This window comes from Sagittula sp. P11, assembly GCF_002814095.1.
Lineage (GTDB): Bacteria > Pseudomonadota > Alphaproteobacteria > Rhodobacterales > Rhodobacteraceae > Sagittula.
In genome coordinates, this window is record NZ_CP021913.1 from 114,293 (window position 1) to 338,210 (window position 223,918).

The 223,918-nt window shown below is 66.8% G+C and carries 213 protein-coding genes, 2 tRNA genes and 1 pseudogene (2 of these 216 cut by a window edge); 117 read left to right on the forward strand and 99 right to left on the reverse strand.

Annotation, left to right across the window (positions count from 1 at the left end; genetic code table 11):
• The 4 genes from CDO87_RS00580 to CDO87_RS00595 all read right to left on the reverse strand — a co-directional run.
• Positions 1-1,095, reverse strand: the 5' portion of a protein-coding gene (locus tag CDO87_RS00580) for an alpha-amylase family glycosyl hydrolase (protein WP_100926948.1). 540 nt of this gene lie to the left of the window's left edge; the window shows 1,095 of its 1,635 coding nt (coding positions 1-1,095); its start codon is at positions 1,093-1,095; the stop codon falls past the left edge of the window.
• Between the two features lie 95 nt (positions 1,096-1,190).
• Positions 1,191-2,342 (reverse strand): carbohydrate ABC transporter permease, encoded by a 1,152-nt coding sequence (locus tag CDO87_RS00585; RefSeq protein WP_100926949.1) that lies wholly within the window; start codon positions 2,340-2,342, stop codon positions 1,191-1,193.
• 44 nt (positions 2,343-2,386) lie between these two features.
• On the reverse strand, positions 2,387-3,388 hold the full coding sequence (locus tag CDO87_RS00590) for a carbohydrate ABC transporter permease (RefSeq protein WP_100926950.1): 1,002 nt from the start codon (positions 3,386-3,388) through the stop codon (positions 2,387-2,389).
• Positions 3,389-3,480: 92 nt separating this feature from the next.
• The gene (locus CDO87_RS00595; protein ID WP_100926951.1) at positions 3,481-4,746 is read right to left on the reverse strand and encodes an ABC transporter substrate-binding protein; all 1,266 of its coding nucleotides are present in this window, start codon (positions 4,744-4,746) and stop codon (positions 3,481-3,483) included.
• Positions 4,747-4,994: 248 nt separating this feature from the next.
• Here CDO87_RS00595 and CDO87_RS00600 point away from each other — a divergent pair, with 248 nt between their 5' ends.
• The 6 genes from CDO87_RS00600 to CDO87_RS00625 all read left to right on the forward strand — a co-directional run bounded on the left by CDO87_RS00600 (position 4,995) and on the right by CDO87_RS00625 (position 12,295).
• Positions 4,995-6,035 (forward strand): substrate-binding domain-containing protein, encoded by a 1,041-nt coding sequence (locus CDO87_RS00600; protein WP_100926952.1) that lies wholly within the window; start codon positions 4,995-4,997, stop codon positions 6,033-6,035.
• Between the two features lie 9 nt (positions 6,036-6,044).
• Entirely contained in the window at positions 6,045-7,367 is a 1,323-nt protein-coding gene (locus CDO87_RS00605) for a GH1 family beta-glucosidase (protein WP_100926953.1), read from the forward strand.
• 11 nt (positions 7,368-7,378) lie between these two features.
• The gene (locus tag CDO87_RS00610) at positions 7,379-8,329 is read left to right on the forward strand and encodes a glucokinase (RefSeq protein WP_100926954.1); all 951 of its coding nucleotides are present in this window, start codon (positions 7,379-7,381) and stop codon (positions 8,327-8,329) included.
• Between the two features lie 124 nt (positions 8,330-8,453).
• Positions 8,454-9,365 carry a DMT family transporter gene (locus CDO87_RS00615; RefSeq protein WP_100926955.1) on the forward strand — a complete coding sequence of 304 codons (912 nt, stop codon included), beginning with the start codon at positions 8,454-8,456 and terminating at the stop codon, positions 9,363-9,365.
• Positions 9,366-9,438: 73 nt separating this feature from the next.
• Positions 9,439-10,713: a phosphopyruvate hydratase gene (gene eno / locus CDO87_RS00620; RefSeq protein ID WP_100926956.1), complete on the forward strand. Its 1,275-nt coding sequence runs from the start codon at positions 9,439-9,441 to the stop codon at positions 10,711-10,713.
• Positions 10,714-10,876: 163 nt separating this feature from the next.
• Positions 10,877-12,295, forward strand: a complete 1,419-nt coding sequence (locus CDO87_RS00625; protein ID WP_198521794.1) for an ATP-binding protein — start codon at positions 10,877-10,879, stop codon at positions 12,293-12,295.
• A 92-nt stretch (positions 12,296-12,387) separates the two neighbouring features.
• Here the strand turns inward: CDO87_RS00625 and ccmE are convergent, their stop codons facing one another.
• The gene (gene ccmE, locus CDO87_RS00630; RefSeq protein WP_100926958.1) at positions 12,388-12,837 is read right to left on the reverse strand and encodes a cytochrome c maturation protein CcmE; all 450 of its coding nucleotides are present in this window, start codon (positions 12,835-12,837) and stop codon (positions 12,388-12,390) included.
• A gap of 199 nt (positions 12,838-13,036) precedes the next feature.
• Positions 13,037-14,065: an N-acetyl-gamma-glutamyl-phosphate reductase gene (gene argC / locus CDO87_RS00635; RefSeq protein WP_100926959.1), complete on the reverse strand. Its 1,029-nt coding sequence runs from the start codon at positions 14,063-14,065 to the stop codon at positions 13,037-13,039.
• A gap of 338 nt (positions 14,066-14,403) precedes the next feature.
• Here argC and CDO87_RS00640 point away from each other — a divergent pair, with 338 nt between their 5' ends.
• Complete coding sequence (locus CDO87_RS00640; protein ID WP_157814879.1) at positions 14,404-15,147, forward strand: DUF3592 domain-containing protein; 744 nt, start codon at positions 14,404-14,406, stop codon at positions 15,145-15,147.
• 220 nt (positions 15,148-15,367) lie between these two features.
• Positions 15,368-15,985: a BLUF domain-containing protein gene (locus CDO87_RS00645; protein ID WP_100926961.1), complete on the forward strand. Its 618-nt coding sequence runs from the start codon at positions 15,368-15,370 to the stop codon at positions 15,983-15,985.
• 2 nt (positions 15,986-15,987) lie between these two features.
• On the opposite strand, the gene murI is transcribed toward CDO87_RS00645, so the two are convergent.
• The 3 genes from murI to CDO87_RS00660 form a co-directional block, all read right to left on the reverse strand.
• On the reverse strand, positions 15,988-16,800 hold the full coding sequence (gene murI, locus CDO87_RS00650; protein WP_100926962.1) for a glutamate racemase: 813 nt from the start codon (positions 16,798-16,800) through the stop codon (positions 15,988-15,990).
• Between the two features lie 24 nt (positions 16,801-16,824).
• Positions 16,825-17,715, reverse strand: a complete 891-nt coding sequence (locus CDO87_RS00655) for a lysophospholipid acyltransferase family protein (protein ID WP_100926963.1) — start codon at positions 17,713-17,715, stop codon at positions 16,825-16,827.
• Positions 17,716-17,836: 121 nt separating this feature from the next.
• Positions 17,837-19,753 carry an FAD-dependent monooxygenase gene (locus tag CDO87_RS00660; protein WP_100926964.1) on the reverse strand — a complete coding sequence of 639 codons (1,917 nt, stop codon included), beginning with the start codon at positions 19,751-19,753 and terminating at the stop codon, positions 17,837-17,839.
• Positions 19,754-19,902: 149 nt separating this feature from the next.
• On the opposite strand from CDO87_RS00660, the gene CDO87_RS00665 reads away from it, so the two are divergent.
• Positions 19,903-20,358, forward strand: coding sequence for a MarR family winged helix-turn-helix transcriptional regulator (locus CDO87_RS00665; RefSeq protein WP_100926965.1), 456 nt, complete (start codon positions 19,903-19,905; stop codon positions 20,356-20,358).
• Between the two features lie 4 nt (positions 20,359-20,362).
• Here the strand turns inward: CDO87_RS00665 and CDO87_RS00670 are convergent, their stop codons facing one another.
• Positions 20,363-23,782, reverse strand: coding sequence for an indolepyruvate ferredoxin oxidoreductase family protein (locus tag CDO87_RS00670; protein ID WP_100926966.1), 3,420 nt, complete (start codon positions 23,780-23,782; stop codon positions 20,363-20,365).
• Between the two features lie 166 nt (positions 23,783-23,948).
• Between CDO87_RS00670 and CDO87_RS00675 the strand changes: the two genes are divergently transcribed.
• The 5 genes from CDO87_RS00675 to CDO87_RS00695 all read left to right on the forward strand — a co-directional run bounded on the left by CDO87_RS00675 (position 23,949) and on the right by CDO87_RS00695 (position 29,301).
• Positions 23,949-24,854, forward strand: coding sequence for a LysR family transcriptional regulator (locus CDO87_RS00675; RefSeq protein ID WP_100926967.1), 906 nt, complete (start codon positions 23,949-23,951; stop codon positions 24,852-24,854).
• Between the two features lie 358 nt (positions 24,855-25,212).
• A complete protein-coding gene (locus CDO87_RS00680; RefSeq protein ID WP_254698259.1) occupies positions 25,213-25,590 on the forward strand; it encodes a YbaN family protein in 378 nt (125 codons plus the stop codon).
• A gap of 71 nt (positions 25,591-25,661) precedes the next feature.
• Complete coding sequence (locus CDO87_RS00685) at positions 25,662-26,231, forward strand: DUF6151 family protein (RefSeq protein WP_100926969.1); 570 nt, start codon at positions 25,662-25,664, stop codon at positions 26,229-26,231.
• A 106-nt stretch (positions 26,232-26,337) separates the two neighbouring features.
• Positions 26,338-28,497: a phosphoribosylformylglycinamidine synthase subunit PurL gene (gene purL / locus CDO87_RS00690; protein WP_100926970.1), complete on the forward strand. Its 2,160-nt coding sequence runs from the start codon at positions 26,338-26,340 to the stop codon at positions 28,495-28,497.
• Between the two features lie 114 nt (positions 28,498-28,611).
• The gene (locus CDO87_RS00695) at positions 28,612-29,301 is read left to right on the forward strand and encodes a M48 family metalloprotease (protein WP_100926971.1); all 690 of its coding nucleotides are present in this window, start codon (positions 28,612-28,614) and stop codon (positions 29,299-29,301) included.
• Between the two features lie 9 nt (positions 29,302-29,310).
• Here CDO87_RS00695 and CDO87_RS00700 read toward each other — a convergent pair whose 3' ends face one another.
• Positions 29,311-30,456, reverse strand: coding sequence for a hypothetical protein (locus CDO87_RS00700; RefSeq protein WP_100926972.1), 1,146 nt, complete (start codon positions 30,454-30,456; stop codon positions 29,311-29,313).
• A 3-nt stretch (positions 30,457-30,459) separates the two neighbouring features.
• A complete protein-coding gene (locus CDO87_RS00705; protein ID WP_100926973.1) occupies positions 30,460-31,239 on the reverse strand; it encodes an SDR family oxidoreductase in 780 nt (259 codons plus the stop codon).
• A gap of 162 nt (positions 31,240-31,401) precedes the next feature.
• Between CDO87_RS00705 and CDO87_RS00710 the strand changes: the two genes are divergently transcribed.
• The gene (locus CDO87_RS00710) at positions 31,402-32,403 is read left to right on the forward strand and encodes a Hint domain-containing protein (RefSeq protein WP_100926974.1); all 1,002 of its coding nucleotides are present in this window, start codon (positions 31,402-31,404) and stop codon (positions 32,401-32,403) included.
• Between the two features lie 27 nt (positions 32,404-32,430).
• Here the strand turns inward: CDO87_RS00710 and CDO87_RS00715 are convergent, their stop codons facing one another.
• Positions 32,431-32,685, reverse strand: coding sequence for a Rho termination factor N-terminal domain-containing protein (locus CDO87_RS00715; protein WP_100926975.1), 255 nt, complete (start codon positions 32,683-32,685; stop codon positions 32,431-32,433).
• A 115-nt stretch (positions 32,686-32,800) separates the two neighbouring features.
• Between CDO87_RS00715 and CDO87_RS00720 the strand changes: the two genes are divergently transcribed.
• Positions 32,801-33,883 carry a transglutaminase-like domain-containing protein gene (locus tag CDO87_RS00720; RefSeq protein WP_100926976.1) on the forward strand — a complete coding sequence of 361 codons (1,083 nt, stop codon included), beginning with the start codon at positions 32,801-32,803 and terminating at the stop codon, positions 33,881-33,883.
• Positions 33,884-34,209: 326 nt separating this feature from the next.
• Positions 34,210-35,808: a peptide chain release factor 3 gene (locus CDO87_RS00725; protein WP_100926977.1), complete on the forward strand. Its 1,599-nt coding sequence runs from the start codon at positions 34,210-34,212 to the stop codon at positions 35,806-35,808.
• A gap of 4 nt (positions 35,809-35,812) precedes the next feature.
• On the opposite strand, the gene CDO87_RS27540 is transcribed toward CDO87_RS00725, so the two are convergent.
• The gene (locus tag CDO87_RS27540; protein WP_157815082.1) at positions 35,813-37,075 is read right to left on the reverse strand and encodes a hypothetical protein; all 1,263 of its coding nucleotides are present in this window, start codon (positions 37,073-37,075) and stop codon (positions 35,813-35,815) included.
• A gap of 1,050 nt (positions 37,076-38,125) precedes the next feature.
• Positions 38,126-38,320: a hypothetical protein gene (locus CDO87_RS00740; RefSeq protein WP_100926980.1), complete on the reverse strand. Its 195-nt coding sequence runs from the start codon at positions 38,318-38,320 to the stop codon at positions 38,126-38,128.
• Positions 38,321-38,694: 374 nt separating this feature from the next.
• On the opposite strand from CDO87_RS00740, the gene CDO87_RS00745 reads away from it, so the two are divergent.
• Positions 38,695-39,111, forward strand: coding sequence for a DUF3299 domain-containing protein (locus CDO87_RS00745; protein WP_100926981.1), 417 nt, complete (start codon positions 38,695-38,697; stop codon positions 39,109-39,111).
• A 108-nt stretch (positions 39,112-39,219) separates the two neighbouring features.
• Here the strand turns inward: CDO87_RS00745 and CDO87_RS00750 are convergent, their stop codons facing one another.
• The 3 genes from CDO87_RS00750 to CDO87_RS00760 all read right to left on the reverse strand — a co-directional run bounded on the left by CDO87_RS00750 (position 39,220) and on the right by CDO87_RS00760 (position 43,972).
• Positions 39,220-41,364, reverse strand: coding sequence for an OmpA family protein (locus tag CDO87_RS00750; protein WP_100926982.1), 2,145 nt, complete (start codon positions 41,362-41,364; stop codon positions 39,220-39,222).
• Positions 41,365-41,718: 354 nt separating this feature from the next.
• Positions 41,719-42,972: a VWA domain-containing protein gene (locus tag CDO87_RS00755; RefSeq protein WP_100926983.1), complete on the reverse strand. Its 1,254-nt coding sequence runs from the start codon at positions 42,970-42,972 to the stop codon at positions 41,719-41,721.
• Positions 42,973-43,063: 91 nt separating this feature from the next.
• On the reverse strand, positions 43,064-43,972 hold the full coding sequence (locus CDO87_RS00760; protein ID WP_100926984.1) for a MoxR family ATPase: 909 nt from the start codon (positions 43,970-43,972) through the stop codon (positions 43,064-43,066).
• Between the two features lie 208 nt (positions 43,973-44,180).
• Here CDO87_RS00760 and CDO87_RS00765 point away from each other — a divergent pair, with 208 nt between their 5' ends.
• The 6 genes from CDO87_RS00765 (at position 44,181) to CDO87_RS00790 (ending at position 51,242) form a co-directional block, all read left to right on the forward strand.
• Positions 44,181-45,233, forward strand: a complete 1,053-nt coding sequence (locus CDO87_RS00765) for a glycosyltransferase family 2 protein (protein WP_100926985.1) — start codon at positions 44,181-44,183, stop codon at positions 45,231-45,233.
• Positions 45,230-45,877, forward strand: a complete 648-nt coding sequence (locus tag CDO87_RS00770) for a sulfotransferase family protein (RefSeq protein WP_100926986.1) — start codon at positions 45,230-45,232, stop codon at positions 45,875-45,877. The genes CDO87_RS00765 and CDO87_RS00770 overlap by 4 nt, the downstream gene beginning before the upstream one ends.
• Positions 45,877-48,333, forward strand: coding sequence for a glycosyltransferase family 2 protein (locus tag CDO87_RS00775; protein ID WP_100926987.1), 2,457 nt, complete (start codon positions 45,877-45,879; stop codon positions 48,331-48,333). Before CDO87_RS00770 ends, CDO87_RS00775 begins: the two co-directional genes overlap by 1 nt.
• 1 nt (position 48,334) lies before the next feature.
• Complete coding sequence (locus CDO87_RS00780) at positions 48,335-49,036, forward strand: FkbM family methyltransferase (RefSeq protein ID WP_100926988.1); 702 nt, start codon at positions 48,335-48,337, stop codon at positions 49,034-49,036.
• A gap of 87 nt (positions 49,037-49,123) precedes the next feature.
• Entirely contained in the window at positions 49,124-50,170 is a 1,047-nt protein-coding gene (locus CDO87_RS00785; RefSeq protein ID WP_100926989.1) for a glycosyltransferase family 2 protein, read from the forward strand.
• A gap of 142 nt (positions 50,171-50,312) precedes the next feature.
• Positions 50,313-51,242 (forward strand): phosphoadenosine phosphosulfate reductase, encoded by a 930-nt coding sequence (locus CDO87_RS00790; protein ID WP_100926990.1) that lies wholly within the window; start codon positions 50,313-50,315, stop codon positions 51,240-51,242.
• Between the two features lie 4 nt (positions 51,243-51,246).
• On the opposite strand, the gene CDO87_RS00795 is transcribed toward CDO87_RS00790, so the two are convergent.
• On the reverse strand, positions 51,247-51,537 hold the full coding sequence (locus CDO87_RS00795; protein ID WP_100926991.1) for a hypothetical protein: 291 nt from the start codon (positions 51,535-51,537) through the stop codon (positions 51,247-51,249).
• Between the two features lie 69 nt (positions 51,538-51,606).
• Between CDO87_RS00795 and pyrC the strand changes: the two genes are divergently transcribed.
• Together pyrC and CDO87_RS00805 are read left to right on the forward strand one after the other, a co-directional pair.
• Complete coding sequence (pyrC, locus tag CDO87_RS00800; protein WP_100926992.1) at positions 51,607-52,641, forward strand: dihydroorotase; 1,035 nt, start codon at positions 51,607-51,609, stop codon at positions 52,639-52,641.
• Positions 52,642-53,031: 390 nt separating this feature from the next.
• Complete coding sequence (locus tag CDO87_RS00805) at positions 53,032-53,505, forward strand: hypothetical protein (RefSeq protein WP_100926993.1); 474 nt, start codon at positions 53,032-53,034, stop codon at positions 53,503-53,505.
• Here the strand turns inward: CDO87_RS00805 and CDO87_RS00810 are convergent.
• Together CDO87_RS00810 and CDO87_RS00815 are read right to left on the reverse strand one after the other, a co-directional pair.
• Entirely contained in the window at positions 53,484-54,047 is a 564-nt protein-coding gene (locus CDO87_RS00810; RefSeq protein ID WP_157814880.1) for a DUF4166 domain-containing protein, read from the reverse strand. The genes CDO87_RS00805 and CDO87_RS00810 overlap by 22 nt on opposite strands.
• The gene (locus tag CDO87_RS00815; protein ID WP_100926995.1) at positions 54,044-54,502 is read right to left on the reverse strand and encodes a thiol-disulfide oxidoreductase DCC family protein; all 459 of its coding nucleotides are present in this window, start codon (positions 54,500-54,502) and stop codon (positions 54,044-54,046) included. The genes CDO87_RS00810 and CDO87_RS00815 overlap by 4 nt, the downstream gene beginning before the upstream one ends.
• Before the next feature lie 144 nt (positions 54,503-54,646).
• Here CDO87_RS00815 and CDO87_RS00820 point away from each other — a divergent pair, with 144 nt between their 5' ends.
• Positions 54,647-55,318: an orotate phosphoribosyltransferase gene (locus CDO87_RS00820; RefSeq protein ID WP_100926996.1), complete on the forward strand. Its 672-nt coding sequence runs from the start codon at positions 54,647-54,649 to the stop codon at positions 55,316-55,318.
• A gap of 262 nt (positions 55,319-55,580) precedes the next feature.
• Complete coding sequence (locus CDO87_RS00825; protein WP_100930786.1) at positions 55,581-57,053, forward strand: replicative DNA helicase; 1,473 nt, start codon at positions 55,581-55,583, stop codon at positions 57,051-57,053.
• 25 nt (positions 57,054-57,078) lie between these two features.
• On the opposite strand, the gene CDO87_RS00830 is transcribed toward CDO87_RS00825, so the two are convergent.
• Both CDO87_RS00830 and CDO87_RS00835 read right to left on the reverse strand, forming a co-directional pair.
• Positions 57,079-57,966 (reverse strand): hypothetical protein, encoded by an 888-nt coding sequence (locus tag CDO87_RS00830; protein WP_100926997.1) that lies wholly within the window; start codon positions 57,964-57,966, stop codon positions 57,079-57,081.
• A gap of 145 nt (positions 57,967-58,111) precedes the next feature.
• A complete protein-coding gene (locus CDO87_RS00835) occupies positions 58,112-58,876 on the reverse strand; it encodes an adenosylcobinamide-GDP ribazoletransferase (protein WP_100926998.1) in 765 nt (254 codons plus the stop codon).
• Between the two features lie 108 nt (positions 58,877-58,984).
• Here CDO87_RS00835 and alr point away from each other — a divergent pair, with 108 nt between their 5' ends.
• From alr to CDO87_RS00890, 11 genes are all read left to right on the forward strand, one after another.
• Entirely contained in the window at positions 58,985-60,022 is a 1,038-nt protein-coding gene (alr, locus tag CDO87_RS00840) for an alanine racemase (protein ID WP_100926999.1), read from the forward strand.
• A complete protein-coding gene (locus CDO87_RS00845) occupies positions 60,019-60,801 on the forward strand; it encodes an ABC transporter permease (protein ID WP_100927000.1) in 783 nt (260 codons plus the stop codon). Before alr ends, CDO87_RS00845 begins: the two co-directional genes overlap by 4 nt.
• Before the next feature lie 121 nt (positions 60,802-60,922).
• Complete coding sequence (locus CDO87_RS00850) at positions 60,923-61,669, forward strand: ABC transporter ATP-binding protein (RefSeq protein ID WP_100927001.1); 747 nt, start codon at positions 60,923-60,925, stop codon at positions 61,667-61,669.
• A gap of 97 nt (positions 61,670-61,766) precedes the next feature.
• Positions 61,767-62,153: a hypothetical protein gene (locus tag CDO87_RS00855; protein ID WP_157814881.1), complete on the forward strand. Its 387-nt coding sequence runs from the start codon at positions 61,767-61,769 to the stop codon at positions 62,151-62,153.
• Positions 62,154-62,200: 47 nt separating this feature from the next.
• Complete coding sequence (locus CDO87_RS00860; RefSeq protein WP_100927003.1) at positions 62,201-62,635, forward strand: paraquat-inducible protein A; 435 nt, start codon at positions 62,201-62,203, stop codon at positions 62,633-62,635.
• Positions 62,636-62,842: 207 nt separating this feature from the next.
• Positions 62,843-64,210, forward strand: a complete 1,368-nt coding sequence (radA, locus tag CDO87_RS00865; protein WP_100927004.1) for a DNA repair protein RadA — start codon at positions 62,843-62,845, stop codon at positions 64,208-64,210.
• A gap of 48 nt (positions 64,211-64,258) precedes the next feature.
• A complete protein-coding gene (locus tag CDO87_RS00870) occupies positions 64,259-64,819 on the forward strand; it encodes a CvpA family protein (RefSeq protein WP_100927005.1) in 561 nt (186 codons plus the stop codon).
• Between the two features lie 12 nt (positions 64,820-64,831).
• A complete protein-coding gene (locus CDO87_RS00875) occupies positions 64,832-65,476 on the forward strand; it encodes a hypothetical protein (RefSeq protein ID WP_157814882.1) in 645 nt (214 codons plus the stop codon).
• 75 nt (positions 65,477-65,551) lie between these two features.
• Positions 65,552-67,027, forward strand: a complete 1,476-nt coding sequence (purF, locus tag CDO87_RS00880; protein ID WP_100927007.1) for an amidophosphoribosyltransferase — start codon at positions 65,552-65,554, stop codon at positions 67,025-67,027.
• Positions 67,028-67,355: 328 nt separating this feature from the next.
• Positions 67,356-67,907, forward strand: coding sequence for a DUF2199 domain-containing protein (locus CDO87_RS00885; RefSeq protein WP_100927008.1), 552 nt, complete (start codon positions 67,356-67,358; stop codon positions 67,905-67,907).
• A gap of 232 nt (positions 67,908-68,139) precedes the next feature.
• Positions 68,140-68,403, forward strand: coding sequence for a pilus assembly protein PilP (locus CDO87_RS00890; protein WP_100927009.1), 264 nt, complete (start codon positions 68,140-68,142; stop codon positions 68,401-68,403).
• Here CDO87_RS00890 and CDO87_RS00895 read toward each other — a convergent pair whose 3' ends face one another.
• A complete protein-coding gene (locus CDO87_RS00895; protein WP_254698261.1) occupies positions 68,404-69,285 on the reverse strand; it encodes a formate/nitrite transporter family protein in 882 nt (293 codons plus the stop codon). It abuts the gene before it with no gap.
• Positions 69,286-69,346: 61 nt separating this feature from the next.
• Positions 69,347-69,655 carry a hypothetical protein gene (locus tag CDO87_RS00900; RefSeq protein WP_100927011.1) on the reverse strand — a complete coding sequence of 103 codons (309 nt, stop codon included), beginning with the start codon at positions 69,653-69,655 and terminating at the stop codon, positions 69,347-69,349.
• A 125-nt stretch (positions 69,656-69,780) separates the two neighbouring features.
• Between CDO87_RS00900 and CDO87_RS00905 the strand changes: the two genes are divergently transcribed.
• From CDO87_RS00905 to CDO87_RS00925, 5 genes are all read left to right on the forward strand, one after another.
• Positions 69,781-70,362 carry a hypothetical protein gene (locus CDO87_RS00905; protein WP_100927012.1) on the forward strand — a complete coding sequence of 194 codons (582 nt, stop codon included), beginning with the start codon at positions 69,781-69,783 and terminating at the stop codon, positions 70,360-70,362.
• A 284-nt stretch (positions 70,363-70,646) separates the two neighbouring features.
• Positions 70,647-71,285, forward strand: a complete 639-nt coding sequence (locus CDO87_RS00910) for an SDR family oxidoreductase (protein ID WP_100927013.1) — start codon at positions 70,647-70,649, stop codon at positions 71,283-71,285.
• Between the two features lie 131 nt (positions 71,286-71,416).
• Positions 71,417-72,202, forward strand: coding sequence for a 5'/3'-nucleotidase SurE (surE, locus tag CDO87_RS00915; protein ID WP_100927014.1), 786 nt, complete (start codon positions 71,417-71,419; stop codon positions 72,200-72,202).
• Positions 72,199-72,840, forward strand: coding sequence for a protein-L-isoaspartate(D-aspartate) O-methyltransferase (locus CDO87_RS00920; RefSeq protein WP_100927015.1), 642 nt, complete (start codon positions 72,199-72,201; stop codon positions 72,838-72,840). Before surE ends, CDO87_RS00920 begins: the two co-directional genes overlap by 4 nt.
• Positions 72,841-72,926: 86 nt before the next feature.
• A complete protein-coding gene (locus CDO87_RS00925) occupies positions 72,927-74,114 on the forward strand; it encodes a peptidoglycan DD-metalloendopeptidase family protein (RefSeq protein ID WP_100927016.1) in 1,188 nt (395 codons plus the stop codon).
• Positions 74,115-74,298: 184 nt separating this feature from the next.
• On the opposite strand, the gene CDO87_RS00930 is transcribed toward CDO87_RS00925, so the two are convergent.
• From CDO87_RS00930 to CDO87_RS00945, 4 genes are read right to left on the reverse strand one after another with little or no spacing between them, the layout of a single operon-like run.
• Positions 74,299-75,138 (reverse strand): ATP-binding protein, encoded by an 840-nt coding sequence (locus CDO87_RS00930; RefSeq protein WP_100927017.1) that lies wholly within the window; start codon positions 75,136-75,138, stop codon positions 74,299-74,301.
• Positions 75,131-76,081, reverse strand: coding sequence for a twin-arginine translocase subunit TatC (gene tatC, locus CDO87_RS00935; protein ID WP_100927018.1), 951 nt, complete (start codon positions 76,079-76,081; stop codon positions 75,131-75,133). The genes CDO87_RS00930 and tatC overlap by 8 nt, the downstream gene beginning before the upstream one ends.
• Entirely contained in the window at positions 76,078-76,545 is a 468-nt protein-coding gene (tatB, locus tag CDO87_RS00940; RefSeq protein WP_100927019.1) for a Sec-independent protein translocase protein TatB, read from the reverse strand. The genes tatC and tatB overlap by 4 nt, the downstream gene beginning before the upstream one ends.
• Before the next feature lie 6 nt (positions 76,546-76,551).
• Positions 76,552-76,803 carry a twin-arginine translocase TatA/TatE family subunit gene (locus CDO87_RS00945; RefSeq protein WP_100927020.1) on the reverse strand — a complete coding sequence of 84 codons (252 nt, stop codon included), beginning with the start codon at positions 76,801-76,803 and terminating at the stop codon, positions 76,552-76,554.
• A 242-nt stretch (positions 76,804-77,045) separates the two neighbouring features.
• Here CDO87_RS00945 and CDO87_RS00950 point away from each other — a divergent pair, with 242 nt between their 5' ends.
• Positions 77,046-77,705 (forward strand): YafY family protein, encoded by a 660-nt coding sequence (locus CDO87_RS00950; protein WP_100927021.1) that lies wholly within the window; start codon positions 77,046-77,048, stop codon positions 77,703-77,705.
• Positions 77,706-77,952: 247 nt separating this feature from the next.
• Here the strand turns inward: CDO87_RS00950 and CDO87_RS00955 are convergent, their stop codons facing one another.
• The 4 genes from CDO87_RS00955 to CDO87_RS00970 all read right to left on the reverse strand — a co-directional run bounded on the left by CDO87_RS00955 (position 77,953) and on the right by CDO87_RS00970 (position 82,507).
• Complete coding sequence (locus tag CDO87_RS00955) at positions 77,953-78,843, reverse strand: fructose bisphosphate aldolase (RefSeq protein WP_100927022.1); 891 nt, start codon at positions 78,841-78,843, stop codon at positions 77,953-77,955.
• Positions 78,844-79,077: 234 nt separating this feature from the next.
• Positions 79,078-80,439, reverse strand: a complete 1,362-nt coding sequence (locus CDO87_RS00960) for a cytochrome P450 (protein WP_100927023.1) — start codon at positions 80,437-80,439, stop codon at positions 79,078-79,080.
• The gene (locus CDO87_RS00965; RefSeq protein ID WP_100927024.1) at positions 80,436-81,671 is read right to left on the reverse strand and encodes a hypothetical protein; all 1,236 of its coding nucleotides are present in this window, start codon (positions 81,669-81,671) and stop codon (positions 80,436-80,438) included. The genes CDO87_RS00960 and CDO87_RS00965 overlap by 4 nt, the downstream gene beginning before the upstream one ends.
• An 89-nt stretch (positions 81,672-81,760) precedes the next feature.
• Positions 81,761-82,507 (reverse strand): cytochrome c biogenesis CcdA family protein, encoded by a 747-nt coding sequence (locus CDO87_RS00970; RefSeq protein WP_100930787.1) that lies wholly within the window; start codon positions 82,505-82,507, stop codon positions 81,761-81,763.
• A 140-nt stretch (positions 82,508-82,647) separates the two neighbouring features.
• Between CDO87_RS00970 and CDO87_RS00975 the strand changes: the two genes are divergently transcribed.
• Entirely contained in the window at positions 82,648-82,869 is a 222-nt protein-coding gene (locus tag CDO87_RS00975; RefSeq protein ID WP_100927025.1) for a sulfurtransferase TusA family protein, read from the forward strand.
• A 113-nt stretch (positions 82,870-82,982) separates the two neighbouring features.
• Here the strand turns inward: CDO87_RS00975 and CDO87_RS00980 are convergent, their stop codons facing one another.
• Together CDO87_RS00980 and CDO87_RS00985 are read right to left on the reverse strand one after the other, a co-directional pair.
• Positions 82,983-86,126 (reverse strand): ribonuclease E/G, encoded by a 3,144-nt coding sequence (locus CDO87_RS00980; protein ID WP_100930788.1) that lies wholly within the window; start codon positions 86,124-86,126, stop codon positions 82,983-82,985.
• A 730-nt stretch (positions 86,127-86,856) separates the two neighbouring features.
• Positions 86,857-87,972 carry an anhydro-N-acetylmuramic acid kinase gene (locus tag CDO87_RS00985; RefSeq protein WP_100927026.1) on the reverse strand — a complete coding sequence of 372 codons (1,116 nt, stop codon included), beginning with the start codon at positions 87,970-87,972 and terminating at the stop codon, positions 86,857-86,859.
• A 63-nt stretch (positions 87,973-88,035) separates the two neighbouring features.
• On the opposite strand from CDO87_RS00985, the gene tyrS reads away from it, so the two are divergent.
• Positions 88,036-89,289 carry a tyrosine--tRNA ligase gene (tyrS, locus tag CDO87_RS00990; RefSeq protein WP_100927027.1) on the forward strand — a complete coding sequence of 418 codons (1,254 nt, stop codon included), beginning with the start codon at positions 88,036-88,038 and terminating at the stop codon, positions 89,287-89,289.
• Positions 89,290-90,007: 718 nt separating this feature from the next.
• On the forward strand, positions 90,008-90,892 hold the full coding sequence (locus CDO87_RS01000) for a GNAT family N-acetyltransferase (protein ID WP_254698262.1): 885 nt from the start codon (positions 90,008-90,010) through the stop codon (positions 90,890-90,892).
• Positions 90,893-90,901: 9 nt separating this feature from the next.
• Here the strand turns inward: CDO87_RS01000 and CDO87_RS01005 are convergent, their stop codons facing one another.
• The 3 genes from CDO87_RS01005 to CDO87_RS01015 all read right to left on the reverse strand — a co-directional run bounded on the left by CDO87_RS01005 (position 90,902) and on the right by CDO87_RS01015 (position 93,069).
• Positions 90,902-91,876, reverse strand: coding sequence for a DUF3179 domain-containing protein (locus tag CDO87_RS01005; protein ID WP_100927030.1), 975 nt, complete (start codon positions 91,874-91,876; stop codon positions 90,902-90,904).
• 130 nt (positions 91,877-92,006) lie between these two features.
• Positions 92,007-92,570: a peptidylprolyl isomerase gene (locus CDO87_RS01010; RefSeq protein ID WP_100927031.1), complete on the reverse strand. Its 564-nt coding sequence runs from the start codon at positions 92,568-92,570 to the stop codon at positions 92,007-92,009.
• Positions 92,560-93,069, reverse strand: coding sequence for a peptidylprolyl isomerase (locus CDO87_RS01015; protein WP_100930789.1), 510 nt, complete (start codon positions 93,067-93,069; stop codon positions 92,560-92,562). The genes CDO87_RS01010 and CDO87_RS01015 overlap by 11 nt, the downstream gene beginning before the upstream one ends.
• Positions 93,070-93,204: 135 nt before the next feature.
• Here CDO87_RS01015 and CDO87_RS01020 point away from each other — a divergent pair, with 135 nt between their 5' ends.
• Positions 93,205-94,419, forward strand: coding sequence for a phosphoglycerate kinase (locus CDO87_RS01020; protein ID WP_100927032.1), 1,215 nt, complete (start codon positions 93,205-93,207; stop codon positions 94,417-94,419).
• A 5-nt stretch (positions 94,420-94,424) separates the two neighbouring features.
• Here the strand turns inward: CDO87_RS01020 and CDO87_RS01025 are convergent, their stop codons facing one another.
• A complete protein-coding gene (locus tag CDO87_RS01025; protein WP_100927033.1) occupies positions 94,425-95,462 on the reverse strand; it encodes an alpha/beta hydrolase in 1,038 nt (345 codons plus the stop codon).
• A gap of 179 nt (positions 95,463-95,641) precedes the next feature.
• Here CDO87_RS01025 and CDO87_RS01030 point away from each other — a divergent pair, with 179 nt between their 5' ends.
• Entirely contained in the window at positions 95,642-95,944 is a 303-nt protein-coding gene (locus tag CDO87_RS01030) for a septum formation initiator family protein (RefSeq protein ID WP_100927034.1), read from the forward strand.
• 11 nt (positions 95,945-95,955) lie between these two features.
• Here the strand turns inward: CDO87_RS01030 and CDO87_RS01035 are convergent, their stop codons facing one another.
• Positions 95,956-96,348: a DUF6924 domain-containing protein gene (locus tag CDO87_RS01035; RefSeq protein WP_100927035.1), complete on the reverse strand. Its 393-nt coding sequence runs from the start codon at positions 96,346-96,348 to the stop codon at positions 95,956-95,958.
• A gap of 233 nt (positions 96,349-96,581) precedes the next feature.
• On the opposite strand from CDO87_RS01035, the gene pdhA reads away from it, so the two are divergent.
• The 5 genes from pdhA to CDO87_RS01060 are packed head-to-tail and all read left to right on the forward strand — an operon-like array spanning position 96,582 to position 101,133.
• Entirely contained in the window at positions 96,582-97,604 is a 1,023-nt protein-coding gene (gene pdhA, locus CDO87_RS01040; protein WP_100927036.1) for a pyruvate dehydrogenase (acetyl-transferring) E1 component subunit alpha, read from the forward strand.
• Positions 97,601-98,191, forward strand: coding sequence for a hypothetical protein (locus CDO87_RS01045; RefSeq protein WP_100927037.1), 591 nt, complete (start codon positions 97,601-97,603; stop codon positions 98,189-98,191). Before pdhA ends, CDO87_RS01045 begins: the two co-directional genes overlap by 4 nt.
• Positions 98,192-98,198: 7 nt before the next feature.
• Positions 98,199-99,575, forward strand: coding sequence for a pyruvate dehydrogenase complex E1 component subunit beta (locus CDO87_RS01050; RefSeq protein WP_100927038.1), 1,377 nt, complete (start codon positions 98,199-98,201; stop codon positions 99,573-99,575).
• A 10-nt stretch (positions 99,576-99,585) separates the two neighbouring features.
• Positions 99,586-99,828 carry a hypothetical protein gene (locus tag CDO87_RS01055; RefSeq protein WP_100927039.1) on the forward strand — a complete coding sequence of 81 codons (243 nt, stop codon included), beginning with the start codon at positions 99,586-99,588 and terminating at the stop codon, positions 99,826-99,828.
• Between the two features lie 3 nt (positions 99,829-99,831).
• Positions 99,832-101,133: a pyruvate dehydrogenase complex dihydrolipoamide acetyltransferase gene (locus CDO87_RS01060; RefSeq protein ID WP_100927040.1), complete on the forward strand. Its 1,302-nt coding sequence runs from the start codon at positions 99,832-99,834 to the stop codon at positions 101,131-101,133.
• 78 nt (positions 101,134-101,211) lie between these two features.
• On the opposite strand, the gene cysE is transcribed toward CDO87_RS01060, so the two are convergent.
• A complete protein-coding gene (gene cysE / locus CDO87_RS01065; RefSeq protein WP_100927041.1) occupies positions 101,212-102,030 on the reverse strand; it encodes a serine O-acetyltransferase in 819 nt (272 codons plus the stop codon).
• Between the two features lie 84 nt (positions 102,031-102,114).
• Between cysE and CDO87_RS01070 the strand changes: the two genes are divergently transcribed.
• Positions 102,115-102,453 carry a TraR/DksA C4-type zinc finger protein gene (locus CDO87_RS01070; protein WP_198521795.1) on the forward strand — a complete coding sequence of 113 codons (339 nt, stop codon included), beginning with the start codon at positions 102,115-102,117 and terminating at the stop codon, positions 102,451-102,453.
• A 280-nt stretch (positions 102,454-102,733) separates the two neighbouring features.
• Here CDO87_RS01070 and CDO87_RS01075 read toward each other — a convergent pair whose 3' ends face one another.
• From CDO87_RS01075 to CDO87_RS01155, 17 genes are all read right to left on the reverse strand, one after another.
• On the reverse strand, positions 102,734-106,699 hold the full coding sequence (locus tag CDO87_RS01075; RefSeq protein ID WP_100927042.1) for a glycoside hydrolase/phage tail family protein: 3,966 nt from the start codon (positions 106,697-106,699) through the stop codon (positions 102,734-102,736).
• A 3-nt stretch (positions 106,700-106,702) separates the two neighbouring features.
• Positions 106,703-107,146: a peptidase gene (locus CDO87_RS01080; RefSeq protein ID WP_100927043.1), complete on the reverse strand. Its 444-nt coding sequence runs from the start codon at positions 107,144-107,146 to the stop codon at positions 106,703-106,705.
• The gene (locus tag CDO87_RS01085; protein WP_100927044.1) at positions 107,143-108,027 is read right to left on the reverse strand and encodes a DUF2163 domain-containing protein; all 885 of its coding nucleotides are present in this window, start codon (positions 108,025-108,027) and stop codon (positions 107,143-107,145) included. The genes CDO87_RS01080 and CDO87_RS01085 overlap by 4 nt, the downstream gene beginning before the upstream one ends.
• Positions 108,027-108,659 carry a DUF2460 domain-containing protein gene (locus tag CDO87_RS01090; RefSeq protein WP_100927045.1) on the reverse strand — a complete coding sequence of 211 codons (633 nt, stop codon included), beginning with the start codon at positions 108,657-108,659 and terminating at the stop codon, positions 108,027-108,029. The genes CDO87_RS01085 and CDO87_RS01090 overlap by 1 nt, the downstream gene beginning before the upstream one ends.
• A gap of 12 nt (positions 108,660-108,671) precedes the next feature.
• Positions 108,672-109,334 carry a phage tail tape measure protein gene (locus CDO87_RS01095; protein ID WP_100927046.1) on the reverse strand — a complete coding sequence of 221 codons (663 nt, stop codon included), beginning with the start codon at positions 109,332-109,334 and terminating at the stop codon, positions 108,672-108,674.
• On the reverse strand, positions 109,331-109,525 hold the full coding sequence (locus CDO87_RS01100) for a rcc01693 family protein (RefSeq protein ID WP_100927047.1): 195 nt from the start codon (positions 109,523-109,525) through the stop codon (positions 109,331-109,333). Before CDO87_RS01100 ends, CDO87_RS01095 begins: the two co-directional genes overlap by 4 nt.
• Entirely contained in the window at positions 109,512-109,844 is a 333-nt protein-coding gene (locus tag CDO87_RS01105; RefSeq protein ID WP_100927048.1) for a gene transfer agent family protein, read from the reverse strand. The genes CDO87_RS01100 and CDO87_RS01105 overlap by 14 nt, the downstream gene beginning before the upstream one ends.
• Positions 109,844-110,266, reverse strand: coding sequence for a phage major tail protein, TP901-1 family (locus tag CDO87_RS01110; RefSeq protein WP_100927049.1), 423 nt, complete (start codon positions 110,264-110,266; stop codon positions 109,844-109,846). The genes CDO87_RS01105 and CDO87_RS01110 overlap by 1 nt, the downstream gene beginning before the upstream one ends.
• A 25-nt stretch (positions 110,267-110,291) precedes the next feature.
• The gene (locus CDO87_RS01115; RefSeq protein WP_100927050.1) at positions 110,292-110,699 is read right to left on the reverse strand and encodes a DUF3168 domain-containing protein; all 408 of its coding nucleotides are present in this window, start codon (positions 110,697-110,699) and stop codon (positions 110,292-110,294) included.
• A complete protein-coding gene (locus CDO87_RS01120; RefSeq protein ID WP_100927051.1) occupies positions 110,696-111,061 on the reverse strand; it encodes a head-tail adaptor protein in 366 nt (121 codons plus the stop codon). Before CDO87_RS01120 ends, CDO87_RS01115 begins: the two co-directional genes overlap by 4 nt.
• Positions 111,058-111,651, reverse strand: coding sequence for a head-tail connector protein (locus CDO87_RS01125; protein ID WP_100927052.1), 594 nt, complete (start codon positions 111,649-111,651; stop codon positions 111,058-111,060). Before CDO87_RS01125 ends, CDO87_RS01120 begins: the two co-directional genes overlap by 4 nt.
• Before the next feature lie 149 nt (positions 111,652-111,800).
• Entirely contained in the window at positions 111,801-112,982 is a 1,182-nt protein-coding gene (locus CDO87_RS01130) for a phage major capsid protein (protein ID WP_198521796.1), read from the reverse strand.
• Positions 112,983-113,009: 27 nt separating this feature from the next.
• Positions 113,010-113,555, reverse strand: coding sequence for an HK97 family phage prohead protease (locus CDO87_RS01135; protein ID WP_100927054.1), 546 nt, complete (start codon positions 113,553-113,555; stop codon positions 113,010-113,012).
• 25 nt (positions 113,556-113,580) lie between these two features.
• On the reverse strand, positions 113,581-113,808 hold the full coding sequence (locus CDO87_RS01140) for a hypothetical protein (protein ID WP_100927055.1): 228 nt from the start codon (positions 113,806-113,808) through the stop codon (positions 113,581-113,583).
• Complete coding sequence (locus CDO87_RS01145) at positions 113,801-114,997, reverse strand: phage portal protein (RefSeq protein ID WP_100927056.1); 1,197 nt, start codon at positions 114,995-114,997, stop codon at positions 113,801-113,803. Before CDO87_RS01145 ends, CDO87_RS01140 begins: the two co-directional genes overlap by 8 nt.
• Positions 114,998-115,215: 218 nt before the next feature.
• Entirely contained in the window at positions 115,216-116,556 is a 1,341-nt protein-coding gene (locus CDO87_RS01150; RefSeq protein WP_100927057.1) for a DNA-packaging protein, read from the reverse strand.
• A complete protein-coding gene (locus tag CDO87_RS01155) occupies positions 116,504-116,959 on the reverse strand; it encodes a hypothetical protein (protein WP_157814883.1) in 456 nt (151 codons plus the stop codon). Before CDO87_RS01155 ends, CDO87_RS01150 begins: the two co-directional genes overlap by 53 nt.
• 152 nt (positions 116,960-117,111) lie before the next feature.
• Here CDO87_RS01155 and CDO87_RS01160 point away from each other — a divergent pair, with 152 nt between their 5' ends.
• The 4 genes from CDO87_RS01160 (at position 117,112) to CDO87_RS01175 (ending at position 121,250) form a co-directional block, all read left to right on the forward strand.
• Complete coding sequence (locus CDO87_RS01160; protein WP_100927059.1) at positions 117,112-118,320, forward strand: pyridoxal phosphate-dependent aminotransferase; 1,209 nt, start codon at positions 117,112-117,114, stop codon at positions 118,318-118,320.
• A 94-nt stretch (positions 118,321-118,414) separates the two neighbouring features.
• Complete coding sequence (locus CDO87_RS01165; protein ID WP_100927060.1) at positions 118,415-120,532, forward strand: methyl-accepting chemotaxis protein; 2,118 nt, start codon at positions 118,415-118,417, stop codon at positions 120,530-120,532.
• A gap of 83 nt (positions 120,533-120,615) precedes the next feature.
• Positions 120,616-120,786, forward strand: a complete 171-nt coding sequence (locus CDO87_RS01170; RefSeq protein WP_100927061.1) for a YqaE/Pmp3 family membrane protein — start codon at positions 120,616-120,618, stop codon at positions 120,784-120,786.
• 8 nt (positions 120,787-120,794) lie between these two features.
• Positions 120,795-121,250: a DUF4112 domain-containing protein gene (locus CDO87_RS01175; RefSeq protein ID WP_100927062.1), complete on the forward strand. Its 456-nt coding sequence runs from the start codon at positions 120,795-120,797 to the stop codon at positions 121,248-121,250.
• 96 nt (positions 121,251-121,346) lie between these two features.
• On the opposite strand, the gene ndk is transcribed toward CDO87_RS01175, so the two are convergent.
• On the reverse strand, positions 121,347-121,769 hold the full coding sequence (ndk, locus tag CDO87_RS01180; protein ID WP_100927063.1) for a nucleoside-diphosphate kinase: 423 nt from the start codon (positions 121,767-121,769) through the stop codon (positions 121,347-121,349).
• A gap of 316 nt (positions 121,770-122,085) precedes the next feature.
• On the opposite strand from ndk, the gene CDO87_RS01185 reads away from it, so the two are divergent.
• From CDO87_RS01185 to CDO87_RS01200, 4 genes are all read left to right on the forward strand, one after another.
• Entirely contained in the window at positions 122,086-123,930 is a 1,845-nt protein-coding gene (locus CDO87_RS01185; protein WP_100927064.1) for an ABC-F family ATP-binding cassette domain-containing protein, read from the forward strand.
• A 361-nt stretch (positions 123,931-124,291) separates the two neighbouring features.
• On the forward strand, positions 124,292-124,825 hold the full coding sequence (locus tag CDO87_RS01190) for a J domain-containing protein (RefSeq protein ID WP_100927065.1): 534 nt from the start codon (positions 124,292-124,294) through the stop codon (positions 124,823-124,825).
• 50 nt (positions 124,826-124,875) lie between these two features.
• A complete protein-coding gene (locus CDO87_RS01195; protein WP_198521797.1) occupies positions 124,876-125,496 on the forward strand; it encodes a MarC family protein in 621 nt (206 codons plus the stop codon).
• Between the two features lie 58 nt (positions 125,497-125,554).
• Positions 125,555-126,136 (forward strand): TIGR02281 family clan AA aspartic protease, encoded by a 582-nt coding sequence (locus CDO87_RS01200; protein ID WP_100927067.1) that lies wholly within the window; start codon positions 125,555-125,557, stop codon positions 126,134-126,136.
• A 266-nt stretch (positions 126,137-126,402) separates the two neighbouring features.
• Here CDO87_RS01200 and CDO87_RS01205 read toward each other — a convergent pair whose 3' ends face one another.
• A complete protein-coding gene (locus CDO87_RS01205; RefSeq protein WP_198521798.1) occupies positions 126,403-126,822 on the reverse strand; it encodes an Rrf2 family transcriptional regulator in 420 nt (139 codons plus the stop codon).
• Between the two features lie 110 nt (positions 126,823-126,932).
• On the opposite strand from CDO87_RS01205, the gene CDO87_RS01210 reads away from it, so the two are divergent.
• Positions 126,933-127,997, forward strand: coding sequence for an alpha/beta fold hydrolase (locus tag CDO87_RS01210; RefSeq protein ID WP_198521799.1), 1,065 nt, complete (start codon positions 126,933-126,935; stop codon positions 127,995-127,997).
• Between the two features lie 313 nt (positions 127,998-128,310).
• Here the strand turns inward: CDO87_RS01210 and CDO87_RS01215 are convergent, their stop codons facing one another.
• The gene (locus CDO87_RS01215) at positions 128,311-128,769 is read right to left on the reverse strand and encodes a DNA polymerase III subunit chi (protein ID WP_100930792.1); all 459 of its coding nucleotides are present in this window, start codon (positions 128,767-128,769) and stop codon (positions 128,311-128,313) included.
• Positions 128,770-128,857: 88 nt separating this feature from the next.
• Positions 128,858-130,324, reverse strand: a complete 1,467-nt coding sequence (locus CDO87_RS01220) for a leucyl aminopeptidase (RefSeq protein ID WP_100927069.1) — start codon at positions 130,322-130,324, stop codon at positions 128,858-128,860.
• Between the two features lie 198 nt (positions 130,325-130,522).
• Between CDO87_RS01220 and lptF the strand changes: the two genes are divergently transcribed.
• The 6 genes from lptF to rsmA all read left to right on the forward strand — a co-directional run bounded on the left by lptF (position 130,523) and on the right by rsmA (position 138,398).
• On the forward strand, positions 130,523-131,653 hold the full coding sequence (gene lptF, locus CDO87_RS01225) for an LPS export ABC transporter permease LptF (RefSeq protein ID WP_100927070.1): 1,131 nt from the start codon (positions 130,523-130,525) through the stop codon (positions 131,651-131,653).
• Positions 131,650-132,744, forward strand: a complete 1,095-nt coding sequence (gene lptG, locus CDO87_RS01230; RefSeq protein WP_100927071.1) for an LPS export ABC transporter permease LptG — start codon at positions 131,650-131,652, stop codon at positions 132,742-132,744. Before lptF ends, lptG begins: the two co-directional genes overlap by 4 nt.
• A complete protein-coding gene (locus CDO87_RS01235) occupies positions 132,741-135,005 on the forward strand; it encodes an LPS-assembly protein LptD (RefSeq protein ID WP_100927072.1) in 2,265 nt (754 codons plus the stop codon). Before lptG ends, CDO87_RS01235 begins: the two co-directional genes overlap by 4 nt.
• Complete coding sequence (locus CDO87_RS01240) at positions 134,996-136,231, forward strand: peptidylprolyl isomerase (RefSeq protein ID WP_100927073.1); 1,236 nt, start codon at positions 134,996-134,998, stop codon at positions 136,229-136,231. Before CDO87_RS01235 ends, CDO87_RS01240 begins: the two co-directional genes overlap by 10 nt.
• Positions 136,232-136,425: 194 nt before the next feature.
• Entirely contained in the window at positions 136,426-137,370 is a 945-nt protein-coding gene (pdxA, locus tag CDO87_RS01245) for a 4-hydroxythreonine-4-phosphate dehydrogenase PdxA (RefSeq protein WP_254698451.1), read from the forward strand.
• Between the two features lie 188 nt (positions 137,371-137,558).
• Positions 137,559-138,398, forward strand: coding sequence for a 16S rRNA (adenine(1518)-N(6)/adenine(1519)-N(6))-dimethyltransferase RsmA (gene rsmA, locus CDO87_RS01250; protein WP_100927075.1), 840 nt, complete (start codon positions 137,559-137,561; stop codon positions 138,396-138,398).
• Positions 138,399-138,486: 88 nt separating this feature from the next.
• Here rsmA and CDO87_RS01255 read toward each other — a convergent pair whose 3' ends face one another.
• From CDO87_RS01255 to prfA, 3 genes are all read right to left on the reverse strand, one after another.
• Positions 138,487-139,275 carry a DUF4167 domain-containing protein gene (locus tag CDO87_RS01255; protein ID WP_100927076.1) on the reverse strand — a complete coding sequence of 263 codons (789 nt, stop codon included), beginning with the start codon at positions 139,273-139,275 and terminating at the stop codon, positions 138,487-138,489.
• A 209-nt stretch (positions 139,276-139,484) separates the two neighbouring features.
• Complete coding sequence (gene prmC / locus CDO87_RS01260; RefSeq protein ID WP_100927077.1) at positions 139,485-140,330, reverse strand: peptide chain release factor N(5)-glutamine methyltransferase; 846 nt, start codon at positions 140,328-140,330, stop codon at positions 139,485-139,487.
• 39 nt (positions 140,331-140,369) lie between these two features.
• Positions 140,370-141,419, reverse strand: coding sequence for a peptide chain release factor 1 (prfA, locus tag CDO87_RS01265; protein ID WP_100927078.1), 1,050 nt, complete (start codon positions 141,417-141,419; stop codon positions 140,370-140,372).
• Between the two features lie 103 nt (positions 141,420-141,522).
• Here prfA and CDO87_RS01270 point away from each other — a divergent pair, with 103 nt between their 5' ends.
• A complete protein-coding gene (locus CDO87_RS01270; RefSeq protein WP_100927079.1) occupies positions 141,523-142,191 on the forward strand; it encodes a glutathione S-transferase family protein in 669 nt (222 codons plus the stop codon).
• Between the two features lie 21 nt (positions 142,192-142,212).
• Here the strand turns inward: CDO87_RS01270 and CDO87_RS01275 are convergent, their stop codons facing one another.
• The 4 genes from CDO87_RS01275 to CDO87_RS01290 all read right to left on the reverse strand — a co-directional run bounded on the left by CDO87_RS01275 (position 142,213) and on the right by CDO87_RS01290 (position 146,529).
• Entirely contained in the window at positions 142,213-142,629 is a 417-nt protein-coding gene (locus CDO87_RS01275; RefSeq protein WP_100927080.1) for a DUF1499 domain-containing protein, read from the reverse strand.
• 105 nt (positions 142,630-142,734) lie between these two features.
• Positions 142,735-143,709: an agmatinase gene (gene speB / locus CDO87_RS01280; protein WP_100927081.1), complete on the reverse strand. Its 975-nt coding sequence runs from the start codon at positions 143,707-143,709 to the stop codon at positions 142,735-142,737.
• Positions 143,710-144,077: 368 nt separating this feature from the next.
• Positions 144,078-145,241, reverse strand: a complete 1,164-nt coding sequence (locus CDO87_RS01285) for a M20 aminoacylase family protein (protein ID WP_100927082.1) — start codon at positions 145,239-145,241, stop codon at positions 144,078-144,080.
• A 142-nt stretch (positions 145,242-145,383) separates the two neighbouring features.
• Entirely contained in the window at positions 145,384-146,529 is a 1,146-nt protein-coding gene (locus CDO87_RS01290) for a M20 aminoacylase family protein (RefSeq protein ID WP_100927083.1), read from the reverse strand.
• Positions 146,530-146,593: 64 nt separating this feature from the next.
• Between CDO87_RS01290 and mazG the strand changes: the two genes are divergently transcribed.
• Together mazG and CDO87_RS01300 are read left to right on the forward strand one after the other, a co-directional pair.
• The gene (gene mazG / locus CDO87_RS01295) at positions 146,594-147,394 is read left to right on the forward strand and encodes a nucleoside triphosphate pyrophosphohydrolase (protein ID WP_100927084.1); all 801 of its coding nucleotides are present in this window, start codon (positions 146,594-146,596) and stop codon (positions 147,392-147,394) included.
• 79 nt (positions 147,395-147,473) lie between these two features.
• Entirely contained in the window at positions 147,474-148,481 is a 1,008-nt protein-coding gene (locus CDO87_RS01300; RefSeq protein ID WP_100927085.1) for a Fe(3+) ABC transporter substrate-binding protein, read from the forward strand.
• A gap of 253 nt (positions 148,482-148,734) precedes the next feature.
• Here the strand turns inward: CDO87_RS01300 and CDO87_RS01305 are convergent, their stop codons facing one another.
• Together CDO87_RS01305 and fabG are read right to left on the reverse strand one after the other, a co-directional pair.
• Positions 148,735-148,968, reverse strand: a complete 234-nt coding sequence (locus CDO87_RS01305) for an acyl carrier protein (protein ID WP_005856007.1) — start codon at positions 148,966-148,968, stop codon at positions 148,735-148,737.
• 222 nt (positions 148,969-149,190) lie between these two features.
• Complete coding sequence (gene fabG, locus CDO87_RS01310) at positions 149,191-149,928, reverse strand: 3-oxoacyl-ACP reductase FabG (protein WP_100927086.1); 738 nt, start codon at positions 149,926-149,928, stop codon at positions 149,191-149,193.
• A gap of 164 nt (positions 149,929-150,092) precedes the next feature.
• Here fabG and CDO87_RS01315 point away from each other — a divergent pair, with 164 nt between their 5' ends.
• On the forward strand, positions 150,093-151,019 hold the full coding sequence (locus CDO87_RS01315) for a CHAD domain-containing protein (protein WP_157814884.1): 927 nt from the start codon (positions 150,093-150,095) through the stop codon (positions 151,017-151,019).
• A 5-nt stretch (positions 151,020-151,024) separates the two neighbouring features.
• Here CDO87_RS01315 and fabD read toward each other — a convergent pair whose 3' ends face one another.
• A complete protein-coding gene (fabD, locus tag CDO87_RS01320; RefSeq protein WP_100927088.1) occupies positions 151,025-151,966 on the reverse strand; it encodes an ACP S-malonyltransferase in 942 nt (313 codons plus the stop codon).
• 163 nt (positions 151,967-152,129) lie between these two features.
• On the opposite strand from fabD, the gene CDO87_RS01325 reads away from it, so the two are divergent.
• Entirely contained in the window at positions 152,130-153,350 is a 1,221-nt protein-coding gene (locus CDO87_RS01325) for a cytochrome b/b6 domain-containing protein (protein WP_100927089.1), read from the forward strand.
• Positions 153,351-153,421: 71 nt separating this feature from the next.
• Here the strand turns inward: CDO87_RS01325 and CDO87_RS01330 are convergent, their stop codons facing one another.
• From CDO87_RS01330 to CDO87_RS01345, 4 genes are all read right to left on the reverse strand, one after another.
• A complete protein-coding gene (locus CDO87_RS01330) occupies positions 153,422-154,087 on the reverse strand; it encodes a hypothetical protein (protein WP_100927090.1) in 666 nt (221 codons plus the stop codon).
• A 256-nt stretch (positions 154,088-154,343) separates the two neighbouring features.
• Positions 154,344-154,913 carry a YceI family protein gene (locus CDO87_RS01335; protein ID WP_100927091.1) on the reverse strand — a complete coding sequence of 190 codons (570 nt, stop codon included), beginning with the start codon at positions 154,911-154,913 and terminating at the stop codon, positions 154,344-154,346.
• Between the two features lie 101 nt (positions 154,914-155,014).
• Entirely contained in the window at positions 155,015-155,272 is a 258-nt protein-coding gene (locus tag CDO87_RS01340) for a hypothetical protein (protein ID WP_100927092.1), read from the reverse strand.
• Entirely contained in the window at positions 155,269-156,201 is a 933-nt protein-coding gene (locus CDO87_RS01345) for a dienelactone hydrolase family protein (protein ID WP_100927093.1), read from the reverse strand. The genes CDO87_RS01340 and CDO87_RS01345 overlap by 4 nt, the downstream gene beginning before the upstream one ends.
• A gap of 250 nt (positions 156,202-156,451) precedes the next feature.
• Here CDO87_RS01345 and rpsF point away from each other — a divergent pair, with 250 nt between their 5' ends.
• From rpsF to CDO87_RS01365, 4 genes are all read left to right on the forward strand, one after another.
• Positions 156,452-156,814: a 30S ribosomal protein S6 gene (gene rpsF / locus CDO87_RS01350; protein WP_100927094.1), complete on the forward strand. Its 363-nt coding sequence runs from the start codon at positions 156,452-156,454 to the stop codon at positions 156,812-156,814.
• 26 nt (positions 156,815-156,840) lie between these two features.
• Complete coding sequence (gene rpsR / locus CDO87_RS01355; RefSeq protein WP_005608650.1) at positions 156,841-157,068, forward strand: 30S ribosomal protein S18; 228 nt, start codon at positions 156,841-156,843, stop codon at positions 157,066-157,068.
• Between the two features lie 10 nt (positions 157,069-157,078).
• On the forward strand, positions 157,079-157,696 hold the full coding sequence (gene rplI / locus CDO87_RS01360) for a 50S ribosomal protein L9 (protein ID WP_100927095.1): 618 nt from the start codon (positions 157,079-157,081) through the stop codon (positions 157,694-157,696).
• 185 nt (positions 157,697-157,881) lie between these two features.
• Positions 157,882-159,228: a methyl-accepting chemotaxis protein gene (locus CDO87_RS01365; protein ID WP_100927096.1), complete on the forward strand. Its 1,347-nt coding sequence runs from the start codon at positions 157,882-157,884 to the stop codon at positions 159,226-159,228.
• 113 nt (positions 159,229-159,341) lie between these two features.
• Here the strand turns inward: CDO87_RS01365 and tig are convergent, their stop codons facing one another.
• The 3 genes from tig to CDO87_RS01380 form a co-directional block, all read right to left on the reverse strand.
• Positions 159,342-160,670 (reverse strand): trigger factor, encoded by a 1,329-nt coding sequence (tig, locus tag CDO87_RS01370; RefSeq protein WP_100927097.1) that lies wholly within the window; start codon positions 160,668-160,670, stop codon positions 159,342-159,344.
• 334 nt (positions 160,671-161,004) lie between these two features.
• Complete coding sequence (locus CDO87_RS01375) at positions 161,005-162,099, reverse strand: AI-2E family transporter (RefSeq protein WP_254698264.1); 1,095 nt, start codon at positions 162,097-162,099, stop codon at positions 161,005-161,007.
• Positions 162,100-162,477: 378 nt separating this feature from the next.
• A tRNA-Leu gene (locus CDO87_RS01380) sits at positions 162,478-162,562 on the reverse strand.
• 145 nt (positions 162,563-162,707) lie between these two features.
• Between CDO87_RS01380 and CDO87_RS01385 the strand changes: the two genes are divergently transcribed.
• Positions 162,708-163,193, forward strand: coding sequence for a Hint domain-containing protein (locus CDO87_RS01385; RefSeq protein WP_100927098.1), 486 nt, complete (start codon positions 162,708-162,710; stop codon positions 163,191-163,193).
• Positions 163,194-163,200: 7 nt separating this feature from the next.
• Here CDO87_RS01385 and CDO87_RS27640 read toward each other — a convergent pair.
• A pseudogene (locus tag CDO87_RS27640) lies at positions 163,201-164,754 on the reverse strand (NAD(P)H-hydrate dehydratase).
• Positions 164,755-164,929: 175 nt separating this feature from the next.
• Here CDO87_RS27640 and CDO87_RS01395 point away from each other — a divergent pair.
• From CDO87_RS01395 to CDO87_RS01415, 5 genes are all read left to right on the forward strand, one after another.
• The gene (locus tag CDO87_RS01395) at positions 164,930-165,268 is read left to right on the forward strand and encodes a P-II family nitrogen regulator (RefSeq protein ID WP_005856074.1); all 339 of its coding nucleotides are present in this window, start codon (positions 164,930-164,932) and stop codon (positions 165,266-165,268) included.
• Positions 165,269-165,352: 84 nt separating this feature from the next.
• Positions 165,353-166,759 (forward strand): type I glutamate--ammonia ligase, encoded by a 1,407-nt coding sequence (gene glnA / locus CDO87_RS01400; protein WP_100927099.1) that lies wholly within the window; start codon positions 165,353-165,355, stop codon positions 166,757-166,759.
• Positions 166,760-167,082: 323 nt separating this feature from the next.
• A complete protein-coding gene (locus CDO87_RS01405) occupies positions 167,083-167,739 on the forward strand; it encodes a hypothetical protein (RefSeq protein WP_100927100.1) in 657 nt (218 codons plus the stop codon).
• A 68-nt stretch (positions 167,740-167,807) separates the two neighbouring features.
• Positions 167,808-168,623 carry a lytic murein transglycosylase gene (locus tag CDO87_RS01410; RefSeq protein ID WP_100927101.1) on the forward strand — a complete coding sequence of 272 codons (816 nt, stop codon included), beginning with the start codon at positions 167,808-167,810 and terminating at the stop codon, positions 168,621-168,623.
• A 173-nt stretch (positions 168,624-168,796) separates the two neighbouring features.
• Positions 168,797-169,579, forward strand: a complete 783-nt coding sequence (locus tag CDO87_RS01415; protein ID WP_100927102.1) for a hypothetical protein — start codon at positions 168,797-168,799, stop codon at positions 169,577-169,579.
• Positions 169,580-169,836: 257 nt separating this feature from the next.
• Here the strand turns inward: CDO87_RS01415 and CDO87_RS01420 are convergent, their stop codons facing one another.
• Entirely contained in the window at positions 169,837-170,580 is a 744-nt protein-coding gene (locus tag CDO87_RS01420) for a DUF3445 domain-containing protein (RefSeq protein ID WP_100927103.1), read from the reverse strand.
• A 207-nt stretch (positions 170,581-170,787) separates the two neighbouring features.
• Positions 170,788-170,874: transfer RNA gene (locus tag CDO87_RS01425), tRNA-Leu, on the reverse strand.
• A gap of 286 nt (positions 170,875-171,160) precedes the next feature.
• On the opposite strand from CDO87_RS01425, the gene lipB reads away from it, so the two are divergent.
• The gene (gene lipB / locus CDO87_RS01430) at positions 171,161-171,832 is read left to right on the forward strand and encodes a lipoyl(octanoyl) transferase LipB (RefSeq protein WP_100930794.1); all 672 of its coding nucleotides are present in this window, start codon (positions 171,161-171,163) and stop codon (positions 171,830-171,832) included.
• Between the two features lie 17 nt (positions 171,833-171,849).
• On the opposite strand, the gene CDO87_RS01435 is transcribed toward lipB, so the two are convergent.
• Entirely contained in the window at positions 171,850-172,065 is a 216-nt protein-coding gene (locus CDO87_RS01435) for a hypothetical protein (protein ID WP_254698265.1), read from the reverse strand.
• Between the two features lie 618 nt (positions 172,066-172,683).
• On the opposite strand from CDO87_RS01435, the gene ctaD reads away from it, so the two are divergent.
• From ctaD to CDO87_RS01455, 4 genes are all read left to right on the forward strand, one after another.
• Positions 172,684-174,357, forward strand: coding sequence for a cytochrome c oxidase subunit I (ctaD, locus tag CDO87_RS01440; protein WP_100927104.1), 1,674 nt, complete (start codon positions 172,684-172,686; stop codon positions 174,355-174,357).
• Positions 174,358-174,579: 222 nt separating this feature from the next.
• Positions 174,580-175,098 carry a hypothetical protein gene (locus tag CDO87_RS01445; protein ID WP_100927105.1) on the forward strand — a complete coding sequence of 173 codons (519 nt, stop codon included), beginning with the start codon at positions 174,580-174,582 and terminating at the stop codon, positions 175,096-175,098.
• 104 nt (positions 175,099-175,202) lie between these two features.
• Entirely contained in the window at positions 175,203-175,697 is a 495-nt protein-coding gene (locus CDO87_RS01450) for a DUF2244 domain-containing protein (RefSeq protein WP_100927106.1), read from the forward strand.
• A gap of 1 nt (position 175,698) precedes the next feature.
• A complete protein-coding gene (locus tag CDO87_RS01455) occupies positions 175,699-176,685 on the forward strand; it encodes a hypothetical protein (RefSeq protein WP_100927107.1) in 987 nt (328 codons plus the stop codon).
• A 401-nt stretch (positions 176,686-177,086) separates the two neighbouring features.
• On the opposite strand, the gene CDO87_RS01460 is transcribed toward CDO87_RS01455, so the two are convergent.
• Positions 177,087-177,548 (reverse strand): GatB/YqeY domain-containing protein, encoded by a 462-nt coding sequence (locus CDO87_RS01460; protein WP_100927108.1) that lies wholly within the window; start codon positions 177,546-177,548, stop codon positions 177,087-177,089.
• A gap of 187 nt (positions 177,549-177,735) precedes the next feature.
• Here CDO87_RS01460 and carA point away from each other — a divergent pair, with 187 nt between their 5' ends.
• Both carA and CDO87_RS01470 read left to right on the forward strand, forming a co-directional pair.
• Positions 177,736-178,887 (forward strand): glutamine-hydrolyzing carbamoyl-phosphate synthase small subunit, encoded by a 1,152-nt coding sequence (gene carA / locus CDO87_RS01465; RefSeq protein WP_100927109.1) that lies wholly within the window; start codon positions 177,736-177,738, stop codon positions 178,885-178,887.
• A gap of 345 nt (positions 178,888-179,232) precedes the next feature.
• Complete coding sequence (locus CDO87_RS01470; protein WP_254698267.1) at positions 179,233-181,125, forward strand: glycosyltransferase family 2 protein; 1,893 nt, start codon at positions 179,233-179,235, stop codon at positions 181,123-181,125.
• Positions 181,126-181,130: 5 nt separating this feature from the next.
• On the opposite strand, the gene CDO87_RS01475 is transcribed toward CDO87_RS01470, so the two are convergent.
• Positions 181,131-181,781, reverse strand: coding sequence for a GntR family transcriptional regulator (locus CDO87_RS01475; protein ID WP_100927111.1), 651 nt, complete (start codon positions 181,779-181,781; stop codon positions 181,131-181,133).
• 100 nt (positions 181,782-181,881) lie between these two features.
• On the opposite strand from CDO87_RS01475, the gene CDO87_RS01480 reads away from it, so the two are divergent.
• The 3 genes from CDO87_RS01480 (at position 181,882) to CDO87_RS01490 (ending at position 184,115) form a co-directional block, all read left to right on the forward strand.
• The gene (locus CDO87_RS01480; protein WP_100927112.1) at positions 181,882-182,535 is read left to right on the forward strand and encodes a pyrimidine 5'-nucleotidase; all 654 of its coding nucleotides are present in this window, start codon (positions 181,882-181,884) and stop codon (positions 182,533-182,535) included.
• Positions 182,536-182,651: 116 nt separating this feature from the next.
• Positions 182,652-182,858, forward strand: a complete 207-nt coding sequence (locus tag CDO87_RS01485) for a hypothetical protein (protein ID WP_100927113.1) — start codon at positions 182,652-182,654, stop codon at positions 182,856-182,858.
• A 63-nt stretch (positions 182,859-182,921) separates the two neighbouring features.
• Positions 182,922-184,115 carry a UbiH/UbiF family hydroxylase gene (locus CDO87_RS01490; protein ID WP_100927114.1) on the forward strand — a complete coding sequence of 398 codons (1,194 nt, stop codon included), beginning with the start codon at positions 182,922-182,924 and terminating at the stop codon, positions 184,113-184,115.
• A 97-nt stretch (positions 184,116-184,212) separates the two neighbouring features.
• Here the strand turns inward: CDO87_RS01490 and CDO87_RS01495 are convergent, their stop codons facing one another.
• Positions 184,213-185,340, reverse strand: a complete 1,128-nt coding sequence (locus tag CDO87_RS01495; protein ID WP_100927115.1) for an aminotransferase class V-fold PLP-dependent enzyme — start codon at positions 185,338-185,340, stop codon at positions 184,213-184,215.
• Positions 185,341-185,545: 205 nt separating this feature from the next.
• Here CDO87_RS01495 and CDO87_RS01500 point away from each other — a divergent pair, with 205 nt between their 5' ends.
• Positions 185,546-186,670 (forward strand): Hint domain-containing protein, encoded by a 1,125-nt coding sequence (locus CDO87_RS01500; RefSeq protein WP_157814886.1) that lies wholly within the window; start codon positions 185,546-185,548, stop codon positions 186,668-186,670.
• A 15-nt stretch (positions 186,671-186,685) separates the two neighbouring features.
• On the opposite strand, the gene CDO87_RS01505 is transcribed toward CDO87_RS01500, so the two are convergent.
• Positions 186,686-187,150 carry an Lrp/AsnC family transcriptional regulator gene (locus CDO87_RS01505; protein WP_100927117.1) on the reverse strand — a complete coding sequence of 155 codons (465 nt, stop codon included), beginning with the start codon at positions 187,148-187,150 and terminating at the stop codon, positions 186,686-186,688.
• Positions 187,147-187,602, reverse strand: coding sequence for an Lrp/AsnC family transcriptional regulator (locus CDO87_RS01510; protein ID WP_100927118.1), 456 nt, complete (start codon positions 187,600-187,602; stop codon positions 187,147-187,149). Before CDO87_RS01510 ends, CDO87_RS01505 begins: the two co-directional genes overlap by 4 nt.
• A gap of 124 nt (positions 187,603-187,726) precedes the next feature.
• Between CDO87_RS01510 and ilvC the strand changes: the two genes are divergently transcribed.
• The 3 genes from ilvC (at position 187,727) to CDO87_RS01525 (ending at position 190,698) form a co-directional block, all read left to right on the forward strand.
• A complete protein-coding gene (gene ilvC / locus CDO87_RS01515; protein ID WP_100927119.1) occupies positions 187,727-188,749 on the forward strand; it encodes a ketol-acid reductoisomerase in 1,023 nt (340 codons plus the stop codon).
• 389 nt (positions 188,750-189,138) lie between these two features.
• On the forward strand, positions 189,139-189,702 hold the full coding sequence (locus tag CDO87_RS01520; protein ID WP_100927120.1) for a hemerythrin domain-containing protein: 564 nt from the start codon (positions 189,139-189,141) through the stop codon (positions 189,700-189,702).
• A gap of 90 nt (positions 189,703-189,792) precedes the next feature.
• Positions 189,793-190,698, forward strand: coding sequence for a DMT family transporter (locus CDO87_RS01525; RefSeq protein WP_254698269.1), 906 nt, complete (start codon positions 189,793-189,795; stop codon positions 190,696-190,698).
• 114 nt (positions 190,699-190,812) lie between these two features.
• Here the strand turns inward: CDO87_RS01525 and CDO87_RS01530 are convergent, their stop codons facing one another.
• On the reverse strand, positions 190,813-192,723 hold the full coding sequence (locus CDO87_RS01530; RefSeq protein WP_100927121.1) for a trypsin-like peptidase domain-containing protein: 1,911 nt from the start codon (positions 192,721-192,723) through the stop codon (positions 190,813-190,815).
• A gap of 149 nt (positions 192,724-192,872) precedes the next feature.
• Between CDO87_RS01530 and CDO87_RS01535 the strand changes: the two genes are divergently transcribed.
• From CDO87_RS01535 to glmM, 9 genes are all read left to right on the forward strand, one after another.
• Positions 192,873-193,826 carry a glycine--tRNA ligase subunit alpha gene (locus CDO87_RS01535; RefSeq protein ID WP_100927122.1) on the forward strand — a complete coding sequence of 318 codons (954 nt, stop codon included), beginning with the start codon at positions 192,873-192,875 and terminating at the stop codon, positions 193,824-193,826.
• Entirely contained in the window at positions 193,823-194,341 is a 519-nt protein-coding gene (locus CDO87_RS01540) for a DUF6446 family protein (RefSeq protein WP_100927123.1), read from the forward strand. The genes CDO87_RS01535 and CDO87_RS01540 overlap by 4 nt, the downstream gene beginning before the upstream one ends.
• Positions 194,342-194,612: 271 nt before the next feature.
• Complete coding sequence (locus CDO87_RS01545; RefSeq protein ID WP_100927124.1) at positions 194,613-195,473, forward strand: DUF1206 domain-containing protein; 861 nt, start codon at positions 194,613-194,615, stop codon at positions 195,471-195,473.
• A gap of 119 nt (positions 195,474-195,592) precedes the next feature.
• Positions 195,593-197,815: a glycine--tRNA ligase subunit beta gene (glyS, locus tag CDO87_RS01550; protein ID WP_100927125.1), complete on the forward strand. Its 2,223-nt coding sequence runs from the start codon at positions 195,593-195,595 to the stop codon at positions 197,813-197,815.
• A gap of 273 nt (positions 197,816-198,088) precedes the next feature.
• Positions 198,089-200,599 carry a putative PEP-binding protein gene (locus tag CDO87_RS01555; RefSeq protein WP_254698452.1) on the forward strand — a complete coding sequence of 837 codons (2,511 nt, stop codon included), beginning with the start codon at positions 198,089-198,091 and terminating at the stop codon, positions 200,597-200,599.
• A 302-nt stretch (positions 200,600-200,901) separates the two neighbouring features.
• Positions 200,902-201,540, forward strand: a complete 639-nt coding sequence (locus CDO87_RS01560) for a cell wall hydrolase (RefSeq protein WP_100927127.1) — start codon at positions 200,902-200,904, stop codon at positions 201,538-201,540.
• Positions 201,541-201,679: 139 nt separating this feature from the next.
• Positions 201,680-202,618, forward strand: a complete 939-nt coding sequence (locus CDO87_RS01565) for a dihydroneopterin aldolase (protein ID WP_100927128.1) — start codon at positions 201,680-201,682, stop codon at positions 202,616-202,618.
• 51 nt (positions 202,619-202,669) lie between these two features.
• Positions 202,670-203,689, forward strand: coding sequence for a dihydropteroate synthase (folP, locus tag CDO87_RS01570; RefSeq protein WP_100927129.1), 1,020 nt, complete (start codon positions 202,670-202,672; stop codon positions 203,687-203,689).
• The gene (gene glmM / locus CDO87_RS01575) at positions 203,686-205,041 is read left to right on the forward strand and encodes a phosphoglucosamine mutase (protein WP_100927130.1); all 1,356 of its coding nucleotides are present in this window, start codon (positions 203,686-203,688) and stop codon (positions 205,039-205,041) included. The genes folP and glmM overlap by 4 nt, the downstream gene beginning before the upstream one ends.
• Positions 205,042-205,057: 16 nt before the next feature.
• On the opposite strand, the gene CDO87_RS01580 is transcribed toward glmM, so the two are convergent.
• From CDO87_RS01580 to CDO87_RS01595, 5 genes are all read right to left on the reverse strand, one after another.
• Complete coding sequence (locus CDO87_RS01580) at positions 205,058-205,591, reverse strand: DUF2937 family protein (protein ID WP_100927131.1); 534 nt, start codon at positions 205,589-205,591, stop codon at positions 205,058-205,060.
• A gap of 134 nt (positions 205,592-205,725) precedes the next feature.
• On the reverse strand, positions 205,726-207,063 hold the full coding sequence (proS, locus tag CDO87_RS01585; RefSeq protein WP_100927132.1) for a proline--tRNA ligase: 1,338 nt from the start codon (positions 207,061-207,063) through the stop codon (positions 205,726-205,728).
• 139 nt (positions 207,064-207,202) lie between these two features.
• Positions 207,203-208,120: an AEC family transporter gene (locus CDO87_RS01590; RefSeq protein ID WP_100927133.1), complete on the reverse strand. Its 918-nt coding sequence runs from the start codon at positions 208,118-208,120 to the stop codon at positions 207,203-207,205.
• Between the two features lie 157 nt (positions 208,121-208,277).
• A complete protein-coding gene (locus CDO87_RS26630; protein ID WP_157814887.1) occupies positions 208,278-208,448 on the reverse strand; it encodes a hypothetical protein in 171 nt (56 codons plus the stop codon).
• A 257-nt stretch (positions 208,449-208,705) separates the two neighbouring features.
• Positions 208,706-209,527 (reverse strand): LuxR family transcriptional regulator, encoded by an 822-nt coding sequence (locus CDO87_RS01595; RefSeq protein WP_100927134.1) that lies wholly within the window; start codon positions 209,525-209,527, stop codon positions 208,706-208,708.
• Positions 209,528-209,653: 126 nt separating this feature from the next.
• Between CDO87_RS01595 and CDO87_RS01600 the strand changes: the two genes are divergently transcribed.
• The 7 genes from CDO87_RS01600 (at position 209,654) to CDO87_RS01630 (ending at position 220,295) form a co-directional block, all read left to right on the forward strand.
• Positions 209,654-210,811, forward strand: coding sequence for an AI-2E family transporter (locus CDO87_RS01600; RefSeq protein ID WP_100927135.1), 1,158 nt, complete (start codon positions 209,654-209,656; stop codon positions 210,809-210,811).
• Positions 210,808-211,509 (forward strand): HdaA/DnaA family protein, encoded by a 702-nt coding sequence (locus tag CDO87_RS01605; RefSeq protein WP_198521800.1) that lies wholly within the window; start codon positions 210,808-210,810, stop codon positions 211,507-211,509. Before CDO87_RS01600 ends, CDO87_RS01605 begins: the two co-directional genes overlap by 4 nt.
• Before the next feature lie 138 nt (positions 211,510-211,647).
• Positions 211,648-213,822: an RNA degradosome polyphosphate kinase gene (locus CDO87_RS01610; protein WP_100927136.1), complete on the forward strand. Its 2,175-nt coding sequence runs from the start codon at positions 211,648-211,650 to the stop codon at positions 213,820-213,822.
• A gap of 432 nt (positions 213,823-214,254) precedes the next feature.
• Positions 214,255-215,550, forward strand: coding sequence for a flagellin (locus tag CDO87_RS01615; RefSeq protein ID WP_100927137.1), 1,296 nt, complete (start codon positions 214,255-214,257; stop codon positions 215,548-215,550).
• A 262-nt stretch (positions 215,551-215,812) separates the two neighbouring features.
• Entirely contained in the window at positions 215,813-217,111 is a 1,299-nt protein-coding gene (locus CDO87_RS01620; protein WP_198521801.1) for a flagellin, read from the forward strand.
• Between the two features lie 248 nt (positions 217,112-217,359).
• Positions 217,360-218,658 carry a flagellin gene (locus CDO87_RS01625; protein ID WP_100927139.1) on the forward strand — a complete coding sequence of 433 codons (1,299 nt, stop codon included), beginning with the start codon at positions 217,360-217,362 and terminating at the stop codon, positions 218,656-218,658.
• Positions 218,659-218,753: 95 nt separating this feature from the next.
• A complete protein-coding gene (locus CDO87_RS01630) occupies positions 218,754-220,295 on the forward strand; it encodes a Ppx/GppA family phosphatase (protein WP_100927140.1) in 1,542 nt (513 codons plus the stop codon).
• 79 nt (positions 220,296-220,374) lie between these two features.
• Here CDO87_RS01630 and CDO87_RS01635 read toward each other — a convergent pair whose 3' ends face one another.
• From CDO87_RS01635 to CDO87_RS01655, 5 genes are read right to left on the reverse strand one after another with little or no spacing between them, the layout of a single operon-like run.
• The gene (locus tag CDO87_RS01635; protein WP_100927141.1) at positions 220,375-220,740 is read right to left on the reverse strand and encodes a hypothetical protein; all 366 of its coding nucleotides are present in this window, start codon (positions 220,738-220,740) and stop codon (positions 220,375-220,377) included.
• A 46-nt stretch (positions 220,741-220,786) separates the two neighbouring features.
• Entirely contained in the window at positions 220,787-221,788 is a 1,002-nt protein-coding gene (locus CDO87_RS01640; protein ID WP_100927142.1) for an endonuclease/exonuclease/phosphatase family protein, read from the reverse strand.
• Positions 221,789-221,796: 8 nt separating this feature from the next.
• A complete protein-coding gene (locus tag CDO87_RS01645; RefSeq protein WP_100927143.1) occupies positions 221,797-222,480 on the reverse strand; it encodes a TerB family tellurite resistance protein in 684 nt (227 codons plus the stop codon).
• Between the two features lie 43 nt (positions 222,481-222,523).
• Positions 222,524-223,003 carry a GNAT family N-acetyltransferase gene (locus CDO87_RS01650; RefSeq protein WP_100927144.1) on the reverse strand — a complete coding sequence of 160 codons (480 nt, stop codon included), beginning with the start codon at positions 223,001-223,003 and terminating at the stop codon, positions 222,524-222,526.
• Positions 223,000-223,617 carry a VOC family protein gene (locus CDO87_RS01655; RefSeq protein ID WP_100927145.1) on the reverse strand — a complete coding sequence of 206 codons (618 nt, stop codon included), beginning with the start codon at positions 223,615-223,617 and terminating at the stop codon, positions 223,000-223,002. The genes CDO87_RS01650 and CDO87_RS01655 overlap by 4 nt, the downstream gene beginning before the upstream one ends.
• Positions 223,618-223,761: 144 nt before the next feature.
• Between CDO87_RS01655 and nhaA the strand changes: the two genes are divergently transcribed.
• A protein-coding gene (gene nhaA / locus CDO87_RS01660) for a Na+/H+ antiporter NhaA (RefSeq protein WP_100927146.1) crosses the window boundary here: on the forward strand, positions 223,762-223,918 show its 5' portion. Its footprint extends 1,049 nt past the window's final position; only the first 157 of its 1,206 coding nucleotides appear in the window; it begins with the start codon at positions 223,762-223,764; its stop codon lies off the right edge, out of view.

Below are 223,918 nucleotides of genomic sequence, written 5' to 3' on the forward strand. Positions count from 1 at the left end.
CCCGCGCAGGCACATCTGCAGGGTCGTCAAAGCCCGCAGCGCCGCCGGGGGCAGGTTCCAGCGCGAGGCGTGGCGCACCACGTCGTGGTTGGAATAGGCCCAGCAGGGCCAGCCGCCATTCGCCCGCTCGTCCACGTCGTTCATCACCTTCACCACCCGCTCGGCAGAAGGATAGGTGTTCGACAGGAACTCGAAAGAATAGCACATGTGCACGCGCTTGGTGCCGCGCGTGTACTCTCCCATGATCTCCAGCCCACGCTGCGCGTCGCCGACCTCGCCCACGGCGGTTTTGCCTTCGTATTCGTCCAGCAAAGCGCGGAACCGTTCGAGGAAGGCGATGTTCTCGGGCCGGTTCTTCGAATAGATGTGCTCCTGGTGATTGTAGGGGTTCACCTTCGGAGCGATGGAGTCGTCGCGGCGTTCGGGCGGGAGCGGCGGGTTGGAACGCAGCTCTTGGTCGTGCACGTAGAAGTTGATCGTGTCGAGGCGGAAGCCATCCACCCCCCGGTCCAGCCAGAACCGCACCACCTCCAGCAAGGCGTCCTGCACCTCGGAGCAATGGAAGTTGAGGTCCGGCTGCGAGGTCAGAAAGTTGTGCAGGTAGTACTGTTCCCGCGTGGTGTCCCACTGCCAGGCCGAGCCGCCGAAGATCGACAGCCAGTTGTTCGGCGGTGTGCCATCGGGTTGCGGATCGGACCACACGTACCAGTCGGATTTCGCATTGGTGCGCGACGACCGGCTTTCCACGAACCACGGGTGCAGGTCCGAGGTGTGCGACAGCACCAGGTCGATCATCACCTTGATGCCGTGCAGATGCGCCGTCTCGACCATCGTGTCGAAGTCCGAGAGCGAACCGAACATCGGGTCGACGTCGCAGTAGTCGCTTACGTCGTAACCGAAGTCCTTCATCGGAGAGGTGAAGAACGGCGAGATCCAGATCGCGTCCACACCAAGGCTCGCGACGTGCCAGAGGCGCGCCGTGATGCCGTTGAGGTCGCCGATCCCGTCGCCGTTGGAGTCCTGGTAGCTGCGCGGGTAGATCTGGTAGATCACTCCGCCGCGCCACCAGTCCTTGTCGATGCTCGAGTCTGTCATTTTCTTTCCCTTTTCAGGCCCGGATGGCGTCCGGCGCCTTTTCGTGACCGGCCCGCGGCCGGGGCCCCGGTCCTTGTCCCGGGGCGGGTTTCATCTCATTTCACGGAGCCGGCCAGGAGGCCGCGCACCAGGTATCTCTGCATGGCGAAGAACACGACCAGCGGCACGGCGATGCTGACGAAGGCCGCGGTGGCGAGGATTTCCCAGTTGCCGCCGCGCGTCCCCAGCAGTTCGACGATCTGGTTGGTCATCACCGTGGTCTGGCCCGTGGCGTCTATCAGGAAGACCTTGGCCACCAGCAGATCGTTCCACGTCCAGAGGAACTGGAAGATCGCGAAGCTGGCCAGCGCCGGATAGCTGAGCGGCAGGATGATCTTGGTGAAGATCTGGAAGTCCGTCGCCCCGTCCACGCGCGCATTCTCGATGATGTCGCGCGGCAGCCCGGCCATGTAGTTCCTGAGCAGGTAGATCGCGAGTGGCAACCCGAAGGCCGTGTGCGCCAGCCACGTCCCGAGGTAGCCCTTCCCGATGCCGATCTGCAGGTGCAGCTTCAGCAGCGGGATCAGCGCCAGTTGCAGCGGCACGACCAGCAGGCCGACGACGAAGGCGATCAACAGCGCGCGGCCCGGGAAATCCATCCATGCCAGCGCATAGGCCGCAAAGGCCGCCACCACGATCGGGATGATCGTCGCAGGGATCGTCACCGTCAGCGTGTTGAAGAAGGCCTTGGCCATGCTGTCGGTGGCGTTGCCGGAGGTCAGCACCTGCCGGTAGTTGTCGAGCGTGAACTCCGGCGGCACCAGCGCGGTGACGAACAAACGCTCGCCGCGGCGGCCCTCCATCGCGACAGGACTTTCGATGCGGTAGTCGCCGTTCTCCGCCACGGAGATGCGCATCTGGTCGTCCTCGGCCGTGTCGCCCGGCTCATAGGCCGCCACATCACGCGAGGACGTGCCCCAGGCCGAGATGTCCAGCCGGTCGCGTCCTTCCTCGTCGAAGAGGTTGCCGGCGATGACGTAGAGGTCGCCCTCCTGCACCTGCTGGTCCGGGGCCTTGGTGCGCAGCACGAGGTTCTGCTCGGCGGCGATGGGCGCCTTCCACCATCCGGTGGTGGCGATCTGGTCCGCCGTCCGGAAGGACGACACGAACAGCCCCACGGTCGGGAACAGCCAGAGCGCCACGATCACCACGACGGAAATGTTCACCGCCCATGTCAGCGACGACTTGTGTCCTGCGATATTATCCATAACGAGCCCCCTGCCCCTTTATCCCTGCGCGGCCGTCCTGCGCATCAGCGCATTTCCCGGCGCGCCTGCACCACGTTCCACACGAGGATCGGCGTCACGAGGACCATGATGATGATGGCCGAGGCGGACCCCACGCCCCAGTCGTTGGCCCGGAACAGCTTGTCGAACATGTAGTTGGCCAGAACCTGCGTGCCCCACTGCCCGTTGGTCATGGCGAACACGATGTCGAAGATCTTCAGCACCACCAGCGTGATCGTCGTCCAGACCACCATGATGGTCGGATAGATCTGCGGCACCTTGATCTTGAAGAAGATCTGGAAGGGACCGGCGCCATCGACGATGGCCGCCTCGACCGTCTCTTCGGGGATGCCGCGCAGGGCGGCGGAGAGGATCACCATGGCAAAGCCGGTCTGGATCCAGATCAGCACCACCATCAGGAAGAAGTTGTTCCACAGCGGGATCGTCAGCCACTGCTGCGGCTCGCCGCCGGTGAAGAAAACGTAGAGGGCATTCAGCACACCGATCTGCTCGGTGCCCGGCGGGCGGGCGTCGTAGACCAGTTTCCAGATCACCGACGCGCCGACGAATGAGATCGCCATGGGCATGAAGATCAGCGACTTCGCCACGTTGCCCCAGCGCAGTCGGTCGGTCAGTTGCGCCACGATCAGCCCGAAGGCGGTCGACAGCGCGGGCACGACGATCAGCCAGAGCATGTTGTTGCGCATCGCCTCCCAGAACTTCGCCTCGGAGAACATCTGCGTATAGTTGTCGAACCCGGTCCACGCGCCGCCCATCCGCCGGTCGGTCAGCGACAGGCGCAACGTTTCGAGGACCGGATAGGCAAGGTAGAGAGTCAGCGCAAAGAGCGCAGGAAACAGGAAGAGCCACGGCCGCACCATGTTGGCGCGGTTGATGTTGCGCCCCGCCTTGGGGCCCTTGGCCGGGAACAGAACCTTGTCCAGGATCTGGTTCGAGGCCCAGAAGTAGGCGAGGCACGCACCCACTCCGATCACGATCGTCAAAAGACCCTGTAGCGCCGGATGCATCGGCCCGTCTCCCCCGCTGTATGCAACCCCGCCCCGGACCCGGCGCCACGCGGGCGTCCGGCATGTGTCCGGGGCGGACTTCGTTCAGGCGCTTACTTCAGCGCGTCCCAGCTTTCCTGGATCTCGGTCGCCACCGCTTCGGCGGATTCGCCGCCGGCGTAGTCCACCATGCCGGTCCAGAAGGAGCCCGCGCCCACGCCGCCCGGCATCAGGTCGGAGCCGTCGAAGCGGAAGGTGGTCGCGCCCAGCAGGATCTCGTTCATCTTGCGCAGCGTCGGATCGGAGAACGCCTCCGGGTCGACACCCTTGTGCGGGGTCAGGAAGCCTTTGAGGCCCATCCAGATTTCGTGCGCCTCGGGCGTCTGGAGCCAGGTGATCAGGTCATGCGCGGCCTGGTTCTCGTTGGTGATGGCCCAGAGGGTGCCCGCACCCAGAACCGGCGTGCCGAGGTCCTTCTCGGCGTAGGCCGGGAAGTAGAAGAAATCCGCGTCCAGCCCCACTTCGGTGCCTTCCGGGAAGAAGGCCGGGATGAACGACGCCTGGTGGTGCATGTAGCACTGCGGCGGCGAGGCAAAGAGACCCTTCGGGCTGTCGCGGAAGTCAGTGGAGGCGACGGCACCCCGGCCCCCGGCCACGCGGCCGTCCTCGATGAACCAGCCGAATTCCTCGATCGCGCCGACCACCTTCGGGTCGTTGAACTTCAGGTCGTTGCTGACCCAGGCGTCGTAGTCCTCGGGCGACTGCGTGCGCAGCATCATGTCCTCGACCCAGTCGGTCGCCGGCCAGCCGGTCGCACCGCCGGACCCGAGCCCGACGCACCACGGCGTCTCGCCGTCCTCGACCATCTGCTCGGTCAGCGCCTTGAGGTCTTCCAGCGTCTCGGGAACCTCGTAGCCCGCATCCTCGAAGTTTTCCGGCACGTACCAGACCAGCGACTTCACATCGACCTTGTAGAAGAAACCGTAGAGATGATCCTCGCCGTCCGGCCCGGCATAGGTGCCGAGGTCGACCCAGGACTGCCCGGCCGCGTAGTTCTCGGCCACCCAGTCGGCCACGTCTTTGCCCAGCGGGGTGAGGAAACCGCGCGACGCCATGTCGGACGCGAGGCCCGGCTGCGGGAACACCGACACGTTCGGCGCAGAGCCGGCTTCGGCGTCGACAAGGATCTGCTGCTCGAAGCTGTCGGAGCCGACGTAGGACACGTTGTGGCCCGACTGTTCGGCGAAGGCATCCAGCACGGTTTCGACCATTTCCTGGTCCGGCCCGAGCCACGGACCGAAGACCGTCAGGTCCTCTGCCTGCGCTGCTCCGGCACCCAGCGTGCAAAGGGCAACACCGGCATAAAGCGAAGTTTTCATGAATACGTCCTCCCGGTATCCCGCCTGCCGGCGGGTGAAACTGAGCCCAACCACGCCCGCTCCGGCAGAGAGATCCAAAGCGCTTTGAGCGAGATCAGCCTTTCCTAATCAATAGCGTGTGTCAACCGTGCGTCCAACAAATTAATGAAAAGCGCCGCTGCGACGCAGCATAAAGCGCCGCATTGCGTCATGCCCAGTTCACGAACATTCCCTTGACAAAGCCAAAGCGCTTTGGATCACATGGCACAATGAACCTCAAGGAACTCGCAGAGCATCTCCACCTGTCGCAGACGACCGTCAGCCGTGCGCTGAACGGCTATCCGGAGGTGAGCGAGAAGACGAGAGCGCGCGTCAAACAGGCCGCGCGCGACATGAATTACAGCCCCAACACGCGCGCCAAGGGTCTGGCGACAGGCCGCGCCCATGCCATCGGTCACATCCTTCCGATCTCTGCCAGCCATGAGATGGTGAATCCCATCTTCGGCGATTTCATCGCGGGCGCCGGCAACGCCTATTCCCGCGCCGGGTACGAGATCGTCATCTCCCTCGTCTCCGACATGGAAGAGGAAAAGGCCTACCGTTCCATCGACGCGCGCGGGATCGTCGACGGCATCATCGTGCACGGCCCGAAGATGTCCGACCCGCGAATCGCCCTGCTGACGGAGCTCGGAATGCCCTTCCTGGTGCATGGCCGCGCATCCCAGGTGACGGAGCCGTACTCCTGGCTCGACATAAACAACGCCGGGGCCTTCCAGCGTGCGACGGAGTTCCTACTGGACCTCGGGCACGAACGCATCGCCCTGATCAACGGGCTGGAGTTCATGGACTTCGCCTATCGCCGACGAATCGGGTACGAGGCGGCACTGGCAGGGCGCGGAATGACACCCGACCCGGCCCTGATGCGGGCCGAGGAAATGACGGAGGTCTACGGCTTCCGCACCGCCGCCGAAATGCTGGCCGCCGACCGCCCGCCGACGGCCTTCCTCGTCTCGTCGATGATCACGGCCATCGGCGTGCGCCGCGCGATCCACGATGCCGGGCTGCAGATGGGGCGCGACATCTCGGTCATCACCCATGACGACGACCTCGGATACCTCAAGAACGGGCATTCCGTGCCGATTTTTACCGCCACACGCTCCTCCGTCCGCGAGGCCGGGGAACGTGCGGCGGAAATGCTGCTGGACCATATCCGCAATCCCGGCGGCAAACCCCTGACACACCTCATGGAGGCAGAGCTGATCATCGGCACCTCCACCGGCCCGGCCCGCAAGGTCCCCCAACCGACATAAGGTTTTTCCATGCGCCACAAGCGATCCGATTTCCCCGAAGGTTTCCTCTTCGGCACCGCAACGTCCGCCTACCAGATCGAGGGTCATGCCTTCGGCGGTGCGGGCCGCACCCATTGGGACGACTTCGCCGCCACCCCCGGCAACGTGGTCCGTGCCGAGAACGGCGACCGCGCCTGCGATCACTATCACCGCTTCGCCGAGGATCTCGATCTGGTGAAGGCGGCGGGACTCGACGCCTACCGCTTCTCGATCAGCTGGGCGCGCGTTCTGCCCGAGGGCACCGGCACGCCGAACGAAGAAGGTCTGGATTACTACGACCGGCTGACCGACGCGATGCTGGAACGCGGCCTGAAGCCCTGTGCCACGCTCTATCACTGGGAGTTGCCCTCCGCGCTGGCCGACAAGGGCGGCTGGCGCAACCGCGAAATCGCAGCCTGGTTCGGCGAGTTTACCGAGATCGCCATGAAGCGGCTTGGCGACCGGATGTTCTCTGTCGCGCCGATCAACGAGCCGTGGTGCGTGGCGTGGCTGTCGCATTTCATGGGCGGCCACGCGCCCGGCCTGCGCGACGTGCGCGCCGCCGCCCGTGCGATGCACCACGTCCTTCTGGCCCATGGTACGGCCATCCAGACGATGCGGGGTCTCGGCATGTCGAACCTCGGCGGGGTCTTCAACCTCGAATGGTCCACGCCCGCCGACGGCACCCCCGAAGCGCAGGCCGCCGCGGCCCGCTATGACGCGATCTATAACCGCTGGTTCCTGGGCGGCGTGTTCAAGGGCGCCTACCCGCAGGCGGCGCTCGACGGGCTGGAGCCGCATCTGCCGGAGGGCTGGCAGGACGACTTCCCGACGATCCAGGCGCCGCTCGACTGGTGCGGGCTGAACTACTACACCCGCAAGCTGATCGCGCCGGATGCCACGCCCTTCCCCTCACTGAAAGAGGTCGAAGGGCCGCTGCCCAAGACCTTCATGGACTGGGAGATTTACCCGCAGGGGCTGGAAGATTTCCTGACGCGCACCGCCAGGGAGTACACCGGAGACCTGCCGCTTTACGTCACGGAAAACGGCATGGCCTCTCCAGACGTGCTGGTCGACGGCGCCGTGAAGGATCCATCGCGGATCGCCTTCCTTGAGGATCACCTCGACGCGGTGCAGCGGGCAATTGCCGCGGGCGTGCCGGTGTCGGGCTATTTCATCTGGTCGCTGCTCGACAACTACGAGTGGGCCCTGGGGTATGAAAAGCGCTTCGGGCTGGTGCACGTCGACTTCGAAACACTTGAAAGAACGGCGAAATCCTCCTACCACGAACTCAAGGCCGCGCTGCAAAGCTGAAGGGATCAGCCATGATCACCCCCGTTTCCGTAACCGTCGACATCGGCGGCACGAATACACGTGTCGCCCTCTGCGACGGGGGCGAGGTGCTGACCGGCACCATCCAGCGCTACCGCAACGCCGAACACCCGGGGCTCGAGCCGATCCTCGACTCCTACCTTTCCGCTTATCCGTTGGTCGGCGCGATCTGCATCGACATGGCCGGGCCGGTGAAGGACGGGGTCGGTACGCTCACCAATCTCGACTGGACGATCGATGCACGGGCCCTGTCGGCCCGCACCGGCGGCGCGCGCGTGGTGGTGTTGAACGACCTCCAGGCGCAGGGCCACTCCGTCCCGCATCTCGATGCCGGCAGCCTGCTCACGCTGATGCCGGGACAGCCCGCCCCCAGCGACGTACGGCTGGTTGTCAACGTCGGCACCGGGCTGAACGCAGTGCCGGTCCACACATCGGGCACGCTGACTTTGGTCCCCGCGGCGGAGGCCGGGCACATCACGCTTCAGGCCCGCGATGCGGAGGAGTTGCGGCTGATCGACTGGATGAGCAAGCGCATCCCTTCCTCCGGCATGGAAGAAATCCTGTCCGGCCGCGGACTCGAGAACCTCGACGAGTTCATCGGGGACGGTGCCGGCCGCCGCGAAGCCGCCGCGGTGATGGAGGCCTACGCAGCGGGAGAAGAACGCGCCCGGAAAGCGGCGGAGATATTCGTCCGCTATCTTGGACGGTACGCGGGCGACCTTGCCCTGACCAACCTGCCCTTCGGCGGCGTCTTCCTAGTGGGCGGCGTCATCCGGCACCTCGGACCGCACCTGATGGACCTGGGCTTTGCCGAGGCGTTCCGGGACAAGGGGCGGTTCGCCGCCTTCATGGAACAGTTCCCGGTGCATCTGGTCACCGACGACTACGCGGCGCTGCGCGGATGTTCAGCCCACCTGCAGGAACTGCAGACCGCGTCGAACTGACAATCCGCCGGTTATGTCGCCCGCCTGACCCTCGATCGACGGCGGCGGCGGTTCCCTGACACCAGCAGAAATGTGCGCTCGGCATGCATCTTGCCGAATCCTGCAAACCCGGTCACAAGGCCGCATGACCCTCCGCGCCATTCTTCTCATGATCCTGTCCATGGCCCTGCTGGCCGGGTCCGACGCCTTCTACAAGCTGGCCACCCAGCGCGCGCCCATCGGCGAGGCGATGACCCTCGTTGCCATCGGCGGCACGGTGTTCTTCATCGCGTTGGCCATGGCAATGCGGGTGAAGGTCCTGACCAGGGATGCGCTGCACCCGATGATCCTCCTGCGCAACGGATTCGAGATCATCGGCGCCATCGGTCTCGTCAACGGCCTGGCCCATGTGTCTCTGCCGGTTTTCGCGGCGATCATGCAGACCGGACCGCTGATCGTCACCATCGGTGCGGCGATCTTCCTGAAGGAAGTTATCGGCCCGCGCCGCTGGTTCGCCGTGGCCGCCGGGATCCTGGGCATGCTGCTGGTGATCCGCCCGTGGTCGGCCAGCTTCACCGGGTACGAACTCTTTGCGGTGATGGGCATTGCTGGCCTCTCGGGCCGCGACCTCGTCACCCGCCTTTCGCCGTCGCATATCCCGGCCCTCGCCATTTCCACCTGGGGCTTCGCCGTGACCATCCCCGCCGGCATCCTGCTGTGGAGCCTGGCTGACCGGCCGTCGGATTACTCCGCCCCGACGCTGTGGTTCATGCTGGGGGCCATCGTCGTGACCACGCTGGGTTACCTCGCCATCACGACGGCGATGCGCATGGCACCGGCCTCTGTCGTTGCGCCCTTCCGCTACACCCGCCTGCTGTTCACCCCGGCGCTTGGCATGCTGATCTTCGGCGACCGTCCCGACCTGATGACCTACCTCGGCGCCGGGATCATCTTTGCCGCGGGGCTCTACACCTTCCTCAGGGAACGCGCCCTAGCCCGCACCGTGGCGCCCGCGGCACCGGCGTTAGCGCAACCCGCACGCCAGAAGGCGTGTTAGCGGTAACGCCACCGTTTACTTTCCCCCCCGGCCTGATAAACCTCCGGACAAACGCCCAGCTCCGGAGACAGCCATGAGCACCATCATCGACATCCACGCCCGCGAGATCCTCGACAGCCGCGGCAACCCGACCGTCGAGGTCGACGTTCTCCTCGAAGACGGCACAATGGGCCGGGCCGCCGTGCCCTCCGGCGCATCGACCGGCGTGCACGAGGCCGTGGAGAAGCGGGACGGCGACAAGTCGCGCTACATGGGCAAGGGCGTCCGCGATGCGGTGGCCAGCGTGAACGGCGAGATCGCCGAGAACATCGTCGGCTTCGACGCCACCGAACAGGTCGCCATCGACCTCACGATGATCGAGCTCGACGGCACCGACAACAAGGGCCGCCTCGGCGCCAATGCGATCCTCGGCGTGTCGCTGGCCTGCGCGAAGGCCGCCGCCGACTTCTCCGGCCAGCCGCTGTTCCGCTACGTCGGCGGCACCTCTGCCCGCACCCTGCCCGTCCCGATGATGAACATCATCAACGGCGGCGAGCATGCGGACAACCCGATCGACATCCAGGAATTCATGATCATGCCGGTCGCGGCAGAGAACATCGCCGACGCCGTGCGCATGGGGTCCGAGGTCTTCCACACCCTGAAGAAGGAACTTTCGGCAGCGGGCATGTCCACCGGCCTCGGCGACGAGGGCGGCTTTGCACCGGAACTGAAGGGCACGCGCGACGCGCTCGATTTCATCCTGAAGTCCATCGAGAAAGCGGGCTACAAGCCGGGTGAAGACATCTACCTCGCGCTCGACGCCGCCTCTACCGAGTACTTCAAGGACGGCAAGTACGAGATGAAGGGCGAAGGCCTGTCGCTCTCGCCGGAAGACAACGTGAAGTACCTCGAGGCGCTGGTAAACGACTACCCGATCATCTCCATCGAGGACGGCTGCGCCGAGGACGACTGGGACGGCTGGAAGATGCTGACCGACGTTCTTGGCAACCGCTGCCAGCTTGTGGGCGACGACCTGTTCGTCACCAACCCCAAGCGCCTGTCGATGGGCATCGAGAAGGGCTGCGCCAACTCCATGCTGGTGAAGGTCAACCAGATCGGCACGCTGACGGAAACGCTCCAGGCGGTCGAGATGGCGCACCGCGCGCGCATGACCAACGTGATGTCGCACCGCTCCGGCGAAACCGAGGACGCCACCATCGCCGACCTCGCCGTCGCCACCAACTGCGGCCAGATCAAGACCGGCAGCCTCGCGCGCTCCGACCGGCTTGCAAAGTACAACCAGCTCATCCGGATCGAGGAGATGCTGGAAGACACCGCGATCTATGCCGGTCGCTCCATCCTGAGATGACAGCAACGGGCTGGCGCAACCCAAAGGCGCCAGCCCTATACGCATGAGACCGCGTCGCAGGGCAATACCACCCTGACGTCCATAGAGCGATTGTCTCCGCCCGCCTATGATGGCATCCGGTTTCCGGCGCTTGCCGGGGGTCGGGACGCGCAGGGTGCACGCTATGGCTTCTCCAACATACGACGACAGGCTCGAGGAGATTCGCCGGGCCGAGCACAGATCGCGGTCCGACACGCTGCTGCGCATCCTGCTCGTCGGCATCGGCGCCACCGCCTATTACATCGCCCGGCCCGACCCGCTCGTCATCCTCTGGTTCATTGCACACACCGGCTCGGAACTGACGATCATGGCGCTGCTTGCGCGGCGGAATGTGCGCACGCCGCTGTTCGACATCGCGGTCGTGCTTGCGGCCTACGCCATCTCCGGCCTGATCTTCCTGTCTCTGCCGATCTGGATCCTCGCCGACGCCCCCGGCCCCGGCATGATTTTTGCCGCCGCGGTCACATTGATCGGCTACACGATCTACCTGCTGCACAGGCGTCAGAGGGACAGTGCGATCATTGCCGTCGACATATGCCTTCTGCTGACGATCTTCGGGGCGGCGGCGGCGATTGCCCTGCCGCTGACGCGCAGTTGGCAGGAGGCCGCGCTGGTCCTCGTCGCGGACGGCGCCCTGACGACCTATGTCATCGTCTCGCTGCTGGCCGACGCGCGGCAACAGGCACAGCTGCGCGAAGCGCAGCAGAAGTACGCCAACGCCCAGAAGGCCCGCGCGCTGAACCAGTTCGTCGGCGGCGTGGCGCATGACTTCAACAACCAGCTGACCGTCATCCTCGGCCATCTCGAACTGTTCGAGATGCTCGACACGCCGGAGGATCGGATGGCCGCACTCGACCTCAGCCGCAGGGCCGCGCGCCGGGCGGCCTCCACCGTGCAGCAACTGCTCGCCTCCTCGGGCCGCACGCGCCTCAACCCCATGAGCCTGCCCCTCGGCGGCTTCCTCGACCGGCTGCAGGACCTGCTGGGCGATCTGCTCGACCCGGGGATGCAGATCACGATCGTACCACCGGCCGACGCCCCGACCGCCTACGTGGATGCCGACATGCTGGAAACCTGCCTCGTGCAGCTCTGCCTGAATGCGCAGGACGCCACGCTCGGGAACGGCAAGGTTCGCATCTGGGTGGAGACACGCGATGCCCCTCCCGACCCGGCACATAACGCCGAATGCCCGCCGCCCTTTACGGTCATCTTCGTCGAGGACAACGGCCCGGGCGTGCCCGAGGAAGCCCTCGCCCTACTGACTGAGCCGTTCTACACCACCAAGGGCAAGACGGAAGCCTCGGGCCTCGGGCTCTCCGCCGTCTCGGGATTCGCCCGGCAATCGGGCGGGCTGGTGCACATCACCCGCGCGCCGCGCGCCGGCCTCCGCATAGCGCTCGTTCTGCCTGCCGAGCAGTGGACAGCACCGCCCTCCGGCAACGGGATACAAAGGGATGAGACGCGTGGATCGGCGATCCGGGACACGGACATCAACCCCGACTCCGCCCGCCGCATCCTGACCGCGATGTCAAAGGTGGACTGAGAATCCACTTAAGCGGTCCCTTATTCTACGGTCCGGTCAGTCGACTGGGCGCCCTGAGCGAAACACCATGATCCGGCGCCAGACGCCCACGATCAGCTCTCGGGTTCCTGGTAGACCCCTTGCGCCTTGAGCGCGTCGACCACTTCCTTCGGCATGTATGTCTCGTCGTGTTTCGCAAGGATTTCAGAGGCTTCGAAGACACCGTTCACGTAACGGCCGGTGCCCACCATGCCCTGGTTCTCGTCGAACAGGTCTGGCAGCACGCCGGTGAAGACGACCGGCACCGTCGCCCCCCCGTCCGTCACCCGGAACCTGACCGTCTCGCCGACGCCCCGTTCCAGAGAGCCGTCCTCCACCAGGCCACCAATGCGGAAGACCTCGTTCGGGGTTGGCGGCTCCTCCATCACCTGGCTCGGGGAGCGGAAGAAGTTGATCCCGTCCCGCATCGCATAGCCGATCAGGCCGGTGGACACGATCAGTGCGACCGCCGCCAGCGCCACAACCTGGATCCGCCGCTTCTTCTTCAGCGATTTCAGTGCCATGTCCGTCCTCCCAAAGATCGGTGCATCGCTATATATGCGATTCCCCGCCCCGCGGGGAGACCTGTGGCGATTTGCCCGTCCCGATTGGCGGAACGGGCCGCACACAACCCTTCATCTTGGCCCAAATACCTCGGGGTCCGGGGCAGCGCCCCGGGAGACAGAGCGCGCGCAAAAGCGCGCTCTGTCAGTACGCACGATCCTACGGGAAGCAGGGCGCCAGCATCAGCCCGGCGGTTTCCTCGACACCCAGCATGAGGTTGGCGTTCTGCAGGGCCTGCCCGGAAGACCCCTTGCACAGGTTGTCGAGCGTCGCGACCACGATGGTCCGTCCCGGCAGCCGGTCCGCCACCACCCCGATGTGCACGAAGTTCGACCCGCGCACGTGGTGGGTGGAGGGCGTCTCGCCGAAGGGCAGCACCTCCACGAAGGGCTCGTTGGCATAAGCCGCCTCGAGCGCCATGTTGATCGCCTCAGCCTCGCCCTTGACGTAACAGGTGGCGAGGATGCCGCGGTTGAAGGGCCCGAGATGCGGCGTGAACTGGATCTTCACCTCGCGCCCGGCCAGCTTCGAGAACTCCTGATCGAACTCGCCCAGGTGCCGGTGCGTGCCACCCACCGAATAGGCGTTGGTCCCTTCCGAGAGCTCGGCGTGCAGCAGGTTTTCCTTCAGCGACCGGCCCGCGCCGGAGACGCCGCATTGCAAGTCGAGGATGATCTCGTCCAGGTCGATCACGCCGGCGGTGATCAGCGGCCGCAGGATGTACTGGCCGGTGGCCGCATTGCACCCGGTACCCGCCACCAGCCGCGCCCCGGCGATCTCGTCGCGATAGAACTCGGTCAGGCCGTAGACCGCCTCTTCCTGCATCTCGACCGCGGCATGATCGTTGCCGTACCACGTCTTGTAGGCGGCCGGGTCACGCAGACGGAAATCCGCCGACAGGTCGACGATCTTCAGGCTTTTGGGCAGTTTCGAGATCCTTTCCTGGCTCGTCTTGTGCGGCAGGGCGCAGAAGCAAAGGTCGATCCCGGAGAAGTCGATTTGTTCCCACGTGACCAAAGTCGGCAGGTCGAGGTGGCGCAGGTGCGGAAAGACCTGGGCCATGCTCTGGCCGGCCTTGGAATTGGCGGCCAGCGCCTTGATCTCGAACGACGGGTGGGTGGCGATCAGCCGGATGAGTTCCGCGCCGGTGTATCCGGACGCGCCGATGATGGCGATGGACTGGGTCATGAGACACCTTTCATGAAAACGAAGGATGGGCTGCAGGTGCCGCGCCCTGGCGCGGCATGAACGTCATCGTCGCAAATCGTTGCGGGTCCCGATCATGCAGTATCTCCTTTGATTTCTGCATTAGCGCCAAAACGCATCTGTCGCAACTGCTTCGCTCGGTACGCCTATCCGATACCGAAAGGCGGACCACGCCGTGGCGACCGACATGCGCCTTTCGATACGCGCCCCGCGCCGCACTACCTTCCTATTCCCCAGCCCGGACACAGGGCCGCAAAAAATCGTCCGACACCAGTGACCTGCGCTTGATCTTGACCTGCCCCAGCGGCAATCTCCGCGCCATGCCAGCCGAACCGTCCCTTGCCAGACCGGTCTCCTTTTTCCGCCTCTTTCACCGGATGGGCGGCTGGATCGCGTATATCCCGCTGGTCATCACGCTGATCCTCACGCTGGTCAGCCATTTCACGCTCCGCACGGCGGAGCGCTTCGATGCCGAGGGGGTCGAGGCCGTGGGCACCGTGCTCGGCCGCGATATCCGCATTTCGCGCGATAGCGACGGGGATGAGACACGCTCCTATTTCGTGAAGGTGGGGTTTACGCCGGACGGCGGCGCGCCGCTCACCGTCGAACAGAACACCGATGCCGCCACCCATGACCGAAGCGCCATCGGCACGCCGATCACCCTCTGGTACCTCGCGTCCGAGCCGAACATGATCGAACTGTCGCGGGGCGAGAACCGGAGCGCCTCTGCCGTGACGCAGGGGATCGCGCTGGTCTTCGGCGTGGTGTTCCTAGTCGCGCTCTGGGTTCCGGCCCGGCGCGCCATCGCCGCCCTGCGCGCACGTCGCTACGGTGCACGCGAACGGGCCGTGGTCACCGAACATGCGCGCACCCACATCACCGTCAATTCCCGCCGTCTCTACCGCCTCGCGTGGCGCGACGAACACGGGCGTGACGGGCAGAGCCTGCCCTATCGCCGGGACATGCTGCGCGCTTTTCCGGAAGGCAGCCGGATCATCGTCTATCAGGGCCTGACACAGGCTTGGTGGGAAGGCGACACCGGCCCGCGAGACCCGCGCAGCTGAACGGCAGTCCCGGTCTGTGACGCAAGGTCAAAACGGACGGGCAACCACGCTCAAGCGAACCGTTAATATTTGATTGAAATGCTGTTGGGCGAGGCGTCCCTCGCAGGATGGCGGTGTCCCCTGCTCCGAAGCCGCCCGCAGTGCGGGCAAATGGCTGGACAGAGAACCCTCCTTCGGTGGCGGACGGCCGCAAGGCGCTTTGCCGGAAGGAGGGTTAACGATGAACGCCATGACATCCATCGCACGGCCCGGACGGGTCGCAACGGGACAGCGATATTCCGGCATGGCAGTGGTCGACTTCGACCACATCACCGGCGGCGCATCCGCCACCGGGCCGGGCAAAGAGGCCAAGGGCGCGCCATTGGTCCGGGCGATCTGCATCAGCCACACGCGCACCCGGCTGAGCGACCGGATCCTCGACCGCCTCATGGCCGAGACGGAAAAGCACAACGCCCTCCGGCAAGTGAGCGGCCTGCTGCTCTACAAGTCGCGCAACTTCTTCGAGGTATTGGAGGGGCCGCAGGACATGCTCGACCAGACGCTGGAGAGGATCTACCGCGATCCCCGGCACTACAAGATGAAGGTGATGTTCTACGGCCCGGCCCGAATGCGGCGCTTCGACGGCTGGTCCATGGGGTTCCGGCGGCTCGACGGGACGACCACGACCCTGCCCTGCTATTTCTCCCTGACGCGCCGCGAGCTCGAGAAACGGTTTCCTCGCGGCGCCACGAAGGAGATCATGTTCTACCTGCGCGGCTACCTGAACCTGAGGTTCCCACCCCCGCCACCCGCCGAGCCATCGCTGACCTGCCGGGTGATCAGGGACCTGAGCGCCTGAGGTCAGACCTTTTCGAAGGTGATCTGGCGCTTCATGAACTGGGTGGCATGACGCGACACACGCGCCGGGTCGCCCGTCGTCAGGAACCGGCTCGTCGTGCCTTTGCCCATCATGTCCGGGTGCCGATCGAGGTAGTCGGCCAGCGAATCCGGCACCAGCGTCGCCTGGCTGTAGACGTGCACCTCCGGCCCCAGCGCATCCTGGAAGATTTCCTGCATCAGCGGATAGTGCGTGCAGCCGAGGATGGCTGCTTCGGGCGTCGGCATCTTGCGCTTCAGGGCGTCCACATGGCTGCGCACCAGTGCCTCCGCGAGGATCATGTCGCCTTCCTCGATCGCGTCGACCAGTCCGCCGCAGGCCTGCGCTTCGACGTCGACACCGATCGCCCGGAACGCCAGTTCACGCTGGAATGCGCGGCTGCGCACCGTGGCGGGTGTCGCGAAAAGGGCGACGTGCTGGATACCCACCTCGCGCGGCGGAGAGTTGTCACCCCACTGGCGTGCGGTCAGCGCCTCGATCAGTGGCACGAAGACGCCCAGCACGCGCTTCTCGCGCGGGACCCAGGATTCCTGCATCCGGCGCAGCGCCGCGGCGCTGGCGGTGTTGCAGGCGAGCACGACAAGGTCGCAGCCCTCGTCCCACAGGCGCGAAACGGCCTGCGTGGTCAGATCGTAGATGTCGTTGGCATCGCGCACGCCGTAGGGCGCATGGGCGCTGTCGGCAAAATAGACGAAGGGCACATCCGGCAGCCGCTTCACCACCGCATCCAGTACGGTCAGGCCGCCGAGGCCCGAATCGAATACACCAACCGCCATGTCCTGCCCCGTGTGCCTGTCGCGTCAATGCCGCCGTGTCTTGTGCTTTTCCTCGAACTCGAACCCGTAGTCGAGAGATTTGAGCGGCGTCGGCGACAACTCATAGGTTCTTTGCCGGAGGAAATCCATCATCGCGCGCGCGTCCTTCGCGCGTTCGGCGATCTCATGCGCGGGGATCGGCTGACCGATGGCGACACGCACGGGTGTGTCCACGCGCTTGCGGAATTCCTTGATGAGCAGCCCCATGCGCAGCGTCGTGTGCAGGTGCGAGGCAAGCTGGAACAGCCGCGAGGTGTGGCCGTCGAAATAGATCGGCACGACGGTCGCACCGGACTTCGCGATCATCTTCGCGGTGAAGGTGCGCCAGCCCGGATCCATCGGCTGACCGAAGGGCCGTTCGGCCGTGGCCACGGTGCCGCCCGGGAAGATGCCGATGCAGCCGCCGTCGCCCAGATAGCGCAGGCATTCCCTCCGCGTATCGAGGTTCAGTTGCACCGCCTCCTTTGTATCGTCGAAGGAGATCGGCAGCACGACGCGGTTCAACTCTTCCGCCTTGCGAAAGACCCGGTGCGCCAGAATGCGGAAATCGCCGCGCACCACCGACAGGATATGCCCCAGCATCAGTCCGTCGAGGATGCCGTAGGGATGATTGGCGATGACGACGAGCGGCCCGTCCTTCGGCAGGTTGTCGAGCGATCCGCCGATGACCTCAAGCTGGAGCCCGTAGCGCTCCACCATGACCTCCCAGAAGTCACGGCCCTGCGCCACCTCGGATTCGTAGCCGGCGGCCCGGCGGATCAGCCCGAGGCGCCCGGTGGCGTTTTCCATGAAGCGTATCATCGCGCGGCCGCTGCGTGTGCTGGCCGAATAGGCGTAGGAAATGTCCCGGGTCACATCTTTGCGGATGACGGGCATGGCTCCTCCCCCTGCGCGTGATGCCGCAGTCCTTACTGCGGTTCGCGCGTTCTGGCCAGAAATTGTAACGCCATGATGACGGGAAGATGACGCAGCCCCGGGACCGCGCCACCGCACCCGCCTACCCTTGCGGCAAGAGAACGCCATCGAAGAATGCCGCCAGTTCCGCCGTGCCGTCCAGCGGGAGGACATGGGCGACGTACTGGTCGGGCCGCACGACGATCATGCAGCCCTTCTCGCGGTCGATGCCGCGCATGTCGAAGATGTCGCCCATCCCCTTGTGATCGACGCTGAAGACCTTCTCGTGATCCTGAAGGCCCAGCGGCCCCTTGATCGGTTTCAGGAGCGGCGGCATGTCCTCCATCGCCACAGCCTCGAACGTCTGCTGGAACACCGCGCGCAGGTCGATGATCGCGTCCGGGTCCTCGCCCTCACGTATGCAGCGCACCACCGGAGAGGCAGGGTCCTGTTCCAGCCACTCCGCCAGCCGGTGGATGGCCGAGCCGGGCGCGGAGGTGTCGTCCCTCCCACCAAACGCGTAGATGCGCCAGCGCCCGTCCGCCTCCGCCACATGCCCTAGCTGCATCTGCATGGCGTCCGCCACGCGCACCACCGGCGCGGAGTGGAACCGGCGCCCGATCTCCTCCCCCGTGGCAAGGTGCTGGTGGGCGGGTTCCGCCGTCAGGGCCGACGCATCGTACTTCACCGCGAGGCCGCCGGTGAACATCAGGTTCTCGATGAACTGCTTCTGGAACCGCGGCATGCCCGAGCCGTCCAGTTCCGATTGGCCCGGTGGGGCCGACATGATCCGCGCCCACTGGTGATCCGTGTCGATCAGGCGCTTGGCCTCCACCCAGCGTTCGGCGGAATACGTGCGCAGCAGGCTGGCGTCGGCACGGCCGCTCAACACATGCGCCAACTTCCAGCCGAGGTTGAAGCTGTCCTGCATCGATACGTTCATCCCCTGCCCGGCCTTCGGGCTGTGGGTGTGACAGGCGTCCCCGGCGGTGAAGACGCGCGGGTTGCGGTCCTCGCCCGGGCCCACGTCGTCGAAACGGTCGGTCAGGCGGTGCCCGATCTCGTAGATCGACCACCAGACCACCTGCTTCACGTCGATGGTATAGGGCGCCATGATCCGGTTCGCCGCTGCGATCATATCATCGGCCGAGAACTTGCGGCTGGAGACACGCTCGTCCGGGTTCAGCTTGTCCAACTCGACATACATCCGGAACAGATAACCGCCCTCCCGCGGAAGGATCAGGATGTTGCCCTCGGACTGCGAGGCGACAAGGCACTTCTGGCGCACATCGGGGAAGTCGGTGTTGGCGAGGATGTCCATCACACCCCAGGCCTGGTGCGCGGCATCGCCGTGCAACTGCCCGCCGATGGCCTTGCGCACGTTGGATCGGGCGCCGTCGCAGCCGACCACGTAGTTGGCCCGGACCGTCGCCGTCTCACCGGGATTGATGCCGGTGTTTTCCAGCGTGACCGTAACCGGGTGATCCTCGGTGTCCGGATCGACCACGACATCCACGACCGACCAGCCGTAATCCGGCTCCAGCCGCGACGGCGCCTTGCGCATCACGTCGAGGAACAACTCATGGATGCGGGCCTGGTTGATGAGCGTGTGCGGCATCTCGGAGCTGTCCTCCGGCACGTCCTGCACCCTGCCGATCCGGCGGATATGGGAGGGGTTCGCGGGGTCCGGCGACCAGAAGGCCGTCTGGTTCACCCAGCAGCTTTCGCGCTTCACCTTCTCGCCGAAACCGAAGGCCTGGAACATCTCCATCGTGCGGGTGTTCACGCCATCCGCCTGCCCCTTCTCGATCGGTCCCGGCTTGCGCTCGACGATCATCACGTCGATCTCCGGGAACCGCGAGAGCTGCGCCGCGAGGCAGAGGCCCGCCGGACCGCAGCCCGCGATCAGCACGTCCACCTCCCTTGGCAGGGGCGCATGTGGCCCCCTGTCCCGTCGGTTGGGTGCGGCGTTGCGGATGTCCGGATCTCCGCCACGAAAGCCGTCCAGATAGAATTGCATGGTCTCTCCTCCTCGCGCCGCAGCCCTTCCGGCACCAATTGATAACTGTACATATCATTTTCCGTCAATAAAAATAAGTGTACAAATCATTACCGTGAACCTATTGTCTTTGCTGACTTTCATGAAACACCGAACCTGCGGAGCGCGCGATGAAAGTGCATGCCATGCCCGGTCACCTGATTCGACGGCTGAACCAGATTTCGACGCAGGTGTTCTCGCGGCACATGGCGGATGCCGGGTACGATCTGACGCCCGTACAGTTCGCCGCCCTCGACGCGATCATCGCGCGCCCCGGCATCGACCAGGCCAGCGTCGCGGCGGCCATCGCCTATGACCGTGCGACCATTGGTGGCGTGATCGACCGGCTCGAACAGAAGGGACTGGTGCGGCGCGAGGTCAGCCGGCACGACCGCCGCGCCCGCGAGGTCCGCCCGACCGAAGAGGGCGCAGCCATGTACGAGACGATCCTGCCTGTCGTGACGGCCCTGCAAGAGGACGTGCTGAACGGGCTGACCGCCGAAGAACGCGAGACGTTCATGACGCTCGCCCGGAAGGTCGTCGGCCCGGTGGAAGACACCCCTTCCGCGCCGACGAGCAAGGTGTGAGCGGTTATTCCGCCGCCTGAGACACCGGCGCGCCGCCTGCTTTCAAGAGCGTCAGCAACTCCTCGCGGCGCTTGGCGGCCTTTGCCTCGTTAGCGATCTTGACCGGGCCGAACCCGCGGATCTGGAGCGGCAGTTCCGCCAGAGCGATCAGCGGATCCATGATCTCTGGCCGGGCCTTCGGCAGCCATTCGGCCATGTCGGCCTCGTACTGTGCGATCAGCGCCCGCTCCATCCGGCGTTCTTCCGACCGTCCGAAGACGTCCCAGACGGTGCCGCGCAGACCCTTCATCCGCGCCAGCATCCCGAAAACCTTCAGCATCTTCTCGCCGTAGGGTTTCTTCTCCGGGCGTCCGTCCGGCCCTTCCTTCGCCACCAGCGGCGGAGACAGGTGGAACGTCATCTCGAAGTCGCCGCCGAACTGCGCGCGGGCCTTGTCGCGGGTTTCGAGGTGCAGGCGCGCGACCTCGTATTCATCCTTGTAGGCCAGGAGCTTGTGATAGCCCTTCGCGACCGCCTCTTTCAGGCGCGGATCGGCGATGTCCTTCATGCGCGCGCGGTATTTGTCGGCCAGCGCCTCGTCCTGGTATTTCACGAGGTGATCGGCGCGGAAGGCGATCTTCTCGTCCAGCGACTTCGGCTTGTCGACAACGACCGGCTCCAGCAGGCGCGCGGCATCCTGCGGGTGCAGAACGGCCCAGCGTCCGATCTCGAACGCGCGCAGGTTGCGCTGGACGGCGGCCCCGTTCAGTTCCACCGCGGCGGCAATCGCATCGTGCGACAGCGGCACCAGCCCCATTTGCCACGCCGCGCCAAGGATCATCATGTTCGAGAAGATGGAGTCGCCCATCGTCGCCTTGGCAAGGTCGCTGGCGTCGAACATCGCGAGCCGGTCCTTGATCCGTGCCTCGAGCGCCAGTTTCAGCGCGTCGATCGGCAGGGCAAACTCGGTGTTGCGGGTGAAGTCGCCGGTGATGATCTCGTGGCTGTTCACGACAGCGCCGGTGCGCCCGGCCCTCGTCAGACCCAGCGTCTTCGCCCCGGCACTGACCACGAGATCGCCGCCGATCAGCGCGTCCGCCTCGCCGGTCGCCACGCGCACGGCCGAGATGTCGTCGGGCTTTTCGGCGATGCGCAGGTGGATGTGCACCGCGCCGCCCTTCTGGGCGAGGCCCGCCATCTCCATCATGGCCGCACCTTTGCCGTCGATCTGAGCCGCCTGCGCCAGAACCGCGCCGATGGTCACGACCCCGGTGCCGCCGACGCCAGTCACGACCACGTTGAACGTCCCGTCGATCTTCGGCAGGTCAGGCTGCGGCATGTCCGGCAATTCGAGCTTGGCGACCTCTGCCTTCTTCACCTCTGCGCCTTCCAGCGTGACGAACGACGGGCAGAACCCCTTCAGGCAGGAAAAGTCCTTGTTGCAGGCGGACTGGTCGATGGCCCGCTTGCGGCCCAGTTCCGTCTCTTCGGGCACGATCGCCACGCAGTTCGATTGAACGCCGCAATCGCCGCAGCCCTCGCAGACATCGGTGTTGATGAAGACCCGCTTGTCGGGATCGGGGAACTGGCCGCGCTTGCGGCGGCGGCGCTTCTCGGCGGCGCAGGTCTGGATATAGAGCAGAACGGACACGCCCTCATGCTGCGCCAGCCCCTTCTGCACCTCGGACAGTTCCGCGCGTTCGTGCATCGTCACGCCCGACGGGAACGCGCTGAAGGCCACGTCCTCCTTCTCGTCATAGACCACAGCAACACGCTCGACCCCCATGGCACGCACCTCGTCGGCGATGCGCTGGGGGGTGAGGCCGCCCTCGTTCTTCTGGCCGCCGGTCATGGCGACCGCGTCGTTGAAGAGGATCTTGTAGGTGATGTTGACGTCCGAGGCCAAGGCCGCGCGGATCGCCTGCACGCCGGAGTGGTTGTAGGTGCCGTCGCCCAGGTTCTGGAAAACGTGCCCGGTCCTGGAGAACGGCGCCTCGCCGATCCAGTTCGCGCCCTCGGCCCCCATGTGGGTGAAGCCGAGCGTCGAGCGGTCCATCCACTGCACCATGTAGTGACAACCGATCCCGGCATAGGCGCGCGACCCCTCCGGCACCTTTGTCGACGAATTGTGCGGGCAGCCCGCGCAGAAATACGGGACGCGTGCGGCGATGTCGGGCGTGTTGTCGGCCCGCGTCGCCTCTTCGATCTTCCTGAGCCCGGCACGGACGGCATCGGTGCCCCGGCCTTCCTCGATCAGGATCTCGCCCAGCTTGCGGCCGATCCACATCGGGTCTAGCGCGCCGCGCGTCGGGAACAGCTCGTCGCGGTGCATGCCGCCCGCGCCGCCCTTGTACCAGCCGTAGACGCGCCGGCCGCGACGGTCGTCAAAGATCGCCTCCTTGACCTGCACCTCGATCAGCTTGCGCTTCTCCTCGACGATGACGATCAGTTCGAGATCCTCGGCCCAGTCGTGGAAGCCCTGCATGTCCAGCGGGAAGACCTGCCCGACCTTGTAGGTCGTGATGCCGAGCCGCTCCGCCTCGGCCTCGTCGATGCCCAGAAGGGTCAGCGCGTGCACGAGGTCCAGCCAGTTCTTGCCCGCTGAGACGAAGCCGATCTTCGCCCCCGGCTTGCCCCAGATCCGCTTGTCCATGCCGTTCGCGCGGGAGAACGCCTCGGCCGCAAAGCGTTTGTGGTCGATCATGCGCGTTTCCTGCGCATGGGGCGTGTCGCCGAGACGGATGTTCAGACCGCCCTCCGGCACCGGGAAATCGGGCGTGACAAGGGACACGCGATCGGGACGGCCATCGACGACCGCCGTGGCTTCGACCGTGTCCTTCATCGTCTTCAGACCGACCCAAAGGCCCGAGAACCGGCTGAGCGCGTAGCCGTAGAGCCCGTAATCGAGGATTTCCTGCACCCCGGCGGGCGAAACGACCGGCATATAGGCATCGACCAGCGCCCATTCGCTTTGATGGAGGACGGTGGAGGATTCACCCGTGTGGTCGTCCCCCATGGCCATCAGGACGCCGCCGTGTTTCGAGGTGCCCGCCATGTTGGCGTGACGCATGGCATCGCCGGAACGGTCGACGCCCGGCCCCTTGCCGTACCAGAGACCGAAGACCCCGTCGAAGCGCCCCTCGCCCCGCAGTTCGGCCTGCTGGGAGCCCCAGAGCGCCGTCGCCGCGAGATCCTCGTTCAGGCCCTCTTCGAAGCGTATGTCGTTTTCGCGCAACGTCTTTTCGGCGCGGCGCATCTGCATGTCGACGGCGCCGAGCGGCGAACCGCGATAGCCGGTGACATAGCCCGCGGTGTTCAGTCCTGCCTGCCGGTCCCGCGCCTTCTGCGTCAGCATGAGGCGGACGAGGGCCTGGGTCCCGTTCAGGAGAACGGTGTCGCGGGACAGGTCGAAACGGTCGTTCAGGGTGATCTTGTGCTTGGTCATCCGGCGCCTCCCAACGCTGAAGTTATAAGCATTGTAGCGCAAATTTAGGTAAATACCACTGACCTTAATGGGATTTTTTTCCGCAAATGCCGAGCGTTAAGTCAACTTCTTATTCATTTAACAGATTCCGTCCATTATGTGTGCGCCAACAGCGGAAAGTGTCGGTATGGATTGGGACAAGCTCAGAATATTTCACGCAGTGGCAGATGCGGGTAGCCTCACACACGCTGGGGATGCGCTCCATCTGTCGCAATCGGCGGTGTCGCGGCAGGTCCGCGCGCTGGAAGAGGCGCTCAACACGACGCTCTTCCATCGCCATGCGCGTGGACTGATTCTCACCGAACAGGGTGAACTTCTGTTCGACGCCACCTCGTCGATGGTCAAACGCATCGACAGCGCCACCGCCCGCATTCGCGACAGCGAAGAGGAAGTCTTCGGCGAACTCAAGGTCACGACGACCCACGGGTTCGGGGCGCTGTGGCTCGCCCCGCGTCTGACCAAGCTCTACGAGAAGTACCCCGACCTGAAGATCGACCTGATGCTGGAAGAGCGCGTGCTCGACCTGCCGATGCGCGAGGCCGACGTCGCGATCCGCATGAAAGAACCCAGCCAGGCCGACCTGATCCGCAAGCGCCTGATGTCGATCCGCATGCGCATGTACGCCTCGCCCGACTATCTTGCAGAGCACGGCGAACCCACGCGGCTGGAAGAGATGGTCTCTCACCGCCTGATCTGCCAGAAGCCCGGCGCGCCGCAGGTGCTGGCGGGCGAACAGCTCGTTCAGTCGTTGCTGGCCAACGATGTGCAGACCACGCTGACGGTGAACAACTACTTCGGCGTGCTGCAGGCCGTGATCTCGAACCTCGGGATCGGTGTGCTGCCCGACTACATCATCGAGGATTTCCCGACGATGGTCCGGGTTCTGCCGGACATCGAGAGCGTCGAGGTGCCCGTTTTCCTCGCATATCCTGAAGAACTCAGACAATCCAAGCGTGTGTCGGCCTTCCGGGATTTCGTGCAGGATGAAATTATCGCTCACCGCCGCCAGCGAAAGGCGATGGGCATGGACTGAATTCCCGCATGACGGGAAAAATCACTGTGGTATGCACGTCACGCATGGCGGGAATGCTGCAGGTGCGGCGTAAATGTCCTTGATCGATTCATGTGTGATGACATATTCGGCAGATGACGAAGCGATGCATCTTTTTCTTCGCATCGTCATACCTCCCTGTTGGACTACGGCCGAGCTTTGTGCTCGGCCTTTTTTTTGGCCGAACCTCTTCTTGCTCGCCCTTCCCTCATCGCAATGGCGGGAACGGCACATGACAAGCCGTGCCGCGACACAACGCCAATGGACCCGCCCTTCCCACCCGCCATCACGGCGCTACCCTGAACACCCGTAGCAGCAACCTCACGGACACCCGCGCCAGATGCCCCTTCGCCCGCACATGTTCGCCCGTCCGGTCTGGGTCACGCTTGGCGCGCTGTCCCTCGGGCTCGGCATTATTGGCATCGTACTGCCGATCCTGCCGACGACGCCCCTCGTGCTGCTGGCGGCGTTCTGCTTCGGCAAGGGCTCTCCCCGGCTGCGGCTGTGGCTCGAAACGCACCGGACCTTCGGCCCGCCGATCCGCGCGTGGGAAACGACGGGCGCCATCTCGCGCCGTCACAAGCGCATGGCGCTGGGGATGATGGCCGTCACCTTCTGCATCGGGCTGATCCTTGCCCTTCCGCTGCACGTCCTCGCGATTCAGGCGGTCTGCTTCCTTGGCGCGGGCACCTACGTCTGGACGCGCCCGGACGCGTGAACCGCCCCTGCGCTTGCGGCGACGGGCAAAAACGGTAACGTCCGCCCGTATTCGAGACAAAGGATTCCCGTATGTCGTCTTCGCTGATGCTCTCCTGTTCGTGCGGCAGCATGTCGTGGAGCCTCGCCTCCGCCGCGCCGCGCCGTCATGTCGTCTGTTACTGTGCCGACTGCCGCAGCTTTCCCAAAGCGCTCGGCCATCCGGAGTTTCTTGACGAGAACGGCGGCCTGCACATCCTTCAGACCGTGCCCGGCCATGTTACCATCACCCACGGGCATCAGCATCTGGCCGCGCTGAAACTCTCTCCGAAGGGCATGGTGCGATACCATTCGGGCTGCTGCGGCACGCCCATCGCCAACGTGCTCGAAAAGAAGACCCTGCCTTTCGTCGGCTTGGCCATCCCCGCGCCCGCCGAGCAATGCGGCCCCGTCCGCAGCCGCGTCAACGTCGACAGCACCCGCGGCAAGGTGAAGGAGCTGAATCCAGCGGCCGCCTTCTTCACTGTCTTCGGGCGCGCCGTCGGGGCTGTCTTCAAAGGCAAGACCAACGGCCCGTTCCATGGCGAAGACGGGCTGCCGGTGGTCACGCCCCGGGTGCTGACACTGGCGGAACGCAACGCCGCGCGCACACCGCTGGACTGACGGCCGGGGTGCGCGCTCCTGCTGCACCAAAGCGGCCGCTTGCCCCCTTCCCCCTGCCGCGCCCTTGCCTTAAACGGGGCGCGCAACGCCACGTCAGGGGAAAGACATGCAGGAACCGGACATCACCGAAGATCTGATCGCGTCCCACGGGATCAAGCCGGACGAATATGCCGAGATCCTGCGCATCCTGAATCGCGAGCCCACGTTCACGGAACTGGGCATCTTCAGCGCAATGTGGAACGAGCACTGTTCCTACAAATCCTCGAAGATTCACCTCAAGAAGCTGCCGACAACCGGCCCGCAGGTCATCTGCGGCCCCGGCGAGAACGCGGGCGTCGTGGACATCGGCGACGGGCAGGCCGTGGTCTTCAAGATGGAAAGCCACAACCACCCCTCGTACATCGAACCCTACCAGGGCGCTGCGACCGGCGTGGGCGGCATCCTGCGCGACGTCTTCACCATGGGCGCCCGTCCCATCGCCGCGATGAACTCGCTGTCCTTCGGCGCGCCCGACCATCCCAAGACCCGCCAGCTCGTGCACGGTGTGGTGGAAGGGATCGGCGGCTACGGCAATGCCTTCGGCGTCCCGACCGTCGGCGGCGAGACCCGTTTCCACAAGGCCTACAACGGCAACTGCCTCGTGAACGCCTTTGCCGCGGGCCTCGCAGACGCCGACAAGATCTTCTACTCCGCCGCTTCGGGCGTCGGCCGTCCCGTCGTCTACCTTGGCGCCAAGACGGGCCGCGACGGTGTCGGCGGCGCGACCATGGCCTCGGCGGAGTTCGATGAGAGCATCGAGGAAAAGCGCCCAACCGTTCAGGTCGGCGACCCCTTCACCGAGAAGCGCCTGATGGAGGCAACGCTGGAGCTGATGCAGACCGGCGCCGTGATCTCGATCCAGGACATGGGCGCGGCGGGCCTGACCTGCTCGGCGGTAGAGATGGGCGACAAGGGCGGCCTCGGCATCCGGCTCGACCTCGAGAACGTGCCACAGCGCGAAACCAACATGACCGCCTACGAGATGATGCTGTCGGAATCGCAGGAACGCATGTTGATGGTGCTCGACCCCGCGAAGGAGGCAGAGGCCAAGGCGGTCTTCGACAAGTGGGACCTCGATTTCGCCATCGTCGGCGAGACCATCCCCGAGGACCGCTTCCTCATCATGCACAACGGAACCTGCATGGCCGACCTGCCGCTGTCCAAGCTGTCATCCAGCGCGCCGGAATACGACCGCCCGCATGTGCCGACACCGGAAGCCGCCCCGCTTGCGGACGTGCCGCAGATCGACCCCATCGACGGCCTGAAGGCGCTGCTGGCCAGCCCGAACTACGCGTCGAAGGCGTGGATCTACGACCAGTACGACAGCCAGGTGATGGCCGACACCATGCGCACCCCGGGCTTCGGCGCGGGCGTGATCCGGGTGCACGGCACCGACAAGAAGCTGGCCTTCACCTCCGACGTGACGCCGCGCTACGTGAAGGCGAACCCGGTTCAGGGCGGACGGCAGGCCGTGGCCGAGGCCTATCGCAACCTGACCGCCGTGGGCGCCAAGCCCTTGGCCACGACCGACAACCTCAACTTCGGCAACCCCGAGAAGCCGGAGATCATGGGCCAGTTCGTCGGTGCGCTTCAGGGCATCGGCGAGGCCTGCCTGGCGCTCGACATGCCGATCGTTTCGGGCAACGTGTCACTTTATAACGAAACGGACGGTCAGGGCATCCTGCCCACGCCGACCATTGGCGCCGTGGGCCTGATCGCCGCGGGCGAAGAGCCGATCCTCGACACGCCTCGCGACGGACACGTGGCTCTCCTGCTGGGCGAAACGGCGGGCCACCTTGGCCAGTCCGCGCTTCTGGCAGAGGTCTTCCACCGCGAGGACGGCGACGCCCCGCATGTCGACCTGGACATCGAGCGTGCCAACGGCGACTTCATCCGCGCCAACCGCCAGTGGATCAGGTCCTGCACCGACCTCGCCGACGGTGGCCTCGCGCTGGCGGCGTTCGAGATGGCGGCGGCAGGCAACACCGGCGTGCAGTTGGACACCGACGACACCGCGCAGCTCTTCGGTGAGGATCAGGGCCGCTACCTGATCGCCTGCAGTTTCGACGCGGCCGAGGCGCTGATGACCGCAGCCGGACAGGCGGGCGTCACGCTTTCCTCCGTCGGCAAGTTCACCGGAGACACTGTGCGCATGGGCGCATCCGAGGCACCGCTGGCCGAGCTTCTGGAGACCTACCGGTCTTCCTTCGCGGCGACCTTCGCCTGACACCTTGCGCGGGGCGGACCTGTATCCGCCCCGGCCCCCTTGTCTTCAGGGCCATGGCGTTCCGCCCGCAAATCACCCCTTTCCCCGGTCGGGCCGCGGACCCATATTCAGCCCATGCTGAAGTTCACCCCGATCCTCCTCGCGATCATCTATGCGCTGGTGATGTACCACTTCTCGGCGTGGCGCACGCGACGAGAGCTGGACGCCCGGTCCACCGAGCTTGCGGACCCACGCCTGAAGAAGCTGACCGACCGCATGGCGCAGGCGCTGGACCTGCCCCGCATCCGGGTGAACATCTACGAGATCGATCCGGTCAACGGTCTGGCGGCGCCGGACGGGCGCATCTTCATCACGCGCGGCTTCTACAAGAAGTACCAGCAGGGCGAGGTTTCGGCAGAGGAGCTGTCCTCTGTCATCGCGCATGAACTGGGCCACGTGGCGCTTGGCCACGCGCGCCGCCGGATGATCGACTTCTCCGGCCAGAACGCCATCCGGACCGCGTTGATGATGGTGCTGGGGCGCCTGATCCCCGGCGTGGGTGTCTGGCTTGCCAACATGCTGACGACGCTGCTGGCCGCGCACCTGTCCCGGTCCGATGAATACGAGGCCGACGCCTATGCCGCCGCCCTCCTCCACAAGTCCGGCATCGGCATCGCCCCCCAGGTCAGCCTGTTCAGGAAGCTGGAGGCGCTGACGCAGTCGAACCGAGCCGCACCCGCATGGCTCCTGTCGCACCCCAAGACTCAGGACCGCATCACCGCCATCGAGACGATGGGCGCCCGCTGGTCCACGCCGGAGACCTGAGGCCCCGGATCAGCCTTCCGCGGGCAGCAGGTCGAAGGTGCCCTCGGCGACGTCTGTGCCGTTCACCTGCACGACGATCCCGTGTGCGCCCGGGTGCAGCCGGTAGGTCGTCGCGTCGCCTTTCAGGACATGCCGTTTCTCGAACCGCGCGGCGCGGCGCGGTACGTCCTTTCCGGCCTTCAGCTTGAACACCTTCTCCGCCGATCCGCCGGGCCGGGCGAACCGCAGGCGGTAATCGACGAGGACAGGCAAGGCCTCATCTGCCACGATCTCCACGGCAAAGCGGAGCGCCTCCCCGATCTTCACCCTCGGCGTCAGTATGTCGAGCGTGGCGGTCACATCCCCGGCGCGATAGCCCAGCAGATCGAGCGCGGGACGCTCGCCGCGTTTCACTGCCGTCCGCAGGGCGTGGCGGGTGATCCACGCCATCTCGCCCGCCTCCTGCCGACCCTCCGCCTGCCAGCCCGCGAGGCGCGCCACCACTTCGTCCGGCATCACCTTCGACAGATCGTTCATGTGGTTGGCGACGGATCGCGTGACGTAACGCGTCGGATCGGCGTGCAGCACGTCGAGGAAGGCCAGCGGCACCGCCGGATCGATCTCGATGTTCCGCGCCCAGGGCAGCCGCGGGCGGGTGCCTTCACTGACCAGCCGGCGCACGTGGTAGTTGTCGTCCCGCGCCCAGTCGTGCAGCTGCGCGAGCGTCCGCTCCGGCCAGCGGTTCAGGAAGGGGCGGATGTAGAACTCCATGGAGAATCGGCGCGTGACCGCGTGCAACAGGTCGAGCGCGCGGTCGGGGTCCTCCATCCCGTGACGAACGATCAGGATGCCATGCACCGCGTGGATGAACCGGCCGAAGTCGTCGTCCTTCAGCGCAGGGTCCAGCGCGGGGGGCAGAGCCGCCTCCAGCGCCTCGGCCATGGGGCCGAAGCCGGAGGGCAGCTGCGCCTCCAGACAGTCAGCCATCCACTCCAGGCGCTCCAGCAGCCCACGCCCGGCCAGTCCCGGGACACACTCCGCCAGGAACCGGTCCCGGTCGAACCCAGGCAGGACAGCGAACTCGCCGGCCAGATCGGCCAGCGACTCCGCATTGAACAGCTGATCGGCAAGGGAGAAGCCAGCACCGCCCCCCTTGCCATCCGGTCCCCGCGCCACGGCTTACATCGTCATGTTGGAGGCGCCGCCATCCAGCAGGATGTTCTGTCCCACCATGAAACCCGCGTGCTGCGAGCACATGAAGGCGCACATCTGGCCGAACTCCTCCGGCGTGCCGTAGCGTCCGGCGGGGATGGTCGCGTAGCGTTCGGCGCGCGCCTCTTCCAGCGAGATGCCCTTCGACTTCACCACTGCGCCGTCCAGCGAATCCGCACGGTCGGTGGCGTGGATGCCGGGCAGCAGGTTGTTGACGATCACCCCCTTGGGCGCCACCTGCCGGGAGGTCCCGGCGACGTAACCCGTCAGACCCGTCCGGGCGGAGTTCGACAGACCCAGCACGGCCACCGGCGACTTCACCGAAACGGAGGTGATGTTGACCACCCGGCCCCAGCCCTTGTCGATCATCTTCGGCATCAGCGCGGTCATCAGCGCGATGGGCGTCAGCATGTTCGCATCGAGCGCCTTGATGAAATCCTCGCGCCCCCAGTCGGACCACATGCCCGGCGGCGGGCCGCCCGCGTTGGTCACGAGGATGTCCACGTCGCCCGCCTCTTTCAGGACCCGTGCACGTCCGTCTTCCGACACGATGTCCGCCGCAACCGTCGTGACGCTGACCTGCCAGCGGTCGCGGATTGCCTGCGCGGTCTCTTCCAGCGCCTCCGCCCCGCGCGCGTTCATCACGAGGTCCACGCCCGCCTCTGCCAGTGCCTCTGCGCAGCCGCGCCCGAGTCCCTTGCTCGATGCGCAGACCAGCGCACGTTTACCGCGAATTCCCAGGTCCATTGCGACCTCCTAAGTGCTTGTTTTCTGCTTCGTTTCAGCAACGCCGACAAATCGTCGGTCCGCAACCCATTTGATGACACAATTTCCCGGCATACAATGCCCCGGTGGGAGGTTCTATGAACTGAGTCCCCCGCATCTTGCTGCCAGCTGCCAGGAGTCGTCATGAGCCGTTCCGCATCGTCCCTACAGGTCTTCCCCGCCACCGCCCTGCGCGTGGTCAACGGGGCCAACCTCGGCGATGCGCTGGCCTGGGCAGAAGACCTTCAGCCCGACGACATCTACCGCCTGTCACCGCTGTCCGCGCTGCGCACCATCTCGGTCGAGAACACGGCAAAGCCGCCCTTCCGCATCGGCGACAGGACGGAGGTCGGGACCCCCGGCAACGCATTGCACCTCGACTGCTGCGTGACCTTCATGTCCGGCTCCGGCAACACGACAGAGGCGCTGGTGCTCGTGGAAACCGACGAGGAGGGCAACGCGGTCCAGGTCTACGCCCTGCCCCTGACGGAGATGTCGCCCAAGATCGACTACGTGCTGGTCGGCATTTCGGAGGAAACCGCGCTTGCCCGTTACGCGCAGATCGCCTGTACGTCCTTTACCGCGGGCACGCTCATCACCATGGCCTCAGGCGCGCAGAAGCCGGTGGAGGATCTGGTGGCCGGGGATCGCGTCCTCACCCGTGACGACGGCCCGCAGGAAATCCGCTGGATCGGCCACCACACCTCGCGCGCCTCGGGCACCTTCGCGCCGATCCTCATCCGCGAGGGGGCACTCAACAACGCCCGCGACCTGTACGTGTCGCCCGACCACAGGCTGTTCATTTACCAGCGCCGCGACGAACTCGGCGCCGGCCGGTCGGAAGTGCTGGTCCGCGCCCGCCACCTCGTGAACGGCGACACGGTGGTCGTCGCGCCCGGCGGTTTCGTCGACTACTTCCAGATGCTCTTCGACGCGCATCAGATCATCTATGCCGAAGGGATTGCCGCCGAATCGATGCTGGTGACGACCCAGACGCAAGCGGTTCTGCCCGATGCGCTGGCAGACCGTCTGTCGGCCCTGATCCCGGGGCACAAGCGGACCGACTTCTCCGGGTACGAGATCGGAGAGGCACTGCTGTCGCATCCCGATGCCGCGGCCCTGCTGAGGAAATCCTCCGGCGGCTGAACCGCGACATTCGGGGGCACGCCACGGTCAGTGAGACCGGAGCGCCTCGATCAGTTGGTCCTTGTTCATGTCGGACCGCCCTTCGATCCCGATCTCCTGCGCGCGGGCGTAGAGGTCGTCCTTTGTCCATTCCTCGTAAGGCGCCGCCTTCCCGCCCTTCTCGGACGGGTGCATGTCGTCGTTCGCCTTGGCATTTGCGATGCGGGCCGCCTTTTCCTTGGACATGCCGTCGTCTCGCAGGTCGTCGTACAGCTTTTCGTCCTTGATGCTCGGTCGTGACATTGGGGATCTCCTTTGCTGCAATAAAAACGTATGGCGCGCGCCGCGGGTTCCGGCCCTTGCAGCCACCGGGAGCGGGGCGTATCCCGTCGCCAAATCCTGACCGAAAGGACATTCCATGCGCCGTCGCCAATTCCTCCTCCGCTCTGCCGCCGTCTCTTCTCTGATCGCCGCGCCCGTCTCCTTGCGCGCCGCCTACGCCCCTGCCTCCACCGCATGGCGCACGTTCGAGCTGACGACGACCGTCACGCTCGAACGCGATGGCCAGGCAGCGCAGGCGTGGATCCCTGTGCCCGCCCATGCCGATCCGCTCTGGACGATCCCGGGCGACACCGCCTGGACCGGCAATGCCGACACGGTGGAACAGGTCATGGCAGAGGATGGCAGCCACGGGTTCATCCACGCCACGTGGGAAGCCTCCGACGCGCCTGCCGTGCTGGAGGTGACCTCCGAAGTCCGCACCCGCGACCGTCACTCCGACCTTCCCGGCAACGCGGTCCTCTCCGACGAGGAACGTGCCCGGGCGACGGCCCCTACGGATCTGCTGCCGCTGAACGGCATTGTCCTGGACACCGCCAACGAGATCACCGATGGCGCCGGGGACGACCTCGACCGCGCCATGCGCATCTACAACTGGGTGGTCGACGAGACGGAGCGCAACCCCGAGACGCGCGGCTGCGGACTGGGCGACATCGCCTCCATGCTGCACACCGGCGACCTGACGGGCAAATGCGCCGACCTGAATGCCCTGTTCGTGGGCCTCGCCCGCGCCGCTGGCCTGCCCGCCCGCGATCTTTACGGCATCCGCGTCGCGCCCTCTGCCTTCGGCTACAAGGCGCTGGGTGCCGGATCTGCCGACGTGACGAAGGCCCAGCACTGCCGGGCCGAGGTGTTCATCGAGGGTCAGGGCTGGGTTGCGGCCGACCCGGCGGACGTGCGGAAGGTGGTACTGCAGGAAGACGACGGCACGCTGAGCCTTGCCGACGCCAAGGTGCAGGACGTGCGCGAGGCGCTGTTCGGCGCGGCAGAAGGCAACTGGATCGCCTACGGCACCGCGCATGACGTGGCGCTGCCCGGCTCGGACAACGGCCGGGTCCCGTTCCTGATGTACCCTCAAGCGGAAATCGGCGGTGAACGGCGCGACGAACTCGAGCCGAACACCTTCAGCTACACGATCACCACGCGCGAGCTGGAAGCCTGACCCGGCCCGCGCGCAGGTTCCGAACCGCGCGCGGAACGGTGACGCGAAGGACGGTGCGGCTGTGAAGTTCGCCGTCCAAGCGATTGTTATAAAACGAGTTTGGTGATCTGACCACTTGCGCGAAGCGCCACCGGACAACCGTTGTGTCATCTGGTTCCCTAGGTGGCCAAGCGCGCCGAGGAAGGCCGCTCAGACATGAACACTCCGGGACCAACGACTTCCTCTGCTCGTCGAACCCGGGCCGCCAATCCGTCGCAAAGCCAGAATGGCCGCGCAGTCTCCTGCATGGATTGTGCGGCCCTCGAATACGCGCTATCTGCGCCTCCATGCTGGACAATCGCCCCTCCCTTCCGCCCGAAATCGCCCGCCGCCGGACGTTTGCGATCATCTCGCACCCCGACGCGGGCAAGACCACTCTGACGGAAAAGTTCCTCCTCTACGGGGGCGCTATCCAGATGGCCGGACAGGTGCGCGCCAAGGGTGAGGCACGGCGCACCCGGTCGGACTTCATGCAGATGGAAAAGGACCGGGGTATCTCCGTCTCGGCCTCTGCCATGTCCTTCGATTTTGGCAAGTTTCGCTTCAACCTCGTCGACACGCCCGGCCACTCGGACTTCTCCGAGGACACCTACCGCACGCTGACGGCGGTGGACGCGGCGGTCATGGTGATCGACGGCGCCAAGGGCGTGGAAAGCCAGACCCAGAAGCTGTTCGAGGTCTGCCGCCTGCGCGACCTGCCGATCCTGACCTTCTGCAACAAGATGGACCGCGAGGCGCGCGACACCTTCGAGATCATCGACGAGATTCAGGAAAACCTGGCCATCGACGTGACGCCCGCATCCTGGCCCATCGGGATGGGACGCGATTTCCTCGGCTGCTACGACATGCTGAACGACCGGCTGGAACTGATGGACCGCGCCGATCGGAACAAGGTGGCGGAGTCCATCAGCCTCGAAGGGCTGGACGACCCGCGCATGGCCGACCACATCCCCGCCGCGCTGCTGGCCCAGCTTCGCGAAGAGGTGGAGATGGCGCGCGAATTGCTGCCCACGCTCGACCCGCAATCTGTGCTCGAAGGGCACATGACCCCGATCTGGTTCGGTTCTGCGATCAACTCCTTCGGGGTGAAGGAACTGATGCAGGGCATCGGCACCTATGGTCCCGAGCCGCAGGTCCAGAAGGCCACCCCACGCGAGATCGCACCGGAAGAGACCAAGGTCGCCGGTTTCGTCTTCAAGGTGCAGGCCAACATGGACCCCAAGCACCGCGACCGCGTGGCATTTGTGCGGCTTGCCTCGGGCCACTTCGAACGCGGCATGAAGCTGACGCACGTGCGCACGAAGAAGCCCATGGCGATCACGAACCCGGTTCTGTTCCTCGCCGCCGACCGCGAACTGGCGGAGGAGGCCTGGGCGGGCGACATCATCGGCATTCCGAACCACGGGCAGTTGCGCATCGGCGATACGCTGACCGAGGGCGAGATGCTGAAAGTGTCCGGTATCCCCTCTTTCGCGCCCGAATTGTTGCAAACCGTGCGCGCGGGCGACCCGATGAAGGCCAAGCACCTGGAAAAGGCGCTGATGCAATTCGCCGAGGAAGGCGCGGCCAAGGTCTTCAAGCCGATGATCGGCTCCGGCTTTATCGTCGGCGTGGTCGGGGCGCTGCAATTCGAGGTTCTGGGCAGCCGGATCGAACTGGAGTACGGCCTGCCGGTCCGGTTCGACGCCTCCCAGTTCACCTCCGCCCGTTGGGTGCACGGACCCAAGGAGGCCGTCGAGAAGTTCTCGCAGGCCAACAAGCAGCACATCAGCTACGACCACGACGGCGATGTGGTCTACCTGACGCGCCTGCAATGGGACATCGACCGGGTGGAGCGTGACTATCCCGACATCACGCTGAGCGCGACGAAGGAAATGATGGTCTGATGCGTCAGAACATGTCGTCGAAGTTCGGCGGCGCATCCATCACGAAAACGTGGATGTCGGCGGTGGCCACCGTGCCATCGGCGAGCACCACGGTTTCGACCTGGCGCATGTCGACCTTTCCTTCCGGCGTCACCAAGGACAGACCGCCGTCAAGGTGCTGGAACGACACGTCGTTCTTGGACCATGTGACAGCGACCGAGTCGTTGCCGGCGCCGCCGAAGACCCGGTCCTGTCCGCCGACCAGAACGAATTCGTCGTTGCCGGCGTCGCCGTACATCAGGTCGTTGCCGTAGCCGTCGACGATGTAATCGTCCCCTTCCCCGCCATACAGGCGATCCTCGCCGTGCCCGCCCTTGAGCGTATCGTTCCCCTCACCCCGAACATGGTGTCGTTGCCCTGTCGGCCAAGCATCGAGTCCCGGCCCGTGCCGCCAACCTGCCGGTCGTTTCCGCTGCCCCCATCGTGCGACGCCGTCTTGTCGATGACCACGCGGACGAAGTCGTAGGGCATCAGTCCGACCTGAACGATGCCCGTGGAGAGGTAGTCGCCCGAAAGCGTTGTCACGAGTGCATCCACGTCGGTTTCCGTCGCGAAGTAGTAGTCGTCGATACCGGTCGGATTTGCGGTCAGCGGCACGATGCTGTCGAACGTCGGCAGGTAGGTCTGGTAGCGCCCATCCCCCATGTCGCGGATATGGTTGGAGTTTGTGGGGTCGAAGAAGGCCAGCGTGGCAAGCTGGTCCGCTTCCTCCTGGTCGATGACGCGCCGCCCGATGCGGTTCAGCCCCTCCTCGTCCGCCATGTCCGACAACCCGTCCGAGGTGGATCGGTCGATGGTCACACGGGTCACTTCGACGGTGGAATCCGCGGTCAGGAACGGTGAGATGTCGAGGTTGACCGTAGCGCGGTTCAGGTCCCGCAAGGTCATGAAGATGACATCCTGATAGGCGCTCGAGAAGAGGTTCACCTCGACGTTGTCGTTGCTGCCCGTGCTGTCGGAGGCGATGCTTTCGAAGGCGGTAACCGTACCGGTCTGGCTTGTCTGCGGGCGGAGGGTGTCCGCCATCATCTGGAAGGCCGTGCCGCCCATGGTCAGGTCGATCTCGTCCACCTGCCGGTTGCCTGCGACGTTCGTTCCGGTCCTGTGCTGCAGCGGCCAGATGAAGGCGTCCTGTACGCCTGCCTGCACCATGAATTCGAACTGCTCCAAGAGGATACCTGCACTCGCCGCACCAAGCTGGTTGTAGTTGCTGGCCAGCACGTTCCATTCGGTGATGTAGAGCTCCACGTCATGGCCCAGCCACGCGCTGAAGTTCTGGATGCGCCAGTCGAGGCTGCGGTACTCGTACCATTCATGCGTGAAGGACTGATCGTCCTCGTGGGAGCGGTTGTAATAGTAATGCGCCACGCCGCCGTCGACCGCCGCACGCGCCCGCCCATTCAGGAACGAGACAATCGCCTCGTTCGCCATGTCGAACGAACCGCTTCCCTTGTAGGTGCTGGCCGCGCCCTGGATCTCGCCGATCTGGAGCAGGATCTTGGGGTCGTGTGCCGGGCCTGTCGTCTCTGCCGCCACGCGGTCCATGGCGTCGAGAGAGGCGTTGATGACACGGTTTGCCGCGACGCCGTACTCCGCCTCCGTCATCGAAGACACGAAATCGCCGTTCGGGTTTTCCTCCGGATGGGCGCTGCGGTCATAGTTCGGATCGTACCGGCCGATGGAGTATTCGTTGCCGATCTCGAAGGCCTCGATCAGGGGACCGTATTCCTTGAGCAGGAGGTAGACGAAATCCTCGATCTGACTGGCCGGCAGGTCGGTCTTTGTCGGCAGGACGATGGTGACCTTGCCCGGTTCGTCGCTGGTCCCGGAATCGCGGACCCAGTCGAGGAAGCGGCGCACCTCTTCCCTGATGCCGCCATTGTCGAGACGGGTGATGTCGATGACGTTTTCCGTTCCGCCGCCGGGGTAGCGGAAGTGGTTGAGCCCGAGTGTCTGTGCAGCGCTCTGGAAACCGTCCGTCGGGCCAAGGTGACCATGCGCATCCACGTTCACCAGTTGGAGTGCGTTGGCACCGAAGTGGTCCGATTGCACGAACCTCCCCGTCGCAGAGAGGTTTGTCAGCGATACGTTGTATTGGGGCATGCAGGCACTCCGACAGCAGTGCGCTCATACTCCGCGGAAACGTCTCCTTGCTTTGGACATGTGTTGGGCAAACAAGTGAACATCCCGTACATTTTGACCCGCCGTTTAACGATATCGGACGTTCAAGCGGGGTCGTGACCGGCCCTTTTTACATGTCGTCAGCCCGTCCGGCCGTTCAGTTTCCGGGGACGATGGTGAAGTGGCCGGGGATCAAGGTGCAGATGGGTTGCATGCGCGCCGCGCCGGACAGCTCCGTTTCAGCTGCGGTCAACGCGACTTGCGACGATCTCGCCACCATGGGTAGCTCGTTTGCGCAGGCGTACATGTGAATATCGGCCAGAACTTCCAGAAACCATCTGTGGTCAGCCATGTCATTCCCCTCATTTCCGGCGCCAACGGCATCGTACCTTTGGCGGCAAGACCTGCGTATTTTCACGGCGTTGGTCTAAATTATTCGCTAATCCCGGAGAAAGCGCCTGATCCAGCGCCTACACAGCCGCATAAGGCGATCCGGATGCACTCCACGCCCGCATAGGCTTTGGAATTTCCCCCCCATGGGAAAATAATAAGGAAATCATACACTCTATACGTGTCCAAACTCCGGCCCTCCCTTTTACCGGCGAAAGACCATGTATCACCGCGGATAGGCGAATCGCCGCTTGGCCGAGTCTTCAAACCGGCTGGCTGTCAGACCCGATTTTCCGTATCCTCAGCTGCACCCGCTTCCCCATTTCGGAGTACCCGATGCGCGCCCTGCCCCTGATCGCACTTGTCCTGCTCTCCCAACCTGCACTGGCCAACCCGTGGGAACTGATCACCGGCATCACCTACAAGGAGACCGAGACGGAAACGTCCTGGTCGGTCGAGAAGACGATCCCCGAGGAACTGCGCGCGCAGGCCGAGGAATTCACGATCACCGGCTATTACGTTCCGGTCGAGGCGCAGGCGCAGGTCACCCAGTTCCTGCTCGTACCGGACCCGGCGGATTGCCCGTTCTGCGGCACGAACGGCTACGGTCCGACGCTGGAAGTGCAGATGTCACGACCCGTTCCGGACATGGCCGAGGCGACCGAAGTCACCGTGACCGGTACGCTGAACTTCGACGACAGCCCCGAAACCTACCGCGCGGTCTTCCTGACCGAGGGCGCACTGGTGAACTGAGCCATCCCTTCGCGCGGCGAACGGACGGCACATCCGGCAGCAGGCCCTTTCCACCAAAAAAAAACGGGCCCCGAAGGGCCCGTTTTCGTCATTTGGAGAGAGAGAAGATCAGCTGCCGTTCTGCAGGAGCGGCGTGATCCGGCGCACGGCGGCGCGGCGGTTGGCACGCTCGGCATCGGTCGTCGGCACAAGCAGATCGCTTTCGCCGTAGCCCTGCAGCACCATGTTCTCCGGCGGCACGTTGAAGTACTCGGTCAGGGCAAGCGCCACCGACTCTGCACGACGGTCCGAGAGGGCGAGGTTGTAGGCGTAGTTGCCCACCGCATCGGTGTGCCCCTCGATCAGGAAGACCTCGCTCGGGTTCTTGTCGATGAACGACTTCAGCGCGTTGCCCAGAGCCGCGAGTTCCTGCGCCTCATCCGGACGGATGGCTGCGCTGTTGGTCTCGAAGTTGATGGTGTCGACGCTCACTTCCGGCACGAGCTGGCGCACGCGGTCGATGTTGCGGACCTGGTTCAGCGAGAAAGTCCGGCCCACCTGCGGGGCGACCTGTGATGCCAGCGCCTGTTCCAGCGTGGCGGCATCGGTGCCTTCGCGGTAGATCGTCCGCTCTTCGTTGCTGCGCGAGCTGACCTGCGGCAGGTCACCCACGACGACTTCCTGCGCCTGCTGGGTGTCGTCAAAAAGCACGACGCGGGACCCGTCGGTCAGGATGCGCGTACGGCGCAGCACACGGCCATCGGCGGCACGCACCGTCTCGACCGAGGTGCCGTCGTCATAGGCCACCACGTTGCGGGTGGAGCCGTCGTTGTACTGGTAGGTCGTGACCTCCGCACCCGGGCGGCGCAGCAGCACGTCGTCGTTGCGCAGCACGCGGAAGCGGCCGTTGTTCTCGACCACCACGCGGTCGCCGGAGTTCGAAACCACGTTGTCGTTGTTGTCGAGGATGTTGTTCAGAGCCACGGCACCAAGGCCCAGCAGGGCGGCACCTGCGACGGTACGGGCGCGCTCGGCGTCCTCACCGGCATCACGCGCTTCCTGTTTGTAACGCTCCGCTTCGGCCTGCGACTGGTTCACAGTCGTCTGGAAGTCTTCGCTGGACTGGCGGGTGTTTTCCTCGGTCACGGTCTCCTGAACCGCTTCCGGCTCTTCGGCACCGCCCTCGGCAGAGGCTGCGGCAGCGGCGGATGCGCTCTGGTCAGCCTCGGCAACGGCATCGGCCTGTGCCTGGGCGTCGGCTTCCGTCGGCATGTTCTCTTCGCCCACGGTGGCTTCGGCCTGCTGTTCCAGGGCCTGCTCGGCTTCGGTCTGGGCTTCTGCCACACCGTCCTGCGCGTCCTGAACTGCCTCTTCGGCAGCGCCTTCGGCTTGCTCGACCGCAGCGGCGGCGTTGTCTTCGGCCTGCTGGGCTTCTTCCTCAAGCGCTGCGGCCAGATCATCTGCCTGCACTTCGCCAGCGGCTTCCGCCTCGGCCTGTGCTTCGGCCTCGGGTGCTGCCTCTACCGGCGCGGCCTGCTCAGCTTCGGCCTGTGCTTCGGCTTCGGGCGCTGCCTCCACGGGCGCGGCCTGCTCAGCTTCGGCCTGTGCTTCGGCTTCGGGCGATGCCTCTACCGGCGCGGCCTGCTCGGTCTCGGCCTGTGCTTCCGCTTCGGGCGCTGCCTCTACCGGCGCGGCCTGCTCAGCTTCGGCCTGTGCTTCGGCTTCGGCCTGCGGCGCAGCTTCGGCCGCGGCATTGGCTTCGGCGTCGGCCTCTTCCTGCAGGGCCGCAGCCAGATCATCCGCCTGGACTTCGCCTTCAGCAGTGCCTTCAGCCTGCGCCTGCGCTTCTGCCGGCTGGTCGACCGGGGCCTGCACGTCTGCTTCCGCCGAGGCCGTCGCATCCGCACCGGCGGCCACGTTCGGTTCTGCTGCGACATCTGGGGCGGCGGCCACATCGGCAGCCGCGGCAGGTGCGCCGGTGGCCAGAAGCTGGTTCAGGTCCACGCCGGGCACATCGACGCCGTTGGCGGCGAGGTCCTCGGCCATATCGACGACAGCAGCCTCACGCGACGCGTCCTGGGAGGCCTCCACCACGAGGTTGCAGTCGAGCGACGGCGGGGTTTCACCTTCGGCAGCGCACATTGCCTGAAGTGCGCCCATCAGTTTCTGCATCTGCCCGGGGGGGAGTTGCGATGCTTCCTGTGCGGACATCGGTGCACCAAGCGCGATGGACAGCGCGGCGACCGACGACGTCACGAGATTGCGGGTTTTCATTGTATTCTCCTATCTCGACGCCTCTCTGGGAGGCTTGCCCTGCAAACGCCCCGGGCCGCGTTCGGTTGCATGGTTTCGCATAACTATGCGTCAATCCTTGAGCAGGTTGCCGCGTATTGAGGCCCTGCGCAGACACATTCGAAACATGCCGTGTGGTCGGGCCGCCTCGGGATGCGCTTCGAACGCCTGTTTTCCAAGGAGCGGAGGGGGAGTTCCGCGGTCCGAGCCGCTGCCAGAGCCCGTCCAGACGTGGTGGGTCGGCGAAGCTGGATCAGACGCGGTTTGCGCGGATCGGATACATGTAGCACGGCCAAGACCCAGCCCGGCACACCCGGCGCAACGCTTGGCCGGGCCTTACAGCATCTGCATCAGCCGGGCCTTCTCGCCCAGGTCGTCGGGACGGGAGATCGCCTCGGCCAGTTGCTCCAGCGACGCGATGGAGTGACCCGCCCGGAAGCTGTCGACATGCGGCAGCATCGCACGGATGCCCGTGGCCTTCGGCGCGAAGCCGTCCCAGCGCAACAGCGGATTAAGCCAGATCAGCCGCCGGGCCGAGAGGTGAAGACGTTCCATCTCCTTCTCCAGCGCGCCCGCGTCGTCGCGGTCCAGCCCGTCGGTGATCAGCAGGACAACGGCGCCCTGCCCCATCACGCGGCGCGACCAGTCGCGGTTGAACTGGTGCAGGCATGCGCCGATGCGGGTGCCGCCTTCCCAGTCCTGCGCTTCCGCCCCCGCGGCCTTCAGCGCGGCATCCACGTCCCGGGTGGCAAGATGGCGCGAGATATTTGTCAGCCGCGTGCCGAAGGTGAAGGCGTGCACCTTGGCCCAGCCCTGCCCCTTCTCGTTCGCCACTGCGTGCAGGAAATGCAGGACCATCCGGCTGTACTGGCTCATGGAACCGGAGATGTCGCAGAGCACGACGAGGTTCGGCCACCTGAGCCGCGGCTTGGCGTGGGCGATCGCGCGGATTTCCCCACCCTTGCGCAGGGCATCGCGTATGGTGCGGCGATAGTCTGTCCGCCGACCGTGTGCCGCCGCCTGCGAGCGGCGCGAGGCGATGGGTTTGACCGGAAGCGTCAGCCGCGACAGCATCCGCTTGGCCTGCGCGATCTCTTCGGTCGACATCTGTTCGAAGTCGAGCGTGCGCAGCTTTTCCTCGGCGGACATGGTGAAGGAGGCGTCGACCTCCACCTGTGTGCCGCCTTCTTCCTCGTCCTCGGGCTGCGGCACCTCGGGCATGTGGTCGCCCAGCAGCGCCTGGGCCGCGCGTTTCTCGGCGGACTGGGCGGCCTTTTCCTCCTGCACGCCGCGGATCGCGGGCAGCATCATCGACATCATGTGTTCGAGGAACCGCGGGTCGCGCCAGTAGAGCCGGAAGATCTGGGCAAAGACCACGCGATGCTCCGGCCGGTTCACGAAACACGCGTGCAGCGTCCAGTAGAAATCCATCCGCTCGGTGAAGCCCGCGGCCTCGACGGCGCGGATGGCGTCGATCACACGGCCCGGCCCCACCGGCAGACCGGCCCGCCGCAGGGCCCGCGCGAAATGGATGATGTTCTGCGCGAGCTTCGGGTTTTCCGGTATCGTGAGCGGGAGGTACTCCGGCATGTCTGGCCTTCCTGCCGTGGCGGGTCCGGAGGCGCGACTGTCGCCCCCGATATTGTGCCGGCCCATGCAAACGGGCCGCGTTCAGGGGCGGTCACGCCTCTTCGAGGGTCTTCTTGGCCTCGTCGAGGATGCGCTTGGCCTCGCCGCCCTCGATCTTCTGGATGTCGTCCTGGTACTTCAGGATCGCCCCCAGTGTGTCGGAGATGACCTCCGGGCTAAGGTCGACCACGTCGAGCGCAAGCAGGCACTTGGCCCAGTCGATGGTCTCGGCGACGCCGGGTTTCTTGAAGATGTCCTCTGTCCTGAGCGACTGCACGAAGGCCACGATCTCGCGCGAGAGGGTTTCCGACACCTCCGGCGCGCGGGCGTTGAGGATCTCCACTTCGCGGTCGAACTTCGGATAGTCGACCCAGTGGTAGAGGCAGCGGCGCTTCAGCGCGTCGTGCACCTCGCGCGTGCGGTTGGAGGTCAGGATGACGATGGGCGGCTCCGGCGCCTTGATGGTGCCGATCTCGGGGATGGTCACCTGGAAATCCGACAGCGCCTCAAGCAGGAAGGCCTCGAACGGCTCGTCGGTGCGGTCGAGTTCGTCGATCAGCAGGATCGGCGCGCCGTTCTCGTCGGGGCGCATCGCCTGCAAGAGCGGCCGTTCGATCAGGTACTCCGGCCCGAAAAGCTCGGTCTGCAGGGCGTTGCGGTCGGACCCGCCCGCGGCTTCGGCGGTTCGGATGGCGATCATCTGCGCCGGGAAATTCCACTCGTAGACGGCAGAGGACGCATCGAGCCCTTCGTAACATTGCAGGCGGATCAGCCGGCGGTTCAGGCTCTTGGCCAGCGCCTTGGCGATCTCGGTCTTGCCGACGCCCGCCTCCCCTTCCAGGAACAGCGGGCGGCCGAGTTTCAGCGACAGGAACACGACGGTCGCCAGCGCGCGCCCGCAGACGTACCCTGTAGAGGCCAGCGTCGTCTGCACCTCGTCGATGGAATTGGGAATGGTCATATGGCTCTCCTTGGCCAGAGGTGTCCCAAGCCCCGGGCGCTGGGTCAATAGCGCCAAGGTCGCAGTCCGGCCCGCCCGCGATTGGTAGCCCGATCAAGCAACCGTTGACTGAAAGCCATGGTGGTGACATGATTTCCTGCAACAGAGCCGGGAAACACCGGACACGAGGCGGACGAGCAGCCATGCCTGACACAGACGCGGGGCGCGTATGCGCATAACCGCCGTAACATGCGTGAAGAACGAAGGCCCGTTCCTCTTGGAATGGATCGCTTTCAATCGTCTGCTGGGCGTGAGCGATTTCCTGTTCTACTCGAACGACTGCACCGACGGCACGGACACGCTGCTGGATGCGCTGGCCGGTCAGGGCGTCGTGCACCTGCCCAACCCCGCCGAGGGGCGCAACTACCAGATGGAGGCGCTGAAGGACGCGGCCCATCAACCCGTCGTGCGCAACGCCGACTGGGTCTGGATCGCGGATGTCGACGAGTTCCTGAACGTGCACGTCGGCGACCACACCATCCCCGCTCTGATCGCGGCCTGCGGCAATCCCCAGACCATCTCCGTCACCTTCCAGTTCTTTGCCAACGACGGCGTGGAGACGTTCGAGGACCGGCCCGTGATCGAACAGTTCACCCGTTCGCACAATCCCGACCTCTGGTGCGGCGAGACGGCAATCGAGGTAAAATCCCTTGTTCGGAAGGATTTCCCGCTACAGTACTTCGGCGCGCACCGCCCCTTCTTCAAGGACAATAAGGGGGAGAAGAAGCGCCCGTCGTGGACAGACGGTTCGGGCCGCGGCGTGCCGCACAAGTTCCTCCTCGCCGCCAACCCGCGGCGCATCCGCAAGTTTCCCTCCACCGGCGCACGGGAATACGCCACGCTGAACCACTACGCGCTGCGCTCGCTCGACAGCTACCTGGTGAAGAACGACCGCGGCGATGTGAACCGCGAGGGCCGCGTGTTCGACGACACCTACTGGCGCGAACGCAACGACCGCGCGCATGAGGACACCTCCATCCTCCGCCACCTGCCCGCCCTCGAAAAGGCGCTGGCCGAACTGAAGGCCGACCCGGTCATCGGACGCCTGCACGACGAATGCGTGCGGCTTCACCGTGAGAAGCGCGAAGAGTTGATGGCCCTGCCCGCCTATGCCGAGATGCACGCCCATCTGCGCGACCTGCCGCCCTACCCGCCCGGCGAATACGAACTGATGGTGGAGCTGGGCCTCGCCCCCGCCGTGGCGTCGGAGATGGCGACATGAGTGTGAAGCTGGTCAACCTCGGCCTGCCCAAGACCGGCACCACCACGCTGGCCCATGCGCTCGACAAGGGCGGCTGGACGGTGGCCGATCACAAGGTGCGCCGCATCCACACCCGTCAGGTGGGCCTTGGCGGAACCTTCATCGGCCGCCAACTGTACAACGGCTATTTCGAGACCGGCGATCCCTTCGTCCACCTCGACCCGATCTATGACGCATTGACCGAGGTCAGCGTCCTGAACGGCGACACCTGCCTCTGGCCGCAATGCGACTACGCGATGATCAAGGCGATGCGCATGGCGCGGCCGAAGATGCTCTACGTGGCGACGTGGCGCCCGGCCGAGGAAGTGTCGGACTCCATGCGCCGCTGGAACAACATGGGCACGGATCGCCTGCCCGCCGGTCCGGTGCCGGGCCTGCCGATGGGATATGGCGGGTCCGACAGGGAGCGGATCCGCTGGATCGAGGGGCATTACGACATGCTGCGTGACCTCTTCGGCGACGACCCGCGGTTCCTGGAACTGCCGATGGGGGCCGATGACGCGCGCGAACGGCTGTCTGCCCATATCGGCGTGGACCTGCCGTGGTGGGGACGGCTGAACGTGAACCCCGAACGCGACGACGACGGCGTGGAGGGCGCGGCCTGATGCGCATCTACGTCCATATCGGTCCCGACGGGCAGGTTGCCGACCGGCTGCAGCGCATCCTCGACGGCAAGCGCGATCAGCTTCTGGGCAAGGGCGTGCTTTACGCCCGCTCGCCCGGGGCGAGGAACCACACCCGCCTGTTCATGGCCGTCTCCGATCCGGAGCACGTGGACTCCCTGCGCTTCAACCGCGGCTACATCGCGCCCGAGAAGCAGCGCGTCCTGCACGACGATGTGGCCCAATGTCTGGCGGAGGAGGCACGGCGCTTCCCCGTCGACACGCTGATCCTGTCGGCCCACCAGCTTGGCACCTCCCTGTCGACCCGTTCGGAACTGGAACGGCTGAAGGCGCTCCTGACCCCGATCTCCGAAGATATCCGGATCGTGGCCCACATCGACGATCCGGCACGGATGCTCGTGTGGCGCTATCCCGGGCAGCTTCTGGAAGGCCGCAGCGGCAGCCTTGCGATGGAGCTGGACAGCGCCGCGGCCCCCTCTTTCTGGGAGGCCGCAATCGCCAGCCGGCCCGACCCTGACCCGCGGGCCGGACAGTTCCCGGAAATCCAGGGCGCCAACTTCTGGCTCGACTTCAGGCGGATGCAGGACGAGTGGGAGGCGGTCTTCGGCCCCGGTTCGATGATGTTCCGCAGCATCGATTTCGCACTGCTCGAGTCGGAGAACGCCCCGGAGGAGGTGCGCGCCGCCTTCGGCATCGCGGACACCATCGGCAAGGTGGAAGTCTGGGACCGGCCTGCCCTGCCCGCCGCCGCATGGCTGACACGCTGCCGGCTGTTCAACGACGCGGTGCTGCGCCTCTTGGCGAAAAAGGAGGTCATCCTGCCCCGTCAGTTGTGGCGGAAGTTCCTGGGCGAGATCAAGGTACACGGCGCCCCGATCGAGGCGGGCAGCCTCGCGTCACTATCGGAACGGTTCGCCAGGGACATCGCCGCGCTCTGCGCGAAACACGACGGGCTGGATGCGGCGCATATGGCACCGGACGCAGCCGTGGTGCCGTGGCAGGAGGCCGATCCGACGAATGGCTTCCGCGCCACGCAGTACCTGATGGCCTTCCGCTGGCGCATCAATCAGGCGACGAAGGAAGAGCTGGCGAACAAGGCCGCCGACCTCGCCCGCCTCGCCGCCCGGACACCGGCGCCGGTCAGCGCTCCGGCTGCCGCGCCACGCACGCCGGCACTCGCGGGTGTCTCCGCAGCCCTGCGCGAGGCTGCGGCCGAGGCGCGCCCGACTGCGCCGGACGACGTCGACCGCATCCTGTCGCCAGCCGCGCGCAAGGTGATGCCGGACCTCGCCAAGCAGAACTTCGTCAAGCTGCAGACATCGCCTTTCGCGCCGCACAACAAGCTGGGCCGCGTCAACGAGGAAGAGCTGGCCGCCGCCTACACCCCCGCCCCGCCGCGCGTCCTGCCTAAGGGAAGCACCGGCCGGGTGATCGTCGGCTGCATGAAAAACGAGGGGCCCTACATCCTCGAATGGGTAGCCTACCACCGCGCCATCGGTTTCGACAATTTCCTGATCTACACCAACGGCTGCGAGGACGGCACGTCCGAGATCCTCGACCGCCTGCAGGAGATGGGCGTCCTCCAGCACCGCAACAACGACAACTGGACCGGCAATTCGCCCCAGCAGTTCGCACTCGACAATGCGCTGGAAGAGCCGGTGATCTGCAATGCGGACTGGATCGCGCACATCGACGTGGACGAGTTCGTCAACATCCGGACGGGCAACGGTACGCTCGACGACTTCTTTGCCGCGGCACCGGACGCGACCAACGTGGCGATGACCTGGCGGCTTTTCGGGCACAACGACGTGTTGAACCTCGAGGACCGCTTCGTCATCGAGCAGTTCGACACCTGCGCCCCGAAGTTCTGCCCCAAGCCGCACACCGTCTGGGGCTTCAAGACGATGTTCCGGAACATCGGCGCCTACGAGAAGATCTCGTGTCACCGGCCCAACAAGCTGGCCGACGGCTTCGAGGACAAGGTGAAATGGGTCAACGGCTCGGGCCGCGACATGACCTCGGAGGCGATCCGGAACGGCTGGCGGTCGTCGAAGAAGTCGATCGGCTACGACCTGATCCAGCTCAACCACTATGCGCTGCGCTCGGCGGAAAGCTATCTGATCAAGCGCCAGCGCGGCCGCGCCCTGCACGTCGACCGCAACATCGGGATCAACTACTGGATCCGGATGGACTGGTCGGTGCACCGCGACGTGACGATCAAGCGCAACGTTCCCCGTCTGCGCGAAGAATACGACCGGCTCCTTGACGATCCGGTCCTGAAGCAATGGCACGAGAAGGCCTTCGAATGGCACCGTGCCAAGGCCGATGAGCTGCATGGGATGCCCGAGTTCGAAGACCTGTACCAGCAGGCGCTCACGCTGAAGCTCACGGAAACCGAACGGGTGGCCTATGCGCTCGCCCTTGATCTGGAGAACTGACATGGATGGCAGCAACGTCATCGAAAGAAACGCCTTCCTGCGCTCGCGCGGGCTGAAGATCCCCAAGCATCCCGAACTCACCACGGGCCGGGTGCGGGCCTCGCTGAAGGAGGGGACCTACGAGCGCAAGGAATGCGACGCGGTCATGCGCGTCGTGCGCGAAGGCGACACCGTTCTCGAACTGGGCGGCGGCATGGGCTACATGTCCACGCTGCTGGCGGTGAAGAAGAAGGTGGCCAAGGTCGTCACCTACGAGGCCAACCCGGGCCTCATCGACTACATCAAGTCGGTGCATGCCGCCAACGACGTGACCAACGTCGAGGTGCGCAATGCCCTGCTCGCACCGGAGAAGGGCGACCCCGTGCCGTTCTACATCCGCAAGAACTTCCTCGCGTCCTCCATGGATGGTGCCATCGACGCCGATGCCATCCTGCGCGAGGAAAAGGTCGAGAAGCAGGCCATCGCCCCGGTGATCGAGGACCTGAAACCGACCGTGCTCGTCTGCGACATTGAAGGCGCGGAGGCAGAGCTTCTGCCCGCCGCCGACTGGTCGTCGCTGCGCGTGGCGATCATCGAACTCCACCCGCAGTGGATCGGACAGAGCGGCGTGCAGGCGGTGTTCGACGCCATGAGCAAGGCCGGGCTGACGTACTTCCCTAAGGCCAGCGAATCCAAGGTCGTCACCTTCCGCAAGGATTGGTAAACGCGGGGCGGAGGACTTTTCGACGAAAAGTCCTCCGCTTCAAGGAATTTTCTTCGGGAAATTCTTCACGCGAACTCCCGGAGCAGCATGCGCATCACCGCCGTCCTCTGCGTCCGCAACGAAGCGGCCTTCCTGCTCGACTGGATGTCGCATCACCTCGCCTGCGGGATCACGCATGTCGTGGCGCTGAGCAACGATTGCGACGACGGCACGGACGCGATGCTCGACCGGCTGGCCGAGATGGGCCACGTCACGCACATCCGCAACGACGGGCCCTACGACAACGGCGGCATCCAGTTCACCGGGCTGAAACTGGCGGACAAGGCCAGGGAGGTGCGCCGCGCGGACTGGCTCCTGCCCATCGACATCGACGAGTTCGTGAACGTCCACGCGGGCGACCGGACCCTGCCCGCCCTGATCGCCGCCCTGCCGGAGGCGACCGCGATCACGCTGACCTGGCGGCTTTTCGGCAATGCGGGCGTGGTGCGGTTCACCGACACGCCGGTGCCGCAGCAGTTCACCCGCGCAGCGCCGGAGATCATGCACTGGCCCTGGCGGGCCTTCATGTTCAAGACGCTCTACCGCAACGACGGCACCTACAGGAAGCTGGGGGTTCACAGGCCGCGCACCCCCGTGGAGGACCTGCTGCCCGACGCCCGCTGGTTCGATGCAGAGGGCCGCGCACTGGACGAGCAGTTCCGCACGCGCCGCATCTTCTCGCCCTTCGGCCAGCCGCTCTACGGTCTGGCACAGCTCAACCACTACCCTCTGGGGACCATGGAGAGCTACGTGCTGAAGGCGGACCGGGGCCGCGCCGTGCACAGCGACCACGCACTCGGGATGGACTACTGGGTGGAACGGAACTGGTGCGAGGTCGAGGACACGAGCATCCTTGCCCTGCCCGGCGTGTCCGAACTGCGGCAGGACTTTGCGGCGGACCCTGTTCTCGGGCCGCTGCATAAACAGGCGGTAGCATGGCGGCACGCCCGCTTTGACGTGCTTCTGGCGGAGGAGCCGAACCGCGCCCTTTTCGCCCGCCTGCTCATGGCCCCGCCCGCGCGTCCGCTGCCCCTCGATGCGGCGCGGTTCCTCGCCGGGCATGCCACCAGGGCGAGCACGGCCGAAGAGACCTGACCAGCGGATCCAACGATGGCCGTCGCAGCCACATCTGCCTCATTTTTCCTTAATTCAACACGACAGAGCCACAAATCTGCCCGACCCGGCAGACATTGTTTCCGAAATGGCCGCCCTCACATGCGGCCGCAGAGGACATGGCATGGCAGCAGACAACGGTTTCACTCCGGATTTCAGCGAGCTTGGCCGCGGAGAGTGGCTGACCGCCCTGAAGGGCCTGGGCGAGGAGCACGGCTTTGCCGAGCCCTTGGGCAAGCGCCATGCCGGTATCTTCATCGAGGACGGCGACACCCTGCTCGTGTCGTTCGAAACCATGTCCGGCATCGAGGCCCTGTCGGCGACCCGCACGCCCATGGGCTTCGACATGGTGCGCGATCACGGCTGGTCGTCGCTTTCCGTCCTTTCCCATGGCGACACGTGGTTCCGCGACCCGCGCGTCTTCGGCTTTTTCGACCAGTTGCTGGACGACGGTTTCTTCGATGAATTCGAGCGGGTTATCTTCTTCGGTACCGGTCCCTGCGGCTATGCCGCCGCCGCCTATTCGGTGGCAGCCCCCGGCGCGCGCGCATTGCTGCTGCAACCGCAGGCCACGCTGGACCCGCGCGTGACTGAATGGGACGACCGTTTCACCGACATGCGCCGCGAGGACTTTACATCACGCTACGGCTTTGCGCCGGACATGATCGACGCGGCCGAGAAGGTCTGGGTGCTCTACGACCCTTATGAACGCCTCGACGCCATGCACTCCGCCCTGTTCGAGCGCGGCAACGTCGACCGTTACCGTATGCCGTTCTTCGGCGGGGCGCTGCAGACCGATCTGCGCCTGATGGACATCCTGCCGAAACTGCTGCTCGAGGTCGCCGACGGCACGCTCGACGCCGCGCGGTTTGCAGCACACATGCGTGCCCGGCGCGACCACCCGCCCTACCTGCGCAAGCTGCTGGCCCGGACCGATGCCAGCCAGCGCGACAAATTGAGCCTCATGCTGTGCCGACACGTGACCGCCCGGATGAACGCCCCGCGGTTCCGCCGGCGACTCGCCCAGCTCGAGGCGCAGAAGGCGCGCAGGTGACGGCTCAGGACCCGCGTCGCAGATATGCCTCGCGCAGGTCCTCCTGGAAATAGCCGAGCGCCGCAACAAGGGTGAACAGGAACACCCGTCCGCCCTCGCCCAGCAAGGACAGGACGGCCGCAGCGGCCAGCAGGCAGACCAGCAATGCCGCCACGCCGCGGTCCTGCTCGGCCAGCATGTGCTCCGACCCGAGCCAGCGGTACAGCCGCTCCGTCACCTGAGCCTCCACATGTCTCGCGCCCCAACCTGCGGCGGCGCCAAGGATCACCGTGAACAGCATCGTCACCCCCTTCATGCCCTCGTCCCGTCATAGCGCGCCACGCCGCTCTGGTGAAGAACGGCGACCCGTGCTAGCGGATTTGCCATGACCCAGATCACGCTTCCCCGCCCGGATGACTGGCACCTGCACCTGCGCGACGGCGCAATGCTGCGTGCCGTGGCCCCCGAGACCGCGCGCCACTTCGGACGTGCGATCATCATGCCCAACCTCGTGCCCCCCGTCGTGACCGGCGACCAGGCCGCCGCCTACCGCGACCGGATCTTGGCCGCGCTTCCCGACGGCAGCGGGTTTACCCCGCTCATGACGCTCTACCTGACAGAGACGACTGACCCGGACGACCTCGCGAAGGCCCACGCCGACGGCATCATCCACGCGGTAAAGCTCTACCCGGCGGGTGCGACGACCAACTCTGCTTCGGGCGTGCGCGACTTCGACAAGGTGCGCCCGGTGCTGGAGCGCATGGCAGAGATCGGTTGCCCGCTGTGTGTGCACGGTGAGGTGGTGGACGCCGACGTCGACATATTCGACCGGGAAGCTGTGTTCATCGACCGGGTGCTGGACCCGCTCCGCCGCGCCACCCCGGACCTGCGCGTCGTCATGGAGCATATCACCACTGCGCAAGGCGCCGATTACGCGCGCGAAGGCGGCGATAACCTGGGGGCGACGATCACCACGCACCACCTCGTCATCAACCGCAATGCCATCCTCGTCGGGGGGATCAAGCCGCACTACTACTGCCTGCCCGTCGCCAAGCGCGAGGAGCACCGGATCGCCCTGCGCAAGGCCGCGACCTCCGGCGATCCGAGCTTCTTCCTTGGCACCGATTCCGCGCCGCACCTCGATCCGCTGAAGGAGAACGCCTGCGGCTGCGCCGGGTGCTTCACCGCGACGAACACCCTTTCGATCTTGGCCGAGGTCTTCGAACAGGAGGGCGCGCTGGACAAGTTGCAGGCCTTCGCCTCAGAGAACGGGCCGCATTTCTATGGTCTGCCGGTGAGCGACGAGACCGTGACCCTGACCAAGGGCGCGCCCGTCGACTACCCGAAGAAGATCGACACGGCAGAAGGCCCCGTCACCGTCTTCGATCCGATGATGCCGCTGCACTGGCGCCTCGACTGAGCGGAAAGCCGCTGCAGGGACATTCAACGCCGCCTTCGGGCGGCGTTTTCGTTTGGTCCGGAGGGCTGGCGCATCGAGGAAATGGGACGCCGTCCGCCGGTATCACGCCGCGGAAAAGACCGGTGCCCGGCGAACAAGCACCGTCCTGAACGCCCAACCCCTTGCCTGGGCGGCCATCTGGCAAGCGCAACGCGGCACCGAAAAGGTTCTGTTCCCCTGTGCAGGCTTGCAAGAGATCGTGGTCGATGGCGGAAAATGCGGCAGCGGAGCCCCTGCCAGAGCCGCTAAGCGCATCAAGGGTACCGAGGTGTTGAAATTTTAAACCCTATTCATCTAGGCTGGTCGGCATAACGGTCAATGCACCGAGGGACAGAAAGAAGGAGACCGCCCATGGACGCTCTCATCGACCTGCTTCTGGACTGGATCGGCGAGAACAGTGCCTATCAGACCAGTGACCTTGATCCGCCGGCGGTCGTGGAACTCGGCCCAAAGGAACTGACCCGCGAATACTACTACGGCCGCGCGCACCTCATCCCCGAAGACGGCGTCGACGACCGGCTGAACGCCATCTACATCGCGAACGAGGGGCCGGAGGGCACGATCTTCATCCTCTCGCCCGACCAGATCGACGGGGCGGAGAACTTCGCTGATCCGCGCGACAACCCGCTCTGGCGCGAAATCCTTCTGCATGAGCTGGTGCACCACGCACAGCACGACCACGGCGCCGAGACCTGGACCTGTATCTCGCTGTCGGAATCGGAGGCCTACCAGATGGGCGGCGCCTTCCTGCGGGAGATGAACGTCCCCGACCCGATGAAGGACCGCACGGCCAGCGACAAGATCTACAAGTCCTGCGACGGCTGAGCCAGCGTACCGACGTTTCGAGCGGGCATCGTGTGCAGGTGCCCGGTGTAGGATACGAGCCGCCCCAGCAGCGGCAGGGCGATCGAGACGTCGAACCTGTAAAGCCCGGCTTCCTGCCATTCCCTGGCCGCCACGCGGGGCCAGAGCGCGCGGGGCAAGGGCACGCCAAGCATCATCACCCGCTCCGCCCCGAGCCTGAGGCCGCCAGCCTCCGGGACAAGGCGCGTATCCACCCGGATCAGCCCCAGCCGCTCCGCCAGCAGCCCATCTTTGGTTGCGTCAAGACGCGACACCATGCGGGTGATCCCGATCTCCCGGGTCCAGCGCGCCCCCTGCCCGTCGGCTTCCGTCACCAAGCGGAACGGCACATCCCGCGCGGCACGGGGCAGCCCCACGGCCCGGGCCAGCAGCCGTAACGCCCCCGCATCGGCAGGTGTCACGGCGATCCGCCCCTCGAACGCGCCAAAGCCCGCGTGCAAGGCCCGGCAGGCAGGCGGCAGCGCCGCCATCCGGTCGCCCAGCAACATGGCATAGGGTGTCACGAGATCAGCCGCCGCCGCAGTTCGGGATCGGGCAAGGCGCAGAGGTCGGTCTTGCCGAAGTGATACCGGTTCCTCGCTATCCGGGCATAGAGCCAGTCCTGCACGCCCAAGGGCAGCAACCCGAGCGCCCGAAGGGGCCGGAAGCCGCGATGCAGCCGCGGGAACAACGCCACGATGGCGTCGAGCGACCCGCGCGCCTGCCCCTCGTGCAGCATCAGCCAACTGTCGGGATCGTCCGGCGACAGGTCGTAGTGTCCCAGCAATCCGCGGCCCAGCGGCGATTGCGCCGTGCAGATGCGGACCGCGTCTTCACGATCCAGCCGCGCTATCCGGCGCGCGGTGGCGGAGCAGAGCGCGCAGTCCCCGTCCATGACCACGAGGATGCAGGCATCGTCGAAGGCCGGAACCTCCGGATCGTCGCGGTAGGAATAGGGCGGGCGCGGTGCGGGACGCATGGCGATCTCCTCTTGCGGCAGGATACACCGCCTTTGCCCATTGCACATGCGCGATATGGTCCCCTTGCACCAAGGCACAAGCGCGCCCCTTTCCCCCCTGATCAAAACCCGCTAATCGACGCCTGACCCAAAGGAGTGCCGCCCATGATCCCCTCGACCTATCCTTCCGCCGAAGAAATGGCCCGCCTGACCGCGCGCATGCTGTGGGAGATCGAGGCGGTGAACTTCATGCAGGATGAGCCGTTCAAGCTCGCCTCCGGCCAGCTGAGCCCGGTCTACATCGACTGCCGCAAGCTGATCTCCTTCCCGCGCATCCGCTCCACCCTGATGGACTTCCTGACGGTGACGGTCATGCGCAATGCGGGCTTCGAGGCCTTCGACAACATCGCCGGCGGCGAGACGGCGGGCATCCCGTTTGCCGCGCTGGTGGCTGAGCGCATGGCCCTGCCGATGACCTATGTGCGGAAGAAACCGAAGGGCTACGGCCGCAACGCCCGGATCGAGGGTGCGATGACCGAGGGCCAGCGCGTGCTGCTGGTAGAGGACCTGACCACCGACGGCGGCTCGAAACTGTCCTTCGTCGATGCGATCCGCGACACCGGCGCGACCTGCGCGCATACGGCGGTGATCTTCTACTACGGCATCTTCCCCGAGACGATCAAAACGCTGGGCGACCACGGCGTCTCGCTGCACCACCTGTGCACCTGGTGGGAGGTTCTGGCCGAAGCGCCGGAGAAGCACGCCGGCGTCCTGTCGGAGGTCGAGTCGTTCCTGAAGGACCCCCACGCCTGGCGCGCGGCCCGCGGCGGAGCCTGAGGGACCGCACCCCGGCCCGTCAAAGCAGGGGCTTCCCGGCGCTGACGTGGCGTCACAGAAATTTCACGTTCCCTTGCGGTGTGTCCCAGCCGACACGCCGATGAGTCGCCCACAGGCCATTTTTGGCCTATCTTGCGATGTGGACCCTTTCTGTGACAAGATCATGTGGGGACAGCGGTCCACCGCTTATCCCCAGAGATTTACACTCTGCACCCCGGAAATCCGGTTTGCTACACGGTCAGCCTGAGCAGTGGGGATGAAAATGAACGAGATAACGACGATCAATCCGACCGGCGTTCACGTCGACGCCGCCGAGACCATGCCGCACTCCATCGAGGCCGAACAGCAGCTTCTGGGCGCGATCCTGACCGACAACGACATCTTCGACCGCGTCGCGTCGATCATCCGGGCCGAGCACTTCTACGACCCGGTGCACACCCGAATCTTCGAGATCGCCGCCGCGCGCATCGCCAAGAACAACCTCGCCTCCCCGGTGACGCTCAAGGCCTTCATGGCCGACGACGAGGGTCTTCAGGAACTGGGCGGCGCGGCCTACCTCGCACGGCTTGCGGCCTCTGCCGTCTCCACCTTCGCGGTGCGGGACTATGCGCAGATGATCTACGACCTGTCGGTGCGCCGCGACCTGATCCGCCTCGGCCGCGAGATCTCGGACAAAGCCGCAAAGGTCGACGTCGCCTCCGAACCAAGGGAGCAGATCGTCGAGGCCGAGCAGAAGCTCTACAAGATGGCCGAGCAGGGCAACGCCGAGTCGGGCTTCCAGTCCTTCCTGCGCGCCGTGACGGAGGCGGTGAACGTCGCCAACGCCGCCTACCAGCGCGAAGGCGGTCTGGCGGGAATCTCCACCGGCCTCATTGACATGGACAAGAAGCTGGGCGGCCTGCACCCGTCCGACCTCTTGATCCTCGCGGGTCGTCCCTCCATGGGGAAGACCTCGCTCGCCACCAACATCGCCTTCAACATCGCCAAGGCCTACAAGAAGGGCACCCGGCCCGACGGCTCTGTCGGCGCGCTCGACGGTGGCGTGGTCGGGTTCTTCTCGCTCGAAATGAGCGCCGAGCAGCTGGCTGGCCGTATCCTCGCCGAGGCGTCCGAGATCTCGTCCCACAAGATCCGCCAGGGCGACATGGAGGAGCACGAGTTCCGCCGTTTCGTCGAGGCCGCCAAGGAACTGGAAGCCTGCCCGCTCTACATCGACGACACGCCCGCGCTGCCGATCAGTCAGGTCGCGGCCCGGTCGCGCCGCCTGAAGCGGACGCACGGGCTTGACCTCATCATCGTCGACTATCTTCAGCTTCTGCGCGGCACCGCCGAGAACCGCGTGCAGGAAATCGCGGAAATCTCCATGGGTCTCAAGGCGATAGCGAAGGAACTTAACATCCCGGTGATCGCGCTGTCGCAGCTGTCGCGCCAGGTGGAAAGCCGCGAGGACAAGCGGCCTCAGCTGTCCGACCTCCGGGAATCGGGCTCCATCGAGCAGGACGCCGACGTGGTGATGTTCGTGTTCCGCGAAGAATACTACGTGGAACGCGAAAAGCCCTCCGACGACCGGCTGGACGAGATGGTCGCCTGGCAGGAACGCATGTCGCGCCTGCACGGCAAGGCCGAGGTCATCATCGGCAAGCAGCGTCACGGCCCCATCGGCACCGTGGAACTGTCGTTCGAAAGTCAGTTCACCCGCTTCGGCAACCTCGTGAAGCCCTGGCAGGAAGGCTGATCCCCGAGTGCGCCGCGGGCCTGTGTCAGCGGCTGCCCTGCCTCAGGTAACTTGTCAGCAACCGGCTGTTGTAGGACGCCCGCCCGGCCTTCATCGCGTCGATCTCGCCTTGAGACTTGGCGCGCCGGTGTCCGATAGCCAGCGGCCTGGTGGCGGTGGCGAGACGCGGATCGGTCCGGGGCGATGCGCCGGAGGGTTCCCGCGACGCGCGGCCATCCAGCGGCGACTCTGGCTCCGGGACGGTGCCCGGCTCCTGCTCGGCCTCGTCTTCTGCCATGCCATAGTACACGGCCAAACCGGCCCCGATGACTGCGCCAGTCGCGATCACGGCCACGCCGACCAGCCCGGCCGCGGCGCCGAAGGTGACAGCCGCGACCGCAACCGCAGCGATGGCGATGATGCCGATGCCCAGCAGTCCCCAGCCGCGCGCATTGCTGCCCGGTCCGCCGCCCCGTTCCCGCTGCAGCGCCAGCCCGGCGCCCCGCATGAAGGTGTCTGCCGCCGCACGCGCTGCCGCGCCGCCGGTCTCGACAACCGCTCCGCCGCCGACCGTCCACAGCAGTTGCGCGGCGATGCTGCCCCCGGTCATGGCGCCCTGCGCCGCATCGGCCAGCACGCCGTCCTGGTTGCCCGCGCTGATGACGATCAGCCCGTTCACCAGATCCGCAACGAAATCCGTGAGCAGGTTCATCATGCCCGCGCCAAGGTTGCCCATGGTCTTCAGCACGCCGACCAGACCCGCCTCGAAGGCCGACCACCCGACCAGTGCGGCCGCATGTATCGCCGCCATGACGGCGCCCGCGACGGGCACCCAGCCGCCAAGGGCCGCACCAAGGGGTTTGTAGGCGTCGACCGCCAGGAGGTTGAACACCAGCGTGTCGACCTGCGGGCGTGAAATTCCCGAGAAATCCATGTCAAATGTCTCCGCTTTGAAATGCGGAGAAGTGTACCGCGTCGCGGGGAACCGACAAAGTGCCCCCTTCCTGACTGACACAATTGTCAGGCAAACACGCCGCCTCAGTGGACCCGCCTGCGCGCACGGGCGTGGCTTCGCCGGGTCAGAGCACGACGGCCAGCCCCAGGTAGGTGCCAAGCTCGCCCAGCAGCGCCGCGCCGCCGAGGATTTCCGTGGTCCGCCCCCCCAACCGCCTGAGCGCGAAGATCCGGAACGCCTGCCCCAGCGCGATGGCACCAATAGCTGCGGCGACACCGGCCCAGGCACCAGCCACGAACTCCAGCGCCAGCACGGCCAGTATCGTGCCCGCCAGCGCGACGCGGTAGCCGTCGGGCGTCACCCCGGGCAGCAGCACCTCCATCCCTCGCCTGCGGGCGGAGACGGTGCTTGCCGCGGTGTGCACCGCCGCCATGCGCCCCAGCCCCATCCCGGCAATCAGCGCCACCGCCGCCACGCCCGGCGTGAAGGACACCAGCAGGACCACCTTCAGCGCCAGCGTCAGGCCGACAGCCAGCGCGCCGCGGGGCCCCCCGCCCCGCGCCATGCGCGCCAGCACCGCGTCCCGGCCCGTCTCTCCGGCCAGCGCCTCCACCGCGACGGAAAGTCCCATCTCGTCGCGCACGCCGCTCAGCAGCAGCACCGCGACCACGGCCACGAGCACGGCCGCCGCCTCCGGCAGGACCTGCGCCGCCAGCCACAGCACCGCCGCCCCGGCGCAGCCGACCAGCGCACCGATCACCGGGTGATACTTGACCGAGCGCACCAGCAGGTCCTCCGACACGTCTCCGCCCGCCGGGGGCACGAGCCGCGTGACCTCCCCCAGTGCCAGCCTGAACAGTTCGGCCTCCAGCCGCAGCGTGTCCTTCATGTGCCCTGCCTCGAACCCCTTTCCGGCCAAGCATATCCCCGCCCGTCCGGCGCATGAAGCCGCATTTCCCCCTTGACCCCAACATCCAACCTGCCAAAGACAGGCAACATGGCCATGGCGAAGCTGACAATCGACCTGGGCGCCCTGCGCGCCAACTGGACCGCCCTCGCCGCCCTGTCGGAGGGCGAGACGGGCGCCGTCGTCAAGGCGGACGCCTATGGCCTCGGTGCCGAGAAATGCGTGCCCGTTCTGGCCGCCGCCGGGGCGCGGACCTTCTTCGTGGCCGTCGCCGAGGAAGGCGCACGGCTGCGCCGCATCCTCGGCCCCGGCCCCGAGATCTGCGTGTTCTCCGGCCACATGCCCGGCGACCGCGACATGATCCGCGATGCCGACCTCGTGCCGATGATCAACTCCATCGACCAGATGCTGATGCACGTCGAAGGGCTGCCCGCCCATCCCTTCGGCATCCAGCTCGACAGCGGCATGAACCGCCTCGGGATGGAACCGGCGGAGTGGTCCGCCCTGCGCGATATCGCCCTCGCCCAGCACCCGCGGCTGGTGATGAGCCACCTCGCCTGCGCCGACGAGCCCGATCACCCGATGAATGCCCGCCAGCTGGCAGCCTTCCGCGAAATGACCGACGGCATCGACGCGCCGCGCTCCTTCGCGGCGACGGGCGGCATCCTGCTGGGGCCGGACTACCACTTCGACATGACGCGCCCTGGAGTGGGCCTCTACGGCGGCCTGCCCTTCGTCGACGCGCAGCCGGTCGTCAGCCTCGAGATCCCGGTGATCCAGACGCGCGACGTGTTGCCCGGCGAAACCGTCGGCTACGGCAACTCCTGGACCGCCGCCGCGCCGACCCGCGTCGCGACCATCGCCGGCGGCTATGCCGACGGCATCCACCGCGCCATGGGACCCGCCGCCCACGTCTGGGCCGGCGAGACGCGCTGCAAGATCCTCGGCCGCATCTCCATGGACCTGATCGCCGTCGACGTGACCGGCCTCGGCGAAGTGCCGGACCATGTCGAACTCATCGGCCTGCACCAGGGGATCGACACCCTCGCGGACTGGGCCGGCACCATCGGCTACGAGGTGCTCACCTCCTTCGGCGCGCGCTACGACCGCAGCTATACCGGCGCATGACGCTGCTGGCCCCCCTCGGCTGGCTGGGCCGCGCCCTGCTGCATTGGCTGGCCGCCATCGGCCGGGTCACGCGCTTCGGCCTCACTGCGCTCAGCCACACCGTCCGCCCCCCCTTCTACGCGGGCGAATTCGGCGCCGCGCTGATGAACGTGGGCTGGCTGTCGCTGCCGGTCGTGGGTCTCACCGCCGTCTTCACCGGCGCCGCACTCGCCCTGCAGATCTATTCCGGCGGCGCCCGCTTCAACGCCGAGGCCGTGGTGCCGCAGATCGTCGCCATCGGCATGGTGCGCGAACTGGGGCCGGTGCTGGTAGGCCTGATGATCGCCGCCCGCGTGACCTCCTCCATCGCAGCCGAGATCGCCACCATGAAGGTGACCGAACAGATCGACGCGCTCACGACCCTCTCCACCAACCCGATGAAATACCTCGTGGCGCCGCGCTTGCTCGCCGCACTGCTGGTGGTGCCCGCCCTCGTAGGCATCGGCGACGTGATCGGCATCTTCGGCGGCTACGCGGTGGCCACCGGCAGCCTCGGATTCAACGCCGCCGCCTACCTGAAGAACACCGTGGATTTCCTCGAACCGCTGGACGTGGTCTCGAGCCTCGTCAAGGGCTGCGCCTTCGGCGGCATCGCGGCGCTCATGGGCTGCTACTTCGGCATGATGTCGGGCCGCGGCGCACAGGGCGTGGGCCGCGCCACCAAGGGCAGCGTGGAGGCCGCCGCCGTCCTGATCCTCGCCGCCAACTTCCTGCTGACCGGCGCCTTCTTCTCGCTATGACCCTCGCGCCCGCCTCCACTCCAGAGACCCACCCCGCCATGCCGGGCGCGTCCTGCCGTTTCTCCGCTTTCGAAATACTCACTCCGACGGCTGACGGTCCCGCAACGCACGGGGGCATACGATGATCGCTCTCAACGGCGTCACCAAGTCCTTCGGCCAGAACCATGTCCTGCAGGGCGTCGACCTTGAGATCGCGCAGGGCACCTCCATGGTGATCATCGGCGGCTCCGGCACCGGCAAGTCGGTGTTGCTGAAATGTATCCTGGGCCTCGTCACGCCCGATGCAGGCACGATCACGCTCGACGGGCAGGACGTGACGACGCAGGACCGCGACGCCTTCCTCGCCCGCTTCGGCATGCTGTTCCAGGGCGGCGCGCTCTTCGATTCACTCACCGTCTGGCAGAACGTCGCCTTCCGCCTGCTCCGCGGCAGCCTCGCCCGGCCAAAGGCCGAGGCCCGCGAGATCGCCATCGAGAAACTGCGCCGCGTCGGCCTGACGCCCGATGTGGCCGACCGTTTCCCGGCCGAACTGTCGGGCGGCATGCAGAAACGCGTGGGTCTCGCGCGCGCCATCGCCGCAGAGCCCGAGATCATCTTCTTCGACGAACCGACCACAGGGCTCGACCCGATCATGGCCGGGGTTATCAACGACCTGATCCGCGAGATCGTGACCGAGATGGGCGCAACCGCCATGACGATCACCCACGACATGACCTCCGTCCGGGCGATTGCCGACAATGTCGCCATGCTCCATGGCGGCACCATCCGCTGGACCGGACCGGTGACCGAGCTCGACCGCTCCGGCGACGCCCATGTGGACCAGTTCATCCACGGCCGCGCCACCGGGCCGATCGCGGCGGTGCGCTGACACACGCGGGGACCCGCGTGACACCACGGAACGGATTGATTTTCTTCGGCCCATGGTGTCAATGCAGGCCGACCGCCACCACCGCCCGGGAGACCTCATGAACAGCCTCCTCCAGCCCGACCCGGTGCTGCTCGGGTTCCTGTTCTTCAACAAGTTCATCTATCTCGAGGTCCTCGCCCTCCTGGCGCTGATCCGCGTGATCGCCGGGCGCGGCCTTGCCCGCTGGCCCGCGCTCATGACACTGGTGCTCTGCCTCGGCGGCATCGCCACGGTCTTCGCGCCCGCGCTCGGCCTGAACGAGGGCCCGCTTTACGTCACAGCCGCGCAGATGATGGCGGGCGGCGGCGGAATGGCGCCCCTGCTCGTTCCCTCCGCGATCTTCCTGATCTGCTCCATCACCCCCCGCGCCCGCTGGCGGATCATCGACGTGCTGCACCTGCTGATGCTGGCCGGCCTGCTTGTGGTGTGGTGGTGGGTCTCCTGACCAAACTGACCGAAGGCAGGCGGCGCAGAGCCCCGCCATACACACCCATGCGCTACGTGAACCTCGCCTTCCTCGTTCTCTACCCGCTCTCGTGGTTCGCCCCGCTCCTGCGCGCCGGGCTGCTGCCGCTCTTCGGCATGTCCGAGATCTCGGTGATTTCCGGCCTGAGGTCGCTCTGGCAGACCGACATCTTCCTTGCGCTTGTCGTGACCCTGTTCGCTCTTGTCGCGCCGATGCTGAAGACGCTCGGTCTCGCACTCCTTCAGTTCGACGTACTCGACCGGCGCGCCCTGCCGGCGCTCAACCTGCTCGGCAAGTTCGCCATGGCCGACATCTTCCTGATCGCGCTCTACGTCACCCTCGCCAAGGGCCTGGGCGTCGGGAGGGTGGAAACCGCCTGGGGTCTCTACTTCTTCACCGCACTGATCCTCGGCTCCATCGTGCTGGGCGCGCTCGAGGCTCGTCGCACCCAAGGGGCTTAGGCCCCCTGACGCGGCCCGACCCGCGCAGACCATTGGCCGGCTTCCCCCGGAGGTACTCAGCCAGGGCGAGTACAAGGACCTCCGTCCTTCATCCTGGGCCTACTGTACTCGGGCGGCGCAGGGCGCCCCCCGCCAGCGAGGCGAAACCGTTCCCTTCCGCCGCGATCCCCGTTACATACGCGCTTCCGATCCCAGCGGAGGTTATTCATGGCAAAGGCCGTCAGCCGATTCGTCTGCCAGTCCTGCGGCAACGTCACGACCAAGTGGGCAGGCCGATGCGAGGCCTGCGGCGAGTGGAACTGCATCCAGGAAGAAAAGCCGCTGTCGCAGGGCCCCGCCGGGAAGACCCTTGGCCAGTCGCGCGGGCGTGCCGTCCAGCTCTCCGATCTGTCCAGCAAGGAAGCACCGCCGCCGCGCACCGCCTGCAAGCTCGACGAGCTTGACCGTGTGCTGGGCGGCGGCCTCGTGCCCGCCTCTGCCGTGCTGGTGGGGGGCGATCCGGGGATCGGGAAATCGACCCTCCTGCTGCAGGCCGCCGCGGCCTTTGCCAACGCCGGGCTGAAGGTCATCTACATTTCGGGCGAGGAAGCCTCGGCCCAGGTCAGGCTGCGTGCGCAGCGCCTCAACCTTGCCGAGGCGCCCGTCCGGCTCGCCACGGAGACCAACCTTCGCGACATCCTCACGACGCTGGACAAGGAACGTCCCGACCTCGCCATCGTCGACTCGATCCAGACCATGTGGGCCGACAACGTCGATTCCTCGCCGGGCTCCGTGTCCCAGGTCCGGGCCGCGGCGCACGAACTGACGACATTCGCCAAGCGCACCGGTTCTGCCGTGATGATGGTCGGCCACGTCACCAAGGACGGACAGCTCGCCGGCCCGCGCGTGGTGGAACACATGGTCGACACGGTGCTGTATTTCGAGGGCGAGCGCGGCCACCAGTTCCGCATACTGCGCTCCGTCAAGAACCGCTTCGGCCCGGCGGACGAGATCGGCGTCTTCGAGATGACCGGCGGCGGGCTGGCGGAGGTGCCGAACCCCTCTGCCCTGTTCCTGGCCGAACGCGGAGAGCCCTCGCCCGGCTCGGTGGTCTTTGCCGGGATCGAGGGCACGCGCCCCGTGCTGGTGGAGTTCCAGGCCCTCGTTGCCCCCTCGCCCCACAGCCAGCCGCGCCGGTCGGTCGTCGGCTGGGACGGCAGCCGGCTGGCGATGATTCTCGCCGTGCTCGAATCGCGGGTCGGCATCCCGTTTGCGGGGCTCGACGTATACCTCAACGTCGCGGGCGGCATGCGCGTGGGCGAACCCGCCGCCGATCTGGCTGTGGCCGCTGCGCTACTTTCCGCCCGCGAGGACGCAGCGCTGCCGCGCGAGACTGTCGTTTTCGGCGAAATCAGCCTATCGGGGGCGTTACGTCCGGTGGGTCAGACCGAAAATCGCTTGAAAGAAGCCGCCAAACTTGGTTTCTCCACCGCGATCCTGCCTTCGGGCGGCAAGGCGCAGGGTGGCCCATCCGTCAAGCTGACGCAGATGGCCGACCTGACCGGCTTTGTAGGAGAGGTCTTCGGCGCCGGATGAACCGGGCCGGCAGGCACACACGGGAAAAGAACGCGAAGAGGCAGGCCCATGGAAGGATTTACGATCGTCGACGGTATCGTGGCGGCCATCGTCGTGATGTCGGCGCTGCTGGCCTATTCGCGCGGGCTCGTGCGGGAGGCCATGGCCATCGTCGGCTGGATCGTCGCGGCCATCCTCGCCTTCATGTTCGCGGCCCAGGTGCAGCCGCTGGTCAAGGAGCTTCCCGTCGTCGGCGAATTCCTGTCCGACAGCTGCGAATTGTCGATCATCGCCGCCTTCGCCGCCGTGTTCACCGTGGCCCTGCTGCTCGTGTCGCTGTTCACGCCGCTCTTCTCCTCGCTGATCCAGCGCTCCGCGCTTGGCGGGCTCGACCAGGCGCTCGGGTTCTTCTTCGGTGTGGCGCGGGGCATCCTCCTCGTGGCCATCGCCTTCTTCGTCTACGAAACCGTCATCACCGCGCAGGACGTGGCGATGATCGACGACAGCCGTTCCGCCGCCGTCTTCAGCCAGTTCAGCGGCAGGATCGAAGAACAGAACCCCGAGCAGGCGCTTGGCTGGATCACCGCCCAGTACGAGCAGCTCGTGGGCGTCTGCGACGCGCCGACGTAAGCCGTGCCGCCTGTGACCGCGACAGACTTGCAGTCCGGCTGGCAGGCACACTGGCACGACATCCTCGACAACCACCCCGAGGCCACGGAACAGCGGCCGGATCCGCTGCCGCCCTTAGACCGCGATTTCCGCCTGCATTTCGGCATCTGGCGCCTGCCCGCTGCTGCCCGCGCCGCGGCCTTCGCCCCCCTGCCGGAAGGCGCGGCACTGGGAGAGCGGGCCGCGCTCTGGCCGCTCGATCTACGCAGACTGCCCCGAAACGAGGCACATGCGCTGCTTCAGGCGGCGGTGGCGGGGCTCCGCCTGTTCGGCCTCGAAGCGCCCGAAAGCGATGCCCCGATCCTTTTCGAGACACCCTTCCCCGAAGCCCTGGACGGCACGGACGCGCCCACGATCAACATGGACGATGCACTCTGGAACATGGCCGCGGCCCGCTCTCCGGCGCACGAAGCGGCGCTGGCCTTCCTGTCAGAGCCGCTCTACCGCGCCGCGGACAGCTACGACGTGGCACACTGGCTGATGTGGCCACTGGTCGCACCTGCCGATGCGCCCGACGTCTACCACCCCTTCGCCCTGCTCCGCGCGGGGGGCTGGGCGACCGGATGGCGCAGCGACGGGACCCTTCTGCTGGTTGAAACCGACATTTCTCACGCATAGTTTTGTGATCCTTCCGTGACACTTCACCGCCAAGCCCGTATGAGGGGCGCGAACAGCCCCGGATTCGGAGACACCATGTCCGACGCCACCTTCTTTCCAGCCAACCCATTCGACGCCGGAGACGACAAGCTGCACGAAGAGTGCGGCGTGTTCGGCGTGGTGGGCGTGACCGATGCCGCCAACTTCGTGGCGCTCGGCCTGCACGCCCTCCAGCACCGCGGACAGGAGGCAGGCGGCATCGTCTCCTACCATCCGGAAACCGGGTTCAACTCGGCGCGGCGCTTCGGCTACGTCCGCGACAACTTCACCCGTCAGTCGCTGATGGACACGCTGCCGGGGCAACTCGCAATCGGCCACGTGCGCTACTCCACCGCCGGATCGAAGTCCGCCGCCATCCGCGACGTGCAGCCCTTCTTCGGCGAGTTTTCCATGGGCGGCGCGGCCATAGCGCACAACGGCAACATCACCAACGCCGACGCGCTCCGCCGCGAACTGATCGAGCGTGGCTCGATCTTCCAGTCCTCCTCCGACAGCGAATGCATCATCCACCTGATGGCCCGCTCGCTCCAGCGCGACATCCCCGCCCGGATGGAAGACGCGCTGCGCCGGGTCGAGGGTGCGTTCTCCGTCGTCGCCATGACCCGCACCAAGCTGATCGGCGTGCGCGATCCGCTGGGCGTGCGGCCGCTTGTCCTCGGCAAGGTGGCGGACGGCTGGGTCCTGTCGTCGGAAACCTGCGCGCTGGACATCATCGGCGCAGAATACGTGCGCGAGATCGACCCGGGCGAGATGGTCGTGATCACCGCCGATAAGGGCGTCGAATCGATCCGCCCCTTCCGCCCGGCCAAATCGCGCTTCTGCATCTTCGAACACGTCTACTTCTCGCGCCCCGATTCGATCATCGGCAACCGCTCGGTCTACGAGACGCGCCGCCAGATCGGCGTGGAACTGGCCCGCGAGACCCCGGTGGAGGCGGATCTGGTCTGTCCCGTCCCGGACAGCGGCACCCCGGCGGCCATCGGCTTCGCCGCCGAATCCGGCATCCCGTACGGCATGGGCATCGTGCGCAACCAGTACATGGGCCGCACCTTCATCGAGCCGACCGAACAGATCCGCAACATGGGCGTCCGGCTGAAGCTGAACGTCAACCGCGCGCTGATCCAGGGCAAGAAGGTGATCCTCGTCGACGATTCCGTCGTTCGCGGCACCACCTCCCGCAAGATCAAGGAGATGATCCTCGATGCGGGCGCGGCCGAAGTCCACTTCCGCATCGCCTCGCCGCCGACCGCCTGGCCGTGCTTCTACGGCGTGGACACACCGCAGCGCGAGAAGCTTTTGGCCGCGACCATGTCGGAGGACGAGATGCGCGACCACCTCGGCGTCGACAGCCTGAAGTTCATCTCGCTCGACGGCCTCTACCGTGCCGTGGGAGAGGCCGAAGGCCGCAACGCCAAGTGCCCGCAGTACTGCGACGCCTGCTTCTCCGGCGAATACCCGGTGGAACCGGCAGACATGCTACAGAAGGGCTTCAAGATGAAGGCGGCCGAATAGGTCAGCAATAGCCGTCGGATCCGGATGCAGACGACATCCGGACCGGCGCTCCCTAAACGGGCCTACGGCCAGCGGTGGCCAGAAAGGCCGAAACACAAATCCGCCGCGCGCTCAACCATACGCGTCGCCGCAAACCCGTCCAAAGCGCCCCGCGCCTCTCCCTCATCACCGTCGGTGCTGCCGACAAGGCGCGCCGCCGTGCCAATCGCACCGCCATCCGGCCCGCGGTCGCCCCCCCCGCTTCTCTGCTGCAAGAATACTCCCGCCGGAGGCGTCCCGCCCGCTCCAGACGCGCAACGCCCCGGCCCACAGCCCACGAGGCCCGCCCATGTCCCTCCTCGCCCTCGACGCCCGCTGGCGCCGCCTCAACGATCCCGACCGCGCCTGCCCGTGCTGCGGCCGCACCTTCGGCGGGGTCTTCGACATCGGTTTCGAAGAGCCGGAGGACTGGCCGCATGCGCCGCGCATCGACGACGATGTCACCGTCGGGAACGACCGCCTCACCGCCGAACTCTGCCGCATCGACAGCCGCCACTTTCTGCGCGCCGTTCTGCCTCTGCCGATCCGCGGAGCCGATGAAACCTTCCACTTCGGCCTCTGGGTCGAGGTCTCGGCAGAAACCTTCCACGAATACGTCGCCACCTTCGACACCCCTCGACCGTTTGCAAACGAAGGACTGACCGCCAACACCCTCCCCGGGTTCGAGGATGAAACCGGGACAGCCGTCACCCTGACGGCCTCTGACGCCAGCCAGCGCCCCGTGGCCACCGCCACGGATGGCCCTCTGGCCGAGGCTCAGGCGCAGGGAATCGGCTTCGACGACCTGCTCGACATCTACGCCGCCTCCGGAAACGACATCCGCCCGCACCTGACGGCCTGACCCCGGCGCCCCTACGCCTCCAAAACGCGGCGCAGATCCGCCGAGGCGCCCGGACGGGTTGGCGGGCGGGCGCCTTCGGCCAGAGGCCGAACAGTCCCGCCAAGCCGATCCGGCAAGCTTGTGCCCATGTCGCACCCCCTTCCGGCAACCCGCCGCACAGCGCCTTCAGCCCCGCTTTCGCAGGCCACGAAGCCCGTGTACGCGCGCCTCTCCACTCAGAGGAGACGCTGACATGGCACAGGAACAGTCATCGCAGAAGGTCGCACAGTTCGCCACGCAGCAGGCGTCGGGCAGCCTGGACGCGCTCATCCTGCTCGGCACCTTCGGGTCCGGCGAACGGCCGCGCGCCCTCGTGCGCACGCCGGACGGCAAGGTCGTCGAACTCAAGGTCGGCGACCGCATCGGCCGCGACCCGATCATCGCGATCGAGGACGGGCGCCTCGCGCTCTCGGGCAATGGCCGCACCCGCTGGATGACCCAGCCGGTCGTGCAGTGATCATTCCACCTCGACCTCGTTGCGCACCTGCCCCCAGACCAGCAGCGTGAAGACGGCGGTTCCGCCGGCCACGTTGCCCGCCAGAACCGGCAGGAAATAGACCAGGGCCGCGTCGGCGAAGCGCATTTCGCCGACCCACACCAAGAGGCCCGCCTCGACCGATCCGGCGATCACATGGGCGAAACCGGCGGCGGTGATCAGCCAGGTCAGCACCATGACCACGAAGAAAGACCCGCCGTTGCGTGTCGCGGGCAGGATCCACACCAGCGCCGCGATGATCAGACCGGCGGGCATCGCGCGGACGAAGTTCTGCGTCGCCGTTCCCTCGACGGCATGATGCGACACGGCGATCAGCGCCTCCATCACATCGGGCTGCACGACGAATGGCAGCGTCAGGAAGCCGGAAGCCACCACGCAGCCGACGATATTGGCGCAGAGCACCACGGCCCAGAGCCGCAACAGCTTCAAGAGGCATGTGAGGGAGCGGTCTGCCACAACCGGCAGCACGGTGGTGATCGTGTTCTCGGTGAAAAGCTGCATCCGCCCGAAGATCACCACCATGAAGCCGACCGAATAGCCCAGCCCCTCCACCAGCAGCGCCCAGTCGGCCTCCGGCAGGCGGCTCTTCAGCACGGCCTGCGTCAGGACCGAGAGGCTGATGAGTACCCCGGCCGCCAGGCCCGACCAGACAAGCGACGCCACGGGCCGCTGCAGTTCCTCGTCACCGTCGCGCCGGATGACCTCGTAGATCAGGCGGGCCGACAGGCGGCTCGCCTCCGTTACATGCGATTCGTCGGAATGGCTGCGCACCGCCTCCTGTTCGGCTTCGGGGTCCAGGTCCTGGTGCTGATCCGGGGTCTCGCCCCGCCGCGGTGCGGTCATGTCATGGTCTTGCATGACACGTGAACCACGATCCCGGGCTTTGGTTCCCACAGCACCTGCATCAGCTTGTCACGTCCCTGCAGCGCGTCCAGCGCACCGGGGCGACGCTGCCGAAAGCCACGTCCACCTCCTCTTCCGACAACTGGAGGATCACCACCGTGTCGCCCGCGCCCGGCTCACCCGCCGGTGTCTCGAATTCATAGCGGTGGCGGCTGTAGCGTCCCGGCACCTCCGTGCCGCCCGGAGTGACCACCGTCGGCCCGAGGATGGTCAGCGACCGTCCGTCCGGCCCGCACCAGTCGCCGCTGATCTCGTCCGCCAGCGCGGCACCGGGACACAGCATCATCAGGACAATCATCAAACCGCGCATTCCGGCACTCCCCTAGAAACCCGGGCCACTCTGCAACAGGCGGTGCGTCGGTGCCAGTCACAACCGCACGGTCCCTCGCCAAAGGCAATCGTGTCCGTCTAGTCTGCGGCAAAAAGGGAAAGATCATGACGGCCACGGCGCGCATCACCCTCGAAGCCACCGACACGGCACAGGAAATCTCGTTCCTGATGCGCCCGCAGCGTCATCTCTGGGTCAGCCTGTTTCTCTGCGTCTGGCTGGCCATCGCTTCCGGGGCGTGGCTTCTCGCGCTGTGGGAGACGCTCTCCGCCCCCATGCTGGTCGTGGGCTTCCTCGGCCTCTGGCTTGCAGCATGGACGGCGGGCTGCCTTGGCGCGCTGACGCTCCTTCTTTGGCTCAACATCGGCGAGGAACGCCTGATCGTCACGCCGGAGACAGTGACCGTCACGCGCAGCATCCCCTTCTGGCGCCGCTCGACCCGCTGCGACGGCGAGGCCGTGACGGGATTGCGCGCGGGCCCGACCGAGAGTGCCTGGCCGCAGGATGCAAAGCGCACGCCCGGGCTGTGGGCGCCGCGCAAGGCGGGCACGATCAAGTTCGACTACGGGCGGTACGTCATCGGGTTCGGCCTGGGCCTCGACACACAGGAGGCCCGCAAGGTGGTCGATCACGTTCTGCGCCACTTCCCGCAATACGGACCGATCGAGCGTGACCGCGCCGCCGGGTGACCCGCGCCTCGGCAGAAAGCATCAAGAACGGCTCTCGACCAACTGATTTATAATCCTATTTTACCCTAAATCTCAGACGAAGCCCCTGAACTTCGGTAGCGAAAGGGCAGCCAACGGCAAAGCGTCACGCGGTCGCACGCCATCCACGCCGACACGAAAAACGCCGCGCAAACCATTGAAATAAATCAGATTCGAAAAGAACCAGACGACGCACACCAGACACCCTCCGACAGCACCCCGCGCCGCGGCTTGACGGAGCGCCAAATCCCGGCCAAACGGTCGGCATGACCCAGATCGCCCTCATCACCGGCGCCTCGCGCGGCCTTGGCTATGCCCTCGCGGAGGCGCTCGCGCCCGAGTATCACATCGTCGCCGTCGCCCGCACCGTGGGCGGGCTGGAAGAGCTCGACGATGCCGTCAAGGCGAAGGGCGGCGCGGCGACGCTTGCGCCGATGGACGTGACCGACCGCAACGCCATGGCGCAGCTCTGCCGCTCCGTGCACGACCGCTGGGGCGGCGTGGCGCTCTGGGCGCACACGGCGGTGCACACCGGGCCGCTGACACCGACCTGGCAGCTCGACCCGAAGGACTGGGACCGCTCCATGGCGACCAACGCGCATGCCATGGGCCACCTGATCCCCTACATCGCGCCGCTCCTCGGCACCGGCGGCACCGCGCTCTTCTTCGACGATCCGAAGGGGGGCGAGAAGTTCTACGGCCACTACGGTGCGTCGAAGGCCGCGCAGATCGCCGTGGCGCGAAGCTGGGCCGCCGAGACGGTGAAGACCGGCCCGAAGGTGCGTATCCTGACGCCCGGCCCCATGGCCACCGCCGTCCGCGCGCGCTTCCACCCCGGCGAGGAGCGCGACGCGCTCGCCACGCCCGCCGACGAGGCCCGCCGCCTGCTCGCCGAACTCTGGTAACGCGCACGTTTTCGACTGCCGTAAGGCCCTGCCTGTCCCCCACCGGACACGGCCCGCCACGGTCGGCGCCCCGCCGCTTGCCCCGCCTGCCCCCTTCGCTTAAGGACGATGCAAAGCGAACGGGCAGGCTCATGCGCATCCTCATCACCAACGACGACGGCATCAACGCCCCGGGGCTCAAGGTGCTGGAACAGATTGCGGCCGAGCTCGCCGGGCCGGACGGCGAGGTCTGGACCGTCGCCCCCGCCTTCGAACAGTCGGGCGTCGGCCACTGCATCAGCTACGCCCACCCCACGATGATCTCCGAACTCGGGCCGCGCCGCTATGCCGCGGAGGGCAGCCCCGCCGACTGCGTGCTGGCCGGCGTGCACCATGTCCTGAAGGACACGCCCCCCGACCTCGTGCTGTCGGGCGTGAACCGGGGCAACAACTCGGCCGAGAACGCGCTTTATTCCGGCACGCTCGGTGGTGCCATGGAGGGCGCGCTGCAGGGCCTGCCCGCCGTCGCGCTGTCGCAGTACCTCGGGCCGGAAAACTACCGCATCGACGACCCCTTCGAGGGCGCGGCGCAGTTCGGCGCGGATGTCCTGCGCAAGATCCTCTCATTCGACGCGGGCGAACAGGACGGCTACCGGCTGTTCTACAACGTGAACTTCCCCCCGGTCCCGGCGTCCGGCGTGAAGGGCATCGTCGCCGCCCCGCAAGGGGTGCGCGAGAACACCCGCTTCACCGTCGAATCCCAGCTTTCGCCGTCGGGGCGCCGGTTCCTCTGGGCGAAGGGCGGCGACCAGCGGGCCCCTGTGGCCGAAGGCACCGACGCCGCCGTCAACCTCGACGGCTGGATCTCCGTCACTCCGATGCGGGCCGACCTGACCTGCACCACGGCCCTGAAGGCGTTGCGGGACGCCTTCGCATGACGTTCGACGCCGAGGCAAAGATGCAGTTCCTTTTCGCCCTGCGCTCCAAGGGCGTGACCGACAAGGCCGTGCTCTCGGCGATGGAGAAGATCGACCGCGGCCTGTTCATCCAGGGCTATTTCACCGACCGCGCCTACGAGGACATGCCGCTGCCGATTGCCTGCGGCCAGACCATTTCGCAGCCCTCCGTCGTGGGACTGATGACGCAGGCGCTGAACGTCGGACCGCGCGACAAGGTGCTGGAGGTCGGCACCGGCTCCGGCTACCAGGCCGCGATCCTCAGCCAGCTGGCCCGTCGGGTCTATACCGTCGACCGGCACAAGCGGCTGGTCGCCGCCGCGCGCAAGGTTTTCGACGCGCTGGAACTGGCCAATATCACCGCCTTTACCGCCGACGGCTCCTTCGGGCTGGCCGATCAGGCGCCGTTTGATCGCATCCTCGTGACCGCCGCTGCGGAAGACCCCCCCGGGCCGCTCTTGGCGCAATTGAAGATTGGCGGTATCATGGTGGTGCCCGTAGGGCAGTCGGACACCGTGCAGCACCTGATCCGGGTCACCCGGACGGAAAACGGCTTCGACTATGACGAGTTGCGGCCCGTACGCTTCGTGCCGCTGGTGGAAGGGCTGGGAAAGGACTAAGAGGGTCCCGACCGCATCAGCCTGTACCGAGATCACAGGCGTGACGCCCCGGAACAACAAGGGGCGCATGAGACGAGGACATCGAGATGACGCTGACCCGCACCCTTCCCGCGTTTGCCCTGCTGGCCCTTGGCGCCGCCTGCTCCAACGGGCTGGACGTCGACATGCGCGGCCGCATCGGCGGGCCGGTGGACACCTCCACCGCCGCGGCCTCTGCCACGGCAGATCGGCCTGCCCCCGACGATCGCGGCGTGATCTCCTACCCGAGTTACCAGGTCGTCGTGGCGCGGCGCAACGACACCGTGGCGCAGGTCGCCGAACGGGTCGGCCTGCCCGCGCAGGAGCTCGCCCGCTACAACGGCCTCCAGACCGGCGACACGCTGCGCCGGGGCGAGATCATCGCCCTGCCGAGCCGCGTGGCCGAGCCGTCGCCCGCCACCGGCGGCCTGCAGCCCGCAGGCCAGGTGGACGTGACGACGCTGGCCGGCGCCGCCATCGACCGCGCCTCTCCGACCACGCCGCGGGGCACGACCACCGGCGGCGGAGCAGAACCGATCCGTCACCAGGTGGCACGAGGCGAAACCGCCTTTACCATCGCCCGGCTCTACCAGGTCAGCCCGCGCAGCCTTGCGGAGTGGAACGCGCTCGACAAGGACTTCACCGTCCGCGAGGGCCAGTACCTGCTGATCCCCGTTGTCGACCAGACGGAGGTCGCAGCCGCCACGACCGTCACCACCGTGCCGGGCAGCGGCTCCCCTACGCCGACGCCGCCGTCCTCGACGACGCCCCTGCCCTCGGTGGACGTGACACCCATCGAGCCCGCAACCCCGCCCGCATCCAGCGGCACCTCCACGGCAGCCGCCCCCGCGCCGAAGCCGCCCGCCGCCGACATCGGCCAGCAGGCGGCGAAACCGGCGTCCAGTTCGGCCCAGATGGTCATGCCGGTCTCCGGCTCGATCATCCGCGAATACTCCAAGGGCAAAAACGAGGGCATCGATATCTCCGCCTCTGCCGGCCAGCCGGTGAAGGCCGCCGCCGCCGGGTCGGTCGCGTCGATCTCGAACACCACCGAAGGCGTGAAGCTGCTGCTGATCCGTCACCCGGGCGACCTGATCACCGTCTACACCCATGTCGACGACATCTCGGTCAAGAAGGGCGACGCCGTGAGCAAGGGCCAGACGATTGCGCGCGTCGGCTCCGGATCGCCTTCGTTCCTGCACTTCGAGGTCCGCAAGGGCTTCGACAGCACGGACCCGATGGCCTACCTGAAATAAGGCTCTGCGGGGAACGCCAGGGGCCCGAGGCCCGGCGCGTTCCCCTGTCCCTCGCATCAGCCAAAACAGGCGTGCGACAGCCTTTCGCGCGCCTCAAGCTGTCCGCTGACAGCACCTGCCCCAATATGTGATCAAAAGGAACGACCCCGGCCAGTCGCCGGGGTCCGTGGCCTGACGCAGCCGATCAGCTCAGCGCAACGCCCTTGCGGCCCGCGAGATCGGTGAAGAACTGCCAGGCCACCCGACCGGAGCGCGAGCCGCGCGTCGCTTGCCACTCGATCGCCTCGGCGCGCAGCGTCTCGTCGTCGATGGTGACCCCGTAGCTGTCGCAATATCCCCGGATCATCGCCAGGTATTCGTCCTGCGAACAGGGGTGGAAGCCCAGCCACAGCCCGAAGCGGTCCGACAAGGACACCTTCTCCTCCACCGCCTCCGAGGGGTTGATAGAGGAGGAGCGCTCGTTCTCGATCATGTCGCGGGGCATCAGGTGCCGCCGGTTCGAGGTCGCATAGAGCACCACGTTGTCCGGACGGCCCGAGACACCGCCGTCCAGCACCGCCTTCAGGCTCTTGTAGTGCTGGTCGTCATGACTGAACGACAGGTCGTCGCAGAACAGCACGAACCGGCAGGGCGCGTGCCGCAGCAGGTCCAGAAGGCGCCCGACAGACGGCAGGTCCTCGCGCTGGAGCTCAACCAGCTTCAGGTCGTGCCCCTCGGCGCGGACGGCGGCATGCACCGCCTTCACCACCGACGACTTTCCCATGCCCCGCGCGCCCCAGAGGAGCGCGTTGTTGGCTGGCAGGCCGCGGGCGAACTGCAAGGTGTTCTTCAGCAGCGTGTCGCGCGCCCGGTCGATCCCGATCAACAGCGACAGGTCCACCCGGCTGACCTTGTCGACCGGCTGCAGGTGGTCCGGTTCCGTTTCCCAGACAAAGGCCTCGGCGGTTTCGAAATCGGGGGCCGGGATCGGCGCCGGGGCCAGTCGCTCCAGCGCCGCTGCAATGCGTTCGAGGGGGTCAGTCACGGGCCTTCTCGTCCTCGTCGAATTCCTTCATGAGGGGATCTTCCTCGCCGTTCTCGTCCTCGAACCACAGGCCCTGTGCCCGCAGCTCCTTCTCGCGGCGCTTCTCGACGCGGGCAACAAGGAAGATCGAGACCTCGTAAAGCCCGTAGACCACGGTGAAGAGGATCAGCTGGGTAACGACATCCGGCGGCGTGACAACGGCGGCCAGGATCAGGATCGCCACCATCGCGTATTTCCGGACGGAGCCGAGGCCCTGCGCCGACACCAGCCCCGCCTTGCCCATCAGCGTCAGCAGCACCGGCAACTGAAAGCAGAGGCCGAAGGCCATGATGAACACGAGGCTGGTCTGCAGGCTCTCGTTCACCTTGCCGAAGAAGGTGATGCGCAGCCCCTCTGAGGTCGTCGGCACCACCGCCGTCGCATCCACGTCAACAGAGCCGGACAGCAGGTTGGCAAAGACCGACGGCGCGTCGGTGAAACCCAGGAAGAAGGCCATGGCCAGCGGTGTGACCACGAAATGCGCAAAGGACGCGCCCAGCAGGAACATCACCGGCGAGGCGACGATGAACGGCAGAAAGGCGTTTTTTTCGGACCGATACAGCCCGGGCGCCACGAAGCGCCACATCTGGTAGGCGATCACCGGGAAGGCCAGCGCAAAGCCGAACACCATGCCGATGCGGAACAGCACGAACAGGTATTCCTGCGGGCTGGTGTATTGCAGCGTCGGCGAAGGGTCCCCCAGCGCGCGCAGCGAGCTTTCGATGGGCACCAGCAGGAACTGCAGGACGTGCTCGGCAAGGAACTCGCCGCCGATCGGGATGAACATCACGCAGATTCCGAGGAACAGCGCGATGATCGACCGGATCAGCCGCGTCCGCAGCTCGGCCAGATGCTCGATCAGCGGGGCAGAGCTGTCCTCAAGCTCGTCTTCGGTGCGGCTCATGCCTTGTCACTCTCGTCGGTCGCGGGCGCCTTGGGCTCTTCGGCCAGCGCCTTCTCCATTTCCTCGGCCTTGCGCGCGGCCTCGTCCGCTTCCCGCTTCTTGCGGTCGGCGGCGGCGCGGGCGGCGTTGGCCTCGATCTTCTTGCGGGCCTCGTCGCGTTCCTTGGCAAGCTTGCCGGTCTCGCTGTCGGGCTTGAAGTCGGTCATCGACCTGGCTGCGTCCTTCACCCCGTCCATGGCGCTGTTCACCGGGTTCGTGGCGGTGCGGATGGTCTTCTGGATGTCCTTCACCCCCGCCTCGTCGGCGGCCTCGTTCATGGCGCGGCTGAACTCGCGCGCCATGCCGCGTGCCTTGCCCATGAACCGGCCGACGTTGCGGAACAGCACCGGCAGGTCCTTCGGACCGACGACGATCAGCGCAACGATGCCGATGACCAGAAGCTCGGCGAACCCGAGATCGAACATGGCGGCTTACACCTTGTCCTTGTCTTCGGTGGAAGAGTGCGTGGAGGAGGCCGGTGCAGACGCCGGGGTCACGTCACGTGCCTCTTCGCTCTTCTGGTCTTCCAGCTCCTGTCCGCCTTCGCTCACGCCCTTCTTGAAGGCGGTGATGCCCTTGCCGACCTCGCCCATAAGCGAAGAGATCTTGCCGCGGCCAAACAGCACCAGCACCACAACCGCGATCAGCAGAAGGCCCGGCAGGCCGATGTTCCCGATACCCATTGGTCTTGCTCCGTCATTGTTCCTGCAAAACGGTCGCAGAACCCGCGACCCGGATTAGTCCGAAGCTATCTAAAGACGTTTGGAGCGCGCGGAAAGCGCCAAACCGCCGCGCCCGGGCACTGTGTGTGTCATGAGGTTGTCAGTTGTCAGGATTTTGTCAGTATGGGGGTCGTCCCGCCGCCCGTTTCGTCCGAAAGACAGGGCGCGCACAGCCCCGAAAGACGCCCGATGAGTCGCCCCGAATGAACCGCAAGGACCGCCTTTACGCCCTGACCCAGCGCCTGCGCGACGGGCGCCTGCACACCGCCGAGGCGATGGCGCAGGACCTTGGCGTGTCGGTGCGCACGATCTATCGCGACATGGAAACCCTCGCCGCCTCTGGCGTGCCGGTGGAGGGCGCGCGCGGATACGGCTACACGGTGCAGGCGGCGATCACGCTGCCGCCGCTCAACCTGACAGAGGCGGAGCTTGAGGCGCTGCACCTGGCCCTCGCCGCCCTCGGGGCCTCGCCGCTGACGGAACAGGCCAGCGCCGCCCGCACTCTCGCCGCCAAGATCGACGCCGTTCTGCCCGAAGACAGCGACAGCCGCGCCGCGCCCTTCGGCTTTGCCACCGACGCCTTCGCCGAGGCCGCGCGCGGCTTTGCCCACATGCCGGCGATCCGCGCCGCGATCCGGGCACGGCAGAAGCTGCGCGTCACGCTGAACGGCGTTGGACACGACCTGCGCCCGCTGCACCTCGATTACTTCGGCAGGATCTGGACCTGCGTCGCGTGGTCCGAGACCACCGGCGACTTCCTAAGCTTCCGCATCGACCGGATCGAGGACCTGCGCCCCCTGCCCTCGCTCTTCGTGGGCGAACCCGGCCGGACGCTTGCCGACTGGCGCGCGCGGCAGGGCTGAGGCCTGCCACGACGACTACATGGCTGCGACGGTCAAGGCCGCGGCACGCTTGTTTCGGTTCGGATCGTCTCGTCCGTCAGGGCACAACCGCCGGTCCGCCCCTCGGCCGGAACGAATGTGTCCTTCCAGACCCGCAGTTCGGTTGTGTGGCCTACACTGACCGCCCCCCCAAACGCCCACGCAACGAAAATCCCCGCGCCAGCCGATGCTCGCGCGGGGTCCGGTCAGACCTAGATAGGATCGGGCGTCAGATCGACGCCTGGTAGATCTTGTCGATGTTCGACCCGAGCGCCGCGTTGAACTCCTCGTCGGACTGCTGCTTGAACAGCCCCTCTGCCAGCGCACGGCTGAACGACGCGATCATCTTCGGCTGCTTGGCCAGCTTCTCGCACGCCTCGTCGGTGGAATATCCGCCGGACAGCGCCACCACCCGGATCACGCGCGGATGCTCTGCCAGCCGGTCATAAAGCCCCACCTCGGTCGGGATCGACAGCTTCAGCATGACATCCTGCCCGTCTTCGAGGGTGTCGAGGTGGCGGGCGATCTCGTCCTTCAGCATGGCCTCGGCCTCTGCCTTGGTGGACGACTTGATGTTGACCTCCGGCTCGAGGATCGGCACCAGCCCGCAGGACAGCACGGTGCGGGCGACCTCGAACTGCTGGGCGACGACCGCCGCAATGCCCTCGGCATTGGCCTCGTGGATGACCGAACGTTCCTTCGTGCCGAACACGCCGAACCCCTCGGCGTCCTTCAGCAGATCTTCCAGGCCCGGGATCGGCTTCATCAGCTGCACGCCGTTGGCCTCGTCCTCAAGGCCCTTGTCGATCTTCAGGAAGGGCACGATACCGTTGTCTTCCCACAGCACCTGGCTCACCGGCTTGCCGTCGATGGTGCCGCGCATGGTGCGTTCGAACAGGATCGCGCCGATGACCTTGTCAGAGGTGAAATCCGGCGCCTTGATGATGCGCGTGCGCATGGCGTGGATCTCGTTGAACATGGCGCGCTCGCCGTCGTACATGTCCTCGGTCACGCCATAGAGCTTAAGCGCCTTCGGCGTCGAGCCACCCGACTGGTCGAGCGCCGCAATGAAGCCCTTCCCCTCGGCCATCTGCGCCTTCATCTTCGCGAAATCTGCCATCACCCTCTCCCGGCTGAAATTCAATCGCCCAACGCTTAACGCGGGTTTCCGGGCAAACCTAGAGGCATCGGAAACTGTTAACGCTAAATGTGGCAGGCTGCGCATCCGGGCCGCGACGATCGGCCAGGGGATGCCCAGGCTTTGGCGGATTTCAGGGCAGGACGGCGCCGCACACGCGCCCTGCCACCCTTCCGTGCAGGCGCCCCGGTGGCAGAACCGTAGGACGGGAAAGGTTCAGCGCCTGTCGATCCGCAGCCAGATGCCGTCGCGCGCCCGCACCGTCAGGTGCGCCTCCGGCACCGGATCGCGCCCCTCGACGCACGACACCTTCAGGTCGCGCAACAGCAGCGACAGAAGCAAGGGCCCCTCCACCATGGCGAACCCCGCCCCGGTGCAGACCCTCGGCCCGGCCGAAAACGGGATGAAGGCGTCGCGCCCGCAGGCCCGGCCGTTCTCCGTCTGCCAGCGCCCCGGGTCGAAGGCGTCGGGCCGCTCCCACAGCCGTTCGTGCCGGTGCAGGTGCCAGGGCGACAGCACCACCTGCGACCCCTTGGGCACGTCGCGGTTGCGGAACCGCTCCGGGCAGGTCGTTTCGCGCACCATCATCGGCACCGGCGGATAAAGGCGCAGCGTCTCGCGGAACACGTCGCGCGACACCCGCATCCGCCCGATCTCGGCAAAGTCGCCGGTCTGCAGCCCCTGCGCCTCCTCGGCCACCCGCTCCTGCCACTCGGGGTAAAGCGCCATCAGGTACAGCGCCCAGCCGAGCGCAGAGGCCGAGGTCTCATGCCCCGCAAGGAAGAAGATCGCCACCTGATCGACCATTTCGGAGGCGGTGAAGGTCTCTCCAGTCTGCGGGTCGCGGGTGGTCATGATCTTGGTGGCGAGGTCGTCGGGTGCCGTGCCTGCCGCGATCTCGGCGGCGCGCGCCTCCGTCAGCCGGGCGATCAGGCCGCGGATGCGCCGGGCCGCGGCCTTCGTGTCGCGCCGGAAGAACCGCGGCACCCAGCGCGGCACCGGGATGAAGGCGGCCAGGTTCAGGATCGGCTGGGTGCGCTGGTAGGCGCGGAACTCGTGAAACACAGCCGAGGCCGTCTCATCCTCGATGGGGATGGAAAAGAGCGTGCGGAAGATCACGTCGGCGGCGGCATGGCTGGTCTGTTCCTCGATCTCGACCACCTCGCCCGCGCGGACGGTCAGCCGCGACAGCGCCGCCTGTGCCGCCTCCCACATCGCCGGATAGGTTTCCCTCAGCCGACCGCCTTCGAAGGCCGGGTCGATGATCCGCCGCTGCCGCTGCCATTGCGCGCCGTTGGTCAGGAACACCGACTCCCCCAGCAGCGGGCGCAGCCCTTCGCCGATGCGGTCGGACTTCGGAAAGTCCATGGGCCGTTCCTTCAGCACCTTGGTGACCAGTTCGGGCTGATTGATCAGGTAAGACCGGAAGAACGGCGTCCGGAACTCTGCCATCCACGCGCGATAGAGCTTCGCCGGTTGGGCCGACAGGATGTCCTGCCGGAACAGCTTCACATACCGCCTGAACGACACCTTGTCGGGCCGCGCCGCCGGTTTCGGCGGCACCCTGTCGTCCGTCATGCCGCCATGCTCGTGTACTTGGAGACCGCCCGGTCGATCCGGCTGGCCGAGGGCGGGCGCCCGGCATAGCGCGCCGCAAGGCTGAGCGGTCCGGCAGTGATCTGGAAATAGTCGTAGTCGAGCGGCCGGTCGAAGGCGCAGAGGTACTGGAAATGCAGGCGGAAAAACTTCCACCTCAGTTCCTTCCAGCGTTCGGGGCTGAGCGACCGGGTGAACTGGGCCGAGAAGACCAGCGGCCAGCGCTTGCCCTCCGGGGCCACGCCCGAGACGCTGACCGGATCGCAGAGCGCAAAGGCGCAGCCGTCCCCCGGCGCGGTGACATCGACCCAGGTCAGCTCGTCGCGCGCCGAGAGGTAGTGCAGGTCGGCCCGCAGCCGGTCGGCACCCCGCAGGAAGGACACCATGGGCACCACCTGCCCGAGGCTCAGGAACCCGAGCTTCGGACCGTTCGCCGGAACCCGCCCCGACCGGATCAGGTCAGCGAGGATCGAGACGGCCAGATGCGCACCGGAGGAATGGCCGACAACCAGCACCTCGTCATGGTCCTCTGCCAGCGCGCCGGCGATGATCTTGGCGAACTCCGCCATGCGCGCCTCGAGCTCCGGGGGATTGGCGCCCCGGTAGCGGGCCGAATAGGCGTAGTCGTGCATCAGGTAGTAAGCGAACAACTTGCCGTCCTTGGACCGGAACCAGCGCAGCACCATCACCCCGGGCACGAGGCCGACGATGGTCCCGGCCAGCGCGCCCCAGGGTCCGGCGAAACTGCCGGCCCAGCCGCACAGCCAGACCGCCAGCAGCGCCACCAGCGCCTGCACAAGCAGCGCGCCGATGGGATAGAGCGCGGCGATCACCGGCCCTTTCCTCAGCCGCATCAGCCGGAACAGCGCGCCCGTGGCGATGTATTCCCACGCGGTGCGCACAAGCTGGCCGTAGGTCGCGGGGATGGAGTTCGACATGCTGTCGCGCACGATATCGGACCAGACCAGCACCTCCACGTCCGCGGCGACCGGTATGCCGTCTATCGTCGCCTCGACATGCCAGCCATAGGGGCCGCCGGTGCGCTTCGGCTTCAGGCCGATCTCGTAGCCCGAGACCTCCGCCTGCGCGGCGCCCTCCTTGCGGTAGAGCTCGCGGTAGCGGCGCGGATGAATGGGATCGTAGCCCGGGATGTAGAACACCCGGCGCGTCCTGACGTCCCCGTCGCGGCTCTGGTCGCGGTCCTGCTGTGCCATGCGCAATCTCTCCTGTCAGGCAGGATAACCGCGGTTTCAGGCAACAGTAAGGCGTGGCGAGGGGCGATTTCGCCGCAAGGTGCCGCGCGTCACCCCAGCGTCGCGAGCCCGGGGAAAGTTTCGAGCAACCAGAAGGAGAAGGCCGAGAACGCCCCGGTCAGGAGTGCCACGCCCACCACGATCAGCAGGACGCCCATGACCTTCTCGATCATGGCCATGTGCCGCTTCATCCGGTTCATCAGCCCGACGGCGCGGCCGAGGAAGATCGCCGCCAGCAGGAAGGGAATGCCCAGCCCCGCCGCGTAGACCGCCAGCAGGACCGTGCCCCGCGCCACCGAGGCCTCCGTCGCGGCCAGCGACAGGATCGCGCCCAGTTGCGGGCCGATGCAGGGCGTCCAGCCAAAGGCAAAGGCCAGCCCGAGGATATAGGCCCCGAAGGCCGATCCGCCTTCGCCGCCCTCCATGCGCATTTCCCGGTCGAGGAACCCGATCCGGAAGACGCCCAGGAAATGCAAGCCGAAGACGATGACCACCGCCCCCGCGATCCGCCCCAAGAGCACCTGGTTCGTCAGAAAGAACGACCCCAGCCACGACGCCGTGAACCCCAGAAGCACGAAGATCGTCGACAGCCCCAGCACGAAGAACAGCGCCGCCAGTGCGACCTTGCCACGCTTGCGGCCCTCCTGCATCTCGTTCAGCGACAGGCCCGACATGAAAGCCAGGTACGGCGGCACGATGGGCAGCACGCAGGGGCTGAGGAAGGACACCAGCCCCGCCAGCAGCGCCACGAACATGGCGGGCATCAGGGATGCGTCGATGAGATCGATTCCGAACATGTTCCCGGACATATGGCAAAGCGCGGATGGCGTCACGCCGGGGTTGCTCACATCCCCGTGGACGCATCGTCACAGACCGGCCCGCACCCCCTTCACGCAAGCCCCTTCAAGAGCGGCGGCAAAGGCGCTACGACACGGACATGACCCAGACACTCGACGCCACCGGACTGCTCTGCCCCCTGCCCGTCCTCAAGCTGCGCAAGCGGCTGCAGGCGTTGACGGCAGGGGAGACCATCACCCTGATCACCGACGATCCGGCCGCGGTGATCGACGTGCCCCACTTCTGCGCCGAATCCGGCAACGTGCTGGACAGCCAGTCAGAGGACGGCGCGACCATGACATGGATTGTCCGCAAGGTCTGACCTTCGCCTGCCGCGAAACGCAAGGCCGCGTGACGTCCCAACCCACCGGGCGCGCATGAAAAAACCGCCGCGTCTGCACGCGGCGGTTTTTCTGTTCACGGAATGGGCGGGCCTCAGCGGCCCAGCGACCACCAACCGCGCTTTTTCTTCTTCGGCTCGTCGTCGTCGCCCGCGGTCTCGCCAACCGTTTCCGGTTCGGGCTGCGGTGCGGCTTCGGGCTCTGCCTCGGCGGCGGGCTCTTCGACCGGCTCCGCGTTGACCGCGGCCTCTGCCGAGCCACCGACCGGCGACCCCACAACCTGCGCGATCACGTCAGATGCCTTGACCCGGGTGCGGGCACGCTTCGGCTTCTCGTCCTCGGACACGGCCTCCGGCGCTGCTGCGGGCTGCGGCTCCGCCGACTTTTCGGGCGCCTCGGCAGGGGCCTCTTCCGGGGCTGTCTCGGCAACCGGCTCGGCCGTCTGCTCGGCGGCTGCCGGGGCCTCGGGTGCGGCTTCTGCCTCCACCGGGGCCGGAGCATTGGCCGTCATGGCCACCGCTTCGGCAGGCGCATCGCCGTTGGCGTCACCCTCGGAAGACGCCTCGACCGGCTCCTTCGGCTTGGACGTCCGGCTGCGCGAACGGGAGCGTGACCGCGAGCGGCTCGAGCTCTTCTTGCCGCTGTCCTGACCGTCCTCGTCACTGCCGCCGGTGTCGCCACCCTCGGCCGCGTCGCTGTCGTCGTCACCGCTGTCCGTATCGCCGGAGCCATTGTCCGACTCGCCGTCGTTCGACCCGTTGTCGTCCTGATCGTCACGCGACTGGTCGCCGTCCTTGGACTTCGACCGACGACGCCGCCGACGCCGCTTTTTCTTCGGCTTGTCGTCGCTGCCCTGATCGTTGCCGTTGTCGTCGCCGGAGGACTGCTGCTCCTCCATCTCCTCGACATCTGCCTCGATCTCCTCGGCTTCGGCCGCCTCGTCGATGGCATCCATGATCGAGGTGTCGACGGACACCACGGGCGCGGTCGCTTCGGGTACGGAGCGGGTCGCCGTCTTGAACTTCTCCATCGAGAAGTCGGGCGCGATCAGATGCGGGTCGCCCTCGATGCGCACGGCCATGCCGTACCGCGCCTCGATCATGGCGACGTGCTCGCGCTTCTGGTTCATCAGGTAGTTGGCGATGCCCACCGGGCACTTCACCAGAACTTCGCGCGACCGGCGCCGCACGCCCTCTTCCTCGATCTGGCGCAGGATCTGCAGCGCCATGTTGTCGTCGGAACGGATCAGGCCGGTGCCGTGGCAGGCCGAACAGGGTTGCGTGGTCGCCTCGATCATGCCCGGACGCAGACGCTGGCGCGACATCTCAAGCAGGCCGAATCCCGAGATGCGGCCCACCTGGATGCGGGCGCGGTCGGTCTTCAGCTTGTCCTTCAGCTTCTTCTCGACGGCGGCGTTGTTCTTGCGCTCGTCCATGTCGATGAAGTCGATGACGATGAGACCGGCGAGGTCACGCAGACGCAGCTGGCGCGCCACCTCTTCAGCGGCCTCCAGGTTGGTCTTGACCGCGGTCTCCTCGATGGAGCCTTCCTTGGTCGCCCGGCCGGAGTTCACGTCGATGGCCACCAGCGCCTCGGTCACGCCGATGACGATGTAGCCGCCCGACTTGAGCTGGACCACCGGGTTGAACATGCCGCCCAGGTAGGATTCGACCTGGTAGCGCGCGAACAGCGGCATCTGGTCGGTGTAGTTCTTCACGTTCTTGGCGTGGGACGGCATGATCATCTTCATGAAGTCCTTGGCCACGCGGTAGCCGCGCTCGCCTTCCACCAGAACCTCGTCGATCTCGCGGCTGTAGAGGTCGCGGATCGAACGTTTGATCAGGTCGCCTTCCTCGTAGATCTTCGCCGGTGCGATCGACTTCAGCGTCAGTTCGCGGATCTGCTCCCACAGGCGCTGGAGGTATTCGTAGTCGCGCTTGATCTCGGTCTTGGTGCGCTTGGCGCCCGCGGTCCGGATGATCAGGCCCGCGCCCTTCGGCACGTCGATCTCGTTGGCGATGGCCTTCAGTTTCGAGCGGTCGGTGGCGTTGGTGATCTTGCGGGAAATGCCGCCGCCCCGGGCGGTGTTCGGCATCAGCACGCAGTAACGGCCCGCAAGCGACAGGTAGGTCGTCAGCGCCGCGCCCTTGTTGCCGCGCTCTTCCTTGACCACCTGCACCAGCATGATCTGCCGGACCTTGATCACTTCCTGGATCTTGTAACGGCGGGCACGCGGCTTGCGCACCGGACGGATGTCCTCGTGCGTGTCGTCGTCGGCCACGGATTCGATGGATTCGTCGCGCGAAGCCGCGTCGTCACCCATGTCCTCGTCGTCGTCATCCTCATCGTCGCTCTCGCCCGGCTCGCCGGTCACGACCAGCGCATCGTCGCGCGAATCCGCCGCCATCGGGCGCTGCGACCCGTTGGTGTCGTCCTCGTCCTCGGAGGTCTCCTGCTCCGCTGCCGGCACTTCCGTGGTGTCGTTGGCCTGTTCGGCCGGTGCGTCCGACGTATGCGCGTCGTCCGCCGGGGTATCCGCGGTTTCGGATGCGGTTTCCGGTGCGGCCTCGGCCGGCGTCTCTGCCACGGGATCCTCTGCCGTTTCCTGTACGGGGGCCGGTTCGGTCATCACGAACTGCGGCAGGTCCGCCTCCGCCGAAGCGGTCGCATTGGTCTCTGCACCGTCGGATTCCACCGAATCGACCGGCTCGCCAACGGGCGCTTCGGTCACGGTCTCCATAGGCGACAGGCCCTCGCCCGGGGCGCCGGCCTCTGCCACCGCCTCGTTCTCGGACGCGTCTTCCTCGGACCCGAGGTCGATGGTCTCCATCCCCGAAGGTTCCTTCGGCGATTTCGAGTCGGACCGCGTGGACGGCTTCGACGACTTCTTGCGCGACCGCGACCGCGAAGACTTCTTCGGCTTGTCCTCTTCTTCATCGGCGGCGGCGGCCAGTGCGGCCTCCTCCTCCATCAGCGCCTGACGGTCGGCCACCGGGATCTGGTAGTAATCCGGGTGGATCTCCGAGAACGCGAGGAACCCGTGACGGTTGCCGCCGTAATCGACGAAGGCCGCCTGCAGCGACGGTTCGACCCGCGTGACTTTCGCGAGGTAGATGTTGCCCGCTAGCTGACGCTTGTTTTCCGATTCAAAGTCGAACTCCTCGACCTTGTTTCCGTCCACCACCACGACGCGGGTCTCTTCCGCGTGGGTGGCATCGATGAGCATTTTCTTTGCCATGTAATCCGTGTGCACGCGCGCAGCCCCCATGAACCGGCCCTTTGACCGGGAGGCGCAAGGAAGCGTGGGGCGTGTCTTGTCTGGGCGAATAGTGACGGCCGGTCGCATGGCTCAAAGGCGGCGTTTCCGCTCCTGCCCATGTGCCTGTCTTGCGTCGCGCGCGTCATCGCGGTTCTTCTCCGACGTCATGGCACGCATTCCGCGCCCGACGCCCATTCATGAAACCCGTCGCGTCGCTCGCTCTACGGGTTCGGTTCATCGGCCTCCGGCATGCGACGGGTATCCCCCGCCAGCGCCCCTCGGGCCCAATCGGTCTGCATCGGGCGCGTCTCTCGCAACTCCCGACACAGCGAAACTGTCCGGCTCCGCGCACTGCGCGAAAGCCTGCCTGATAACATAAGGCCACGTGACCACAAATGACAATGCTGAAAACGCCCGGATGACGCGCTGTTGCGTGGCGTCCTGCAGGGTTTTCCACAACATCAATGGTTTGTTCATAAAACAAGCATTCGAAAATCACGATCCGGCCGGTTCGACACCTCCAATCGGCCGGTTCACCGGTAACGGGTTCAGTCTAAAGGTGAATATCGGGTTAACGCCTTGTGGCGCATGCAGCCCGCAGCCCCATCATGATGTCCCAGGGTTAACGGCGCACGCCGTATTGACGCAACGCCCGGCCGCTTAACTGAACAGGCGTTCACGCAACGGGGCGCACGCCGCGCAACACCGGTCAGGCCACGCTTTCGGAGCGGCGCTCGGGGCGCGAGATCTGGCCGCCACCCACCGGCGCCGCCACCCCCGTCGTGCCCGGCGCGGAGGTCGGCAGGCCGCGCGCCACCCGCACCGCCAGCCATGCGAATGCCTGCGCCTCCAGCATGTCGCCATCAAGGCCCGCGTCCTCCACCGGCACCACCGGGCAGTCGAGGCCAACGTGCAGCATCTCCATCATCACCGGGTTCCTGCGCCCGCCGCCCGTCACCAGGACCCGGTCGGGCGGTGTCGGGCAATGTTCCATCCCGACCATCACCGCGGTCGCGGCCATGCCGGTCATGGTGGCGGCGGCATCGGCGTCGCCGAGTTCCCGCACCAGATCGAGCATCACGGAAAAATCGTCGCGGTCCAATGACTTCGGAGGCATTCTTCGGAAGAAACCTTCATCGAGAAACAGCTCAAGCGCGCCTTCCTCCACCCGGCCCTGCTGCGCCAGCGCGCCGCCTTCGTCGAAGGCCAGCCCGCGCCGTTCGGTCATCAGGTCGTTCAGCGGCGCGTTGGCAGGCCCGGTGTCGAACGCCAGAAGCGCGCCGGGCGCCTCGGGCTTCGCGGCGGCAGGGTCGACCCAGGTCAGGTTGCCCACCCCGCCGAGATTGAGGAAACACAAGGGCTTCTCCGCCCCGATCCACTTCGCGCAGGCCCAGTGGAAGAACGGCGCCAGCGGCGCGCCCTCGCCCCCCAGCGCCACGTCCGCCGACCGGAAATCCCAGACCACCGGCACGCCCAGGGCATCCGCCAGCGCCGCGCCGTCGCCCAGCTGGTGCGTGCCCCGGCCGCGCGGCTCATGCGCCAGCGTCTGGCCGTGGAAGCCCACCACGTCGATCCCCTCGAAACGTGACAGAACCTCGCGGTGCGCGCCCAGCACGATCTCCGAAGCGGCCTCAAGGTCCGCCCCCGGCCACTTGCCGAGCGCCGCGCGCAGGACCTTCTGCTCCGCCTCCGAATAAGGGCGATAGGCGCTGTCGCCGAACTCGAAGATCGTCACCCCGTCGGTCACCACGACAGCCGCATCGACGCCGTCCAGCGACGTTCCCGACATCGCCCCCAGCGCTTTGACCGGCCCGGTTCTCATCATGCTCTTTTCCTCACGCCCCGCGGCCCTTATACGGACCTGCGGATAATATACAGAAGGCCGGCCATGACCTACCATCCCAAATCGGATTTCATGCGCGTCATGATGGAGCGCGGCTACCTCGCCGACTGCACCGATTACCAGGCGCTCGACGACAAGCTGTCGCACGGGGTGGTGACCGCCTATATCGGCTATGACGCCACGGCGCAGTCGCTGCACGTCGGCCACCTGCTCAACATCATGATGCTGCGCTGGCTGCAGAAGACCGGCCACCGGCCCATCACCCTGATGGGTGGCGGCACGACGAAGGTCGGCGACCCCTCCTTCCGGTCGGACGAACGCCCCCTGCTCGGCCCCGAGCAGATCGACGCCAACATCGACGGCATGAAGCAGGTCTTCGCCAAGTACCTCAGCTACGGCGACGGTCCCACCGACGCGCTCATGCTGAACAACGCCGAATGGCTGGACGACCTGAACTACCTCGATTTCCTGCGGGACATCGGGCGGCACTTCTCGGTCAACCGGATGCTGTCGTTCGAAAGCGTGAAGTCGCGGCTCGACCGGGAACAGTCCCTGTCGTTCCTCGAATTCAATTACATGATCCTGCAGGCCTACGACTTCCTCGAGTTGAACCGCCGTTACGACTGCCTGTTGCAGATGGGCGGGTCCGACCAGTGGGGCAACATCGTCAACGGCATCGACCTGACGCGCCGGGTGCTGGATCACGAGATCTACGGGCTGACCTCGCCGCTGCTGACCACGTCAGATGGCAAGAAGATGGGCAAGAGCCAGGGCGGCGCCATGTGGCTGAATGCCGACATGCTCTCCCCCTACGAGTTCTGGCAGTTCTGGCGGAACAGCACCGACGCGGACGTGGGCCGGTTCCTGAAACTCTACACCGAGCTGCCGGTAGAGGAATGCGAGCGTCTGGGCGGCCTTGCCGGGTCGGAGATCAATGAGGGCAAGATCATCCTCGCCAACGAGGTCACCCGGCTGTGCCACGGTGCAGAGGCCGCCGCCGCGGCAGAGGCCACGGCGCGCGAGGTCTTCGAGAAGGGCGGCGTGGGCGACGATCTTCCGACGCTGGAGCTGACCTCCGACGAGATCGGCGATGGCATCTCCGTCATCCAGCTTATCGTCCGCTCGGGGCTGGTGAAGTCCGGCAAGGAGGCCAAGCGCCTGATCGCCGAGAACGGCGCACGACTGGACGATGCGCCGCTGACCGACGCGGGCCTGATGCTGGACCGGGGCGCCCTGTCCTCACCGATCAAGCTGAGCGCGGGCAAGAAGCGCCACGCGCTGGTCAAGCTGGCGGACTGAACGGCGGTTTCCGCCGGATGTTGCGACGCGCGGCGCTGCCGCGCGTCTTTTCTTTTGTGCATTGCTGTACGCGAACCCGTATCCCCGAGGTCGCTCCCTTGCCCGCGCCCAAGCAAGGCCGTCGCGAACAGACCTCCGCGCCATGCCCGCCGGTCAGGCATGTTTCATCAACAGTCTGCCGCGCGTGACGATGCTCCAGTACACTGGATCAACTCCGGAAATGCTCCACCTCACGGCGTGATGTCCGCCGAAAGCTGAACGCACTGCCGTGCAAATTGCCCGAGGTATGCAGCCAAGCCCCAACTTCGAATACGGAACGCACAACGGCCCGACACACAATCCCCCGAGGCACCCTCGCTGGCCCGCGTCGCGCTGTACCGCCCGGCCTACTCACCCACGACGCCAAGCCGCGCCACGCCACAACTAACTGACGCGCCCGGGTTACACGCCTTTTCGTGCCGCCGGTCCGCGCCCCGCACCGCTAAGCTAGGCGCGGCTCTTCAACCCGTGCGCCTTCCCGCTCTCAGAACACCGCCTGCAGGACGCTCAGCAAAACGAAGGGTATGGAAAGCACGCAGGCCACCAGCAGCGCCGCCCCGGCGGTCGGACGGGGCCGTGTCAGCGCAATCGATTCGGATCGGGGCGCCGCACGGCGCAAAGGCTGTCTGTTCATGCAGCCATTAAACCATTCGAAAGTTTTGATCCCGTTAATACCCCCATGCTCCGCCTCCCCCTCCCCCAAACCCCCCAATTCGCGCGCGCCTGTGCCCGCATGGGGGTGCAGACGCGACTCTGCAAACGCGAGGCGCGGGCGGGTGTGCGCCTGCTCTGGCAGGTTCAGTCGCGGGTCATCCGGCCCTTCGGGCGTGTCGACCTCGTGTCGCGCGGACCGGTGGCGGAGGATCCGGGCGAACTCTGTGACTGGGTCACGCGCTGGCCGCACTGGCACGATGGCCGACCCCTCCTGCTGAACGCCGACGGCATCCCGCCAAGCATTCTGCGCGACGGCGGGTTCTGGCCGCTGATGACGCCGGCGACCATCGCGCTGCTGCCGCTCGCCACGCCACCAACCCTGCGCGCCAGCCTGAGACAGAAGTGGCGCAATCGCCTCAACCGGGCGCAGCGGGAGGAGATCGAGGTGCGCCACACCGACCTGACACCGGACCACTGGCTCCTTGGCGCCGAGGCGCGGCATGCGAAGACTAAGGGCTACAAGGGCCTGCCGCCCGCCTTCTGCGCGATCTACGCCGCCGCCAACCCCGGGGAGGCCGTGGTCTACGAAGCCCGGCACAAGGGCCGGCCTGTCGCCGCCGCTCTGATCCTGCGACACGGGCGCATGGCGACCTGGCAGATCGGGCACAGCACGGGGGAAGGTCGCCGCCTGAACGCCATGAACCTCGTGCTGTGGGAGGCGGCGACGGATTGCTGGCGGCGGGGTCATGACATGCTCGACCTCGGGTTACTCAATGCGCAGGACGCCCCGGGGCTGACACGTTTCAAGCTGGGCCTCGGCGCGACCGCCCACCGGCTTGGCGGCACATGGGTCCACCTGCCCTGCCTCGCGCCCGTGGCCCGCGTCCTGCCTCTGGCGCTGTGTTGCTGACTCAGGCCGTCACTTCGCGCCGAGCATCCAGCGCCCCTCCGGCCAGAAGGCATGGAACGCGAAAGCGAACATCACGTCATGCGGCAGGTCCCGGCCCGCTGTATCCGTCACCCGCACCGCCCCCACATCCCGCCCGTCCGCGATCCGGTCGGCATCGAGCGCGGAGTTCACGCCGGATTGCCAGAGGATACGCACGCCGTCCTCTGTCACGTCCGCTTCCCGCGCCAGCCTGTCCATCGGCCAGGCGCGGTCGCCCACGCGGATCACCCGCATCAGCGGTGCAATGCCGTGCGGGGGCATCTCGCCGGAGTAGAGGAACGGCCGCTTCGACGTATCGTAGTTGCGGTAGGGATTGCGGCCGTAGGGGCGCTGCCACTCCGGCTCGGCCATCACCAGCCCATCGGGATTGCGCTGCACGAAGGTTCCGAAACTCTCCATCCACGACGCGACGGGTTTCAGCCGCGTGCCGGTCATGTCCCCGACGATGCCCGTACCCACCGCCTGCTGCCACCAGCTTTGCGTTTCGCGGTCGTACATGATCATGTCGGAATTGCGCAGCTTGCCTGAGACGCCGAAGGTCAAGACCCGGCCGTTTACGCGCCGGTCGAATGTCAGGGCAGAGTTGCAGAGCGGGCAGAAGGTCACAGCGACGGGCACCCCGCCGATGCTGTCGTTGACGATCTCGTGCCACGTCAGGTAGCGGATCGGATAGGCGCGCGGGCGTTCTCCGTCGATCTCCACCGTGATGACCGGCTCCGTGGGTGCGATGCCCTCCTTCTGCGCAACCTCGACGAACTGCGGATCGGAGAGCGCCGGGATGCCGTCCTTCGGCGGCCCGCCCGAGACGATCTCCACCCAGCTGGACACGCTGGTGTTCGAGAAATCGGTGTCCGGCCATTCGTGTTTCCAGAACGACGGATCGGCGGCGGCGCCGGTGGCGATCGCGGACCAGAGCAGCAGGCACAGACCGAAGACGCGACGCATGGAAAATCCCCCCTCTTTGCACCGATTGTCCGGGCTCGGGGGGCGGCTGTCCAGTCCGCAGTGCCGGGTCAGCCATGATCGGCACGATGGTCGGACAGGAAAAAGGGGCGCCGAAGCGCCCCTGATCTCGTCACTCGGTCACGGTGACCTTGGCCATGTGGTCCGGTTCCCCGTCCACGGCACCGCTGCGCGGATGTCCGCGCTTGATCGAGTCGACCACGTCCATGCCGTCCGTCACCTCGCCTACCACGGTGTACTGGCCGTTCAGGAACGGGCCCGGCTCGAACATGATGAAGAACTGCGAGTTGCCGCTGTCCGGCGACTGCGAGCGGGCCATGCCCACGACGCCGCGGTCGAACGGCAGGTCGGAGAACTCTGCCTTCAGGTCGGGACGTTCGGAGCCGCCCGTTCCGGCGCGGCGCATGTCGAAGCCGTCCTTCTCCATGTTGCCGAAGGAGACGTCGCCGGTCTGCGCCATGAAGCCGTCAATCACGCGGTGGAAGACGACACCGTCATAGGCGCCCGCTTCGGCCAGTGCGGTGATCTGCTCCACATGGCCGGGAGCCACGTCCTCGAACAGGTCGATGGTGACGGTGCCCTTGGGGCCGCCCTCGCCCGCGACCTCGATCTGAAGGCCGGTGGCCAGTGCCGGAGACGCCAGAAGCGCCAGTGCAACGGTCAGGTTACGCAACATCGGCAGCCACCTTGACGGTAATCATCCGGTCCGGGTTGGCGGGCGGCTCGCCGCGCGTAATGGCATCGACGTGCTCCATGCCTTCGATCACCTGCCCGTAGACGGTGTACTGCCCGTTGAGGAAGTCGTTGTCCTTGAAGTTGATGAAAAACTGCGAGTTGGCGGAGTTCGGGTTCTGCGACCGTGCCGCGCCCAGTGACCCGCGGGCGTGCGGGATGCGCGAGAACTCTGCCGGCAGGTCCGGAAGATCGGACCCGCCCGTGCCAGCGCGGCGCAGGTTGAAGTCCTTCTCCATGTTGCCGTTGGCCACGTCGCCGGTCTGCGCCATGAAGCCGTCGATCACGCGGTGAAAGCAGACGTTGTCATAGGCACCGGCGCGCGCCAGCTCCTTCATCCGCTCCACGTGCTTCGGGGCCACGTCGGGCATCAGCGCGATCACGACCGTGCCGCCCTTCAGTTCCATCAGGATGGTGTTTTCCGGATCCTTGATCTCGGCCATGTCGTCCACTCCTCATTCATTCTGGCCGGTGGTTTATGCCACGCCGCGCACAAAGCCAAGCAGCCGTTGACGGCGCGCGCGTCAGAGGGCAACACGGGTACGGATTGGGAACGGGATTGGGACTGGGAGAGCGACATGGCCTGGAAGACCCTCGACGACATGGATCTGGACGGCAAACGGGTGCTGACCCGCGTGGACATCAACGTCCCCGTCGAAGACGGCAAGGTGACGGATACCACCCGCATCGACCGCATCTGCGCGACGATCCAGGACATCCTGGCGCGCGGCGGAAAGCCGGTGCTGCTGGCGCACTTCGGCCGGCCCAAGGGCGAGCGGCGCGACGACATGAGCCTGCAGATGCTGATCCCCGCGATGGAGCAGGTGCTGGGTGTCGAGGTGGTCTTTGCCGCCGACTGCGTCGGTCCGGTGGCCCAGGCGGTCATCGACACGCTGGGCGAAAACCAGGTGGCGCTGCTGGAAAACACCCGCTTCCACAAGGGCGAGGAAAAGAACGACCCTGAGCTGGCCGCGCAGATGGCGGAACTGGGCGATGTCTACTGCAACGACGCCTTCTCGGCCGCGCACCGTGCGCATGCCTCCACCGAAGGTGTCGCGCACCTTCTGCCCTCCTGCGCCGGACGCCTGATGCAGGGCGAACTGCAGGCGCTGGAATCGGCGCTGAGCACGCCGGAACGCCCCGTTCTGGCGGTGGTCGGCGGTGCGAAGGTGTCGACCAAGCTGGACTTGCTGTCGAACCTTGTCGAGAAGGTCGACATGCTGGTGATCGGCGGCGGCATGGCCAACACCTTCCTCGCGGCGCAGGGCATCGACGTGGGCAAGTCGCTCTGCGAGCACGACATGACCGAAACCGCGAAGGCGATTGCCGAGAAGGCGGTGGAGACCGGCTGCGAACTGCTGCTGCCGCGCGATGTCGTCGTTGCGCGCGAGTTCAAGGAAGGCGCCGACAGCGAGGTGGTGAAGGCCGAGGATTGCCCCGCCGACGCGATGATCCTCGACGCCGGGCCCGACAGCGTGGCGCATATCAAGCAGGCCATCGACCGGGCGAAAACCCTGATCTGGAACGGCCCGCTCGGCGCCTTCGAGATCGCGCCTTTCGATGCGGCGACCAACGCGGCGGCCCGCCATGCGGCGGCGCGGTCCGAGGTTGGTCAGCTTGTGTCCGTGGCCGGTGGCGGCGACACGGTCGCGGCGTTGAACAAGGCCGGTGTCGCGTCGGATTTCTCTTATATTTCAACGGCTGGCGGGGCGTTCCTCGAGTGGATGGAAGGCAAGACCCTGCCCGGCGTCGCAGCGCTGGACCAGCGCGAAGAAGAGAAGACCGAGGACTGAACCCCTCAGAAGGCGCCTTCGATCAGTTCAGAGGCGCCCGTCGCCAGATCGCGCAGCAGGCGGATCGCCGCGGGGGCGGTAAAGGCCGTGGTGTGACCGCCCCGGTCGCCCCCCTCGATGTCGGACAGATCGACCACCTGCACCGGCAGGTTGCCCAGCCGGCCCGGGTCGGTGATCGATCCAAGCCGCGCGGGCTTGCCCGTCAGGAACGCCGCCAGGTTCAGGGCCCGGTCGCGGTCCGACACCATCAGGGTGAAGGGCTGCGGAAACGGCGTGATGCGCCGCGCCTGCTGGACAAAGACGTCCTCGTCGATATCGGGACTGATAAGCGCCACGCCGGAGATATCGGCCAGCGCGCCACGGTTACCCGAGATCGCCATCTGCCTCAGCGTCTCCATCACCAACTGGCTGCCCATCGAATGCGCCACCAGCAGCACCTTGCGATCCCCCGGCCCGGTCAGCGCGGTCAGCAGCGTCTCCAGGTCGTCGCGCGAGAACATGACGCTGTCACGGTCATAGACATAGCCCCGCGGGTTTCCGGCGGACGGCCAGGAAAAGGCGATCACCGGCACCTTGGCGTCGAAGTCCTGCGCGATCTGCGCCAGGCGATAGACCGCCTCCGCGTTGTTCACATTGTAGCCATGCACAAACACCACCACCTCGCGCGGCTGGCGGCCGCTGGCGTCGAGCGCCTTCAGGAAGGCACGCGCGTCGGCGAAGGTGCGTTGATCCGAGGCGACGAAATGGCGTTGCGGATCGGGCTCCTCGGCGCCCGGCCATTCGATGTTGCCTGTCCTGTGGCCCGGCGGGATCGAAATAAGGATAGAGCCGTAGCGCATGTTCGGGTCGCGCACATCGCCGAAGTCCTGTTCGAAGATGAACTGGCTCGCATCGTCGGAACCGCTCAGCCGGTTGGAGGCGATGAAGACGCGCTGCAGGTCGGTTCCCTGCCCGTCAAGCTCCGGCAGGAGCGTGATAACGCCCCGCGCGGCACATCCGGCGAGGGAGAGAATCAGCAGGCAGAGGAGGAGCGGTCTTTGCATGCGCGCACAATAGCGACCCCACTGTCACAAGCCAGAGAGGCAGCGTACTGTGCAGGAATGCAACGCTTTACCACCGATTCGCGGGCTCACGAAGGCGTGGCTTTTACTGATTCGGCCAGCATGACAGATTGGCCGGCAAGGCATCCCCCGAGAGATGTTTCCGAGGCAGACAAGAGATCATGACACCCCGTCGTTCACGCCCTTCCCTTGGCGTCCCCGTGTTCTTCGCGGTGACCCTCAGCCTGTCGGCCTATTTCACCTTTGCCGCCGTGCAAGGGGACTTCGGCCTGTTCCGCCGCGCGGAAATCGTGGTCGAGGGCCAGAAGCTGGAACAGGAGCTTGCCGCCGTGCAGGCGGAGGTCCTCCAGATGGAGAACCTCACGGAGCGGCTGTCCGACGACTATCTCGACCTCGACCTGCTCGACCAGCAGGCCCGCGATGTGCTGGGCCTGGTGCGGTCCGACGAAATCGTGGTGAACTGAGCCACCCGGTTTCAGACCGGCGGCTGGAAAACTCCGTCCTCGTCCAGCATGTCCATGGCCTCGTCGAAGGACATGTTGCCAAGGGTGAGGTTGTTCTCCACGGCCCAGGCGTCCCCGGCGCGCACCCGGAATTCGGCGCCGGTCTCCGTATCCACGACGAGGATCGGCCAGCTCTGGTCGCTCATGGCGTGATCGTCGGCGACATACAGCACTGCTTCATCCGGGAAGGCTTCGAACAGGGCGTCGGTATCGGCGCCGTCGTGCTGCTCGTCCTCCACGCGTGAGAAGTTGGCGGTGTACCCCATTTCGCCCTCGGCCATCGCGGCCTCGAGCAGGGCCTCCCACGAGGTTTCGTCGCTGAAATCGGTGCGGATCAGCTTCGGCGCGTCGTCATCGTCTTCCATTGGTAACAGTTCCTATCGTTAACGGTCGCTGTCGAAAGTGCCTGCAGGATCGCCCTGTCCGGTCCATTCCTGCGCCAACGTCCGACGGCAGCATCCCGTTGCGCGCTTATGAAGATTTCCTGCGACGAATAGTGCGCGAAATATTGTTGCGCGGGCTTTACGGGCCTGCAAAGCCGCGCTACGCTTCTTGCCAAGACTGTTTAACGCTAAACTATTCCTGGGGAGGAGACGCGATGGCCACGCGCAAGGCGGCTGCAAAGCCCAATGTCTCGGCCGACGACCTGAAGGCCTGGTATCGCGACATGCTGCTGATCCGGCGCTTCGAGGAGAAGGCGGGCCAGCTTTACGGCATGGGACTGATCGGCGGTTTCTGCCACCTCTACATCGGACAGGAGGCGGTGGTCGTCGGACTGGAAGCCGCTGCCGAAGAGGGCGACAAGCGTATCACCTCCTACCGCGACCACGGCCACATGCTGGCCTGCGGCATGGATCCCAAGGGCGTCATGGCCGAACTGACCGGGCGCGAGGGCGGCTATTCCCGGGGCAAGGGCGGCTCCATGCACATGTTCAGCCGCGAAAAGCACTTCTACGGCGGCCACGGCATCGTCGGCGCGCAGGTGCCGCTGGGCGCGGGTCTTGCGTTTTCGGACAAGTATCGGGGCAACGACCGCGTGACCTTCACCTATTTCGGGGACGGCGCCGCGAACCAGGGCCAGGTCTACGAGACCTTCAACATGGCCGCCCTTTGGAAGCTGCCGGTGATCTTCGTGATCGAGAACAACCAGTATGCCATGGGAACGGCGCAGGCGCGTTCGACGTCCACGCCTGATCTGCACACCCGGGGCGAGGCCTTCGGCATTCCCGGAGAGATCGTCGACGGGATGGATGTCTCGGCGGTCAAGGATGCGGGCGACAAGGCGGTGAAGCACTGCCGGTCCGGCAAGGGGCCCTACATCCTCGAGGTGAAGACCTACCGCTATCGCGGGCACTCCATGTCCGACCCGGCAAAGTACCGGACGCGCGAGGAAGTCCAGAAGATGCGCGAGGAGCGCGATCCCATCGAACACGTCCGCGAGATGCTGCTGCAGGGCAAACACGCGACAGAGGACGACCTGAAGGCCATCGACAAGGAGATCAAGGCCGTGGTGACGGAGGCTGCGGATTTCTCCCGCGAGAGCCCGGAACCCGCGCTCGATGAGCTCTGGACCGACATCTACGCCCAATCCGTGCCGCAGAAACAGGAGGGCGCGGCATGAAGGCATTCGTCGTCGCTGCGGCGCTGACCGCCCTGCCCCTTGCGGCACTGGCGCAGACCACGGTCACCAACAAGGACACGGGCGAGACCATCGTGATCGACGGCCCGCCGCTGGAGGCGCCGCTGGCGGTCAACCTCTTCCGTTACCTGAACCAGGGCGAGGAGGATGCGCCCTTCCGCACGAAGTTCGAGCACCTCGACACCTGCCTCTACCGGATGACACTGATCCAGAAGCTGGACCCGGAGACGGTGCGCACCACGGTGACCACGTTCAACGTGCGGGACCTGTCGATGGACGGTTACCAGGAGGCGGTCTATGCCCCCGACGTGGCCAGCCTGATCCTGCCGTTCTCGGATGGTGTGGACGTGAGCGCGGACATCACGCTGGACGGGCCGGACAACGAGACCCGCAAGGCTTACCGGGACGCTATCGAGATGACCTGCACCGACACGCGCTGCGAAGGCCGGATGCCGACCGAGCAGGTACACCTGACAATCCTCACCCCCACCGCCGAAAACGATGTCGGGTTCGCCAACATGTCGATGGGGGCGCTGATGAACGCCTGTCGGCCGCAAGAGCAGGAGTGACACGGACATGGCAACCGAAATCCTGATGCCCGCGCTCTCTCCGACGATGGAGGAAGGCACGCTGGCCAAGTGGCTGGTGAAGGAAGGCGACACCGTCTCGAGCGGCGACGTGATCGCGGAGATCGAGACCGACAAGGCGACGATGGAGTTCGAGGCGGTCGACGAGGGCATCGTCGGCAAGATCCTCGTGACCGAAGGCACGCAGGGCGTGGCGGTGAACACCCCCATCGCAGTGCTGGTCGAGGACGGCGAAAGCGTGGAGGACGCGGTCCGCACCGGCCCGGCGCAGCAGCCCGCCCCCGTCGACAAGACGCTGACCTCCGAAAGCGCGCCCGCCGCCGCCAAATCGCACCCGGAGCCGGAGTGGCAGAAGCCCGAACCGGACTGGCCGGAAGGCACGAAGGTGAAGTCGCAGACCGTCCGCGAGGCGCTGCGCGACGCCATGGCCGAGGAGATGCGCCGCGACGGCGACGTCTTCCTGATGGGGGAGGAAGTGGCGGAGTACCAGGGCGCCTACAAGATCAGCCAGGGCCTGCTGGACGAGTTCGGGTCCAAACGTGTGATGGACACGCCGATCACCGAACATGGCTTTGCCGGGATCGGCGTCGGTGCGGCCTTCGGCGGCCTGCGCCCGATCGTGGAGTTCATGACCTTCAACTTCGCCATGCAGGCCATCGACCAGATCATCAACTCGGCGGCCAAGACGCTGTATATGTCCGGCGGCCAGATGGGCTGCCCCATCGTTTTCCGCGGTCCGAACGGTGCCGCGGCCCGGGTCGGCGCGCAGCACAGCCAGGATTACGCGGCATGGTACGCGCATATCCCGGGCCTGAAGGTGTGCATGCCCTACTCTGCCTCCGACGCGAAGGGCCTGCTGAAAAGCGCCATCCGCGATCCGAACCCGGTGGTCTTCCTCGAAAACGAGATCCTTTACGGCCGCTCCTTCGACGTGCCGGTGATGGACGACTTCACCGTGCCCTTCGGCAAGGCCCGCATCTGGCGCGAGGGCACCGATGTCACGCTGGTCAGCTTCGGCATCGGCATGACCTACGCCATGGACGCGGCAGAGAAGCTGGCGGCAGAGGGCATCAGCGCCGAGGTCATCGACCTGCGCACCCTGCGGCCCATGGACACCGAAACCGTCATTGCTTCGGTCAAAAAGACCAACCGCTGCGTGACCATCGAGGAAGGGTTCCCGGTGGCCTCCATCGGCAACAACATCTCGGCGGTGCTGATGCAGAAGGCGTTCGACTGGCTTGATGCCCCGGTCATCAACCTGACCGGCAAGGACGTGCCCATGCCCTATGCCGCGAACCTCGAAAAGCTGGCCCTGGTCACCACCGCAGAGGTGATCGAGGCCGTCAAACAAGTCACCTATCGCTGAGGGGGCAACCATGGCGGATGAGATCGAAATCCTCGGGCTCGGCCCGCACGGCCTGCACCTGTCGCTTGGCCCCGTGACGGCACTGGCGCCCAAATCGCTGCTCGAACGCGAGATGGGCACCGTGACGGAAGACCGGGCGATGGAATGGGCGGCGGCCCAGAAGACAGAGCTGGAAGGCGCGATGACCGCGCTCATCAACGGAGCCACGCCGCCGGCGCCCTTCGACGAGATGACCCTCGAGACGGAGAGCTGAGCGATGCCCGTGGAAATTCAGATGCCCGCACTGTCGCCCACGATGGAAGAGGGCACACTGGCCAAGTGGCTGGTTAAGGAGGGCGACACGGTATCTTCCGGTGACGTGCTGGCAGAGATCGAGACCGACAAGGCAACGATGGAGTTCGAGGCCGTCGACGAGGGCGTGATCGGCCGGATCGTCGTCGCCGAGGGTACGGCAGAGGTGAAGGTCGGCACGGTGATCGCGGTCCTTCTGGAAGAGGGCGAGACGGCTGACGACCTAGGCGCAACGGGCGGCCCCAAGGCCCCTCCCCCGTCCGAACCGAAGGAGACGCAGGCAGCCCCCGAGGCCGAGATCAAAGCCGCGCCGCCCGCGCCGGAACGCTCTGACGGGGAACGGATCTTCGCCTCCCCCCTCGCCCGGCGGATCGCCCAGCAGAAGGGCCTCGACCTGTCGCAGATCAAGGGCTCCGGCCCGCGCGGCCGCATCGTGAAGGCCGATGTCGAAGGGGCGACGGCTGCCCCCGCCGCGGCGAAACCGGCGGCCGCTGCCGCCACACCCGCTGTGGCGCCTGCCAAAGCCGAAGCGGCGCAGGTCGATCCGTCCTCCGTCGCGGCGCTTTATGCGGACCGGACCTATACGGAAGTGCCGCTGGACGGCATGCGCCGGACCATTGCAGCCCGCCTGACCGAGGCCAAGCAGACCATCCCCCATTTCTACCTGCGCCGGGACATCACGCTGGACGCGCTGATGGCCTTCCGAGCGCAGCTGAACGAACAGCTCGCACCGCGCGGCGTGAAGCTGTCGGTCAACGACTTCATCATCAAGGCCTGCGCCCTGGCGCTTCAGCAGGTGCCGAAGGCCAATGCCGTCTGGGCCGGTGACCGCATCCTGCAACTGACGCCCTCGGACGTGGCGGTAGCCGTGGCAATCGAGGGCGGCCTCTTTACGCCCGTCCTGCGCGATGCGCATCAGAAAACACTCTCGGCCCTCTCGGCCGAGATGAAGGACCTCGCGACCCGCGCCCGCGACCGCAAACTCGCACCCTCCGAATACCAGGGCGGCAGTTTCGCGATTTCCAACCTCGGCATGTTCGGGATCGAGAACTTCGATGCGGTCATCAACCCGCCACACGGCGCGATCCTTGCGGTCGGCGCCGGGGTGAAGAAGCCGGTCGTAAACGCGGACGGGGCGCTGGCCGTGGCAACCGTGATGTCGGTCACCCTGTCGGTGGATCACCGTGTCATCGACGGCGCACTCGGCGCGGAACTGCTGGCCGCCATCAAGGACAACCTCGAGAACCCGCTGGCCATGCTGGCCTGATCCCTTCGGGCCAGCCCTGCTGTGGTACAAACGAAAAAGCCCCGGCACCGGCCGGGGCTTTTTCGCACTTGCACAGGTTCACATCCCCAGCGTTTCGCCGCGCAGGATCTGGTCCATCTCCTTGGACGGCTGATCGCAGCCCGCCTCGCCCACGATCTTCGCAGGCACGCCCGCAACCGTGGTGCACGGCGGGACTTCCTTCAGCACAACAGACCCCGCGGCGATCCGCGAGCAGTGGCCAACAGTGATGTTGCCCAGCACCTTCGCCCCGGCCCCTATCAGCACGTTGTTCCCGATCTTCGGATGGCGGTCGGCGTCTTCCTTGCCGGTGCCGCCCAGCGTGACCGAGTGCAGCATAGAGACGTTGTCGCCCACGACCGCGGTTTCACCGATCACGATGGAGTGCGCATGGTCGATCATGATGCCGCGCCCGATGCGGGCCGCGGGATGGATGTCGATGCCGAACACCTCGGACGACCGCATCTGGAAGAAATACGCAAGATCCTTACGCCCCTGCGTCCAGAGCCAATGCGCCACGCGATACGCCTGAACCGCCTGGAACCCCTTAAAGAAGAGCAGCGGCTGCAGGTAGCGGTGGCAGGCCGGGTCACGTTCGTAGGTGGCGGTGATGTCGGCGCGCGCCGCATGGGCCAGATCCGGCTCTGCCGAATAGGCCTCGTCGCAGATTTCACGGATGATCTGTTCCGACATCTCGCCATTGGCCAGCTTCAACGAGATGCGGTAGCTCAGCGCCCTTTCGATCGTCGGATGGTGCAGAATGGAATAATGCACCATGCCGCCAAGCAAGGGTTCCTGCGCCACGGCTTCGTCGGCTTCACGGGCGATGCGCGCCCAGACCGGGTCGACCTCGGCCAGTTTCATGCGTGTTTCAGCCATCTGGCGTCCTCCTTTGACCACGGCAAGATAGCAGATAGGGTCTGGGGAACGAAACGCAAATCCTTGATAGGGGCCATTGCGATCATGGATGAACGGGAGGTTCGGAGATTCCGGCAGGACATCGGTAATCGGCTGGCGGCTCTCGACGAGGATGATGCGCTTGGCGAACGGAGCCAGCGGGTCGTCGAACTCGACCAGCAGTCGGTGGGGCGGCTGTCGCGACAGGATGCCCTGCTGAACCAGTCGATGGCAAAGGCCACGCAGGCGCGGCGCGACCTGTACCGGCGTGCGTTGCAAGCCGCCATGCAAAGGATCGAGGAGGGCGAGTTCGGCTATTGCGCCGACTGTGGCGAGGAGATCGCCCCTGCCCGGCTGGAGCTGGAGCCGACTGTCCTGCGCTGCATGTCCTGCGCCAAGGGATGACCGATCCGGTCACGCACCAGCAGGGCGTCGGTCACCAGGGCAAGGCATTCGAGCAGATCGCTGTCGTCCGGCTTTTGCCAGGCCGCCAACGGACGGACCAGCGCCGCGGAGGCGAGCGTGCCGTTACCCCAGATCCGATGCACCCTGCCAAGGCGGCGACGGTAACTGTCGGCCATATCTGCCTCCACCATCATGCGGCGCATCAGTTCCGGACGTACGTCGCTCGGCGCGGACAACAAGGCCCGCGCCGCTGCCATCACATCCGCCGGGCGAAGCGGTCTCATGCGGTCAGGTCGACCATTGCGAACGGCCCTGCCCCGTAGCGCGCCGATATCTGGGCCACGGCGATGCTGTACGCACCACCGATCCCGTCCGATGTCCGCGCAAGCGCACTGTAGGTCCAGGTGGGGACAGAAACCTGCGCCTCGCGCAGCGTGCTGCTGCCCTGCATGACCCGCACGACGTAGGATTCGCTGTCCTCCGCCAGCGGCACCTCGTAGCCGTCCCAGCTGTCGCCATCGACGCGCGTGCGCCGGACCCACGTCACGGTCAAGTCCCCGGCAGCATCCAGAGCCTTGAGGTGCGCCGGCCGGTAGGGCCGCAGGCCGTTACCATCGAAGGCATGCACTTGATGCACGTAGCTCGGATCGTCATACGGTCGCCGGGCCGGTCCGATCCTGAAGTGACGGGATACCCGACGCAGATGCCCGGCCAAAGAGATCTGCCGCGGTGCGCCGTTCATCAGGACCACCCACGACCCGGCGGGCCAGGTGTCCGGCATCACCCCGTCCGATCCCGCCTGTCCCCGCAGGCGATGAGACAGGAGCCACCGCCCTTCTCCGACCAACGTGGCGTCGCGGAACTGGAACAGCTCCCAGTTGCCCGGCGTTCCGTCGCCGATCGCCATCAGGTTGCCGCCGGCCAGGAAGGCCTCGGACCCGATGGATTGCAACGCGCCATTCGCCAGCCGGACCTGAAGCGGACCGCCCGGGTCGATCAGACCGGGCCGCGCCGCCGCCAGCGGTGTTTCGGTGATGCCGACAACCGCGCGTCCGGCAACCAGCACATTCTGGACGTAGTCCGCATCCTGCGCCGCGTCGTATACCGCAACCGCGCCGGGCCACGGTTGCGCCGTGACCGCCAGATGCGGCGCGTGTGGCACCTCTTCTCCGGTCATCAGGGGCAGGTCCATGAACAAGGGCGTCACCGGCACGGCAGGCACGAAGGGGCGCAAGAGGGCGTTGTCCTCGGTGAAGGTTGAGGGCAGGAAGACGTCGGGCTCGATCCGCACCGCGTCGACGATCTGGTGTTCCATGACCTCGACCCTGTCCACCCGCGCCAGAACCGGACCGGACTGCGCAGGCAGGCGCACGATATCCCCGGCTCCGACCGGCAGATGCGACGGCGGCAGGGCGAACCGCAGCGTGTCACGGGCGACGCGGGCCTCCGACAGCCAGCGTTCCGCGATCTGCCGCCCTTCGGTCCGCGTCAGGGCCAGGGGAATCTCCGTTTCGGCAATGGCGTGCGTCTCGTCGTCTGGCAGGATCGCCTCTTCCGAGGCCGCCTGATGATCCGCATCGGCAAGGACAAATCCCAGGCGGACACGCCCCGACATCTCTGCCGCACCGGCGCGGGTCTCCACCAGATCGCCGTCGAGGTCGTCGCTCACCGCCAGATCTTCGGCAGCGATCTCCACCGCGTTGCGCCCCGACCGCATCCGGAAGACCAGCAGGCCGTCGCGCTCCACCGCGTCGAATCCGTAGGCCAGCATCAGCGGCTGCAGGGCTTTGCGTGCATCGCCGATCTGCGGCACCGCGTAGCCCCGGACAAAGCCAGCAAGCCCGCTGGTGTCGATCTGCGTCAGGCCGACACGATGACAGATTTCGGTGACAACCGAGTCAAGCGAACGCCCCGATGCCCTGCCGTTCAGCCAGTGCCCGGCCCGATAGTTCGGACCGTCCGACCAAAGTCCGGCATTTCCCGGAAACCACGGATAAGGCCGCGCATCCCAGGCCCAGACGAAGGCACGCGACATGTCGAGCATGGGCGCATCGTAGACCTCTGACACCGGGTTGTTGGCCGGGTCCGTCCAGTAACCGAGCAGTGCCTGAAGATAGGCGCGCTGTATGGCCTCGTCCCGAAGACCGTTCGAGTAATACGGCAGGCTCGATTCCGAGGACTTTGGATCGAGGAACTTGTTGGGCTGGTTGGTGCCCTTGTCGACCGCCGCGCAACCCAGTTCGGTGAACCAGACCGGTTTCATCCCGGGCTCCCAGGCGGTGGGCGTTTCCTGGCGTTCGCCGCCTATGCGTTCGTGGTGACGGTTCTGCCACCAGTTGCGGATGTCCTTGTAACGCCAGACCCACGGTTCTCCGTGGGCGTCGTCGGTGATCGGTTCGCGCCGCTGCGTCTCGCGCGCCTCGTCCGTCGGGTAGTACCAGTCGTAGCCCTCCCCGCCCTCGATATTGGCGGTGAGGTAGCCGAGGTTGTGCACCTGTCCCCAAGACGCATCGGCGTGGTCGTCGCCATCGCGCCAGTCGGACAGGGGCATGTAGTTGTCGATACCGACGAAGTCGATCTCGGGGTCGGACCAGAGCGGGTCCAGATGGAAATACAGGTCCCCCGGTGCGCCAGACGGCTGGTAGCCGGAGTATTCCGTCCAGTCGGCCGCATATCCGATCCGCACGTCCGGCCCCAGAAGCGCCCGACATTCCGCTGCCAGCGCCCTCAGCGCCGTCACTGCGGCGAAACCCGCAACACCACGGATCGGCGTCAGACCGACCATCTCGGACCCGATGCAGAAGGCATCGACGCCGCCCGCCGCAGCACAAAGCGCTGCCTGATGCAGGATGAACCTGCGGTAGCGCCACTCCGACGGGCCGGAATACGTCACCGTGCCATCGCCCACCGCGAAGTCCGACGCCGAGGCGGTGCCGAAGAACGCGGCGACCTCCGCGTCCGCGGCGACCGTGGTGTCGGGTGAGCCTGCCCGACCGGGCGCCGTGCTCAGCGTGATGCGTCCGCGCCACGGCAGGGCCGGCTGACCGACCTCGCCGGTCCACGGGTTCTCCAGCGTATTGCCGGCGGTCTGCTCCATCAGGATGAAGGGGTAATACATTACCTTCAACCCCTTGGCGTTCATGCGGCGGATCGCCTGCACCACCGACTGGTCCGTGGGCGTGCCGCCGTAGACCGGGCGGCCTTCGTCCTCGGGAACCGTCTCGGCGGCGCCACGGGTCAATCCGCTGACCGTCCAGGGCATGCGCCCGTCATACGCCGTCTGCTCCACCTTCGGCTTGATCTCGCACAGCCCGCAGCGCAGATCGTTGCCGAACCAGCTCACGATGAGCGAGGTCGCCTCGCAGGCCGGAACCTCGTCGGTCAGTTGCTGCAGGGAGGTATTGAAGTCCGGCTCCTCGGACGGAGAGTTCACATTGGCCACCGCAACGCCGCCCGGCCCGGTGCCGAACAGGGCGTCGGTCGAGGCCTGATAGGCCCAGTAGACCGGCTCCGTCGCCAGTGCGTATTCTCCGGTGCCCGGGATCATCGCCACCCCGCGCACCAGATCCGGAACGTCCTTTGCGCCGCTGTCGGGGCGCGTGATCTCGAAACTGAACTGCGGAACGCGGTTGCCGTATTGCGAGAGGTCCAGATCCTCGATGACCACGTAGGCCGTGCCACGATAGGCAGGCACAAGGCCGCTGCCCTCAACCGCTTCCATCTTCGGATCCGGCAGCTGGTCGGTAGTCCCGCGATAGACACGCATGTTCAGATCGTGCAGCGGGATCTCGGCGCCGTCCGCCCACACCCGGCCGACGCTGGTGATCTCGCCCTCGCACAGGGCAAGCGCCAGGCTGACCGAATAGCTGTACTGGCGCACAACCGGCTGCGCGGGCTGTCTGGGTGCAGAGCCTTTGCCGCCCCCGCCACCACCGCCGCTTTCATGGACGTGTTCCATGAACTCCGTCGACCAGATGACGTGGCCGCCGACACGCATGCGTCCGTAGACCCGCGCGATAGATTGCCCCTCGCCGGTGCCTGTCAGGCGGAAGCGGTCAACGTGGCCTGTCTCGACGACGTCGGACCCCTGCCCCATGACCCTCTGGTTCATGACGCGCGAGTCGATGGCACGCCCGAGGGCGGCACCGGCGAAACGGCCCACGGCCACGGCGGAAAGGCCCAGGACCGAGCCGCCGATTGAGCCGCCGATCGCCGCCCCTGCGGCGGAAAGTAGGATCGTCGCCATGACTCAGCCCTCCGATGATACCTGTTGGGGAAAGGAGAAACGGGCCACGACCCGCCGGGCCCATGGTGCGCTGAACGCACTCTCGATGACCCCGTGCCCGGTGTAGGCGTGGACGAACGTGGCTTGCGGCCCGGTCGCCGCCTGAAGCCCGATGTGCTTGGCCACCGCGCCCTCGCGCATCCGGAACAGCAGCACGTCACCGGGCGCAACCTGACCTAACGGCTTGGGCAGCAAATGAGCCAATCCCGCGCGCCAGAGCCGCTCGTCGCCCTGCGGCTCCGACCAGTCGCGGGTGTAGGGGGGCACAACCTCCGGCTCGGGTCCGATCAGGTCGCGCCAGACCCCGCGCAGAAGCCCGAGACAGTCGCACCCCGCGCCCCTGACCGACGCCTGATGTACGTAGGGCGTACCGATCCACGAACGGGCCGTTTCGACGACCGCGTTCATCGGCGGCTCCCCCCGTTCCGGGCCTTGGCCATCGCGGGCTGAACGGTGATCCAGTCGTCCTCCGGCACATCCGGAAAGCCCTGGAAGTTGATCACGTTGCCGAATTTCAGGCGGCAGGTCTCGAACCGCTTGTCGCATCCAGCAACCAGTCTCACGCTGTCGCCTGCCGCGGGCTGCGCGCGCAGCGGCTCCCAGAGCTCGATCAGCCGGGTGCCGTCGGGCGCCAGGTGATCGCGCTTGATCATGCCCGTCAGCCCCTCCGCGTCGCCGGTCAGAACGGTCAGGCGCCCGCGCTGGAACCAGCCGGTATCGAACCCGCCCAGCGGACCGGCACGAAAGACGCGCGCCTCGTCGACCCCTTCGAGTACACATTCGAACACGTAGCCGCCGGTGTTCAGATCGAACCCGCAGCCGCTGTCGCCCAGAACCGCGGTGCACGGTTTCTGATAGACCCGGCCCACCGGGCGGTTCAGCGCCTCCGTCAGGCCGCGCAACTCCGCGTGGAAGGCCCCGGCGCTGCGGCGCACCTCGCCGATATGTCCGCGGAACATCACCCGCCGGGCGTCCACATCCGCCCAGTTCACCAGCCAGGCCACCACTTCGGCACCGTCGAACCGGCCCGCCGCGATGTCCTTCTCGCTGATCGACGTGTCGCTGAGCGCGCCCATCGCCTCCGTGTTGTCGACCGAAAGCCCGGTCGACTGCGCGAGCGCTCGGGCCGACAGACCGGTCTCCGCCTTGAAGACCACGCCGCCGAACGTCAGTTCACAATCGTGATCGGTGAACCCGAAGACGGCCCCGTCGCGGCGCGTGACGGCCCAAGCGCGGGCGACGGTCGTGATGCCGGTGGCCAGATGCGCGTGCAGGTCTTCCTGTCCCATCAGATCCGCACCTCGACAACCGGGACATCCGGCACCTGACCGGCGCGGAAGCTGGACACGCTGACGTTGATGCGATCCGTGTCGAACCGGACCGGCACGTCGAACTCGAACCCGGCCGAGATCTCCACGTCGTTCATCGGCGCTTCAGTGAAGGTGATGATGCCGGTGGACGTGTTGATTTCGAAGTGCACGCCCTCGAACATCTGGACGTCCTGCACCGCTGCGACGACCGTGCCGGCGACGGGCTTCATGATCGGCCGTGCATAAGAGCCCTCGCCCGAGGTGTAGGTCTTGATCAACTGGAAGCTCTTCGTGACGCCGTCGCCGCGCGCGATCACCTGGTCGCCCGTCGCAACCGTCCGCGACGGCGCGCAAGACTTGTAGTCCGCCCAGTCCTTCCAGCGAAAGCCGTACAGCTGACCCTGCCGTGCCTCGAAGAAAGCGATCAGCGCCGATACGTCGTCCAGCGACCGCAGACCGAGCCCCGCATCGTAGCGCCGGCGGGAGTGCGCCCAGGGTGTGTTGCGTTCCTCGAACCCGCTGGTCAGCGTCACGATGTCGGTCCGACGCTCCGGCCCACCGACCGAGCCGAAGCTCAGGTCGGCGGGGAATCTCACCTCGTGAAAAGCCATCTTTCCCTCCAATTACCTGTTGCGCGCGCCACGGCTCAGCGCCTGGCTCATGCGGGCCGCGATCTGGCTCTGGCTGCGCTCGAACGAGCGGGCGTCCGGGGTCGAGATGTTCATCACGACCGTCACCGGCGCGCCTCCGCCAGCGGCGCGCACGCCCAGCTTGCCGTCGGCCCCGCGGGTCAGCGGCATGATCGCCTCCGGCCCCGCCTCGCCCATCAGGCCCGTCCCGCCACGCATCGGGAAGTACGTCGGGCCGCTGATGACGCCGCCGGTGGCGAAGGGCATGACGCGCCCCTGCGTGAACCCGTCGCCCTTCGCAAACGGGGAAAGGTCGCCGAACAGCGCAGAGACGCCCGAGGCGAGGAAGCCGCCCACATGGTTGGCGACGGGTTTCACAGCCGCCTTCCACGCCGCGTCGATCATCGACCGCGCCACGGTGTCGAGCGCATCCGACAGCTTCATCCCGTCCAGCACGACACCGTCGATGGCGCGCGCCACGCCCCGGCTCATGGTGGAGTCCAGCCGTGTCGCGCTGCGCCCCGTCTCCGAGAACGTCGTGTTGATCCGCCGCATCTCTGCGTCGAAGGCCTGAGCCATGCCCGCCGCGCCGCCCAGCGACCGCTCGAGCCGCTCTGCCGCGTCGCCAAGGTCGTCATCCAGATCGAAACCGCTCATCTTTCGTCACTCCTGTCCGGAAAGGCCGCCATAAGTTCGGTCAGCCGCTTGCGCCCAAGGGGACGCGTACCGGACCCGTCGCCCAGCAGAAGCTGCAACTCTGCCGGCGTCAGGTCCCAGAATTCCCGGGGGCGCAGACCGAGGCCGCGCATCCCCGCGCGCATCAGCGCCGGCCAGTCAAACCCCGTCATCCGCCGTCTCCGGCAGCATGAAGGCCCGCGCCAGCAGTTCCGCCGCAGTCTTCGCCGCGCCCATGGGACCGCCCTCGATCTCGGCGGACATCAGGTCGGCGGCCCGGCCGGTCCAGCCGCCACCGCGCAGACCCGCCACGATCAGCGCCAGCACGTCCCGCGTGCTGAACCGCCCGTCCTCGAACCGCTGCACAAGCTCGACGAGCGAGCCCGTCTCCAGCCCCGCTTCCAGTTCGGCCAGCGCGCCCAGCGTCAGCCGCATCACGTGGCGCTCGCCGTCGATGACCAGCGCCACATCCCCCCGCCACGGATTGGCCATCACGCCACCGGCTGGGCCGTGAAGGCCAGCTGCCCCGCCGAGGCCAGCGACATCTCGTAGGTCGCTTCCCCGTTGTGGGAGCCGGCGTATTCGATCGCTGTCACCTGGAAGGCGCCCTCGACGGTGCCGAAGTCGGGGATGATGATCTGGAAGACCGGCGTCTCTCCGTCGAAGAATATCTGCCGGGCGCGTTCGTCGGTCGTGTCGTCCTTGAAGACGCCCGACCCGCTGATGTTGGCCGACTTGACCCCCGCCCCGGCCAGCAGCTCGCGCCAGCCGCCTTGGCTTTCCAACGTGGTCACATCCACGCTTTCCGCGTTGAAGCTGACCCGCGTGGCGCGCAGCCCTGCCATGGTCTGGAACGTGCCGGTCCCGGTCATGTCCACCTTGATCAATAGATCCTTGCCGTTCTGAGCAGCCATCTGTCTCACTCCTGGATGAAAAGGTTCAGTTGTCCTCGACCCGCGCACGGAAGGTCAGGTCGATGCGCCGGCGGCCTTCGCCCGCCAGCGAAGCCCTGGCCTTGTGGAACCACAGCCCCACCAGGCGGCCGCGTCCGAGGGTCAGGTCCGCGTCGTGCAAGGCGTCGCTCACCGCGGCGGCGGCCTCTTTCGCGGAAAGGAACCCCGCGTTCTCCGTCACGACCGAGACCTCGAACTGGTGCCAGGCGCCCGCGCCGGTCTGATCTCCGGCGTCCTCCACCCGCTCGGGGCCGAGGGCCACGTAGATCGGGGGCAGCGCGCCGGACGGCATCTTGTCATGGACCGCGTCCCCGACGATGGCGGTCAGCGGTGCGTAGGACTGCAACCGCGCGTAGACCGCCGCCTGCAAGGCTCCAGCGAGTGCATAGGTCATGCCGAAACCTCCTCGGAGCAGCGGCAGTCGAGGTACATCGCCCGCGGCTCCGCCTCCGTGACCGCTTCGATAGCGAAAACCCGGGAGGCCATGCGAAAGCGTTGCCCTGCGACCGGACGGCTCGAATGACCAACCGGGGCGCCACGGACCGTCACGGTGAACCCCGCGGAAGAGATCGCACCGGCTTCACCATTGGTCTGCCGGCCGCTATGCGGTTCGACCCGCGCCCAGAGTGTGCCGACCACCGACCAGAGACGGGCGTAACCGCCCGCGCCATCCGGGACATCCTGCGGCGCCTCGAGCACGAGCCGCCGGTTCAGCGTAGCAACGCTCTTCGGGCCGCCGCCGCCCAGCGCGCTCATGCCCCCAGCCCCAGCCGGATCGGACGGTAGCGGGCGATCAGGCTGGTCACGCCGAACGGCATGCACCCCTGGCTCAGCGCCGTTTCGTCCCGGTATTCATAGTAGTGCGACGCCAGCAGCATGACGGCCTGTTTCAGATCGTCCGGAACGTCGGCAAACCCGGGCCCGTATCCCGCCTGAAACCGGATCTCGACCGCACCGCCATTCGCAACGGACGGAAAGCTTGCCGCCACCGCGCGCAGCTTCGGTGTGAACGTGTCGCGCTGCAGGCGGTAGGCGGACGCATCCAGCGTCTGGGACACGCCGTAACCATCGATAATCGTCACATCGGTGATGCTCTGCACCGGTGCTATCGGCAGCGTCTGCACCCCGCGCTCCTGCCAGTCGTCCAGTGTCAGGACGAACCCGCGCTGCACCAGCGCCTTTGACGTCCGCGCCTCGATCGCGGCCATGGCCGCCCTCAGGAACGCGACAAGCACGCCGTCCTGCAAGTCGGTCTCCGCAAAGCCGCTGCCCAGCCGCAGATGCTCTTTCAGCCCGGCCACCGGAAGGGCTGCCTCCGCCACTTGTGTTTCTTCCACCAACATCATGTCTGTTCTCCGATATGCTCGGCCTTCGGGGGCCTCATCGACAGGTGGGCGCGCGCCGCCCAGGCTGCTCGGGCGGAGGGGAAGCTGGACAACTCGGGACCACGCGCGCCCGTCAGAGGGCGGTCTCCCGCCCCCTGTCCGGTGCACGTTTACGAGGTCGAGACACGCAGCAGCTTGATCGCGGCAAAGTCGCTGACGCCGCCGCCCACGCGCTTGGACGCGTAGAACAGCACGTGCGGCTTGGCCGAGAACGGATCGCGCAGGACACGGATGTCCGGGCGTTCCGCGATGGTGTAGCCCGCGCCGAAATCGCCGAACGCGATCGGGTGCTCGTCGGCGGCGATGTCCGGCATGTCCTCGGAGATCAGGACCTTGTAGCCCAGCAGACGCGCGGGCTCTGCCGCGGCCAGGCCGTCGGCCCAGAGGTGGCGGCCGTCCGCATCCTTCAGCTTGCGCAGCGCGCCCGCCGTCTTGGAGTTCATCACGAAAGTCGCATTCGGGCGATACCGGCTGTCGAGCGCGTAGATCAGGTCGATCACGGCATCGCCGTCCCCCATGCCCGCCGCGGCGCCGGTGGGCACGTAGCCCAGCGCACCCCAGGACCAGGTGGTGTTCGCCACGATGGTGTTCGTCAGCAGACCGGAAGGCTTGTCGACGCCGTCCCCGTTGATGAAGGCCGCCGCCTCCGCCCGGATGAACTTGTCGGCGATACGCGACGCCAGCCAGGATTCCACGTCGAAGGCGGAGTCGTCCAGAAGGCGCTGCGACACCTTCGGCATCGCGTTCAGCTCATAGAGCGGAATGGAAATGCGCTCGATGGTCGGCGAGGTCGTCTCTGCCGCGGTCGAGGTCTCCGTGGCCCAGCCCGCGCCGGTGTCGTTGCGGTCGATCAGCACGTCGAAGGCCGAGGCCTCCACGTTCACCACGTTGGAAATCGCACGGATCGAGACGAGGCTGTCCAGCTTCGACTTGATGATCGAAGAGGTCTGCGGGTCCACGAGGTAGCCGCCATCGGCGTTCACCGCCGTGGACATCGCCTTGCCTTCCAGCTCGATGCCGCGCAGGCCGTCGTCGTCGCCGGAACGGAGGTACGCGTCGAACGCCTTGAGGTGGGGGGCTTCGACCTCGGCGCGGGTCGAAAGGGTCGGCCGTTTCGCCAGGGCGGTTTTGTGATCAAGCATGGTCAGTCGCTCTTCCTGTTTTGCAAGCTTCTCTTCCAGATCGGCCGCGAGGGCCTTGTAGTCCCCGATCAGTCCCGCCATCGCGGCACTCACCCGGGCGACCGGAGACACATCTTCCCCGGTCCGAGACGTGGTCTCGGGTTTGCTCATCCTTGTTTCCCTCATGAGTGGCGCGCGTCAGTCGCCCGCCAGGTTCAGGCGCATGCCCTCCAGGGCCTCCGCCAACGCATGCAGGCCGCCGTCGTCGGGGCGGTCCTCGCCCTTCGCGGCAACCCGCGCACTGGGCAGCATCGGGAAGGTCACCAACGACACCTCCCACAGCTCCAGTTCCGCCAAGAGCCTGCGGCCCTTGTCATCCTTGCTGGCCTTGATCGTGCGGTAGCCGATCGACAGCCCGTCGATGGCGCCGGCCTCGATCAGGGCGGCGGCCTCGCGGCCCTTCGCCACCGTCTCCAGCAGCCGGCCCCTCACGTAGAGGCCGCGCTCGTCCTCGCGCACCTGTTCCCAGACGCCGATAGGCTGGGCCGGGTCGTGCTGCCACAGCATCTTGACCGCGCGCCCCTCCGCCAGAAGGCGCTTGAGAGAGCGGGCATAGGCGCCACGGGCAACCACGTCGCCGCCCTGGTCGCACTTCCCGAAGAGCGAGGCATAGCCCTCGATCCGCGTGCCCTCGACAACCGTCACTTCGGTGTCGAAGCGGCAGAACTTGTGTTCCAGATCCATATCCGATCCTCCTGTGGTGCGGCCCTCAGGGCGTCACCTGCATGAACCCCTGAAAGGCTTCCGCCAGGATCACCCCGGCGACACCGTAGACGGCCAGCCACAACCGCCGTTCCAACCGTTCCATCAGGGCCTCCAGCCGCTGGAACCTGTCGGTCAACCCGTCGTATTGCAGCTTCGAGACACGCTCGTGCGCTTCCAGCCGAAGCCCAGGCGCACAGGCAAAGGTTTCTGCCCGGCTGCGCAGCTCAGTCATCCTGCGCCTCCTCCGGAAGCGTCGGCAGACCCAAGAGCTGGCGCTTCTCCGCAGTGGTCAGGAAATCGGCCCCGGCCACGCGGTTCCAGACCGCGTCCCGCTCCACCGCCAGCGCGGGCACCTGGTCGAGGTCGGGCGACAGCACGATCTCCTCCCCGGTGAAGGACGACAGCCAGCGCCCCACGGCGTGCGTCACCTTCGACGCCAGCGGCAGCACCGTCTGGCGGTAGAACGCCCGGTGCGCCTCCGCGTAATTGGCATAGGTCGCCTCGCCCTGGATCCCCAGAAGCATGGGCGGCACGCCGAAGGCCACGGCGATCTCGCGCGCCGCCGCTTCCTTGGTCTTCTGGAACTCCATGTCGGAGGGCGAGAAACCCATCGGCTTCCAGTCCAGCCCGCCTTCCAACAGCATCGGACGGCCCGCGTTCCGCGCCCCCTGGTGATGCGCCTCCATCTCGGCGGTCAGCCGGTCGTACTGTTCGGTCGTGAGATGCCCCTGCCCCTCCGTGCCCTTCCAGACGATGGCACCGGACGGACGCGCAGCGTTGTCCAGAAGCCCCTTCGACCAGCGCGACGCCGAGTTGTGCACATCCACCGCCTGCGCAGCCGCCTGAAGCGGCGACAGGCCGTAGTGGTCGTCCTGCGGGTGGAACGTCTTCACATGCAGCACCGGAGAGACCGGCCCGGTCACGTTGAACCGGTGCTTCCGGCCGCCGACCTCGTAGACATAGGCCACGGGCCAGCCGTCGGCGCCGGGAACGACACTCATCCGGTCGCTGCGCAGGACGTGCAGCTCGAACGGCAGCCCGCTATCCCCCGCCACCGCCTCCAGATATCCATCCCCGGACAGCAGCATCTGGCCATAGAGCGCCTCGAACAGTTCCGCCCGGCCCTGGCCCGTGTTGGGCTGGGTGATCAGCCTGACGATCGGGTGATCGACATAGCGCGTGTCCCGGTCCTGCAGCACCAGCGGCAGCGCCGCCGCCGCCTCGCAGATCAGCTTGACCGCGCGAAAGCCCACCGGGTTGCCGGAGAACGCCTGCTTCGTCAGCGACACCGTATCCCGCGGGCTCCACGCGATGCGGCCGGCGGACATGTGGGCCACGACACGCCCCGTGGCAGAGGCCTTCACCTCCGGCACGGACACCGCGTCCCGCGTATCCTGTCGCCGCAGAAAGTCGAAAACCATGCTAGTGCTCCTTTTCCCTCCGGCCCAACCGCCGCGCCGCAGGCCATCGGCCGCACACCTGAAAGGCCTGCGTCCCCTGGCATATCCCGCTATCCCGAAACCGGCGAACGGTCGGTCCATCCGCGCTTCGAAGGCCACCCTATGAACAGCGGGTTAACAACCCTTCAGCGCAGCGTACGCTGCCCCGCGCAGGCTCACATGCAAGATAAATCAACGACTTATCCCGCACTCCGCACCCGTGGCTGAACTGGCGGCTTGCCCGGCACGATCAGGTGTGACACCGCCCAGACAAGCGCATCGACCCGATCGGGGCTGCCGCCTCCCTGAAACCCCATGGGCGTCATCAGGCAAAGCTGCGCTTCCAGTTCCGCCAGTCCCGCGGAATGGAAGACCCGGCCCTGTTCGTAGAGCGCCGCGACCGGCTCTGCCCTGATCGCCTTACCGTCAGAGGCATGGACCCGCGTGACCGGCAAATAGGGATCGACCTGCCGCAGCACCTCCTCGACCATGGCACCGCCCTGGTTGACCTCCGCCACCACGCGGTCTGCGTTCCAGCGGCGCGCCGCCTCCACCGCGCAGGCGGCCCATTCCGCCGGGCGGCGCCCCTGCACGCTGGCGTCCTCCAGCACGTAGGCGGTCATCAGGCCGTCCTTGTCCCGCGCCGCGCCCGCAACCACGATCCCGCAGGCGTCCGAGCGCTTCCCGTCCCCCGCCGGCGGATCGACCGCCACGACGATCCGGTCGAGCGTGGGCAACGTCCCGCAACGCTGCGCATCCAGCAGGTCGCGCGTCCACATCGCGCCGTCGACCTCGTCCAGCAGCAGACCGTCGAGCTCCTGCATGCCGAGCGATGAATTGGCGTAGCGCGTGCGCACCTCGTTCAGGAAACTGCGCGCCAGATGCGCCGCGTTCACCTCGGTCGGCGCATGTGTCGTCACGGTGGACCCGAGCGCCAGGAGTGCCTTCAGCACGCCCACGTTGCGCGGCGTGGTGGTCACGCAGACCTGTGGGTGGTCGCCCAGCCGCAGACCGAACTGCAGCATGTCCCACGTATCCTGCCCGCGCTTCCACTTCGCCAGCTCGTCCACCCAGGCGCCGTCGAACTGCGGGCCGCGCAGGGCCTCCGGCTCGCTTGCCGAGTAGATCATCGCCTCCGCGCCGTTGGGCCAGACGAGGCACTTGCGCGACGCCTGCCAGAGCGGGCGGCGGTCGGGCGGCGAACAGGCGAGGATGCCGCTGTCGCCGAACACCATGACTTCCCGCGCCTGATCGAAGGTCTCGCCGATGATCGCCATGCGCTTGCAGCGGCCCGGCTTCAGCGGACGCGCGCCCTCGACCTGCGCGCGAACCCATTCTGCCCCGGCGCGCGTCTTGCCCGCGCCGCGACCGCCCAGGATCACCCACGTCCGCCAGTCCCCTTCGGGCGGAAGCTGGTGCGGATGGGCCCAGAAATCGAAAAGGTAGGGGAGCGCGATGCGCCCCCCTTCCGACAGTGCATTCCAGAACTCAATCTGAACCTCGGCAGGCGCGGAGGCGATCCAGGCGGCACCTGACCTCAAATCTGGCTGCTTCGAGGTCAAGTCCGTAAGATCCGACGATTCCCGTTGTTTTCCTCTTGATTTCATCCAGTTCCAGCTCCGTTTCCCGTGCGGCCTTCAGCCAGTAACGCAGGTCGCTCAGCGACGTGCCCAGCTCGGCCTTCTTCACCCCTCCATCCCGGACTTTCTCCGCCAGGTCGCGGATGTCCGCGACCAGGTCCTTCAGCGTCTGCGCAATCTCGTCTCGTTGCGCTTCCAGACGCGCCGTCTCGCACACCGGAACCACCAGTGTGCAGCCGGTCACCTTCTTGCTGCTCATATGCTCGACACCTTTCTTGCCTGTAGGTTGCCCCTCCTCGGGCAGGACACGAAAAAGACCCGACGGGGTTTCCCCCGCGGGCCTCTGCCGCACCTCGTCCAGCATGTCGTGAAAGCTACTCCCCTCCGCGCGCCCGGTCAATCCGGCCCCCGAACGCAACACGTTGAAACCCTTCACACTTCCGCATCAAAGGTTAACGGCTTGCCCAGCCGCCTTCGCTCTGGCACACCCCTCCAGAACCCGAAAAGGAGCCGTCCATGCCGCATTTGTCCAAGCGTATCTGCACCCTCAACGGCGACGGCTCCGACGGCTGGGGCGTGTTCTACAAGGCGCGCGCCCTGAAGGCGCAAGGCCAGGACATCCTCGAACTGACCATCGGCGAGCATGACATCGGCACCGATCAGGCGATCCTCGACGAGATGCACCGCGCCGCCTCCGCCGGGCACACCGGCTATGCCATGGTGCCCGGGGTCGACGCGCTGCGCGACCGCATCGCCAGCCGCGTCGCCAACCGCACCGGTGTCGCCACCACACGCGACAACGTGCTGGTGACCCCCGGCGGGCAGGCCGCGCTCTTCGCCGCGCACATGGCGACGCTCGCCCCCGGCGAGACCGGCCTCTACATCGACCCCTACTATGCCACCTACCCCGGCACGATCCGCGCCGCCTCAGGCATTCCGCACGCCATCGCCACCCGGGCAGAGGACGCCTTCCTGCCCTCCTTCGACCAGATCGACGGCGCCGCACGGGCCACCGGCGCGCGCTCCCTGCTGGTGAACACGCCCAACAACCCGACCGGGACGGTCTACGGGGCCGACACGCTCGACGGCATCGCGCGCGCCGCCATCGGCAACGATCTGTGGCTGATCTCGGACGAGGTCTACGACACCCAGGTCTGGGAGGGCGCCCACGTCAGCCCGCGCGCCCTGCCCGGCATGGCCGAACGCACCATGGTCGTGGGCTCCATGTCGAAAAGCCACGCCATGACCGGTTCCCGCATCGGCTGGATCGTAGCCCCGGAAGAGGCAGTCGCCCGCCTGATCGACCTCGCCACAGCGACTACCTACGGCGTGCCCGGCTATATCCAGGATGCGGCGCTCTTCGCGCTGCAACAGGGCGACGCGGTCGAGGAACATGTGGCCGAACCCTTCCGCCGCCGCCGCGCCCTTGTCCTCGACACGCTCGCCAGGCAGTCGGTCGTCACCGCGATCCCGTCGCGCGGGGCGATGTACCTGATGCTCGACATCCGCGCGACCGGGCTCGACGGCGAAACCTTCGCCTACCGCCTGCTCGACGCCCACCGCATCGCCGTCATGCCGGGCGAAAGCTTCGGCGCATCGGCCGCGGGGCACGTCCGCGTCGCGCTGACCGTCGCCGACAACCGCCTGTCGCATGCCGTCGACACGCTGTGCGGCTTCGCGGCCGAACTGTCGGCAGCGCGCGTCACGGACGGCTCGATGGCGTGAGTTAAAGATACATTCGAAAAGAGAAAATTAGCGAGGTGACACTTCGGTAATCGTAACTGCGGATGGTCGGCCAAACCTTTCAGCGAGGCCTGCCATGACTCTCCGCGAAACTGCTCTTGTCATCATGCTCCCCCTGCTTGCCCTGATCGGCTACCTGACGTGGTACGACTGGACGACCGGGCAGGACCACATCGGCCACCTCGACGCACAGGCGCGCGGCATCGCCGAGGCGGAGCTGATCAACGACCTGGTGCATGAACTCCAGAAGGAGCGCGGCTTCTCCGCCGGCTACACTTCTTCCGGCGGCGCGAACTTCGCCGATGTCCTGCCCGCCCAGCGCCTGGCGACCGACGCGGCCCTCGCCGCCATTGCGGGCGCTCTGCCGATGGCCCGCGCCGCGGCGCCCGACCGCATGGCCGCCGCCGACACAGCCCTTGCCGAACTGGACCAGTGGCGGGCGGCGATCACCGCGACGGAAAAGACCGTGCCGGAACTGGCGGGCTGGTACACCGGCCTCGTCAATTCGCTGATCTCCACCGCGAACCGTGTGTCGGAGGCGCGCGCCTCCGAGGACCTCGCCCGGCTGGTTGAGGCCAAGGCCCTGATCGGACAGGCCAAGGAAAGCGCCGGGCTGGAGCGTGCCATGGGCGCCACCGGCCTCGGCGCCGGCGCCTTCGCGCCCCCGGTGCACACGCGGTTCGTCAGTCTCGGCGCCGTGCAGTCGGCGGACCTGGCGGCCGCCGCGCAGGTCCTCGAACGGCCCGGCATGCTGGACGCCCTGAACCAGTCCGAGGCCGCGCAGACAGTGAACACCATGCGCGACGCCCTGACCGCGTCGGTCCATACCGGCACGCTCGGCGGCTACACCGCGCCGCAATGGTTCGCCGCCTCCACCGCCTGGATCGACACCCTGCGCGCGCTCGAACTCGACCTCGCGCAGGAGATCAGGACCGACGCCGCGCAGGAGCGCGAGACAACCGCCGCCCACCTGCGCACCACGCTGCTGCTGACCGCCGGGGCGGCGCTGGCCGCCGCGCTCTTTTCCTTCCTGCTGTTCGAACGGACCCTGCGCCGGATCGGTAATCTGATCGCCCTGATGGGCCACTACCGCGACGGCGACTTCGAACCCGAGGTGCCGCAATCCTCCGAACGTTCCGAACTGGGTCGCATGGCCCGCGTCCTGTCCGACTTCAAGCAGGCGATGCTGCTCCACAGGCAGGACAGCGCCCGCGCCGGGGCAGAGGAAAAGGCACGGCTGAACGTCACGCACCAGCAGGTCGTCGACATGGTCGCCGAAGGGCTGCGCGCCCTCGCCAACGCCGATCTGACGCGCCGCTTCCACACGCCGCTCGATCCGAAGTACGATCACATCCGGCTCGACTTCAACGCCGCCGCCGAGCGGCTGAACGGCGTGATCTCCGGCCTCGTCTCCGCGGTCACGCAGATCACCGACCGCTCCGGCCAGATGAAGGACGGCGCCGAAGACCTCGCCCACCGGACGGAACAGCAGGGCGCCGCCATCACGCGTAGCGCCGACGGCGTTACCCGCGTGACGGAAGAGACCCGCGACGATGCGCACCGCATCGCGTCGGCGAAGGAAGAGGCGCGCGCCGCCTCCGACACCGCCGCCGAATCGGACCGCACCGTGGCAGAGGCAATCGCCGCCATGGACCAGATCAGCCAGCGCTCCGACGAGATCGCCAAGATCGTCACCGTGATCGAGGAACTGGCCTTCCAGACCAACCTCCTCGCCCTCAACGCAAGGGTGGAGGCCGCCCGCGCGGGCGAATCCGGCCGCGGCTTCGCCGTCGTGGCCGAAGAGGTGCGCGACCTCGCGGGCCGTTCCTCGAAGTCCGCCCTCGACATCAAGAAGCTGATCTCCGAAAGCCACAAGGAGGTGCAGGACGGCGTGCAGCTCGTCAATGGCGCGGGCCAGTCGCTGCAGATCATGGTCCGGAGCATCCACAAGATGGACGAGACCCTCTCCGACATCGCCGCCTCCACCAGCGCGCACGCCAGCGACCTGGCCGAGATCGACTCCGCGATGAAGCTCCTTCAGGACCTGACCCGCGCCAACGCCGGGCTTGTCGCCGACACGCGGACCAGTTCTTCCGCACTTGCAGGCACCGCGCAGGACCTCTCGCGCACCGTATCGGAGTTCAGGCTGGACACCGCAGAGCCCGTGATCATGCCCGCCGAACGCGCCGCCTGACCCGGGCGGCGCCGGACATCTTCGGAACTTCCACACCGTTGCCGCGTTTCCTGTTCAACCCGGCAACGTAAAGGAGATCCAAGATGGACCTCATCCGCATCATCCTCAGCCTGTTCCTGCCGCCCCTGGGCGTCTTCCTCGAAGTGGGCCTTGGCAAGCACTTCTGGCTCAATATCCTGCTGACCCTTCTCGGCTGGCTCCCCGGCGTCGTACACGCGATCTGGGTGATCTCGCGCCGTCCCGCCCACGCGTGAGCCCGGCCATGACCGACGCGCACAGGCACGACGCAAAGACCATCTTCGCCAAGGTCGAGCGGGCGGAACGCATCGCCCGCCGCATGGACGCCGCCATGTACCTGCCCGGCACGCGCATCCGCCTCGGCTGGGACAGCATCATCGGCCTCGTTCCCGGCATCGGCGACACGCTGGCCCTGACGCCGTCGGCCTACATCGTCTACCTCGCCCACGACATCGGCGCGCCGAAGCACCTTCTGGCGCGGATGGCCGGCAATGTCGGCATCGATTGGGTGATCGGCCTCGTGCCCTTGGTCGGCGACATCTTCGACGTGGGCTTCAAGGCCAACCTCCGCAACGCCGCGCTCATGCGCGACTTCGCGGAAAGGCGCCACGCCGATACGACACCCGGCCAGACCCCGCGCCAACCCCCGACCCGCACCCCGGTGCAGGGCCTCGGACGGTCCCGCGGCGCCAACGCCTGACACGACCGGCGACAGTCCCGGGCAGAAAAACCCTCGCAAACAAACGAAAAGGGGCGCCGCAAGGCGCCCCTTCGTCATGTCGGAACCGGTGAAGGCTCAGCCGACCAGCTCGAGACCTGAGAAGAAATACGCGATCTCCTGAGCCGCGGTGTCCGGCGCGTCCGACCCGTGGACGGAGTTCTCGCCCACCGACTCGGCGAACTCGGCGCGGATGGTACCCGGGGCCGCATCGGCCGGGTTGGTCGCGCCCATCACTTCGCGGTTCTTGGAGATGGCGTTCTCGCCTTCCAGAACCTGTGCGACGATCGGGGCGGACGCCATGAACTCGCACAGCTCGTCGTAGAACGGGCGCTCGGCGTGCACCTTGTAGAACTCGCCGGCCTGCGCCTTGGTCAGGTGGATCCGCTTCTGCGCGACGATGCGCAGACCGGCCTCCTCGAACTTGGCGTTGATCTTGCCGGTCAGGTTGCGGCGGGTTGCATCGGGCTTGATGATCGAAAAGGTGCGCTCGAGGGCCATCGTGTTATCCTCCAGATGGATCCGACCCACAGTCCGGGGTCGTCAGGGTGTATCGCGGCGCCCGATAACACGGCCTCCCGGATCAGGAAACCCCTCATGACCATGCGTCACACGTGCCCTGCCCGGCCTCGGGACGCAAACCACGGCCCGAAGCCCGCCCCGGGACCATCGCGGCCCCACCCGCCGCGCATCCCCATACCCGTCATTCGCCTGAAACGCGCCCCACGGGTCGGCGGGCGGGCGCTTTTGCGAAAGCAAACAGTGCCGCCCGCCGACGTGCCTTTCCCCTCCCCGAACCCTCTGCTAAAGCGCCTCCATGCTGCGTATCTCATCCCTCTCCTATTCGGTCGAAGGCCGTCCCCTCTTCGAGGAGGCCACCGCCACGATCCCCGAAGGTCACAAGGTCGGCCTCGTCGGCCCGAACGGCGCGGGAAAGACCACGCTCTTCCGCCTGATCCGGGGCGAGCTGACCATCGACGGCGGCGACATCTCCCTGCCGTCCCGCGCCCGCATCGGCGGCGTCAGCCAGGAAGTCCCCGCCTCAGAGACCTCGATCCTCGACACCGTGCTCGCCGCCGACACCGAGCGCGCGGCGCTTCTTGCCGAACAGGACACCGCCTCCGGCCACCGCATCGCCGAGATCCAGACCCGCCTCGCCGACATCGACGCGTGGAGCGCGGAGGCCCGCGCCTCCTCGATCCTCAAGGGCCTGGGCTTCGATCCCGAGGAACACTCGCGCCCCTGCTCCGCCTATTCCGGCGGCTGGCGGATGCGCGTGGCGCTGGCCGGCGTGCTCTTCGCCCAGCCCGACCTGCTGCTGCTTGACGAGCCGACCAACTACCTCGACCTCGAGGGCGCGCTCTGGCTCGAATCCTACCTCGCGCGCTACCCGCACACGGTCATCGTCATCTCCCACGACCGCGGCCTCCTGAACCGCGCCGTCAGCTCGATCCTCCACCTCGAGGACCGCAAGCTGACCTACTACGGCACGCCCTACGACGGCTTCGTCAAGCTGCGCGCCGAAAAGCGCGCCCAGCTCGCCGCCACCGCCAGGAAACAGCAGGACCGCCGCGCCCACCTGCAGTCCTTCGTCGACCGTTTCCGCGCCAAGGCCAGCAAGGCCAAGCAGGCGCAGGCCCGGCTGAAGATGATCGAGCGCATGGACATGGTCACCCCGCCCGAGGAGATGGCCAAGCGCGTCTTCACCTTCCCGCAGCCGGACGAGCTTTCGCCGCCCATCGTCAACATCGAGGACGGCACCACCGGCTACGGCGACACCGCCGTGCTGCGGCGGCTCAACCTGCGCATCGACCAGGACGACCGCATCGCGCTTCTGGGCAAGAACGGCCAGGGCAAGTCGACCCTGTCGAAGCTGCTGGCCGACCGCCTGCCGCTGATGGACGGCCGGATGAACCGCTCGTCGAAGCTGCGCATCGGCTACTTCGCCCAGCACCAGGTGGACGAACTGCACCTCGACGAGACGCCGCTCCAGCACCTGCAGCGCGAACGCCCCGACTCTCCGCCCGCGAAACTCCGCGCGCTGCTCGCAGGGTTTGGCCTCTACGCCGCGCAGGCCGAGACGGAGGTCGCGCGCCTCTCCGGCGGCCAGAAGGCACGGCTCTCGCTGCTGCTCGCCACGCTCGACGCGCCGCACCTCCTGATCCTCGACGAGCCGACCAACCACCTCGACATCGAAAGCCGCGAGGCGCTGATGGAGGCGTTGACCGCCTATTCCGGCGCGGTCATCCTCGTCAGCCACGACATGCACCTGCTATCGATGGTGGCCGACCGGCTCTGGCTGGTCTCCGGCGGCACGGTGAACCCCTACGACGACGACCTCGATTCCTACCGCGCCCTCCTGCTGTCCAAGGATTCGCCGTCGAAGCCCGAGAAGCCGAAGGAAAAGCCCAAACGCGCCACCCGCGACCAGATCCTCGACCTGCGTGCCGAGGTCCGCAAATGCGAGGAACGCGTGACCAAGCTCGAGGACATGCGCGAGAAGCTGGCCAACAAGCTGGCGAACCCCGCGCTCTACGAGAACGACAAGGTGGGCGAGCTGGAAGTCTGGAACAAGAAATACGCCGAGATCATGGAGGGCCTCTCCCGCGCAGAGGCGCTCTGGATGGCGGCACAGGAGAAGCTGGACACGGCGCAGGGCTGACCCCGCACCTCCGGTGAATGCGAAGCACGGCGGTCCCTCGGGGCCGCCGTTTGCCGTTCCCGGCCTACCCGATCGATACACCGGCTCCGCACCAAAAATGTGGCAGGCTCCGCCACATTTCCCCTGTGCCTGCGATGCAAGCGCGCCCCCGGCCAACAGCGTCACCCCAAACGCAAGCCTCTGAAAATCCCCGGAAACCCGGATCAGTCACCCGGAATTCCCGGCAAAATCGCGTTAACTTTGTGTCCAAATTGAGGCTTCCCGCCGTCCTCTGCCCGATTTATGCCTCATTTCGACGGCGCCGCAGGGCCGCGGGGGCAGCCCCGGCGCCGGTTCGTACCGCACGAGGAAGGACGCCCCCATGACCCGCACCGCACCCCGGACCCCCTACGAGATCCTCGGCGTCTCCGCCTTCGACGACCGCGCGACCATCCGCAGCGCGTGGAAGCGGCTCGTCCGCGAAAACCACCCCGACCGCTGCCCCGCCGACGCCGCCCGGCTGACCCGCCGCCTCGCCGAGCTGAACGCCGCCTACGACAAGCTGCGCCACCACGTCCCGGCCCCGGGCCGCGCCCCCCGGAACGCCGATACCGGGGACGCAACCCGCACAGCCGCACAGCAGGCCGGAGCGCAGACCCGGGCCGACGCACACCGCCGCGCGCAGGCAAAGGCGGAGGCCCACGCAACAGCACAGGCCGCCGGAAAGGCCGAAAAGCAGGCCAAAGCCGCCGCCGCAAAGCCCCGCGCCGCAAAGGCCCGCAGCCGCAAGGCGCCCGAGGCCCCGGCCCTCTCCCCCGCCCAGCGGGCCGCGCTGCACAAGGCCACGGCCTCCTTCTCCACCGCCCGCGCCGCATTCGAGAAAGCCCGCCCCGCCCGCGTCGCCATCGCTGCGTGATCCCGCCGCAAAGGCTTTACCGGCGGCCCGAAACCGCCTAACCGGGGATCATGGACCCGACCTTCCTGATCTCGGCCTTCGTCACGCTCTTCGTGGTCATCGACCCGATCGGGCTGACACCGCTGTTCATCGCCCTGACGCAGGGCGCGGACGCGCGCCACCGCCGCGCCGTGGGCATCCGCGCGACGGTCATCGCGGCGGCGCTCCTGACGCTGTTCGCCTTCTTCGGCGAGGCGGTGCTGGGCTTCATCGGGATCGGCATGCCCGCCTTCCGGATCTCCGGCGGCATCCTGCTGTTCATCACCGCGCTCGACATGCTCTTCGAACGCCGCAACAAGCGGCGCGAGGACCGGGCAGAGGCGGACCACCCGCCCGACCCTTCCGTCTTCCCGCTGGCCATCCCGCTGATCGCCGGACCGGGCGCCATCGCCTCGATGATCCTGCTGACCGGTTCGACCACCGACGTGCTGGGCATCATAGGCGTGCTGGGTGTCATGGCGCTGGTGCTGGCGCTGGTCCTTCTGCTGTTCCTCTCCGCCGGGCTGATCGAACGCGGGCTGGGACCCACCGGGATCACCGTCACCACCCGCCTCCTCGGGATGCTCCTCGCCGCGCTCTCGGTGCAATTCGTGCTCGACGGGCTGCGCGACTTCGGCTTCGTCGCGTCCTGAGGCTTCCTTCCGCAGGCGGAATGCCTACATTGAAGGGACGCAGGCACAGGGACCCGACATGACGCCCGACCAGACCGGCCACACGCTCTTTCTCGGGCTCCTCGGCTTCGCCGTGCTCGCGTGGTTCTGGATGAACTACCGCCGCGCGCCGGGCCGCGGCGTGCAGACCCTTATGGGCTGGGCGCTGCTCTTCGTCGGCATTCTCGCCGCCGCCGGGCTCTGGCAGGATGTGCGCGGCGGGCTCGACCAGCGGCAGGCGGTGTTCTCCGGCGACGGCCGGATCGAGATCCCGCGCGGCTTCGACGGCCATTACTACGTGACGCTCGAGGTCAACGGATCGCCCATCCGCTTCGTCGTGGACACCGGCGCCTCGGGCGTGGTGCTGACCAGAACCGCCGCCGAGGAGGCCGGCCTGCACCCCGAGGACCTCGCCTTCTACGACATGGCCCAGACCGCCAACGGCACGGTGCAGACCGCGCCGGTCACGCTGGACAGCGTGTCGCTCGGGCCCTTCCTGGACCGCGGGGTCCGGGCCTATGTGAACGACGGGCAGATGATGGATTCGCTCCTGGGCATGGATTACCTCGCCCGCTTCGACCGGCTGGAGATCTCCGGCGGCCGAATGATCCTCGAACGCTGAACCGGCGTGTCACATGCCGTGCGTTCTTGGCTCTTCCAGTCGGGCTTTCTGAATTTTGACAGGGTGCCGCGCCAGTCAATTCCTAATTAGATGCCAAACACTTCCGACCCAATCCGGACCCCGGGTGCGGCACAGGAACGCGGACAAAGCCGTCAATGTCAGGACGGCAACCCATCCGTCTCTCGTCTCCCTGCTATTCCACAGGTCGGGGCAGAACTGATGGCCACTCTGTTCGCGACAAATCAAAACCCTTGCCGACATCATGGTCAGGACGCCGTCTTCGCGGCGTTGGCGATGTCCGCAAGAGTGGTTGCCGCGTAACGGTTCAGCATCATCTCGGTGACGGCATCATCGACGTCAGCCAGTGCGACGTTGACCGCTGCCTCGACGGGGCATCCCGGATGGTCGTGGGCCGCGCCACCGACGTTTATCCCCGGGCGATCCAAGGCATCGAAGACGTCCCGCAAGGTCATGGCGTCAAGCGATTTGACAACGCGCCAGCCGCCGCCCGGCCCTTTTGACGTTTCAACCAACCCGCCATCGCGCAAGCCTGCCAACATCCGGCGCACCACGACTGGGTTCGTCGTGAGCATCTGAGCAATTTCGGCCGATGACATGACCCTGTCGCGCAGAGCCATGTGGATCAAGACGTGCAGCACACGTGGAAAACGGCCATCGCGATTCACATTTTGCCTCATAGCGTAACAGACTGAGTTACATTCTATGTGCAACCCTCTATATGTAACAATACACGTTACACAATGGGACTGCCACCATGAACCGCCGGACTGCCGTCATGAAATTGACAATCCTCCCGCTCATCGCACTGGGTTTGCCCGCAGGTGCACCCAGTCAGTTAAAAGGAACAGATGATATGACCGACATGCCGTATCGGGACGTCGAAGCAAACGGATTGCTGATGCGGATCGCGGATCGGGGGACCGGTCCCGTAGTGCTGCTCTGCCATGGATTTCCGGAAACAGCCTATGCTTGGCGACATCAGATCGAGGCGCTCTCGGCGCAGGGTTATCGCGTGATCGCCCCCGATCTGCGGGGCTTCGGCGGAACTGACGCTCCGGAAACCGTCGAAGCCTATGCACTCCAGATGCTGGTCGGCGACATGGTGGCGTTGCTTGACGAGCTGGGTGTGGCGACGGCTGTCATCGTCGGCAACGACTGGGGCGCCACTCTGACATGGCAGGCCGCCCTTTTGCGCCCTGACCGGTTCAAAGCCGTTGCCGCAATCGGCGTGCCCATGATGGGGCAGCCGCCGGTGCCGCCGACGCAGATTTTTCCGGCGACGGATGAAGCCCTCTTTTACACGCTCTATTTCCAGGAGCCCGGCATCGCAGAGGCCGAGTTCGAACAGGATGTGCGCACAACCCTTCTGAAGATTTTCCACGCGGCCTCCGGAGAAGCCGGTCCGCGGCAGCCGGGTGATGCAACGCCCAACCCGTTTGCGATGGTGTCGCGTCAGATTGGTCTGCTTGCACCATTGCCGATGCCTGCCCGGACACCAAACTGGTTGACCCCGACGGATCTGGAGGCGTTCGTAGCCGACTACACAAGAAGCGGTTTCAGAGGCCCTCTGAACCTTTACCGCAATCTGGACCGCAACTGGCACCTTCAGAAAGCATTTGCCGGCCGAACCGTGGAGGTGCCGGCGCTCTACATCGCGGGAAGCCGCGACACGGGGCTGGCAATACCCGGCATGAGAGAAATCATTGCAGGACAGAGCGAGCTTGTTCCGCAACTGCGCGATCCCGTCTTTCTGGATGGTATTGGCCATTGGGTGCCGCAGGAACGACCCGATGCGGTGAATGATGCCTTGCTGACCTTCCTCGCAGATGTCGCGCAATGATCGCGATCAGAACAAGATCCGATCCATGCCGGCGATTTGCGCTCTTTCAGGCTGGCAACATGCGCCGCAATTCAGGAATTCGGTAATTCGGGCTCGATCCTGCCGCTCGCGGCATTCTTCACGAATGACCGCTCGGCCCCTGTCTTGGACTTCGGACCTGGCGCCGCGCTCCGGATCAGCGATGCGAAACCAGAAGCCGGTCTTGCCTGGCATCTGGCACCGGCGCCCGCACGATTTTAGAAGAAAATCGTGCACGCCCCCGGCCCCAACGCGCGGCAATCACGATTTTCGAAGAAAATCGTGCAGCGCCCGCTCAGGCCTCGGCCTTCTTCTCCCAGCGTCCGGACTCTTCGGACCAGTATTGCGCCTTGCACCCGGCCGAGGTCAGCGCCTTCCACTGGCCGCGCGCGGCCTGCACCGCCGCGCCGTCGCCGCCGTCGAAGAGGATGCACACCCGCTCCAGCGCCTCGGTCTCCTCGGGGCGGATCTCCGCCCCGTCCACCGCGATCAGGCAGGAGGGCGCGTTCGGCGCCTCCAGCGCCGTGGTCAGCAGCACCGGCTGATCCGCGTCGAACTTCCCGCCCGCCAGCCCGTGCGGCAGGAAGCCCTCTTCCGGCTCCAGCCACAGCTTCGCGTCGAGCCAGTCGAGCCGCGCCGGATCTGTGCCGCGCACCGCCACCCGCCAGCCGCGCTCCAGCGACTTGGTCAGCAGCATGCCGAGCGTCACCTCCAGCGGCTGGCGCGTGAGGTGGTAGAAGAAGACCGCGCCCATCATCAGGCCTCCATCGACCAAAACCGGGCGCAGCACACCACGCGCGCGCCCGGCGGGATATGTGCAGCCAACGGCGGCACGCCCCGGATCACTCCGTCTCGAACTTGTCGCGCACCAGCCGGTCGAGCGACATGACACCCCAGCCGGTCGCCCCCTTCGGCGCCAGCGCGGTGTCGGCGCTCACCTGCGCCACGCCCGCGATGTCGAGGTGGATCCAGGGGGTCCCCTCCTTCACGAAGCGCCGCAGGAACTGCGCCGCGGTGATGGAGCCCGCGGGCCGACCGCCGATGTTCTTCATGTCGGCCTTCTGGCTCTTGAGCATGTCGTCGTAGGCCTTGCCCATCGGCATCCGCCACGCGCCCTCGCCCTCGGCCTCCGCCGCCTTCAGGAAATCCCCGGCAAAGGCGTCGTCGTTCGAGAAGACCGCGGCGTTCTCGTGTCCCAGCGCGATGATGCAGGCGCCGGTCAGCGTGGCGAGGTCGACGATGGCCGCCGGCTTCTCGCTCTCCTGCGCGTGCCAGAGCACATCCGCCAGCACCAGCCGCCCCTCGGCATCGGTGTTGATGACCTCGATCGTGTCGCCCTTCATCGAGGTCACGATGTCGCCCGGACGCTGCGCGCGGTCCGAGGGCATGTTCTCCACGAGGCCCACCATGCCGACCACGTGCGCCTTCGCCTTGCGCAGCGCCAGCGTCTTCATCACGCCCGAGACCACGCCCGCGCCGCCCATGTCCATGGTCATGTCTTCCATGCCCGCGGCGGGCTTCAGCGAGATGCCCCCGGTGTCGAAGACCACGCCCTTGCCGATCAGCGCCAGCGGGGCGCCCTCCGCGCCCTTCCAGCGCATCACGACGACCTTGGACGGCATCGCCGAACCCATGCCGACGCCCAGCAGCGCGCCCATGCCCAGTTCTTCGAGCTTGTCCTCGTCCAGCACCTCGACCTCCAGCCCGAGGTCGCGCAGCGCCTCCAGCCGGTTGGCGAATTCCACCGTGCCCAGCACGTTGGCCGGTTCCGACGTCAGGTCGCGGGTGAAGGCCACGCCCTCGGCCACGGCCTTGACGGCGGCAAAGGCGCCTTCCGCCTCCTCGACCGATTTCACCATCAGGGTGGCGGCGCCCAGCGGGTCCTCCGCCTTCGACTTGCGGGCGGTGAAGGCATAGCCGCGCAGAGCGATCCCGAGGCCCATCTGCGCCACGCGCTTGGTGCCATCGACGACCACGGTCAGCTCCTTCGATCCGGCGGCCTTGGCGAGTGCGGCTCCGGCCTTGCGGGCCTCCGTCACCGAGGGGCGGCGCGGCAGCTTCACCACCAGCGCCACGTCCGCCGCCATGCCCACGGGCCAGGCCAGTGCCATCGCCTCGCCCGCGCCCAGCTTCTCGAAGGCCTCGCTGTCCAGCGCCCGCTTCACCGCGCCCTTGGTCAGCCGGTTCAGCCGCCGCGCGCCCGGGCCCATGGTGCCCTCGGCAGGCACCAGCACCGCCACGGCGCCCGCCGCCCCGGCCAGCGCTTCGAGGTCGGTCTCGGCAAAACGGATGTCGCGCAGCTCTGTCATCTTGGGTTCTCCTTGTCGTGTGCTGAGGGGCAGCCTCCGCCGGCCCCGGCCCCGCACGGTCCGCGCGGGCGTCGTTGAGCGTGTCCTTGCCCAAAAGACCTAGCCGCGCCCGCCGCGGAAGGCCAGAGCCACCTTCCCCCCGCCTGACCTTTCGCCTAGACTGCCCGCCAACCAGAAAGGACCGGGGGGTTACACGGCGTGCAGAGATTCGACAGATATGTTCTGTCGCAACTGATGGTGCTTTTCGGATTTTTCGCGCTCGTGCTTGTGTCCGTCTACTGGGTGAACCGCGCCGTGGTGCTGTTCGACCGGCTCATCAACGACGGCCATTCCGCCCGCATCGTGCTGGAGTTCACAGCCCTGTCGCTGCCCGCGGTGATCGCGCTCGTGCTGCCGATGGCTAGCTTTGCCGCGGCGGTCTACGTCACCAACCGGCTGTCCGGCGATTCCGAGCTGACCGTGGTCAAGGCCACCGGCTTCTCGCCCTGGCGGCTGGCGCGCCCGGTGCTGGTCTTCGGCCTCACCGTCACCCTGATGATGAGCGTCCTGACCCATGTCCTCGTGCCGCAGTCGCTGAAACAGCTCCGGATGCGCGAACAGGAACTGTCCAGCTCCGTCTCGGCGCGGCTCCTGCGCGAAGGCACCTTCCTGCATCCCTCGAAGGGCATCACCTTCTACATCCGGGACATCACCCCCGAGGGCACGCTGCAGGACGTGCTCCTGTCGGACCGGCGCCAGCCGGATCGCGACATCATCTACACCGCCGACCGCGCCTACCTGATCCGCGACGACGAGGGGCCGAAGATGGTCATGCTCGCCGGTCTCGCGCAGACCATGGACATGACCGAGATGCGGCTGTCGACCACCAACTTCTCGGACTTCACCTACGACCTGACCGGGCTGATCACCGCCAGCCCCCAAAAGCGCCGCAAGCTCGACGCGATCCCCACCACGGAACTGCTGTTCAACACCGACGGCATCGCCGTCGAAACGGGGGAGGAAACCGGCGAGGTGCTGGAAGAGGCGCACATCCGCTTCCAGGGGCCGCTGCTCTGCGTCGTGGCGGCGCTGATCGGCTACTCCGCCTTGATGGTCGGCGGCTTCTCGCGCTTCGGCGTGACCCGGCAGATCGTCTTCGCCATCTTCCTGCTCGTGGTGGTGAAACTGGTCGAAAGCGCGGTCACCGACCCCGTGGTCCGCTACCCCAAACTCTGGCCGCTGATCTATGCCCCGAGCGCGACCGGCCTCGCCTTCACGTGGGCGCTGCTCTGGCAGGCCTCCCGGCCCTTCCGGCCGAAACGCATCCGCACGACGGAGGCCGCCGCGTGACCCTGCACGTCTACTACGCCCGCCGCTTCCTCTGGCTGTTCCTGAGCATCTTCGCCGTCTTCGCGCTGTTCCAGGGGCTGCTCGACCTGATCGACGAACTGCGCCAGCTGGGCGATGAGGTCAGCTTCGGCGAAACCCTGCAACTGGTCATCCTCAAGCTGCCCGAAGGCCTCTACGAGATCCTGCCGCTGGTGATGATCCTCGCCACGGTGGCGATGTTCATCGGGCTGGCACGGTCCTCCGAGCTGGTGGCGACCCGCGCCGCCGGACGTTCGGGCCTGACCGCGCTCATGGCACCGGCCACGGTGGCGCTGCTGATCGGCGCGCTCATCGTCGCCATGATGAACCCGATCGTCGCCGCCACCTCCAAACGCTACGCCGACCTGCGCGAGGCATACGAGTCCGGCAACACCTCCGCCGTGTCCTTCGGGCCGGAGGGCCTCTGGCTGCGGCAGGGCGGCGAAGACGGCCAGTCGGTGATCCGTGCCGCTCGCGCCAACCCGGAAGCGACAGAGCTTTTCGACGTCTCCATCGTGACCTACGCGCCCGACGGCGGCCCGGCCATGCGCATCCAGGCCGAAAGCGCAGCCCTCGCCGAAGGCGCGTGGCACCTGACCGACGCCAAGGCATGGCCGCTGACCCCCGGCCTCAACCCCGAGCTCGGCGCGCGCATCCACGACGAGTACGAGCTGCCCTCCACCCTCACCCGCGAAAGCATCCGCGACAGGTTCGGGCGGCCCTCGGCGGTCGCGATCTGGGACCTGCCGCAGTTCATCGCCGGGTTGGAAGAGGCCGGTTTCTCTGCCCGCCGCCACATCGTATGGTATAACATGGAGCTGGCCCGACCGCTGTTCCTCGTGGCCATGGTGCTGGTCGGCGCGGCCTTCACCATGCAGCCGACACGGCTTGCGCGCACCGGACTTGCCGTGCTCTCTGCGGTGCTGCTTGGATTCGGGCTTTATTACGTGCGAAGCTTCGCGCAGATCATGGGCGAAAACGGCCAGCTCGCCCCGGTTGTCGCGGCATGGGTGCCCCCCATCGCCTCGGTCCTGCTGGCCCTGGGACTGGTCCTGCACATGGAGGACGGATGACACGAGGAAGACGCATCGTGCCGCTTCTGCCGCTGGCCACGCCCCCGGCGGGGCAATCGCCCCGTGCGCTGACGCGCGCCGCCCTCCGCGCCGCGGCCTGTGCCGCGCTCTGGCTTGCGCCCCTGCCCGCCCTCATGACGACGGCCGCCCCTGCCGCCGCCCAGCAGGCGACGGAGGAAGAAGAGGCGCCCGCGCTCCTCGTGGCCGACAACGTCTTCATCGACGGAGAGGAGACGCTGGTCGCCACCGGCAACGTCGAGGCGCTGCAAGGCACGACCCGGCTGACCGCATCGGCGATCACCTACGACCGCGCCAACGACAAGCTCTCGATCACCGGACCGATCCGCATCACCGATCCCGAACAGGGCGTCATCATCCTCGCCTCCGAGGCAGAGCTGGACGAGGGCTTCCGCAACGGTCTCCTGAAGGGCGCGCGCATGGTCATCGACCAGCAGATGCAGCTTGCCGCGGTCGAGGCGCAGCGCGTCGACGGCCGCTACACGCAGCTGCGCCGCGTCGCCGCGACCTCCTGCCAGGTCTGCGGCAAGAACCAGGTGCCGCTCTGGCAGATCCGCGCCGCCCGCGTGGTGCACGACCAGGAAGAGCGCCAGCTCTACTTCGACGACGCGCAGATCCGCCTGCTCGACGTGCCCGTATTCTGGCTGCCGCGCCTGCGCCTGCCCGACCCGACGCTCGACCGGGCGCGCGGCTTCCTGTTCCCGACCTTCACGTCCTCGACCCTGCTGGGTTTCGGCGTGAAGGTGCCGTACTTCATCCCCATCGGCGACCATCAGGACCTGACGCTCGCGCCGCACCTGACGACGAAATCCCGCACGCTCGAATTCCGCTACCGCCGCGCCTTCCGCAGCGGGCAGCTGACGCTGACCGGGGCGCTGTCCTCCGACAGCTTCCGGGACGAGCAGGTGCGCGGCTACCTCTTTGCCGACGGCGTCTTCAGCCTGCCGCGCGACTACACGCTGACCTTCGCGCTGCGCTCCGTCTCGGACGAGGCCTACCTCAACGACTATTCGATCCAGAACAGCGACCGTCTGGCCAGCACCGTGACCCTGGCCCGGGTGCGCACCGACCGCCGCATCAGCTTCGGCCTGACCAGCTACCAGACCCTCCGCCAGTACGAGGCGAACGCCACACAGCCCGGGCTGACCGCCTCCATGCACACCGACCGGCGGTTCCTGTGGTCGCGCGTGCCGGGCGAATTCCGCCTGTCGCTCGAAGCCAGCGGCCTCTACCGCGAAAGCAAGCTCGACGTCGACAGCGACGACGCCGACAACATCACCGACGGCCGCGACACCGCGCGGCTCAACATCGACGGCAGCTGGCGCGAGCGCTGGACCATGGGCCCCGGCTTCCGGCTGGGTCTCGAAGGCCATCTCTGGGTCGACCACTACATCACCGACCAGGACGCCGCCGTGCCCGACCGGATCACCCGCGTCACCCCAGGCGCCTCGGTGGAACTGCGCTGGCCGCTCCAGCGCAAGGGCATGAACGGCGGCCGCACCCTCCTCGAGCCTGTGGCGCAGATCGGCTGGGTCGGCGGATCGCGCGCGAAGAACGCCAACGAGGAATCGACCCGCGTCGAGTTCGACGAGGCCAACCTGCTCTCGCTTTCCCGCTACCCCGCCGCCGACCGTCGCGAGCACGGCATGACCTTTGCCGCGGGCGTGCGCTGGCTGCACGAGGCGCCGGGCGGCTGGTCCGCCGCGCTGACCATGGGCCGCCTCTGGCGCGAGGACATCGACTCGGAATTCACCCGGTCCTCCGGTCTCGACAGCCTCGAAAGCGACTGGCTCATCGCCGGGCGCTTCGCCAACCCGCTGGGCATCACGCTCACCGCGCGCGGCCTGCTCGACGAGGACAACCGCTTCACCAAGGCCGAGGCGCGCGCCGGCTGGTCCAACACCCGCATGGACCTCGGCGCCTCCTACGTGCTGCTGGTCACCGATCCCGACGAGCTTCGGGACAAGGCCGTTTCCGAATGGACCTTCGACGGGCGCTACCGTGTGACCCGCCACTGGGAGACCTCGACCGAGGTTCGGTACGATCTTGCCGACCGGCGCCTTGACCGCGTGGGCCTCGGCTTGCAATACCGCAATGAATGCATCCAGGTAGACGTCGGGGCGACACGCGAATTCGCCTCGGCCACCAACCTGGAGCCGTCCACGGACATCCAACTGACCGTCGCGCTGCACGGCTTCGGCGCCGACGACAGTGCCAAGGAGTATCGCCGCATATGTCGCTGAAAACCTCTCTCACCGCCGCGTCGCTTGCGCTCGGCATCGCCATTGCCGCTGCGCAGGGCACCCCCGTTGCGGCACAGAGCCTCTTCTCGCCCGTCGTCATCGTGAACGAGCAGGTCATCACCGGCTACGAGCTGGAACAGCGCAAGCGGATGCTCCAGGTCATGCGGGCGCCCGGCGACCTGAACAAGGTGGCACGCGAACAGCTCATCGACGACCGCCTGCGCCTGCAGGCCGCCCGCGACGCCGGCATCCAGCCCTCCCCCGAGGAGATCCTCGACGGGATGGAGGAGTTCGCCAGCCGCGCCAGCCTGACCCGCGAACAGTTCACCCAGGCGCTGGCACAGGCCGGCGTCGACGAGGAAACCTTCCGCGACTTCGTGCGCGCGGGCGTCTCCTGGCGGATGCTGGTGCAACAGCGTTTCGCCGGGCGCGCCAGCGTATCCGACGAAGAGGTCGACCGCGCCCTCGAGGGCCAGAACGGCACCTCCAACGTGCGCGTCCTGTTGTCCGAGATCATCATGCCGATGCCCCCGGGCCAGGAAGAGGTCGTCCGCGAACGGGCCGAGCGCATCGCGCAGCTCGACGACACCGGCGCCTTCTCGGCGCAGGCGCGGCGCTTCTCCGCCACCGCCTCGCGCGGGGCGGGCGGGCAACTGCCGTGGCGCTCGCTGTCGGAACTGCCGGGGCCGCTGCAACCCATCGTGCTTGGCCTTGCGCCCGGCCAGGTCTCCGACCCGATCCCGCTGCAGGGCGCCATGGCGCTCTTCCAGCTCCGCGCCATCGAAGAGGGCGAATACCAGTCGCCCCCGACCGCCGCCGTGGAATACGCCGCCTATTACATCCCCGGCGGACGCACGCCCGAGAACCTCGCCAAGGCGCAGGGCATCGCCGACCGAACCGACCGCTGCGACGACCTCTACGGCGTGGCCAAGGGCCAGCCGCCGGAAGTGCTCGACCGCGGCACGCTGCCGGTGAACGAGATCCCCACCGACATCGCCTACGAGCTGTCGAAACTCGACCCGGGCGAGGTGTCGACCGCGCTGACCCGCGCGGACGGCCAGACGCTGGTCCTCCTGATGCTCTGCGGCAGGACCGCCGGGATCGCCAAAGACGAAGGCCCCGACCGCGAACAGGTCTTCGGCTCCCTGCGCAACCAGCGCATCGGGCAGCTTGCCGAAGGTTACCTGTCGCAGCTCCGCTCCGACGCCACGATCGTCAACCAATGACGCGGCGCGGGACGGGGACCGGCAACGCCCTGGGCGAGACGGCGGAAAAGGTCGATCCCGTAACCTCCCCGGGCGCCAGCGAGGCGCCCGACGGCGGCGAGACGACCATGGTCCGGCAGGCGTCCTCCGACCCGGTCCCGGACCCGGAGTCCCGACAGACCGACAAGGCCAAGGCGCCCACCGCCCCCATCGCCATGAGCTGCGGCGAACCCGCGGGCATCGGCCCTGAGCTGGCCGAACGCGCCTGGGAGATCCTCGGCGACAGCCTGCCGTTCTTCTGGATCGGCGAGCCGTCGCACCTGCCCGGAACCGTCCCCCATGTCCTGCTGGGCGATCCCGGCGAGGCGGTGGAGGCCGCGTCGCGCGGACTGCCCGTGCTGCCGCTGCCCATGCCCGGCCCCCGCGTCCCGGGCGAGCCGCAGGCGGCCCATGCCCCCGGCGTGATCCAGTCCATCGAGGCGGGCGTGCGCCACGTGCTCGATGGCCAGGCCGCCGCGCTCTGCACCCTGCCGATCCACAAGCAGGCGCTGGCCGAGGGGGCGGACTTTGCCTATCCCGGCCACACCGAGTTCCTGGCCCACCTGGGCGGGGTCGACGAGGTGGTCATGATGCTGGCCTCCGACCGCCTGCGGGTGGTGCCGGTGACCATCCACATCGCGCTGGCCGACGTGCCCGCCGCCCTGACACCCGAACTGCTGGATCGCCGCATCCGCATCACCCACGACGCGCTGGTGCGCCAGTTCGGCGTCGACCAGCCGGTGCTGGCGGTGGCGGGGCTGAACCCCCACGCCGGCGAAGGCGGCCGCATGGGGCGCGAGGACATGGAGCTGATCGCGCCGGTGCTGGCAAAGCTGCGCGCCGAGGGCATGCTGCTGAACGGCCCGCTGCCCGCCGACACGATGTTCCACGCCCGCGCGCGCGAGGACTACGACGCCGCGATCTGCATGTACCACGACCAGGCGCTGATCCCGATCAAGACGCTGGACTTCGACGAAGGGGTGAACGTCACGCTGGGCCTGCCCTTCGTGCGGACCTCGCCGGACCACGGCACCGCCTTCGACATCGCGGGCACCGGCATCGCCAACCCGACCTCGACCATCGCCGCGCTGCGCATGGCTTCCCGGCTGGCGCGCGGCTGAAGGCCCCGGCGGCAGGCCCCGGCTGTGGGGTGGTCTGCTTGCGCCGCGTTCCGCGTCGCCACGCGCAGGGGGGCGCCGCCCCCCTGCACCCCCCGAGGTATTTCCGCCAAGATGAAGGGGACGGTCGGGGCGGGCGGAGCCGGTGTCGCGGCGCTTGACGCGCCTTTGCGGCTGGGCGATGGAACCGCATGAGCCAGATCGACAACCTGCCCCCCCTGCGCGACGTGATCGCGACGCACCAGCTTATCGCGAAGAAGGCACTGGGGCAGAACTTCCTCCTGGATCTGAACCTGACGGCGCGCATCGCGCGCATCCCCGGCGACCTGTCGAAGACGGACGTGCTGGAGGTCGGGCCCGGCCCCGGCGGGCTGACGCGCGGCCTGCTGTCGGAAGGGGCGCGCCGGGTGCTGGCGATCGAGAAGGACGCGCGCTGCCTGCCGGCGCTTGCCGAGATCGCCGCCGCCTATCCCGGGCGGCTGGAGGTGATCGAGGGCGACGCGCTGGAGATCGATCCGCTGGCGCATCTGGAGCCGCCCATCGCGATCTGCGCCAACCTGCCCTACAACGTCGGCACGGAGCTGCTGATCCGCTGGCTGACGCCGCCCGAATGGCCGCCGGTCTGGTCGTCGCTCACGCTGATGTTCCAGAAGGAAGTGGCGGAGCGGATCGTGGCGCAGCCGGGCGGCAAGGCCTACGGGCGGCTTGCGATCCTGTCGCAGTGGCGCACCGATGCGCGCATCGCCCTGACCCTGCCGCCGGGGGCCTTCACCCCGCCGCCGAAGGTCAGTTCCGCCGTGGTGCACCTGACCGCCCTGCCCGAACCGCGGTATCCGGCCAACCCGAAGACGCTGGAACGGATCGTCGCCATGGCCTTCAACCAGCGGCGCAAGATGCTGCGTGCCGCGCTGAAGGGGGCCGCGCCCGACATCGAGGACCGGCTGCGGAGCGTCGGCATTCCGCCGACCGAACGGGCCGAGCAGGTTCCGCTCGAGGCGTTCTGCGCGCTGGCCCGCACCTTCGACCGCTGAAGGACGGCCTCCGGGCCGCGCGCCCATACCGGAAACGAAAAACCCCGCCATACGGCGGGGTTTCATTTCAGCACTCTGAAAGCTGCGTTTATTCCGCGGCGTCCGGGGTGGAGTCACCTGCGGGCGCCTCTGCCGCTGCGGGGGCCTCCCCCTCTGCCGCATCCTTCTTGACCGGCTTCTTGCGGGTCGAGGGCTTGCGGGCGCGCGGCTTCTTCGGCTTTTCCTCTGCAGCGGGCGTGTCGGACGCGGGGGCCTCTGCCTTCACCGGCTCGGGCTGGGTCTCTGCCCGGCTTTCCGGCGTGTCCACGAGGCCCGGGCCGTCGTCGTCGCTGCCGAAGTCCACCACGTCGGAGGGGCGGTTGTCGGAGGTGTCGCGGCCGCGCGTCTCGTTCCGGGACGGGCCGCCGGAGTGGCCGCCGTTCTGGCCCCCGATCTGGCCGCTGTGCTGGCCGCCATTCTGACCGTTGTGCTGGCCGCCGTTGCCGCCCTGCTGGCCGCCGTTGCCGGAGCCGTTGCTGTCGTCGCGGTCGTTGCCCTGGTCGTCGCCGCGCTGCGAACGGTCACGGTCCCGCTGCGCCTGGCGCTCGCGGTTTTCCTTTTCCTGCTGCTCGCGGCGCTGGTCCTGCTCGCGCTGCGCCTCGCTCAGCATGCGCATGTAGTGCTCCGCGTGCTGCTGGAAGTTCTCCATGTTGACGCGGTCGTTGGCCAGCCCGGCGTCACGCGCCAGCTGGTTGTACTTGTCGATGATCTGCTGCGGCGTGCCGCGCACCTTGCCCTCCGGTCCGTTCGAATCGAACACCCGGTTGACGATGTTGCCCAGCGAGCTGCTGCGGTTGCGGTTGTTCTTGTTCCGCGAACGGGATTTGGAAGAGCGCATACGTTTATCTGGTCCAGCCTGTTGATACGGCTTGGTGACATTCGGGCGCGTCCTGCGCCAATCTCTGTCTCTGTCACCTTCATGTTGGCTTGTCGTCAGCGGGAGCGGCGGATGCCGCTCAACAGCCAACTGAGCCTGAATAATCATATGGACCGGGGTTCGGCAAGCGCAAATGCCCCCAAAACGCCGAAATTTGCGTGGAAAACCCCTCAGAATGGCGAATTCACGCCCACGATGACCCTGTCGCGCCCGTCAATGTCGGGAATGACCCGCACACCGCGCAGCCCGGCGCGGGCAAAAAGCTTGCTGACGGCCATCCCCTGGGAGGCGCCGATCTCGGCCACCAGCCGTCCGCCGGGGGCCAGCCAGCGCGCGTGGCCGGCCAGGATCGCGTGATAGGCGGTGAGTCCGTCGGCCTCGTCGGTCAGGGCAAGGCGCGGTTCGTGGTCGCGCACCTCCGGCGACAGGAAGGGCATCTCGTTCACCGCGATGTAGGGCGGGTTCGACACGATCAGGTCGAAGCGTTCGTCCATCTCCCCCAGCGCGCCGTACCAGCTGCCCTCGCAGAACTCCGCCCGGCCCTCCAGCTTCAGGGCGTTGCGGTTCCAGTGGGCGACGTTCAGCGCGGCGGGGCTGATGTCGGTGCCGTAGCCCACGGCGTCGTCCCGTTCCGCCAGAAGAGTCAGCAGGATGCAGCCCGACCCGGTGCCAAGGTCCAGCACCGTGCCGAAGGGTTCGGACAGCGCGACCTCGATCAGCGTCTCTGTCTCCGGGCGCGGGTCCAGCACCTCGGGCGTGACCAGGAAATCGCGCCCGTAGAACGCCCGCCGCCCCACGAGGTGGCTGACCGGCACCCGGTCGGCGCGCCGCTCGATCAGCGTCAGGTAGATGACCTCGAGGTCGGGATCGACCTCCTCGGGCAGGAACAGCGTCAGGCGGCCCGGCGGCACCTTCAGCACATGCGCCATCAGCCGCCGGGCATCGCGCCCGGGATCGGCCACTTCGGCGGCGGTCAGCCGCCGCGTGGCCTGGGACAGGAGGTCAGCGGCGCGCATGGCACCCTCCCTCTGTCCGGTATTGCGAAAGACCCGCCATCACCCGTCCATTTCCGCCAGAAGCGCCGCCTGGTGTTCCGAGATCAGCGCGTCGATGATCTCGTCGAGGTCGCCGCCCATGATCGCATCCAGCTTGTAGAGCGTCAGGCCGATGCGGTGGTCCGTCATCCGCCCCTGCGGGAAGTTGTAGGTGCGGATGCGCTCGCTCCGGTCGCCCGAGCCCACCTGCGCCTTGCGGTCGGCCGACCGCGCGGCATCCGCCTTCGACCGCTCCAGATCGAACAGCCGGGTGCGCAGGACCTGCATGGCGATCTCGCGGTTGCGGTGCTGCGACTTCTCGGACGAGGTCACGACGATGCCGGTCGGCAGGTGGGTGATCCGCACCGCCGAATCCGTGGTGTTGACGTGCTGCCCGCCCGCACCGGAAGACCGCATGGTGTCGATCCGGATGTCCGACGCCGCGATGGCGATGTCGACCTCCTGCGCTTCCGGCAGCACCGCCACCGTCGCGGCAGAGGTGTGGATGCGCCCGCCCGATTCCGTCTCCGGCACGCGCTGCACGCGGTGCACCCCCGATTCGAACTTCAGCCGGGCAAAGACCCCCTCGCCCACGACCCGCACCACCAGCTCCTTCACGCCGCCCAGCTCGGACATCTGTTCCTCGATGACGTCCCAGCGCCAGCCGCGCGCCTCTGCATAACGCTGGTACATCCGCGCGAGGTCGCCCGCGAACAGCGCCGCCTCGTCGCCGCCCGTGCCGGGCCGGATCTCCAGCACCGCCGGGCGAGCATCCGCCGCGTCCTTCGGCAGAAGCGCAAGCTGCACCGCCTTCTCTGCCGCGGGCAGAGCCGCGCGCAGCTCCGGCAATTCCTCTTCGGCCAGCGCCCGCATCTCCGGGTCCGCCAGCATGGCTTCCGCCTCCTCGATGTCGGAGGTCAGCCGCTCCCACTCCGCGATCTTGCGCACAACGGGCGACAGCTCGGCGAACTCGCGGCCAAGCGCCACGATGTCCCCGCCGCCGGTGGCCATCTGCGCCTCGACATATTCGAGCCGCGCCTTGATCTGGTGCAAACGGTCAGAAGGGATCATGGCGCCCTGCTTGCCCGCAAATCGCAGCCGCGGTCAAGACGGCGCGGATTGACGCGCGCCAATCACGTTGATATCAACCCTAATGCAGCGAGAGGAGACGGACATGAAGAACATCACCATCACCGCCTACGACTGGGTGCCGGATTTTGCCCAGGGCCACGTCCGCGACCTGCGCGTCCGCTGGGCGCTGCGCGAAGCGGGGCTGCCTTACGACGTGGAACTGATCGAACAGGGCAAGCAGACAGAGCCGGGGCACCTCGCCCGCCAGCCCTTCGCCCAGGTGCCGACGCTCGACGCCGAGGGGGCCGCGCTCTTCGAAAGCGGCGCCATCGTCTGGCGCATCGCGGAACGCTCCCCGGCCCTGCTGCCCGGGGACACCGCCGACCGCGACCGCACCCTCTCGTGGTGCTTCGCCGCTCTGAACTCGGTCGAGCCCTTCGTGGCGCAACTGGCCTTCCTGTCGATCTTCGCCAGGGAAAAGGAAGCCGCGGGCCGCATCGTGCCGCAGGTCACCGCGCTGGTCGAACGCAAGCTCTCGCGCCTGTCCGACGCGCTCGGCGACAGCGACTGGCTGGTCGCCAACCGCTTCACCGCCGCCGATGTGCTGATGGTGACGGTCCTGCGCGACGTGCCCGAGGAGACACTCGCCGCCTACCCGACCCTCAGGGCCTACCGCGACCGGGGCACGGCCCGGCCCGCATTCGCGGCCGCCCTGGACGAACAGATGCAGCCCTTCGCGGAACACGCCCCGCGCTACGAGAAAGCCTCCTGAGGCACCGGAACCGGGCGCGGCCTAGTCGTCGCGCCCCGCGCCCAGCTGCGCCAGCCAGCCCTCGACGCGGTCGCGGTTCACGCCCATGTCGGCGCGGCCGAAACGCAGGCGCGCCCACAGCTCCAGCACGCCGTCGCTCAGCTTGACCGTGGTGTAATCGGGAAAGCCCATCCACTGCGAGCGGGTGATATAGGTCACCTGCCCCTCCGACACGCTGCCGTCCAGCACCTCCGTCCGGGGCGTCGCAAGGATGATCGCGTTCAGCCGCTCGAAGACCGGCTCACCGCCCGGAATGCGCCGCCGCACGCCGTCGGCCAGGTCCTGGTCCGCCGTCACCTGCGGATCGACGTTCCAGTAGGCAGGATCGGACGGCGCAAACCGGATCCACGCCAAGCCGCCAATGACGCACAGCACCACGAGATAGAAGAATAAGCGCACGTCTCCACGTCCTTCCGGGATAACAGGTTCCGCATCTGCACGGTTCGGCGCGATTCTGAAAGTGCGGGACGCGCCAGGTGGCGCGCCTTCGCCGATATCCGGGCGTCAGCCGGAAACCGCCTTGCGCCGCCGCCAGCCCCACAGGCACAGGATCTCCGTCGCCACATGCGCCGCGGCCACGGCCGTCGCGCCGGTGGTGTCGAACGGCGGAGAGACCTCCACCACGTCGCCGCCCTTCAGGTCGAGCCCGGCCAGACGCCGCAGGATCACCGCCGCCTGGTGGCTGCTCAGCCCGCCCCAGACCGGCGTGCCGGTGCCGGGCGCAAAAGCCGGGTCCAGCGCGTCGATGTCGAAGGTCAGGTAGCAGGGCGCCTGCCCCACGATCTCGTGCACCCGCTGCGCCACCTGCTCCGCGCCGATCTCGTGGACCTCCCGCGCATCGATGATGTTGAAACCCAGCGTGTCGGGGTTGTCCGTCCGGATGCCGATCTGCACCGACCGCTCCGGCACCACGATCCCCTCTTTCGCGGCCTTGTACATGAAGGTCCCGTGATCGACCCGGTTGAAGTCGTCGTCGGCCCAGGTGTCGGTGTGGGCGTCGAACTGGATCACGCTCAGCGGCCCGTGCTTCTTCGCATGGGCGCGCAGGCAGCCCCAGGTCACCGAGTGGTCGCCCCCCAGCGCCACGCAGGCCGCCCCCGCGTCGAGGATGCCGCTCACATGCGCCTCCACCCGCGCGGGCACCTCGGACGGCATGGCATAGTCCAGCGCCATGTCGCCGTAGTCCGCGATGGCGCATTCCGACAGCACGTCGAAATCCCAGCCGTAGGGCTTGTCCATCGTCTGCAGGAGCGAGGCCTCGCGGATCGCCCGCGGCCCCAGCCGCGCACCGGGCCGGTTGGTCACCGCCTGGTCGAAGGGCAGCCCCGTCACCGCCACGTCCACCCCGGTCAGGTCCTTGGTGTACTTCCGCCGCAGGAAGGACGGCGCCCCGGCAAACACGTTCTCGAACGAGGGGCCTTTCAGGTCCTCGCGGGTGAAGGCGTGATCGATCTGCGTCTTTGCCTCTTCCAGACTCATGGGTCGCTCCTGTTTCTTCCCGTTCCGAGGTCACATGGCGCGCACAGCGCAGTCAAGCGCAACGGCCCGCAGGCCGGGCTTTCAGGCCGGCACCGCGCCGGCGGGCGGCATTCGTTAACAAGGGTGACGCAACGTCACGTGTACCGCGGGGGACCGCCGGACCAAAGGTTAACAACCGGCCGGTTCGACCCCCTCAACCGGCCGGTTCACCCCTTATGGCGCGTCAGGAAAGGTTAATTTCCGTCAGGACTGGTGAACCCGCTTGCGGATGTGCCCGCACCGCGCCACCACATGCTGCGGCGCACGGCGGATTAACCCCGCCGCGCGCCCCCCGAACGATCCGTTCACCCGCCCCGCCGGGCCGCGCGTTAACCAATCGGCAGCGCGCGCTCCACCAGCCGGGCGAAAAAGCTCGCCCCGATCGGCGCGATGCGGTCGTTGAAATCGTACTTCGGGTGGTGGCAGATCGGCGTGTCGCCCTGCCCCAGGAACAGGTAGGCTCCGGGCCGCGCCTGCAGCATGTAGGAGAAATCCTCGCCCGGCATGATCGGCGGCGTGTCCTCGTCGACCATCTCGGCGCCCACGACCTCCCGCGCCACCTCGGCGGCAAAGGCCGCCTGCTCGGGGTGGTTGATGGTCGGCGGATAGCCGTCCTCGTAGTCCAGTTCCGCGGTGCAGCCGAAGCTGCGCGCCTGGAACTCCACGATCTCCGCCATGCGCGACTTCACCGTCGCCTGAGCATCGGTGTCGTAGTAGCGCACCGTCCCGTTCAGCATCGCGGTTTCCGGCACGATGTTCATCGCCGACCCGGTGTGGATCTGCGTCACGCTGACCACCACGCGGTCCAGCGCGTTCACGTTCCGGCCAAGGATCGTCTGCATCGCCATCACCATGGAGGCCGCCGCGACGACCGGGTCCACGGTGTTCTGCGGCTGCGCACCGTGACCGCCTATCCCCTTGATATGGATGGTGAACTCGTCGACACCGGCCAGCAGCGCGCCGTGGTTGGTGTTCAGCGACCCTTCGGGCGCGCCCGGCGAATTGTGGATGCCAAAGACCTCTTCGATGCCGAAGCGGTCCATGATTCCCTCTTCGACCATGATCCGGCCGCCGCCCTCGTTCTCCTCCGCCGGCTGGAAGATCAGCGCCACGCGTCCGGCAAAGTTACGGGTGTCGGAAAGGTACTTTGCAGCGCCCAGCAGCATCGTCGTATGACCGTCGTGCCCGCAGGTATGCGCCAGCCCCGGAACGGTCGAGGCGTAGTCCGTTCCCGACAGATCCTCCATCGGCAGCGCGTCCATGTCGGCCCTGAGCCCGATGGTCCGCCCCGGCGCGCGCCCTTCGATGATTGCCACCACGCCAGACCGCGCGATTCCCTCGTGAATTTCGGTGATCCCGAATTCCTTCAGTTTATCAACGACAAAGGATGCGGTCTTGAAGCAGTCGAGCCCCAGTTCCGGGTTCTGGTGCAGGTGTCTGCGCCACCCCGTCATTTCCTCTTCCAGCGCCGCGATGGAATTCACGATGACCATATGCGGGTCTCCCTAGCGTGTCCTTATTGTCGCGCGCACACTGCTCCGGTTCCCGGGAAAACGGAACCCTCGGACTGACGTTAATCGGTCGTTCATTGACCTTTCGTCAACCTATGCCGGAATCTTGGCGGAAAAATGATCACTATGCGTGTCTCCGTTCCACCAGACGTGCAAAGAAACTTGCCCCTATGACCGCCGCATCGTCGTTGAAATCGAACTCCGGGTGATGGACCGAGGGGCCAAGCCCCTGCCCCAGAAAGAGAAAACTGCCGGGCCGCGCCTCCAGCATGTAGGAAAAGTCCTCCGCGCCCATCTCCGGCGGCATGTCGTCCACGACCTTTCCGGACACCTCGCGCGCCACCTCGACGGCGAATCCGGTCTGTTCGGGGTGATTCACCGTCGGCGGATAGTTTCGGCGATAGTCCAGCTCCGCCTCCACCCCGTGCATCGCCGCCGCGCCCGCCACGATCTTTGCGATCCGCTGCTCCACCCGGTCGCGCACTGCGGGCGTCAGGCTGCGCACCGTGCCCCCCAGAGTCACCGCGTCCGGTATGACGTTCGGCGCCGTCCCGCCATGGAACTGCGTAAGCGCCACCACAAGGCTGTCGAGCGGATCGACGGACCGCGGCAGCGCCTGCAACGCCTGCGCGATGGCCACCGCGCAGGGCATCGGGTCACGGCATTCGTGCGGATAGGCCGCGTGTCCGCCCTTGCCCCGCACCGTCAGCGCATAGTCGTCCACCGCCGCCATCAGCGACCCCGGGTTGGTCCGGAAGACGCCAAGCTCCGCAAAGGGATCGGTGTGCAGGGCAAAGACCTCCTCGACCCCGTGCCGGTCGAAGATGCCGTCCTCCACCATCAGGCGTCCACCGCCGATCGTCTCTTCGGCCGGCTGGAAGACAAGGATCACCTTCCCCCGAAAAGCCCTTGTTTCGCATAGGTATTTCGCCGCGCCCAGCAGCATCGCGGTGTGCCCGTCGTGGCCGCAGGCGTGCATCTGCCCGTCTACTCGCGATGCCCATTCGGCGCCGGTCGCCTCCCGGATCGGCAGCGCGTCCATGTCGGCCCTGAGCGCGGTCACCGGCCCCGGCCCGCAGTCGATGACCGCGACGACACCGCTTTCCGCGATGCCGGTCTCGATCCGGTCGACGCCGAATGCCTTCAGCCGTTCGACCACGAAGGCCGCCGTCTTGTGACAGTCGAGGCTCAGCTCCGGGTGCATGTGGATGTGGCGCCGCCATCCGGCCATCTCCTCCGCAAACCCGGCAATCCGGTTCACAACCACCATCGTCTGGACTCCTTCCGCCCGATCCCGCACACCGAAGCGAAACCCCAGCCGAGGGAGAAAGGCAATGACAGACCTGATCCACGACCCCAAGGGCGGCATGCCGCGCCTGCTTGAGATCATGCGCCGCCTCCGCGATCCCGAGACCGGCTGTCCCTGGGACCTGGAGCAGGACTTCGCCACCATCGCGCCCTACACCATCGAAGAGGCCTACGAGGTCGCCGACGCCATCGACCGCGAAGCCTGGGACGAGCTGAAGGGCGAGCTGGGCGATCTGCTCTTCCAGTCGGTCTTTCACGCGCAAATAGCGGAGGAAAAAGGGCTTTTCTCCTTCGACGAGGTGGCTGACACGATGTCCGACAAGATGGTCGCGCGGCATCCGCACGTCTTCGGTGACGAAAGCCGCGACAAGTCGGCCGACCAGCAGACCCTCGACTGGGAAAAGATCAAGGCCGCCGAACGCGCGGCCAAGGCGCAGAAAGGCACGCTCGACGGTGTGGCCCTCGGCCTGCCCGCACTGATGCGCGCGGTGAAGCTGCAGAAGCGCGCCGCCCGCGTGGGCTTCGACTGGCCCCACGCAGGCCACGTCATGGACAAGCTGGTGGAAGAGCTGGAAGAAATCCGTCAGGCGGAGGACAAGGACCAGCAGTTCGAGGAATTCGGCGACATGCTTTTCGTGGTGGCCAACCTCGCCCGCCATCTCGACATCGACCCGGAGGCGGCGCTGCGGGCGGCCAACGCCAAGTTCACCCGCCGTTTCAAATACATAGAGAACCGTCTTGCAGAGGACGGCCGCCGGCCCGAGGACAGCGACCTCGAAGAGATGGACGCCCTCTGGGATTCGGCAAAGTTGCGCGAAAAAGCCTGAGCGTTCCCGTCGGGTATTGACTGATCTTTTTTGTCGGGTTCTAACGCCCCCATCTGACAATGCTCCGAAAGGATCTTCAATGTTCGTTCGTGCCACAACCGCACTGACCTGTCTTGCCCTGGCCGCGCCCGCGCTGGCCCAGGAAGAAGTCAACGTCTACAGCTACCGCCAGCCGGAACTGCTGGCCCCGCTGACCGACGCCTTCACCGAAGAGACCGGCATCAAGGTCAACGTCGCCTTCCTCGAACAGGGGATGGTGGAGCGCCTGCAGGCCGAGGGCCAGCGCTCTCCGGCGGACGTCGTGCTGACGGTCGACATCTCGCGCCTGAACGCCGTCGTGCAGGCCGGTGTCACCCAGCCCGTCGAAAGCGAGACGCTGATGGCGAACGTGCCGGCGATCTACCATGACCCGGACAAGCAGTGGTGGGGCCTGACCACCCGCGCCCGCGTCGTCTACGCCTCCAAGGAGCGCGTGGCAGACGGCGAAGTGACCACCTACGAGGATCTCGCCGATCCGAAGTGGAAGGGCCGCATCTGCACCCGCTCCGGCACCCACGCCTACAACGTGGCGCTCGTCAGCGCGATGCTGGTCCACCACGGCGAAGAGTACACCCGCGAGTGGCTCGAAGGCGTGAAGGCCAACCTCGCCCGCAAGCCGCAGGGCAACGACCGCGCGCAGGTCAAGGCGATCTGGGCGGGCGAGTGCGACATCAGCCTCGGCAACACCTACTACATGGGCCAGATGCTGAACGACCCCGAACAGAAGGAATGGGCGGATTCGGTCGACATCGTGTTCCCGACCTTCGAGGATTCCGGCACGCATGTGAACATCTCCGGCGTGGCGATGACCGCCGCCGCTCCGAACAAGGAGAACGCGCTGAAACTCATGGAATTCCTGACCTCGCCGAAGGCGCAGGAGATCTATGCCGAGGCGAACTACGAGTACCCGATCGCACCGGGCGCAGAGCCGGCCGAACTGGTCGAGGGCTGGGGCACATTCACTCCGGACGAGACCAACCTGATGACCATCGCGGGCGAACGCGCGGCCGCGCTGAAGCTGATCGAGGAAGTCGACTTCGACGGCTGATGGCCGGAGCCTGAAGACAGCGGTCCGGCCCTGCGCTGACGGGGTCGGACACGAGTCATTCTGGAAAAGCAAAGGGGCGCCACCCATCGGGTCGGCGCCCCTTTTCGTGTCCGCCGCAGCGCAAGCCCGGGTGGCTGCGCCATGCGGCCGGGGACGGTGGGCGGGGCGATGCCGGAGGCGAGCGCCGTAACCCGTCCGGAACGACAAACGGCGCCCCCGAGGGAGCGCCGCTAAAGCCGTCAGACGGTAACGCTTACTGCGCTTCGGTGATGAACTTCACCGCGTCGCCGAAGGTCTGGATGGTCTCGGCCGCGTCGTCCGGGATCTCGATGCCGAACTCTTCTTCGAACGCCATCACCAGCTCGACGGTGTCGAGGCTGTCCGCGCCGAGGTCGTCGATGAACGAGGCCGATTCGACGACCTTGTCTTCGTCAACGCTCAGGTGCTCGACCACAATTTTCTTCACGCGATCTGCGATGTCGCTCATGTTCTTTCCTCACAAGTCTGTGGGCCACTCAGAGCCCAGTTTGCCCGACCCCGCGGCGGACGTTCGTTGCCCGATTGGCGGGCGGCTCGATCTTCCGGGCTTACCCCGGGTTCCAGTGCGCAAGGCTGCGCACCGGCCTGTAAATCAGTGCGGCCTATAGCACAGGCGGAGGGGATGGCAAATGCTTTCCCGTGCTGCCGCGCAGAAGGCCGCCTCGCGGCATCAAAGCATTGCCATCCCGCCGTTCACGTGCAGCGTGGCGCCTGTAACGTAGGCGGCTTCGGGGCTGGCGAGGTACAGGACCGCCGCCGCGATTTCCTCCGACGTGCCCATGCGGCCAGCCGGGATCTGGTTGAGGATCGCGGCCTTCTGGTCGTCGTTCAGCTTGTCGGTCATCGCCGTCTCGATGAAGCCCGGCGCCACCGCGTTCACGGTGATCCCGCGGCTCGCCACCTCGTAGGCCAGCGACTTCGACATGCCCACGAGACCCGCCTTGGCGGCGGCATAGTTGCCCTGCCCCGGGTTGCCGGTCGAGCCGACAATGGACGAGATGTTCACGATCCGGCCCCAGCGCGCCTTCATCATACCGCGCAGCACGCCCTTGCACAGGCGGAAGGTGGAGGTGAGGTTCACTTCCAGCACCTGCGCCCACTCCTCCTCGGACATACGCATGAACAGGTTGTCCCGGGTGATGCCCGCGTTGTTCACAAGGATGTCGAGGCTGCCCATCGCCTCGACCGCCTGCTTGGGCAGTGCGTTCACCGCGTCGGCGTCAGACAGGTTGCAGGGCAGCACATGCGCGCGCGCGCCCAGTTCCGCGGCCAGCGCCTCAAGCGGTTCGGTGCGGGTGCCCGAAAGCCCCACCGTTGCCCCTGCGCCATGCAGCGCCTTCGCGACCGCGCCGCCGATACCCCCCGATGCGCCGGTCACCAGCGCCGTCTTGCCTGTCAGATCGAACATGACCCTCGTCTCCTTCGGACTTCCTTTGCTTCCGGTTACCAGCCGGACGCGGCCTCCGCCAGTGCCGCATGCCCCCGCGACCGAGGGAAACCTTTTCCAAGCCGGCGATTCTTCCCATGATGGCCGGGACAGGCGCCTCCGCCGCGCCGGGAAAGGAAAGCACCGTGCCCTATCGCATCCGCAAGAAGGACAGCGGCCCGCAGGACGCCCTGCGCCGCATCGCCTGCGAACAGATCGACCGCGCGCTGGCCGAGCTTGACGACCCTGTCCTCGACACCGCCGCCCGCGTCCATCAGGTCCGCAAGCGCTGCAAGAAGACGCGCGGGCTCCTGCGGCTCGTGCGTCCGGCCTTTGCGGACTACGCCGCCGAAAATGCGGCTCTGCGCGACATCGGCCGCGGTCTCTCCGGCCTGCGCGACGCCGGCACGCTGGTGGAGACCTGCGACAGGGTCGCGGCGGAGCTCGACCCGGCCTCGGTCGCGGCCTATGCCCCGATCCGGGCGCGGCTGGTGCTGGACGCCAAGCGCGTGGCCTGGGACGACCAAACCGCGGACCGGCTGCAATCCGCGCGCGCGGCCCTGACCTTCCTGCGCGGACGTGCGGCGGGCTGGACGCTGGACGACGACGGCTTCGGGCCGCTGCGCAAGGGAATGGCGCGGACCTACGACCGCGCCCGCCGCACGATGGATACCGCCTGGCGCACCCCGACCGAGGAGACGCTGCACGACTGGCGCAAGTGGGTGAAGTACCACCGGTCCCATTGCCGCCTGCTTGCGCCGACGCATCCAGAGATGATGTCCCCGCGCCTCGACGCGCTCGACCGGCTGTCGGACCTGCTGGGAAGCCACCACGACGCCTGTGTGCTGGAAGAGCGGCTCGAACAGGCCTACGACTTCGGGTCCGATACGGACGTTGCCGGATTCGCCGCGCTGGTGCGGGCGCACAGTATGACGCTGGAAGAAGAGGCCTTTGCCCTCGGGCGCCTCATCCTGGCGGAGGAAACGAAGCCGCTGGCAAAGCGGCTCCGTCGCTATTGGAAGGCGTGGCGCAAGGGCCGGTCAAACGACGCAGGGCTCCTGCCCGGCGCCTGACGCGGTCAGCCCTTGAGGCTCTCGGCGGCGGCGACCACCTCCGCCGCGGTGCCGATGTTGCGCACGGCGGCAGAGCGGTCGATGCGGCGCACCATGCCGGACAGGGCCTTGCCCGCGCCGATCTCCCAGAACTCGGTCACGCCCTTGGCGACCATGTATTCCACCGACTCGCGCCAGCGCACGGCGCCGCAGACCTGCTCGACCAGCAGGTTGCGGATCAGGGTCACGTCCGTCACGGCACTGGCGCGCACGTTGGCCACCAGCGGCACCTTGGGTTCGGCGATATTCACGTCGTCCAGCGCCTCGGCCATAACGTCGGCGGCCGGGTCCATCAGGTCGCAGTGGAACGGTGCGCTGACCGGCAGAAGGACGGCACGCTTCGCCCCCTTCTCCTTCGCGACCTCCACGGCGCGTTCGACCGCCGCCTTGGCACCGGAAATCACCACCTGTGCCGGGTCGTTATCGTTGGCCGCGGCCAGGACCTCGCCCTTCGCCGTCTGCGCCACGACAGCGCGCACCGCAGCAAGGTCCAGCCCGAGGATCGCCGCCATGGCGCCTTCGCCCACCGGTACCGCCGCCTGCATCGCCTTGCCGCGCGCGCGCAGCAGACGGGCCGCGTCGGTCACCGTCAGGGCGCCCGCCGCGGTCAGCGCAGTGTATTCGCCCAGCGAGTGGCCCGCCACGTAGGACGCGGCCCCTATGCCCACCCCTTCGGCCTCCAGCGCACGCAGCGCCGCGATGGATGTCGCCATCAGCGCAGGCTGCGCGTTCTCGGTCAGGGTCAGCGTGTCCTGGTCGCCCTCCCAGATCAGCGCCGACAGCTTTTCGCCCAGTGCGGCGTCGACCTCGTCAAAGACGGCGCGGGCTGCCGGGTAGGCTTCGGCAAGATCGCGCCCCATGCCGATGGTCTGGGCACCCTGCCCGGGAAAAATGAAAGCGCGGGTCATGGCCCTCTCCTCAGCGTCTGATCCTTGGCCTTCAGCCAATACCGCCCCCGGGACAGCCATGCAACGCCTGCCGCACGATGTCTGTGCACGTGCAGAGATTGCGCTGCACCGCGGCAGGACCACATGTTGGCGAAATCCGCGCCATCCCGCACAGGAGCAAACGATGTCCCTGACCAACACCGCCACCCGCTACGGCACCGTCGCCAAGACCCTGCACTGGGCCGTGGCCCTCGGCATCCTCGCCATGTTCCCGCTGGGGTTTCTGGCATCGAACGCGGCCTATGACACGGCCGAGCAGCTGGCCACCAAGGCCACGCTCTTTTCCATCCACAAGACGCTGGGCGTGACGATCCTCGTGCTTGCCGTCATCCGCATCGCCTGGGCGGTGACCCAGCCAAAGCCGGTGGCGCTGCACCCCGAACGGCGGGCCGAGACCTTCATGGCCGAACTGGTGCACTGGCTGCTGTACGGCAGCCTCGTCCTCGTGCCGCTGTCCGGCTGGATCGAGCACGCGGCAACCGAAGGGTTCGCGCCGATCTTGTGGCCCTTCGGACAGAGCCTGCCCTTCGTGCCGAAAAGCCCGGAGCTGGCCGAGGTCTTCGCCACCATCCATTACGTGTTGCAATGGGTGATGCTGGGCTCGGTCGGACTGCACGTCGCGGGCGCGGTGAAACACGCGGTGATCGACCGCGACGCCACCCTGCGGCGGATGTGGTTCGGGCGGACGGACGCCGGTGCACATCCCGCCAGGCGTCACGGCATCGCGGCCCCCACCGGCGCGCTGGCCACCTGGGCGCTGGCCTTCGGCGTGGCCGCCGCCTCCGGTCTCTTCAGCCACGACACGAGCGCCGCCCCCGGACCGACCCCGCTGCGCCCCGCGCTGGCAGAGGTCGAAAGCGACTGGCAGGTGACGGAAGGCACGCTGGGGATTTCCGTCCAGCAGTTCGGCAAGACCGTCGAGGGCAGCTTTGCCGACTGGACCGCCGACATCGCCTTCGACGACAGCGAAGGCACGGGCCAGAAGGGGGAGGTCACCGTGACCATCTCCATCCCGTCCCTGTCGCTGGGCAGCGTGACGAAGCAGGCGCTCGGCCCCGAGTATTTCGATGCGGAGCAGTTCACCACCGCGACCTTCACCGCGCCGATCGCCCGGACCGAGGACGGCTATGTTGCCGACGGGGTGCTGACGCTGCGCGGGACGGAGGTGCCGGTCACCCTGCCCTTCACGCTCGACCTCGCGGACGGCACCGCGCAGATGGAAGGCACCACAACGCTCGACCGCCGCGCCTTTGGCATGGGCGAAACGATGACCGACCCTGCGCAGCTTGGCTTCGACGTGCAGGTCAGCGTCAACCTTACCGCCGCGCGCGCCGGCGGATCCTGATCACTCGCGGAAGACGCCGCCCGGTCCCGCACCGTCGGGGTCGGGCGGCGTCACTTTTCCTGCGGTCCGGTTTAGCCGCGCAGGGTGCGCCAGCCTTCCTTCCACCGGATGATCCGCGTGCCCAAGGGCTTGCGCAGCAGCGGCAGCATGCTGTCGTCGATGTTCAGCACCAGCCCGATGGGCACATAATCCATTGCATGATCGGCAAGGCGCGGCCCCCCCTCGGGATAGAAGACCCACCCTGTCTCGCCGTAGATGCGGGCGTAGGGGCTGGTCTGCCCGGTCCAGGGCATCGGGTGCCGCCGTTCGAGCGCACCGACCTCGGCCCCGCCCGACAGGATGCGCCCGTCGACAAGCGCGCAGGCGAGGAAGCGGGACTCCTCCTCATGTGCGCCCTCGTCGGCGCGCGCTTCCGGCACGGCCACGATGTGCCAAGGCCGGAACTCCACGAGGCTGCCCGCCTCCAGCCCCGCCAGGTCGCGCGGCGCGCTCATCAGCATGCCGAACCAGTGATCCCCCGCCTGCGTGTCCAGCCGCACCGGCAGCCGCTGGCCGGGGTGGTCCCCGCGCGCGGGCGCCATGAATTCCAGCATGACGACGTCGCCCGGTTCCAGCCGGGCAAGTTCACGCGGGCTAGGGATGAAATAGGTATAGGGCGCCTCCGCCTTCAGCGGGCGCGGGTCGAGCAGGCGCCACGCCGCGCCGCCCCAGTCGCCATCGGGCATCACATCGAACATGCGGGAATACCTCCGTTCCGGGCCCCGTTTTCGATGACGTTTGTGGCGCGATTGCGGACGCGCGCCGATCCGAGTGCTTCAAACGAAGCTCGAATTGGCGGGGCCCGGGGGCAGCACTGACGCAGCCAAAGCCCAGCGGACACCACCTGACAGCCCCTGAAACAGAAACGCCCGGCCTGCGCGGAAACGCGGGCCGGGCGCTGTCAGAACCTATGGCAACAGGCCGCTCCCCGGCGGCCCGTCACCGTGAGACGGATCAGTCCGCCTTCATCGCCTCGATGGAGATCGACACCTCGACCTCGTCGCTGACGTAGGGCGCGAAGGCGCCGACGTTGTAGTCGGAGCGCACCAGCGTCGTGGTGGCGTCGAAACCGGCCCAGGGCTTGCCTTCCATCGGGTGGTCCATCTGCTGGTTCAGCTTGGCATCCAGCACGACTTCCTTGGTCACGCCGTTCAGCGTCAGGTCGCCGGTGATCAGCGCAGTGTCTTCGCCGGTCACTTCGATGGAGGTCGACTCGAAGGTCACCATCTCGTCTTCGCTGGCGTCGAAGAAGTCGGGGGACATGAAGTGCTCGAACCGGGCTTCCCAGCCGGTCAGCATCGACATCACCGGGAAGGAGACGGACACGGACGAGGCCGCCGGATCTTCGGCGTCCCAGTCGATGGTGCCTTCGAAACCGGAGAACATGCCGGTGCCGGTGGAATAGCCGAGGTGGTTGTAGGTAAAGACGATCTGGCTGTGGCTCGGGTCGAGCGTCCATGCCTCTCCTGCGAAGGCAGAGAGCGGCAGCAGCGAGACGACGGTGGCGAGAAGTGCGGATTTCATGGTGTCACCTTTGTGGACTGTAAGATGACCCACATGTCGCCGCATTGCAGCATCCGCACAACTCGCGCTGTCTCAACATGTTGTGTTGAATTTCGAACAGGTCAGGCCCTTGTCTGCGACTTCGACATGACAATCATCGACATGCCGACGATCAGCATGAAGAGCGATACGCCCAGTTTCATCAGCATCAGCACCGGCGAACCGATGCCTCCGCCGACGAGCCAGATGCCGAAGGCCGACATCGCCAGCCCCGCCCCCGCACACAGCAGGACAAGTCGCAGGACGAGGTGACGGACCGGCCACAGGTCCATGACGTCCGAGGCCCCGCGGCCCTCCGTTGCCTGTGCCATCGCCTTCATCTCGCGTCTCCTGTCGCTGTCTGGCCCTTGCGGACCGTTAACCTTGATCCGAGCGTGACCGGCAAACCCGACGGGATTGCGGCGGCTTCCGGGAAACTCCGGGGCGGCGGCATGGTGGCCTGGAAGTGATGCCAGATGTCTGCCGACACTTGCGGACCCAGCGTGTAGTACCAGTGCGTGTGGTCGGGGATCACGGTCAGCGCCACGTCATGGCCCGCCTGTTGCAGGGCCTTCAGCGCATCCCGGTGGACGTCGAGCGGAAAGAGGTGATCGCCCTCGCCGAGGTAGGCGAAGACCGGCATCCGGCGCCCGTCCGGCGCAACCGGATCGCTGCCGTGTCCGCCATGCGTCGCCACCGCCCGCCAAGTGGGATCGCCGCGCCGCGCGAGGTTGTCTGCCATGACCGCCCCCGTGCCATGCCCCATCAAGAAGACCCGGTCGGTGTCGATCGGATGGACCTCGCCTGCCGCCTCCAGCAGCCGCCGCAGGAAGGCCGGGCCGCTGTCCTCCATCGCCCAGCCCTTCGGGTCGGAGGAGTCCGGGGCGATCAGGATAAGCCCCTCGCGGCGGGCCACCTCGTCCCACATGTCGATCATCGCGTGACCGTCGCGCCCGGCATCGTGCAGCAGGACAACGGTCGGGCGCGGCGCGCCGTTCACCGGACCGAAACCGATCCAGCGGCGCGGCCCCTGCCCCGACCAGAACCGGCCCGGCATCACATGCGACTTGCCGATGTCGGTGGGCGGTGCGTATTCGTAGCTGTAGACTGGGCCACCGTGCAGCTCGGGCACCATCCGCTCGACGTAGTGCCCCGTCACGGGCGCCACCACAGGCTGCGCGGCCCGCATACCCGGCGCCCAGACCAGCGCAAGCGCTACGACCACCGCCACGGCAGATCCCGACACCACTGCATATCGCAGCCAACCCATACCTGACCTCACGCACGGGGCCCTTCACGACCCCTTTCACCTTGCGCTACACGTGACGGGCGATCCCGGCGCCATGATGACCGCCCGGGGGCAATTCCGGGTCCCCGCACCGCGTCTTGCAATGGCCGGCAAAGCGTGTATACGGGCGCTTCCTTCCGCATGAACGGTTGAACCGCGCGGTCTCTCGTGGGTCGGGCGCGGAAGGCAAAGCCCGCCCTTTGAAACGCGCCTTGATAGAAATGGAGTGCACATGCCGCTTTACGAGCATGTCTTTATCTCGCGCCAGGACCTGTCCAACGCGCAGGCCGAAGGTCTTGTCGAACACTTCTCCACCGTGCTGAAGGACAATGGCGGCAACGTCGTCGAGTCCGAGTACTGGGGCGTGAAGACCATGGCCTACAAGATCAACAAGAACCGCAAGGGCCACTACGCCTTCCTGCGCACCGACGCACCGTCGTCCGCCGTGCAGGAAATGGAACGCCTGATGCGCCTGCACGACGACGTGATGCGCGTCCTGACCATCAAGGTCGACGAGCACGAGGAAGGCCCCTCCGTCCAGATGCAGAAGAAAGACGACCGTGGCGACCGCCGCGAGCGTCGTCCCCGCGACTGATCCCCAGAGAACAAGGAGCATAAACCATGGCTGCAAAACCGTTTTTCCGCCGCCGGAAGGTCTGCCCGTTCTCCGGTGAGAACGCGCCCAAGATCGACTACAAGGACACCCGCCTCCTGCAGCGCTACATCTCCGAGCGCGGCAAGATCGTTCCGTCCCGCATCACCGCCGTCTCGGCAAAGAAGCAGCGTGAACTGGCCCGTGCGATCAAGCGCGCCCGTTTCCTCGCCCTGCTTCCCTACGCCGTGAAGTAAGGAGGCCAACATGCAAGTCATTCTTCTCGAACGCGTGGCCAAGCTCGGCCAGATGGGCGACGTCGTCGACGTCAAGCCCGGTTTCGCGCGCAACTACCTGCTGCTGCAGGGCAAGGCCCTGACCGCCTCCAAGGAGAACATCGCCTCCTTCGAAGCGCAGAAGGCACAGCTCGAAGCACGCAACCTGGAATCCAAGAAAGAGGCCGAAGCACTGGCCGACCGTCTTGGCGGCCAGCAGTTCGTCGTGATTCGTCAGGCCTCCGACGGCGGCAACCTCTACGGCTCCGTCACCACCCGTGACGCGGCCGACGTGGCCACCGCCGAGGGCTTCTCGATCGACCGCAAGCAGATCCTGATCCGGACCCCGATCAAGGAACTTGGCCTGCACGACATCGAGGTGCACCTGCACCCCGAGGTCATGGTCACCGTGACCCTCAACGTCGCACGCTCCCCCGAAGAGGCAGAGCTTCAGGAATCCGGCAAGTCCATCCAGGAACTGGCCGCCGAGGAAGAAGCACAGGCCGAATTCGAAGTGTCGCAACTGTTCGACGACCTCGGCTCTGCCGCGTCGGACGACGACGACGCAGCGCCTGCTCCGGCTCCGGCCGCCGAGGGCGAAGACGACTGACAGGCCTTGCGCCTCTGACATGCGAAAGCCGCGCGGTCCCGGACCGCGCGGCTTTTTTCTTGGCAAACCGGCCCGCAGGCAGCGCCAGAATTTGAGATAAAATTGCGGACACCGAAATTTGGTCAGAATTTTTAAAGGATGCGCCCTTAGGGATGTTCGGAACATCATGCTTCCAGAGGTGTCCCATGTGGCCTTTCAAGACAAATGCTCCCCAGACCACATCTCCCGACTCGGAGGAGATCGATCTCGTCAACATGGTGATCGCGACACATGCCGTCATCAGGTTCAAACCCGACGGAGAGATCGAATGGGCGAACGCCGCCTTCCTCGAAGTGCTGGGCTACACGCTGGACGAGATCCGCGGACAGAACCACTCCCTCTTCGTGGACAAGACCTACCGCGAAGGCGCCGAATACGCCTCGTTCTGGGACCGGCTCCGGAAAGGTGAAACCTTCACCAGCCAGTTTCCCCGCGTCACGAAGTCCGGGGAAACGGTATTCATTCAGGCCTGCTACTCGCCGGTCATCGGTGACGACGGCAAGGTTCGTGCGGTCATCAAGGTCGCCTCGGACATCACCGATCGCCAGCTTGCGATCACTGACATCAAGAAATCGCTGGAGGCGCTGTCGACCGGGGACCTGACACGCCAGGTCGCGCCCTGCAACGCGCCGGACCTCAATGCGCTCGGCGAAACCTACAACGCCTGCATGACCCAGCTGGCGGAGCTGATCAAGAACGTCAAGAACGTCTCGACCGACGTGAGCCGCACCGCTGACGAGATGATGGAAACGACGGACGACCTCTCCCGCCGGACCGAAACGCAGGCGGCCACGCTGGAACAGACTGCCGCCGCCGTGGACCAGCTGACCTCCACCGCGCGCTCTGCCGCGTCAAACGCGAACGAGGTGCGCAACGTCGCCAACCAGACCCGCACCGCAGCCGAGGGCGGGCGCACCCTCGTGGCCAACCTGACTGCCGCCATGGACAAGATCGAGGGATCGTCCAGCCAGATCAGCCAGATCATCGCCGTGATCGAGGGCATCGCCTTCCAGACCAACCTGCTGGCCCTGAACGCCGGGGTAGAAGCCGCGCGCGCCGGCGATTCCGGTCGCGGCTTCGCTGTCGTGGCGTCCGAAGTCCGGGGGCTTGCGCAGCGCAGCTCCGAATCCGCGAACGAGATCAAGGCGCTGATCCAGTCCAGCTCGGAACACGTCGGGGAGGGCTCCGACCTCGTGAACCGCGCCACGACAGAGTTCGAGACGATCTTCCAGGGCGTGAACGGCATCTCCGAACGCGTGAAGGAAATTGCGCACGGCATGGAAGAGCAAAGCCAGACACTGGCGGAAATCAATGCCTCCGTTTCGCAGCTCGACCAGGTGACGCAGCAGAACGCCGCGATGGTCCAGGAGTCCCGCGATTCCGGCACCCGCCTGCAGGGCGGCGCCCGCGACCTGCTGACCGAAATCGACTTCTTCACCGTGGGCGAGGCCCGGAGTTCCGGCAGCTTCCAGCCGTACCAGGCCGCCGTCTGACAACGCCGCCCGCCCGCAGATCCGCCAAAAAGAAAAAGCCGCCCTCAAGAGGGCGGCCTTCAAGTTTCTCACTGTCCCCGACCGGCGGTTTGTGACCCGCCAGCCGCGCCGGGTCACTCTTCCTCGAGTGCCTCGACTGCTTTCTCAAGCTCGTCCTTGGAGATTTCCTTCTCCGTGACCTGCGCCTGGTCGGCGATGTGATCGATGACCTTGTCCTCGAAGATCGGCGCGCGCAGCTGCTGCTGCATCTGTGCGTTCTGGCGGACGAAGTCGAAGAAGGCACGCTCCTGACCCGGGTACTGGCGGGCCTGGTTCATGATCGCCTGCGTCATCTCGGCATCGGTCACCTCGACCTCTGCCTTCTGACCCAGCTCTGCCAGCAGCAGACCGAGGCGCACGCGGCGCTCGGCCAGCTTCATGTGCTCTTCGGTCGGCTCGATGGTGTCGTGGTTGTGGTCGTGCACGTCCGGGTTTTCTTCGTGCCACAGCTGGTGCGCGATCTGCTTGGCCTCTGCATCCAGCAGGGTCGGCGGCAGGTCGAAGGACACCATGCCGTCAAGCTGGTCCAGCAGGCCGCGCTTCATCACCTGGCGCGCCGCACCGGCGTACTCAGCCTCCAGGCGCTCGCGGATCTGGTTCTTCAGGCTCTCGAGGTCCTCGGAGCCGAACTTCTTGGCCAGCTCGTCGTCGATCTCGGCGGCCTTGGCAGCCTTCACTTCCTTGATCTTGCACTCGAAGGTCGCGTCCTTGCCGGCGAGGTTCTCCGCGCCGTACTCTTCCGGGAACTTCACCTCGACGGTCTTCTCGTCACCGGCGGACACGCCCACCAGCTGCTCTTCGAAGCCCGGGATGAAGGAGCCGGAGCCAAGCACCAGCGGGTAATCCTCTGCCGCGCCGCCCTCGAAGGCTTCGCCGTCGACCTTGCCGAGGAAGTCGAAGACCACCTGGTCGCCGTCCTCTGCCGCACCTTCCTTGGTCTCGAAGTCCTTGGCGGTGGCGGCGAGGTTGTTGAGCGCGTCGTTCACCGACTCCTCGTCGGCCTTCACCACCAGCTTCTCGACGGTGATGGTGGACAGGTCGATCTCGGGGACTTCCGGCAGCGCCTCGTAGGACATCTCGACGCGCACGTCGTCGCCTTCCTTCCACTGCTCGCCGTCCATCATCTTGACTTCCGGCTGCAGCGCCGGGCGGTCGCCGGACGTCTCGAAGTGCTCGTTCATGGCACCGTCGATGACTTCCTGCATGGTTTCGCCCAGCACGCGCGGGCCGAACTGCTTCTTCAGCAGCGCAAGAGGCACCTTGCCCTTGCGGAAGCCCTTCATCTCGATGTCCGGCTGCGCCTCTTTCAGCTTGGCAGTAACCTTCTCGTCCAGCTCGGCCGCCGTCACGGTGATGGCATAGCCGCGCTTGAGGCCTTCGTTCAGCGTCTCGGTGACCTGCATCGTCTCTTCCCTCGAATGAAGACGCGCCCCACGATGGGGGCGCAATTGAATTTGGCACCTTCTATTGACCTGCGCACAACAGTGCAAGCGGGTTTGGCCGCCGCAGCGTGCCCCTGGCAGGCCTCCGGGCCTCCCCTTGCCGCTTCCGGTCCTCGAAGCCGGTACAGCCCGACCAGCGGGCCTCCATCCGATCTGCCGGCAACCCGTCTTCGGCAGCGATTCGTGGCCCCGGGTGACCGCAACGGAACCGAGGGCCGGCAATGCCCGCAGCCGCCCCCCGGACCCCGGCGGGCGGCCTCGCCCGGCCTCCCGACGCGAACCGGCCCGGGCGCGCTCACTCCGGCTGCGTGTGCCCCAGGTCGTCGTCGCCACGTCCCGAAAGGAACACACCCAGCCCGTGCAGGCTGTCGACCCGTTCGGACATCGCGCGTACGATGATCAGCACCGGCACCGCCACGAACATGCCCACCACCGACCAGGCCCAGCCCCAGAAGGCCACCGCCACGAACACCGCCACCGGGTTCAGGTTCAGGCTGCGTCCCACGGCATAGGGCGTCACGAGCTGCCCCTCGATGCTGGTGAGCACGAAGTATGTGGCCGCGGCCAGCCCCGCCGCACCCACGGTGTCGAACGACACGATGCCGATTGCAAAGGTCAGCGCCACTCCGGCCAGCGCCCCGATGAAGGGGATGAAGTTCAGCGCGAACGCCAGCACACCGAACAGCACCGGGTTCGGCATCCCCAGCGCCCAGAGGGCAAGGCCGACAGCAGCCCCCAGCCCCGCATTGATCACGGTGATGGTCAGGAAATAGCGGCTGATCTTGCGCTCTATATCATAGACGATGCGGATGGCGCGGCGCTTGTCCTTGAAGGTTGGACTGACGGCCACGAGCTTTTCGTAGAACATGTCGCCCGACGCGATGAGGAAGAAGAGCATCACCAGCGTCAGTACAGCCTGGGCCATGACATAAGGCACGCTCATGACCGCCTGAGTAAAGAGGCCCGGCCCCGTGTCGACGGCAACCTTCGGCCCCTCGGCGTCGGTATCGGTCAGCTCGTCGACCTTCTCGGTCGCGTCCGAGACCTTGGCCACGAGGTCGCTGATGCCGCGCAGCTTGATCTCCACGTCGCGCATGATGCTCGGGCCGTTGTCGATGTAGCTTTGCACCGGCCCGGCCAACCCGCCGGCGGCCACCGCGCAAAGCGAGACCAGCGACAGCACGATGATACCCGCCGAGATGGCGTCGGGCAGGCCCGTCCGCTTGAAGAAGCGCCTCACCGGAGAGAATGTCAGCGAAAGCAGGAAGGCGAGGATCAGCGGCATCAGGAAGGTCCGCGCAAGCAGCAGCACCCCGCCCGCCGCGATCAGGAAGAGTCCGATCACCGCCCAGTGGGAGCGTGATCGGAGGGTGTCTGGCGTGTCGGTCATCGAAGTCCTCCGGCTTCGGCGGTCGGGATCGAGATCGACCGCTGCTGTCAACCGCATCTAACGCGACCGGACTGGAAATCACCGGTCTGTGATATCGTTCGTGACGTTTTTCAGAAGATTTTCTCCGGCGCGTGGACGGCATAGGGAGAAGCCCGCCGAAAACCGGCTTCGACCATGCGTGTCATGTGTAAAGCAGCCAGACCATCGGCAGAATGCCCCAGGCGGCGCACAGCCTGCGCCCGATCGAATGGATCACACGACCCATGATGCGCTGCTCTATGGTACGGAAAAACTCGGATTTTCCCTTGTCACAGCGAGGCCCCAGCCGGGCAACTCTTGCGAGGAACATGGGCAGCCTGTCGAACGTGCCGTGAACGGTGGTGCGGGTGGAGGGACTTGAACCCCCACGCCTTGCGGCGCCAGAACCTAAATCTGGTGCGTCTACCAATTTCGCCACACCCGCTCCGTGGCGCGCTCCATAGCAAAGGCCCCGCGCGCTTGCGAGGGAAAAAAGCAATGCCGCCCCGGTCAGAAAATCCGTGACTTTGGCCGCATGTTACGGGACACTCCTGCAAAAACCAGAGGCAACCAGAGCAGGACGCCCAGAAATGACGAACCGACCGAACGCGCAGTTGCGCGCGCGGCATGTCGTGTCACGCGAGCCGTTGAATGCGGTCTGCGCGGGCACGCTTGTGCTGACTCTCGACGGCGAACTGCCGGTCGAACACCTGACACCCGGCGACCGGATCATCACCCGCACCTCGGGCACCGCCCGCCTGTTCAGGCTGCGCCACCGCCGTCTCACGGTCGAGGCGGTCAGCATCGCGCATGGCACGCTGGGCAACGCGCGGCCCGACCGGGACGTGGTCCTTCCCGCCCGTCAGGAGATCCTGGTTCGCGACTGGCGCGCCAGTGCTTTGTTCGGGGCCAGCCAGGCGCTGGTTCCGGCCTGCAGGCTGATCGACGGCACCTATATCCGCAGCCTCGGCCGACAAAAGCTGGACCTGTTCGAGCTGCACTTCGAGACGCCGCAGATCCTCTATGCCGACGGGCTGGAACTGGCTGCGGTGCAATGCGTGACCGCCCCCGCCTGAGACCGCGCTAGAGCCCGAGGTCGCGGAACACCCGCGGCAGCATCTCCGGCAGGTCCTCCGCGATGAGGCCGGGGCCGAAGGCGCGCGCCGCCTCCACATGCAGCCATGCGCCGGCCTTCGCGGCGTCATAGGCCGGCAGGCGCCGCGCCATCAGCCCGCAGACGATCCCGGCCAGCACGTCGCCCGCGCCGGCCGTCGCCAGCCACGGCGCGGCGCGCTCTTCTACCGCCGCGTTCACCGCCACCCGCCCGTCCGGCGCGGCGATGACCGTCTCCGCCCCCTTGATCAGCACCACCGCCCCGGCGCGCATCGCCGCCTCGCGCGCGGCATCGATCCTTGAGAACGCGTCGTCGTTTTCCATCCGCCCGGCGAGATCGGGGAACAGCCGCCGGAATTCGCCGCCGTGGGGTGTCAGGACGCAATTGTCGTGAAGCATGTCGAACAGCGCCTGCGGCTCGCGCTGGAAACGAGAGAGGGCGTCGGCGTCCAGCACCGTGCCCCGCCGCGCCTTCAGCGCACCGCGCACCAGTTCGCCGGTGGCAGGCCCCAGCCCAAGCCCCGGCCCGAGGCAGAGAGCGTTGTATCGCTCGTCCTCCAGCATCTCGGCCAGCCCCGCCGTTCCGTCGAGCCCGCGGATCATGATCGCCGTCAGTTGCACCGCGTTTTCCGTCACCGCGCGCAGCGGACAGCCGAGCGTCACAAGACCCGCCCCGACCCGCAGCGCCGCCCGTGCGGCCAAGCGGGCCGCCCCGCCCTGCCCCGGCGGCCCCGAGAGGACAACGGCGTGGCCGTGGTCGTACTTGTGCTGATCGACCCGCTTCGCAAGATCCGGCAGCGTGTCGCGCGTGATGGTTTCCGACTGCATGGCACCTCCGGGCATGTGGCTGTGTTAAAGCCCAATATCCTTGACGATCAGTTTCCCGCAATGCTCCGGGCCCTCTCCGCGAAGATGGCCGGGCTTGGCGCGATGGAAGGTCACGGTCAGCGCGCAGAACGGACACGGCGGCGCCCATTCCCCTGCGCCCTTTCCGGGGATCTCTCCGGTGTCCGCGTCGAGACCGGAGGGCACGTCCACCGCCACCAGCTTCGGCTGCAGGGTCATCCGGTCGCCGCCGTGGCCTGCCAGATGGCACAACACGCGTTCGAGCTCTCCGGTGGGGCGCCGCGACAGGCCGATGCCGAAGATCGCGTCGACCCACACATCGGGTTCGCCGGCCTGCTTCACGGCGCCGAGCGTCAGCGGCCCGACCGCACCCGTCGCGGCCCAGCGGTCGTGGTTCGTGCGCGCGTCCGGCGGCAGCCGGTCGGCCGCGCCATGGAAAAGCACCTCGACCTCCCAGCCGCTGTCCGCCAGGAGGCGCGCCACCACGAATCCGTCGCCGCCATTGTTGCCGGGGCCGCAGAGGACCACGGCCCGCCGCGCATCGGGCCAATGCGCCTTTATCGCCTCGGCCACCCCCTGCCCGGCCCGCTCCATCAGCTCCAGACCGGTGACCGAACCGCTGTCCATCGCCGCCCGTTCGAGCGCCCGCATCTGCTCTGCCGTCACCGTTTCCGTCATCATCTGACCCTGCGTTTCCATTTTGTCGCTTTTTTAATCATATCGCTTAAAAAACGATCTCGGCCTCAAGTTCGGATGGCCATTGCCCCCCAACTGACACTCTATGTGATTGTGGGCACAAGGCAGAAATGGTCTGCCGAAGCCCGACACGGGATGCGAAAGGGGGGAGAACCTCATGAAGAAGATCGAAGCCATCATCAAGCCGTTCAAGCTTGATGAAGTGAAAGAGGCTTTGCAGGAGGCCGGCATCCAGGGCCTTTCCGTCGTCGAGGTGAAGGGTTTCGGCCGCCAGAAAGGCCATACCGAACTGTATCGCGGTGCTGAATACGTGGTGGACTTCCTTCCCAAGGTGAAGATCGAGATCGTTCTTGACGACGATCAGGTCGATGGCGCCATCGAGGCCATCGTTTCCGCGGCCAAGACCGACAAGATCGGCGACGGCAAGATCTTCGTGAGTCACGTCGAGCAGGCAATCCGCATTCGTACCGGCGAATCCGGCTCGGACGCGCTCTGACCACTGGTTGACCTCACGGGGTCGCGCCCGCGCGCGGAGCCCCTGCAAACAAAATCCAATTCTGACAGAGAAGGACACTACAGAATGAGCAACGCTGACGTTCTCAAGCTGATCAAGGACGAGGAAGTTGCCTACGTCGACATCCGCTTCACCGATCCGCGCGGCAAGCTGCAGCACGTGACCGTGATGAGCGACCTGGTTGACGAGGACTTCCTCGAAGAAGGCTTCATGTTCGACGGTTCCTCCATCGCCGGCTGGAAGTCGATCGAAGCCTCCGACATGAAGCTGATGCCCGACCCGGAGTCGGTCTACATCGACCCGTTCTATGCCGAGAAGACGCTCTGCATCCACTGCTCCGTCGTCGAGCCCGACACCGGCGAAGCCTACAACCGCGACCCGCGCGGCACCGCGCAGCTGGCAGAGGCTTATCTGAAGTCCTCCGGCATCGGTGACGTCGCCTACTTCGGCCCCGAGGCCGAGTTCTTCCTGTTCGACGACGTCAAGATCGCCGTCACACCGAACAAGGTGTCCTACGAGGTCGACGCCGACCACGCCGCATGGAACACCGACGCCGAGTTCGAGATGGGCAACCTGGGCCACCGTCCGACCTACAAGGGCGGCTACTTCCCGGTGAACCCGGCCGACGACGGCCAGGACATCCGCTCCGAGATGCTCTCGACCATGAAGCGCCTCGGCATGAAGGTCGACAAGCACCACCACGAAGTGGCGACCTCGCAGCACGAGTTGGGCCTCGTCTTCTCCTCGCTGACCAAGCAGGCCGACGAACTCCAGAAATACAAGTACGTCATCCACAACGTGGCACAGGCCTACGGCCGTTCGGCAACCTTCATGCCGAAGCCGATCAAGGGCGACAACGGCTCGGGCATGCACGTCAACATGTCGATCTGGAAGGACGGCAAGCCGCTCTTCGCGGGCGACAAGTACGCCGACCTCTCCGACGAGGCGCTGTACTTCATCGGCGGCATCCTGAAGCACGCCAAGGCGCTCAACGCCTTCACCAACCCGTCGACCAACTCCTACAAGCGTCTGGTCCCGGGCTACGAGGCCCCCGTTCTGCGCGCCTACTCCGCCTCCAACCGGTCGGGCTGCGTGCGTATTCCGTGGACCCAGTCGCCGAAGGCAAAGCGCGTCGAGGCCCGCTTCCCCGACCCGTCGTCCAACCCCTACCTGTGCTTCGCGGCCCTGCTGATGGCCGGCCTCGACGGGATCACCAACAAGATCCATCCGGGCGAAGCCATGGACAAGAACCTGTACGACCTGCCGCCGGAAGAGCTTGCCGGCATCCCGACCGTCTGCGGCTCGCTGCGCGAAGCGCTGACGGAGCTCGAAGCCGACATGGACTTCCTGCTGGCCGGTGACGTGTTCACCAAGGACCAGATCGAAGGCTACATCGAGCTGAAGATGGAAGAGCTGGAAATGTACGAAATGACGCCGCACCCGGTGGAATTCGCACTGTACTACTCCTGCTGATCCAGCCGGACGGCACGCATTTTCCTGGACGGGCTCCGCGTTTTCGCGGGGCCCGTTTCCGTTGACGCAAAGTCACGTCAAGACAGGTTTTTCAGGACGCACGGAAACAAACCGTTTCCAAAGCTCGGTTTTCATGTCGGAATTATGGCATTTGCCGGAGTTTAGGGCGGTATCGCCACATTTGAACGTGAATAAGACCACATTTGCACAACTATGACGGACTGTGGCGGTTTCGCCCAAATACCCCAAGATAAGGTCCAGATTCTTCCAAAGACCGCGGCAAGACTGCCCCTACAAACAAAGAAAAACCGGGGAAAATCACCATGACCGCAATCGCCACGTTCGTCTTCGAAGGCCGCCCGTCCGTCGCCCTGCCGCGGATGGCAGACGTGCTGAAACCGCACCTGCGCGCCGAAGGTCTGCGGATCGATGACGTTTCCCTTAACGGCCTGCGCATGGTCGCACCGGGCCTCGCGCTGTCGCTCTCCATGGCGCACAGGGCCGAAGAGACGGTCGTCACCCTCGCGCTCGATCTCGGCGAGGCAGACGCCTCCGCCCGCATGGCCGAACTCGCCTACCGCTTCGCCCGCGCGTTCGAGGTCACCTCCGTCATCTGGCAGAACACGAAGACGGCCATCCCGCGCGCCGCCTTCCTCGCAGGTCTCGATACCGCCTTCGCCCCGGTGCCCGTTGCCCCCCGCCGGATCGTGGCCCGCCGCGCCGTCACGATGCGCCCCACTCAGGCCCGCGACAGCGACCGCCGCTACGACGCCCATGTCGCCGCGTTCGAGGCCCACATGCGCGACGCCTTCCTCCGCGGCGCCACGCCGGGCGAAATCGCGGGCGAGCGTAGCCGCATGCATGGGCAGGTCTCCGCCGCCGCCGGCACCGTCATGGAAAACCCCGCCCTGCGTGTCGCTTCCCTCATCGTCACCGTGACCACGCTTGTGGTCTCCGGTGGCTTCTCCGGCATGATCTGACGAACGACCCTTGGCGCGCGGAATTCGAATGCTAGTCTCCGTCTAACTGTACTTATCCGGAGAAACCGATGCGCCGTATCGTCCACGCAGCCCTGCTGTCCCTTCTCGCAGCCTCGCCCGCCTTCGCGGCGACCTGCATCACCGACCAGGGCTCCTTCGGCGCCTACAAGGCCGCTTTCGCCCAGCAGGCCGCATCCCGCGGCGTGGGCCAGCGCGGCCTTCAGGCACTGCAGGGCGCAAAACTGTCCTCGATCACCTGGAAGTTCGAATCGCGTCCCTCCAGCCAGACGGGCGTTTCCTACTCCGACCCTGCGACCTTCCTCGCCAAGCGCACCGGCGGCTCCGCGCAGAGCTTCGTCAACGCTGCGCGCTCGCGGATGAACAAGAACGCCAACCTGTTCAACGCCGTCGAGCGCCAGTACGGCGTGCCCGGCAGCGTGCTTGCGGTGATCTGGGGGCTGGAGACATCGTGGGGCGGCTACCTTGGCAAGACCTCGATCGTCGACGGCGCCGTGACGCTGTCCTCCTATTGCCGCCGCCACCCGCGATTCGAGCCCCACGCCGAAGCGGCGCTGATGATGGTCGACCGCGGCATGATCTCTGCAAACACGCAGGGCGGCCCCTCGGGTGAACTCGGCCACATGCAGTTCCTCGCCGGCAACTGGATGCGCTATGGCGTCGATGCCAATGGCGACGGCCGGGCCGATCCCTACAATGCCGCCGACGCCCTTGCCTCCGCTGCCAACCTGCTGCGGCAGAACGGCTGGAAGGCGGGCCAGCCGTTCGGCGAAGGCACCGCGAACTTCCGCGCGCTTTCCGCGTGGAACGACAGCGGCAACTACCAGCGCGCCATTGCCTACGCCGCTCAGGCCGTCGGCAACTGACTGCGTTCGGCCCCGGGCGAATCTGTAAACTTAAGGTTGATATGACACTCAATTTTCTCGTCTAAATTGACAAGAAAGTTGCTTCATTTCGCCCAAATCGGACCACGATCTGCAGGCACACATTGGTTAACGCGGCGCGCCGAAGCGCCGCGAATAAACCTAAGGAGCCCGCCATGAGCAGTGCCGAGTATCCGTACGCAGGTCTGATTCTTCCTGATGCCGCCGATCTCGATCCGGCGCCCTACGTCGAAAGCGCAGCCCGCGTGCTGGCCCGCCTCGACCCGGCGCCGGGCGCAAAACTCCACCGTTCCGCCCATGCCAACAAGGTCTTCGGACGCCGCTACGGCATTAACGTCATCGCCGAAGAACAAAGCGATTACGGCCCGCGCGTCGTGCTCGAGGTCATCACCGCCGACGGCGAGCCGCTCGACGACGAGAAGGCCGCGCGCATCCTGTCGGACACGGTGCTGACCGCGCTCGATCATTCCTCCGCCGATATCCTCGAATGGTATTCGCCGGATGTGCTGCTGGACCGCGACGACTTCATCCGCCTGCGGTCCTACGTGTCGCCCCGCCGGATGCCGGAAGTCGACGCCGAGATGGAGAACGAGCTCTTCGAGCACGAGAACCTGAACAGCCGCATCAGCAAGAGCCCGTACGCCACGTCCAAGCCCGAACCGGTCGAAATGCGTCCGAGCACGGCAGAGCGCCTCGCGCCTTACAAGGTGAAGCTGGAGGCGCAGGAACCCGCCAAACGCCGGCTGTCCGTCGCGGGTTACCTGATGACCGGCGTCCTGGGCATCGTCTACTTCCCGGCGGCGGTCTTCGTCTACATCGTCAGCCTGCGGGGCATGGACTTCCGCCTTGCGTCACAGACGCTTGCGGTGACATGCCTTTTCGCCGTCCTTCACAACACGAACCGGCTGGACGGTGTGATGGGCGCCCTGGTGAATTGACGGGGTGCCGGTAGCGGCGACGCTCCGGCATGCACCTGATTGCCTGCTTGCAGCAGGCGCCGCTTTTCATGCCTCAAACGCCCGGCTTCGCGCCGGGCGTTTCACGTTCCGGAGCGGGTATGCCCGGAAACGCCGTTTTCCGTGCACCAATCGCCCAATCTCTCCGAAGATCCAGCATCCTTTGGGCGCCAATACTGCGCGATCCGCCCGAAACCTTGCACGAAACGCCGTCGCCTGTGCCTCACCGGCCAGACCGCTCAGTCCTCCGGCACGGCCCCGCCAGCCCGCCGAGCCACGACATAGGTATGGATGGAGAACACCACCGCGCCAGTCTTTGGCAGGCGCACGAGGCATTGCCGTTCACTGCGGGTGAAGGGGGCCGTCTCCTGGTCGACGTGCGGACGCCGCGCCTGTTCCGAGCGCGGCTGGAACAGCGTCGGGTCGTCGTAATGCAGCAGGTTGTAGCGCCAAAGCGGCCGACCCGCCTGCACCCCGTCGAACAACCGCTGCACCCGGGCGGCCAGCCCGTCGTCATAGGCCTCGACCGGCGCATGTATCCCCACCAGCGGCCTGAGGAATTTCTCTGCCAGAAGCCAGCTTGCCGGGAAACACAGCACCGCGCCGGTCAACACATGCACGCCGTCGCGAGGCTCCATGAGGCACAGATCTTCCTGCACGATATGCCCCAGAGTGCCCAGCGGATCGGCCCTGTCGATCACCACCACGCGCCCGTCCGGACAGGCGACGCGCGGACCTACAGACACGAACCCCTCCGGCAGATGCGCAAGCACCATGTCCAGCAGCTCCTCCGCCGCCGCATGAGCGTCCGGGTCCAGCCTCAGCACCTCGCTCCGCCGCTCTGACAAAAGCTGCACCCGTTCCGCCATCTGTCCGGCATAGGCCTCGTCCACGTGCAGCCAGTCGGCCATCTCGAACGGGGCGACGCCCGGCAGGCGGCGCGGTGTCAGGACATCGTAGGGAATGCGGGTCTGCAGGATCATGCCGGCATTTAAGGTCAGCCCCGCTGACCAGTCCACCCCGAACACAGCTGAACAGAGAAAACGGACGCCCCTTCGGCGCGCCCCCGATCCCGCGGACCCGCACGGCCCGAACGCTTGCGATCCGCATGCTATGCCGCGCCAGAACCCGCCCTGATGTGGTTGGGGCGGCAACAAAAAAACGCCCCCTGAGCGGGAGCGTTTTTTGAATGGTGCGGTCGAGAAGACTCGAACTTCCACGGGAGTTACCCCACAGCGACCTCAACGCTGCGCGTCTACCAATTCCGCCACGACCGCACTGTCTAGGCTTGGTGACGCGCCTCTTAGCGAAGCCCGCCGGCAATGTGAAGAGGAAAATTGCATTGCCGTGCCGACAGTTTGCGGGAGGGTCGGGAACGCCCCGGGCCATGTGGCACCGGGCGGCCTTGCCCGCCTGGCCGAAAGCCGATCAAGGCACCACCGAAGCCCCCGCGTTGCGCTTTGCTCCCATTCGCATTACCTCCGGTGGCGCAGGCAGGCGGCACGGTCCGCCGCTTCGGCGATGCACATCAGGGAGGCGGGGCTCGGACGTCCCGGCGGGCGCATGGTGGAATGGAAGATCAGTGACGGCCTGACATCCTACGAGGAGGCGCTAGCCTTCATGGAAGCCCGCGCCGATGCAATCGCCCGCGGCGAGGCCGGTGAATGCGTCTGGCTGCTGGAACATCCGCCGCTCTACACCGCCGGCACATCGGCGAAACGCGAAGACCTGAAGGACCCCGACCGCTTCCCCGTCCACGACACGCGGCGCGGCGGGCAGTACACCTATCACGGCCCCGGCCAGCGGGTGGTCTACGTGATGCTCGACGTGGGCAAGCGCGGCAAGGACGTACGCCGCTTCGTGCAGGATCTGGAGAACTGGGTGATCGCCACGCTCGACACCTTCAACCTGCGCGGCCATATCCGCGACGGCCGTGTCGGCGTCTGGATCGAGCGGCCCGACCGCCCCGCCCTGCCCGACGGGCGCATGGCCGAGGACAAGGTCGCGGCCATCGGCATCCGCCTGCGCAAATGGGTGAGCTTTCACGGCATCTCGATCAACGTCGAGCCGGACCTGGGCCATTTCGACGGCATCACGCCCTGCGGAATCACCGACTACGGGGTGACGAGCCTGGTCGATCTGGGCCTGCCGGTGACGATGGACGACCTCGACGTGGCGCTGAGGGAGACCTTCGAGCAGGTCTTCGGCCCGCTGCCTGCGCAGGTCACCGCCTGACGTCCCCCGGGGACGCCTCAGATAACCGCGCGGCCGCGGAAGACGTGGGGCACGATCTCGTCCCGCGTCAGGCCCATCGCCGCAAGATCCGCGTCGGACTTGGCGCGCAGGGCCGCGATGGTCGCGGTGCGCTGGCGGTAGCGCCGGTCGAACGGCGTTTCGAACATCCGGGCGAGGCGCTGGCGCAGCGTGCTGCCGGTGGTGTGAACGGACATCATATCGATAGCAGTCATGGTAGCCTCCTCCTCACAAACGGTGCACGGGCAATTTTGTTGCGTGGCCGTAGTACAAAAATAGGCACTTCCGCCCAGACCGACAGTCAGGAATGCCTGACCCGGCCCGGTTTCACGTCAGCAAACGCCGCCCCGCAGGGTGTCGCACAGGCCCCTAACAGGGTCTTAACGCGGCAGCGGGCGGAGCATGTTTTCCCCGCGCCGTCGCCGGTGCGCATCCGAACGACGCCCGGCCGCTCCGGACACGACAGCAACCGAGACCCGCGGAAATAGAAAACAACACCAATGACTTGCGCGGCGCATTTCGCGCAGCCCCAAGGCATCCCGGCAGCCAGGAAGACACCCGCCGCCCCGTCGCGCACGATTCGCCTGTTGCCGCCAGACCACAGCAGACGCCCTATCCGCAACGCCCGGTCTTCAAGCGTCCGTGACAATCACCGTCAAGCACCGCCCCCGCTTCAACAAGGTGCGACAAAAAGTTTGATCGAGATCAAATCGCCGCATGGACGCAGTCGCGGACACATTCTAAAAAACGGGACAGAACACCGGACGCACGGAAAGATTCTTGCCAGGAGTCTTTTCGGGCGTCCCTGCATGGAAACGCTAGGGAGGCAGACAATGGCAGACGCCGCCATTCATGGCCACGAGCATGAAGACAACCGGGGGTTCTTCACCCGTTGGTTCATGTCGACCAACCACAAGGACATCGGGATCCTTTACCTGATCGTGTCGGCCTTCGCCGGCCTGATCTCCGTCATCTTCACCGTCTACATGCGCATGGAGCTCATGGAGCCGGGCGTTCAGTTCATGTGCATGGAAGGCGCACGCCTGTTCCCGACCGCGATCGAGAACTGCACGCCGAACGGGCACCTCTGGAACGTGATGATCACCGCCCACGGCATCCTGATGATGTTCTTCGTCGTCATCCCGGCGCTGTTCGGCGGTTTCGGCAACTACTTCATGCCGCTGCAGATCGGCGCGCCGGACATGGCGTTCCCGCGGATGAACAACCTGTCGTTCTGGCTCTATGTCGCGGGCACCACGCTTGCGGTCTGCTCGGTCTTCTCGCCGGGCGGCAACGGCCAACTCGGTTCGGGCATCGGCTGGGTCCTCTACCCGCCGCTCTCGACGACCGAAGGGGGCTTCTCCACCGACCTCGCGATCTTCGCGGTGCACGTCTCCGGTGCGTCCTCGATCCTCGGTGCGATCAACATGATCACCACCTTCCTGAACATGCGCGCCCCGGGCATGACGCTCTTCAAGGTGCCGCTGTTCTCCTGGTCGATCTTCGTCACCTCCTGGCTGATCCTGCTGTCCCTGCCCGTCCTGGCCGGCGCGATCACCATGCTGCTGACCGACCGGAACTTCGGGACGACCTTCTTCGACCCGGCCGGCGGCGGTGACCCGATCCTCTACCAGCACATCCTGTGGTTCTTCGGCCACCCGGAAGTGTACATCGTGATCCTGCCGGGCTTCGGCATCATCTCCCACGTGATCGCGACTTTCTCGCGCAAGCCGGTCTTCGGTTACCTGCCGATGGTCTGGGCGATCATCGCCATCGGCGCGCTCGGCTTCGTCGTGTGGGCGCACCACATGTACACCGTCGGCATGTCGCTGTCGCAGCAGTCCTACTTCATGCTGGCAACGATGGTCATCGCGGTTCCGACAGGGGTGAAGGTCTTCTCGTGGATCGCCACCATGTGGGGCGGCTCGCTCGACATGAAGGCTCCGATGCTCTGGGCCTTCGGCTTCCTGTTCCTCTTCACCGTCGGCGGCGTGACCGGCGTGGTGCTGAGCCAGGCAGGCGTCGACCGCGCCTACCACGACACCTATTACGTTGTGGCACACTTCCACTACGTGATGTCGCTGGGTGCCGTCTTCGCGATCTTCGCGGGCATGTACTTCTACCTGCCGAAGATGTCGGGCCGGATGTACTCCGAACCGATGGCCAAGCTGCACTTCTGGATGATGTTCATCGGTGCGAACCTGACCTTCTTCCCGCAGCACTTCCTTGGCCGTCAGGGCATGCCGCGCCGCTACATCGACTACCCGGAGGCCTTCGCCACCTGGAACATGGTCTCGTCGATCGGTGCGTTCATCTCCTTCGCCTCGTTCCTGCTGTTCTTCTTCATCATCTTCCACGCGCTCACCCGTGGCGCGCGGGTGACGCAGAACAACCCGTGGAACGAATGGGCCGACACGCTGGAGTGGACCCTGCCCTCCCCGCCGCCGGAGCACACTTTCGAGCAGCTCCCGAAGCAGGAAGACTGGGACAAGGGCCACGCGCACTGAGCGCCGCTCTGAAAGACAACCGGAAGGCCCCGCGACACGCTCGCGGGGCCTTTTGATTTCCGCCCTCCCTATGGTGCCCGGCCTAACCGGCCAGCGCACTCTCCGCCCGGCGGCCACTGGCACGAAGGCCACACCCCGACCGGCGCATGTGCTCCGGGCCTTTCTCCGGTCGGGGCGCCCGCTATCTTCCTGTCTCTCCCCCCGCCGCAGCCGGAGCCCCCGTTGTCCTACATCGTCCTCCTGATCGTCACGGCCCTGCCGTTTGCCGCCTTCCTCAGGCGCCCGGGCTGGCCGCCGATCCTTTTGCTGTGCATCCCGTTCTCTTGGGCGCTCTATGCCGGATGGCTGCACGCGATGACCGAGGTCCCGGCGCTGCGCGACACCTCCCTGCACGACACCTTCTCCACCATCCCGCTGCCCCGGCTCTTCGCCCGCGTGGCGCTGACCTTCGCGATCTTCCCGGCGGTCTACTTCGTGATCGACTTCCTTCGCGCGCTGCGCTTCGGACGCAACATGGCGCTCTGCGTGCTGACCCAGCACGGCATCCTCTCGGCGGTGGAGTTCGGGGCGCTGCACGTCCGCGGCGTGATGCCCGACGCCGAAGAGCTGCCGGCCATGTTCTGGACGCTCGAGGTGCAGCAGGCGCTGACCGCAATCGCCGGTCTGGCGCTCCTGGTCTTCGCCGTGCTGACGCTGGGGCAGATCGTCCTCCGGATCGTGCGCGGGCCCGCCCGGGCATGACCGCACCGCCCGCTGCCCTGCATCTGCGCGAAACGGTCGCAACCTCCCGGAAACACGACAGCTTCCCGCTTTGCGGACGCCATGTGGCACGTTATAGGACTGACATGCCGTACCACTGGACGACCCCCCCGCGCGCGCACGTACAGGAGATGCAGCTCTGGCCGCACAACTCCCTGTCGCCCAGGGGCTTCGCCGCCATGGTGCTGGGCTTCTTCCTCGCCGCCTCGATCCCGCTTTACGGCGTCCTCGGGACGCTGGTACTTTGGGGGCTCCTGCCGTTCATGCTGGCCGCCACGGCCGCGCTCTACTACGCGCTGCGCCGCAACCTCCGCGACCGCCGCATCCTCGAGGTGCTCACCCTCTCCCACGACACCACCAGCCTCGTGCGCACCGATCCGCGCGGCAACTCCCTGTCGTGGGATGCCAACACCTTCTGGGTCACCGTCTCCCTGCACGAGACCGGCGGCCCGGTTCCCAACTACGTCACCCTCAAGGGCAGCGGGCGCGAGGTCGAGATCGGCGCCTTCCTGTCCGAGGACGAACGCAAGGCGCTCTACACCGACCTGCTGACCGCCGTCCGCCGCGCGAAGGAGAGCTGAGATGGCCCAGGCCCCCGCAACACCCAAATGGCACCGCGCCGCCCTCTCGCTGGCCGCCCGCGCCGGGCGCGACGACATCGCCGACCGGCTGACCCCCGTCCCGTCGGAGGCCGCGGCCCTCGCCCTGCGCCACGCGCTCAGGACCCGGGTGCCCGCCATGCGCCGGCAGGTGATCTTCCTCATTCCGCTGGTCGGGCCGGAGCAGGTCGGCGACTGGCGCGCGGTGAACATCCGCCTGCGGGCGACGCTGCAATGCATGATCGCGCAGGACGATCCGCACTGGCAGGCGATTGTCTGCTGCCAGGAACGGCCGCTCCTGCCCGACGACCGCCGCATCCACTTCCTGCCGTTCGACGACCCGACTCCCGGCAATGACAAGTGGCGCAAGCTGGCCGCCCTTTACGGTCAGCTCGACCGGCTGGACACCGGCCCCTCCTACGTCATGAGCTTCGACGCCGACGACCTGATGCGGCAGGGCATGGTGCGCGAGATGCTGCGCCGGCAGGCCCCGGGCGGCTACCTCGTGCAGCAGGGGCTGGTGATGGACGATGCCACCGGGGTGATCGCCCTCGCCGATGCGCCGACCCTGCGCGAACCGATGCGCAAACCCTTCTGGAAACTCTGCGGCAGCTGCGCGGCGGTGGCCCACGATCCGGACCTGCCGCAGTCGGCGGGCTTCCTGCAGGCGATGACCCAGCATGAACACCGCATGTTCCCCTATCTCGCCGCACTGGCGGGGCACCGGCTGGCACCGCTGTCCTTCCCGGCGGTGCTCTACGTCCTGAACCACGGCGAGAACTTCGGCGCCCGGCGCGGCCGTGTCAGCTTCAAGACGAAGTTCGTCGAACGCTTCCGCATCGACGACCCGGAGGAGCTGGCCCGCATCGCGCAGGGCTTCCCCCTGCCCGAGGATCTGCCGGAAGAGCTGGCCACAATGGCGCCGCCACCGGAACAGGCGGGAACGGACCCGGACGCGCAACCGGTGTAGGGCGGGGCTTCGCGCCGCCTTCCCCTGTTAACCGTTTGCGACGCAGCGTCATTCGGCGCGCGGGCGCAAAGGTTAAGAACCGGCCGTTTCGACCCCCCGTACCGGCCGGAAGTGTCCCGCTTTCCGAACGAATTCCCGGCCCCGGGAACGGCTAGGTCCCGCGCCTTGCGCAAGGCCCGGCTTGCGCCACAAGCCCTGCCCACCGAACGGCCCGGTACCCCGGCGCGCGTTGCGTGAACGGCAGCTTTTCGGGCGGGTGCGACTCGCATGCAGGTCATCCCAAGGGCCGAACCCAAGCGAAGGACCGACCTCGCCGCACGACCGCAGGGACCGCATATATCAACCGATTTTCAGGGAAGATGACCGCGGCGTTTACCCGTGTAACCTGCCGCGCGCCACTGTCAGGACGCCAGCCGCGCCTTCACCAGCGGGCCTGCCGCCGCAAAATCCATCTGGCCGGTGTACTTCGACTTAAGCACGCCCATCACCCGGCCCATGTCGCGGATGGATTCGGCGCCGACTTCCGCCACCGCCGCATCGACCGCCGCCGAGACCTCCGCGTCGCTCAGCGCGCGCGGCAGGAATTCCTCGATCACCTCGATCTCGGCCATCTCGCGTTCGGCCAGGTCCAGCCGTCCGCCTTCCTCGTAGGTCTTGGCGCTCTCGCGGCGCTGCTTGACCATCTTGCCGAGGATCGCCAGCACTTCGGAGTCGTCCACGCCGTTTTCCTGCCCGTCTGCACGGGCCGCGATGTCGCGATCCTTGATCGCGGCATTGATCAGGCGCAGGGTGGACAGCCGCGCGGCGTCCTTCTCCCGCATCGCCTGTTTGACGGCCACGTTGACTCTTTCGCGCAATTCCATGCCGCAATCCCCGCGGTTATCCACATTCAAGACCCGACCCTATCCCAACCGCCGCGTCGGCGCAACTCCGCCAGATTTGTCCAAGACCCTGAAATAAAAGGGATTTACATTTTCAGAACGGGCTCTTGACCGCCTCCCGGTGCGGGCTTAGGTTCCGCACGATTTGCCCACAGTCCGGAGTCGCCCCATGCCGAGCCAAAAGCCCGCGCCCACCGCATGCCTCGCCCTAGCCGACGGTACACTTTTTTACGGGCAGGGCTTCGGCGCCACCGGCCAGGTCACCGCCGAGCTGTGCTTCAACACCGCCATGACCGGCTACCAGGAAATCATGACCGATCCGTCCTACGCCGGTCAGGTCGTCACCTTCACCTTCCCGCACGTGGGCAACGTCGGCGTGAACCCCGAGGATGACGAAACCGGCGATCCGGTGGCGGCAGGCATGGTCGTCAAGTGGATGCCCACCGCGCCGTCGAACTGGCGTGCCGCGCAGGGCCTGTCGGAATGGCTCTCGGCCCGCGGTCGCATCGCCATCGGCGGCGTCGACACCCGCCGCCTGACCCGTGCGATCCGCCAGTCCGGCGCGCCGCATGTGGCACTTGCGCACGATCCCGACGGCAACTTCGACATCGCGGCACTGGTTGCGGCGGCCCGCAGCTTCTCCGGGCTCGAGGGGCTCGACCTCGCCAAGGACGTCACCTGCGCGCAATCCTACCGCTGGGACGAAATGCGGTGGGCCTGGCCCGACGGCTACGTCCGCCAGACAGAAGCCCGCCACAAGGTCGTCGCCGTCGATTACGGCGCCAAGCGCAACATCCTGCGCTGCCTCGCCTCTGCCGGTTGTGAAGTGACCGTCCTGCCCGCCACGGCCACCTATGAGGACGTGATGGCGCATTCGCCCGACGGCGTGTTCCTGTCGAACGGCCCCGGCGACCCGGCGGCGACCGGCACCTATGCCGTGCCGATGATCCAGGACCTGCTGAACAAGACCGAATTGCCGGTGTTCGGCATCTGCCTCGGCCACCAGATGCTGGCGCTGGCGCTGGGGGCACGGACGATCAAGATGAACCACGGCCACCACGGCGCGAACCATCCCGTCAAGGACATGGAGACCGGCAAGGTGGAGATCACCTCCATGAACCACGGCTTTGCGGTGGACAGCCAGACCCTGCCCTCCGGCGTGCTGGAGACGCATGTGTCGCTGTTCGACGGCTCCAACTGCGGCATCCGCGTGGCCGACCGCCCGGTGTTCTCCGTCCAGCACCACCCGGAGGCCAGCCCCGGCCCGCAGGACAGCTTCTACCTGTTCGAACGCTTCGCCGCCTCCATGGCGCGCGCCTGAGGCGTTTCCGGCGGTCCTCGCCGACCGCCTTCCTGACAAAAGGCCCCGACGCCCCCGAGCGCCGAGGCCTTTTCCGTTCGTGTCCGGCGCAATACCGTCGCCGCAGCGCAAACCGGCATCAATCGCCCGGACGGGGCCCCACGCCCTGCGAGGCTCGGGTTGCCTGAGCCTCCAGGCCAAGCCGGCCGATATTCCGCCCAACCCGTTTGCGACTTGTTAACCAACCTTAAGAAAATCCATTAACGCCTTGCACTAAATAAAAAAATATACGCGTCAGCCCGGCCGTCATTAACCGCTCCTTAAACCCCATGCACGACACTCCCGGCAGGCAAAGCCGGACCCCCCATGACCCAGACCCGCCTATTGTTGACGGACGTCACCCTCGCGCAGGCTCGCGGGCCAAGGGGCCAGCCTGTCAGTCACATCCTCATGGAGGCCGGGACCGTCGCGCCGCGCACCATGCTTGTGGCACTGGCAGAGGCGGCCCGGCTGGATCAGCCCGTGTCCACCGTCGTCATGGCGGAGGCGCTTGCCACCCGGAAGGACGTCCTTCAGGCGCAGGCGCAGCACTACGGCGCCATGGCCCTGGATCGCGCGACTTCCCCGCCCGATCCGGCACTGGCGCAGCTCCTGCCCACCGACTTCTGCCTCAGACATGGCGTGCTGCCCTGGATCAAGGTCGGCGACACGCTCCTTCTCGCCACAGCGCGCCCCGAACGGTATGACGAACTGCTGCCGCTCCTGCCGCCGGACATCGGGCCGGTGGTCATGGCCCTCGCGACAGAGGCCGACATCCACGACGACATCGCCCAGCGCCACGGCGATGATCTGGCCATCGCCGCCGAGAACTGGGTCAGGCCGGAGGACAGTTGCCGCGATCTTAACACCTCCAGTCCGGCGACGACCGCGCTGGCGATCCTTGTCAGCCTCGTTTGCCTCGCCATGCTCGCCACCGCTCCGGCGCTGCTGTTTGCCATAGGCCTCGTGCTCGCCCTTGGATCGTTGATGGTGTCGCAGGGGATGAAGCTCGCCGCGCTCATCGCCGTGCCCCGTCGCCTGGCGCCGCCACGTCACGCCCTGCCCGCCGATCCGCCGGTGGTTTCGATCCTTGTGCCGCTGTTTCATGAACAGGAGATTGCCAGAACGCTCGTCAAACGGCTGTCACGGCTGACCTATCCGAAATCGCTGCTGGACGTGGTGCTCGTGCTGGAGGCGGAGGATACCGTCACCCGCGCGACCATCGAACGCACGGCCCTGCCGCCATGGATCAGGACCATCGTCGTGCCGCCGGGCCGCATCCGGACGAAGCCGCGCGCCCTGAATTACGCATTTCATTTCACCCGTGGCGCCATTGTCGGCATCTACGACGCCGAAGACGCGCCCGCCCCCGACCAGATCGACCATGTGGTCAGCGCCTTCGAGACCGCCGCGCCGGAGGTCGGCTGCCTGCAGGGCATTCTCGACTTCTACAACCCGCGCGCCAACTGGCTGTCGCGCTGTTTCGCCGTCGAATACGCAAGCTGGTTCCGCATCCTGCTGCCCGGGTTCGCCCGCATGGGATTCGCCGTTCCGCTGGGCGGCACAACCGTCTTCTTCCGGCGCGAGGCGCTGGAGGAGGTGCGGGGCTGGGACGCCCACAACGTGACGGAAGACGCGGATCTCGGCATCCGGCTGGCGCGCTACGGCTGGCGGACGGAGATGATCCGCTCCGTCACCCGGGAAGAGGCCAACAACCGCTTCTGGCCGTGGATCAAGCAGCGGTCCCGCTGGCTGAAGGGCTACGTCATCACGTGGTGGGTCCATTCACGCCGCCCGCGCCGACTGTGGCGTGACCTCGGGCCCAAGCGGTTCTTCGGGATGCAGGCGCTGTTCCTCGGGACGATCCTGCAGTTCGCCTTTGCGCCGGTGCTCTGGTCGTTCTGGCTGATCCTCGCCGGGCTGCCGCACCCGCTGGACCCGTGGATCGGGCGCGGCGGGATCCTGGCGCTGACGGCGGTGTTCCTGACAGCAGAGGGAATGACCCTGCTGGTCGGCATGGCGGCCCTGGCGCGCAGCCCGCACCGGTCGCTGTTCCCATGGGTTCCGACGCTGTTCGCCTATTTCCCGCTTGGCACCGTCGCGATCTACAAGTCCCTGTGGGAGACTCTGCGCAATCCGTTCTTCTGGGACAAGACCCAGCACGGCCATTCCTCGCCCGATGCGCCGGGGGCGGACATCCCGCCCGACACGAAGCTCTAGCGCCCTCAGGCGCCGAGCGCCTCCTGCGTGTCGAGCTTCAGCCGCGTCACGAACGCCACTGAGATATGGTCGCGCAGCGCCTGGTAGGCCGCATCCTCGTCCCGCCGGGAAATCGCGTCGACGATGGCCTGATGCTCTGCCATGGCAATCTCGCCCCTTCCCTGCGCCGCCAGCGAGGTGGTGGCCATCAGCGCCATCGACCGGTGCACGAGGTCGAGCTGCTGAACGAGGTAGCGGTTGTGCGAGGCGAGGTGGATCATCTTGTGAAACCGCCGGTTCGCCCGGCTCAGCGCGTTGGGATCGTTCATCAGCGCGCGGTCTTCCTCGACCATCTCAGTGAGGACCTGGATCTCCTCCTCCGTGGCGTGCCGGGCGGCCAGCCGTGCCGCCAGCCCCTCCAGCTCCGTCCGCACGGCGTAAAGCTCTGCCATCTGGTTGTGGTCGAGCGAGGCCACGATCAGCGACCGCCCGTCCCGCGCCAGCAGGCTTTGCGTTTCAAGCCGTTGCAGGGCCTCGCGAATCGGCGTACGCGACACGCCGAAGCGATCCGCCAGTTCGCTCTCCACGAGACGGTCCCCGGGCCGGTAGACCCCGGAATCGATGGCATCGAGGATCAGCGAATACGCGTCCTTCTGGGCGGTCTTGGGTTGGGCCATGGGGCTTCCTTGAAATCTTCCCGGCAAAATAGACCTTTGGGGCGCTAACGTACAAGCAACTTGCTTTGCCTCATTGCCGCAGCAGGGGTAAACTGCCGCAATGGACCGTTTTTCCCGACTGCGCACCTGGGTCTTCGACCTCGACAACACGCTCTACCCGCCCGCGATGCGGCTCTTCGACCAGATCGAGGCGAAGATGACCGCCTTCGTGATGGAGGCCCTGTCGGTCTCTCACAAGGCCGCCGACGAATTGCGCCACCGCTACTGGATGGACCACGGCACGACGCTGGCCGGGCTGATGACCCACCACGGCGTCGATCCGGAGCGGTACCTGACGGAGGTGCACGACATCTCCTTCGACGCGCTGACCCCCGATCCGCACCTCGCCGAGCTGATCGGCCAGTTGCCGGGACGGCGGGTGGTCTACACCAACGGCAGCGCCCCCTACGCCGCGCAGGTGCTGAAGGCGCGCGGACTGGAACATGCCTTCGACGCGATCTACGGCGTGGAGGATGCCGACTACCTGCCGAAGCCGCACGCCGATGCCTTTGCGAAGATCTTCGCCAAGGAAGAATTCGATCCGGCCGAGGCTGTGATGTTCGAGGACGACCCGAGGAACCTCGCCGTGCCGCACGGTCTCGGCATGGTGACGGTGCACGTCGCCCCCGAGGCTGCGCCAGCGGACCACATCCATCATCACACCGACGATCTGACCGGGTTTCTCGACCGCGTGAAGAAGCACACGCGGCGGTGATCCCGCTGCGGGCCGTGGCGCCCGCAGCCGCGCGATCCGTCACATGCGGCATTTCGCACGTATGCCTTGCCCGTCAAACGTATATGTCACGCAGGACAATTGCAGGAGACCCGCCCATGACCACCCAAAACGCCGCCCTGTCCCACGACGCCGCCAGGACCCCTGCCCGCGTCGAGACACTGATCCTGATGTGCGTGGCGCTTTTCGTGGCGCTTACCGCGCTTGCCACCTGGACCTGGGGCCTTCCGGCGCTGGCCATGATCGCGCTGGCGCTGGTGCCGGTGATGTACGTCGTGCTGATCCTGATCTCGGTCGGCAGATAACCCATCACGTCGCATGGCGATCTGCCCTTGCGCGCCCTAGGTTTCGGCGCAAGGAGAGTGTCCATGGATTACGACATCACGATCTCGGGCGGCGGCATCGCGGGACTGACCGCGGCCGCCGCATTTGCACAAGCCGGTTTCTCGACGCTGGTGGTCGACCCGGCCCCCCCGGTGACAGAGCGCGAGGCCGAAGGCTCCGACCTGCGCACCACCGCCTTCCTGCAGCCGGCACAGAGCTTCCTCGATGAGGTCGGCCTCTGGCAGCGGCTCGCCGGTCACGCCATGCCGCTGCAGACAATGCGCATCGTCGACGCAGGGGGCGCGGCGCCGGAGCCGCGCGTGGTCAAGGACTTCGACGCCGGCGACATCTCCGACAAGCCCTTCGGATGGAACCTGCCCAACTGGCTGCTACGGCGTGAAATGGCGGCGCGGCTCGGTGAACTGGCGCAGGTCGACTTCCGTCCCGGCACCGCCACGACCGGCCTCTTCACCCGCGAGGGCGAGGCGCGCGTCTCGCTCTCCGACGGCAGCCGCATCCGCACGCGGCTGGTGATCGCCGCCGACGGGCGCAATTCGCCGATGCGTCAGGCGGCGGGGATCGGCGTTCACACCACGCGCTTCGGGCAGAAGGCGCTGGCCTACGCCGTGACCCACCCGATCCCGCACGGCAACGTCTCGACCGAAGTGCATCGCACCGGCGGGCCCTTCACGCTGGTGCCGCTGCCGGATTTCGAAGGCCGCCCCTCCTCCGCCATTGTCTGGATGGATGACGGCCCGAAGTCCGAAAAGCGCATGACGCTCGACAAGGCGGCGTTCGAAGCGGAGATGTCGGAACGGTCCTGCCACCTGTTCGGGCCGCTGGAGCTGGCCTCGCGCCGCAGCATCTGGCCGATCATCGCGCAGGAGGCCGAACACCTCACTGGCCAGCGCCTCGCGCTTGTCGCTGAAGCCGCGCATGTGGTGCCGCCCATCGGCGCACAGGGGCTGAACATGAGCCTGCGCGATCTGGTTACGCTGCGCGACCTTGCCGTGGCACATCCCGACCGGCTGGGAGATGCGGAGATGCTCGATACCTACCACCGCCGCCGGATCACCGATATCCGGGCGCGGGTCGCAGGGATCACCGCTCTGAACCGGATCTCGCAGATGTCGTCGCAACCGCTGCGCGACCTGCGGGCCAGGGGGCTCGACGCGCTCTACGGCCTGAAACCGGTGCGCACATCGCTGATGAAGATGGGGCTCGGCGCGGGCGGCTGACGCGCCCCCCCTTCATCTTGGTGAAAAATACCTCGGGGGAGCCGCTCCGCAGGAGCGGCGGGGGCAGCGCCCCCACCCTCCTCGAACGGAAAACCGCTCAGAACACCGCGTCGACGACGCGCTTCAGCCGCGCCACCGTGCCATCCACGTCATAGAGCTTGTCGAGGCCGAACAGCCCGATCCGGAAGGTCGAGAACTCCGGACCCTCGTCCACGGCCAGAGGCACGCCCGCGGCGATCTGCATGCCTTGCGCGGCAAAGGCCTTGCCCGACTTCACATCCGGGTCGGAGGTGTAGAACACCGCGACACCCGGCGCGGCAAACCCTACTGCCGCGACCGATTTCACACCCTTCTCGGCGAAAAGGTCCCGCACCGCGTTCCCCAGCGCCCATTGCGCCTCCTTCAGGCGGGTGAAGCCGTAGGCCTTGGTCTCTGCCATGGCGTCGCGGAAGGCGCGCAGGCCGTCGGTCGGCATGGTGGCATGGTAAGCGTGGCCGCCGTCCTCGTAGGCCATCATGATCTGGCGCCACTTCTTCAGGTCCACGGCGAAACTGTCGGAGGTCGTCTCCTCCAGCCGGGCCACCGCGCGTTCGGACATCATGACAAGGCCCGCGCAGGGCGTCGCCGACCAGCCCTTCTGCGGGGCCGAGACCAGCACGTCCACGCCGCAATCCTTCATGTCGACCCAGACGCAGCCCGAGGCGATGCAGTCCAGCACCATCAGCGCGCCCACGTCATGCGCCGCCGCCGCCATACGCCGGATGTAGTCATCGGGCAGGATCATTCCGGCCGAGGTCTCCACGTGAGGGGCGAAGACGATGCCGGGTTTCGCTTCGGCGATCCTGGCTTCCACTTCCTCGATCGGCGCGGGCGAGAACGGGGCGTCGGTGGCGTTGCCGGGGCGGCGGGCCTTCAGCACCGTCGTCTCGCCGCCGAACTTGCCGGCCTCCAAGATCTGCGACCAGCGGTAGGAGAACCAGCCGTTGCGCACCACCAGAACGTCGGTGCCCTGGCCGAACTGGCGGGCCACCGCCTCCATCCCATAGGTGCCGCCGCCGGGGACAAGCGCCACCGCATCGGCGTTGTAGACTTCGCGCAGCATGCCCGAGATGTCGCGCATCACCTGCTGGAATGCCGCCGACATGTGGTTCAGCGAACGGTCGGTGAAGACCACCGAAAACTCCTCGAGCCCCTCCGGGTCGATGTTGTCGAGCAAAGCAGCCATATATCCCTCCAAAGGTCGTTGCCCCGGACCTACCGCAGCGCGCGCCGCTTGGCAAAACAACCTTTGGTCCCGGTGGTCGTGTCGCAGATGCCTCAGTGTCATTGCTGCGTCAACAAAGGGATTCACGAACCCTGAGAACCTGTTAAACTCCGCAACAATCAGAGAGCAGCCGGGCACTAAAGACCCGGCGCCGGGGCAGAGCAGAATGGCGGACACAACGATCCTCCTCAATGCGTACAGCATTGTGGGCGGCCCGAAGCTTTCGGTCGTCAACCACGGGGGCAATTTCGACGAGGGCGGCATGCTCCTCAGGGACGCCGAGTTCCTGTGGGAACACGACGACATTATCCTCATCGAGGTGACGGACGCCACCGAGGACGGCGGCGTCAGCCATGCGTCGGAAATCACCCGGATCACCGTCTACGACAACGCCGCGGACTACTTCGCCGGGACGACGAAATACGTCTACGAGGGCGACAACGGGCAGAACGGCACGATCCGCGGAAACACCGCGGGCGTCGGCGACAACTACCTGCGGTTGAACGCGAACGTCCTGACATCTGACGATCCGGACGCGCCCGACCTCAACCAGCTTTTCCTCGTCGCCGGGACCGACCTGTCGGACGTGGTCTACAACGGCGTGCCGCTGTTCATCGACCAGTACAGGGACAACGACTACAACGCCAACGACACCATCGACGGCGGCAGCAGCGAGCAGGCCGACGGGATCTTTCACGGCGGCGCGGGCGGCAATGACATCTACGTGGTGCTCTGCTTTGCGCGCGGCACGCTGATCGAGACGCCGGACGGCCCGCGTTATGTCGAGACGCTGAAGGAAGGCGACCTGGTGGTCACGCAGGACGACGGACCGCAGCCGGTGATGTGGGCCGGGTCCGACCGGCAGCCGGGGATCGGGCCGAACGCGCCGGTCCGCATCCGCGCAGGCGCCCTGGGCAACCTGCGCGACCTTGTCGTGTCACAGAACCACCGCATGCTGTTCAGCGGGCCGCGGGCGGAGCTGATGTTCGGCCAGACGGAGGTGCTGGTCGCGGCCAAGCACCTTGTCGACGGGCGGGACATCCTGATCGAGGAATGCCCGGTCGTACACTACTATCACCTGCTGTTCGAACGTCACCAAATCATCTTCGCCGAAGGGTGTCCGGCGGAGTCGCTGCATCTGGGCAGCCAGGCGCTGAAGACGGTGGGCCCCCAGGAACGCGACGAGATCATCGCCCGCTTCCCGGACCTGTCGCAGCGGCCGGACACGGGCCCCCTCTCCCGCTACGAACTGAAGCGCTACGAGGCGCTGGCGCTCAGGCGGTCGGCCTGAGCGGGCCCGATCCGGTCAGATCGCGAACAGCGGCCCCGGCCTGCGTTCCTCGGACAGCATCACGTTGGCATCGAGGTTGCCGACCCCCGGCAGCGTCATGATCCGGCGCCGCAGGACACGCTCGAAGTCCGCGATGTCGCGCGCCACCACGCGCAGCCGGTAATCGTAGGCGCCGAGGACGTGTTCCACGGTCTGCACCTCCGGGATGGCGGACACCGCGCGTTCGAAGTCCTGCAGGCTGACGCGGCCCTTGGTCGCCAGCTTCACCCCGAGGAAGACCGTCACACCGAACCCCAGCGCCTGCGCGTCGAGGTCGAGCCGCGTGTTGCGGAAAAGGCCCGCCTCGCGCAGCCGTTTGATCCGCCGCCAGCAGGCCGGTTGCGACAGGCCGAGTTCGCGCCCCAGTGCGCCCGCGCTTGCGGTGGCGTCCTCCGCCAGTGCCCTGAGCAGCGCGCGGTCGATGTCGTCGAGGTCGATCACAGCGGCAGCGTCTCCTCGTCCTTGAGGCGGGCGACGTGCATCAGCGCCTCGATGTCCTGGATGTGCGGCAGGTCCAGCAGCCGCTCGCGGTAGATGCGCTGGTAATGCGGCATGTCGCGGGCGATCACGGCGAGGCGCACGTCCACCTGCCCGAGGAAGGTCTGGATCTCAAGCACCTCCGGCACCTCGCGGGCAGCAGCGATGAAGGTGTCGAAGGCGCGCGGCTGGGTCTTGTCCAGCGTGACACGCAGGCTGACCTCGACCTCGTACCCCAGCGCGTGCCAGTCGATGACACCGCGCACCCCCTTCAGCACGCCGGTCTCGCGCAGCCGTTCCAGCCGCCGCGCCAAGGTCGAAGCGGTCACGCCGGCGCGCTCCGCCAGTTCGGTGGCGGGTGAGTCAGGGTCGGCCTGGTAGTGCCGAAGAATGCGTCTGTCCGTGTCGTCGAGCATGATTTCACCGAATACCCCTGTAGCGGCGAATGATAAAGTCTCTGTCTCGCCAATTTACCCGAAAAACGAAAACTCTCTCACCACACCGCGGCTATTGTGCCCGCCATCACAGAGGAGAAGACACATGCGCGTTTACTATGACCGCGATTGCGACGTTAACCTGATCAAGGACAAGAAGGTCGCGATCCTGGGTTACGGCAGCCAGGGCCACGCCCACGCCCTGAACCTGCGCGATTCTGGCGCCAAGAACGTTGCCATCGCGTTGCGCGAGGGTTCGCCCTCCGCCAAGAAGTGCGAAGCCGAAGGCCTGCAGGTCATGGGCATCTCGGAAGCGGCAGCATGGTGCGACGTCATCATGTTCACCATGCCCGACGAGCTTCAGGCCGAGACCTACAAGAAATACGTGCACGACCACCTGAAGGAAGGCTCCGCCATTGCCTTCGCACACGGCCTGAACGTGCACTTCGGCCTGATCGAGCCGAAGGCCGGCGTCGACGTCATCATGATGGCGCCGAAGGGCCCGGGCCACACCGTGCGCGGCGAATACACCAAGGGCGGCGGCGTGCCCTGCCTCGTGGCCGTGCACAACGACGCCACCGGCAAGGCGCTGGAAATCGGCCTGTCCTACTGCTCTGCCATCGGCGGCGGCCGCTCGGGCATCATCGAGACCAACTTCCGCCAGGAATGCGAAACCGACCTGTTCGGCGAGCAGGCCGTGCTGTGCGGCGGCCTTGTCGAGCTGATCCGCATGGGCTTCGAGACGCTGGTCGAGGCCGGTTACGAGCCGGAAATGGCGTATTTCGAGTGCCTGCACGAGGTGAAGCTGATCGTGGACCTGATCTACGAAGGCGGCATCGCGAACATGAACTACTCGATCTCGAACACCGCCGAGTACGGCGAGTACGTCTCCGGCCCGCGCATCCTGCCCTACGCCGAGACCAAGGCCCGCATGAAGGAGGTCCTGACGGACATCCAGACCGGCAAATTCGTGCGTGATTTCATGCAGGAAAACGCCGTGGGCCAGCCGTTCTTCAAGGCGACCCGCCGGATCAACGACGAGCACCAGATCGAGCAGGTCGGCGAGAAGCTGCGCGAGATGATGCCGTGGATCTCTGCCGGCAAGATGGTCGACAAGTCCAAGAACTGAGGTCTTTTGCAGACCTCTATGCGGGGCGGCCTTCGGGCCGCCCTTTTGCGTATCGCCGTTAACCGTGACGGCAGCGCGCGGTGACATTAACGCGGCGCACGGCGCAGGCGCGGCACCACATGCGGTGTGTCCACCCGGATGTTCCACCACGGCGGCAGAAAGCGTTCAGCGACCTTAACCGCCTGTAAGGGGTGAACCGGCCGATTGGACCCCGATTCCCGGCCGGTTGTTAATCTTTGCCCCCGAGTCGGTCTGAACCCCCCGTTGCGCGCGATTTTTTCGCGTTAACCCTTCGTCCGGGGCGGATGCGAAATCGGTGCGCTCCGGTCATAGCTTCTGTGCGCGGGCACGAAGTTGTTACACCATAACACCCCTACCATCTTCCGGTCATGACTTACGACATCAACACGCGCGAGGGGCTTCCGCCCGAAATGCGGACCCTCTATCGGGACCTGCCACGCGACGGCTGGCTGGATCACCCGGGCCTGAAACAAGCGACCCGCAACTGGATGGGCGCACACCTGGGCTTTCGCCACACCGGCGCGCTCCTGAAGGCCGAGACGGAGCGGTTCCTCGACAAGGAGACGCCCGCCGACCTCTACGCGGAGCGGCTGGGGTACTTCGGGCACCGGCTGGTGGTGAGCCTGCACGGGCATCACACCTGGGAGGACCGCAGCTTCTTCCCGGAACTCGAAGAGGCCGATCCCCGGTTCGCCCGCGGGCTGGAGATGCTGGAGAGCGACCACGCCACGCTGGACGAGACGCTGGACCGGCTGACCCGGCAGGCCAACCGGGTGATCGCGCTGGAAACGCTCGACCCCGCGCAGATGACCGAAGAGGCCGGGCCGCTGCACGACACGGTGACCTCGCTGACGAGCTTCCTCGAACGGCACCTGACCGACGAGGAGGACCTTGTGGTGCCGATCATCCTGCACCACCGGCTGCGCGGCTGACATGACCCGAGGGGGGCGGAGCACCTCCGCCCCTTCTTGCCGCCCGTGCGGGGCCTTGGCGCGGCATGACCCGCCCGCTATAGCGCCCCAATGACACCAGAGATCACGCCCCGCAGCTGGGCCATGGTCGGGAGCCTCGGCCTTGTCTGGGGTGCGACCTTCCTCTTCATCGAGATTGCCCTGCAGGGCATCACGCCGTTCTGGCTGGCCGCCTACCGCATCGGCTTTGCGGCGCTGCTGACGCTCGCCGTCTGGGCGCTGCGCGGCGGGGCGCTGTGGCTGACGGTCAAGCGCAACTGGCCGTCGCTGATCCTGATCGGGGTGCTGTCCTCGGGCCTGCCCTTCATGCTGCTGGGCTGGGGCCAGCAATACGCGACCTCGGGCTTTGCAGGCGTCAGCATGGCGGCGGTGGCGCTGATGGTGCTGCCGCTGGCGCATGTCCTCGTGCCGGGCGAGCGGATGACGGCGCGCCGGGCGCTGGGATTCGCGGTGGGCTTTGCCGGGGTCGTGGTGCTGATCGGACCGGAGGCGCTGCAGGCCAGCGGCGACGCGATGGAGCCGTGGGGGAGGCTCGCCTGCCTCGGCGCGGCCTGCTGCTATGCGATAAGCTCGGTCGCGATGCGCCGGCTGCCGCCGATCGACGCCATCGGGCTGGCGGCGGTGCCGCTGGTGATCGGCGCGCTTTTCGTGCTGCCGCTGGCCTGGGTGCAGGAAGGCCCGCCGCCGCTGCCGCAGGGCCAGACGCTCGTGGTACTGGCGGTGCTGGGGCTGGTGCCGACGGCGGGGGCGAACCTCCTGCGCGTTCTGGTGATCCGCTCTGCCGGGCCGGTCTTCATGAGCCTGACGAACTACCAGGTGCCGCTGTGGTCCGTCGCTCTGGGGGTGATCGTGCTGGGAGAGCCGCTGCGCGCCTCGCTTCTGGTGGCGCTGGTGCTGATCCTCGCGGGGGTGTTCCTGAGCCAGTGGGGCGCGCTCAGGCGGCTGTTCCTGCGCTGACGCCTGTCATGCAGAAAGGCCCCCGCCCGGTCGGGACGGAGGCCTTCGATCTGTCTTCGGTGCCACGGGACGTAGGGCGGGGCTTTGCGCCGCCCTGCCCCGGGTCGGTGCGCCTTACCAGCAGGACACCAGCACGGTCATGTCGGTCGCCAGCGCGGTCAGGTCCTCGGGCTCCATGATGCCGCCGGACACCTGGCTGCCCGCGGTCACGCCGTTGGCGCGCAGGAAGTCGAGGATCATCTCGCCCTTGGCGGCAAAGTTCACCTGGTCGGGCAGTTGCCGTCCGCCTTCCGTCTCGCGCGGCAGCAGCATTCCCATGACGGAGCCGCCTGCGTCGAAGACCGGGCCGCCCGCATCGCCCGGCATCGCCGAGAGCGCAAGGCGCTTGACCTGCGGTTCGCCCGACAGGCCGCGGGTGTCCTCGAGCGTGCCGAAGGTCAGGGTCGGCGCGGTCAGCACGCCGCCGAAGGAGAAGCCCGCCACCGCGACCTCGGACTGGAGCCGCTGCGTGCCGGTGGCGAACTGCGCCACGCGGCGGGGGGCCAGGGTTTCCTCGGGCCGCAGCAGCGCCACGCCCAGCGACGCATCGCGCGCCACCACCTGCGCGGTGTAGCTGCCGTTGATCGTCACGCGCTCGCACTGGGCCACGGCGTCGGCAGAGGTCAGCACGGCACCGCCCGGCGCGACGAAGAAGCCCGAGCCGTTGCCCTTGGGCGTGCGTACCTTCAGGCCCGACACGAGGTCGACCGACTGGCCGTCGTCCGACACCGTCGCCGGGTCGAGCACGCCGGGAATGCGCTGGTAGCTGTCTTGCATCAGCGCCAGCACGCGCGAGCGGCGCTCCTCGTCGTTGGCGGGCCAGACAAGGGTGAAGCCCTTGATCTCGCCGTCGCGCAGCCCGACCTCGGTGTGGCTGACGATGCGGGAGTTCGCCCCGGTCAGCAGGAAGCCCGCGTTGTCGCGGCGGCGCTCGCCCTCGACGGGGACGATTTCCAGCGTCTGCATGATCTCGTAAAGCCCGTTCAGCGTGTCGCGGTCGCCCGGCTGGGAGATCAGCAGCACCTGCGCCGGCAGGTCGGTCTTCGAGCCGTAGATCGCGAAGGGCGCCTCGTAACGGTCGAACTCCACAACGCCAAGCGGCATCTGCATGACGATGCCGGCGCGCTGGTCGACGCGGTCGGCCATGCCCATGCCGTCGAGCACGGCGTTGTACTGGCCCAGAAGCGCGGCGCGCTGGCGCGAGGTCAGGACGCCCGTGGGCTCGTAGCCGTTGGCTTCCTGCCATCCGGCCATCGAACGCCGGGTGCCGGGGCCGAAGGCGCCGTCGATGCGGCCCTCGTAGAAACCCGCCCACTGGAGCGCGATCTGCAGCATGTCGCGCGCCTCGCGGTCGAGCTCCGCCTCGGAGGCGCGGGCCTCGCGCGGGGTTTCCTCGGGGATCGCGGGGGCGGCCGGTTCGGGCGCGGCCTGCGGTTCCGGTGCGGGCGCGGGCTGCTGCTGCTCCGCCGGTGCGGGCTGCTCCTCTTCGGCAAGCGCGGCGGCGAGGTCGTCGGCGGTCAGCGGCTGTTCCTCGGTCGCGGGCGCCTGGGCCGTGTCGGTCGGCGCGGCGTCGTCCTGCGACGGCTGGACCTCGGGCTGGGGCGCCCCGGCGGTCGTGTCCTGCGCATCCTGCGGCGCGTCCAGATCGACCTGCGCCCCCACCGGCCAGAACTGGCGGCCATAGACACGCGAGGTCTCGACATAGCTGTCGGGCGGGATCGCGCCGGAGCGCATCAGCTCGCCCAGGAAGGCCTCTGCCTCGTTGCGGTCGGCATAGGGGCCCACGGCCACGCCATACCAGCCGCCGCCAAGCGAGAACCCGTTCACATTGTTCAACCGCTGGGAAAACTGGCGGACACTCGACTGCGCCCCGGCCAGCGACGTGCGCGCCTCGACCTGGATGAAGAACCGTTCTTCCTGTTGCGCGTGAACGCCCTGCCCCAAAAGAACCAGCGCAAAAACAAGGGAAATCAGATGTCTTGGCATCGGTGTCGTCGGCCTTCTCGTGCTGCCCAAATTTCGCCACCCTTACCAGATCGCGCGTTGTGTGCACGTGAAAATGACGTGAGGCGGCGCATTGACCCCACGCCTGTTGCCGCCTAATCAGACGCCCAAGCGCCGCGAGGAAGCCAGCCATGTCCGAGACCCAGCAAAAGAGCCTGCACAAACCCGCCTCCTTCCAGGAGATCATCCTGCGACTCCAGACCTACTGGGCGTCGAAAGGATGTGCGATTCTGCAGCCTTACGACATGGAAGTCGGGGCCGGCACCTTCCACCCGGCAACCACGCTGCGGGCCCTTGGCAACCGCCCCTGGACCGCCGCCTACGTGCAGCCCTCGCGCCGCCCGACCGACGGGCGCTACGGCGAGAACCCCAACCGGCTGCAGCATTATTACCAGTACCAGGTCATCATCAAGCCGTCCCCGCCGGACCTTCAGGCGCTCTACCTCGGCAGCCTCGAAGCGATCGGCATCGACATGGCGCTGCACGACATCCGCTTCGTGGAAGACGACTGGGAAAGCCCGACGCTGGGCGCCTGGGGGCTGGGCTGGGAGGTCTGGTGCGACGGCATGGAAGTCAGCCAGTTCACCTACTTCCAGCAGGTCGGCGGCCACGACTGCCACCCCGTCTCCGGCGAGCTGACCTACGGGCTGGAACGGCTGGCGATGTACGTCCTCGGCGTCGACCACGTGATGGAGATGCCGTTCAACGACCCGCAGTCGCCCATCGCGCTGACCTACGGCGACGTCTTCCGCCAGACCGAAGAGGAATACTCGCGCTTCAACTTCGACACCGCCGACACGGCGCTCCTGCTGCGCCACTTCGAAGAGGCGGAGGCCGAATGCGCCGCCATCCTCGCGCGCGGCGCAGAGGACCCGAAGACCGGCAAGCGCATCGTCATGGCGCATCCCGCCTACGACCAGTGCATCAAGGCCAGCCACATCTTCAACCTGCTCGACGCCCGCGGCGTGATCTCCGTCACCGAGCGGCAGGCCTACATCGGCCGCGTCCGCGCGCTGGCCAGGATGTGCGCCGATGCCTTCGTCACCACCACCGCGGGCGGCTACGACAGCGGCGCGGCGGCATGAGCGGCAAGGTCATCGGGATCGGTATCGTGCTCGTCTCCCTGATCTTCGGCGCGGTCGTCTATTACACGCAGGTCTACTATTACTACGAGCCGGTGCAGGCGACGGGCCGCGACGACGTGCTGCTGACCAACATGGTCACCGACGCGCCCGAAGCGATCCTCTACGACAACTTCGAGGCCATCGACGCCGACAGCTCGCCGATCCGCTACCGCGCCTGCTTTACCACGACCCTGTCGCTGGCGATGCTGACCGAGACCTACGAACCCTACGAAGGCGCCGTGCCGCGCAACGCGCCTGCATGGTTCACCTGCTTCGACGCGGAGGCCATCGCCGAAGACATCGGGGCCGGCCGCGCCCTGGTCTTCGCCGGTCAGCGCAACATCGAATACGGCATCGACCGCGTCGTCGCGATCACCGAGGACGGCCACGGCTACGTCTGGGAAGAGGTCAACGAGTGCGGCGACAAGGCCTACGACGGCACGCCGCTGGGCGAGGACTGCCCCGTCCGCGACTGACACCCCGTCCGCGACTGATCCTGGCACCGTGACTGGCACCCGGCCCGCCACCACCCGGCAGCCCCACCGCGCCCGCCGGAACAAAGCCGCGCCACCGCATCCCCCTGCCCCTTCATCTTGGCAGAAATACCTCGGAGGGGGTCCGGGGGAGGCAGCGCCTCCCCCGCGGATCGCCGCGCGGAAAGCGCGGCGAAACCCGGGCCTGCCACAACTTCCACGGAACTTTATCGCCCCGCCAAGCGCTCTCCCTGCAACAAAGGAGAGATCGACCATGTCCGAAAAAGCCCCCGCCTGGGTTCCGCCCGTCATGCGCACCGGATATTTCGCGCGCGCCGCCGTCTACGTGGTCGTGGGCGGTCTGGCCCTCATGGCCGCGGTGAAGGGGGGCGAGGCGCAGGGCACCACCGACGCGCTCGCCGACCTGCGCGGACAGGCCTGGGGCGTGGCCGCGCTCTGGGCGATCGCCGTGGGTCTCTGGGCCTATCTGGCATGGCGGCTGGTCGACGCCTGGATGGATCTGGAGGATTACGGCACCGACGCGAAGGGCATGATCGCCCGCGCCGGTCTGGTCGTCACCGGCCTGATCCACGGCGCCATCGGCGTCTCGGTCGCGGCGACCGCCATGGGCGGCAGCGGCGGCGGCGAAGGCGGCACGCAGTCGATGACCCAGAAGCTGATGACCATGCCGTTCGGACCGTGGCTCGTGGGGGCCGTCGGCCTCGCCACGCTGGGCGCAGGCATCTACTACATGCACAAGGGCTGGGCCGAGAAGTACAAGGAGCACATCCGCGTCACGCCGACCGCCCGCAAGCTCGACCCGGTCTGCAAGTTCGGCTGCATCGCGCAGGGCGTGGTGATCTCGCTCATCGGCATCTCGATCATCGTGGCGGCGATGACCACCAATCCGAGCGAGGCCGGCGGCGTGGGCGACGCCCTGCACCAGCTTCGTTCCATGGCCTACGGGCGCATCCTTCTGGGCATCGTGGCGCTTGGCCTCCTGGCCTTCGCCGTCGAGAACGCCGTGGAAGGCTGGTACCGCGTGCTGCCGCGCTACGAGGGCAAGGACGTCATGACCCTCGCCCGCCGCGCCAAGCTGAAAGCCGAGGGCAAGCTCAACGAAGCCACAGCCTGACCCCGCCCCGGTCGCAGGCGGCACCGTCTCCGCTTGCGACCCCCTGCTTGGCCCGCTAGACACCGCTGCAACGACGAAGCCCGTGCCGCCAAGGCGCGGGCCAAAGCTGTGGTGAGACGATGCCCGACCTTCTGATCGAACTCTTTTCCGAGGAAATCCCGGCGCGCATGCAGGCGCGGGCGGCCGAAGACCTGAAGAAGATGATGACTGACGGTCTGGTCGAGGCCGGGCTGACCTATGCCTCCGCCGCGGCCTTCCACACGCCGCGCCGCCTCTGCCTGACGGTCGAAGGGCTGACCGCCGAAAGCCCCACCCTGAAGGAAGAGCGCCGCGGCCCGAAGGTCGGCGCGCCGGACAAGGCGCTCGAAGGCTTCATGCGCGGCGCGGGCGTCACCCGCGACCAGCTCGAGGAGCGCGAGGACAAGAAGGGCGCCTTCTATTACGCCACCGTCACCACCCCGGGCCGCAAGGCCGAGGCCATCGTGGCCGAGCAGCTCGAGAAGACCGTGCGCGGCTTTCCCTGGCCCAAGTCGATGCGCTGGGGCGCGGGCAGCCTGCGCTGGGTCCGCCCCCTGCACCGCATCCTCTGCGTGATGCGCGACGAGGGCGGCGAACACGTGGTCGACCTGGAGATCGACGGCATCCGCGCCGGCCGCACCACCGAGGGCCATCGCTTCATGGGCGGCGCGCCGTTCGAGGTCACCTCCTTCGACGATTACGCCGCGAAACTGAAGCGCGCGCATGTGATCCTTTCGGCCGGGGAACGCGCCGAGCACATCTGGAACGACGCCACCAACATGGCCTTTGCCCAGGGGCTCGAAGTGGTCGAGGACAAGGGCCTTCTGGCGGAGGTTGCGGGTCTCGTGGAATGGCCGGTCGTGCTGATGGGCGACATCGCCGACACCTTCCTCGGGCTGCCGCCGGAGGTGCTGCAGACCTCCATGAAGGAACACCAGAAGTTCTTTTCCGTGAAGAACCCCGCCACCGGCCGGATCGAGAAGTTCGTCACCGTCGCCAACATCGAGACGGCGGACAACGGCGCCACCATCCTCGCGGGCAACCAGAAGGTGCTGGCCGCCCGCCTGTCGGATGCGAAGTTCTTCTGGGAGAACGACCTGCGCGTGGCGAAGGACGAGGGCCTGACCGCCTGGACCAACCGGCTGGAGAACGTGACCTTCCACAACAAGCTGGGCAGCCAGAAGGCCCGGATCGAACGGATCGCCGCGCTGGCCCGTGCCCTCGCCCCGAAGGTGAATGCAGAAGCCGACCAGGCCCAGCTTGCCGCGGAGGTTGCCAAGGCCGACCTGTCGTCCGAGATGGTCTACGAGTTCCCCGAGCTTCAGGGCCTGATGGGCCGTTACTACGCGGAGGCAGCCGGCCTGCCCGCCGATGTCGCCGCCGCCTGCCAGGAACATTACTCGCCGCTGGGTCCGTCCGACGACGTGCCCACCGCCCCCACCTCCGTCGCCGTGGCGCTGGCCGACAAGCTGGACACGCTGACCGGCTTCTGGGCCATCGACGAGAAGCCGACCGGCTCCAAGGACCCCTACGCCCTGCGCCGCGCCGCGCTGGGGGTGATCCGGCTGGTGCTGGTGAACGGGTTGCGGCTGCACCTCGACCGGTTCATCGACGCGCAACTGCTGCGCCACAAGATTGCGCCGTCGAACACGCACGAAAGCGAACTCAGCGACACGCTCCTTTCGGAGATCGCGTTGCACGGCGTCTTCGGTTCGGCGGTGCGCACGTTGCTCGAGTCCCGCAAGGAAGAGGCGCCGGAGTGGGTCGAAGCCATCGAGAACCACAAACCTGATGTGTCCGACGACCTCCTCTCCTTCATCCACGACCGCCTGAAGGTCCACCTGCGCGGCGAGGGCATTCCGCATGACGTCATCGACGCCTGCCTCGCCATGCCGAACAGCGACGACCTCACCCTGCTGGTGAAGCGGGCCGAGGCGCTGGCCGCGGTCATGCAGACCGAGGACGGCAGGAACCTCGTGCAGGGCTTCAAGCGGGCCAACAACATCCTCACGCAGGCCGAGGAAAAGGACGGCGTCGAATATTCCTTCGGCGCGGACGTGAAGTTCGCCGAGACCGACGAGGAACGCGCGCTGTTCGAGGCGCTCGATGCCGCCGACAAGAAGATCGCCCCGGCGATGCAGGCGGAGGATTTCACCGCCGCGATGGAGGCCATGGCCACGCTGCGGGCGCCCATCGACGCCTTCTTTGACGCGGTGCAGGTCAACTCCGACAATTCCGTGGTGCGCCGCAACCGCCTGAACCTGCTGAGCCGCATCCGCCAGACCTGCCTGCAGGTGGCCGAGCTGACGAAGATCGAGGGCTGAGGCCCGCCCCCGCCTGCCTGTCGCCCCCGGCCGGGGCCTGGCAGGAGGGGGGGCCGGGGGGAGGCAGCGCCTCTCCCCGGCGGATCGCCTTGCGCAGGCAAGGCGAGACCACCCGTCAGAACGACGCAGCGTCACGCATTCCCGCCCGCGACGACAGCCCATCTTGTCATATGACTGTCACTCCTTATTCTGCGCGCATCCAAGACAGGTGCTGCAGTGCAGAAAGCGTTCTCCGAAAACCCTGACGTCACGCTCATCACTCCGAGCGCGCCGATGGCGACGCCCACGCATGGCGGGCGGGCGAAGTGCCTGCAGCGGCTCGTGCGGCTCGACCTGCCGGTGCCGCGCACCGTCGCCCTGTCCTTTGCCGAGGTGCACCGCATCGCAGCCGGGCAGATGCCGGACATGGCCGCGCTGCTGGCGCACTTCGATCCAGACGCGCTACTGTGCGTGCGGCCCTCGTCGGAGGATCCCGACTGGGGCGGTCCCGGCGCGGTCCTGAACATCGGCATGAACGACGCGCGCTACGTGGCGCTGACCGAAAGCATCGGGCACGATGCCTCTGCCTCGCTCTACATGCGGTTCGTGCAGGGCTACGCGATCCACGTCGCGCGGCTCGACCCCGACCTCTTCGACGAGATCGAGGATGTGGGCCAGGCCGGGCTTTCTGCCGCGCTGGCCGCCTACGAGGAAGAGGCCGAAGAGGTCTTCCCCCAGGACCCGGCGGTACAGTTGCGGGAGGTCCTGCGCTCCATGGCGCGGGCGTGGGAGGGCACGACGGCCCGGCTGCTGCGGCAGGCCAAGGGCGCGCCGGTGGACGCGGGCCTTGGCCTTGTGGTGCAGGAGATGGCGCCGGGTCTGGGCAAGGGCGAATGCGGGTCGGGCGTTTTGCAGCTGGTCGATTCGGACACCGGGCTGCCGCAGATCACCGGGCGTTACCTGAGCCAGAGCCAGGGCCGCGAGGCGCTGAAGCACCGCAACACCAGCCTGTTCCTCGAAAAGGACCCGCGCGGCCCCTCGCTGGAAGAGCTGGCGCCGGAGGCCTTCCACCAGCTCAAGGCCAACGCCGAGCTGATGCGCCGCAAGCTGCGCGCCGAGATGCAGATCGAGTTCACCATCCAGAACGGACAGGTCCACATCCTCGACGGGATGCGCGTCCAGCGGTCGTCGCGGGCGGCGGTGCGGATCGCGGTGCGGCTGGTGGAGGACGGGATCATCACCCCGCAGGAGGCGGTGATGCGGATCGAGCCGGGCGCGATCTCGGAGCTGTTGCACCGGCAGGTGGCGCCGGGCGCCGACCGTCGGGTGATCGGGCGCGGCATCGCCGCCTCCCCCGGGGCCGCCACGGGCCGGATCGTGTTTTCCTCGGCGGAGGCGATGGCCTGCACCTCGCGGGGGGAGACCTGCATCCTTGTCCGGCGCGAGACCTCGCCCGAGGACATCCGGGGCATGCACGCCGCCGTGGCCGTGCTGACGGAGCGCGGCGGCATGACCTCGCACGCGGCGGTGATCGGGCGCGGGCTGGGCCTGCCCTGCGTGGTTGGGGCGGCGCGGATGAAGATCGACCTGCAGCGCAAGACGATCCTCGCCGAGGACGGCCGCACCTTCCGCGAGGGCGACATCGTCACGCTGGACGGCACGGCGGGCGAAGTGCTGGAGGGCAGCCCCGACATGGTGGAGGCCGCGCTCGACGACGCGTTCCAGACGCTGATGGGCTGGGCCGACGAGGCGCGCGACATCGGCGTCCGCGCCAATGCCGACACGCCCGCCGACGCGGCAACGGCGCGGCGCTTCATGGCGCAGGGGATCGGCCTGTGCCGGACCGAGCACATGTTCTTCGAAGCCGACCGCATCACGCCGATGCGCGAGATGATCTTTGCCGATGCGACGGAGGACCGGCAGGCAGCGCTTGCCATCCTGCTTCCGATGCAACGTGCCGACTTTACAGAGCTTTTTCGCATCATGGAGGGGCTGCCGGTGTGCATCCGGCTGTTCGATCCGCCGCTGCACGAATTCCTGCCGACCGACCGCGCAGGCCTGCGCGACCTCGCCGAGGCGCTGGACCTGCCCGTGTCGGACGTGACGCGGCGCGTGGAGTCGATGGGCGAGTACAACCCCATGCTGGGCCTGCGCGGCGTGCGGCTGGGGATCACCGTGCCGGAGATCTACGACATGCAGGCGCGCGCGATCTTCGAGGCGACGCTCGACGCCTCGCGCGAGGGGGCGCCGGTGGTGCCGGAGATCATGCTGCCGCTGGTCAGCGCGAACCGCGAGGTGGAGCTGCTGCGTTCGCGCATCGACGCGGTCGCCGCCGAGGTCCGGGCCGAGCGCGGGCGCGATTTCACCTACCGGCTGGGCGTGATGGTGGAGACGCCGCGCGCCTGCCTGCGCGCCGACGAGATCGCTCCGCACTGTCAATTCCTGTCCTTCGGCACCAATGACCTGACGCAGATGACCTACGGGCTGTCGCGCGACGACGCGGGCCGCTTCATGGGCGATTACGTGCAGCAGGGCGTGTTCAGCGAGGACCCCTTCCACGTGCTCGACCTCGACGGCGTGGGCGAGCTGGTGGCCATCGGTGTGGAGCGCGGCCGCTCGTCCAACCCCGGTGTCACCCTGTCGATCTGCGGCGAGCACGGCGGCAACCCGGAATCAATCGCCTTTTGCCGCGCGGTGGGCATGACCTATGTCAGCTGTTCGCCGTTCCGGGTGCCGGTCGCACGGCTGGCCGCGGCACAATTTGCACTTTCCGCCCAAGGTGTGCGCAAACCTCCGCGCATGTGACACATAGGGGCTTGCCCGCCTTCCTGAGCCCTCCCCCACGTAAAGCAACCTTAACACGAGTCGCCCAAGATTTATGGGGGCTTACCCCGAGTCGCCCGGCGCTCATCGCGCTGGCGATGCGGTCGCGGAATTTGCAAGGCGGCCTGCGACAAAAGCGGTGGACAAGTCGCAGATCGGCCGCAACTGGCGGCAAGAATCCGCGTCTCCGGATCGCGATGTTTACGAATTTCGGGAAATTGGCTAGGTACCGCGCCGTCCCGGCATGGATCGGGGCCACGTTCCCGTAAAAAGAGACCGCCGCGATGATCCGTGCCTTCCGTGCTGCCGCCCTGATCGGCCTGGCAATTGCTTCGACCATTTCCGCCCCGGCCCATGCCGATGCCGTCCTCAAGGCAAAGACGCTTGTCTCGCTCGAGACCAAGGCGCTGGCCCGGGCGCGCAACGGCCACCTGGAGAAACTGGTCACGCCGGTCGCCGGCGCGCAGGGCGCGGGCGGCATCACCTACTCCAACGACTGGCTGGCGCGTCAGCCGATCATCTCGACCGGCGGCGCGGAATGGCAGTGCCTGTCGGAGGCGCTGTACTTCGAAGCCCGCGGCGAAAGCGTGCAGGGCCTGTTCGCGGTGGCCGAGGTCATCATGAACCGCGTGTCCTCGCCGCGCTTCCCGGGATCGGTCTGCGGCGTGGTGAAACAGGGCACCGGCAAGAAATACGGCTGCCAGTTCACCTACACCTGCGACGGCAACCCCGAGCGCATCAACGAGCCCGCCGCGTGGAACCGGGTCGGCAAGGTGGCGCAGGTCATGCTGAACGGCGCGCCGCGCACGCTGACTCAGGGGGCTACCTACTACCACACCAACGCCGTGCGCCCGAAGTGGTCGCGCACCTTCATGAAGACGGCCAACATCGGCCAGCACATCTTCTACCGCAATCCGCGCTGAGCGGCGGCACTTCCCCGCCCGTCGACTACCGTCAACAGCCGTGCAGGATGCCGCCACAGGTCGGCGTTTGCCGCTTTCGGCCTGCCATCCCCGCGGAATGGGCCCTATAGGTGGGCCCCACCACCAATCGGGAGTCGACATGGCCTCTGAAGTCCGCCTTGCCTTTGCCCATCCGTCCGAGCGCGCCATTGCGACCGCAGGCGACGCGCCGCGCGACCGCATTTCCCTTCGCGACCATATCGTCGAGGCGGAGATCGGCGCCTTTCAGGCGGAGCGCGGCATCACGCAGCGGCTGCGGTTCAACGTGGTGGTCGAGGTCGCGCCCTTCACCGGCACCATCGACGACGACGTGGACCGTATCCTGTCCTACGACCGGGTGACGGAGGCGATTGCCCACGAACTTGCCGCCGAACGGCTGAACCTGCTTGAGACGCTGGCGGAACGCATCTCGGAACGCATCCTGCTGGAGCCGCAGGCGCTGCGCGCCTTCGTCCGGATCGAGAAGCTGGACCGCGGACCCGGGGCGCTTGGCGTCGAGATCGTGCGCGCCCGCAAGGACGTGGCCGCCCACCTCGATGCGCTGGCAGAGGACGCGGCCTCGGCCCGGCCGCATCCGCGCGTGGTCTACCTGTCGAACGACGCCATCGCGCACCCCGACCTGGGGCGCTGGATCGACGATCTCGTGGCGGACGGGGCGCCGGTGATCCTGACCACCGGGCTGCCCGCCGAGGCACCGCTGGAAACCGGCCACAGGATGACCCAGCGCCGGGTCGACCTGCTGGCGATCGAGCAGAACGCCTGGCGGCTGGCGGCGCGCGACCTGCGCTGCAAGGTGGTCTCTACCCGCACCGAACTGGACTGGGCGATGAAGAACGGCCAGACCTGCGTCTGGGCGCCGTCGAAGATCGTGCTGGACGCCACCGAACCGCCGAAGGGCTCGCCCCGCGAGGCTGTCGCCTTGTCTGCCTGGTTTGCGGGCGAGATCGAGGCCGCCGAGCTGCTGGTTGTCGGCGAAAGCCTGCCGGAAACCGCGCCGGTGCCGCTGCGCAGGGTTGAGACCGGCGCACCGCTGCTGTGACACCCGCCCCACGATCTTGCAAAGGGCGCCGGATCGGGTAGTGAGGGCGGCATGAGCAGATCCTACTACAGGCCACTCGTCCGGTTCGACGCGCCGGAGCCGGAGGGACACAGTCTTCCTGTCGCCGGCGGTCCGGGCTGGTTCGACCAGGCGGTGAAGTACGACCGCGGCCAGGCGCCCCGGACCGTGCCGCTGGAGGCGGTGCCTCAGGAGTGGCGCGACCGCATCAGTGCGCCGCGCGCGCCCGTCGCCGGGGTCGCGATGGACCGCTGCCGGGTCATGGGCATCCTCAACGTCACCCCCGACAGCTTTTCCGATGGCGGGCAGTACCAGTCCTCTGCCGCCGCGCTGAACCATGCGCGGGCGCTGGTGAAGGAAGGGGCCGACATCCTCGACGTGGGCGGCGAAAGCACGCGGCCCGGCGCCAGGACCGTCCCGCGCGAGGCCGAGATTGCCCGCGTCGAGCCGGTGATCCGCGCCATCGCGAGCGAGATCGCGGCGCCGGTTTCCATCGACACGCGCAAGTCGGTCGTGGCAGAGGCGGCGGTCGATGCGGGGGCGCGGCTGGTCAACGACATTTCGGGCTTCGTCTACGATCCGATGCTGGCGCGCTTCTGCACCGAGCGGAACCTGCCGGTCTGCGTCATGCACATGATGGGCGAGCCGGAGACGATGCAGGACGATCCGAAGTTCGAGGACGTGCTGCTGGATGTCTACGATTTCCTCGAACGGCAGATCCTGAAGCTCGAAGACCTCGGGATGCCGCGCAGCAACATCGTGGTCGATCCGGGGATCGGCTTTGGCAAGCTCATGCATCACAACCTCGCGCTTCTGGCGAACGTGTCGCTCTATCACGGGCTTGGCTGTCCGATCCTGGTGGGGGCGTCGCGCAAGGGGTTCGTGGGCAAGCTCACCGGGGTCGAGAAGGCCGCCGAGCGCATGCCCGGTTCGGTCGCCTGTGCGCTGGCCGTGGCGGCGCAGGGCGTGCAGATCGTCCGGGTTCACGACGTGGCAGAGACGGCGCAGGCGCTGACGATGCTGCGGGCCATACAAGGGAGAGGCAAGACATGAGCCGCAAGTTGTTCGGCACCGACGGGGTGCGAGGCAAGGCCAACACCTATCCGATGACCGTCGAGCTGGCGGTGGCGCTAGGCGCCGCGGTGGGCCGCCACTTCCGCAACGAACACGGCGGGGTGCACCGCGTGGTGATCGGCAAGGACACCCGCCTGTCGGGCTACATGTTCGAGAACGCGCTGACCGCGGGCCTGACCTCGACGGGCATGAACGTGCTGCTGCTGGGGCCGGTGCCGACACCTGCCGTGGGGCTGCTGACGACTTCCATGCGCGCCGACCTCGGGATCATGATCTCCGCCAGCCACAATCCGGCAGACGACAACGGCATCAAGTTCTTCGGCCCCGACGGGTTCAAGCTGTCCGACGCGGTCGAGGCAGAGATCGAGGGGCTGGTCGAGGGCGGCGTGCACGGAGCGCAGCCGCAGAACATCGGCCGGGCGAAGCGCATCGACGACGGCCGCTTCCGCTACCAGGAGCGGGTGAAGAGCACCCTGCCCTCCGGCCTGAGGCTCGACGGGATCAAGGTGGTTGTGGATTGCGCGAACGGCGCCGCCTACAAGACCGCGCCCGAGGTCCTGTGGGAGCTGGGCGCCGACGTGGTGCCGCTGGGCACAAGCCCCAACGGCCTGAACATCAACGCCAAATGCGGCTCCACCCATCCGGAGGCGGCGGCGGAGGCGGTCGTGGCACATGGCGCGGACGTCGGGCTGTGCCTCGACGGTGACGCCGACCGGATCATCCTGATCGACGAGACCGGATCGGTCGTCGACGGCGACCAGATCATGGCGCTGCTGGCAGACCGCTGGGCACAGGAAGACCGTCTGAAGGGCGGCGCGCTGGTGGCGACGGTGATGTCGAACCTCGGGCTGGAACGGTTCCTCTACGGGCGCGGCCTGCGGCTGGAGCGGACGGCGGTGGGCGACCGCTACGTGGTGGAACGGATGCGCGCGGGGGGCTTCAACCTTGGCGGCGAGCAGTCGGGCCACATCGTGATGACCGACTATGCCACCACGGGCGACGGGCTGATGGCGGGCCTGCAGTTCCTGGCGGAGATGGTCCGCGCCGGGCGCCGCGCCTCGGAACTGACGCGCAGCTTTGCGCCGGTGCCGCAGCTGCTGAAGAACGTGCGTTTCGGGCCGGGTGTGGCGCCGCTCGAGTCCGAGAAGGTGCAGGCGGTGATCCGCGACGCGGAGGCACGGCTGACCGGCAAGGGCCGGCTCTTGATCCGCAAGTCGGGGACGGAGCCGCTGATCCGGGTCATGGCCGAATGCGAGGACGACGCCCTGCTGCTGGCGGTGGTCGACGGCATCGTGGCAGAGGTCGAGGCGGTGGCGCAGGCGGAAGCCTGACCCGGGGCGCGTCCCCTCAGCCATACCCGCGGCGGGTCGTCCGGCGCGGGCGGAAGGGCGCCCGTGCCGTGGCCCAGAGCCGCGCGAGGAACCCGAAGAGCAGGCTGAGCCCCAGCCAGCCCGCGAAGAACCCCGTTCCCGCAAAGACAGCGCCTTCGAAGGTCGCCGGCACCGCCGGTTTGAAGACCTCGAAGGCGCGTTCCGCGATTTCCCGGTCGCCCATGTGGCTGGCGAGCCGCGCGCGCATGAAGGGGCCGGCGCCCTCCAGCGTGGTCAGCGCCTCTGTCAGGCGGTCGTGGCGGGCGATGTCCTCGGCCATGTTGCCGGCCTGCGTGCGGGCCAGTGGCCCTTCGGCGGCCAACTGGCGGAGGTAGTCGTCCAGCGTCATGTCGACCGCCTGCGCGTCTGCCTCGTAGCGGTCGATCTGGCGGGCGAGTTCGTCCACCGTGCCGCCGAGGCGCTGCATGTATTGCTGCGAGAATTCGGGGAATTGCGAGGCGCCCACCGCGCCCGTCAAGCCGCCCGCGAGTGCCAGTGCCCGCCCGATCATTGCCTCTGCTCCTGCCGTTTTTTACGGCCAGCATAAGGCGGCCCGCCGCGCCGCATCAAGCGGGTCGGCAATGAGAGGCGCACAGGGGTTGCAGGGAGAGCGCAGGCCCGGCACGCGGGCCTGCACGGTAATGGTCAGTGGTTGGCGTAGATCTGGCGGATGCGCTCCACCGCCTGCTCGGGCGGCATCTCCTCGCTCTCGCCGGTGCGGCGGGAGGTCAGCTCGACCACGCCGTTCTTCAGCCCGCGCGGGCCGACGGTGATCCGCCACGGCAGGCCGATCAGGTCCATGGTGGCGAACTTGCCCCCTGCCCGTTCGTTGGTGTCGTCGTAGAGCGGCTCAAGCCCGGATTTCACCAGGTCGAGGTAGATCGCCTCGCAGGCGGCGTCGGCCTCTGCGTCGCCCTGCTTGAGGTTGACGATGCCGCAATGGAAGGGCGTCACGCCTTCCGGCCAGATGATGCCCTTGTCGTCGTGCGACGCCTCGATGATCGCGCCCAGAAGGCGGCTGACGCCGATCCCGTGGGAGCCCATGTGCACCGGCACCTGCGCGCCGGACTGGTCCTGCACCACCGCGTTCATCGCCTCGGAGTACTTGGTGCCGAAGTAGAAGATCTGGCCGACCTCGATACCGCGCGCAGAGCGGCGGCGCTCTTCGGGGATCTGGTTGAACAGGGCCTCGTCGTGGGTCTCATCCGTGCGGGCGTAGCGCGATGTGAACTCCTCCAGCACGGACTGGCATTCCTCGACGCTGTCGAAGTCGATGTCGCGCGTGCCGAACTTCAGGTCGGTGATCTCGCTGTCGTAGAAGACCTCCGACTCGCCCGTTTCCGCCAGCACGAGGAATTCGTGGGTGTAATCGCCGCCGATCGGGCCGCCGTCGGCGCGCATCGGGATCGCCTGCAGGCCCATGCGCTCGTAGGTGCGCAGGTAGCTGACGAGGTGGCGGTTGTAGGCGTGCAGCGCGTCCTCCTTGGTAAGGTCGAAGTTGTAGCCGTCCTTCATCAGGAACTCGCGGCCGCGCATCACGCCGAAGCGCGGGCGGATCTCGTCGCGGAATTTCCACTGGATGTGGTAGAGCGTCAGCGGAAGGTCCTTGTAGGACCGCACGTAGCTGCGGAAGATGTCGGTGATCAGCTCTTCGTTCGTCGGCCCGTACAGCATGTCGCGGCCGTGACGGTCGGTGATGCGCAGCATCTCTTCGCCATAAGCCTCATAACGGCCGGATTCGCGCCAGAGGTCCGCCGATTGCAGCGTCGGCATCAGAAGCGGGATGTGGCCCGCGCGCTGCTGCTCTTCGTGGACGATGTTCTCGATCTTCTTCAGGACCTTGAAGCCCAGCGGCAGCCAGGAATAGATCCCCGCCTGCGCCTGCTTGATCATGCCGGCCCGCAGCATGAGCCGGTGCGAGACGATCTGTGCCTCGGACGGGGTTTCCTTGAGGACGGGCAGGAAGTAGCGGCTGAGGCGCATCGGGTCTGGACCTTGCAAAAGAGGGTTTCCACGCGGTTTAGAGGCTGGTGCGGGGGGTTTGCAAGCCTTCTGGCGGTGCATGGCCTGCGGGTGGCGTTTGCGCGGCACCCGTCCGGGCGAATTGACGGGCTGCGGGCGGTCAGTTGCCGCCCGTCAGCCCGAAGAGCCAGACCACCAGCGGCAGGGTCAGCACGGCGGCCAGCGTCTGCGAGGTGATGATCCCCGCCATGAACGGCCCGTCGCCGCCCAGTTGCCGCGTCAGCACGTAGGCCGTGGGCGCCGTTGGAATGGCGGAGAAGATCACGAGGATCAGCGCCGACACGGGCTCGAGCCCCAAGAGGAGCGCGATGACCGTGGCAAGCACCGGCATGGCCAGCAGGCGCAGCGCACCGATCCCCGCCAGCGCCGTCATGTCCTGCCGGAGCGCCTGCGGCTGGAGGGCGGCGCCGACGCACAGCAGGCCGAGCGGCAGGCTACCCTGCGCGAGAAGCGAGAAAAACGCGCCGGAGCCGAACGGCAGCCCGGTCCCGGCCAGCGCCACCGCGATGCCTGCAAGGCAGGCGAGGATCAGCGGGTTGGTGAAGATCGTCCGGACCAGCCTGCGCCAGCGCCCAGTGGCCCCGCCCTCGCTGAGCGCGAGGATCGACAGGAGGTTCACCAGCGGCACGGCGACGGCGAGGTAGACCGCCGCGCGGGACAGGCCCTCGGGTCCGGCGAGGCTCGTGATCGCTGCGACGCCAAGGTAGGTGTTGAACCGCAGGACGCCCTGCAGCGCCGGGCCGAAGCGGGCGGCGGGCGCGGGTCTGAGCCAGCGCGCGAAGGCCAGCAGCGCCGCCGCGATCAGCAGGGTCAGCATGGCCGCCGCACCGAGGCGCAGCACCTCCGGGTCGCGGATCGGCGCGCGGGCAAGGCTGGAGAACAGCAACGCCGGGAACATCACGAAGTAGTTCATGCGCTCGGCCGCCGGCCAGAAGCCTTCGGCGGGGAACCCCTTGCGGGCGAGGAGGAAGCCCGCGCAGATCAGCGCGAAGAGCGGCCAGATCGTCAGGAAGAGCATCTCAGCCCTGCCCCATGCCTGCCGTGCGTGGACCCGTCATGCCCTCTGCCCCATGGAAAAAAGAAAGCGCCATCCGCTGGGAATGGCGCAAAACCCGCATGGGGTAAAGCGTCGCCCGCCGTCCGCCGGGACAGGCGGGGCGCGCGGTACGGTCCGCTCAGCCCGTTCTGCCGGGGTGCGGCGAACGGGGGGCGACCTCTACCGACAGTGCTCCGGCAGAGGGGGCGGAGACGACGGCGTGGCGGCTGTCGGATTCGGCGTAACCGACGGCGGTGATGAGCGTCGACAAAGCGAGCACGAAGAAGACGAACAGGGGCGGTCTGGGCATCGAAGGCACCTATGGAACAAATGGTTTTGGCAGCAACAGGACAGATTTAAGCATGGCGGTGGCCGATGCGCCAAGCGCCCCGGGATCACGAGCAGGTGTGTGCGCGGAAGGCCGCCAGACTCCCGCGCCGGACGACCGAAAACCGCCGATCGTGGGGGAAGCTCAGGGTTGAATGGAGGTCAAGAGGGGCTGTTAATCCCCTGTCTTTGTTTAATTTTTTCCGAAAATCTCCGGATGCGCCGCCCTGCCCCTTGGCCTCACGGCGCCTCGTCCAGTTGGGTAACCCAGAGCTGGTTGAGGAAGGCGAGCTTGGCGATGGCCTGCGCGGTGGTCTCCACCCTCAGGTGGTCGCGGGCACGCGACAGGTGGCGTTCGACGGTCGAGGCGGCCATGCCGGTGATCTGGGTGATGTCGGCCTGCGTCTTGCCGTCGGCGATCCATTGCAGGCATTCGCGCTGGCGGGGCGTGAGCTGCGCGGCGGCGACCGGCAGCGGCAGCTGGCTGAGCTTGAAATGCGCGATATGCGTCAGGGCCAGCAGGGCATCGCTGTGGTGCTGCCAGTGGGCATCGACCGCCTCCTGCGGTACGTTCCGGGGCGCGGCAAGGCCCATCGCCCCCTTGGACCGGGGCGCACCCACCGGAAAGCTGACGGTATAGCCCGCGCGGGTGCGGCCCAGCTTGTCCATGGTGCGGATCTCCTGCGCAGACAGGCGCCCGGCGGCGCGCTCCTCATGCACCCAGCCCCACGAACACGCCCCGCTGTTGTCCCTTGTCCAGCGGTAATCGGCGGATTGCAGGTAAAGCCCGGTGGTGTGGAAGGCGATCACCTGGTCCAGCGCATGGGTCGAGAGGAACATCGCATCCGCCGGGTCGCCGATGCCCGCCCCTGTGCGGTAACGCGTGTAGCCGTAATTGATGCGTTCGAACCCCATGGCGCGGGCGGCGGCGACGAAGACCGCCCAGGCGGTTTCCATGTCCGGCGCCTCGGCGATGGCGGCGACGCGGCGCAGGGCCTCGGCCGCGTCGAGGGCCGGAAGCGGCGCGCATTCCGCCGCGGAAGGGCGCAGGGGGCTGGTCATGCAAAAACTGCTAGCCTGTCCCGGCGAAATTGTCAGGTGGGCATATCGGACTTGACACACCCCGCCTGCGGCCTTGAAACCGGCGTCTGCGCGGGCGATTGTGGCAGCGCAGCAAAAGGAGCGCCCATGGCCCTGCCGGTCCGAAAGCAGCTGAAATACTGGGGGATCGCCGCGGCGATCTTCGCCGTGACCCTGTGGTTCCTCGGCAATGTCCTGCTGCCCTTCGTGCTGGGCGGGGCTATTGCCTACTGTCTGGACCCGGTGGCCGACCGGCTGGAGCGGGCGGGCCTGTCGCGCGGCGTGTCGGTGGGGGTGATCACCGTCGCCGCGGTGCTGATCTTCGTGGTGCTGACGGTGGCGATCATCCCGATGCTGATCGGGCAGACCACCGCGCTGTTCGAGACCGCGCCGCAACTTTTCCGCGACCTGCAGGCCTTCCTGACGGAGAAGTTCCCGAACATGATGACCGACGGCGGCGTGGTGCAGCAGTCGTTGGCCTCGCTGGGCGAGACGATCAAGACCAAGGGGGCCGCTGTGGCCGAGACTGCGCTGGCCTCGGTCGGGTCGCTCCTCAACGTGCTGATGCTGTTCCTCATCGTGCCGGTCGTGGCGGTCTACATGCTGATCGACTGGGACAACATGGTGGCGCAGATCGACAGCCTCGTGCCGCTGGATCACCGCGAGACGGTGCGCAAGCTGGCCCGCGACGTCGACAGCGTGCTGGCAGGGTTCATACGCGGCATGGGGTCGGTGATGCTGATCCTCGGCACCTATTATGCCGTGCTGCTCTGGGCCGTTGGCCTGCAGTTCGGGCTGGTGGTGGGCGTCGTGGCCGGTTTCCTGACCTTCATCCCCTACGTGGGCGCCATCGTGGGCGGCGGCCTGGCCATCGGCCTCGCGCTGTTCCAGTTCTGGGGCGAGTGGTGGTGGATCGTCGCGGTCTGGGCGATCTTCCAGTCCGGCCAGTTCATCGAGGGCAACATCGTGACGCCGCGCCTTGTGGGCAGTTCGGTGGGGCTGCACCCGGTGTGGCTGCTGCTGGCGCTGTCGGTCTTCGGCGCGCTCTTCGGCTTCATCGGGCTTCTGGTGGCGGTGCCGCTTGCCGCCGCCATGGGCGTGATCGTGCGCTTCCTCGGCGACCGCTACCGCGAATCGAAGCTGTACCTCGGATTTGCCGGAAACGACGCAGAGTCGGTCTCGGCCACGGAGCGCGTCGGCGGTCCGGAGATGACGCAGGCGACGGCGCATCTGACCGTCAGCCAGCCGGGGCGTGACACCCGGTGACGGGATCGAAGCAACTGCCGCTTCCCCTGCCCGCGCGAGAGGCGCTCGGGCGGGAGGATTTCTTTGTCAGCGAGGCCAATGCCATGGCGGTCGCGCTGGTGGAGCGCTGGTCGGAATGGCCCGGCGCCAAGATGGTGATCTGCGGGCCGCGCGGGTCCGGCAAGACGCATCTCGCCCATGTGTGGGCAAAGCTGTCGGGCGCCCGCATCGTCGGCGCCGACACACTGGCGGAGGCGGAGATCCCCGACCTCGCCTCTGGCCCGGTCTGTGTCGAGGACGTGCCGCAGATCGCGGGCGACCGTCCGGCCGAGGAGGCGCTCTTCCACCTGCACAACCTCGTTCTGGCGCAGGGGCATTCGCTTCTCATGACGGCAGAGCGGGAGCCGACGCTCTGGCCGCTGGTGCTGCCCGACCTGAAAAGCCGGATCATGGGGGCGCAGGTGGCGCGGATGGGGGCGCCGGACGATGCGCTTCTGACCGCGCTTCTGGCCAAGCAGTTCGCCGACCGGCAGATCACGCCGGGGCCGGAGGTGCTGTCGTATCTCACCCGGCACATGCCGCGCAGCCACGCCGCTGCCCGGGCGGTGGTGGCGGCGCTGGACGAGGCGTCGCTGGCGCACAAGAAGCGGGTCACACGGGCTATGGCTGTCGCGGTGCTGGCGCGCATGGCCGCCACGGACGACAACGGCACCGCCTGAGCCCGCCAGCCGGGAAGACGGTTGTTTGCAGCGGCTTGCGGCCACGGCTGCGCGCGGGCAAGACTGTGGACAACAGGCGCCGGGGATCTCTGCGCCACTGTCATCAATCCGTTGCAGAACCAGAGGCATAAGCCCGTCATGACCATTGCCGACTTTCTCAAATCCCCGCTGCCGCCCGCCACCGACCTGCCCGAGCTCGACCTGCAGGGGCCGGGGCGTTACGTGAACCGGGAGCTGAGCTGGCTCGGCTTCAACTGGCGTGTGCTGGAAGAGGCCGAGAACCCGCGCGTCCCCCTGCTGGAGCGGCTGCGCTTCCTGTCGATCTCGGCCGCGAACCTCGACGAGTTCTACACCGTGCGCGTCGCCGGTCTGCGCGAGCTGGCGCACAACGGCAACACCACGCCCGCCGCCGACGGGCTGACCCCGGCGGAGCAGCTTGTCCTGATCGACGAGGACGCCCGCAACCTGATGGCCGAACAACAGCGCGTGCTGGGTGTGCTGCAGGGACAGATGGCGGAGGAGAACATCCACATCGTCGGGCGCGACGACCTGACGGAGGCGGATGTGAAGCACCTCGGCACCGCGTTCCTCGAACAGGTGTTCCCGGTGCTTTCGCCGCTGGCCATCGACCCTGCGCACCCCTTCCCGTTCATCGCCAACATGGGCTACTGCCTTGCGCTGCAGCTTGAACGGAACCGCGACAAGCGACCGTTGCAGGCGCTGCTGCCGATCCCCGCGCAGATCGACCGGTTCATGACCCTGCCCTCGGAGCCGGGCCACCACCGGGTGATCTACCTCGAGGACGTGGTGCTGCTGCACATCGATTCGCTGTTCCCGCAATACAAGGTGAAGGATCACTTCGGTTTCCGCGTGCTGCGCGACAGCGACCTCGAAGTGGAGGAAGAGGCCGAGGACCTGGTGCGCGAGTTCGAGGTCGCGCTGAAGCGGCGCCGCCGCGGCGAGGTGGTGCGCTTGACGGTCAGCGCCGGTGCGCCGAAGGCCCTGCGCGGCATCGTCATGCGCGAGCTGCACGTCGCCCCCGACGAGGTGATCGAGCTGAACGGGATGCTGGGCGTGGCCGACACCAAGGAGCTGGTGCTCGATTCCCGCCCCGACCTGCTGTGGCCCACCTTCACCCCGCGCGTGCCGGAGCGGGTGCAGGACTTCGACGGCAACATGTTCGACGCGATCAAGCAGAAGGACATGCTGCTGCACCACCCCTACGAGACCTTCGACATGGTGGTGCGCTTCCTCAACCAGGCCGCGCTCGACCCCGACGTGGTGGCGATCAAGCAGACGCTCTACCGGACGTCGAAGAACTCGCCCATCGTGGCCGCGCTCTGCGAAGCAGCGGAGGACGGCAAGTCGGTGACGGCGCTGGTCGAACTGAAGGCGCGCTTCGACGAGGCCGCCAACATCCGCCAGTCGCGGCGGCTGGAGCGGTCCGGCGCGCATGTGGTCTATGGCTTCCTCGAATGGAAGACCCACGCCAAGATCAGCCAGGTGGTGCGCCGCGAGGGCGACAAGCTGGTGACCTACACGCACTGGGGCACAGGCAACTACCACCCGATCACCGCGAAGATCTACACCGACCTGTCGTTCTTCACCTGCGATGCGGCTTTGGGGCGCGATGCAGCGAAGCTGTTCAACTACCTCTCCGGCTACGCGATGCCCGAGGGGCTGGAGAACCTGCTGATCTCGCCGCACACGCTGAAACCGGGGATGCTCGACCTGATCGAGAAAGAGATCGAGCACGCGGCGGCAGGCCGTCCGGCGGCGATCTGGCTCAAGATGAACTCGCTGATCGAGCCGGACATGATCGACGCGCTCTACCGCGCGAGCCAGGGCGGCGTGAAGGTCGACTGCGTGATCCGCGGCATATGCGGGCTGCGTCCCGGGGTGAAGGGCCTCAGCGAGAACATCCGGGTGAAATCCATCGTGGGCCGCTTCCTCGAACATTCGCGGATCGCCTGTTTCGGCAACGGCCACGGCCTGCCGCACGGCAAGAGCCGGGTGTTCATCTCGTCGGCCGACTGGATGGGCCGCAACCTGAACCGCCGGATCGAGACCGGCGTGGAGATCCGCAACGCCACGGTGAAGGCGCAGATCGTCAGCCAGATCATGGCGGCGAACCTTGCGGACACGGCGCAGAGCTGGGTGATGGAGCCGTCGGGCCGCTTTGCCCGCCATGCCGTGCCGGAGGGGGAGTTCGCGTTCAACTGCCACCGGTTCTTCATGGAGAACCCCTCGCTTTCGGGCCGCGGCTCTGCCGGGGCGAAGGACGTGCCCCAACTGACGCACACCGAGGACTGAAGGTTCAACTGTGTTAACGAAACGCGCCTCCGGCCGGGTGCCGGGGGCGGTGTCAGACGGCGGATCGAGCGCCGGGTTGACGACTCAAGACCCGGTAGGACCCGTGTCATGGGGTTGGATGCTTAGCATTGGACAGGTTGGAAAAGCCCCCTTTGTATCAACGACTTGGGCCGACATGGTGAATCCCGGATTCATCGCTGTGTCAGCACTTGGGCAGCGCGCCACATCCCTGCCCTGAAATGACCCTTCGGGGGCCGCAAATCGTTAAATGGAGATTAATCGGCGGGGCGCATGTTGCCCCTGCACTCGACCTGAGTGGCGCGGACGTGTCGTGAGGATGCGGTCCGTAGCGTCAGAAGACGGTTCTGATGCCGGAGAAGGACACCGGCAAATCCCGGCGCCAAACGCGCCACGAACCGAAAGGCGAGACTCATGTCGAGTATTCTCACGAACAACGGGGCAATTGCCGCGTTGCAGACTCTGAAAGGCATCAACCGGCAGATGGGTGCCGTCCAGACGCAGATTTCCACCGGCAAGAAGGTGAACTCCGCGAAGGACAACGCTGCCGTCTGGGCCATCTCCAAGGCGATGGAGTCCGATGTCGCGGGCTTCAAGAAGGTCTCAGACTCCCTCAGCCTCGGCCTGGCCACGATCTCCGTCGCCCGTCAGGGTGCCGAGACGGTGACCGACCTCCTGACCCAGGTGAAGGAAAAGGTCGTCGCGGCGCAGGAAGAGAACGTCGACCGCGACAAGATCCAGACGGACATCAACGCCCTGCGCGACCAGGTGGCCGCCGTTGTCGGCGCGGCTCAGTTCAACGGTCAGTACATGCTGACCAACACCGACCAGACGGCGAACTCCGGCGGCATCAACGTGCTGGCCTCCATCGACCGGTCTTTCGACGGCGTGACCTCTTCGGACATCCGCGTCCTGAAGCAGGATCTCGGCACCGGCTCCTCGTCCATCGGTGCGTCGCTGACCGCGATGACCGGCGCGAACAACAGCATCACCGGCGACGGTGACGGCGCCGCCTATGTCATGACCGGTGCTGCCACCGCGCCGACAGGCACCACGACCTTCGGCACCGCCTCGACCGACTCCGTGGCGGCGGGCACCGCGTTCTCAATCGCCATCTCGGGCGTGGCGGGCAACGGCCTTGCGGCGACCACCGACCGCAACGACATCTCCTACGTCGCCCGTGACGGCGACACGATGGCGGATGTCGTGGCGGGTCTCGCGCAGTCGTTCAACACCTACGCAGCGAACGATCTGGGCACCGACACGACAGTCAACGCCAGCGTGCAGAACGGCAACGAGATCGTCTTTACCGGCCATGACGGCACCGGCGACAACTTCTCGCTGACCATCAACCAGTACGCCGCCGATGCCTCCACCACCATCGGTGGAAGGCTGTCGGGGCTCGCCGACATCGACGTCACCACCCAGACCGGGGTGGACGCGGCGCTGGCCGGGATCGACGCACTGATCGACACCGCAATCGACTCCGCCGCAGCCTTCGGTTCTGCCGAGATGCGCATCGAGTCGCAGAAGGACTTCGTGTCCGGCCTGACCGACGCGCTCAAGAGCGGCATCGGCACGCTGGTCGACGCGGACATGGAAGAAACCTCGGCGCGGCTTCAGGCCCTGCAGGTCCAGCAGCAGCTGGGCATCCAGGCCATGAGCATCGCCAACAGCGCACCGCAGTCGCTGCTGGGTCTCTTCCGCTAACGGAACGAAGCGCCCCGGGGCGCGCCCTTCCTTCGGTGAAAGACCGCAGGGAGGGGCCCTTTCCCCGGGGCGCTTTCCCCGGCCCGCATCGGGCCGCGGGGAGAATCCGCCCGGAACGCGGGTGGTTTGAAAGGCAGGGCCCCGGGCACGTGAACGCCCCTGAGCCGCCTGCAATCGTCAGAAGACGCTTTTCCCGAAGTCGGCCGAACGGCTGGCACAACCGGCGTAAACACGCCATGCCAATATGAAAGGCGCACTCGATATGTCGAGCATTCTTACCAACACCGGCGCGATGACCGCTCTGCAGACCCTCAAGATGGTCAACAGGTCGCTGACCGAAACCCAGGGCATGATCTCCACCGGCAAGCGGGTGGCCACGGCCAAGGACAACTCCGCCGTCTGGGCAATCTCCAAGGCGATGGAATCCGACGTTGCCGGCTTCAAGCGCATTTCCGACAGCCTGAGCCTCGGTCAGGCCACCATCGACGTCGCCCGCAAAGGGGCAGAAACCGTCACCGAACTCCTGACGCAGGTGAAGGAAAAGATCGTCGCCTCCCAGGAAGAGAACGTCGACCGCAACAAGATCCAGACCGACATCAACGCCCTGCGCGACCAGATCGCCGCCGTTGTCGGTGCATCGCAGTTCAACGGTCAGTACCTGCTGGAGAACACAGAGCAGACGGCAAATTCCGGCGGCATCAACGTGCTGGCCTCCATCGACCGCTCCGGCGACGGCACGGTGTCCTCCACCGACATCCGTGTGGCCAAGCAGGACCTCGGCACCGGCTCCTCGTCCATCGGTGCGTCGCTCACCGCTCTGACCGGCGCGAACAACGACATCACCGGCGACGGCGACGCGGCGGCCTATGTCATGACCGGCGCGGCCACTGCCCCGACCGGCACCACGACCTTCGGCACGGCGTCGACCGACTCCGTGGCGGCGGGCACCGGGTTCTCAATCACCATCACCGGCACGGCGGGCAACGGCCTTGCCGCCACGTCCGGCCGCAACGACATTTCCTACGTTGCCCGTGACGGCGACACGATGGCGGATGTCGTGGCGGGCCTTGCCGCTTCGTTCAACTCCTACGCGACCAACGACCTCGGTGCCGGGTCCACCGTCAACGCCACCGTCCAGAACGGCAACGAGATCGTCTTTACCGGCCACGACAACACCGGCGACAACTTCTCGATGACCGTCAACCAGTACGATCCGAGCGCCACCACCACCATCGGTGGCCGTCTGTCTGCACTGGCGGACGTGAACGTGACGACGCAGACCGGTGCCGATGCGGCACTTACGGCGATCGACGGGCTGATCGACATCGCGATCGACTCCGCCGCCGCCTTCGGTTCCGCGCAGATGCGGATCGAGACGCAGTCGGACTTCGTCTCCGGCCTGACCGACGCGCTGAAGTCCGGTATCGGTACGCTGGTGGACGCGGACATGGAAGAAACCTCCGCCCGCCTGCAGGCCCTCCAGGTCCAGCAGCAGCTGTCGATCCAGGCCATGTCCATCGCCAACCAGGCGCCGCAGTCGCTGCTGTCGCTCTTCCGCTGATGACAGGCGCGCGCGTCCCCTGACGCGCGGCTTACGAACAAAGATCATGCCCCGCAACCCGTTTGCGGGGCATGATTTTTTAAGGAGAGTTCGAAGGAATCCGCAACCAGTCCTAGCGCGGTGTTAACATGCGCGCGGTACTGTGGGCCTGCACTCTCCCCGGGTGGCGCGACCTCGGACCCTTGGCTCGCAACATCAGAAGATGGCGCCGGAAAGCGGCGTTTGGTTTCGAGATTTGGGTGAGTGCCATGTCCAGCATTCTGACGAACCGGGGCGCGATGATCGCCCTGCAGACATTGAAGTCGATCAACGAGCAGTTGTCGCAGACACGACGCAAGGTCTCGACCGGGTTGCGGGTCGGCAACGCGCGCGACAACGCCGCCGTCTGGGCCATCGCCAAGACGATGGAATCCGACGTCGCGGGCTTTTCGCGCATTTCGGACAGCCTGAACCTCGGCATGTCGAGCGTCGCGGTCGCCCGCAAGGGGGCCGAGTCGGTGACCGACCTCCTGACCCGCATGAAGGAGAAGATCGTCGCCGCGCAGGAAGAGAACGTCGACCGCGCCAAGATCCAGGCTGATATCGCCGCGCTGCGCGACCAGATCGGGGCGGTTGTCGGTGCGGCGCAGTTCAACGGGCTGAACCTCTTGTCCAACCGGTCCATGAACGCGGGCAGCGGCGGCATCAACGTGCTGGCGTCGCTGGACCGGTCGTCATCCGGCGTGCGCGCCTCCGACATTCGCGTGGGCAAGCAGGACCTCGGGCTGACCCTGTCAAGCATCGGAACCGGGCTGACCTCGCTGGCCGCGGGCGCCAACGACATCACCGGCTTCGGCGATGCCACGGCAAGCGCGCTGACAGGTGCCGCAACGGCGCCGACGGGCGTCACGACCTTCGGCACCTCGGCGTCGCAGTCGGTTGCCGCCGGAACCGGCTTCTCGATCTGGATCAGCGGGTCGGCGGGTGGTGCGCCCTCCGACACCGCCTCCGGGAACGAGATCAACTACGTGGCGCGCGACGGCGACACCATGGCCGACGTGGCCCGCGCGCTCACCGCGCAGTTCAACCGCTACGTGGAGGCTGACCTCGGCGCGACTGCCACCGGCGGCATCGGTGCGGAGGTCAGCGGAAATACCATCACCTTTACCGGCGCCGGGACGGTCGGCGACACCTTCTCGGTCCGGGTGGACCAGTACGCGGCGGATGCGTCCAGCACCATCGGCGGCGGCCTGTCGTCGCTGATGTACATGGATGTGACCTCGCAAAAGGGGGCAGATGCGGCGCTGGCGGATATCGACAGGCTGCTGGACACAGCCATCGATGCAGCGGCCTCTTTCGGCAGCGCCGGCGGCCGCCTGGAAAGCCAGGCGGAATTCGTGAAGGGCCTGTCCAACGCGCTGAAATCGGGAATCGGCACGCTGGTCGACGCCGACATGGAGGAGACGGCGGCGCAACTTCAGGCGCTTCAGGTGCAGCAACAGCTTGCGGTGACCTCCCTCTCCATCGCCAACCAGGCCCCGTCCCTGCTGTTGTCATTGTTCCGCTGATCCCGCGCCAAGTGACGGAGAGGACGGTCCTTTCTTGACCCCCCCTCCCCCTGCCCCTAGGACTCCGCCCAAGACGGACCGTGGGAGCGCGTTTTATGGATGAAACCGAAGAGAGCCACGGTCACTGGGATCCGTTCGGCCATCCTCTGTTCGACGGACCCGAAGCGCGGGCGCTGAGCCGCGTTGGCGTGGTGGACATCGGGTCGAACTCTGTCCGGATGGTGGTGTTCGACGGCGCAGCGCGCAGCCCGGCCTACTACTTCAACGAAAAGATCCTGTGCGGCCTGGGCGACGGCATGGACACCTCCGGACACCTGAGCCCCGAAGGGCGCGTGCGTGCGCTTGAAGCGATGAAGCGCTTTCGCCTCATGGCGGAAGGGATGCGGCTGTCGGGCCTGACGGTAGTCGCCACCGCCGCCATGCGCGATGCGGAGGACGGACCGGCGTTCCGCCGCCAGATCGAGGACGAAACCGGGCTGACTGTGCACGTGATCGACGGTGCGGAAGAGGCGCGGCTCTCGGCGCAGGGTGTGCTGCTGGGCTGGCCCGGGTCCTACGGCCTTGTCTGCGACATCGGCGGATCGTCGATGGAACTGGCCGAGATCGGCGGGGGCCGCGTCGGACGCCGCATGACCTCGGCGCTGGGGCCGCTGAAACTGAAGGACCTCGACGGCGGCAAGAAGGCGCGCGACAAGCACATCCGCAAGGAGATCGACACGCTGACCGACTACATGGGCACGCAGCGCGACCGGCTGTTCCTGGTGGGCGGAAGCTGGCGGGCCATCGCGCGCATCGACATGCTGCGCCGCGAGTATCCGCTGCGTGTGCTGCACGAATACCGGATGGACGCCTCGACCGTGGCGGAAACCGTGGCCTTCATCGAGGCGCAGCCGGACCACGAGGTGCTGCGCAAGGCGGCGGGCGTGTCGTCGACGCGCATGGCGCTGGTGCCGTTCGCGGCGGAGGTGCTGCAGCAGATCGTGGCCAGCTTTCAGCCCTCCGACATCGCGATTTCCAGCTATGGCATCCGCGAGGGCCTGCTGTACGAACAGATGCCGCATGTGCTGCGCGACCGCGATCCGCTGATCGAGGCCTGCCGGTTTGCCGAAGCCAAGGACGCGCGCCTGCCCGGGTTCGGCCGGCAGCTTTACGATTTCGTCCTGCCGCTATTTCCCGATGCGTCGGAGGGGCGCCGGCGCCTGATCCACGCCGCCTGCCTGCTGCACGACGTGAGCTGGCGCGCGCATCCGGACTACCGGGCGGAAACCTGTTTCGACAACGCCACCCGTGCGAACCTTGGCGGGCTGAAACACTGGGAGCGGGTGTACCTCGGGCTGTCGCTTTTGCACCGCTACAAGAACAAGCGCGAAGGCACCCGGTTCGAAGACCTCTACAACCTTCTGGACGAGGCGCACCGGCGCGAGGCGGAGGTGCTGGGCAAGGCGATGCGCTTTGGCGCGATGCTCTGGACGCTGGAATCCTCTGCCGGTCACGCGCGCTTCGACTGGGACGGCAAGCGGCTGGTGCTGCGGCTGGAGCCGGACATGATCGACCTTTACGGAGAGGTCGCGCGCGCCCGGTTCAAGTCTCTGGCGCAGGCCATGGGCGCGCAAGAGTTCGAGGTCGTGTCAGGCTGAGGCAGTTGCGGCGTGCTGGATCACGCAGGGCATCAAATGGTCTGCGGGCCGGAGTTTTCCGGCGGGCAATGCCCTGACATCACAGCTCGATTTCGCCGTTGTCCGGCAGCGGCTCTTCGTCTTCCGGCTGGGTCTTGCGCCGGATGATGATGTCGCCGTTGGGCAGGATCTCGGGCGGCTCGTAGACCGACCAGTCCTCCACCTCTTCCAGGAGATGGCGTAGTGCCGGGCCCATCTCTGTCATGAAGGCCTTCATCTGCGGGCGCATCTCGCGGGCGAGGTCCTCGAGTTCCTGAAGCGCCGGTTCCATCTCGCCCATCAGGCCACGGAAGAACAGCCGTGCGCCCTCTTCCATCAGGTTGAAGCCGCCGTTGTCTTCTTCCTGCGCGGCGACGGGCGCGGCGAGGAGCGACAGGGCGAGCAGCGGTGCGGCGATCTGTTTCATACCGTGAAGATAGGTCGACGGGCGCAGTCCGGGAAGGGCCGTGCCCTCAGATTTCCAGGTCGAGCGTGACCGGGAAGTGATCGGAGGCGGTCAACAGCGCTTCGCGCAGCTCCGGGTCGCGCCAGCAGCGGGGATTGTCGAAGGGATGCCAGATCCGCCATTCCGGCTGCCGTGCCATCAGGTCCGGCGACACCATCACGTAATCTAGCAGCGCCTGAAGATAGCGGTTCTCCGGCTCGATAAAGAAACGCGAGGTGGCCGGTTGCGCGCTGATGCGGCTTGCCAGGGCCTCTGTCGCGTGGGGATCGTGAAGGGCCGTGTCGCCCTGCCCCATCACGATCTCGACGGAGCTGCGGCCGAACAGGCTCTCGAACTCGTCGAGGCCGGGACCGTCGTTCAGGTCGCCCAGCAGGATCACGCTTTGGCCGTCGGACAGGAGGGCGTCGATGCGGGCGCGCAGCCAGATCGCCTGCGCCAGTTGCTTGCGCCGGTTGGCGATGGCCAGCCGCATGACATCGTCCCGGTTGCGCGCGCCGTGCGGGGCCTTGGACTTCAGATGCGCCCCGATCAGGTGCAGCGCCTGGCCGGAGGCGGTGGTGACAGTCAGCTCAAGCGGCGGTTTGGAGAAGCGGACAGGGTCGGGAAAGGCGTCAATGTCGAGGTCGATCCGGAATTCGGTGTCGAACCGCGGCGCGCCTGCCGTGGCCATCGGTTCGTGCCGGGCGGTCAGCCGCGCCGGGTCGTAGAGCAGCGCGATTTCCTGCTGCGTGTCGTTGGCGAAACCGGTGATCGTGGCGGAGGTCCGCAGCCCGAAGGCCTGCGCAAAGGAGGTGAGGGCCCGGGTGGTGGACCGGCGGCTGCCGGTGTCGGGCGCCTCGATCACCATGACCGCGTCGGCGTCGAGCGCCCTGAAGACGGTGCCCAGGGCCTCTGCCTGCGCGCGGCGGGTCACGTCTCGCCGCCCGGACCAGCCTTGATCGGCCAAAAGCCGCCCCTTGTCGTCGAACAGCGAGTCGAACCATTCGACGTTGTAGGTGGCGAACCGCAAGGTGGGCGTCAGGCAGCTTCGCGGGTGGAGATTTCTTCCCACGCGCGGTTGATCGCGGCCATCCGCTTTTCGGCGATCTTCACCGCCTCTTCCGGCACGCCGCGCGCGATCATCACGTCCGGATGGCTGTCGCGCACCAGTTGCCGCCAGTGCTTGCGGATCTCCGGCAGGTCCATGTCCGGCGTGACGCCCAGCACGTCGTAGGGATCGGGCACCGCGTCGGGCACCAGCCGGCCGCGCATCGAACGGAAACGATTTTCCGACATGCCGAATATCTCGGACACGCGGGTCAGGAAGGCGTCCTCGGCCGGGTGATACTGGCCGTCCGCCATGGCGATGTGGAACAGCCCCTCCATCAGGTCGCAAAGCGCCTCGCGGTTCTCGCCGAACATGGTGGAAATGCGGCGGGCGTATTCCTCGAACCCGGCCACGTCCTGCCGGGCCAGGTTGAAGACACGCGCGGCGTTGCCCTCTTCCTCGGCCGGGATGTGAAACACCTCGCGGAAGGCGGTGACCTCGTCCCGTGTGACCAGTCCGTCGGCCTTGGCCATCTTCGCAGACAGCGCGATCACGGCGATTGTGAACGCCACGGAGCGTTCCGGCGGCGTGCGCAGACGGTCGAAGAGCGCGCCGAGCGTTTCGCCGGAGGTGAGCGCAGCAAGCGCCTGGGTTATGCGGGACCAGATCGACATGCGGGCATTTTACCGCGATGCAGCGAAACTGTCAGGGCAGGAATTACAGAATTTTCTGCATCAGCACGAGATCCATCCAGCGCCCGAACTTGAAGCCCACCTGAGGCAGGGTCGCGATGGGGGTAAATCCGATGGCGGCGTGAAAGGCGACGCCGCCGGGATTCTCGCCTGAGACACCGGCCCAGAGGCTGTGCACGCCCTCGGCGCGGGCCACTCGCTCAAGCTCTGCCATCAGCAGGCGGCCAAGGCCCGCGCCGCGCGCGTGTTCTGCCAACTGGATGGAGTGTTCCTTTGTATGAGCGTAACCGGGGCCGCCACGGAACGGAAAATAGGTGGCAAAGCCTGCAAGGCGCCCAGCGTCTTCGGCCACGATGAAGGCCGGGCCGCGCGACGCGATGTCGGCGACGATGCCCTCGGGCGTCTTGCGTTCGTTGGTGAAGGTGATGGCGGTGTGGTCGATGATCTCGTTCCAGATCGCCGCGATGGCCGCCGCATCGCGCGGCTCTGCGGTGCGCAGGATCATGCCAGGATGATTTCCGTGTCCGCGTGTCGGATCGTGGCCGCCAAGTTTGCCGGCCCCTCCACGAATCGGACCTGCGGTGCGTCGAGATAGGGGGCGAGAAGATCGCTCAGGGCGGCGGCGTCGGGATGGGTGACGGTCAGTTCGGTCAGCGCCGCGCCGGAGGCGGGCAGAGAGCGCCCCGGCGGCACCGTCGAGTGCCACTGGATCAGCGCCGGGAACAGCCCGTCGAACGGCAGGAGTCCGTCTTCGGGCACCGCCATGGTCCATGACAGTTTGCCCCGGCTGAGGGACACGGCCCGCCCGGCCATGGGCAGCGCCGCGATGGCCGCCTCGATGTCCGGCACGGCGCAGACCCACTTGTCCAGCCGCGCCTCGCCCTCGAAACCGTCGAGCCCGAACCAGCGCGCATCCGGCGGGGCGGACGCGGAGGGATCGATGGCGATCGCCTCGATGTAAAGGTCGGGATCGAGGCCCACGAGCTGGTTGTGCGTGCCGAAACGCGGATGCGTGCCGCCCGAGGACATGGGCAGTCCCAGCGCGCCTTCGACATGCGCGATGGCTTCGGCGAGGGTCTCGCCCAGGACGGCGATATGATCGAGGGTCAGCTTCACCATGGGCGGGATTTCCGTGCAGTCGCAGCACGATAGACGCGCAAATCCATGCTGCAAAGCGGAAAATCGACCCCTGTTGCGTTGAAAGCTGGGCCATGCGTCCCAAATATGACTGAATATATAATCTTTACATGAGGGAACCATCGGATGCTGCTGCGCGCTCTGGACAAGTTTTTCAGTCACGAAGCTTCGGGGGGCATCCTCCTCATACTTTCAGCGGTCCTGGCCATGATCGTGGCCAACTCCGGCCTCGACATCTTTTACGAAAAGGTGCTGGGCAGCTATTTCAGCGTGACGATCAACG

What these genes read in the sequence shown, in the direction of transcription:
- lipB (WP_100930794.1), top strand. Translation starts at nt 171,161, where the DNA reads ATGGTGGAATGGAAGATCAGTGACGGCCTGACATCCTACGAGGAGGCG.
- CDO87_RS01085 (WP_100927044.1), bottom strand. Translation starts at nt 108,027, where the DNA reads ATGGGACAGGAAGACCTGCACGCGCATCTGGCCACCGGCATCACGACC.
- cysE (WP_100927041.1), bottom strand. Translation starts at nt 102,030, where the DNA reads ATGGCTGAAACACGCATGAAACTGGCCGAGGTCGACCCGGTCTGGGCG.
- CDO87_RS00960 (WP_100927023.1), bottom strand. Translation starts at nt 80,439, where the DNA reads ATGACGGACGACAGGGTGCCGCCGAAACCGGCGGCGCGGCCCGACAAG.
- ilvC (WP_100927119.1), top strand. Translation starts at nt 187,727, where the DNA reads ATGCGCGTTTACTATGACCGCGATTGCGACGTTAACCTGATCAAGGAC.
- CDO87_RS01095 (WP_100927046.1), bottom strand. Translation starts at nt 109,334, where the DNA reads ATGAGCGGTTTCGATCTGGATGACGACCTTGGCGACGCGGCAGAGCGG.
- CDO87_RS26630 (WP_157814887.1), bottom strand. Translation starts at nt 208,448, where the DNA reads ATGCCCAGACCGCCCCTGTTCGTCTTCTTCGTGCTCGCTTTGTCGACG.
- CDO87_RS00590 (WP_100926950.1), bottom strand. Translation starts at nt 3,388, where the DNA reads ATGCATCCGGCGCTACAGGGTCTTTTGACGATCGTGATCGGAGTGGGT.
- CDO87_RS01130 (WP_198521796.1), bottom strand. Translation starts at nt 112,982, where the DNA reads ATGAGCAAACCCGAGACCACGTCTCGGACCGGGGAAGATGTGTCTCCG.
- CDO87_RS01470 (WP_254698267.1), top strand. Translation starts at nt 179,233, where the DNA reads ATGACCCAGACCCGCCTATTGTTGACGGACGTCACCCTCGCGCAGGCT.
- CDO87_RS01105 (WP_100927048.1), bottom strand. Translation starts at nt 109,844, where the DNA reads ATGGCCAATCCGTGGCGGGGGGATGTGGCGCTGGTCATCGACGGCGAG.
- CDO87_RS00615 (WP_100926955.1), top strand. Translation starts at nt 8,454, where the DNA reads ATGACCCTCCGCGCCATTCTTCTCATGATCCTGTCCATGGCCCTGCTG.
- CDO87_RS01375 (WP_254698264.1), bottom strand. Translation starts at nt 162,099, where the DNA reads ATGACCGACACGCCAGACACCCTCCGATCACGCTCCCACTGGGCGGTG.
- CDO87_RS00710 (WP_100926974.1), top strand. Translation starts at nt 31,402, where the DNA reads ATGAGCCGTTCCGCATCGTCCCTACAGGTCTTCCCCGCCACCGCCCTG.
- CDO87_RS01335 (WP_100927091.1), bottom strand. Translation starts at nt 154,913, where the DNA reads ATGAAATCCGCACTTCTCGCCACCGTCGTCTCGCTGCTGCCGCTCTCT.
- CDO87_RS00790 (WP_100926990.1), top strand. Translation starts at nt 50,313, where the DNA reads ATGGCAGCAGACAACGGTTTCACTCCGGATTTCAGCGAGCTTGGCCGC.
- CDO87_RS01075 (WP_100927042.1), bottom strand. Translation starts at nt 106,699, where the DNA reads ATGGCGACGATCCTACTTTCCGCCGCAGGGGCGGCGATCGGCGGCTCA.
- CDO87_RS01055 (WP_100927039.1), top strand. Translation starts at nt 99,586, where the DNA reads ATGGCGGATGAGATCGAAATCCTCGGGCTCGGCCCGCACGGCCTGCAC.
- CDO87_RS01325 (WP_100927089.1), top strand. Translation starts at nt 152,130, where the DNA reads ATGTCCCTGACCAACACCGCCACCCGCTACGGCACCGTCGCCAAGACC.
- CDO87_RS01485 (WP_100927113.1), top strand. Translation starts at nt 182,652, where the DNA reads ATGACCACCCAAAACGCCGCCCTGTCCCACGACGCCGCCAGGACCCCT.
- CDO87_RS01060 (WP_100927040.1), top strand. Translation starts at nt 99,832, where the DNA reads ATGCCCGTGGAAATTCAGATGCCCGCACTGTCGCCCACGATGGAAGAG.
- CDO87_RS00905 (WP_100927012.1), top strand. Translation starts at nt 69,781, where the DNA reads ATGACGGCCACGGCGCGCATCACCCTCGAAGCCACCGACACGGCACAG.
- fabD (WP_100927088.1), bottom strand. Translation starts at nt 151,966, where the DNA reads ATGACCCGCGCTTTCATTTTTCCCGGGCAGGGTGCCCAGACCATCGGC.
- CDO87_RS01395 (WP_005856074.1), top strand. Translation starts at nt 164,930, where the DNA reads ATGAAGAAGATCGAAGCCATCATCAAGCCGTTCAAGCTTGATGAAGTG.
- CDO87_RS00685 (WP_100926969.1), top strand. Translation starts at nt 25,662, where the DNA reads ATGTCGTCTTCGCTGATGCTCTCCTGTTCGTGCGGCAGCATGTCGTGG.
- radA (WP_100927004.1), top strand. Translation starts at nt 62,843, where the DNA reads ATGGCAAAGGCCGTCAGCCGATTCGTCTGCCAGTCCTGCGGCAACGTC.
- CDO87_RS00970 (WP_100930787.1), bottom strand. Translation starts at nt 82,507, where the DNA reads ATGTTCGGAATCGATCTCATCGACGCATCCCTGATGCCCGCCATGTTC.
- CDO87_RS00815 (WP_100926995.1), bottom strand. Translation starts at nt 54,502, where the DNA reads ATGCGTCCCGCACCGCGCCCGCCCTATTCCTACCGCGACGATCCGGAG.
- CDO87_RS01160 (WP_100927059.1), top strand. Translation starts at nt 117,112, where the DNA reads ATGCCGCATTTGTCCAAGCGTATCTGCACCCTCAACGGCGACGGCTCC.
- pdxA (WP_254698451.1), top strand. Translation starts at nt 136,426, where the DNA reads ATGAGCTGCGGCGAACCCGCGGGCATCGGCCCTGAGCTGGCCGAACGC.
- purF (WP_100927007.1), top strand. Translation starts at nt 65,552, where the DNA reads ATGTCCGACGCCACCTTCTTTCCAGCCAACCCATTCGACGCCGGAGAC.
- CDO87_RS01460 (WP_100927108.1), bottom strand. Translation starts at nt 177,548, where the DNA reads ATGGAATTGCGCGAAAGAGTCAACGTGGCCGTCAAACAGGCGATGCGG.
- CDO87_RS00855 (WP_157814881.1), top strand. Translation starts at nt 61,767, where the DNA reads ATGAACAGCCTCCTCCAGCCCGACCCGGTGCTGCTCGGGTTCCTGTTC.
- rpsF (WP_100927094.1), top strand. Translation starts at nt 156,452, where the DNA reads ATGCCGCTTTACGAGCATGTCTTTATCTCGCGCCAGGACCTGTCCAAC.
- CDO87_RS01305 (WP_005856007.1), bottom strand. Translation starts at nt 148,968, where the DNA reads ATGAGCGACATCGCAGATCGCGTGAAGAAAATTGTGGTCGAGCACCTG.
- CDO87_RS00825 (WP_100930786.1), top strand. Translation starts at nt 55,581, where the DNA reads ATGAACGAGATAACGACGATCAATCCGACCGGCGTTCACGTCGACGCC.
- CDO87_RS00595 (WP_100926951.1), bottom strand. Translation starts at nt 4,746, where the DNA reads ATGAAAACTTCGCTTTATGCCGGTGTTGCCCTTTGCACGCTGGGTGCC.
- CDO87_RS00680 (WP_254698259.1), top strand. Translation starts at nt 25,213, where the DNA reads ATGCCCCTTCGCCCGCACATGTTCGCCCGTCCGGTCTGGGTCACGCTT.
- CDO87_RS01045 (WP_100927037.1), top strand. Translation starts at nt 97,601, where the DNA reads ATGAAGGCATTCGTCGTCGCTGCGGCGCTGACCGCCCTGCCCCTTGCG.
- CDO87_RS01595 (WP_100927134.1), bottom strand. Translation starts at nt 209,527, where the DNA reads ATGACCAGCCCCCTGCGCCCTTCCGCGGCGGAATGCGCGCCGCTTCCG.
- CDO87_RS00780 (WP_100926988.1), top strand. Translation starts at nt 48,335, where the DNA reads ATGGATGGCAGCAACGTCATCGAAAGAAACGCCTTCCTGCGCTCGCGC.
- CDO87_RS00645 (WP_100926961.1), top strand. Translation starts at nt 15,368, where the DNA reads ATGAACGCCATGACATCCATCGCACGGCCCGGACGGGTCGCAACGGGA.
- mazG (WP_100927084.1), top strand. Translation starts at nt 146,594, where the DNA reads ATGACAGACCTGATCCACGACCCCAAGGGCGGCATGCCGCGCCTGCTT.
- CDO87_RS00745 (WP_100926981.1), top strand. Translation starts at nt 38,695, where the DNA reads ATGCGCGCCCTGCCCCTGATCGCACTTGTCCTGCTCTCCCAACCTGCA.
- CDO87_RS01070 (WP_198521795.1), top strand. Translation starts at nt 102,115, where the DNA reads ATGGATGAACGGGAGGTTCGGAGATTCCGGCAGGACATCGGTAATCGG.
- CDO87_RS00955 (WP_100927022.1), bottom strand. Translation starts at nt 78,843, where the DNA reads ATGGCAGATTTCGCGAAGATGAAGGCGCAGATGGCCGAGGGGAAGGGC.
- CDO87_RS01520 (WP_100927120.1), top strand. Translation starts at nt 189,139, where the DNA reads ATGACTTACGACATCAACACGCGCGAGGGGCTTCCGCCCGAAATGCGG.
- CDO87_RS01125 (WP_100927052.1), bottom strand. Translation starts at nt 111,651, where the DNA reads ATGATGTTGGTGGAAGAAACACAAGTGGCGGAGGCAGCCCTTCCGGTG.
- CDO87_RS00910 (WP_100927013.1), top strand. Translation starts at nt 70,647, where the DNA reads ATGACCCAGATCGCCCTCATCACCGGCGCCTCGCGCGGCCTTGGCTAT.
- rplI (WP_100927095.1), top strand. Translation starts at nt 157,079, where the DNA reads ATGCAAGTCATTCTTCTCGAACGCGTGGCCAAGCTCGGCCAGATGGGC.
- CDO87_RS00770 (WP_100926986.1), top strand. Translation starts at nt 45,230, where the DNA reads ATGAGTGTGAAGCTGGTCAACCTCGGCCTGCCCAAGACCGGCACCACC.
- CDO87_RS01210 (WP_198521799.1), top strand. Translation starts at nt 126,933, where the DNA reads ATGAAATTGACAATCCTCCCGCTCATCGCACTGGGTTTGCCCGCAGGT.
- rpsR (WP_005608650.1), top strand. Translation starts at nt 156,841, where the DNA reads ATGGCTGCAAAACCGTTTTTCCGCCGCCGGAAGGTCTGCCCGTTCTCC.
- ccmE (WP_100926958.1), bottom strand. Translation starts at nt 12,837, where the DNA reads ATGGCACTGAAATCGCTGAAGAAGAAGCGGCGGATCCAGGTTGTGGCG.
- glyS (WP_100927125.1), top strand. Translation starts at nt 195,593, where the DNA reads ATGCCCGACCTTCTGATCGAACTCTTTTCCGAGGAAATCCCGGCGCGC.
- CDO87_RS00755 (WP_100926983.1), bottom strand. Translation starts at nt 42,972, where the DNA reads ATGCCGGAGTACCTCCCGCTCACGATACCGGAAAACCCGAAGCTCGCG.
- CDO87_RS01005 (WP_100927030.1), bottom strand. Translation starts at nt 91,876, where the DNA reads ATGCGTCGCGTCTTCGGTCTGTGCCTGCTGCTCTGGTCCGCGATCGCC.
- CDO87_RS01190 (WP_100927065.1), top strand. Translation starts at nt 124,292, where the DNA reads ATGACCCGCACCGCACCCCGGACCCCCTACGAGATCCTCGGCGTCTCC.
- CDO87_RS01415 (WP_100927102.1), top strand. Translation starts at nt 168,797, where the DNA reads ATGAGCAGTGCCGAGTATCCGTACGCAGGTCTGATTCTTCCTGATGCC.
- CDO87_RS01215 (WP_100930792.1), bottom strand. Translation starts at nt 128,769, where the DNA reads ATGGGCGCGGTCTTCTTCTACCACCTCACGCGCCAGCCGCTGGAGGTG.
- CDO87_RS01535 (WP_100927122.1), top strand. Translation starts at nt 192,873, where the DNA reads ATGTCCGAGACCCAGCAAAAGAGCCTGCACAAACCCGCCTCCTTCCAG.
- CDO87_RS01560 (WP_100927127.1), top strand. Translation starts at nt 200,902, where the DNA reads ATGATCCGTGCCTTCCGTGCTGCCGCCCTGATCGGCCTGGCAATTGCT.
- CDO87_RS01170 (WP_100927061.1), top strand. Translation starts at nt 120,616, where the DNA reads ATGGACCTCATCCGCATCATCCTCAGCCTGTTCCTGCCGCCCCTGGGC.
- CDO87_RS00975 (WP_100927025.1), top strand. Translation starts at nt 82,648, where the DNA reads ATGACCCAGACACTCGACGCCACCGGACTGCTCTGCCCCCTGCCCGTC.
- CDO87_RS01525 (WP_254698269.1), top strand. Translation starts at nt 189,793, where the DNA reads ATGACACCAGAGATCACGCCCCGCAGCTGGGCCATGGTCGGGAGCCTC.
- CDO87_RS00775 (WP_100926987.1), top strand. Translation starts at nt 45,877, where the DNA reads ATGCGCATCTACGTCCATATCGGTCCCGACGGGCAGGTTGCCGACCGG.
- glnA (WP_100927099.1), top strand. Translation starts at nt 165,353, where the DNA reads ATGAGCAACGCTGACGTTCTCAAGCTGATCAAGGACGAGGAAGTTGCC.
- CDO87_RS00920 (WP_100927015.1), top strand. Translation starts at nt 72,199, where the DNA reads ATGACGTTCGACGCCGAGGCAAAGATGCAGTTCCTTTTCGCCCTGCGC.
- folP (WP_100927129.1), top strand. Translation starts at nt 202,670, where the DNA reads ATGAGCAGATCCTACTACAGGCCACTCGTCCGGTTCGACGCGCCGGAG.
- CDO87_RS01290 (WP_100927083.1), bottom strand. Translation starts at nt 146,529, where the DNA reads ATGGTGGTTGTGAACCGGATTGCCGGGTTTGCGGAGGAGATGGCCGGA.
- CDO87_RS01195 (WP_198521797.1), top strand. Translation starts at nt 124,876, where the DNA reads ATGGACCCGACCTTCCTGATCTCGGCCTTCGTCACGCTCTTCGTGGTC.
- CDO87_RS01235 (WP_100927072.1), top strand. Translation starts at nt 132,741, where the DNA reads ATGACACGAGGAAGACGCATCGTGCCGCTTCTGCCGCTGGCCACGCCC.
- rsmA (WP_100927075.1), top strand. Translation starts at nt 137,559, where the DNA reads ATGAGCCAGATCGACAACCTGCCCCCCCTGCGCGACGTGATCGCGACG.
- CDO87_RS00885 (WP_100927008.1), top strand. Translation starts at nt 67,356, where the DNA reads ATGTCCCTCCTCGCCCTCGACGCCCGCTGGCGCCGCCTCAACGATCCC.
- CDO87_RS01510 (WP_100927118.1), bottom strand. Translation starts at nt 187,602, where the DNA reads ATGCTCGACGACACGGACAGACGCATTCTTCGGCACTACCAGGCCGAC.
- CDO87_RS01620 (WP_198521801.1), top strand. Translation starts at nt 215,813, where the DNA reads ATGTCGAGCATTCTTACCAACACCGGCGCGATGACCGCTCTGCAGACC.
- CDO87_RS01495 (WP_100927115.1), bottom strand. Translation starts at nt 185,340, where the DNA reads ATGGCTGCTTTGCTCGACAACATCGACCCGGAGGGGCTCGAGGAGTTT.
- CDO87_RS01080 (WP_100927043.1), bottom strand. Translation starts at nt 107,146, where the DNA reads ATGAACGCGGTCGTCGAAACGGCCCGTTCGTGGATCGGTACGCCCTAC.
- CDO87_RS01565 (WP_100927128.1), top strand. Translation starts at nt 201,680, where the DNA reads ATGGCCTCTGAAGTCCGCCTTGCCTTTGCCCATCCGTCCGAGCGCGCC.
- CDO87_RS00600 (WP_100926952.1), top strand. Translation starts at nt 4,995, where the DNA reads ATGAACCTCAAGGAACTCGCAGAGCATCTCCACCTGTCGCAGACGACC.
- glmM (WP_100927130.1), top strand. Translation starts at nt 203,686, where the DNA reads ATGAGCCGCAAGTTGTTCGGCACCGACGGGGTGCGAGGCAAGGCCAAC.
- CDO87_RS00795 (WP_100926991.1), bottom strand. Translation starts at nt 51,537, where the DNA reads ATGAAGGGGGTGACGATGCTGTTCACGGTGATCCTTGGCGCCGCCGCA.
- CDO87_RS01100 (WP_100927047.1), bottom strand. Translation starts at nt 109,525, where the DNA reads ATGACGGGGTTTGACTGGCCGGCGCTGATGCGCGCGGGGATGCGCGGC.
- eno (WP_100926956.1), top strand. Translation starts at nt 9,439, where the DNA reads ATGAGCACCATCATCGACATCCACGCCCGCGAGATCCTCGACAGCCGC.
- CDO87_RS00605 (WP_100926953.1), top strand. Translation starts at nt 6,045, where the DNA reads ATGCGCCACAAGCGATCCGATTTCCCCGAAGGTTTCCTCTTCGGCACC.
- CDO87_RS00785 (WP_100926989.1), top strand. Translation starts at nt 49,124, where the DNA reads ATGCGCATCACCGCCGTCCTCTGCGTCCGCAACGAAGCGGCCTTCCTG.
- CDO87_RS01610 (WP_100927136.1), top strand. Translation starts at nt 211,648, where the DNA reads ATGACCATTGCCGACTTTCTCAAATCCCCGCTGCCGCCCGCCACCGAC.
- prmC (WP_100927077.1), bottom strand. Translation starts at nt 140,330, where the DNA reads ATGCGCGCCGCTGACCTCCTGTCCCAGGCCACGCGGCGGCTGACCGCC.
- CDO87_RS01405 (WP_100927100.1), top strand. Translation starts at nt 167,083, where the DNA reads ATGACCGCAATCGCCACGTTCGTCTTCGAAGGCCGCCCGTCCGTCGCC.
- CDO87_RS01220 (WP_100927069.1), bottom strand. Translation starts at nt 130,324, where the DNA reads ATGACAGAGCTGCGCGACATCCGTTTTGCCGAGACCGACCTCGAAGCG.
- CDO87_RS01135 (WP_100927054.1), bottom strand. Translation starts at nt 113,555, where the DNA reads ATGGATCTGGAACACAAGTTCTGCCGCTTCGACACCGAAGTGACGGTT.
- CDO87_RS00985 (WP_100927026.1), bottom strand. Translation starts at nt 87,972, where the DNA reads ATGATGAGAACCGGGCCGGTCAAAGCGCTGGGGGCGATGTCGGGAACG.
- CDO87_RS01030 (WP_100927034.1), top strand. Translation starts at nt 95,642, where the DNA reads ATGACACCCCGTCGTTCACGCCCTTCCCTTGGCGTCCCCGTGTTCTTC.
- CDO87_RS00720 (WP_100926976.1), top strand. Translation starts at nt 32,801, where the DNA reads ATGCGCCGTCGCCAATTCCTCCTCCGCTCTGCCGCCGTCTCTTCTCTG.
- CDO87_RS01630 (WP_100927140.1), top strand. Translation starts at nt 218,754, where the DNA reads ATGGATGAAACCGAAGAGAGCCACGGTCACTGGGATCCGTTCGGCCAT.
- CDO87_RS01635 (WP_100927141.1), bottom strand. Translation starts at nt 220,740, where the DNA reads ATGAAACAGATCGCCGCACCGCTGCTCGCCCTGTCGCTCCTCGCCGCG.
- pdhA (WP_100927036.1), top strand. Translation starts at nt 96,582, where the DNA reads ATGGCCACGCGCAAGGCGGCTGCAAAGCCCAATGTCTCGGCCGACGAC.
- CDO87_RS00715 (WP_100926975.1), bottom strand. Translation starts at nt 32,685, where the DNA reads ATGTCACGACCGAGCATCAAGGACGAAAAGCTGTACGACGACCTGCGA.
- CDO87_RS01345 (WP_100927093.1), bottom strand. Translation starts at nt 156,201, where the DNA reads ATGGGTTGGCTGCGATATGCAGTGGTGTCGGGATCTGCCGTGGCGGTG.
- CDO87_RS00670 (WP_100926966.1), bottom strand. Translation starts at nt 23,782, where the DNA reads ATGACCAAGCACAAGATCACCCTGAACGACCGTTTCGACCTGTCCCGC.
- CDO87_RS01545 (WP_100927124.1), top strand. Translation starts at nt 194,613, where the DNA reads ATGTCCGAAAAAGCCCCCGCCTGGGTTCCGCCCGTCATGCGCACCGGA.
- CDO87_RS01600 (WP_100927135.1), top strand. Translation starts at nt 209,654, where the DNA reads ATGGCCCTGCCGGTCCGAAAGCAGCTGAAATACTGGGGGATCGCCGCG.
- CDO87_RS01420 (WP_100927103.1), bottom strand. Translation starts at nt 170,580, where the DNA reads ATGATCCTGCAGACCCGCATTCCCTACGATGTCCTGACACCGCGCCGC.
- CDO87_RS00900 (WP_100927011.1), bottom strand. Translation starts at nt 69,655, where the DNA reads ATGCGCGGTTTGATGATTGTCCTGATGATGCTGTGTCCCGGTGCCGCG.
- CDO87_RS01530 (WP_100927121.1), bottom strand. Translation starts at nt 192,723, where the DNA reads ATGCCAAGACATCTGATTTCCCTTGTTTTTGCGCTGGTTCTTTTGGGG.
- CDO87_RS00805 (WP_100926993.1), top strand. Translation starts at nt 53,032, where the DNA reads ATGGACGCTCTCATCGACCTGCTTCTGGACTGGATCGGCGAGAACAGT.
- CDO87_RS01475 (WP_100927111.1), bottom strand. Translation starts at nt 181,781, where the DNA reads ATGGCCCAACCCAAGACCGCCCAGAAGGACGCGTATTCGCTGATCCTC.
- CDO87_RS00965 (WP_100927024.1), bottom strand. Translation starts at nt 81,671, where the DNA reads ATGGCACAGCAGGACCGCGACCAGAGCCGCGACGGGGACGTCAGGACG.
- surE (WP_100927014.1), top strand. Translation starts at nt 71,417, where the DNA reads ATGCGCATCCTCATCACCAACGACGACGGCATCAACGCCCCGGGGCTC.
- CDO87_RS01650 (WP_100927144.1), bottom strand. Translation starts at nt 223,003, where the DNA reads ATGATCCTGCGCACCGCAGAGCCGCGCGATGCGGCGGCCATCGCGGCG.
- CDO87_RS01625 (WP_100927139.1), top strand. Translation starts at nt 217,360, where the DNA reads ATGTCCAGCATTCTGACGAACCGGGGCGCGATGATCGCCCTGCAGACA.
- speB (WP_100927081.1), bottom strand. Translation starts at nt 143,709, where the DNA reads ATGAGTCTGGAAGAGGCAAAGACGCAGATCGATCACGCCTTCACCCGC.
- CDO87_RS01645 (WP_100927143.1), bottom strand. Translation starts at nt 222,480, where the DNA reads ATGTCGATCTGGTCCCGCATAACCCAGGCGCTTGCTGCGCTCACCTCC.
- CDO87_RS01340 (WP_100927092.1), bottom strand. Translation starts at nt 155,272, where the DNA reads ATGAAGGCGATGGCACAGGCAACGGAGGGCCGCGGGGCCTCGGACGTC.
- CDO87_RS00655 (WP_100926963.1), bottom strand. Translation starts at nt 17,715, where the DNA reads ATGCCCGTCATCCGCAAAGATGTGACCCGGGACATTTCCTACGCCTAT.
- CDO87_RS01025 (WP_100927033.1), bottom strand. Translation starts at nt 95,462, where the DNA reads ATGCAAAGACCGCTCCTCCTCTGCCTGCTGATTCTCTCCCTCGCCGGA.
- CDO87_RS01410 (WP_100927101.1), top strand. Translation starts at nt 167,808, where the DNA reads ATGCGCCGTATCGTCCACGCAGCCCTGCTGTCCCTTCTCGCAGCCTCG.
- CDO87_RS01165 (WP_100927060.1), top strand. Translation starts at nt 118,415, where the DNA reads ATGACTCTCCGCGAAACTGCTCTTGTCATCATGCTCCCCCTGCTTGCC.
- CDO87_RS01050 (WP_100927038.1), top strand. Translation starts at nt 98,199, where the DNA reads ATGGCAACCGAAATCCTGATGCCCGCGCTCTCTCCGACGATGGAGGAA.
- CDO87_RS00675 (WP_100926967.1), top strand. Translation starts at nt 23,949, where the DNA reads ATGGATTGGGACAAGCTCAGAATATTTCACGCAGTGGCAGATGCGGGT.
- tyrS (WP_100927027.1), top strand. Translation starts at nt 88,036, where the DNA reads ATGACCTACCATCCCAAATCGGATTTCATGCGCGTCATGATGGAGCGC.
- tatC (WP_100927018.1), bottom strand. Translation starts at nt 76,081, where the DNA reads ATGAGCCGCACCGAAGACGAGCTTGAGGACAGCTCTGCCCCGCTGATC.
- CDO87_RS01455 (WP_100927107.1), top strand. Translation starts at nt 175,699, where the DNA reads ATGGCCCAGGCCCCCGCAACACCCAAATGGCACCGCGCCGCCCTCTCG.
- CDO87_RS00850 (WP_100927001.1), top strand. Translation starts at nt 60,923, where the DNA reads ATGATCGCTCTCAACGGCGTCACCAAGTCCTTCGGCCAGAACCATGTC.
- CDO87_RS01185 (WP_100927064.1), top strand. Translation starts at nt 122,086, where the DNA reads ATGCTGCGTATCTCATCCCTCTCCTATTCGGTCGAAGGCCGTCCCCTC.
- CDO87_RS01115 (WP_100927050.1), bottom strand. Translation starts at nt 110,699, where the DNA reads ATGACCTATGCACTCGCTGGAGCCTTGCAGGCGGCGGTCTACGCGCGG.
- CDO87_RS01300 (WP_100927085.1), top strand. Translation starts at nt 147,474, where the DNA reads ATGTTCGTTCGTGCCACAACCGCACTGACCTGTCTTGCCCTGGCCGCG.
- murI (WP_100926962.1), bottom strand. Translation starts at nt 16,800, where the DNA reads ATGGCGGTTGGTGTATTCGATTCGGGCCTCGGCGGCCTGACCGTACTG.
- CDO87_RS00610 (WP_100926954.1), top strand. Translation starts at nt 7,379, where the DNA reads ATGATCACCCCCGTTTCCGTAACCGTCGACATCGGCGGCACGAATACA.
- ndk (WP_100927063.1), bottom strand. Translation starts at nt 121,769, where the DNA reads ATGGCCCTCGAGCGCACCTTTTCGATCATCAAGCCCGATGCAACCCGC.
- tatB (WP_100927019.1), bottom strand. Translation starts at nt 76,545, where the DNA reads ATGTTCGATCTCGGGTTCGCCGAGCTTCTGGTCATCGGCATCGTTGCG.
- CDO87_RS00695 (WP_100926971.1), top strand. Translation starts at nt 28,612, where the DNA reads ATGCTGAAGTTCACCCCGATCCTCCTCGCGATCATCTATGCGCTGGTG.
- CDO87_RS01015 (WP_100930789.1), bottom strand. Translation starts at nt 93,069, where the DNA reads ATGGCCGAGATCAAGGATCCGGAAAACACCATCCTGATGGAACTGAAG.
- CDO87_RS01330 (WP_100927090.1), bottom strand. Translation starts at nt 154,087, where the DNA reads ATGTTCGATGTGATGCCCGATGGCGACTGGGGCGGCGCGGCGTGGCGC.
- CDO87_RS01580 (WP_100927131.1), bottom strand. Translation starts at nt 205,591, where the DNA reads ATGATCGGGCGGGCACTGGCACTCGCGGGCGGCTTGACGGGCGCGGTG.
- CDO87_RS01435 (WP_254698265.1), bottom strand. Translation starts at nt 172,065, where the DNA reads ATGACTGCTATCGATATGATGTCCGTTCACACCACCGGCAGCACGCTG.
- CDO87_RS00830 (WP_100926997.1), bottom strand. Translation starts at nt 57,966, where the DNA reads ATGGATTTCTCGGGAATTTCACGCCCGCAGGTCGACACGCTGGTGTTC.
- CDO87_RS01655 (WP_100927145.1), bottom strand. Translation starts at nt 223,617, where the DNA reads ATGGTGAAGCTGACCCTCGATCATATCGCCGTCCTGGGCGAGACCCTC.
- CDO87_RS01615 (WP_100927137.1), top strand. Translation starts at nt 214,255, where the DNA reads ATGTCGAGTATTCTCACGAACAACGGGGCAATTGCCGCGTTGCAGACT.
- CDO87_RS01010 (WP_100927031.1), bottom strand. Translation starts at nt 92,570, where the DNA reads ATGTTGCGTAACCTGACCGTTGCACTGGCGCTTCTGGCGTCTCCGGCA.
- tig (WP_100927097.1), bottom strand. Translation starts at nt 160,670, where the DNA reads ATGCAGGTCACCGAGACGCTGAACGAAGGCCTCAAGCGCGGCTATGCC.
- CDO87_RS01480 (WP_100927112.1), top strand. Translation starts at nt 181,882, where the DNA reads ATGGACCGTTTTTCCCGACTGCGCACCTGGGTCTTCGACCTCGACAAC.
- CDO87_RS00585 (WP_100926949.1), bottom strand. Translation starts at nt 2,342, where the DNA reads ATGGATAATATCGCAGGACACAAGTCGTCGCTGACATGGGCGGTGAAC.
- CDO87_RS00980 (WP_100930788.1), bottom strand. Translation starts at nt 86,126, where the DNA reads ATGGCAAAGAAAATGCTCATCGATGCCACCCACGCGGAAGAGACCCGC.
- CDO87_RS00890 (WP_100927009.1), top strand. Translation starts at nt 68,140, where the DNA reads ATGGCACAGGAACAGTCATCGCAGAAGGTCGCACAGTTCGCCACGCAG.
- carA (WP_100927109.1), top strand. Translation starts at nt 177,736, where the DNA reads ATGCCGAGCCAAAAGCCCGCGCCCACCGCATGCCTCGCCCTAGCCGAC.
- CDO87_RS00750 (WP_100926982.1), bottom strand. Translation starts at nt 41,364, where the DNA reads ATGAAAACCCGCAATCTCGTGACGTCGTCGGTCGCCGCGCTGTCCATC.
- proS (WP_100927132.1), bottom strand. Translation starts at nt 207,063, where the DNA reads ATGCGCCTCAGCCGCTACTTCCTGCCCGTCCTCAAGGAAACCCCGTCC.
- CDO87_RS00945 (WP_100927020.1), bottom strand. Translation starts at nt 76,803, where the DNA reads ATGGGTATCGGGAACATCGGCCTGCCGGGCCTTCTGCTGATCGCGGTT.
- CDO87_RS01285 (WP_100927082.1), bottom strand. Translation starts at nt 145,241, where the DNA reads ATGGTCATCGTGAATTCCATCGCGGCGCTGGAAGAGGAAATGACGGGG.
- CDO87_RS00625 (WP_198521794.1), top strand. Translation starts at nt 10,877, where the DNA reads ATGGCTTCTCCAACATACGACGACAGGCTCGAGGAGATTCGCCGGGCC.
- CDO87_RS01200 (WP_100927067.1), top strand. Translation starts at nt 125,555, where the DNA reads ATGACGCCCGACCAGACCGGCCACACGCTCTTTCTCGGGCTCCTCGGC.
- CDO87_RS00860 (WP_100927003.1), top strand. Translation starts at nt 62,201, where the DNA reads ATGCGCTACGTGAACCTCGCCTTCCTCGTTCTCTACCCGCTCTCGTGG.
- CDO87_RS00895 (WP_254698261.1), bottom strand. Translation starts at nt 69,285, where the DNA reads ATGACCGCACCGCGGCGGGGCGAGACCCCGGATCAGCACCAGGACCTG.
- CDO87_RS00845 (WP_100927000.1), top strand. Translation starts at nt 60,019, where the DNA reads ATGACGCTGCTGGCCCCCCTCGGCTGGCTGGGCCGCGCCCTGCTGCAT.
- CDO87_RS01110 (WP_100927049.1), bottom strand. Translation starts at nt 110,266, where the DNA reads ATGGCTGCTCAGAACGGCAAGGATCTATTGATCAAGGTGGACATGACC.
- prfA (WP_100927078.1), bottom strand. Translation starts at nt 141,419, where the DNA reads ATGATCCCTTCTGACCGTTTGCACCAGATCAAGGCGCGGCTCGAATAT.
- CDO87_RS01365 (WP_100927096.1), top strand. Translation starts at nt 157,882, where the DNA reads ATGTGGCCTTTCAAGACAAATGCTCCCCAGACCACATCTCCCGACTCG.
- CDO87_RS00725 (WP_100926977.1), top strand. Translation starts at nt 34,210, where the DNA reads ATGCTGGACAATCGCCCCTCCCTTCCGCCCGAAATCGCCCGCCGCCGG.
- CDO87_RS01490 (WP_100927114.1), top strand. Translation starts at nt 182,922, where the DNA reads ATGGATTACGACATCACGATCTCGGGCGGCGGCATCGCGGGACTGACC.
- CDO87_RS00765 (WP_100926985.1), top strand. Translation starts at nt 44,181, where the DNA reads ATGCGCATAACCGCCGTAACATGCGTGAAGAACGAAGGCCCGTTCCTC.
- ctaD (WP_100927104.1), top strand. Translation starts at nt 172,684, where the DNA reads ATGGCAGACGCCGCCATTCATGGCCACGAGCATGAAGACAACCGGGGG.
- CDO87_RS01140 (WP_100927055.1), bottom strand. Translation starts at nt 113,808, where the DNA reads ATGACTGAGCTGCGCAGCCGGGCAGAAACCTTTGCCTGTGCGCCTGGG.
- purL (WP_100926970.1), top strand. Translation starts at nt 26,338, where the DNA reads ATGCAGGAACCGGACATCACCGAAGATCTGATCGCGTCCCACGGGATC.
- CDO87_RS00820 (WP_100926996.1), top strand. Translation starts at nt 54,647, where the DNA reads ATGATCCCCTCGACCTATCCTTCCGCCGAAGAAATGGCCCGCCTGACC.
- pyrC (WP_100926992.1), top strand. Translation starts at nt 51,607, where the DNA reads ATGACCCAGATCACGCTTCCCCGCCCGGATGACTGGCACCTGCACCTG.
- CDO87_RS01035 (WP_100927035.1), bottom strand. Translation starts at nt 96,348, where the DNA reads ATGGAAGACGATGACGACGCGCCGAAGCTGATCCGCACCGATTTCAGC.
- argC (WP_100926959.1), bottom strand. Translation starts at nt 14,065, where the DNA reads ATGACCCAGTCCATCGCCATCATCGGCGCGTCCGGATACACCGGCGCG.
- CDO87_RS01000 (WP_254698262.1), top strand. Translation starts at nt 90,008, where the DNA reads ATGCTCCGCCTCCCCCTCCCCCAAACCCCCCAATTCGCGCGCGCCTGT.
- alr (WP_100926999.1), top strand. Translation starts at nt 58,985, where the DNA reads ATGGCCATGGCGAAGCTGACAATCGACCTGGGCGCCCTGCGCGCCAAC.
- CDO87_RS00870 (WP_100927005.1), top strand. Translation starts at nt 64,259, where the DNA reads ATGGAAGGATTTACGATCGTCGACGGTATCGTGGCGGCCATCGTCGTG.
- CDO87_RS01090 (WP_100927045.1), bottom strand. Translation starts at nt 108,659, where the DNA reads ATGGCTTTTCACGAGGTGAGATTCCCCGCCGACCTGAGCTTCGGCTCG.
- CDO87_RS00740 (WP_100926980.1), bottom strand. Translation starts at nt 38,320, where the DNA reads ATGGCTGACCACAGATGGTTTCTGGAAGTTCTGGCCGATATTCACATG.
- CDO87_RS00665 (WP_100926965.1), top strand. Translation starts at nt 19,903, where the DNA reads ATGAAAGTGCATGCCATGCCCGGTCACCTGATTCGACGGCTGAACCAG.
- CDO87_RS01555 (WP_254698452.1), top strand. Translation starts at nt 198,089, where the DNA reads ATGGCGACGCCCACGCATGGCGGGCGGGCGAAGTGCCTGCAGCGGCTC.
- CDO87_RS00760 (WP_100926984.1), bottom strand. Translation starts at nt 43,972, where the DNA reads ATGACCATTCCCAATTCCATCGACGAGGTGCAGACGACGCTGGCCTCT.
- CDO87_RS01120 (WP_100927051.1), bottom strand. Translation starts at nt 111,061, where the DNA reads ATGAGCGCGCTGGGCGGCGGCGGCCCGAAGAGCGTTGCTACGCTGAAC.
- CDO87_RS00925 (WP_100927016.1), top strand. Translation starts at nt 72,927, where the DNA reads ATGACGCTGACCCGCACCCTTCCCGCGTTTGCCCTGCTGGCCCTTGGC.
- CDO87_RS01270 (WP_100927079.1), top strand. Translation starts at nt 141,523, where the DNA reads ATGAAGAACATCACCATCACCGCCTACGACTGGGTGCCGGATTTTGCC.
- CDO87_RS01145 (WP_100927056.1), bottom strand. Translation starts at nt 114,997, where the DNA reads ATGGTTTTCGACTTTCTGCGGCGACAGGATACGCGGGACGCGGTGTCC.
- CDO87_RS01450 (WP_100927106.1), top strand. Translation starts at nt 175,203, where the DNA reads ATGCCGTACCACTGGACGACCCCCCCGCGCGCGCACGTACAGGAGATG.
- CDO87_RS00950 (WP_100927021.1), top strand. Translation starts at nt 77,046, where the DNA reads ATGAACCGCAAGGACCGCCTTTACGCCCTGACCCAGCGCCTGCGCGAC.
- CDO87_RS01385 (WP_100927098.1), top strand. Translation starts at nt 162,708, where the DNA reads ATGACGAACCGACCGAACGCGCAGTTGCGCGCGCGGCATGTCGTGTCA.
- CDO87_RS01255 (WP_100927076.1), bottom strand. Translation starts at nt 139,275, where the DNA reads ATGCGCTCTTCCAAATCCCGTTCGCGGAACAAGAACAACCGCAACCGC.
- CDO87_RS01500 (WP_157814886.1), top strand. Translation starts at nt 185,546, where the DNA reads ATGGCGGACACAACGATCCTCCTCAATGCGTACAGCATTGTGGGCGGC.
- CDO87_RS01590 (WP_100927133.1), bottom strand. Translation starts at nt 208,120, where the DNA reads ATGCTCTTCCTGACGATCTGGCCGCTCTTCGCGCTGATCTGCGCGGGC.
- CDO87_RS01175 (WP_100927062.1), top strand. Translation starts at nt 120,795, where the DNA reads ATGACCGACGCGCACAGGCACGACGCAAAGACCATCTTCGCCAAGGTC.
- CDO87_RS01155 (WP_157814883.1), bottom strand. Translation starts at nt 116,959, where the DNA reads ATGCTGGACGAGGTGCGGCAGAGGCCCGCGGGGGAAACCCCGTCGGGT.
- CDO87_RS00835 (WP_100926998.1), bottom strand. Translation starts at nt 58,876, where the DNA reads ATGAAGGACACGCTGCGGCTGGAGGCCGAACTGTTCAGGCTGGCACTG.
- CDO87_RS00705 (WP_100926973.1), bottom strand. Translation starts at nt 31,239, where the DNA reads ATGGACCTGGGAATTCGCGGTAAACGTGCGCTGGTCTGCGCATCGAGC.
- CDO87_RS01540 (WP_100927123.1), top strand. Translation starts at nt 193,823, where the DNA reads ATGAGCGGCAAGGTCATCGGGATCGGTATCGTGCTCGTCTCCCTGATC.
- CDO87_RS01240 (WP_100927073.1), top strand. Translation starts at nt 134,996, where the DNA reads ATGTCGCTGAAAACCTCTCTCACCGCCGCGTCGCTTGCGCTCGGCATC.
- CDO87_RS00660 (WP_100926964.1), bottom strand. Translation starts at nt 19,753, where the DNA reads ATGCAATTCTATCTGGACGGCTTTCGTGGCGGAGATCCGGACATCCGC.
- CDO87_RS01020 (WP_100927032.1), top strand. Translation starts at nt 93,205, where the DNA reads ATGGCCTGGAAGACCCTCGACGACATGGATCTGGACGGCAAACGGGTG.
- CDO87_RS27540 (WP_157815082.1), bottom strand. Translation starts at nt 37,075, where the DNA reads ATGGAACGTGCTGGCCAGCAACTACAACCAGCTTGGTGCGGCGAGTGC.
- fabG (WP_100927086.1), bottom strand. Translation starts at nt 149,928, where the DNA reads ATGTTCGATCTGACAGGCAAGACGGCGCTGGTGACCGGCGCATCGGGG.
- CDO87_RS00640 (WP_157814879.1), top strand. Translation starts at nt 14,404, where the DNA reads ATGCCAGCCGAACCGTCCCTTGCCAGACCGGTCTCCTTTTTCCGCCTC.